Below are 177,112 nucleotides of genomic sequence, written 5' to 3' on the forward strand. Positions count from 1 at the left end.
CGGCGGCAGGCACGGCGTCCGCTTCGGCTGCAATGACAGCCTGGTTGGCTCCGGCCAGCCGGGAGGCACCGGGGACGCCCGGCTCAAGGCGGCAATCGGCGCCCTGCTGGGTGGCGGCCGCCCGCCCGTGAACGCCTACAACGCGCTGGGCTCTTCCCGGCTGACGTTCCTCTCCGGGAGCTTCGACGGAACCACTGTCAGGGTCTACCTTTCGGGAACGCTGAACCAGGGCGGAACATGCGACCTTCCCAGGATCGAGGCCCAGCTCACCCAGACCGCCCTCGAAGCCGTGGGTGCCGTCAGGGCCGACATCTACATCAATGGGGAAACGCTGGCGGACTATCTGAGCCTGGATTAGCGCTTCGCAAGCCGCGCATCCCCTTGAAACATATGTTGCCTTGGAAGCAACAACGGGCTGTATCCTGACTTTGTGACCCACGAAACACTTGACGCCTCCGCCGGAACGCTGCCCGCCGAAGCCATCGATGCGATCGAGCGCGCGGCCACGTCCGCCCACCGCCACGAGGGACTGTTTTCCGAGCGGGCGGCCAACATCCGCCAGTCGGCCGTCCGGGATGTTTTCGACATCTCGATGCGCCCCGGACTGGTTTCCCTGGCGGGGGGAAGCCCGTACCTGCAGTCACTTCCCCTGGACCGCCTCGCAGCGACGGCGGCGAAAATCATTGCCGACGACGGACTCACGGCCCTTCAATATGGCGCCGGGCAGGGAACCGCGGAGCTCCGGGCGCAGATCTGCGAGGTCATGGCCGCCGAGGGAATCCTGGATGCCCTGCCGCAGAACGTGGTGATCACCGCCGGCTCACAGTCGGCCCAGGACGTGGCCACCAAGCTCTTCTGCAATCCGGGAGACGTGGTCCTGGTGGAGGATCCCACCTACGTCGGCGCACTGAACACCTTTGAGGCCTACCAGGTGCGGGTGGAGACCGTGGAGATGGACCAGTACGGCCTGGTCCCGGAGCTTCTGGAGGCGCGGATCGCGGCGCTGCAGCTCGCGGGCAAGAGCATCAAGTTCCTCTACACCATCCCCAACTTCAACAATCCCTCAGGGATCACGCTGGCCCGGGAACGGCGCCAGCAGGTGGTCGATATATGCCGCAGGGCGAATATTCTGGTTCTTGAGGACAACCCCTACGGACTGCTGCGCTTTGAAGGTGAACCCTTGCCTCCCCTGCGCGCAGCCAACCCGGACGACGTCATCTACCTCGGTTCCTTTTCCAAGATCTTCGCCCCCGGCCTCCGCATCGGCTGGGCCCTGGTGCCTGAGCACCTGCAGCGCCGGTACTACCTCGCCGCGGAATCGGTGACGCTCTGCCCGCCGGCCCTGAACCAGATGCTGGTGTCCGCCTACCTGCGCGACTACGACTGGAAAGGCCAGATCGAAACCTACCGCGGGCTGTATGCCGAACGCTGCCGCGCCATGCTGGCAGCGCTCAAGGAGTACATGCCGGCGGGGACCACCTGGACCAGCCCGCAGGGGGGCTTCTTCGTCTGGGTGACCCTGCCCGAAGGTGTTGACACCTACCCGCTGCTGCACAAGGCGATCGATGCCGGCGTCGTGTTTATCCCCGGCGCCGCCTTCACGCCGTCGGACGAGCCGTCCAACAAGCTGCGGCTCGCGTTCAGCGCCGTTCCCTCCGACGCTATCGCCGAGGGGGTGCGCCGATTGGCGCCGGTGCTGCAGGAAGCCATGGCGGCGCTGTAGCGTAAGCCACACGAACGCCGAAAACCGAGCAAAGGAGCATGCATATGGGTGGAATCATCGTTGTAGGGGTTGACGGCAGCGAGACCGCGAAGAGGGCGGCGGAGTCGGCCCGGAACCTGGCTGCAGGACTGGGCGCTTCACTGCACGTCGTGTCAGCCTTCGACAGCGACCGGACCGAGGTCTTCGGCAGCGGCAGCGACCGGTGGATCGTGTCCGACGCCGACGCCGCAGAGCAGGTGGCACGGACCGTGGCTGAGTCGCTGGGCCGCGACGTCCCGGTTACGTATTCGGCAGCCCGCGGACGGCCCGCAGACGCCCTCATCAAGGAAGCCGTCCGCATGGATGCCCGCGTGATCGTCGTGGGAAACCGGCGCATGCACGGCATCGGCCGGGTCCTTGGCAGCGTGGCCAACAGCGTGGCCCACAACGCCCCGTGCGACGTGTACATCGCCAACACCTACGACGCCGACTAACGCGCGGAAGCCCTCCTGGGGTAACGCAGGACACCCCCCGTGGTGGCGGATATCGCTGCGGGGGGTGTCCGTTCTCACCGCCATATCACCGTTTCAGCTGCTGGCGCAACGATAAAATTGAATGGGCCCCCAAAGGCGTGGACACTGCCGAATCCACCTCCAGCGAAGGGCTCCCCTTGATCACCTTGCAGCGCCGCCAGCTTGTTGGCCACGACATCCTCCTGGCCCGCCACGGCAACCACATCAGCTCCATGCGGGTGGACCGCAGCAATGACCGGGTGGTTGCGCTCCTTGATGACGGCAGCCTGGACAGCGCACCGAACCTCATAACCCCCGGGCTCCAGCTTCCGCAGACCGTGCGCAGCGTCCTGCGCGAGGACTGGAAGCTCCTGAGCGCCTGGGCCGGCATGGCCGCGCTCATGGGCGGCCTGATGACCGCAGCCGCTGTTGTGCTGGGAACCACCGCGGATCCGGCCATGCTCGAGGCTTTCACGGCATACGCCGCCTACTAGGCCCGTTTCGGCGCGTGGACGTTCAGGCCACCAGCCAGCCCTGCAGCAGCCACCAGATCCCGGCCATCACCAGGCCGCCGAAGAGCGATCCGGCCACCACCTGGGCCAGGGAGTGGGCCCGCAGCACCACCCGTGACCAGCTGACTGCCGGGATCAGGAGCAGCAGCGGTGCCCACGCGGCGCCGAGCATCAGCACGGATACGACGGCGGCGCAGGACACGGCAGCGGCGTGGCCGCTCATCTTCCAGAACGGACTGACCACAGCCAGTACCGCCACGCCCCCCACCACCGCCAGGACCATCGCAAAGACGCTCTCCGGCGCATCCACGGCGCCCAGTACAAGCAGCCCCACAGCGATGCAGCCCAGCGCCATCAGCAGCACGGGTGCACGCTGCTTCCGGTCGCTTACATGGTGGTCCGTGACCTTGCCCAGCCTGACCAGGACCAGCAGCACCATCAGCGGAAGCACGCACACGAAGAGGGCCGCCAGCGCGCCGTAGCCGATGGTTTCCGGGAAACCCGGCTGGGCCAGCGGGCTGATCAGCAGCTGCAGGGAAACCACCACGGGAGGCTGGAAGACCTCCGTCAGCCACCTGGCTGTGCGGTTCCTGGCCCGGATTACGTCGTTGTTTACTGCCACGTCCTGACCCGGCGCCCTAGTCCAGGAGGAGCGCGGGCTCCTCCAGGATGGCTGCGACGTCGGCCATGAAACGGGCGGACAGGTCACCATCCACCACGCGGTGGTCGAAGGATCCCCCGAGCGTGGTGATCCAGCGGGGAATCACCTCTCCGTCCAGGACCCAGGGCTTCTGCTTGATGGTTCCGAAGGCAACGATGGCCACCTCGCCCGGATTGATGATCGGCGTACCGGTGTCGATGCCCAGGGCGCCGATGTTGGTGATGGTCAGTGTCCCGCCCTGCATCTGCGCCGGCTGCGTCTTCCCGGCCCTGGCCGTGGTGGCCAGGTCGTTCAGCGCCAGGGCCAGCTCCTTCAAGGACAGGTCCTGCGCGTTCTTGATGTTGGGCACCATGAGGCCGCGCGGAGTGGCCGCGGCAATGCCCAGGTTCATGAAGTGCTTGACCTGGATCTCGGCGCTGCCGTCCTCGTTGTCCACCCAGGCTGCGTTCACGCTGGGGTTCCTCGCGGCGGCCCAGATGACGGCCTTGGCCAGGATGAGCAGCGGCGAGACCTTGATGCCCTCGAAGTCCCGGGAGGCCTTGAGCCGCTTGACGAATTCCATGGTGCGGCTGGCGTCGACGTCCACGAAGATGCTCACATGCGGTGCTGCGAACGCCGATTCCACCATGGCCTTTGCCGTGGCCTTGCGGACGCCCTTGACCGGAATGCTTTCCACGCGCTGGTCCTGCGGCTTCCCGGCCTTGCCCCAGAAACCGTCCGCCTTGTCCAGTTCGGCGTCGCGCTGCGCCTGGTAGCTCACCAGGTCCTCGCGCGTCACCTCGCCGCGGGAACCGGTGGCCACGACGTCAGCGAGGTCGATGCCCAGGTCGCGGGCAATCTTGCGGACCGGGGGCTTGGCCAGCACCCGGTTGACCAGGCCCGTGATGGTGCCGCCAAGGGTTGGGCGGGCGTCGACGGCGGCAGGTTCGGCGGCGGAAACTTCGGCGGGCGTGCGGGGCTGGACAGGTTCAACTTCGGGGGCGTTGAAGGTCACGGCAGCAGCCGGTGCAGTCTTCCGGGGACGCCGCTTGACGGCGTCGGCCTTGGGTCCTGAACCCACCAGGGGAGCGGCGGACGGGGTTCCTTCACTCCCGGTCTCCCCCGCATCCGCTGACAGCTTGCCGTAGAGCGGCTGGGCAGGAAATTCAGCGGGAGTACCGGCGGCGGGGACGGCCTGGGGCGCGCGGACATCGGCGGGAGTGGGGTCGCCGGAAACTTCGTCGCTGACGCTGATGATGGCGGTCCCGACGTCGACAGTCACCCCTTCCTCCACCAGCAGTTCGGTGACTGTTCCGGCAAAGGGGGACGGCAGCTCCACGATCGACTTTGCGGTTTCGATCTCGCAGATGACGTCATTGACGGCGACGGTATCGCCGGGCTTGACCTTCCAGGAGACGACTTCCGCCTCGGTGAGGCCCTCGCCGACGTCGGGCAGGTTGAACTTGTTCAGGGTCATGGTGTCCTCAGTAGGAGAGGGCGCGGTCCAGCGCCTCCAGGATGCGGTCGATGTCCGGAAGGTAGTCTTCCTCCACCTTGGCAACGGGGTAGGGCATGTGGAACCCGCCGACGCGGATCACGGGCGCCTCAAGGGAGTGGAACGCCCGCTCGCTGATCCGGGCTGCGATCTCGCCGCCGATGCCGCCGAACGTGGGAGCCTCGTGCGTGACGATCAGCCGCCCGGTCTTTTGGACGGAGGCGGTGACGGTGTCGAAATCGATCGGGGAGATTGACCGGAGGTCGATGACCTCGACGCTCCTGCCGTCCTCCTCCGCTGCGTTCGCGGCTGCCAGCGCCACGGGCACCAAGGGGCCGTAGGCCACCACGGTGGCGTCGGTGCCCTCGCGAAGGACGTGGGCCTTGAACGGATCCTCCGACGGCCCGGGTGCCTCGACATCAACGTCGCCTTTGAGCCAGTAGCGGCGCTTGGGTTCGAAAACGATGACGGGGTCCTGGCATTCCACGGCCTGCTGGATCATCCAGTAGGCGTCATGCGGGTTGGACGGGGTGATGATGCGCAGGCCCGCCGTGTGGGCGAACAGTGCCTCCGGGGATTCGGAATGGTGTTCAATGGAGCCGATGCCCCCGCCATACGGAATCCGGATGACCACGGGCACGCTGAGGTTGCCGTTGCTGCGCGAATGGATTTTGGCGAGCTGGGTGGTGATCTGGTTGAAGCCGGGGAAGACGAAGCCGTCGAACTGGATCTCGCAGACCGGGCTGTATCCCCGGAGAGCCAGGCCGATGGCGGTGCCGATGATCCCGGACTCGGCCAGCGGCGTGTCCACCACGCGGTCCGGGCCAAACTCGCCGATCAGCCCGTCCGTGACCCGGTAGACGCCGCCCAGCGGCCCGATGTCCTCGCCCATCAGCAGCGATTTGGGGTGTGCGGCCAAAGTGGCGCGAAGGCCTTCGTTGATGGCCTTCGCGATGGTCATGGTGGTCATCAGTGGCCTGCCTTTGCTGCCTGCCCGGCGGACTCTTCCTCGCCGGCGAATCCTGCGCTGTATTCCTCGAACCACGCCAGTTCCTCGGCGACCAGCGGGTGCGCCTCCCTGTAGACGTTGGCGAAGGCCTGCCGGATATCCGGGTTTTCAAGGTCGTGGGCGGTACGCCGGACGTACGCGGCCAGTTCGTCGCCGTCGGCCTTGACCTTGGCGAAGTAGGCGTCGTCTGCAAGGCCCTCGGCACGCAGGTACTTCTCCAGGCGCGCCAGCGGGTCCTTGGCGCGCCATGCGTCTTCCTCCGCCGACTGCCGGTACTTGGTGGGATCGTCCGCCGTGGTATGCGCCCCGACCCTGTAGGTGAAGGCTTCGATGAGGACCGGCCCCTTGCCCTGGCGGGCGTGCTCCAGCGCCCACCCGGTGACGGCGTGCACGGCGATCACGTCATTTCCGTCGACCCGGATGCCGGGGAACCCGTAGCCCTTGGCCCGGTTGGACAGCGGAACCCGGGTCTGGACGTTGGTGGGCACGGAGATGGCCCAGTGGTTGTTCTGGCAGAAGAACACCACGGGGGCTTTGTAGGAGGAGGCGAACACCATTGACTCATGGACGTCGCCTTCCGAGCTGGCGCCATCGCCGAAGTACGCGATGACGGCCGCATCCGGCTCCCTGCCTGCCGGGTTCGATGCGGCGGCGAGCTTCTGGTCGCGCTGGATCCCCATCGCGTAGCCCACGGCGTGGAGGGTCTGTGCAGCCAGGACCAGCGTGTACAGGTGGAAGTTGGTGTCCTTGGGGTTCCAGCCGCCGTTGGAAACACCGCGGAACTGGCGCAGGAGTTCGGCCAGGTCCACGTTGCGCGTAAGGGCCACGCCGTGCTCGCGGTAGGTGGGGAAGATGTAGTCCTGCGGCTGGCTGGCCCTGCCCGATCCGATCTGTGCTGCCTCCTGGCCCGTCAGCGGGACCCAGAGCGCCAGTTGGCCCTGGCGCTGGAGGGCGGTCGCTTCGACGTCGAACCGGCGGATCGCGGCCATGTCCGCGTACAGGCCGCGGAGATCCTCAGGGGTGAGTTTGTCCGCGTAGTCGCTGAAGACCGGATCGGTGCCCAGTTTCCCGTCGGGACCGAGCAGCTGCACCATCTGGGCCGCGGGCTCGCCCATCACGGCTTCAGCATCGGCTTCCCGCTGGTCGTCTACCGCTGTTCCGTCGAACTCGGTGGAAGGCAGATGAGTGCCCATACCGTCTCCTTGCTTGCCGCATCCGGATGCAATGCAATGTCGCTGGGATATATGCCGCACGGGGAATACATTCCCGGCACGGCATATACATTGGCTTACTGATCCTAACTTTATCTTCGGTAAGTAGCGGGAGGGCTACTTGTTAAGTGCTAGGAAGTTGCGGGTGCCTTTGTATAGTCGGCACACAACTGGAGGAATCGGGTGTTCGCCTCGGGTTCTCCGATACTGACCCTCACGCCCTCTCCGGCGAATGCCCGGACGGACAGGGCGCGTGTCCCTGCCATCTCTGCGAAAGCGGTACTTTGGGCGCCAAGCGCGAGCCAGACGAAGTTTCCCTGGGCATCCGGGACCGCCCAGCCGAGGTCCCGGAGACCCTCGGTGACCCGGGTCCGCTCATCCACGAGTTTTTGTACCCTTTCCACAACCTGGGCATGGTTCTCGAGGGAAACGATTGCTGCCTTTTCAGCTATCTGGGAGACCGCAAAGGGTGTTGCGGCGACCCTTAAGTACTGGGTCAGTCCGGGGTTGGAGACGCTGTAGCCAACGCGTAGCCCGGCCAGGCCGTGCGCTTTGGAGAAAGTACGGAGCACCACCACGTTGGGATATTTCCGGTAAAGGTCGATCCCGTCCACGGCGTCCTCCGCCCTGACAAACTCCTGGTAGGCCTCATCGATGACCACCACAACGTCTGCCGGGATGGAGCGGATAAACGCTTCGGTTTCGGCTGCAGTAAGAGCCGGGCCGGTGGGGTTATTGGGCGTGCACAGCAGGATGACTTTGGTGCGGGCACTCACCGCGGCCGCCATGGCCTCCAGGTCATGCCGTCCCTCGGCGGTCACCGGGATGCGTACGCTCTCCGCCCCTGCCAGGCCCACGCTGATGGGGTACGCCTCAAAGGACCGCCACGCATAGATGACCTCGTCCGCTTTACCGTCCTCGTTCTGCCCGGCAAAAGCAGCCAGGATCTGGTTCAGGGCGCCCAGGCTTCCCGCTCCTGTGACGATGTCATCCGCCGGTACGCCCAGGAAATCCGCGAGCGCCGTGCGAAGCTTACTGCTCAGCGGGTCCGGGTACCGGTTGAAGTCCGTCTGGCCGGCGATGGCCTCGAGGACGGCCGGGATGGGCGGCAGCGGGTTTTCGTTGGAGGACAGCTTGTAGCTGGCAAGACCGCTGACGGCGGCCGGCGGTTTTCCTGCCGCGTAGCGCGGCAGCCGGTCCAGCACCGGGCGCGGTGCGATGCCGCCCGCCCTGGTATCAGATGAAGTCATGGCTCCTAGCCTACGTCCAACGTCCCGGGGGAATCCGGGGAGCCAGCCCCGAAAAATCGGGGCACGCCGCCGTCCTCCCCCGAGGAGCGGTATGGAAGCATGGTGCCATGGGTTCATTCATCCTTCGGGTCACCGTCAATGCCGCAGCCCTGTGGGTGGCCAGCTGGCTGCTGCCGGGAATGGACATCTCCAGCACAGCGGCATCTGATGCCGTAGCCAGGACCGGCATTTCACAGGACACCGGGACGATCGGCATTGTCCTGGCCTACCTGTTCATCGGCCTTATCTTCGGCGTGGTCAACGCCTTCGTGCGGCCGCTGGTGCGGCTCCTCGCGCTTCCGATCACCATCCTGACGCTTGGCTTGTTCGCCATCGTCATCAATGCCGCCATGCTGTACCTGACGGCCTGGATCAGCAGTTACACGCCGGTGCACCTCACGATCGATTCCTTCTTCTGGACTGCGCTGCTGGCCGCGGTCATCATCTCCCTGGTGTCCCTGGTGGCGGGTTTGCTGCCGGGCGGCAGGCGCTGACCCGGCAGATCGCCCCTCTTTCGAAGCCCCCGGGAAGCCTGCCCTACCAAGTAGGAGGACGGCGGCGAACAGGTACCCATTAGGTACGGCTCCCCGGAACAGCAGGAAAAACTCCAGTACCTGCCACCCATGACCCCCACGGGACCAGCCGCTTAGGCTTCAAACCGGGCCCAAAGAGGCCCGTTGCTGTCAGTTCCGGAAAACGGGGGCGCACAATGAAGCCCATAAGGTTGGTGCTCGCGGCCTGCCTGCTTATGACATGGCAGGCCGGCCCCGCCCATGCAGAATCAGACCCCGCCCTGCAGGGCGGGGTCCCTTTGGGCAATGACATCTCCTGGCCGCAGTGCGGCGCTGATCTTCCGGCGCCCCCGGCATTCGCGATAGTGGGCGTGAACGGCGGCCGCCCGGACACTGTCAACCCGTGCCTGGATGCCCAGTTGGCGTGGGCGGACCAGAGCGCGGAGTCGGCCGGAGGAACGCCGGCGGCGGTGTATGTGAACACCGCCGCTACCGGGCCCGCGGAGTGGTTGTGGTGGCCGGCGGACAACACCTACGGGGGCGGCGCGGTCAGCAACCCGTATGGATTGTGTGACGGCACCGCGTCCCCGGCCTGCGCTTACGTTCACGGCTACGCCATGGCTGCCACTGATGCCGCAATCCTGAAGGGAGTGGACGGCGGCGGGGCACGCCGGCTGTGGTGGCTGGACGTTGAAACCGGAAACAACTGGTTATGGGACAAGGCAGCAAATGCAGCTGAGCTGGAAGGCATGACCGCCTACCTGCAGGGGACCGGGGCGGAAGTGGGCATCTATTCCACTTCCTACCAGTTCGGCGAAATTGTGGGCGGGGTAAGTCCTGGCAGCAACCTGTACGCCCTCCGGAACTGGTTGGTAAGCCCCGACTCGGCCTGGTCCGCAAAAGAGTATTGCGCGTCCGACCCCCTGACACCAGGCGGGACCGTCACCACAACCCAGTTCACCGAGAACAACCTGGACTACAACTACCGGTGCCCGGCCGCCGCTCCGCCACCCACTCCGACGCCCGTTCCAGTGACTCCTCCGCAGCCTGCCCCGCAGCCCTCCCCACCTGCCCCGCAACCCGAACAGCCCAGGTCCACCCGGTACGTGGAACTGCACGCCGCACAGATTGCGTGAGGGCGGCGATAGCCAGGGACAAACAAGACTTACCGGGCACCCGGCTGCGGCCGCCCGGAAAAAGGATCCCTGCGGTCCATCGGTGGAGCGGGCGGCGGGGGCTTCGACAAGGAGAAACGGGTGGCAGTGGCAGCCCCGCCGGCGCCCAGGACCCCGCCCAGTACAGCGGTGGACTGGACCAACGACGGATCCTTGCTGGCGCCCACAAGCTCTGCCGCCTCCTCGTAGCCGGTCAGGCGGTGCCCGGGTCCCAGGCCGGCGTCTTCTCCGCCGCGCACGTACAGGTCATTGGTCACGGTCACGGTGACCTGGTTCCGGGCGTCCCGGTTCGGCAGCCCATCAGTGCCCGGCACCCAGTCCGTGCGGTGTTCCAGGTGAAGAGTGCTGACCTCCGGCGCGGGCGTGATGCGGGCAACGGGAGATCCGGCCGTTAGGACGTACTTCAGGCGGTACTCCCTGAGGACGCCCTCATCCGCCGCCAGGTTCATGGCATGGATGCCGCCCTGGCTGTATCCCACCGCCACCACCTCAGCCCCCGGTTCCGCACCGGCGGCCCGAAGTGCCTGGAGGACAGCGGCATTCACCTGCTCCGAATTGCTGCCCATCCCGTCGACGATGCCGGAAAGATCGAAAGGATTGGTGCCGTGGTCGGCGTCGTTCATCTGTGTCCCGGGAACCACCACGACGTAGGCCTTTCCGCCGCCGGTATCCACCTCGATAACTTCGATGTAGCCGCTGCCGCGCTCCTCGATCAGCCTGACCCGCTCAAGCAGCCCGGCGGGCGTGGCGTCGAGGTCGATGCGCAGGCGCTCCTCCTGCCTGACTGTTACAGGGCCCGGGCGCAGCGACGGGACGAGCCAGCCAACCGCCGGTTTGATCCCGGGAAGGACCGTAACGGCATTCGCCAGCACTGATTCAGTGGCATCACCGTTCAGGAAGCCTGTGCGCCAGAAATCAACGTGCTTCTGCAGTTCCACGTCCGGTTCCGACAGACCCAGCATCCACTGCATGTGGGCAGTGGATTCGGCCATTTCGTAATCCCACCTGCAGCTGCGCACCTGTCCACTGATCCGCTGCAGTTCCAGGCGGACTTTCTGGACCGCATCCCGCGCCTCCCCCACCGCGATGAGCGCCGCGGAGCCTGTGGCGCGGGGTTGGTCCTGGTAGGGACAAAGCTCCTGCCAGGCCCCAAAAAGCTCCGCCTCAACGGCGGTGAGCCCCCTGGCGAGCCCATCCAGCTTCACGGCTCCCGCCTCCAGTTCCTCCAGCTGCACCGTGATGCCACCCACGCCTCCGGATATTGTCAGGATTCCGTCCGGAGGAGGCGGCGAAACATGAAGGGGGCCGCCTGATCCGGAGGGAGTTGCGTCCGCCATCAGAACCCTCCGTCAGCTGGACAATTGGCTGTCAACGCTGCACGGGCATGGACGGCCACTGCGGCAGAAGCCTCCCGGATCCGGTCCAGGGCCCGCCGTACTGCCACCGCCTGCAGGCTCACGGAATCGCGGTATGCCTGTCCGGCCGGCGACTGCCAGTCCTCCAGCTGGATCTGGTGAAATCCCGCCAGCACCTCTTCAGTCCGGTCCGATGACCGGGCCACCTTCCTGCCCACCTCCTGGACTGCGAGGCTGATGCCCGGCCCGCGACCCCATATCCCGTCCATCAAACCGTCCCCCCGTCCCAGCTTCCTGCCCGGCGCCCGTCCCGGCCTCCCCGGCCGGACAACCGCCCCAACCGTGCCGCTCCCAACGCTAGGCACGCGCCGCTGCCCACGTAAGCGCCGCCGTCGGCTATGTGGACAAGTAACGTGGACGATCCGCTTAAGGCGGTGCCGGACTTCATGAAAGAATCAGCACATGCCTGAAACTGCCGCCACAGCTGATACCCGTACGCCCTCAGGACGCCTGGCCCTCGCCGCGTCATCGGAAAAAATCGCTCTTGGACCCCTGGACGGCCGTTACCAGTCCGCCGTCGCGCCCCTCGTGGACTACCTGTCCGAGGCCGCCCTGAACCGGGACCGCGTGGCCGTGGAAGTTGAGTGGCTTATCCACCTGACCAGCAACAACGTCCTTCCCGGCGCCGGACCCCTGAGCGCCGAACAGCAGGACCGGCTCCGCGCCATCGTCACCGAATTCGATGCAGCGTCGGTGCAGGAGCTCGCCGACATCGAAGCCGTGACCGTGCACGACGTGAAGGCTGTGGAGTACTACATCGGCCGCCGCCTCCCCGCAATCCGCATTGAAAACCTGACCGCCATGGTCCACTTCGGCTGCACCTCCGAGGACATCAACAACCTCTCCTACGCTTTGGGCGTCAAGGGCGCTGTGGAGGACGTGTGGCTCCCGGCAGCCCGGGCCCTGGTGGCCCAGATCAGCAGGATGGCGGAGGACAACCGGGCGGTTCCCATGCTGTCCCGCACCCATGGCCAGCCGGCCACCCCCACCACGCTGGGCAAGGAACTGGCCGTCATCGCGCACCGCCTGACCCGTCAGCTGGACCGGATCGCGAAGACCGAATACCTGGGCAAGATCAACGGTGCCACCGGCACCTACGCCGCCCATGTGGCCTCCGTCCCGGGCGCCGACTGGCAGCAGGTCTCCAGGTCGTTCGTCGAAGGCCTGGGCCTCACCTGGAACCCGCTCACCACGCAGATCGAAAGCCACGACTGGCAGGCCGAGCTCTACGCCGACGTGGCCCGCTTCAACCGCATCCTGCACAACGTCTGCACCGACGTCTGGAGCTACATCTCCATTGGCTACTTCGCGCAGATCCCGGTGGCCGGGGCAACCGGCTCGTCCACCATGCCGCACAAGGTCAACCCCATCCGCTTCGAGAACGCCGAGGCCAACCTGGAGATCTCCAACGGCCTGCTGGACACCCTGGCCGCCACGTTGGTGACCTCGCGCTGGCAGCGCGACCTCACCGACTCCTCCAGCCAGCGCAACATTGGCGTCGCATTCGGGCACTCCCTCCTGGCCATCTCCAACGTGGCCAAGGGCCTGGAGCGCCTGGATGTTGCCGAGGACGTCCTGGCAGCGGACCTGGACACCAACTGGGAGGTCCTGGGCGAGGCAATCCAGATGGTGATGCGGGCCGAGGCAATCGCCGGCGTCGAAGGCATGGAAAACCCCTACGAGCGCCTCAAGGACCTCACCCGCGGCCAGCGCGTGGATGCCGCCCGCATGCAGGAATTCGTGCAGGGCCTGGGCCTTTCCCCGGAGGCCGAGGCACGCCTCCTGGCCCTCACCCCCGGCCGTTACACCGGCATCGCGGACCAGCTGGTGGACCACCTGAAGTAGGCACTGCGCCGGCAGGCCTGTTGGCAGGGCAGGAAGCACGACGGCGGCGCCGGGCTCACGTGGGCCCGGCGCCTTCGTTTTGGAGCGGCACCGTGACGGACAGTTCCGCTGTGCGCCCGCAACCAGCGAGGGGTGGGAAACTGGGAACATGAAGTTGCTCCTGATCCGCCACGGCGAAACCCCCGGCAACGTACTGGGCCAGTTGGACACCGACCATCCCGGCCCCGGGTTGACCGAACTTGGCGAACGGCAGGCAGAAGCCATGGCGCGGGCGCTTGCCAACGAACGCATCGAGGCGCTGTACGCGTCCACGTTGATCAGGACCCAGATAACGGCCGCACCGTTGGCACGGCTGCACACCCTTGACGTTGAGGTGCTCGAGGGGCTGCATGAAATCGAGGCCGGATCACTGGAGAAGCTCACAGACCACGAATCCCATAAGCGCTACATGGGCACCGTGATCTCCTGGGCTGCCGGCGACCTGGACCGGCGCATGCCCGCGGGGCCCGACGGCCACGCCTTCTTTGACAGGTTCGATGCTGCCATCGCACTGGTGGCCGGGCGGGCGGAACGGCAGCAGCACGGCACCGTTGCAGTGGTCAGCCACGGCGCCGCCATCCGTACTTGGGCGGGGCTGCGGGCCGAGGGTGCAGACCACGAGTTCGCTGCACGCCATGTCCTGGCCAACACCGGAATCGTGGCGCTCGAGGGCAGCTTGACGACCGGCTGGACCCTGATCCACTGGGACGGAAGCCCGGTGGGCGGCCTTGCCCTGGCAGACCCGACCGCGGAGGACCCGACAGGTCGGGACGTAGCCGCCCCCTAGGCCTGCTGCCGGTGGCGCCGGGAGGGAAGTGCCCGCTGCGCGGGACACGGACGGGCGACGATCCCGCCGGGCCTGCTCCCGCGGGCCCCTTGAAAGCCTTCACTGCGGGACGGTACCCCGGGTATCAGCCGCGCTGCCATCGCTGCGGCAGCTGCCGCCGTCGGCCGTTCCCGGGGATCCATGGCCGTAACGGACCGCAGCAGGGGAACCCAGGCGCCAAGGTGGCCGGGGATGTCCGGGGACCGCAGGGTGCGGGCCACGAGGGATTCGATGGCGGTGCCGGGAAACGCTTTGGTGCCCGTGAGGAGCTCCAGCAGGACCAGCCCCATGGCGTACACATCCCAGGACGGCGCCGCTGTCCCGCCGGATGCCTGCTCGGGGCTCATATAGTGCACTGTGCCGGACGAGATTCCTGGCTCGGGCGCCGAGCCGGTTGCGGTGGCAATCCCAAAATCGATGATCCGGACCGGACTTCTCCGCAGGCCGCTCAGCATCAGGTTTGCGGGCTTGATGTCACGGTGCACCAGCCCGTTGGAGTGAAGGTACGCGAGCGCACCGAACAGGCCGCGGGCCCAGAGGGCCACATCAGCGGGGGTGGGACTTTCCAGCCGTATGGTTTCGGCCAGGGTCGCCCCCAGGGCCAGCTCCTCCACAAGATAGGGCCGTCCCGCATGGCTCCCGCCGCCGCCCACCACGCCCTGGCCCAGCAGCTTCACGATGGATGGGTGGGTGAGGCCGGCAAGGACGGAAGCTTCGTTCCGGATCCGCTGGTGCTGCTTCCGGCCGCTGGCTGCCGCGATCTTCACGGCCACCTCCGGACCGCCCTCCAGGTCCACCGCCCGAAAGACTTCGGCAGCTGCTCCCCTGCCGAGGCGCTCCCTCAGCTGGTAGCGGCCTGCCAGCGGCGCAGCGGCATTCAGCGACGAATGCGTGGGCGCCGGCACTGCCGTCCCCGCGGCACTCATGCGGGAAAGGCTGCGGTATGGTGTGCGCCGCTGGAATCAGTCGTCCATGCATCGAGCTGGAACCCGCAGGCGCAACGCCACACAGGCGGAAGTTCGGTGCTTCCGGCATCGGTCGGGGCAAAGGTGTAGCTGGCGCGCTCCCACCCGAGCGCCGGCGTCACCAGCTGCATCGGTGAACCGCAATGGACAGCGGCCTTTCCCTGCGGCGCTGTGGTGCCGTCCAGGGTGGATCGCGTCAGGTCCAGGTGCCCATCCGGGATGGTCGCACCCATGCGGGGCTCACGCGGTGAAACTTCGGTGAAAGAAACCAACACACTCACGACTCCGTTGTGAAGCAACTTCAGGAACAATCGTAAGCTTACATATAACTAGCCGAACTAGCTAGTCAGGCTAGTGAACTTTTAATTCCGCGCCTTCGCCCGCCTGGAGCGATTCGGTCATGCGCTGGAGGAAGTCGACCACAGTCCGGGCCTCCTCTGCGGTCAGGCCTTCAGCAACCACCATCATCCGGCGATGCATGGCACCGAGGGTCTCCCGGACCTCCTTGTCCGACTCCCCGGTGGGGACCACCACCACGGAGCGGCGGTCGGAGGGGTGCGCCTCCCGGCGGACATGCCCGCTGGCTACGAGGCGGTCAATCAGCGAGGTGGTGGAAGCGCTAGTAATATTGAGGAACCGGCTGAGATCCTTGGGGACAACCTGCTTGCCAGACGCCTGGACCCTCAGCAGGTACCGCAGGGCAAGGATGTCCGTCTCGCCCATGCCCATGGAATCCCTGGTGCTGCGGCGGATTTCGGTCTCGGCCGCCCGGTAGTCCCGGAGCGCCTTCAGTACCGCCGCACTGTAGTCCAGTTGCCCGTCGGGTCCGTACCAGTAGCCGGATCCCTCGTTGCCCATAGAAGCCATGGCATCATTTTAGACCAACTGGTAACTAGACCGCCAAGTAACTTCCTTTCCCGGCCGCCGGAGGCGTTATCCCGGTGCTAACCGCCAGGAAACACCTGCGTAACTCCCCGCGCCTAGCCTTATCAGGCATACCCCTCCGGCGAATCGAGGAAGATATGCAGACCAACCCCAGGCTCAACATCCGGCAGGTCTCCTGGTCCAATCCCGTTGGCGCGGACCTTCGCCGCGCGCAGCAGGCCGAACTCGACGCCCGCTTTGGCCGGCCCGACCACGAGCCCGGGCCGCCGCCGTCGGGCGCAGACTGCGCTGTCTTCCTGGTGGCCTACGACAAAGGATCGGGGCAACCGGTGGGCTGCGGTGGGCTCCGGCTCCTGGATGGAACAACCGCCGAAATCAAGCGGCTCTACGTGCTGCCCTACACCCGGGGCTCCGGCGTCGCCAGCTCCATCCTCGCGGCACTGGAAGCCGAAGCGTTCAGCCAGGGCATCACCAGGATCAAGGCCGAAGCCGGATCGGCGCAGCCTGACGGCCGGAACTTCTACGAGAATTCCGGATTCGAATCCATCCCGAACTTCGGGCCCTACATCGGCGTGGAGCACTCGCACTGCTACGCCAAGCGCATCAACGCCCACAGCGCCGCCCAGACCGCCATGGCCTAGCACCAGCTCCGTCACACTCGGATCGCGGGCAGCAGCTTGGGTAACCTCGGCCTATGGAAACAGCAGACATCACCTTCCGGACCCGCAAATGGGTCCGGCCTGAGGACCTCAACGCCAACGGGACCCTCTTTGGCGGCAGCCTGCTGAAATGGATTGACGAAGAAGCCGCCATCTACGCCATCCTCCAGCTGGGAAACGGCCGCGCAGTCACCAAGTACATTTCGGAGATCAACTTCGTCAGCTCCGCGGTCCAGGGCGACCTGATCGAAATGGGACTGACAGCCACGCGGTTTGGCCGGACCTCGCTGACGATGCGTGCCGAGGTCCGCAACATGATCACCCGGCAAAGCATCCTCACCATCGAGGAGATCGTTTTCGTGAACCTGAACCAGGACGGGAAGCCCGAGCCGCACGGCTACACGGAAATCACCTACGACAGGGACAGGATCCCCACCCACCACCTCAGCGGGACCGCCGTCAAGGACTGACGCCGCCCACGACAAAGGTTTTCCCCGGGTTTACGCCGAGGGCCCCAGCCGTTTCACCAACTGGTCCAAAGTGAGCAGCCGGGCTGTTTATCGAATCGATAGCTATAACAGCCCGTTTTTCGTCATGCCCGGCTATAGGCTGTGCGGACATGCTCCGATTCCAGTCCAGAAATGAGTCCTGATCGTGCGTACATTGAAGACTTTGGTTGCCGCCGCCGTTGCCGCCACCCTGCTCGCCGGCTGCGGCGGGGCTTCCACCCCGCCGGCTTCGACCGGTGAGGCCTCCGGCGCTCCGGCAGGAGCCTCCGGGGACACCCTGGTGATCTACACCAACTCCAACGGCGAAGGCCGGGGCGACTGGTTGGCCGCCAAGGCGGCCGAGGCCGGATTCAAGATCGAAATCGTGGGGGCCGGGGGCGCCGATGCCACCAACAAGCTCATTGCGGAGAAGAACAACCCCATCGCCGACGTCGCCTTCGGCCTGAACAACATGTACTTCTCGCAGGTCAAGAACGAAGGCGCGCTGGAGGCCTACCAGCCCGCATGGGCCGGCGATGTGGACAAGGGCCTGGGCGACGGCGAGACCTACTGGCCCCTGGTGAAGCAGGCGATCCTCCTGGGCTACAACTCGGACAAGATCAGCAAGGACGCCGCACCAAAGGACTGGACGGACTTGTGGACCAAGGATGAGTTCAAGAGCCGCTACGAGCGGGTCACCGGCCTGGGCACGGCCACGGCGCAGCTGGTTTTCGCCGGCATCCTCTCCCGGTACCGGGACGACTCCGGGGATCTGGGGATCTCCGACGACGGATGGAAGCAGGTTGAGCAGTACTTCAAGAACGGCAGCCCCGCAGTGGCCAAAACCGACCTGTTTGCCCGCATCGCCTCCGGCGAAGTGGACATGGGCCAGATGCCGTCCTCGATCATTGCCGACCGCGAAAAGTCCTTCAAAGTGAACGTGGACACGGTCATCCCTTCTGTGGGGGTCCCCCTTGCCGTGGAGCAGATCGCCCTGGTGAAGGGAACCAAGAAGAAGGAGCAGGCGCAGAAGTTCATCGACTGGTTCGGCAGCGGAGACGTCCAGGGTGAATTCGCGCAGAAGTTCAACTCCATGCCGGTCAACAAGGCCGCCCAGGCAAAGGCCAATCCCGAGGTGGTGGACTTCTTTGCCGGCCTTAAGCAGCAGGACATCGACTGGGACTTCGTCCAGAAGAACATGGGCGCCTGGGTGGAGAAGATCGAACTCGAGTACATGACGTAACCCCGCACTGCCAGCCGCCGTTCCCGCGTTCCATCAGACAGGGTTGCCATGATCCGCTTGGAAGACATTGAAGTTACCTTTGGCGGTTTCACCGCCATTCCGCATCTGGACCTGCATGTCCAACCGGGCGAATTCTTCACCCTGCTGGGGCCCTCCGGCTGTGGAAAGACGACGGCGCTGCGCACCCTGGCCGGCTTCATCCAGCTTACCAGGGGTACCGTCCGGGTGGACGGGAAGGACGTGACCCGCCTTCCAAGCGACAAGCGGCAGGTGGGCATGGTGTTCCAGAACTATGCGCTGTTCCCGAGCATGAGCGTATGGGAGAACATCGCCTTCGGGCTCCGGGTCCGGAAGGAAAAACCTGCCGACAGCGACCGCCTGGTGCGGGACATTGCACGGCGCGTGGAACTCAGCGACGAGCAGCTGGCGAAGAACGTGGCCGAGCTGTCCGGCGGCCAGCAGCAGCGCGTGGCTGTTGCCCGCGCCCTGGTGCTGCGGCCCAAGATCCTGCTGCTGGACGAGCCACTGTCCAACCTCGACGCCAAGCTCCGGCACCAGCTGCGCCAGCAGCTCAAGGACCTGCAGAGCGAATTCGGCATCACCACCGTGTACGTCACCCACGACCAGGACGAGGCCCTTGCCATGAGTGACCGGGTGGCGGTCTTCAACAAGGGGGTGGTGGAACAGGTTGGGACGCCCCAGGAAATCTACGACCATGCCGCTACGGAGTTCGTCTGCAACTTCATTGGTGACAGCTCAGCCCTGACGCCGGACTTCGTGGCGGAGGTCAACCGGCTCTCCGGTGCCGGCCTCAGCACGGATGCCAAGTCCTACCTGCGCGTGGAAAAGGCCTCCCTGGACCGGCCCGCGGACGGGGGCACCGCCGTCGGGCTTGCCGCCACCGTGGTCTCCCGGACCTACCACGGCCTGCACAGCCGGTATGTGGTCCGCAGCCATGGCGCGGACATCCGCCTCCTGGTCCGGGAAGACGGCGCCGCACACCCTGAGGCCGGCACGGCTACAACGGTCTACGTCCAGCCCGGGCACATCCTCCAGTACCATCCGGGAACAGGCGCCGCCCTTGCACAGGACCAGGCGGTCGCCCTGCCATGAGCAGCACCAACGCGGTGCGCAGCATGGCCCGCTCCCCTTTCGTCCTGGTGGTGGGGGTCATCCTCACCTGGTTCATAACCGCGTTCCTGGTGTGGCCCAACGTGAACATCCTGATGGCCACGTTCTTCCCCGACGGCAGCTTTTCGGGGCGCGCCGCGGAGAAGCTGTTCTCCTCCCAGCGGGCCATGAAGGCACTGGGCAACAGCTTCCTGCTGGCCGTGGCGCTGTCCGTCACCGTCAACCTGGTGGGCGTCTTCATCGTCCTGGTGACGCAATACTTCAGGATCCGCGGCTCGAGGATCCTGTTCCTGGGCTACGCCTCCACCTTCATTTACGGCGGCATCGTGCTGGCGGCGGGGTACAAATTCATCTACGGGGACAAAGGCATCGTCACGTCGCTGCTGGTCCGGGTTTTCCCCGGAATGGATCCCGGCTGGTTTTCCGGGTTCTTTGCCGTGCTGGCGGTCATGACCTTTGCCACCACCACCAACCACATGCTGTTCGTTGCCAATGCCCTCAAAGGCATCGACTACCAGACCATCGAGGCCGCGCGGAACCTTGGCGCCTCCACATGGACCATCCTGCGGCGCATCGTCCTGCCGATGCTCAAGCCCACGCTGTTCGCCGTCACCATCCTGTCCTTCCTCACCGGCCTGGGCGCCCTGAGCGCCCCGCAGGTGCTGGGCGGCCGTGATTTCCAGACCATCACACCGATGATCCTGACGTTCACCAACAGCCCCACCTCGCGTGACCTGGCGGCGCTGCTGGCCGTGATCCTTGGCCTGGCCACCATGGTGATGCTCGCCGTGATGTCCCGGCTGGAGAAGGGCGGCACCTACTTTTCGGTGTCAAAGGTGTCTTCCGAGCTGCAGAAGCAGGACATTGCCAACCCCGTGGCCAACGTGGCCGTGCACGCCGTGGCCTATCTCCTCTTTGCCGTCTACACGCTTCCCGTGGTGCTGATCGTGCTTTATTCGTTTGCCGACGGCGCGGCCATCCAGACCGGACAGCTCTCGTTTTCCAACCTGACGCTGGACAACTACGTCCGCGTCCTCACCCAACAGTCCGGGCTGCGGCCGTTCATCGTCAGTGTGGTGTACAGCGCACTGGCGGCGGTCATCGCCGTGGGCGGCCTGCTCTTCGTGGCGCGGCTGCTGCAGAAGTACAAAAACTGGGTGGCCTCAGCCTTCGAGTACCTGCTGCACATCCCGTGGATCCTGCCCTCCGCGCTGCTGGCCCTGGGACTGATCGTCAGCTACGACCACCCCAATCCTCTGGTGGGCGGCGCCGTCCTCACCGGAACAACGGTGATCCTGCTCATCGCCTTCGTCACGGTAAAGATCCCGTTCACGCTCCGGATGCTCAAGGCGTCCTTTGCCGCCGTCAACTCTTCCCTGGAAGAGGCCGCCGCCATCATGGGCGCCAAGACGCTGTATGTCTTCCGGCGCATCCTCCTGCCGCTGGTACTCCCGGCGGCAGCAGCCATCACGGCCCTGAACTTCAACAGCCTGCTGGACGACTACGACACGGCGATCTTCCTGGCCCATCCGCTGGTGCAACCGCTGGGCCTGGTGATCAAAGCCAACACCGACGGGGCCGAAGGCACCGAGGGGATCGCGAACACCTTCGTCTACACGGTGCTCCTCATGGTCATCACCGGGGTGACGATGTATCTCGTGTACGGCAGGTCCGGGCGGCGGAAGAACAGGAAGCAACTGCCCGCAGCTCCGGCCGGCCCGCAGGTCTCCGGCGCCGGACTTCCCGGCGCCCAGGCGCCGGGTGAGGACGACGCCACGCGCCCGGCAGCTGCCGTCCGCTGACTATCTCTCCGAACCGCTCCCGACGGCGGTCCGTGCGTTCCGCCGTCGGGCCAGGTTGAGCATGCGGTCACGCAGCGGCTGGGCACGGTCTGCCAGGGCGACTCGTCCGAGTGCCGAGGAGGCCACGCTCACGGCGCGGGTGCGGAGCCTCCGCTGCCGGTTGTAGGCACTCAGCGCCTGGTCCTGGTCCTGGCCGTCAGGCGCGTTGTTGAGGAGGTCGGCCAGTGTCACGGCGTCCACCAGCGATTCGCAGGCGCCGCGGCCAAGGGTGGGCATCATGGCGTGCGCGGCATCGCCGATGAGCACCATCCGGCCGCTGACGTAGGAGCGCAGATGCGGCACTGTCCACAGGCGCTGGACGAGGCATTCCTCCGGCGTGGCTGTGGCGAGGGCGCGACGGATGGCAGGTGCGTGGTCCGCAAAGCGCTCCCGGGCCTGTTCCAGGGCTGACGGAACATCAATTCCGTAGGGGCCCAGTCCTGACCGGTAACTGGCGTACCAGAAGGACCCGCCCCGGGCGGCGGCCATGCCGAACAGGTCGCCGCGGCCCCAGTACTCGCCCACCTCGTCCGGAGCGACCGGCGTCGGGAGGGTTCCCCGGAGGGCAAGGTAAGGCGTCAGGCGGGCCTCGGTGGCGCTGCCCCATCCCGCACGGCGAACCATGCTGTGGACGCCGTCGGCGCCCACGACGAGGCTGCCGTCCGCGGGGACTGACTGCACGGTGTCGGTGATCCGGCGAACGGCGGCGGGCACGGCGCCATCCAACAGCCGGACCAGGTCGATCCGGGAAATGCCGAACATCTCCCCGGCATCGACGGTGATCCACGGTTCACCCTGGGCGTTCCGGACCGATCCGCTCCCCAGCACCGGGCTCACGGCCCGCGCCTGGTCCAGTATTCCCAGCCGGGCCAGGGCGCGTTGGGCGTTGGGCCACATGCCGAGGGCGTTGCCGACGGTGGGCAGTTCCGGCCGTTTCTCGTGCACCGTCACGCGGAAGCGGTTGGGGTCCAACGCCGCAGCAAGGGCCAGCCCGGCAATGCCGCCGCCAACAATCGTGATCGTTTCCATGCGCCTCATTTTACTACTTTTGTAGTGAACCGGAAGGGGCCCGATTACACTGAACGCATGCCGGACCGACGTACCCAGTTGCTCGATGCCGCCCTGGCCGTGGTGGCGGACAAGGGCATGAAGGGGCTCACCCACCGGGCCGTGGACACCGCCGCAGGCCTCTCGGAAGGCACCACGTCCAACTACTACCGGAACCGCGCAGCCCTGGTTGACGCCGCCCTGGACCGGCTTCTGGAACTGGACGCCGCCCTCCTCCGGGAACGGGGGCCTGCCGGTCCGCCCAAGGACGTGGGTGAACTGGCAGGCCAGCTCGCCTCCATGGTGGTGATGCTTGCCGGCCGTCACGCCGGCCTGACCCGGGCCCGGCTGGCACTTTCCCTGGACAAGCCGGACTCCGTGACGGCCGGTCACTTCCAGCTGGTGGGAGGCCTGGAACAGGCCCTTGCCGGGCTGGGAGTGCCGGACGCGCGGGCGCGGGCACGGGATGTGGCGGACTACGGCGACGGGGTACTGCTGCACCTGCTCACCGTGCGCCGGGATGAAGACCCCGACCCCAAGGCCATCGCGGCGGCCGTCCGGCGGCTGGTGGGCAATTGAGCCTCACCCAGCCGGCCGGCGTCGTCCTTCTCCAAATGCCCTAGGAGGAGGCGGGCCAGCCCGTGTAAGCCTCAGCCAGGTAGGCCCTGCCATGGCGGGAGGAGACCACGGAGTTCAGTTCGCCGAGCTGGCGGGCGCGGGAGAAGTCGTCCGCGTCGGCCGGGGTGTGCAGCATGGTGGTCATCCAGTAGGAGAACTGCTGGGCCTTCCACACCCTGTCCAGGGCGCGGTCGCTGTACGTGTCCAGGAGCCGGTCCGAGCCGGAGTTGTAGTGGCTGTCCAGCCCCTCGAAGAGGAACTTGACGTCGTTGATGGCCAGGTTGAGGCCCTTGGCACCGGTGGGCGGCACGGTGTGGGCGGCGTCGCCGGTCAGGAACAGGTTGCCGTGGCGCATCGGGGTGTGGACGAAGCTGCGGAACGGCAGGACCATCTTTTCCAGGACCGGACCCTCTTTAAGCTCGAAGCCGTTGCCGTTGACGCGGCTGCGGAATTCGGCCCAGATCCGGTCGTCATCCCATTCCGCCACGTTCTCCTTGGGGTCGCACTGGAAGTACATCCGCTGCACAGTTTCCGTACGCTGGCTGATCAGGGCGAAGCCGTTGGCCGAGTTGGCGTAGATGAGTTCGTCGGAGCTGCGCGGTGCCTCGGCCAGGATGCCGAACCAGGCGAAGGGGTACTCATGGAAGTACCACTTGCGGTGGGCCTCGGGGATCTGGAACCGGCAGTGGCTGCGCGAGCCGTCGGCGCCGACCAGGAAGTCGGCCTGGATCTCGAACTCGACGCCGTCGGCATCGGTGAACCAGACCTTCGGCTTGCCCTCCAGGTCGTGGACGGTGGTGTCGGTGACGCTGTAGCGGACATCGCCGCCGTCGTCCTTCCTGCGCGCGGCGAGGTCCAGGAAGACGTCCGTTTGCGGGTACAGCCACACGGATTCGCCCACGAGATCCTTGAAGTCGATGCGGTGGCTCTCGTTGTTGAAGCGCAGCTCGATGCCGTCATGCCGGTCGCCGTCGCGCAGCACCCGGTCCGAGACGCCGCTGTCCACCAGCAGGTTGACGGTTCCGTGCTCCAGGATGCCGGCGCGCACGGTGTGGGAGATTTCCTCGTGGCTGCGGATCTCGACCACCGTGGATTCGATGCCTGCCTTGGCCAGCAGATGGGAGAGCATCAGCCCTGCCGGACCGCCTCCCATGATGGCTACCTGGGTGGTGATGATTTTTCGTGCCATGGCTTTGTCTCGCTTCGTTGCGGGGGCCCGGGAAAGGGCCGGAATGGTTGCCTGGGTTCAGTGTGCGCCAGGACGGGTGACCGGCGTTACAGGCATTCCGTTGAACGGATCCGGGCAGGGGTGTGGAGGTGACCGGGTCAGGCTTCCGCCAGGCCCCGGGCAATGCCGCGGGCGGCCGTCTGCAGCGCCGGAACCAGCGCCTGCAGCCGCATTTCGCGCAGCGGAACCACGACGCCGATGGACGCCACCGCGCGCTGGCGGCGGGTAAGGACAGGCACGGCTATGCCCCAGGTGTCCGGATCCACCACGCCCTTCAGCTGCGCGAAGCCCTGGTGCGACGTATCGGCGAGCAGCGCGCGCACGTCATCGGCAGTCAGCTTTCCGTACGGGTCGTGGAACTGGCCGAGGTACTCATGCTGCAGGGCCTTGTCCTGGTGGGCCATGAGCGCCAGCCCGGCGGACGAGATATGGATGGGCATCCGGCCTGCCACCTGGGCGCGGTTGGCCACCGAGCCGCGCCGGGAGAGCCGCTCCACGAAGAGCGCCTCCCAGCCGTCCAGTACCGCCAGGTTCACGTTTTGGTTCAGGACCTGCTGGATGTCCTCCATGAAGGGCATGGCCGCCTGGCGCAGCGCCAGCGCCGGGGCGGCACGGTTCACCAGCTCCCAGAGCCGGAGGCCGGGGCGGACCATGCCGCCGGGGGCAGTCTCCAGCAGGCCATGGCCGGCGAGCTGGCCCACCAGCCTGTGCGTGGTGGTCAGTGGAAGGCCTGCACGCTCGGCAAGCTCCGACAACCGGAGGTCCGTGACGTCCTGGGGGAAGGCGGAGATCAGCCGCACAATCCGGTCCACCACCGAATCGCCCGAGCTTGAGTTCGCCACGTCCGCACGCCCTTCCGTTGAATGGGAAGTCCAGCGTACCGCGCTGGGCGAACGAAAGGCGGGTCCAACGAAAGGCCGGGCGCACCCCGGGCGCTTTCCCGGACGGCGGTCAGGCCGCCGTCGGGCCGTGATCCGGCCTGCGCCGCAGGCGACGCCACGCGCCGGGGGCGAGCACGACGGCAATGCCGACGACGGCGCCAATGACGGTCTCGATGATGCGGTCCCGCAGCAGGATGGATGCCGAGGCGGGGACCACCAGGAGCGTGGACACCAGCGCCAGGGGCGTCACGAACACCTGGGCCACAAGGTACTGGCGGATGATGAACATCTCCGCGCCGAACTGGCAGAGCGCCATCACCAGCACCGTCTGCCAGGGCTGCAGGCCCACCAGCAGGACGGCCGCCAGGACCAGCAGGCCCAGCACGGTGCCGATGATCCTTTGGATGCCGCGGCGCACCCGGTGCCTGGTGGTGTGCCCCACCAGCGGAACCACGGCGGCCACCATGGCCCAGTAGTTGTGGCCGAAGCCGAGGCGGCCGCCTGCCCACGTGGCCAACGAGCCGGCCAGGCCTGCCGCCACCAGGTAGCCGAAACCCTCAAGCCACGCCGTCCGCTTCTCTGCCGGGGTCCGCCGGATGCGGGGAGGCCTGGTCCAGGGGGTGCGGTGGCTGGGAAGAATCCGGGAGGAGAAGCCAATGAGCAGGGCGAACACCGTGGTGAGGACCGCGACCAGCATGCCCTGCCACAGCGGCGGCTGGTTGGGAATGGACGCGATGGCGGCAAAGGCGAAGATGTGGAAAAGCGATCCCGCCGGGCGCAGCCGCAGCCAGGAGATCGCCACCGAGCAGCCGCCGGCCACCAGGGTGGTGGCCAGGACCAGCAGCCAGGTGTGCGCGGCGGCATCCAGGCCCCAGGCAGGACCTATCCGGGCGGCGAGCGCGGCGAGGAGGATCACCAGCAGCATCAGCAGCCCCGCCCGCAGCTGCAGGACAAAACGGACGGCGTGCGGCTCCCCGCGGCCGTAGATTCCGGTGAAGGCACCGAACGACGCGAAGATTGCCAGGTCCAGCCGGCCCAGCAGCACCAGGGTGATCAGGGGTACGAAGACGCCGACGGCGCACCTCAGTGCCGGGTGGTGGTCCTTGTTGCCGGGGGCGATGCTGAACATCTCAGCAAGCATCTTCACGGGGGCAGCGCCTTCCTTGGGGGTGGATTCCGGGGTGGCGGCCGCGCTGACGTTCCTGGTAAATCCTACGGCCCGGACCCCCGGCACCGCCCGGTACGTTCCCATGAACGGAATCGGGAGGCAATGCGGCGGAAACAACGCCCCGTGATGCTTGAGTCATGAAGCGCCCTCCGCACAACACACCTGCCGCTGACCTGAGCTGCGAAGTCTGCGGCCGGATGCCGGAACCGCCCAAGGCGCGGCTGACCCTGGCGAACGTGGCCGCGATGCTGCCCATCGAGCTCCTGGTCCATGCGCTGGTGGTGGAGACCCACCTCCCCTATGTGGCGAAGGTGCTGGTGCTGACCCTCACCGCCACGGTCCTGGTGATCTGGGTGGCTGAGCCGTCCGCCGCCCGGATCCTGCGGGGCTGGCTGCATGCCCCGGCGCTGCGGCACCGCAACCGGCTGGCCGCGGCCCCGGCGCTGTGGCGGGCGCGGACGATGCTCCAGGACCAGCCCGGGTCGCTGCAGCGGGTGACGCGGGCGCTGTCCCGGCTGGATACGAACATCCTTGGCATCCACGTCCACCCGGTGCCGGGAGGGGTTCTGGACGAGTTCGTGCTCTCGGCTCCGGGCACCGTGGGCGAGCGGGAGTTGCTGGCAGCGCTCTCCGACGGCGGCGGGAGCCGTTCGCACGTTTGGCCCACCACCGCGCTTGCCATGGCCGACGGGCAGACCAGGGCACTGAGCCTTGCCTCGAGGATCGCGGCTGCCCCGGAGGAACTGCCCCTGGCGGTGGCCGAGCTGCTGCACGCAACGATTGTGCCGCCGTCGGACGCCGGCACCAAAGCGGCCGACGACGGCACCCGGCTTAAGATCCCCACGGCATGGCATGGCCCCATCACCTTTTCCCGGCCGGGCGAGCCGTTCACTCCGGCCGAATCAGCCCGGGCGCACCGGTTGGCGGAGCTTGCCGAGATCCTGTCCCATCGGCGCGAGGACTCCCGCGCCTAGGTCCACGGGCAGTCACAATCCGTTTGCAGGCCATCCGGGCCCTTCGGACCACTCAAACCCTTGACAGTGGCGGGAGTCACTTCTACCTTTGATTTTGGGATCCCAAATTGGGATCCCAAAAAAGCTCCCGCTCCACGCTCCGGATCGTCCAGCGGCTGCTCCCTCCGCGGGCCGGCCCCCTCCTGCCCGCGACGCACCACGCATCTTTTCGAACCCTCCCCATCCGTAAACTTCCCTGTGAAGGAGAAGCTGTGTCCATCCCAAACACCGAAACAACGGCCACGTCCGACGAGGCCGCACCCCAAACCGCCGAACAATCCGGAAAGGGCGGAACGCAACGGCGCACCTCCGTCCGCTGGAAAATGTTCCTGCTCCTGCTCGTTCTGGTTTCCGTCAACTACATCGACCGCGGCTCCATTTCTGTCGCGCTGCCCATCATCCAAAAGGAATTCAACCTCGCTCCGGAGTTGGTGGGCCTGCTGTTGTCCGCTTTCTTCTGGACCTACGCCCTGATGCAGGTTCCCGTGGGCTGGCTGATCGACAAATTCGGTCCCCGCAAGGTCATGACCGCTTCCTGCATCGGCTGGGGTGCTGCGACAGCGGCGTCCGGCATGGCCGGCGGCTTCCTGAGCATGTTCATCGCCCGGCTTGGAATCGGCGTGACCGAAGCCGGCGTGATGCCTGCCGGCGGAAAGCTCAACGCAATCTGGATGCACAAGTCCGAACGAGGCCGCGGCGCGACCATCCTTGACGCCGGCGCACCCTTGGGAGCAGGGCTGGGCGGCATCATCATCGCCGGCCTCATCGCCTCCACCGGCAGCTGGCGCTGGTCCTTCGTCATCGCCGGCGCCGCCACCGTCCTCATGGGCCTGGCCGTCTGGTGGTACGTCCGGGACAACCCCCGCCAGCACCGCGGCGTCAATGATGCCGAGGCCTCCTACATCGAAGCCTCCCACGCTGCCGAGGACGCCGAAGCAGCCATGGACGGCAGCAAGGGCAAGCGAGGCCTGCTCCCCTACCTCAAGTTCCGCTCCTTCTGGGCCATGTGCCTGGGCTGGCTGGGATTCAACGGCGTGTTCTATGGCCTGCTGACCTGGGGCCCGCTGTACCTGGCGCAGGCCAAGGGCTTCGACCTGAAGACCATCGGCTGGTCCACCCTGGTGATCTTCGGCGCCGGGTTCGTCGGCGAGATCATCGGCGGCACCATCGCCGACAAGTGGCGCGCCTCGGGCGCCTCCGCGAACATGGTGATGCGGACCCTCCTGGGCATCTCCAGCGCCATCGTCGTGGCGGGGCTGGTGGGCGTGACCGTTGTCCCGGACGCCACCACCGCCGTGGTCCTGCTCTCCGTGGTCCTGTTCTTCCTGCGCTGGGTGGGCCTGTTCTGGAGCATCCCCTCCATCCTGGGCGGCCGCACCAACGCCGGCGTCCTGGGCGGGGCCATGAACCTCAGCGGCAACATCTCCGGCTTTGTCACCCCCATCGTCGTCGGCCTGATCGTGGGCGCCACCGGCTCCTACACCTGGGCGCTGCTGTACTTCGTGGGTTCCGCCGTGATCATGGGCGCATCAGTGCTCACCCTGAACTACAACAAGCGGCTTCCTGTCTAAGCTGACCCTCGCAGGGAAACTTGCAACCGACGCCCCCGCAGCCGGGAGCCGTGCCGTACAAAATCCGAATGGAGCACCATGCTGACCGCAGAAGAGACCCAGGACAAGGACCGCCCCCTCCGCGAGACTGTCCGGGACACCCTCCGCACCCGGATTTTCGAAGGACACTACGCTCCCGGCACGCGGTTGGTGGAACGCGACCTGGCAGCCGAATTCTCCGTATCCCGGCTGCCGGTGCGCGAGGCACTGCGCATGCTGCGCCAGGAAGGCCTCATCAGCGACCGCGGCGCACGCGGGGCAGAAGTCAGCAGCCTTAGCCCCAAGGACGTGGAGGACCTGTTCGACGTCCGCCAGTCCCTGGAGGTGTTGGCCTGCAGGCTCGCCGCCAAGCGGGCCACCAGGGACGACCTCTCCTACCTCAAGCGGCTGCTGGACAACGCGGAGGCGTTCCTGGCCAAGGGGGCGGTGATGGAGGCACACCGCGCCAACAGCGAATTCCATGACGCCATCACCGCCATCGCCGACAACAACTTCCTCAAGTCCGCCCTGGAACCCCTTCAGGGCCGCATGCACTGGCTGTTCCGGCACGTCAGCGACCTGCCCGAGCTCATCCGCGAACACCGCGAACTCTATGCCGCCATCGCCAGCGGCGATCCGGACAGGGCAGCCGCCCAGTCCGCCTCCCACATTGGAAAGTACCGGGACAAGTTCCCTGAGGACTTCCAGAAGACCGAACCAGAATTCCACCGGAAGAGAAAATGAAACTCCTGGTCATCAACCCCAACATCAGTGCAGATGTCACGGCGCTGATCGAATCCGAGGCGCTCCGATCCGCCTCCCACGGCACTGAACTGCTGGTCCGGACGGCCGCCCACGGCGTCGAATACATCGAGACCCGCTTCGAATCCCTCATCGCCGCCGGAGCGGTGGCCGAAATCATCGCCGAACACACCCGCCCCGGAGCAGACCCGGTGGATGCGGTGGTGGTGGCAGCCTTCGGGGATCCGGGCATGCCTGCCCTCAAGGAACTCGCGGACGTCCCCGTCATCGGCATCACCGAAGCGGCCCTGTGCGCAGCCGCCCTGCAGGGCCACCGTTTTTCCATCATCGCCATCTCAGACCGGATCAGGCCCTGGTACCGCGAGTGCGTGGAGCGGTTCGGCCTCTCCGGCCGGCTGGCTTCCATCCGCTCCATCAACGACTCCCTGACCAGCATCGCTTCCGTCCAGCAGGACTTCAGGGAAACCCTGCTGGCACTGGGCCGGCAGGCCGTGGCCGAGGACGGTGCCGACGTCGTGATCCTCGCCGGCGCCCCGCTGGCCGGGCTTGCCCGGGAACTCAACGGACAGATTCCCGTCCCCGTGGTTGACGGCATTTCCGCCGGCATCCGCATGGCCGAAGCCGTAGCTGCACTGCAGTCCGGAACCCACCGCGCCGGCGCCTTCGCCCCGCCCCCGGCCAAGGACCGCAAAGGCCTCTCCGGCAACCTGGACGCGGCCCTCGCCGCCCGCCAGGAGCACGCCGGCACCCCGCAGCCCGCCACCTAAACAGACTTCACCACTCCAAGGAGGACACCGATGTCCCACCAGCCAGACCTCGTCATAGCCAACGCCACCGTCGTCAACAGCACGGGCCGGCAGGAAGCCCACATTGTGGTGCACGAAGGAAAGATTGCCGCCCTCGTGGACGCCGCCCAACCCGCCCCGGCGGCCGGCCGCACCATCGACGCCACGGGCAAGCTCGCGATCCCCGGCGGCGTGGACGGACACTGCCACGTCGCGCAGGTGACCGGCCGCTTCCGCACCCTCGACGACTACCGCACCACCTCCACCGCAGCGCTGTGGGGCGGCACCACCACCATCATCGACTTCGGCATCCCCCGCGATGCCCAGGAAACCCCGCTCGCCGCCGTCCTGCACAAGAAGGAACTCGCCACCCAGTCACGCTGCGACGTGGCCCTGCACGGCGCCGTGGTCAGCTGGGACGAGACCGTGCCGTGGCAGCTGGAGCAGTTGGCCGCCGAGGGCGTGCGTTCGGTGAAGATGTACACCACCAACCGCGGCACCACCATGGCCGACGGCGACACCATCCTGAAGGTGATGCGCGAAATGGTGCGGCTGGACGGCCTGGCCTACATTCATGCCGAGCACGATCCCATCATCGCCGACTGCACCGAACAGCACGCCCAGGATGGCCGGATCGGCATCGAACACCTGCACCGGACCCGGCCCGAACTGGCCGAGGAGATCTCGGTCAAGGAAACCCTGGCGATGGCCGAATACACCGGCGCACCGGTCTATTTCGTCCACCAGTCCACGCCCGGCGCCGTCGACCTGGTATCGCAGGCACGGGAACGCGGGCTTGAGGCGTACTCCGAGACCTGCCCGCACTACGTCACACTGGACGACACCGTCTACGCCTCCACCTTCCCCGAGTGGTTCGCCTGCTGCCCGCCCATGCGCAGCGCGGAAACCGTGGCCGCCCTCAAGGAGCGGCTGGCGTCCGGCGCCATCCACACCATGTCCTCCGACCACTCCTGCTACGACCTGTCACAGAAGCGCGAGCGCACCGATGACGTGCGCGCCATGCCGCACGGACTGCCCGGCGTGGAAACCCGGATGCCCGTCACGTTCAGCGCGATGACCTCCGCAGGCGCCACCGTTGAGCAGTTCGTCAGCGCGTTCGCTGCGGAGCCCGCGCGGATCAACGCCGTCCCCGGCAAAGGCCGCATCGCCGAGGGGTTCGACGCCGACCTGGTGGTCTTCGATCCAGCCGAGGAACGCACGGTCAACGGCGCCGCCCTGCACATGGGAACCGACTTTTCACCCTTCGACGGGAAGGCACTCACGGGCTGGCCCGCCGTCGTGGTTTCCAACGGGCGCGTGGTCCTGGACGCCGGCGGCTTCCACGACCCGGGTGCGGTGGGCCGCTTCATCAACCGCAACGGCTTCCGGCAGCACCAGTCCCCTGCCGCCGAAGCCTCCCACCTGCCTGCCGCCGTCCTCTAGGAGCCCCCATGCCAGCAACCACACGCCCCCGCAGGATCGGCATGATCGTGCCGTCCTCCAACACCTGCCTGGAACCCCAGACCTACCGCATCCTGGGCAGCCGCACCGACGTCACGGTGCACTTCACCAGGATCCCGGTCACCCGCATCGCCCTGGACGATTCCTCCAACCGGCAGTTCGACCCCGCCGTCATGGCGGAGGCGGCCACGCTGCTGGCGACGGCGGATGTGGACGTGATCGCCTGGAACGGCACCTCGGGTTCCTGGCTGGGGTCAGCGCACGACCAGGAACTGGCCGGCGGGATCACGGCCGCCACCGGGATCCCGGCCACCACCTCAACGCTGGCCTACCTTGAGGCCTTCCGGGCCTTCGGCACCGGGCGGATCGGCCTCTTCACGCCCTATACCGAGGATGTGAACCACCAGGTCATCGCATCCTACGAGCGGGAAGGCATCAAGACCGTGGATCACCGGGCGCTGGGCCTGAGTGACAACGAGTCCTTTGCCCGGGTCACCGACGACGAGATGCGTCCCGGCTCCCTGGAACTCGCCGCCGCGGCTCCCGACGCGCTGGTGTACCTGTGCACCAACCTGTACGGGGCCAACATCACCGCGGAGATCGAGCACGCCACCGGGGTCCCGGTGCTGGATTCAGTGGCAGTGACGCTCTGGCACGCCCTGAAACTGGCAGGCGCGCCGCTGCTGGACGCGCGCTGGGGCAGGCTGCTGGTGTAGCGGACCTGCCCCGGAAAATCCCTGCACCCGCAGGCCGTTACATGCGCAGGGTGAGGGCGCCGGGCTCCATGGTCATGAGCACGTGCTTGCCCTCGCCCTCGTGGTCGCCGTCCAGTTGGTAGTCGTCCTTGTGCTCCAGCGTGATCTCCACGGTCTTGCCCTGGAAGTACTCCACTGCGGTGTCTTTGCCCCGGCCCTTGCCGATCATGCCGGCCACCACGGAGAGCCACCCCAGCTTTCCGTGGTGGGGGGCCAGGACGGCGATGTCCAGCAGGCCGTCGTCCATCTTGGCGTCAGGGAAGATTTCCAGGCCGCCCTGGACTTTGCCGCAGTTGCCCACCATCACGCTGCGGACACCGCGGTGGACCACTGATTTCCCGTCGATCACCACGGTGGCCTTGACGGGTTTGCCGGGCAGGTTCCTGATCCCGGCGTCCACGTAGGCCAGCCAGCCCACCTTGTCCTTCAGGTCCTCATTGGTGTCCGCCATGATGGTGGCGTCGTAGCCCATGCCGGCCATGACCAGGAACAGCTGTTCCTTGTCCGGGTCGCTGCGGCGGGCGCGGACCACGTCGATCTTCCGTTCGGTACCGATCAGGGCCCCGGCCATGGCGCCGTCGTAGTCGGTGACGTCCATGCCCAGGTTGCGGGCCAGCAGGTTGCCGGTTCCCAGGGGCAGCAGGCCCATGGGGGTGTCACCGCCTGCCAGGACCTCGGCGACGCAGCGGACAGTACCGTCGCCGCCGGCGGCGATGACGATGTCCGCGCCCTGCGCCAGCGCCTCCTTGGCCTGGCCCACCCCGGGGTCCTCCTTGGTGGTTTCCAGCCAGATGGCTTCGCCCCAGCCGTTTTCCACGCAGTGCTTGGCCACCAGGCCGCGCACGTCGATGTCCACCGGCTTGGCGGGATTGACGATGATGGCGGCACGTTTGGGCGAAGTGGAGCTGGTCTCAGTCATGGCGTCCTCTAATGGCGGATGGAAAGCAGGCTTCTGAAAGAAGGGTATCCCGCCGCGGGGGCGGTCCGGCGCAGCGCGGCGGCCTACAGCGCCTTGACTGCACCCAGCACCTGGGCCAGGGAGTCCTTGGCGTCACCAAACAGCAGGGAGGTCTGGGGTTCGTACAGCAGCTCGTTCTCAATGCCGGCGAAGCCCGGGCGCATGGAGCGCTTCAGGAAAACCACCTGCCGCGCCTGGGCCACTTCCAGAATGGGCATGCCGTAAATCGGGGACCCGGAGGACGTCTTGGCGGCCGGATTCACCACGTCGTTGGCGCCTACCACCAGGGCCACATCGGTGGTCTTGAACTCCGGGTTGATCTCGCCCATCTCCTTGAGCGACTCGTACGGCACGTTGGCTTCCGCCAGGAGCACGTTCATGTGGCCGGGCATCCGGCCGGCCACGGGGTGGATGGCGAAGTCCACCTCGATGCCCCGGGCTTCCAGTGCCTGGGCCAGTTCGGCGGCAGTGTGCTGGCCCTGTGCCACCGCCAGCCCGTAGCCGGGGACGATGATCACCCGCTGGGCGTACCCCAGCAGGACTGCCACGTCCTCCGGTGAGGACGAGCGGACCGGACGCCCGCTCACGGCCGTGGACCCCGCCGTCGAACCTCCCCGGAAAGCCCCGAACAGGATGCCCGCCACGCTGCGGCCCATGGCAGCCGCCATGGCACGGGTGAGGATGGTGCCGGAGGCTCCCACCAGGGTGCCGGCGACCACCAGCAGGACGTTGCCCAGCACCAGGCCGGATGCCGCGACGGCCAGGCCGGTGAAGGCGTTCAGCAGCGAGATGACGATGGGCACGTCGGCGCCGCCCACGGGCAGCACCAGCAGCACGCCGGCGGCCAGGCCCAGGACCAGCAACAGCGCCGCAAGGGGCAGCGAAGCGGTGAGGACCACGGCGACGCCGGCGGCGAGTGCGGCCAGGAGGACCACAGCCATCACCACGGGAAGGCCCGGAAAGACGACAGGCCGGGTGGTCATCAGTTCCTGCAGCTTGGCGAACGTGACGCCTGATCCTGCGAAGGACACAGCACCCACCAGGAGCGTGAAGACGATCGCCACCCGCACCCAGGGGTCTTCCGCATGGCCCAGCTCCAGGAGCGCCACGAGGGCTGCCGCGCCGCCGCCAACCCCGTTGAAGAGCGCCACCAGCTGTGGCATCTGCGTCATCTTCACCCGCCGGGCCACGGGCGCCGCCACCGCGGAACCCACGGCGATGGCGGCCAGGATCCAGGGAATGTTCTCCAGCCGGGCGGACAGGAAGACAGTGACGACGGCGATCAGCGCACCGAGTGCGCCCACCAGGTTTCCGCGGCGGGCCGTCCGCGGGGAACTGAGTCCGCGCAGGGCCAGGATGAAGCAGACCGCAGCGGCGAGGTAGAGCAGGGAGGTCCAGACGGGGTCGAGGAGGCTCATTTGCTGCCTGCCTTGGGTTGGGCGTCTGCCCTAAGGGCGTCCTTTTTGCCGTGGAACATGTGCAGCATCCGGTCTGTCACCACGAACCCGCCCACCAGGTTGGCCGTGGCAAGGACGACGGCGAGCAGCGCCACCGCGAGCACCCAGGGGTCCGTTGCCTGCCCTGCGACAATGATGGCCCCCACCAGGATGATCCCGTGGATGGCGTTGGCGCCGGACATCAGGGGCGTGTGCAGGGTGCTGGAGACTTTGGAGACCACCTCGAAACCGACGAATACCGCCAGCACGGTGATGGTCAGCAGCGCGATCCCGTCCATCAGCGCGTTCCTTCCTGCCCGGCCGCAGCCGTGGCTGTCCGTGCCGCCAGGAGGTCCGCGGTGGGCTGGTGCCGCACTTCCCCGGCATGGGTAAGGCACGCACCGGCCACCACTTCGTCATCGAAATCCAGCGTGAGGTTCCCGTCGTGGACCAGCAGGGCCAACAGGTTGGCCACGTTCTTGGCGTACAGGCGTGAAGCATCCGACGCCATGGCGGAAGCAGGGTCCTTTAGCCCCACCAAGGTGATGTGGCCCGTTCCGTCGGCGGTGGGGATGGGGATGTCCCGTCCGGGCACGGAGCCCTCCACGTTGCCGCCGGACTCGGCGGCGAGGTCGACGACGACCGATCCCGGGCGCATGCCCTGCACCATCTCCCGGGTCACCAGGAGGGGCGCCGGACGCCCGGGGACGGCCGCCGTGGTAATCAGGACGTCCGACTGCGCCACGTGGGGTGCCAGCAGCTGCCGCTGCCGCGTGCCGGCGTCGGAACTCAGCTGCCGGGCGTAGCCGCCGGCGGCTTCAGCGGTTTCGAGGTCCAGCCGGATGAAGGTGCCGCCCATCGAGGCGACCTCGTCGGCTGAGGCGGGGCGGATGTCGTTGGCGAAAACCCGTGCCCCGAGCCGCTTGGCGGTGCCGATGGCCTGCAGCCCTGCCACGCCGGCACCGAGCACCAGGACACGGGCCGGCGGGACGGTTCCCGCCGCGGTCATGTACAGCGGGAAGAACCGGGGAAGCCTGATGGCTGCCTCCAGGACGCACCGGTAGCCGGTCACCAGGGCCTGGGAGGTCAGGGCGTCCATGGACTGGGCGCGCGAGATGCGGGGCACCAGTTCCAGGGCGAAGGAAGTCACTCCGTTGTCCGCGAGCGCCTGCACCGCGGGCAGTTCGGACGACGGCGACGCGAGGCCCACCGTCACGGCTCCCCGCGGCAGGGACGCGGCAGTGTGCGGGTCAAGGGGCCGGACGTGGGCCAGGACGTCCAGGGCCGTGGTGTCCAGTACAGGGACGATGGTGGCTCCGGCCTGCTGGTAGGCGGGATCGGCATGCCCCGCGCCGTCCCCTGCCCCGGTTTCCACCAGGACGTCCAGCCCCATCCCCGCCAGCTGCCTGACAGTATCCGGAGTGGCGGCGACACGCCGCTCGCCCTCCCTGCGTTCCCGCGGAATCCCCAGTTTCACCCGCCGACTCCTCTTCCTGACGAGCTGTGCAGCGGCTCTGCTGCACGCAGTTGGGTTGAGTCTAGAGCGCAGCGGCCCGCGGCGGGAGTAGTCGGCGGGGAGGTTGTGGGTAACGATTCGCCTGTCAGCCCGCGTCCTCCCGGGGCCGGCCGTCCCTTTGTCCGGCGGGCGGCTTACTTGTTGCTGGCGCGGATGGCGTCAGCCACGCTTTCGAGATGGACGCGCATGGCCTCGGCGGCGGCATCGGCGTCATGGGCGCAGACGGCATCGATGACGGCGAGGTGCTGCGGGAGCGAGACGGCCGGGCGCCCTGGCTGGCGCGCCAGGCGGAACTGGAAGCGGACTGCCTGTCCGCGCAGTCGCTGGATGGTTGCCGCGGCGGTCTTTTGGGCACTCATGGCAATGATCTTTTCGTGCATCGCCTGGTTGCCTTCCGAGTAGGACTCGCGGTCTCCGCGGTCCACGGCGCCCTTCATCCGGGCTGCCAGCTCCTGCAGTTCGGCGATGTCGCTGTCCGTGGCCCGTTCGGCGGCCTTGCGGGCACAAAGGGCTTCCAGGGCCGCGCGCACCTCAGTGATTTCAACGGCCTCGTCCACCGAGACGGCGCGCACCCTGGCACCCCGGTTCTGGACGCGTTCCACGAGGCCTTCAACGCTCAGCTCCGAGAGCGCCACCCTGATGTTTCCACGGCTCGCTCCATACTCGGCGGCGAGGTCGCCTTCCACCAGGCGCTGGTTGGGGACCAGTTCGCCGCTGACAATGGCGGTGCGCAGCAGCTCCGCGAGTTCGGCGGCGGTGAGGGTCCGGCCCGTTCCGTCCACGGTCTCCACAGCCCACCATCTCCCTGTTCAGCCGGTTGCCAATTTTGCTGACAATTTTCCGGATTCAGCGTACTCCAGACTCGGCTGCCCGGACCCAGTGCGAACCATTGATTGTTAGCTATATTGCTGACAACATTTGCTTGTGCGGTTATCGAGTTAGAACGGCGTCGTTCTGCAGGCGCCCCTGCCAGGAGCATGCGCGATGATTATTGACATCCACGGCCACTACACCACGGCCCCCGCCGCCCTTGGGGAGTGGCGTGAGCGCCAGGTGGCAGCGCTGCAGGATCCCTCGCCGCCGCCATCCCGTGCGGATTTGAAGATCTCCGACGACGACCTGCGGGAGAGCATCGAGGCGAACCAGCTGCGGCTCATGGATGAGCGCGGCATCGACCTCACCCTCTTCTCACCCCGGGCATCCTTCATGGCCCACCACATCGGGTCCTTTGAAACCTCCGCCGAATGGGCGGCCGTCTGCAACGAACTCTGCCACCGGGTCAGCCTGCTCTATCCGGAGCGGTTCGTCCCGGCCGCGATGCTCCCGCAGTCACCCGGCGTGGACCCGGCTACCTGCCTCCCGGAACTCACCCGATGCGTAGAGGACTACGGGGCCGTGGCCCTGAACCTGAACCCGGACCCGTCCGGCGGCCATTGGACTGCCCCGCCGTTGACGGACCGGTACTGGTACCCGATCTACGAAAAAATGGTGGAGTACGGCATCCCTGCCATGGTCCACGTCAGCACCAGCATCAATCCCGCCTTCCACACCACCGGCGCGCACTACCTCAATGCCGACACCACAGCGTTCATGCAGCTCATCCAGGGCGACCTGTTCGCAGACTTCCCCACCCTGAAGCTCGTCATCCCCCACGGCGGCGGCGCAGTGCCGTACCACTGGGGACGCTTCCGGGGCCTCGCCATGGCACTGGGAAAGCCAACGCTGGAAGAACACCTGCTGCAGAACGTCTTTTTCGACACCTGCGTCTACCACCAGCCCGGAATCGACCTGCTGCTGGAAGTCATCCCGACGCAGAACATTCTCTTCGCCTCCGAAATGATCGGCGCGGTGCGGGACATCGACCCCTGGACCGGCCACCACTTCGACGACACGGCACGCTACATCGACGACGCCGGCCTTGACGAGGCCGAACTCGGTGCCATCCAGGAGCACAACGCACGCAACGTTTATCCACGCCTTGACGCCCTGCTCTCGCAACAGGGCCGGTGACATGCCTTCGGAAGGAACAATGATGCAGGAACTCGGCGTGGTCCACACCAATATCACCCGCGCCGGGGAAGACGCCGTCAAGGCCCTCTCCGCGTTCGGCGTCAGCACTGTGCATGAGGCCATGGGCCGCCTGGGGCTCATGCGTCCCTATATCCGCCCCGTCTACCCCGGTGCCGCCCTGTGCGGTACCGCTGTCACCGTCCTGCTCCAGCCCGGCGACAACTGGATGCTCCATGTCGCAGCCGAACAGCTCCGGCCCGGAGACGTGGTGGTGGCAGGGTGCACCACGGAATGCGAGGACGGCTTCTTCGGCGAATTGCTGGCCACGTCACTCCGGGCACAGGGCGCAGCCGGCCTGGTCATCGACGGTGGCTGCCGCGACGTCGCAGCACTCCAGGCCATGGACTTTCCCGTTTTCAGCCGCGCCATCAATTCCAAAGGCACCGTGAAAGCAACGCTCGGATCCGTGAACGTCCCGGTGGTCTGTGCCAACGCGCTGGTCACCCCGGGGGACGTGGTGATTGCCGACGTCGACGGCGTCGTGGTGGTGCCTGCCGCCCGTGCCGCCGAGGTAGCGGCAGCCGCCATGAAACGCGAAGAGAACGAAGAAGCCAAGCGCGGGCGCTTCGCAGCAGGAGAGCTGGGCCTGGACATCTACAACATGCGCGGACCGCTTGAAGCGGCGGGGCTGCGGTACGTGGACTAACTGCTGCGTGGACCAGGAGCTTCGAGGGCTAAACGGCGCGGACGGCAGGACCGCCGTAATCGAGTGCAATGCGCCGCGCAGCCTCGGTCAACTGCGGCAGGACCGTTGCCTCGATGTCCCGGGCCGCTGCCCGGTGTGTCTGCAGGGACACGTTGGCAGCAGCAACGACCTCGTTTCCGCGGCGGACCGGGACGGCCACACCGCGCAGGCCCTCCTCGAGTTCCTGGGAGACCATGGACCAGCCCCTGGCCCGCGCCGCTTCCACCTCTGCCCTGAGGTCCTCCACGCTGCCGATTGAGCGGTCGGTAAAACGGCGCAGCTGGACCGACCGGAGGTACTCCTCCAGCTGTGGACCAGGCAGCCCGGCAAGCAGGACCCGGCCCATCGAGGTTGCCCACGCCGGGAAGCGGGTGCCGACGGTGATGGAAACGCTGAGCAGCCCCGGAGACGGCACGCAGGCCACGTAGACCACGTCGCCGCCGTCGAGGACGCACAGGGCTGTTGTTTCATTGAGCTCCGCAGCCAGGTCCCTGAGATGGGGCTCGGCAACCCTGGGCAAGGTCAGGCCCGCAAGGTAGGAACGGCCGACGTCCAGGGACCGGGCCGTGAGTTCGAAGGCCGGCCCCTCGGCGCGGATGTACCCAAGGTCCGCCAGGGTCAGCAGGAAGCGGCGGGCGGAGGCACGGGTCATGTCCGTCCGGGCTGCAACCTGCGACACGGTCAGCCGGGGCTGGTCCGGAGTGAAAGCGAGCAGGACGTCGAATGCCTTCTCAACCGACTTCACGAAGTAGGCTGCCTGCTCCTCCATTGACGTTGCTGTTCCTCTCTGAACGGTTGGCACACCTGCGCCGGCCTCCCGGCCTGCGGTGCCTGTTCGATCTTATCGTTCGGCGCGTCCGCCTTTCAGTGCTTTTTCCGGAGGGCTCCCAGGGTTTGCCGCAGCAACTCGCAGGCCCGGCCGCCCAGGCCAAGAAGGGGCACCATGGCCACGGCTTGCTCACGAAGGTGGTCCCACCCATCGATGCACCGGACTCCCAACTCCATGGCCCGCTCCACGCTGGCAGTGGCGTGGCCGGCGTAGACATAGTCGTAGAGCACAGCATCGGGGGCCAGCCGGGCGCCGCCCCAGACCGGACCGTCGGTGGCCTTTTTCCCGACGGGTGTCGCATTGACAATCAGGGATGCCCCGGGCGCCAGGTCCTGCGCCTCCTGCCAGGTGACGGCCTGCGCCTCGATGCCGAAGCCGTTGGCCAGGTCCAGCAACTCCTCCGACGCATGGGGATCGCGGTCCGCAATGGACACTCTTCCCAGGTTGTCCTTGAGCGCGATCAAGGCTGCCCGGGCTGCTCCCCCGGCGCCCAGCAACACCGCGTGCCGCTGGTACCGGCCCTCCAGCAGGACGCCCACGGCGGTAACGTCCGTGTTGTGCCCTGCCAGGCGGCGGCCCTGCTGTACCAACAGGTTGCAGGCACCGCTGAGCAGGACGGGCCCGGTGGCTTCATCAGCAGTTTCCGCGGCCCAGTGCTTGTGCGGCATGGTCACGTTTGCCGCCACGATGTCCGGTTCCATGAGCCTGCGCCGGACGGCGCCAAGATCGGCGTCCGGCGCCACATCCCAAGCCTCATATGTCCACCCGCTGCCGAGTTCCTGCAGAACCGGATTCCAAAGGCCGGGAGACATGGCCTGTGAGGCGGCGGAACCGATCAGGACCAGCCGGGATGCCTGCCCGCGTGGTTCGGCCATGATGCACCTTTCCTTTTGCCGTTGTGATTGGCGTCACCGCCTAGTATCCTCTTTCTAGGCGCATTCCGCACACCTGTTCGCATTGCGTACAAATAATGACAGATCCCCACCTTCAGCGTGGAAGGGAACCCCACCATGACCCACATCGCAGCAGGAGCCCAGGCCCAGTCAACGCCTGAAGCACAACGCCAGCTCAAGCGCGCCCGGAAAGCCGCGCTGGCTGCCTTCCTTGGCGGCGCCCTGGAGTACTACGACTTCTTCATCTACGCCACCGCCGCGTCGCTGGTGTTCTCGAAGATCTTCTTCCCGGCCGGCGATCCCACGGTGGCCCTCATCGCCTCCTTCGCCACATTCGGCGTCGCCTACGTCGCACGGCCCTTCGGAGCCGTGGTGTTCGGACACCTCGGTGACAAGATCGGGCGCAAGAACACCCTGGTGCTCACCCTGGTGCTCATGGGCAGTGCCACGTTCCTGATCGGCGCCCTGCCCGACTTCAACGCAGCCGGCTACTGGGCCCCGGCACTGCTGGTGGTGCTGCGCCTGATGCAGGGCCTGTCCGCCGGAGCGGAAACCGCAGGCGCTTCCGCACTGTCCACGGAGGAAGCACCCGAAGGCCGCCGCGGTTACTTCGCCAGCTTCGCCATGAGCGGCATCTCCGCCGGCATCGTGCTGGCATCCCTGGCCTTCCTGCCCGTGGCCGCCATGAGCGAGGCGGACCGCCTCGCCTGGGGCTGGCGGATCCCGTTCTGGCTCTCCCTGGTGGTCCTGATCGTCGCCTACCTGGTCCGCCGCTCGCTGGAGGAGCCGGAGGTCTTTGAGGAAAAGCATGACCACGGGGAACTGGTGAAGCTCCCCTTCGCCAAGATGTTCCAGACGCACCCGGCCCAGTTCTTCCAGGTGGCGCTGATGTCCTTCGAGACCGTCACCAACACGTTCATGCAGTCCTTCGGCCTGGCCTATGCGGTCTCGGTGGGTGTGCCCGCGTCCACCATGCTCTGGGTCAGCATCCTGGGCAATGTCCTGGCGATCGCCAGCCAGCCACTGATGGCCCGATGGTCCGACAGCTTTGGCCGGCGTCCCATCTTCATCGGCGGTGTGCTCGGTTCCGGGGCCATGATCTTTGTCTACTTCTGGGTGATCTCCACCGGAAACATCCCCATGATCTTCCTGACCAGCACGCTGATCACCGCCGGCACCTATGCCATGTCCAACGCCATCTACCCGGCCTGGTTCTCCGAGCTCTTCAACGTCAAGGTCCGGTACTCCGGCATGGCGATCGGACTCCAGGTCGGCATCCTGTGCGCCGGGTTCACCCCGTTGCTCGGCACCGCCCTGGTGGGTGCGGACAAGGCAAACTGGGGACCGGCCGCCTGGATCGTGGCAGGTTCCTCCATCCTCGCGGTAGCAGGTGCCTGGTGGGCGCGCGAGACCGCCAAGACCCCGCTCCGGGAGCTGGGCAACCACGTGAAGTAGCGGCCTTCGCGGCCATCCGGAAAAACTGAAGAGGACGACGGCGGGAAGCACCCGCCGTCGTCCTCTTCAGTTAAGCTCCGGGTAAGGTCAGCCGCGGGCAGTGAGGTCCGCGGAGATGAGCTTGGCCGTGGCCACGATCTCCTGCGCCACGGACGCCAGGTACGCCTGCGGGTCCGGCTTCGCCTCCACGGACTGGGCCTGCAGCGACACGTTTACTGCCGCCACCACCTTGGCCCCGTCATAGACCGGGGCGGCCACGGACATGAGGCCAAGCTCCAGCTCCTGGTCCAGCAGGCACCAGCCCTGCGCCCGGACGGTTTCCAGGACCTTCAGCAGCTCCGGGACGGTGCCCAGGGCGCGGGGGGTGAGCGGTTTGACGTCGGTGGCCGCCAGGCAGGCCTTGAGGTCCGCCGGCGGCAGGTAGGCAAGCAGCACCCGGCCCATCGACGTCGCATAGGCCGGGAACCGGGTGCCCACCGTTATGCCGACGGTCATGATCCGGCGGCTGGTCACCCGCGCGATGTAGGCGATATCCGTGCCGTCCAGCACGGCCGCGGACGTGGATTCCCCCAGTTTGAGGGACAGCTCCTCCAGGTGCGGCTGCGCCAGCTGCGGCAGCGACAGCCCCGAAAGGTAGGCGTATCCCAGCTGGAGGACCTTGGCCGTGAGCGCGAATGTCTTGCCGTCGGTCCGCACGTAGCCGAGCTCCACCAGGGTGTGCAGGAAACGGCGGGCCGTAGCCCGTGTGAGGTTGGTGCGCGAGGCCACCTCGGTGAGCGTCATGACCGGACGCTCGGCGTCGAAGGCGCGGATCACCGCCAGGCCCCGGGCCAGCGACTGGACGTACTGGTCGCTGGCCTGCGGGGCGGCCTGGGTATCTGTGCCTGCGGCGTCAATCATGGTTACCAATCCTAGGTGCGGTGACGGGCGCAGGCTTATGCGGCGGCGGGCGTGGCCTTCAGCGGGACGGGCACCAGGTCCTGGAGTTCCTCGAGGGTACAGCCGAAGGTCTCACGGACGGTGACGCCGTCCGGGCCGATGAGGAAGACGGCCTTGTCCGTGTAGACGCGGGTGACGCAGCCGACGCCGGTGACCGGGTAGGTGCAGGCGTCCACGATCTTCGAGGCGCCCTCGCGGGTCAGGAGGGTCATCATCACGAAGACGTCCTTGGCGCCGGTGGCCAGGTCCATGGCGCCGCCGACGGCGGGAATCGCACCGGGTGCCCCGGTGTGCCAGTTGGCGAGGTCACCGGTGGCGGAGACCTGGAAGGCGCCCAGGACGCAGATGTCCAGGTGCCCGCCGCGCATGATGGCGAACGAGTCCGCGTGGTGGAAGTAGGACGCACCCGGGAGTTCGGTGACGGGGATCTTGCCGGCGTTGATGAGGTCCTCGTCGATCTCCTCGCCCTTGGCTTCCGGGCCCATGCCCAGCATCCCGTTCTCCGTGTGGAGGGTGATGTTCTGTTCCTCAGTGAGGTAGTTGGACACCAGGGTGGGCTGGCCGATGCCAAGGTTCACGAAGGACCCGGGTGCGATGTCCCTGGCCACCAGCCGGGCCAGGTCGTCGCGGCCCAGCGGCGTCGCCGAGGTCTGGAGGGACTTTTCGTTGGACTGCACGCTCATGTCAGGCCGCCTTTTCTGCTGTGCTGCCGCTGCCGGCAACTTTGACGATGCTGTTGACGTAGATGCCCGGGGTGACCACGTTCTCCGGGTCCAGCCCGCCGGTCGGCACGATGTCGGACACCTGGACGATGGTCTGCTTCGCGGCCGCTGCCATGATGGGGCCAAAGTTCCGGGCGGTCTTGCGGTAGACCAGGTTGCCCTTGCCGTCCGCCTTGAGGGCCTTGATCAGGGCGACGTCGGCGTGGATCGGGGTTTCGAAGACCTGCCATTTGCCGTCCAGGAAGCGGGTTTCCTTGCCCTCGGCGAGCATGGTGCCGTAGCCGGTGGGGGTGAAGAACCCGCCGATGCCGGCCCCTGCGGCGCGGATGCGTTCGGCGAGGTTGCCCTGCGGCACCAGCTCGAGCTCGATCTCGCCGGCCTTGTACTTGGCGTCGAAGTGCCAGGAATCGGACTGCCGCGGGAACGAGCAGATCATTTTCTTCACCCGGCCCTCCTTGATCAGCAGGGCCAGGCCCTGGTCGCCCTGGCCGGCGTTGTTGTTCACCACGGTCAGGCCGGTGGCGCCGCATTCCAGCAGCGCGTCGATCAGTTCGAAGGGCTGGCCGGCGTTGCCGAACCCGCCGATCATCACGGTGGAGCCGTCCTTGATGCCGGCAACGGCGTCCTGGACCGAATCTACGAAGTTCAGCATTACTGGTCCTTTCCAGCGGTGACGTTTTCGAGCACGACGGCCAGGCCCTGGCCCACGCCGATGCAGATGGCAGCGACGCCCCAGCGTTCGCCGGAGGCCTGCAGGGACCGGGCCAGGGTGCCCAGGATCCGGGTCCCGGAAGCACCCAGGGGGTGTCCCATGGCGATGGCGCCGCCGTGCCGGTTCACGATTGAGTGGTCAATACCCCAGGCGTTGATGCAGGCCAGGGACTGCGCGGCGAAGGCTTCGTTAAGTTCGACGGCGCCCACCTGGTCCCAGCCGATACCCGCCTTTTCGAGGGCTTTGTTCGCGGCCTCGACGGGGGCGTAGCCGAAGTACTGCGGATCGTTGGCGTGCGCGCCACGCCCGGCGATGCGGGCCAGCGGGTCCAGCCCCAGCAGCCCGGCGGCCGCCTCGGAGCCCACCCATGCCGCGGAGGCGCCGTCGGACAATGGTGACGCGTTGCCCGCGGTGACCGTGCCGTTCTCTGCCCGGAACACGGTCTTGAGCCCGCCGAGCTTCTCCGCCGAAGAACCCGCCCGGATGCCTTCATCGCGGACCAGGTCCGTTCCCGGCACGGGGGCGACGAGGTTGTCGTAGAAGCCCTCGTCCCAGGCGGCGGCGGACAGGTTGTGCGAGGCGGCGGCGAACTCGTCCTGCGCCTCCCGGGTCACGCCGTACTTTTCGCGGAGGCGCTCGGTGGCCTCGCCCAGGGAGATGGTCCACTCCTTGGGCATGGCCTTGTTCACCAGGCGCCAGCCCAGCGTGGTGGACGCCAGGGTCATGTCCCCGGCCGGATACGGCTTCTCCGTCTTGGGCAGCACCCAGGGCGCGCGGGACATCGACTCGGCGCCACCGACGAGCATCAGGTCCGCGTCGCCGGCGTTGATCTGTCGGGAGGCGATGATCGCGGCATCCAGCGAGGAACCGCAGAGCCGGTTGACCGTGGTGCCCGGGATGGAGACCGGGAGCCCGGCCAGCAGGGTGCCCATCCGGGCGATGTTGCGGTTCTCCTCACCGGCACCGTTGGCGTTGCCGAACACCACCTCATCGATCCGCTCGACATCGAGCCCCGGCGCCCGCTTCACGGACTCCTTGATCACGTGCGCGGCAAGGTCGTCCGGACGGACGGCGGCGAGGCCGGAGCCGAACTTGCCGAAGGGGGTGCGCACGGCGTCGTACACAAAAGCCTGGTTCATCGGGTGGTGTCCATTTCTCGAAAGACCTGCTGGGCGGTCTTGAAGGCGGTGTTGGCGGAGGGGACTCCGCAGTAGATGGCTGTCTGCAGCAGGATTTCCTTGATCTCGTCCCTGCTAAGGCCGTTCCGGAGGGCGGCGCGGATGTGCATGGCCAACTCCTCCCAGTGGCCGTGCGCCACCATGGCGGTGATGGTGACCGCGGAGCGCATCTGGCGGGTCAGGCCGGGCCGGGTCCAGATTCCGCCCCAGGCGATGCGGGTGATCATGTCCTGGAAGTCGTCGGTGAATTCATCTTTGTTGGCGTTGGCCCGGTCCACGTGCGCGTCGCCCAGCACCTCGCGCCGGACCGCCATGCCGCCGTCGTAGATTTCCTGGCTGGTGGCGCCGGGCTGGACCACGCCGTGGCGTTGCGCTCCGTGGCGTTCAGCGCCGCTCACTTGGCGGCCTGCCGTGATTCGGCCCAGGTGGCCAGGCTGCGCATCAGGTCCGCAACGTGTGCCGGAGCTTCGGCTGGTGCCAGGTGCGAGATCCCCTCCACGGTCACCGCCGTCGCGGTGCCGCCGCCGGCGGTGATGCCCGCTGCCACTTCCTCGGCCATGGCGGGCGTGGCCACGCCGTCCAGGGACCCAGCAATGACCTGGGTGGGGACGGTGATGCTACCCAGCTCTTCCCGGACGTCGAAGGCGGCCAGCGCTTCGCAACAGAAGGCGTAGCTGAAGCGGTCGGCGTCGCGCAGGGCGTGCAGCAGCCGGCTGCTGAAATCGGGTTCCCGGTCCATGAAGCCCGGTGCGAACCAGCGCTCCGCGGACCCCTGGATCATGACGGGTGTGCCCTGGGTGCGGACGGTTTCGGCGCGCTCCAGCCAGGCTTCGGGGGTGCCGATCTTGGCGCCGCTGTTCTGCACGGAGAGGCTTTTCAGCCGTTCCCCGTGCTTGATGCCCAGCTGCAGGCCGACGGCGCCGCCCAGGGAGACCCCTGCGCAGTGGAAGTTTTCACCGGGGGCGATGGAGTCCACCAGGTCCACGACGGCGTCAGCGAGCGCGGCGACGTCGAACGCTTCGATGGCGGCGGGTGAGACGCCGTGTCCGGGAAGGTCCCAGGCCACCACGTCGTAATCGTTGCCGAGCAGGGACGCCACCCTGTTCCACAGGATCGACGAGGTGCCCAGGGAGGGCCCCACCACCATCAGGGGGTGGTCGCCCAGGGGACGTTGCGGGGACAGCAGTGCTGCCTTCAAAGCCGGCTTAGCCACGGTAAGCTCCATTCGCGTCGGTGGTAGGGGAAGTGAATTCGGGAAAGGCGGCCAGGACGCGGCGGGTAATCTCCGCCGATTGGCCCAGGTAGCTGGCGGGGTCCAGGAGCTCCTCCAGCCGGGCGTCAGGGACGACGGCGGCGGGGAAGGCGTCGCGGAACAGCTTGCGGTAGGTAGCGGCCTGTTCCGGAGGGGGCGCCTGCAGCGTCTGGTCCACCACGTCCTGCAGCTGCTGCTTGCCGCTGCGGCCGTCCTTCTCCTCGAGGAGGGGGGCAACCGCGGCGCTGACGCCCTCAGCCAGCAGCAGCGGGCCGGACAGGTCAAGGTTGCGGCGCATGGCGTCCGGGAACACCTGCAGCCCCCCGGCGAGTTCGCGGATGTGGCCCGCGGCGCCGAGGGCCAGGGCCAGCAGCTGGCGCAGGGCCGGTCATTCGGTGTGCCAGGCGCCGTCCGGGCGTTCGTCGTTGAAGTTGGCGGCAGCCACATGCAGCTGGGCGGCCAGCTGTGGTGCCTGGAGCGCGGCGCTGCGGACCAGGACGGACAGCACCGGGTTCTGTTTCTGCGGCATGGCGGATGACACGCCCCGCCCGGCGGCCCGCGGTTCGGCGAGCTCCGCCACCTCGGGCCGGCTCAGGAACAGGACGTCCGCGGCGATCTTGCCGAAGGCGTCCAGCGCGGACGCCAGCGCATGCCCCAGGGATGTGATGGCCAGGCGGTTGGTGTGCCAGGGAGCTGCGGCCGGGGCCAGGCCCAGCTGGGCCGCCAGGGCGTCGGCCAGGGTGAACGGCGTGGCTTGGGAGCCATCCGTCAGCACCGTTCCGGCAGCGAGTGTTCCCGCCGCCCCGCCGAACTGGACCGGGAACTCGAGGGTTTCCAGTTGCCGCCCCGCGGCGGCCACGCCCTGGAACCACTGCGCGGCCCGCAGCCCGAAGGTGTAAGGCAGGGAATGCTGTGTCAGGCTCCTGCCCACGCACAGCGTGTCCGCATGCTCCCCGGCAAGGTGCGCGAGCGCCGTCGTAGTGCCTTTCAAGTCAGCCAGCACCGCGTGGACGGTGTTGCGGGCCAGCAGCATTAGGGCAGTGTCCAGCACGTCCTGGCTGGTCAGGGAGGTGTGCACGGCCTTCGCGGCACCAACTCCGGCGGTATCCAGCGCCGCCACGTTCTTCCGGAGGTCCGCCAGCAGCGGGATCACCGGGTTGCCGCCGCCCTGGGCGCGCAGCGCGATACCGGCCAGGTCGTAGCGCCCCGCCTCGGTGGCGGAGGCGACGACGGCGGCCGAACCGGCGGGTGCCAGCCCGGCCCGTTGCAGGACGGCGGCCCAGCCGGCTTCGACGGCAAGGATGGCCGCCAGCACTGCCCGGTCCCCCGTCAGCGCCGCCACCAACGGCGACGCTGAGACGGGGGTGAGCAGGCCGGCGTCGGCCTCTTCCGCGAAGGCGCGCAAGTCTCCCAAAGCGGCGGCGTGGGTCACTGGAAGTCCAGGAAGACCGTCTCGCCCTCACCCTGGAGACGGATGTCCCAGGTGAGGCCGCCGTCGGGGTCGCGGCGGGCGATGAGCGTCTCGCGGCGCTCCGGCTCCAGCGAGGCCAGCAGCGGGTCATTGGCCAGTGCCTCGGTGTCCTCCGGCAGGTAGATGCGGGTGAACAGCCGGTTGGTCAGGCCGCGGGCGAAAAGCGCCACCGAAATGAACGGTGCCGCGCCCGGCTTGGTGGGGCCGGGGTTGACGGTGGTGAAGGTGAAGACGCCGGAGTTGCCCACGGCGCCGCGGCCCCAGCCGGTGAAGGTGTAGCCGTCGCGGACCAGGGAACCGGTGCGCTGGACAACCTTGCCGTCCGCGTCCGGCTGCCAGATCTCCAGGATGGCGTCCGGGATGGTGTGGCCGTCGCCGTCATAGACGGTGCCCTGCAGGCGGATGGAGCCCGGGAAGCCTGGGGGCAGGAGTTCGTTGTCCTTCTCGAACGGGAGCGCGTAGCCGTAGAACGGGCCCACGGTCTGGCCGGGGGTGGGTACCAGTTTGGTGCTCATCTTTCCTACTCCTCGTCGCCTGCGGCGCCGAGCGCCTCGTTTTCGGTCCAGGTCCGCTTGGGACCGGTCAGGACGATGTCCCAGTTGTAGCCCAGGGCCCATTCGGGCTCGGTGATGCTGTGGTCATAGGTGGCCACCAGCCGGTCGCGCGCGTCCTGGTCCACGATGGTCTGGTAGATCGGGTCCAGGGGGAAGAGTTGGTCACCGGGGAAGTACATCTGGGTGATGATCCGCTGGGTGAACTCGGTGCCGAACAGCGAGAAGTGGATGTGCGCCGGCCGCCACGCGTTCAGGTGGTTCTTCCACGGGTAGGCGCCGGGCTTGATGGTGATGAACCGGTACGAGCCGTCCGGGCCGGTGATGCAGCGGCCAATGCCGGTGAAGTTGGGGTCGATGGGCGCGGGGTGCTGGTCACGCTTGTGGATGTAGCGGCCGGAGGAGTTGGCCTGCCAGATTTCCACCAGCTGTCCTGCCACCGGGCGGCCGTCACCGTCCAGGACCTTGCCGGAGACGATGATCCGCTCACCCAGCGGTTCCCCGTTGTGCTGGATCGTCAGGTCCGATTCCAGGGCGTGCACGTCCTGGTGCCCGAACGCCGGCGAGTACAGCTCGATGGTCTCGGGGTCCGCGTGCTGCAGGCTCTTGGTGGGGTGGCGCAGGATGCTGCTGCGGTACGGCGGGTAGTCCAGGCGCGGCTGGATCTCCGGCTTACCGCCGTCCTTGAGGGCGCGCCGGTAAGCCTCGCCGATGGCGTTGATCTCTGCACTGAGGTCCGCCTGCGACTCGATGGCCTTGTCCAGGGGCTGGTGGGCAGCCTTGGGTTCGGCCGGGGGCACGAGCTCCTCCGACTCCAGCTCGGCGTTGATGTCTTCCTTCACGGCTGGCTCCTTTCTGATCTGTTGGGTTTGTTGCGTCTGGGTTTTGGGTGGTGCGGGTTTAAGGGCTGCGGTGCAGCGAGTCGTACTGGACCGCGTGCCGCACCGGGGCGTTCGGGGCGCCGTATCCGTCGTAACGGCCGCGGCGTTCCACCATTTCGAAGAACACGCTGCCCACGGTCGCGGTGTAGAAGTGCAGGAACTCGCCGTCGGCATCCCGGTCGAACAGCAGGTTGAGTTCCTGCAGCGTGGCCAGGAATCCCGGTTCCAGGTCGAACCGCGCGTCCAGGTCCTCGTAGTAGTTGGCCGGGATCTGGAGGAATTCCAGGCCGCGCTCCCGCGCGGCCCGGGCGGTGGCCACCAGGTCCTCCACGGCGAAGGCGATGTGTTCCTGGTAGGTCTTCCGGGCCTCGTTCCGTGCCTGCTGGATGGGTGCCAGGTTGAGCACGAGCCGCACCGCGCCGTCGGAGGTCTGCATGACCTGGGACCGGACCAGCCCGCTGGGGCTGGGCACCTCGGCGAAGGGCTGGGGCTCCAGGGCCAGGGCGCTGGTGTAGAAGAGGACAGCCTCGTCGAAGTGCTGCCACGGCTGGGCCAGGTTGACGTGGTCGATGACCGCCCTCGCTCCTGCTGACGGGTGTTCCAGCCCTTCCCCGAATTCGTGCGTCCACGCTGCGGTTCCGTCCGGGCTGCCCTGGCAGAGGAAGATCTCGGTGGAGTCCGGGGCGCAGATGCCCTGGAACACTTCCTCGTCCGCCTGGACCTTGCGGGCCACAACGGGGGCCTTGAGCTGCTGGGCGCGGGCGGAGGCGATCACGGGGGAATCGACGTCGAACCCCAGTGCGGCAATTGCCGGTTCGGCGTGCCGTGCGGCCTGCTCGTTGATGATCACCCGGGCCTGGCCCATGGTCCACAGCTGGACGTCCTTGGTGCGGTGCCGGCCCTCGAACTGGAACCCGAGCTGGCCCAGGAGCTTCTCCAGCTGGGCGGTGTCGTCCGCCTTGACCTCGGCAAAGTTGAAGCCGGCGGGTTCGTTCACTTTGGGCAGCGTGGCAAGTTCCATGGGATAACGACGGCGGAGCCCGCCTGCGTTGCCGGGGGCGGCTTCGGTGCCGGCGAGCCATTTGGCGCTTTGCTCCTCCAGCCAGATCAGGGACCGCATGGCATCCACCGCGGTGCGCTCGACGTCCGACTGGCGGAAGACGTCGTTGAAGACCTCCAGCGAGACGGGTCCGGTGTAGCCGGCGCGGACCACGTGGCCCATGAATTTGGCCAGCTCGAACTGCCCCTCGCCCGGGAACACCCGGTAATGGCGGCTCCAGGACAGGACGTCCATCGAGAGCTTGGGGGCGTCCGCCACCTGGACGAAGAAGATCTTGTCCGGGTTGATGTCCTCGATCCGCGCGGTGTCCCAGTCGCGGGACAGGATGTGGAAGGAGTCCAGGCAGGTTCCCAGGTTGGGGTGGTCCACCATCTCCACCAGGCGGTAGGCGTGCTCGTAGTCGTTGACGTACTTGCCCCAGGCCAGGGCCTCATAGGCCACCTTGACGCCGTGGTCCCCCGCCAGGTTTGCGAGCTGTGCCAGGTGTTCCGCGCGGACAGCATCGTCGTCAATGGTGGCGGTGGCAACGTTGGAGCACACCAGGATGGTGTCCATGCCCAGGCGTGCCATGAGCTTGAACTTGGCCTCGGCGCGCCGGAGGTTGGCCTTCAGCAGGTCCGGGGTGACGCCGTCGAAGTCGCGGAAGGGCTGGTACAGGTCCAGGCCGAGCCCGAGGTCCGCTGCCATCTTCCGCACATCTTCAGGGCTGAGCGGTGAGGTAACCAGGTCCTGCTCAAAAATCTCGATTCCGTCGAAGCCGGCGATGGCGCAGGCCTGCATCTTTTCCTTCAGGGTGCCGGAGAGGCAGACGGTGGCGATTCCGGTGCGCATCAGGCGGCCACCTCCTCGGCGGCCACAAGTTCCAGGAAGTGCGAGCGCATGCGCTCCGGGTCCGCGTCCAGGCCGGTGAAGATCCGGAACGCGTCGGCGGCCTGGCCCACTGCCATCCGGCCACCGTCCAGGACCTCGCAGCCCTTGGCGCGGGCGCCGCGGACCAGTTCGGTGTCGATCGGGCGGTAAACGATGTCCGCCACCCAGTGCCGGGGCTCGAGCAGGTCCAGGTCCAGCGGGACGCCGGGGTGCGCTGCCATGCCAACGGGTGTGCAGTGCACCAGGCCGTCGGCCAGCGGCATCAGCTGCGGCAGCTCCGCCGTCGTGCGGGCCGTGACGGTGCTGTCCGGGAAAAAGCCCTGCAGCTCGGCAGCCCGTGCGGCCGCCCGTTGGGGGTCCATGTCCACCAGGTCCAGCGTTTTTACGCCTGCGCTGAGCAGGGCGTAGGCGACGGCGGACCCGGCCCCGCCCGCGCCGAGCTGCACTACACGGTCCAGCCGGGCGCCGGGGAGGCCGGAGGCGAGGGCGGCGGCGAAGCCGGAGAAGTCCGTGTTGTGGCCGATGAAGCGGCCGTCCCGGATGACCACGGTGTTTACGGCGCCGAGCCGGCGCGCGTCCGGGCTGACCTCATCCAGGTGCTGCAGGACCAGCTGCTTGCAGGGATGGGTGATGTTCAGGCCGTTGAAGCCCAGGGTGCGGGCGCTGTGCAGGATGGCGCCCACCGATTCCCCGGTCAGCCCCAGTTCCAGCAGGTCAATGGGCCGGTACAGGTAGCGCAGGCCCTGCACGTCACCTTCCCGTTCGTGCATAGGCGGCGTGAGCGATGGCGTAACGCCATCACCAACCAGCCCTACCAGGTAGGACTCAGTTCGATTGCTCATGCGTGCAGCTCCTTTGGTACGACACCGGGCAGCAGCGGAACTCGGCCGCGCTGCGGGGTGATAGGGATTACGGTACAACAAATGTTCACTTATCGCACTGTTGTTCTAGATGCGAACAGAATAGGTATCCGGGGAAGCAGCCAGGCCTCCTGGTGCTATCGCTGGGGGAGCCTGGCGGCCAGTTCGGCGGCGGCTTCCTGCAGCAGGGGGACGTGCGCCACGAGCCCCTCAAGGTCCAGCCGGAAGACCGGCACGGCGGTGGCCAGCGAGGCGAAGGCATGCCCCTGGTCATTGAGCAGCGGCACGGCCACGGCGCGCATCCCCGCCTCGTTCTCCTCATCCATGACGGCATATCCCTGCCGGCGGACCTTCTCGATCTCGGCCCGGAAGGCGCCGCGGTCCGTAATGGATGTGTCAGTGAGCGCCTCAAGCGGGACCTCGGCCAGCAGCTTTTCGCGTTCCACATCCTCGGCAAAAGCCACCAGGGCCTTGCCCACGGCGGTGGTGGAGAGCGAGCCGAGGTGGCCGGGGTCGCTGGTCACGCGGAAGGTCTGCGGCCCGTCCACCTTGCTGACGGTCAGGTGGTGCAGGCCGTCGCGGACGCTGAGGATGGTGGCCTCGCCGGTCTGTTCGGTGACCCGGCGGAGGATGGGCATGGCTGTTCCCGCGAAGCCATGGTGGTTGGAGACGCGCTGTCCCAGCTGGAAGATCCGCAGGCCCAGGTGGTAGCGGCGGCCGTCCGGCTCGTAGTCGACAAAGCCGTCGCGGGTCAGGGAGCCCAGCAGGCGGTAGGTGGTGCTGAAGGGAAGTTCGGCGCGGCGGGAAATCTCCGCGGCACTTGCACCGCGGGGTTCATCACCCAGGAGGACCAGCAGCCCCAGGGCCTTGCCCACCATGTCCGTGCGGTCGGCGGGACGGGCACCCACTTTGCCTTCCGGCGGCATGGCATTCACGGGCTCTCCGGCGCGGGCGGCGGCAGCGGGTGCTTCATTGGCCGCTGTGGTTTGGTTCACACTCATGGGTTCGATGTTGCCACAATGTGAGAGCTATTTCTAGATGGTGATTATTTTCTTGACAGGTGACTGCCCTCACAGTCATAGTTTCTGTATCGCAAAAGTAGCTCCCACCATGTGGCTACAACTGCCGGGTCTTTCCACCGGACTCCAGCCGCATCCCCCGCCCGCACCAAGGCCTCGGCGGCTGCGACCCCCAGATCCATCCGCGACAATGTCGTCACACCAAAGGAACACCATGAGCAAGACACTTCCGTCCGCAGGGGCGGGTGCCCTCACCTCCGCCGGAACACCCAGGAAGGCCGCCCTCGCCAGCTTCCTGGGCAGCGCCGTCGAATACTATGACTTCTTCATCTTTGGCTCGGCCGCAGCGCTGATCTTCCCCACGGTCTTCTTCCCCAGCGCCGATGCCAACGCCGCCATCATGTCCTTCGCCACCTTCGGGTTCGCGTACGTGGCACGGCCCATCGGCGCCGTCATCCTGGGCCACTTCGGCGACCGGGTGGGCCGCCAGAAAGTGCTGATGTTCACCCTGGTGCTCATGGGTGCTTCCACCTTCGTCATCGGCTGCCTGCCCGACTTCCGTACGGTCGGCTGGTGGGCTCCGGCGCTGCTGGTGCTGGCCCGCCTGTGCCAGGGCCTCTCCGCTGCAGGCGAGCAGGCCGGCGCCTCCTCCATGACCCTGGAGCACGCCCCGGACAACCGCCGTTCCTTCTTCACCTCCTGGACCCTCACCGGCACCCAGGGCGGCCAGATCCTCGCGGCCCTGGTGTTCATCCCTGTCCTGGCCCTGCCGGACGAGATCAAGTTCGGCATTGGCTGGCGCATCCCGTTCTGGCTGAGCGCCGCGGTGGTTGTGGTGGCGTTCCTTATCCGCCGCACCCTGCACGAGCCGCCCGCCTTCGAGGAAGCCCGGAAGAACGCGCAGATCGCCAAGCTGCCCGTGGCCGACCTCCTCAAGGGCCACTGGCGCGACGTCCTCCGCGTGATCTGCTGCGCCTTCATCGCCGCCGTCTCCACTGTGTTCGGCACCCTGGCCATCAGCTACGCCAAGACCGTGGCCGGCGTGGACGGCACCACCACCCTGTGGCTGGTGGTTGCCGCCAACATCGTGGCCCTGGGCACCCAGCCGCTCTTCGGAATGCTGGCGGACAAGATCGGCCGCAAGCCCGTCTTCATCTACGGCGCCCTGGCCAGCGCGGTCCTCACCCCCGTTTTCCTGCTGAGCCTGGAGTCCCACAGCGTCCCGCTGATGTTCCTGGCCGCGATCGGCTACTTCTCATGCGGCTACGCGGCGGCCAACGCCGTCTGGCCTTCCTTCTACGCCGAAATGTTCAGCACCAAGGTCCGCTTCTCCGGCTTGGCCATCGGAACCCAGCTGGGCTTCCTGATGGCAGGGTTCGCGCCGGCCATCGTCGCGGCCATGGGCGGCATCAAACCCGGCGGCTGGGTGCAGATCAGCATCTTCACTGCCATCATCTGCGCCGTGGCCGCTGTTTCAGCCCTGACCGCCAAGGAATCCTTCCGGACCCCCACCAAGCAGCTCGGCCTGAAGTAGGCCGTCCGCCGCGTACAGACTGGCCCGGTTTTCAGGCCGGAGAGCCCGCCATTCCCCCAAATGACGGGCTCTCCCCTGTTAAAACCGGGCCAGTTTGTGACGACCGAGAGCCCGCCGCTACCCCCGGCCGGTCTCCAGCACCGAGGCGAGATCGAAGTTCACCGGCTCCTCCAGCTGCGCGTAGGTGCAGGATTCCGGGTCCCGGTCCGGCCGCCAGCGGTTGAACTGGGCCGTGTGGCGGAACCGGTCGCCCTCCATGTGGTCGTAGCGGACCTCCACCACCAGTTCGGGCCGGAGCGGAACGAAGGACAGGTCTTTGCCGGCGCTCCAGCGGCTGCCCTCCGCGTTCCGCGGGGTCCGTTCGCCTTCTTCCTGCTTGGCCCAGGCCCAGGGGTGGTTGTCGAACTCGGTCACCAGTGGTTGGAGTTCCTGGAACAGCTCCTGCCGCCGCTTCATCGGGAAGGCGCCGATCACGCCCACGCTGGCCAGGCCGCCGTCGTCCTTGTACAGGCCCAGCAGCAGTGAGCCGATGGCATCCGGCCCGCTCTTGTGCAGGCGGTAGCCGGTCACCACGCAGTCCGCGGTGCGCTCGTGCTTGACCTTGAACATCACCCGCTTGTCGGGTTCGTACCGGCCGTCCAGCCGCTTGGCCACGATGCCGTCCAGCCCGGCCCCCTCGAACTGCTCGAACCAGTGCCCGGCCGTGTCCTTGTCCGTGGTGGCGGCGGTGAGGTGCACTGGTGCCTTGCTCGCGGCGAGCGCCTTCTCCAGCGCAGCGCGCCGCTCCGCAAAGGGCCTGCCGGTGTAGTCCTCATCGCCGAGGGCCAGGAGGTCAAAAGCCACAAAGCTTGCCGGGGTTTGCTCCGCCAGCAGCTTCACGCGGCTGGCAGCAGGATGGATGCGCTGCTGCAGGGTGTCGAAATCGAGCCTGTCCCCGGACGCCCCCACCAGGATGATCTCGCCGTCCACCACGCAGCGCGGCGGCAGGTTCTCCTTGAGCGCCGCCACGAGCTCCGGGAAGTACCGGGTCATGGGCTTTTCGTTGCGGCTGCCGATCTCCAGGTCATCACCGTCACGGAAAATGATGGACCGGAAGCCGTCCCACTTGGGTTCGTAGCTGAGGTCCCCGCTGCCGGGAATGCCGTCGAGGCCGCTGACGGCCTTGGCGAGCATGGGCGGGACGGGCGGCATCACGGGAAGTTCCATGTGCCCATTCTTGCCCGGCCCGTGGCCCGGGCGGTAGGGCGGCGCGCCCGCTTCAGGCCGCCAGCAGCCAAACGATCAGCACCAGCACCGGCGCAGCGGCGGCCGTGGAGAGCAGGATGGTTTCCCGCGCCACGGCCACGCCGCGCCCGTATTTGCTGGCGAACAGGAACACGTTCTGGGCCGAGGGCAGCGCCGCCATGAGCACCACGCCCAGGAGCATGTGGTGGTCCAGGTTGAAGAGGAAGCGCCCGACGACGAAGGCCACCGCCGGCATCACGGTGGACTTCAGGGCCGTGGCAGTAAGGATTTCGGCCGTGTGGCCGCCGCTTCGGAGCATTTTGGTGCCGTGCAGTGACATGCCGAACGCCAGCAGCACCACCGGGACGGCCGCACCGCCCAGGAGGGTGAGCGGTGCCATCACCGGGGCCGGCAGCTGCACGTGGAACGCGGCCAAGACCACGCCCAGGAGCGAGGCGATGATCATGGGGTTGCGGAAGGGCTGGGTGAGCATCAGCCGGGGCGAGAACCGGCCGGCTTCGCTGAGGTCAAGAAGCGTCAGGACCAGCGGGGCGAACAGGAGCAGCTGGACCAGCAGGACCGGGGCCACGGGAGTGGCGTCACCCAGGGCATAGAGGGTGATGGGGATGCCGATGTTGTTGGCATTAACGTAGGAGCCGGTCATCGCGCCCACTGCCGTTTCGGCCAGCGGCCTGCGGAACCAGATGCGGCTGGCGGCCACATAAAGCAGCGCGGTCACCGCGGCGGTGATCATGGCAAGCGGAACATAGGCGGAGAAGACCACGGACAAATCCGACTTAAGCACCACTGTGAAGAGCAGTACCGGGTTGGTGATGAAAAAGGCGGTCCGGGTCAGCGCCGAGATGGTGGCTTCATCGCCCAGGCCGCAGCGCGCGGCGATATACCCGGCAGCTATGACGACGCCGATCACCGCCAGCCCGATCAGCACGCCGCCCATCGAGGTACTTCCCTTCCATAGACTGCGTTCCCACCGTCAGCCGGAACGCAGTACCACAAGTCTCCAACTTATCCGACAAGTGGCCCCGGCCCGCTGAATTTCCGGCGAACCCTCGACACGGCACGGTGCGGGACGGTAGAGGTTATCGATGGTCACTGTCGGTTTTCACGCATCGCACGAACAGATAAGTCCCGGCCAGCTGCTCAAAGACGTCCAGCACGCGGAACGCGCCGGCTTCGATGCGGCCATGTGCTCGGACCACATCGAGCCCTGGTCAGCGCGCCAGGGTCACTCCGGTTTCGCCTGGTCCTGGCTGGGGGCAGCGCTGGCCACCACCGGCCTGCGCTTCGGAGTGGTGACCGCACCCGGCCAGCGGTACCACCCCACGATCATCGCGCACGCCTCCGCAACCTTGGCCAGCATGTTTCCCGGCAGGTTCTGGTTTGCCCCGGGGAGCGGTGAAAACATGAATGAGCATGTCACCGGGGACCCCTGGCCGCCGAAGGACATCAGGCAGCGCCGGCTGGAGGAATGCGTGGACGTGATCCGCCGGCTGCACCGCGGCGAGGAGGTCACGCACCGGGGCCTGGTGACGGTGGAGCAGGCGCGGATTTGGGATGTCCCCGGTGCCCCGCCGCCGTTAATCGCGCCGGCCATCAGTGTGGACACGGCGCGTCGGGCAGCGGCCTGGGCGGACGGGCTGGTCACCGTCAACCAGCCCGCGCCGAAGCTGCGTGAAATGCTGGCCGCCTACCGCGACAGCGGGGGCAGGGGGAAGGCCGTGCTGCAGGTGCACCTTTCCTGGGCGCGGAGCGGGGATGAGGCGGCAGCCATCGCCATGGACCAGTGGCGGACCAACACGTTCGCACCGCCCATCCCCTGGGACCTGCCCACCGCAGGACATTTCGACGGCGTGGGCGAGCACGTGCACGAAGAGCAGGTCCGCAGCACGGTCAACGTCGCCGCCAGCCTGGCCGAGCACGTGGACTGGCTGGGCGGGTACGCGGAGCTGGGCTTCGACGAGCTGTACCTGCACTTCGTGGGTCAGGAGCAGGCCCCCTTCATCGACGCGTTCGCCGCAGGCGTCCTGCCGCAGCTGCGCACCCGCGGAACCGCTGCTGCCGGAACCCCCTCTGAACCTCAGCTGGTCCGCGCGGCTGCCAATCCGGCGTCGGGGTCTCCGGCATGAGGATCGCGGAGACGTCCGACCTGTGGTGGAAGAACGCCGTCATCTACTGCCTGGACGTAGAGACGTTCTTTGACGACGACGGCGACGGCACCGGTGACTTTGCCGGCCTGACCCAGCGAGTGGACTATCTCGCCGCACTGGGCGTGACGTGCATCTGGCTGATGCCGTTCTACCCGTCCCCGGACCGGGACGACGGCTACGACGTGACTGACTTCTTCAGCGTGGACCCGCGGCTCGGCACGCTGGGCGACCTGGTGGAGTTCATCCGTGCCGCCAAGGACCGGGGCCTGCGGGTCATCGCCGACTTCGTGGTGAACCACACCTCCGACCAGCACCCCTGGTTCGTGGCGGCCCGGAAATCAACCGACAACCCGTACCGCGACTTCTACGTGTGGCGGCAGGACACACCCCCGGACACCTCCGCCGAGGTGGTGTTCCCTGGGGAGGAGAACTCGCTCTGGACCCTCGACGAGGCCACCGGCGAGTGGTACCTGCACATGTTTGCCAAGTACCAGCCGGACCTGAACGTCACAAACCCGCAGGTCCGCGACCAGATCGCAAAAGCCATGGGACTCTGGCTGGAACTGGGGCTGGACGGCTTCCGGCTGGACGCCGTGCCGTTCTTCCTGGAAATCAGGGGCCAACCCAAGGACCAGGCAGCAAACATCAACCCGCATGGCTACCTCAGCGCGCTGCGCAGCTTCCTGAACCGGCGCAACGGCAGCGCCGTGCTGCTGGGCGAAGTGAACTTGCCCTACAAGGAGCAGCTCGAGTACTTCGGCGGCCCGGAGGGCAACGAGCTGAACATGCAGTTCGACTTCCTGTCGATGCAGCACATCTACCTGTCACTGGCCCGGAAGGACGCCAGGCCGCTGGCGGAAACGCTCAAGAGCCGGTCGCCCATAAACCCGGACAACCAATGGGCCATGTTCGTGCGGAACCATGACGAGCTCACGCTGGACAAGCTCAGCAACGGGGAGCGGCAGGAGGTCTTTGCAGCCTTTGGGCCGGAGAAGAACATGCAGGTCTACGGCAGGGGGCTGCGGCGGAGGTTGCCCCCGATGCTGGGCGGGGACCAGGAACGGATCCGGATGGTGTACTCCCTGATGTTCTCCCTGCCAGGCACCCCCGTGATCTTCTATGGCGAGGAGATAGGCATGGGTGAGGACCTCCGGCAAAAGAGCCGGGCCGCCGTCCGCACGCCGATGCAGTGGAACAGCGAAAAGAACGGCGGCTTTTCCAACGCCAAGGCCTCGGACCTGGTGGCACCGCTGGTGCGCGGGGATTACGGGCCGGAGCAGGTCAACGCGGCGGCGGGCAAACGGGACCCGGAGTCCCTGTTCACCTTCATGGCCACGCTGATCGCCCGCTACCGGGAGGACCCTGAGCTGGGGTGGGGCGAGTTTGGGGTCATCGACCAGCCTGAGCCGGCGGTGTTCGCCCATACCTGCAGTTCCGGCGGCGGCACGCTGGTACTGCTGCACAACTTTGGCGAGGATCCGGTGAAGGTGAGCGGGAAGGTGGGGCCGGGGGACGGCCCGGCGCAGGCATTCCGCGGTGCCATGCTGCTGGACCTGTTCGACGGCGGCAACGTCGACCTGGATCCCGACGGCGGTTTCCGGGTGGAGCTGGGACGCTACGGCTACCGCTGGTTCCGCGTGCACCGGAAAGGCGACCGGCTGGCGCCGTAACGGACGGGATGAGGGGTTGGACCGGGTCCTCCCCTCCCGCACGTGTGGCGGAAAGGTGTGGAGCCGCCGCCCGCCGTCGTGCTTTGTGAAAAGATCAACCATGCGCGCCATGCAACACTCCAGCAAACTCCGGAACGTCCGCTACGAACTCCGCGGACCGATCCTCGAGGCCGCCAAGAACATGGAGGCCGAAGGGCACCGGATCCTCAAGATGAACCTCGGGGACACGGCACCCTTCGGGCTGGAAGCACCCGAGTCTGTGGTGGTGGACATGATCCACCACCTTCGCGGCGCCCAGGGCTACAGCGATTCAAAGGGCATCTTCACGGCCCGGACCGCCATCTCGCAGTACTACCAGACCCGAGGCCTGATGAACATCGGGGTCGAGGACATCGTCATCGGCAACGGCGTCAGCGAACTGATCTCCATGTGCCTGCAGGCCTTCATGGAGAACGGCGACGAAATCCTGGTCCCGGCACCTGACTACCCCCTGTGGACCGCCGCCGTGACCCTGACCGGCGGCAAGCCCGTCCACTACGTCTGCGACGAGGCGGAGAACTGGTGGCCGGACCTGGCCGACGTGGAAGCGAAGATCACCAACCGCACCAAGGGCATCGTGATCATCAACCCGAACAACCCCACCGGGGCCGTCTACCCCCGGCACATCCTGGAACAGTTCGCCGGCCTGGCCCGGAAGCACAACCTGGTTCTTTTCTCCGACGAGATCTACGAGAAAGTGCTCTATGAAGACGCCACGCACATCCACACCGCTGCGGTGGCGGAGGACGTGTGCTGCCTGACCTTCAGCGGCTTGTCCAAGGCCTACCGGATGCCGGGCTACCGGGCCGGATGGGTGGCCATTACCGGCCCGCTGGCCGCCACCGCCGCCTACCGTGAAGCATTGGAACTGCTGGCGTCGCTGCGCCTGTGCGCCAACGTTCCCGCCCAGCACGCCATCCAGACCTGCCTCGGCGGCTACCAAAGCATCGATGCGCTGGTGAAGCCGGGCGGCCGGCTGCGCGAACAGCGGGACCTTGCCCACAAACTGCTCACGGCCATTCCCGGCGTCACGTGCGTCCCGGCGTCGGGCGCCATGTACCTGTTCCCGCGCCTGGACCCGGAGCTGTACCCGATCGAGAGCGACGAGAAATTCGTCCTGGACCTGCTCCGGGACCAAAAGATCCTGGTCTCCCACGGTTCGGCCTTCAACTGGCCCGCGCCGGACCACTTCCGCTTTGTCATCCTTCCCTCGGTGCTGGACATCGAGGAAGCCGTCCGGAGGATTTCCACATTCCTGGCGGCCTACCGGAGCGGGGCCGCAGCCTGAAACCGCGGCGGCGCGAAGAACTAACCGGGCCCTAACCGCGGGGAAACCGGTACGCAACATTCCAGGCCCACACTTGGTAGTGCAGGCAAGAGCCGGCACCAGCTCCAGCCAGGAGGCCCCAGCGATGTTGAAGAAAGCGACCACGCATGTAACAAGAGTCCGCGCCCTGGATCAGCTCCACCGCGGCGATGAAATCGAAGCCCGCCTGTCGGTGGGGCCCTCCTACGACGACGTGGTGATCCGCCGCGGCAGCGTTCAGGAAACAGCGCCAGGCATCGGTGTGGTCTGGATCCTGGACCGCATCAGCGGCGTGCGCAAAGCAATCAATACGGACGAGTGCAGCGTCTGGCGGGTGGCATAGCAGGTCTGGGAAGACGGTGGCGGGCGTAGTCAGGAAGGACTGTCCGCAGCCTGTTCCTCCTCCAGCTCCTGCTGCCGGAGTGCGAGCGAATGCAGCCACTCGATGCTGGCGTCCGTTACCGGATGGGCTGTCCCGAGCGACTCCAGGAAGGCCCGCACCTCAACCATCTCCGCCTCCCTGCGGACGGCATGCAGCCGCGTGCCCTCAAGCATCCGCGACACCAGCGCATCGCCTGACGGGCCCAGTTCCGCTGCAATCTGGCTGATGACCCAGTCTTTTGCCCCCGCCGCCTCGGCGGCCGTGACTGACTCCAGGACAGTGGCGGCCAGCCCCTTCATGAAGACGCTGCGGAGCAGCTTCCGGCCGGCCGCCGCACCCGCTTCGCTCCCGGCGTTGCTGGCCGGGATGCCCCATCCGGTGAAGAGGGCCACCAACGCGTCCGCCCCCGTGCCGCTGACCAGCAGGGGCGAATTGATCCGGCCCCGCGGAACGGGCGCCAGGACGGCGACATCGGCGAAAAGGACGCCGCTCCCGGCTGCCCGTTCCGCGAGCTGCCGCTTTTGGTCCGGTCCGGCGGTGTTGAGGTCCGCGAAAATGGCCGCCGGGTCCATGGCGGCCAGCGCCTCGTCAAGGACGGATTGCGCCGCGCGGGCTCCCACCAGGCTGATCACCAGGCCGGCGCCCGCCACCGCTTCACTGATGCCAGGGGCCCGCAGCACCCCGGGCGGGACTGCGTCGACGGCAGGGTCCGTTCCCGTGACCCGCAATCCACGGCCGGCCAGGTCCTGAGCGTAGATGCTCCCGGCTTCCCCCAGGCCCAGGACGGCAACAGAGCGGCCGGTCGTTCCCGCCGGACTACCGTGCACCGGCGGCCGCGGTCCGCCAGCCGCCGTGGTATTCGGTCCGGGCGGTGACCGCGTAGGGCGCCGGGCTGACCACCGCCCGGACACTGATCTGCTCATGCGGTTCCACGGTGGTCTTGCGGGAGCCGCCATCGGGTTCACCCCAGACGACACGGACCTCGGTACCGATCTCCACGTTGGGGTCCACCGTGGCCAGCGAGAGGCCGCGGCGTTCGTTGGCCGTCACGCCGGTGAAGAGCGACAACCCCACTCCCGTTCCGTCGGCATCGATGACGGAGTCGTAGTTGGACGATCCGTAGTTGGCGTTGGGGACGTCGAAGAACTGGTAGCCGGGCTTGTCGCGGTCCAGGAACGAGGCCCAGATGGTGGCCAGGTCCTCATCGTTCCAGGCGAGGGTTACCTTTTTCCGCTGTGCGGCAGGATCGACCTTCTGGAGGGCGTCCCGCCCGATGAAGTCGTGGTCGAATTTTACGAAGGAGCCGTAGCCCAGTTCCCAGGGGGTCAGGTAGTAGTCCTCGATGTTGCCGGAGACGAAAGAGCCGGCGAGCGCATTGACCGCCTCATAGCTGGTTGCCGGCAGCCATTCACGGTAGGCGCGCTCGGCATCGCTGCTGTAGATTGCCGGCAGCGGCGAGGGGATCCAACCCGATTCGAGCGTGTTCGAGGAGTAGGCCCGCGACCCGCACGGTTCCAGCCCGAACTCAGCCCCGGCCTCGAGCACGGCATCCCGGATTTTTCCGTGCTGTTCGTAGGGTCCCCAGATTTCCAGCCCCGGGGCCCCCGCCATGCCGTGGCGCAGCGTGCGGACCTGTTCCCCGGCGATGGCCAGGTGGCCCATGTGGAAGAACTTCACCTGCTCAAGCGTTCCGCCGTTGAGCTTCTCGATGATCTGCCAGGCGCTGGGGCCCTGGATCTGGAAACGGTAATACTTCCGGGTGACTGCCTGGCCGTAGGGGCGCGACGGAGACCTGTCATCGTAGGTGCATTCGACGTCGTATCCGCCGGTTTCGGCGTGGAACTGGAGCCAGTTGGCGGCCGGTGCGCGGCCAACGTAGACAAACTCCTGCTCTTCCAGGTGGAACAGGATGCCGTCGCCGATGACTCCGCCGTTGGAGGCCGTGGGAACGAACTGCTTTGCGGTGTTCACCGGGAAGTTGGCAAAGCTGTTGATGCCCGTGTCCGAGAAGAGCTTCAGGGCATCGGGGCCCTTCACGAAGAAGTTGACCATGTGGTGGGACTGGTCATAGAGCACCGCCGTTTCACGCCATGCGCGCTGCTCGCGCCGCCAGTTGGTGAACTCGGCGGGAACCACGGGATAGATGTAGGTGCCGAGCTGGGAATTTCGGAGCAGTTCGACGGTGTTGCCCGCCGCATCAAGCACGTCCTGCAGGGATTTCGGGGCCATTGGCTTTCTCCTTCGGTTCAGTGGGTGGCGCGGTAGCTCTCGCGTGCGTATTGCACGAAAGGAGCGGGGGCGACGGTGGCTCGGATGGGGACCTGACGGTGGGGTTCCACCTGCAGTTTGGCGGAGTTGGGCTCTTCGCCCCAGAGCACAGTGACCTCGGCACCGTCCTCAAGGTTGTCCACGGCCGCCAGGGAAACAAAGGAGTGCTCGTTGGCGATGTAGCCGCAGTCAAAGGACTGGCCCACCGTCCTGCCGTCCTGGAGGACCCGGTCCACCTGGAAGAGTGCGTAGCGGGCCTTGGGCAGTTCGATGTACTTGGCGGGAATCCCGGGACGCAGGATGGAACCCATGACGTCCTGGACGTCGTCGGGGTTCCAGACGAGCGTCACCTTGCGGCGGGAGGAGGTCCGGGAGAGCGCTTCAAGCGCATCCCGCCCCACGAAGTCGTGGTCGAACGCGACCGAGCGCCCATACCCGAGCTCGTACGGGGTGACGAAGTAGTCCTCGATGTCCGCTGAATCGAAACTTCCCCCGAGTGAACCGGCAGCTGACGCCGGAAGCCATTCGCGGTAGCCACGCAACCGTTCGTCCGTGAAGACCGCCGGCACTGGTGAGGGCACCCAGCCGGACTCAAGGTTCGCCGTCGAATAGCCCTTTGCCCCCACCTGGGTCAGGCCGAATTCGCCGCCCGCCTGCAGCAGCGCGTCCCTGACGCGGGCGCCCTCGGCCCAGGGTCCGAAGAGCTCATACCCCGGTTGTCCCGCCATGCCGTGCCGGATCCCGCGGACCTGCAGCCCGCCGATCGGAAAGCGCCCCATGTGGAAGAACCCAAGCTGCGGCACCGGGGCACCGGTCAACTTTTCGACAATGGCCAGGGCGGTGGGCCCCTGGAGCTCGAAGCGGAACAGGCGGGGATCACCGGCGCGGACGATTGAGTTCCCGTCACGGGAGACGTCCACGTCGTGTTCGCCGGACTCGGCGTGGTACTGCACCCAGTCGATGGCCATTGGGTGCCCCACGAGGTTGTAGGACTGTTCGTCGAGGTGTGCCAGGATGGCGTCCCCGATGAGTTGTCCGGAATGATTCACCGCGATGAACTGCTTGGCGCGGTCCACGGGGAAATTCGCGAAGGAATTCACCGCGAGCCCGCGAAGCAGCCCCTCCGCTCCCGGCCCGGACAGGAAGAGATCGGTCATGTGGTGCGACTGGTCGAGGAGGGCACAGGTGCTGCGCCAGGAATTCTGCTCGCAGCGCCAGTTGCTGAACTCGGCCTGCACGGGAAAAACATGGGGGCTGGCGGGGGAATCGCGCAAAAGCTGGACCGGGGAAGCCGCGCGGTCCACCGCTTCCTGCAAAGTCTCCGTCACTGCGAAATCCCTGTCACTGCGAACTCCATCGTTCGGTCCACGGTGGAAAGCAGCCCGGGACGTCCAGTACCAACACGATTGCTAACAAAATTGTATCGGATGTCTTGACCAGAGTTCCAGAGCATGGTTTTCTGGCACTGTCCGCCGGAAAGGACTGACCATGGGCCGTCCAGGCACCATGCCCGCCGTGGAACGCGAGGGTGGAAATGCCCGAAACTAAGGGGATCCCCTGCCTCCTCATGCGGGGAGGGACCTCCAAGGGTGCCCTGTTCCTCGCCTCCGACCTGCCCGCGGATCCCGCGGAACGCGACGACCTGCTGCTGAGGATCATGGGCTCTCCCGATCCACGGCAGGTGGACGGGCTGGGCGGGGCACACCCCCTGACCAGCAAGGTTGCGGTCATCGCCCCGTCCCCGGACGCCGGCGCGGACGTCGACTACCTCTTCCTCCAGGTCGGCGTCGACACGGCACTGGTCACCGGCCGCCAGAACTGCGGAAACATCCTTGCCGCCGTGGGACCCTTCGCCGTGGAGCGGGGCCTGGTGCAGCCCACGGATGGCCACACCGAGGTGCGCATCCGGATGGTGAACACCGGCAGCATGGCCACCGCGCGGTTTGCCACGCCCGGCGGGGTGGTGGATTACGACGGCGGCCCGGCGGCAGGTGAGGCAGTGGCAATTGACGGCGTTCCGGGAACGGCAGCGGCCATCCGGCTCAACTTCGAGGGCACGGCGGGATCATCGACGGGCGCCCTGTTCCCCACGGGCAGGATTCTGGACCACGCGGGGGGCGTGGACTTTACCTGCGTTGACAACGGAATGCCCAGCGTTTTGATGCGAGCTGCCGACCTGGGCATCACCGGCCAGGAAGCCCCTGCAGACCTTGAGGCAGACGAAGGCCTGGCAGAACGGCTCGCCGGGCTCCGCCTCGCAGCGGCGGACCTGATGGGCATGGGCGATGTCAGTGGTGCCACCGTACCCAAGCTGGTGCTGCTGGCACCGCCGCGGGCCGGGGGCGCCATAGCCACCCGCAGCTTCCTTCCCGTCCGGGTCCACACCTCAATCGGCGTGCTCGGAGCACTCACCGTGGCGGCGGGTGTCCTGGCGGAGGGGTCGGTGGGCCATGGCCTTGCCGCGCTTCCTTCACCGGGGGAACCCTTCCGGGTGGAACACCCCACCGGCCATTTTGACGTGGAGGTGTCCATCGACACCACCCCGGACGGCTATACCGTGACCCGCTCAACTGCCCTCAGGACAGCACGGAAGATATTCGAAGGACGCGTCTTCCCGCGCCTACGCCTGTGACGACTGCACAACGACCCCTTTAGAGAGGACAGCTTCATGACCGGGTATACCTCGTTCGACGTCGCCCACCTGGGAAACGTGGAACTGCTGACCCCCGTCTTCGAGGAAAGCCTGTGGTTCTTCCGCGACCTGCTCGCCATGCGCGTCGTAGCGGAGACCAGCAGCGCCGGCACGAAGTCCGCCTACCTGCGGACCTGGGACGAATACCAGCTCTACACCCTCAAGCTCACCGCCTCAGCCGATGCCGGTGTCGGGCGTACCACTTTCCGTGCCACGAGCCAGGAGGCGCTGGAGCGCCGGGTCGCCGCCATCGAAGCCACCGGCCTGGGCATCGGCTGGGAAGACGGTGAGGTGGGAACGGGGCCGACCTACTCCTTCCGGGACCCCGACGGGCACCTCATGGGCATCTATTACGCAACCGAACGGTACGTGGCCACGGACGACAAACCCGCCCTGAAGAACCAGGCCTCGGCCTTCCCCGGCCGGGGCGTAAACGCCCGCCGGCTGGACCACATCAATTTCCTGGCCAAGGATGTGGTGGCCAACGGGGAGTTCGTGGCCCACGCGCTGTGCGGGCGGGAGAGTGAACGCATCCGGCTCGACGACGGCGGATACGCCGCATGGTGGTTCCATTTCAACAACAAGTCCTATGACATCGTGTACTCCGACGACTGGCTCAAGCACGGCAACCGGCTCCATCACGTTGCCTTCGCTCCGGATACCCGCGAGGACATCCTGAAGGCCGCGGACATCTTCCTTGAAAACGGGATCCACATCGAGTCCGGGCCGCACAAGCACGCCATCAACCAGACGTTTTTCCTCTACGTCTGGGAGCCCGGCGGCAACCGGATCGAACTGGCCAACGCCGGCGCCCGCCTGCTGCTGGACCCGGACTCGCCCGTGGTGGAGTGGAGCCAGGAGGAGCGCAGGAAGGGGCAGGCCTGGGGCATGAAAACCATCGAGACGTTCCATACGCACGGAACGCCAAACATCCGCCAGTGAGAAAATTAAAGGATCCCTGCAGTACCGCACAGAGAGGTGCATCATCATGACCAACACAGTGGACACGTCCGCCCCGGTGACCACCGGCCTCTACATCGGAGGCTCAGAACGGCAGGCCGCCGCCACCATGGACATTGCCGATCCGGGCAAGCCCGGCACCATCGTGGGCCACGCCGCGGCGGCCGGCGCGGCCGACGTCCAGGACGCCATTGCTGCGGCGAAGGCGGCCTACCCCGGATGGGCTGCACTGGGGGCGCAGGAGCGCGCAGACCGGATGCGGCAGGCACTGGAGGGCATCGCGGATTTCCGTGATGAGGATGCCGCCATCCTCTCGCAGGAAAACGGCAAGATCCGCATGGAAGCCTGGGTGGACTCCCTGGTGTTCGAGATCAGGTGGAACCTCGCCCTGGAACTGGCTCCCGACGTCGACACCGCCAAGGTGCTGCCGCCCGCGCCCGGCATTCCCGTCTCCACCTCGGTCACTTTCCAGCCCCTGGGCGTGGTGACGGTCATCGTGCCGTTCAACTGGCCCATTGCCATCCTCGCGGCCTCGCTGCCGCATGCACTGCTGGCAGGGAACACGGCAATCGTTAAGCCGCCACCCACCGCGCCGCTGGCAACGACGCGCGTGGTCCAGAGGATTGCCGAAAAACTCCCGCCAGGGGTGCTGAACGTGGTGACCGGCAAGGACGCGGACATGGCTGCGCTCATCACCAGCCCTGACATCGCCAAGGTCTGCTTCACGGGCAGCGTGGGTGGCGGCAAGCGCATCATGGAAATGGCCGCGAAGTCACTCACGCGGGTAACGCTTGAACTCGGCGGAAACGATGCCGCCGTCATCCTCGCGGACGCGGTCCTCGATGACACCCACCTGGACCGGCTCTACGCCGCGATCTTCGATACCACCGGCCAGATCTGCATGAATGCGAAGCGGGTTTACGTGCACCGTTCGCGCCTGGACGAGGTGGTGGCGGGGCTCTCGCAGCGGCTTGAAAAGGCGGTCATCGGCTACGGGCTCGACGACGGGACCACCATGGGTCCGCTGCACTCCCCCGTGCAGAAGGCCTTCGTGGCTGAGCTCATCGAGGAGGCCAAGGAAGCCGGTGCCGATGTCAGGGAGTTTGGCACCCTTCCCCCGGACCCTGAGCTGCAGGGCGGGAACTTCCTGCGTCCGGCACTGGTGATCGATCCGGACCCTTCGCTGCGGGTGGTCACCCTGGAACAGTTCGGGCCCGTCATCCCCCTGATCCCGTTCGACACGGAGGACGAGGCGGTGGAGGCGGCGAACGCGAGCTGGGCGGGGCTGTGCGGCTCGGTGTGGACCGCCGATCCGGCAGCGGCCGACCGCGTGGGTGGACGCCTGGTCTGCGGCTACGTGTGGGTTAACGACCACGGTGCAACCCGGCTGGACCTGCGCGCGCCATTCGGCGGAATGAAGCAGTCCGGCATGGGCAGGGAACAGGGCATTGAAGGGGTCCGGGCCTTCCAGGACACCCGCGCCATCGCCCATCTGGAACCGGCGGCAGCAGAAGGGTAGGCCCGGGACGGACGGTGGGCCGGAAGGTCCTGGATTCCGTTGATAGCTATCGACATTACCTATGTACATAGGTAATCTTGAAGGCGGGTGCACCGCTGCACCCGCCGAAAGGATGACCTGATGGCGACTCGAATCATGCCCGCCCAAAACCGGGCAGCATCCCTGGAACTCATCAAGAACTTCTCGCTGGAGATGACCGGCAAGGACATTCCCGCCCTCATCGAAGCAAAAGACAGCATTCCGCCGGGCACCCGCATCAACGTCACCTTCCTCGGCAACGAGGACCTGGAGATGCGGGTGGCCGCGGCCAAAGCCGCCCGGGACCTGGGATTCATCCCCGTGCCGCACGTCTCGGCGCGCAGGCTGGCATCGAAGGGCGACCTCGAAAAGTTCCTCCAGCGCCTGGCGGAAGCGGGCGCCGCCGAGCACCTTTTCGTGGTGGGCGGCGACCCCGCGGAACCGGAGGGCCCCTACGAAGACTCCCTGGCGCTGGTCAACACCGGCCTCCTGCAGCAGTTCGGGGTCCGGGAGGTCGGAATCGGCGGATATCCGGAGGGCCATCCCGATATCCGCAAGGAGGACCTCTGGCGGGCGCTGGAGGACAAGACCGCAGCCCTCGCCGCGCAGGACCTTGGCGCCTCCATCATCACGCAGTTCGCATTCGACACCGAACCGGTGGCTGCGTGGATCGCCGAGGTCCGGGCCAGGGGAATCCAGGCACCAATCCGCGTGGGAACCCCCGGCCCGGCGGGAGTAAAACGGCTCCTCGGCTTTGCGCGCCGTTTTGGGGTGGGCGCCAACGCGATGATCGTCAAGAAATACGGCTTCTCGCTGACCAACCTCATGGGCGACGCCGGACCGGACCGGTTCGTGAACGATCTGGCCGCCGTCCTTGCCGACCGCGCGCCCGGCCCCCACCAACACCTCCCGGGGCAGGTTGGCCTGCACTTCTACACGTTTGGCGGCCTGCTGGCCACGGCCAACTGGGTCCGGCACTTCACCGCGGAAGAGGGCTAGGACGGCACGCGATGGTCCTGCACACCGAATCCCGCAAGGACCAGTCCTGCCTGATCGTCCACGGGCCGGACCAGCCGGGCATCGTGGCTGCTGTGGCCGCCCTGGTGACCCGCAACAGGGGAAACATCGTCTCCCTGGACCAGTACTCCAGTGATCCTTCATCGGGTGACTTCTTCCAGCGGGTCGTCTTCAACCGGCCGGACCTGGCCGCCGCGATGCCTGAAATCGAGGCCGACCTCGCCAGGACCCTCACCCCGCTGGGGCTCTCCTGGACCCTGACCGACCGCTCCATCCCCAAGCGCATGGCCATCCTGGTATCCACCTCCGACCACTGCCTGCTGGAACTGCTCTGGCGGCACCGGAGGGGTGAACTGCCCGTGACCATTCCCATGGTGATCTCCAACCACACGAACACGGCCGAGGACGTGCGGGCCTTTGGCGTCCCGTTCTTCCACGTCCCCTCCGCAGGGCCGGACAAGGCAGCAGCGGAGGCCCAGGTCCTGAAGCTGCTGGAGGGCAACGTGGACTTCGTGGTGCTGGCCCGGTACATGCAGATCCTGTCCCCCGGATTCCTGGACGCGGTTTCCGTGCCGCTGATCAATATCCACCACTCCTTCCTGCCTGCGTTCGTGGGCGCCGCACCCTACCGCAAGGCCAAGGAGCGGGGCGTCAAACTGATCGGCGCCACCTCGCACTACGTGACCAAGGACCTGGACGAAGGGCCCATCATCGAACAGGACGTGGCCCGCGTAACGCATGCGCACTCCGCCCTGGACCTCCAGGCGCGCGGCGCCTACGTGGAACGCGCGGTGCTCTCCCGCGCCGTCCAGTGGCATGCCGAGGACCGGGTCATTCGGCACGGCAACCAGACCATCGTCTTCTGATACCCACCAACAATCCGATACAGAACAAGAGGTTCAACGTGGCACCGAAAAACCTGCAGGAAGTCCTCGACGCGTCGAAAGGGGCGGTTGACCTCCTCCGCAACTCCCAGATCGGCTCCTACATCTACCCGGTGGTCCCGGCCGACTTCCAGAACTGGATCAAGGAGCAGACCGCCTGGCGGCAGACGGCCGTCCTCTACGACCAGTCCCACCACATGGACAACCTGTTCCTGAAGGGCCCGGACGCGATCAAGCTGATCACCGCCACCGCCATCAACTCCACCGCCACCTTCCCGGTGAACAAAGCCAAGCAATACGTGCCCACCACCGAGTCCGGACATGTCATCGGAGACGGCATCCTCTTCCACGAGGCGGAGGACGAATACGTGTACGTCGGCCGGTCCCCGGCAGCCAACTGGCTGCTCTACCACGGCGAGACGGGCGGCTACCGGGACCTGGACATCACCGTGGACCGGCGCTCACCGTCACGGCCGTACGGCCACCCCGTGACCCGCCAGTACTACCGCTTCCAGATCCAGGGACCCAACGCCTGGCAGGTCATCGAGAAGCTCAACGGCGGCGCACTGGAGCAGCTCAAGTTCTTCAACATGTCCACCATGGCCATCGCCGGGACCACCGTCCGCACCCTGCGGCACGGGATGGCCGGCGCACCGGGCCTGGAAGTGTGGGGCCCGTACGCGGACCACGACCGCATCCGCGACGCCATCGTGGAGGCCGGCGCCGAGTTCGGGCTGGTGCCCGTGGGCTCCCGGGCGTACCCGTCCAACACCCTCGAGTCCGGCTGGATCCCGTCGCCGCTGCCGGCCATCTACACCGGCGAAGCGGAGCGCGGCTACCGCGAATGGCTGCCCGCTGACGGCTACGAAGCCACCGGAACCCTGGCGGGCTCGTTCGTGTCCGCGAACATCGAGGACTACTACCTGACCCCGTGGGAGCTGGGCTACGGCTCGTTCGTCAAGTTCGACCACGACTTCATCGGCCGCGACGCACTCCAGAAGATCGACCCCGCCGCGCAACGCAAGAAGGTCACCCTGGCCTGGGACGCGGAGGATGTCACCTCCATTTTCGCGTCGCTGTTCAACGTGGACGGACCAAGCTACAAGTTCTTTGACCTGCCCCTGGCAAACTACGGCTCGGCCAACTATGACTCGGTGGTGGACGCCGACGGAACCGTGGTGGGCTACTCGATGTTCACCGGCTACAGCGCCAATGAACGCCGGGCCCTGTCGCTGGCCACCATCGATCCCAACGTCCCGGAAGGCACGGAACTGAAGGTCGTGTGGGGTGAGCCCAACGGCGGAACCGCCAAGGCCGCCGTCGAACCCCATGTGCAGACTGAAGTGCGGGCCGTGGTCAGCCCCGTGCCCTACTCCACCGTGGCGCGCGCCACGTATCACGGCGGGTGGCGGACGAACTACCAGTCGGCCTAGGCTGGGGACGCCGGAGTGCGGGGGCGCGGGCGCCCCCGCACCTTCCTTGAGCCCTTGGAGGAGTACCGCATGAGCCTTCGGTACGCGCTGCTTGCGCTGCTGCGTGTGGGCCCGCTGTCTGGCTATGAACTGCAGAAGCAGTTCTCCATGTCGGTGGGGCACGTGTGGCATGCCCCCGATTCCCAGATCTACCCTGAGCTGCGCAAGATGGAAGCGGAGAACCTCATCGAGGGTGAGGAGCAGCCCAGGGGCCAGCGCGCCACCCGCCGGGTCTACCATGTCACGGACGCGGGGAACCAGGCCTTCCTCGAGTGGATGCAGACCCCGTTGGAGTACGCGCGGGTCCGCGATCCCGCCCACCTGCGTGCCGCCTACCTTGAGGCGGCATCCCCGGAGACGGCCAGGGAGTTTTTCCGCCGGCACCAGGAGCAATGGGAGGCCGAGCTCGCCCAATGGGAGGGTGAGCTCCAGCGCATCGCCCAGGTGGAGAACCCGATGCTGGTGCGCCGCCTGGCCGTGACCGATCCGGCTGACCGCGAACGGACCATTGCGTTCAAGCGGTTCACCTATGAGGGCCTGGTGGACCGGGCCCACGCGGAGATCGCGTGGGCCCGGCGCGGGCTGGAACTGGTGGACAGCCTGGAATCCCCGGGCGGCGCCAGGCCGGTGCCAAGCGCCGCCCGGAGCTGATCAGCCAAAGTTCTCGGCAGTTGCATAGCCCTTGCCGTTGTACTTCTGCACCACCACCGAGGACACCGCCGGCTGGCCATCCACCGTGGTGTTGACCGACGTACCCTCCAGCATCAGTGGCGCCTTCAGGTCCTTGATGTCCCGCAGCGCCGTCATGAAGCTGTCCCGCGTGGGCTCCTTCATGTTCTGGAACGCCTTCTCAAGGGTGGCCCCCACCATGTAGCTCCACATGCAGTGCGGGAAGGCCGGCATGTCCGGGTAGTTCCCGTACTTCTTCAGTTCGTCGAGGAATTTGACGACGTCGGGGTCCTTGGCGAACGCCGGGCTCTGCGGTGCCTTGGCAAAGGACACCGAGTAGATTCCGGGGTAGGCGGAGGCGCCGCCCGGTTCGAGGATCGCCGTGGGGCTGGACGTGTTGGAGGGCAGGAACCAGCTGGGCTTCCAGCCGATCTGCTGCGCCTTTTGCAGTGCCGCGATGGTGAGCGGCGTGATGGACATGGCGTTGAAGAAGACGTCAGCCCCCGAGGAGGCCAGTTGGGTGAGCTGGGCATCCACGGACGTGTCGGTGGCCTCATAGGTCTGCTCCCCCACCACCGAAATGTTGGACGCCCCCTGGATGGCCTCCTTGAAGCCCGAGACGTATCCCTTGCCGTAGTCATCGTTCTGCGACAGGATGGCCACCTTGTGCTGCGCACCCGACTTCGCCAGGAGCTTTCCGAACGCGGCACCCTCATTCTGGTAGACGGGGACGAAGCCCAGTTGCCAGGGGCTCTGCTTCCGGTCGCTGAACAGTGGGTCACCGGTCATCACCAGCACCTGCGGGACCTTCTGGCTGATGGCCGCGTCGCGGAATGCCCGGTTGGTGGGCGTCCCCAGGCCGGCGGTGGCGGCAAACACGTTGTCGGACACCATCTGCTGGAAGTTGGCCAGGGACTTTTGCGGGTCGTAGGCGTCGTCGTAGGACTTGATGTTCACGGTGCGCGTCTTGCCGTCACCAAACTTCACACCGCCGGCGGCGTTCGCGGCCCCGAAGTACGCCGAGACCCCGGCAACCGTGCACTTGCCCGGTCCGGCGGTGGCGCCGCTGAGCGGCGTGGTGATCCCAAGCGTGATCGCCGAATCCGTGATCCCCGGAGAGGATGCCGAACCGCCGCCCTGGCCGCCGCTGTCACCCCTGCATCCGGACAGGGAGAGCGCGACGGCGGCCGTCACGGCAACGATGCCAAGTACCCCGCCGGGCTTCTTTCTCATCTTCATGGTCCATCTTGCCTCTCTGTTTGTTCGTGTCCCTCCAGCGCACTGTCCGGTACCGGACGGTGGGCTGGAGCGGTCTGCTGGGAGGTATCCGCTGCAGGAGCCGCCGGGGAGCCGGCAGCGGTGGAGTGGGCGGCGGTGGAGCGGGCGGCGGAGCGGCCACCGGCGGCGCCGGTCCGGCGGGCCAGCCTGCGGACCACCCTGGGGATGCTGACCAGGCCGCCGGGCAACAGGAACAGCACCGCGAGGAGGATGGCACCCTGGCTGATGGTGGTGAGGTTGGGATCTATGGCGTTGGTGAGTTGCGGAACGAAGACGTAGTAGGCGCCGCCCAGGAGCGAACCCGCGATGCTCCCGGCGCCGCCGATGACCATGGCGGCCACGAGGCTGATGGAATGGCCGAAACTCAGGGTCTCCGGCGAGGTGTACTGCACGGCTGCGAGGTACAGGAAGCCGCTGGCACCGCCGAAGATGGAGGCGATGGTGAAGGCGAGGACCTTGGTCCGGTAGGGCGAAATGCCCATGGAGGCCGCAACAGCCTCGTTTTCCCGGACGGCCGCGAATGCCCGCCCGTACTTGCCCCGGACCAGGCTCCGCGCCAGCAGGAAAGCCGCGGCCGCCACCGCCAGGACGATGTAGAACTGCCATTGGTCGTTGTCCAGGCCGGACCAGTCCGGGGCGTCCGTGAACCGCGCGGAGATCCCCTGCGAGCCGCCGGTAAATTCGGAGAGGCGCTTGGCCAGTGGCACCCCGACGATCGGGAGGGCGATGGTGACCATCGCGATGGCGAGGCCGCCCAGGCGGGCGGCGGCAAGGGCCACCAGCAGTCCCACCACGCCGGCAACGGCGCAGGCGGCGGCGAACACCAGCAGGATGTTCCAGCCATGGTTGACGCCGTACGCGGTGACATAGGCGCCCAGCCCCACGAAGAAGATCTGCCCGAGGTTGACCTGGCCTGTGTAGCCCATGACGATATTCAGCCCGAGCACCGCCACGGCATAGACACCGATGCGGACCAGCGTTTGGTTCGCAAAGGCCGGCAGGGCCAGTGGGGCCACGAGCAGCACTATGGCCACGACGGCGGCGAGGACTATCCGGACCCATGGCCTGCGGGCAGTGGCGGCAACGGCACTCATCAGACCCTCACCACGACCTTTCTGCCGAACAGGCCCTGGGGACGAACGATGAGGATGACGAAGATCAGCGCGAAGGGCACGGCGATCTTGAGGTCGTGGCCGATGAGGGGAATGTACACGGCCACCAGGTTTTCCAGGACACCGATCGCGGACGCCGCTACCACGCAGCCGATGGGGCTGGTCAGGCCGCCGAGGATCACGGCGGCGAGCGCATAGACCAGGGCCGTGTCCAGCATGCCGGGCGTGAGGGTCAGCTGGGGAGCCACGAGGACGCCGGCGATCGCCCCCAGGGTGGCCGCAAGTCCCCATCCCACCATGAGCAGGCGGCCCACCGGCAGGCCGGAAAAAGCGGCCGACGCCGGGTTGTCGGCAACGGCGCGCAGGGCCAGTCCCAGCTTGGTGCGCAGGAAGAGCAGCTGCAGGACCACCATGATCACCACGATGGTCACGGCGGTGGCAAGGGACCTGACGCTGACCACCGCCCCGAGGATTTCAACGCTGGTCAGCGGGAAGAGCGACGGGAACCCCAGGTTGTTGTAGCCCCAAAGGACTGCGCAGATGCCGGTGACCAGGGTGAGCAGGCCGATGGTCACCACCACTGCGGTGTCCGGATCCCCCCGTTCAAACCGCCGGATCAGGAACCGTTCCACCAGTGCGCCGAAGAGGAAGGACAGGACAATGGCAAGGATGATGGCCAGGATGAGCGGCAGGCCGAGTTCCACGAACACGTAGGCGATGTAGGCGGACACCACCGCCATGCCGCCCTGCGCGAAGTTGATCAGGCCGGTGGCCTGGTTCACCAACACGATTGCCAGGGCCAGGGCGGCGTAGATGGAACCGGTGGCGAGGCCGTCAACGACGAGTTGGATGAAGGTTCCCATGCCGGTCAGCCCCCCAGGTAGGCGCGGCGGATTTCGTCCATGCCCTTGAGTTCGGCCGAGGTTCCGGTGAGGACGTTCCGGCCCGTTTCCAGGACCGTGGCGGTGTCCACCAGGGAGAATGCGAGGTTCGCATTCTGTTCCACCACCAGCATGGCGATCCCGGACTCGAGCCGCAGCCGGCGGATGGCCTGGTAGACCGCCTTGGCAGTGCTGGGCGCCAGCCCCAGCGAGGCTTCGTCCAAAAGCAGCAGTTTGGGTTTGGCCATGAAGGCGCGGCCCACCGCGAGCATCTGTTGTTCGCCGCCGGACAGTGCCGCCGCCCGCGAGCCCACCCGGTCCTGCAGCTGCGGGAACAGGTCAAGGCAGTAGTCGATGTCCCCGGCGATGGCTTTCCGGTCTTTGCGCAGGTAGGAGCCCACCATCAGGTTCTCGCGCACGCTGAGCTGGCCCAGTGTGCCCCGGCCCTCGGGCACGTGGGCTATGCCCAGCGCGGCCACCTGGTCCGGCCGGAGGCCCCGGATGTCCCGGCCATCGAACCTGATCCGTCCACCGGTCCTGACGCTGCCGCTGATGGCGCGGAGCGTGGTGGTCTTGCCCGCCCCGTTCGCGCCCAGGATGCCCACGGACCCGCCGTCCGGCACGCTGAGCGAGACCCCGTCCAGGACCTGCACGGGCCCGTAGGACGCTGTCACGTCCGTGAGTTCAAGCAGCGTCATCCGCGGCGTCCCTCCCAATGTAGGCCTCGATGACGCGGGGATCGGACTGGGCCTCCGCCGCGGTTCCCGACATCAGCTTCCGTCCGTGGTCCAGGACCACCACCTGGTCGGTGAGCGCGGAGATGAGTCCCATGTGGTGCTCCACGATGATGATGGTGACGTCCTGCTCGGCGCGGAGGCGCTTCACGGTGGCGATGAGTTGTTCGACTTCCCCGTGGGAGAGCCCGGCTGCCGGCTCGTCGAGAAGAAGCAGGGCGGGCCTGGAAAGAAGGGCCCGCCACAGCTCGATGCCTTTATGCAGCCCGTGGGAGAGTTCGTCGGCTGGCACATCCGCCGCCCAGCCCAGCCCGGCCTTGGCAAGGAGTTCGAGCGCCTCGTTACGGACGGCGCGCTCGGCCCGGACGGTGTAGGGCATCCTCAGCGCCCAGGAGACCGGGCCGCCGGGCAGCCGCGTGTGCCCTCCGAGGAGCACGTTCTGCAGCACTGTGGTGTTTAGCTGGAGCGCAGGATGCTGGAAGGTGCGCGCAAGTCCAAGGCGGGCCATCCGGGAAGGGGCACTGCCGGAAACCTCGGTTCCGTCGATGGAAATCGATCCGGAGCTTGGCCGGTAATGGCCGCTGATGCAGTTGAACAGGGAGGTCTTGCCGGCACCGTTAGGGCCTACCAGGCCAAAGATCACGCCGGGCTCGACGTCGAAGCTGACGTCCTGCAGCACCTTGACCCCGCCGAAGTGGAGGCTGACGTCCTTGAGGCTCAGGCTCGCGGCCACCCTGTACCTTCCTGTCGCATCATCGCTAGGAATGGGTGCAGTTGATCACCACTGCACGAAACCGACGGTACGGATCGCGGACGAAATTGTCAACGATTTTGGAATCGTTTGGCGGTCAGGACCCCAGGCGCGGCTCAGCCACCCGCAACGGACTGGATTACCAGCACTTCCTGGCCGGGTTGGACCTCGGTGTCCAGGCCCTGCAGCCGCCGCACTTCGTCGCCGCCCACATAGATGTTCACGAATCTGCGCAGGGCCCCGGTTTCATCGCGGAGCCGCCGGCCCAGCACGGCATAGTCCGAGGCCACCGCGTCAAGCAGGTGTGCCACCGTCACCGGCCCGTCGGCCCGGGTGGACAGGACGGACTGCCCGCCGGCCAGCGGCTGCAGGACACCGGGCAGCAGCAGCGAGATCTCAGGCACCGGCCACCACTGCCGCCCGGACGCAGAGGACGTCCGGCAGGTGCGACGCCACTTCCGTGAAAGTCTCCCCTTCGTCCGCACTCGCGTAGACGGTCCCGCCGCGGGTACCGAAGTAGACGCCGGCGGGTTCGGCGGTGTCCACCGAGGCGGCGTCCCTGAGCACGCTGTTGTACTCCTGCCCGGGGAGCCCGGTGCTGAGCCGCTTCCAGCTGTTCCCGGCGTCGTCCGTGCGGTGGACGGCGAGCTTTCCGTCGGGAGGAATGCGTTCGCCGTCGGCCTTCAGCGGAACAACCCAGGCGGTGCCGTCCCTGCGCGGATGCGTCAGCATCACGAAGCCGAAGTCCGCGGGCAGGCCCTCCGCGATGGAGTTCCAGCTGTCGGCATTGTCGTCTGTCCGGTAGACGCCGTGGTGGTTCTGGGCGTAGAGGCGTCCTTCCACCACAGCATCAGCGGCAATCTTGTGGACGCACTGGCCGAACTCGGGGTTGGGGTCCGGCATGAAGTAGGCCGAGATGCCCTTGTTGCGCGCCTCCCAGGACGTGCCGCCGTCGAGCGAGCGGTACACGCCGCCGGTGCTCATGGCGACGTGCACAGTTTCACCCGCAGGGTCCACCACGATGGAATGTGCCGCCGCACCGCCATAGCCAGCTCCCCATTCACTGCGGTGCGGGTGGTCCCACAGGCCCCGGTTCAACTCGAAGTGCTCGCCGCCGTCCGTGGACTTCCAGACGGAGATGGGCTCGGCGCCGGCCCACACCACTCCGGGACGGGACTCGGCGTCCGGGTAGATCTGCCACACACGGTCCAGGGCTGCGCCGGTGTCCTCGGGAAACGTGATGGCGCCATGCTCCGGCTCGGACCAGGTGGCGCCCAGGTCATCGGAGTGTGCAACCGTGGGCCCCCAGTGCGGGCTGCGGACGCCCACCAGGATGCGGGTGCGGCCCTCTCTGGTATCGATTCCGATGCTGGGGATTTCAGCCATGAGGAAATGCGGGCCGGTGAAGGACCACTCCCGCCTGTCCCGGCTTGTGGCGAGCCACAGCCCTTTCTTGGTGCCGATTGCCAGGAGGAATGATTCTGCCGCCGTTGCCATGCGGACCATGCAACCACCGCAGTGGCCAAGGCGCAACGGGTTCAGGCCCCCTTCGGCTCCCTGAACTGCCGGCGGGCGGGATCAGTCCACGAATTCCGACTGGGTCTCGATGAAGTCCCAGTCTGCGGCGGTCAGCACTGCAGCGGGATTGCCGGGGTGGGGGCCGCCCGCCTCCGCGATCCCCTGGAGCACCGGAAGCGGCAGTTCCGCTGAATGGAGGTTTTGCCGCAGCCACTCCTTGCTGGCGAGGTCCAGGTCCAGCCACCACATGAAGATTTCCACGATTCCCCCTCCTTGCTTCACTTAAAACGTTAGGCGCGGCCCACCCGGCGGACAAGGTCCCCGGCGCGGAAGCAGGTGGCGCGGCCCGGGTTTAGGGTACTGGCAGGTAACTTGGTCCCGGGGAAAGACGAGTACCCCCTACTGGCGACTGCCCCGGGCGGCGCCCCTAGCCTGAAATCTCAAGGCAAGCTGACCGTGCTGCTGGGGCATACGGCGCCACCGCTGGCACGTCCCCGCCATGGTCCGTTTCACACATATATGGGGAGAAATCATGAAACGCACCTTAGCCACACTGGGGGTGGTTGGGCTCGGCCTGATCAGCCTCACGGCGCCCGCCATGGCCGCGGGGGAGAAAGTCACCGTTTGCCACAGCGACGGCATCAGCTGGGCACCTTTGGAATTCAGCATCAACGGGCTGGGCGGCCACGACCAGCATCCGCTGGACATCATTCCGCCGACATCCAATACGCCGGGCAAGAACTGGACCAGCGCCGGAAAGGCACTCTACGTCGCCAAGTGCGCGCCGCTGCCGCCCGGCGAGGTGCTCGACCCCGTGGATCCGCCCGTCGTCGTCGACCCTCCCGTAAGCCCTCCCGCCACGCCGCCCGCCGAGGAACCCCCGGTGGTGGCGCCTCCTACGGAGCAGCCGCCCGTGGTGACCCCGCCGGCCCAGGAGACGCCCGTCGTCGTCGACCAGCCCGCGGAACAACCCCTGGTGCAGCCTCCAGCGGAGACCCCTGTTGCGGAAGCCCCTGCGGTGGTGCCGCCGGCCGCGGTGGCCCCGGCAGCTGTACCCGCCCAGGCAACGCCTGCCCAGCAGGCCGCGGCTCCGAAGGCAGCCCCCGCCGCAGCGGCCGCCAGTGTGGGGACCAACCAGGGCTACAACGCCCAGACGGCTGTGGGTTCCGTTGACGGCGCGCCCGGCTGGCTTGCAGGTGTGGGAGCGCTGGCCGCCGCGGGAGCAGCAGTGGCAGTACGCCGCCGGCCACGTCCGCTGCACACCGCCGGCTAGCCCGGCATCCGCCACTTCCCGTGGCTTCCCGACAAGGAAGGCGTCCTGCCAGTGCCCGGCAGGGCGCCTTCCTTCCCATCCAGCCCAACCCTTAAGGAATGCCATGCCACAGGGGAACGCCATGCGACAGGACCGACGCCGGCACGCGGGGCCCGGGCGAAGCATCACCAGGCGGCAGTCGTGGCGGCGGTGGAACCGGGGCGACCTGGCCATCCTTTGTTGCGGCATCCTCGCCTTCCTGTCCTTTACGGTTGGCGCTCCCCTGTTCCACCCGGCTCCGCTGCTGGCCGCCGGCAGCGTCTCCGCTTCGGCCCGCAGCGTTCCCGTTGCCGCCGGGTCCCCTGCCGCCGGACCCCTTGCCGCCGGACCCCTCGGTGCCGCGGCTCCCATTGCGGAAACCGGCGTGCCACAGCCGCCAGCCGCGGCCGCCCAGGCTCCGGCCCCACCGGCGGCGGACGCACCTGACCTTCCGCCGGCCGCCCCGCCCCTGCACATCCGCTATCCGGCAGCCGCCTTCGACGTAGCCGTCCAACCCCTGGACCTGGACGGCGAAGCCCAGTCCAGCCGCACCATAGAGCCCCCTGCCACCAAGGACGGGTACTGGCTCACGGCCTTCGGCATCCCCGGAAAGGGCTCCGGCAACACCACCTACGTCATCGGCCACAGCTGGGAGGGCGCGGACGCCCCCTTCAACCATTTGAGCTCGGCGGCCGCCGTTGGCGACCTGCTGGATGTCCAGACTCCGGCCGGAACCATCAGCTATCACGTGGACAGCGTCACGACCTACCTGAAGTCCGGCCTCAAGGACAGCCCGGTCTGGGACATGGTGCCCAACCGGCTGGTCCTCATCAGCTGCTACACAGAGGATCCGTGGGGCAAGAACGTCGTGGTCACCGCCTCCCCCGCCGTTCCCTAGCACCGCACCGCGGTGTTCCCGGGACGGGCCCGGGCCCAACGTACCTGTTCAGGCGGCCTTGGGCGGGCGGACAATGGGCAGCATGACGTGGGAACATTTCGACGGGGCCCCGCTGCTGGTGGGGATCATGCCCAAACAGCACCCGGAGGTCATCCAGACCGCGGCCGTCCTGGCTGCCCGGCTGGGCGCGCCCCTGGTCTGCGCGTACGTGGATGAAGCCAGCTACCTCGTGGAGTGGGACCCGGCCCGCTCCGCCCACCGCCTTTCCCGCCACCCGGACGCTGATGACGACATGCTGGAACTCGCAACGGAGCTGAAAGCAGAGGTCCAGGCCACCGTGGACAAGCTGCCCGGCGGCAGCCCCCCAGAGTGGTCCTTCCGCACCCTTACGGGAGACGCGGCCCGTGCACTGGGGCAGCTGGCCGCGGAAGTGGATGCCCCCATGATCATCGTGGGAACCTCGGAACGTGGATTGTCCCATCGCCTCTCCGAGGCTTTGGGCGGGTCCGTTGGGTCTTGGCTCAGCCACCATCAAAGCTTACCGGTGCTGTTGGTTCCCTACCGGATGCCGGCCCATGAGGACCGGCTATGACCGGCGCAGCCGGGGCAGAATGCCTCCGTTCCGGACGTGATTAAAGTAAAGCGAAAGTAGTTATTCGCGGTGCTGGCGCAGCCCCGTACCAGCCAGTAAGCTGATTCAAGCAAGGCCGATCCACCCAGGTGGAAGCCGGAATTGCCCAAAAGCTGCTCCGGAGTGCGTATCCCCCAATAACGCACTCCGGAGCTTTTTTGTGCCCTGACGGACCAGGAGACGCGCGTGCCCCGCCTCCCTGCAGATACCCCTAGGGGGTACTTGCGCTGATACCCCCAAGGGGTATATGTTGGCTCCATGAACGCTACCGAAGAAGCGGTTGCGGCCGCCGAACAGCCGGCCGGGGAGGATGGCGCTGCCCCGCAGCACGGGTACACGGGAAACAAGGACGCGTACCTGCGGCGCCTGAAGCGCATTGAGGGCCAGGTGCGGGGCATTGCCCGGATGGTGGATGAGGACAAGTACTGCATCGACATCCTCACCCAGGTTGCCGCCGTCACCAAGGCCCTGCACGCCGTGAGCCTTGGGCTGGTCGAGGAACACATCGGCCACTGCGTAGTGGGGGCGGCCTCCGAGCCGGACCCCGACGCACGCGCAGAAGCCATCGATGCCAAGGTAAAGGAAGCTGCCGACGCCATCGGCCGACTGCTTCGCTGACAAAACCTTTCGCTGACACAACCCTCACACCAACCCGGCCACCGCCGGCACCACATGAAGGAGCAAGCCATGAGCACCACCTCCCCCACCACCACAACCATCAGCGTCTCGGGCATGACCTGCGGACACTGCGTGTCGGCAGTCAGCGAAGAACTCGAAGCCCTTGAAGGCGTTGAAGCAGTGAGCGTGGACCTGAACGCCGGCGGCATTTCCACCGTTACCGTCACTTCAGCCAAGGAACTGTCCCCCGCGGAAATCGGCGAAGCCGTAGCCGAAGCCGGCTACCTGGTGGTTGCCAACGAAGCCTAGAAACCCTTCCACTACCGGAAAGCTGACAATGAGCCACCAGGAACTGCTCCACCCGCCGGGCACCCGCGTCGTCGAACTCGACATCGAAGGGATGACCTGCGCGTCCTGCGTCAACCGCGTGGAAAAGAAGCTTGGCAAGCTCGACGGCGTGGCTGCAACGGTCAACCTGCCACTCGAGTCGGCCTACGTCACGGTCCCGGACGGCGTCACCGACGAACAGCTGGTGGATACGGTTAACGCGGCCGGTTACAAGGCACATGTGCGCCAGCAGCGCCCTACGGGCCCGGAAGCCGGGGCCGCGGCTGAACCCGCCCCAATCCCCGCGTCCCTGCTGCGCCCGCGCCTCATCCTTGCGGCGGTCCTGACCGTCCCGGTGTTCCTGGTCAGCATGGTCCCGGCGTTCCAGTTCGCCAACTGGGGCTGGGTGGCGGCGGTGCTGGCGCTGCCGGTGGTCACGTGGGCTGCGTGGCCCTTCCACCGCGCGGCGGCCATCAACGCGCGGCACTTCGCTTCCACCATGGACACCCTGGTGTCCCTCGGGGTGGCGTCAGCGTACCTGTTCTCGGCCTGGGAGCTGCTGGCGGATCCGCGCATGACTGAGCACCCTGGCATGGAGGGCATGTCCGGCGGCCTGTACTTCGAGGTGGCGTCCGTTGTCACCACTTTCCTGCTCCTGGGCCGGTACCTGGAGGCCAACGCCAAGCAGAAGGCCGGCGACGCCCTCCAGGCCCTGTTGAACCTGGGCGCCAAGGATGCCACAGTCCTGCGCAACGGCAACGAAGAGAAGATCCCCGCCGACCTGCTGCAGGTGGGCGACGTCCTGGTGGTCCGCCCTGGAGAGAAGATCGCCACCGACGGCGTGGTGGTGGACGGCGCCTCGGCCGTTGACGCCTCACTGGTGACGGGTGAATCAGTCCCCGTGGAGGTGGGGCCGGACAGCCGCGTCACCGGCGCCACCATCAACACGTCCGGCCGCCTGCTGGTCCGCGCTACCCGGGTTGGTGCCGAAACCACCCTTGCCCAGATGGCGCGGCTGGTGTCGCAGGCCCAGACCGGCAAGGCACCGATTGCACGGCTCGCGGACCGGATCAGTGCGGTCTTCGTGCCGGTGGTCCTGGCCCTGGCGGTCGTGACGTTCGCGCTCTGGCTCCTCCTCGCCGGCCCGGCCGCTGACGGCGACCACCTTCGGCAGGCGTTTACGGCCGCCGTCGCCGTGCTCGTCATTGCCTGCCCCTGCGCACTCGGCCTGGCCACGCCCGTGGGCCTGCTGACGGGCACCGGCCGCGGCGCGCAACTGGGCATCCTGATCAAGGGCCCGCAGGTCCTTGAAGACACCCGCACCGTGGACACCATCCTGCTGGACAAGACAGGCACGGTCACCACCGGCGTCCTGGCCGTGGATGCCACGGCAGCGTTCCCTGGCTTCCTGGAAGGGGACGTCCTCCGGCTCGCCGGAGCCGTTGAGGCAGCCTCCGAGCACCCGGTGGCCCGCGCCATCGCTGCCGCAGCTGCCGCGGCCCCGTCCACGGGTGCCACGGACGACGCCGGCACGTTGCCTTCCGTGCAGGGGTTCAGTTCCGCGCCGGGCGGCGGAGTGTCGGGAACCGTTGAGGGCAGGGCCGTGATGGCCGGGCGGCGCGGCTGGCTGGAGCAGAACGGGATCGTCCTGGACGCCGGCCAGCGGGCCACGCTCGGATCGGCGGAAGCGGGCGGCGCAACGGCGATCTGCGTCGCCGTGGACGGGAAAGCCGCCGGAATCATCAGCCTCAGGGACACCGTCAAGGCGGGGTCCGCGGCCGCCGTCGACCGGTTGAAGGAACTGGGCCTGCGGCCCATCCTGCTGACCGGTGACAACGCCGCCGTGGCCGCCCAGGTGGCTGCCGCCGTCGGCATCGCTCCGGACGACGTCTACGCCGGCGTCCTGCCGGAAGGAAAGGTCGAGGCAGTCCGGAAGCTTCAGGCCGGCGGTGCCACGGTGGCCATGGCCGGGGACGGCGTCAATGACGCTGCGGCGCTGGCGCAGGCCGACTTGGGAATTGCGATGGGGTCGGGCACGGATGTGGCCATCGAAGCCGCGGACCTGACAGTGATGGGCAACGACCTCGCCCAGGTGGCGCAGGCCATTGAGCTGTCCCGGAAGACCCTGGGCACCATCAAGACCAACTTGTTCTGGGCGTTCTTCTACAACGCGGTGGGCATCCCGGTGGCCGCCCTGGGGCTGCTCAATCCGATGATTGCCGGCGCCGCCATGGCCGCCAGCTCGGTCCTGGTGGTGACCAACTCGCTGCGGCTGCGGAGCTTCGGCAAGTAGCCTCCCCGGCGGCTAACCCCCTGGGGTCAGGCCACGCCGTACCGCACCGCGGCACGCGCCTTGGCCTTGGCCGCTTCCGCGTCCCGGTCCTTGGGCGGCGCCTGCGTCACCAGCGCATCCAGCAGGTGCTGCGTGATGTGCGCGATCTCATGCACGGCGTCGTCAAAGGCCTCCTGGTTTGCCTTGGACGGCTTGGTGCTGCCGCTGATCTTGCGGACGTACTGCAGCGCGGCCGCGTGCACTTCCTCGGACGTGGCATGCGGCTCGAAGTTATGGAGGGTTCGGATATTCCGGCACATAACGCCATGCTAGGCTCTTCCAACGCCTGGGATCGACCCTTTTTTCATGGTCTTCACCCGGCGTCCCTGGGGAGCCCGGCATGGGCAGGGCTGCCCATCGACACTGTTTGGGGGCCGGGATAGGTTTTAGGCAATGGATCTTCCGGATGAGCCGGGGGGCCGCTGGGGATGCCGATCTGGTTCGGATCCACACACCTAACAAGGAGAAACTGATGGCTATTTGGGGTGCAGACGTTGAGCAGCTTCGCCAGCTCGGCAGCAAGCTTCAGGCAGGTGCGTCCGAGATCGAGACGCAGAAGTCCACTCTCACGAAGGTTCTGAGCAGCACCAACTGGGAAGGTCCGGACGCCACCAAGTTCCGCAACGAGTGGTCCGGTACCCACACCGCCATGCTGACCAAGGTTGCCGAGGCACTGAAAGAAGCCGGCTCACAGGCCAAGCGCAACGCCGAAGAGCAGAGCCAGGCCTCCCACTAGGCTTTACCGCCAACAGGCGGGGGCAGGGACACCACCAGGTGTCCCTGCCCTTTTGTGTTTGCCCACGACGACGGCGCGCGCGTGCTTAAGGGACGGGCTCGACGTCGTTCGCGTGCTCCAGCGGCGACGCCTGGACATTCATACCCGCTTCGCCTGCGGAGGCGCGAAGCTCGTCAAGCCGCACCAGGATCACACCGCCGACAATCAGGACTCCCCCGAGGAGCTGGATGGCGCCGGGAAGTTCCCCGAGCAGCAGCCACGCCCACAGGACGGCGAACAGGACCTCGGTGAGCGAGACGAAGGATGCCACTTTGGAACCGAGGGCGCGGGCTGCCATGATGCCCGACGTGTAGGCGAGTACCGTGGCCAGCACCACCAGCCCGGCAAGCGAGACCCACCACGGGGTGGTCCAGGGTCCAAGGGTGGTGTCCGCGGTGCTGAAGGCCATGGGCAGCAGGCCGGTCGCCGCGGCCAGCCACATCACGGCAGCGCCCGTCATCAGTCCCCCTGACGCCAGCACGAGGGGAGGCAGGTTGTCGTTTTCCTTGGCGGTGATGAAGAAGTAGATGGCCAGGCACACGGCGGCCGCCATCCCCCAAAGGACCCCCACCAGATCCACCTTGACGGCTCCCGTGAGGTCCAGGACCAGCACCAGCCCGGCCAGGGACAACAGTGTCCCCCCGGAGGTCAGCAGCCGGGGGCGCCGCCGGCTCGCGGCCCAGAGCCACAGGACGATGATCACCGGGGCCAGGTACTCCAGCAGGAGTGCCACGCCCACGGACAGCCGTGCCACTGCGTTGAAGTAGAACAACTGGCAGGCCGCCACGCCAATGAGCCCGAACAGCACGATGGTGAGCCAATTGTCCCTCAGCTGGTGCCACCTGCCCCTGAGCGCGAAAGCGGTAAGCAGCGCAAGGATCAGGGCAGCACCCGTCAGGCGGGCGGTGACGGCAGCTCCCGGCGACCAGCCGGTCTCCAGCAATGACTTGGCAAAAGATCCGGACAGGCCGAAGACCGCAGAAGAGAAGAGCGCAATCCCCAGCCCGGATGCCAGGAAGCCGGGGCGCCCGGCGGGCAGCTCCGTGGTGGGGATATGGTTTTTGGCGGCAGGCACCGTCGCCTCCTGTCAGGAGTAAAGTGGGGTAATGCTCATGACATTACGCCCGGGTGCTGTAAGGAGTCAACATGGTCTTCGCCCCTGACACTGAGGTGGCGCTGCGGACGGTGGTAAACCTCATCAATACCGCCGCGAATGGCAGGGAGGGGCTGTCCTCGGTTGCGGATCTGGATGCCTTCCTGGCCGCCGAGGGGTTTTCCGGGGGGCGGGCCGGGGATGCCGCGGAACTGGAGAGTGTGCGGCAGCTGCGCCGTGAACTGGCGGCGGTATGGACAGCGGATGAGGATGCCGCCGTTGACACCGTCAACCGGCTCCTGCGGGACGCAAACGCACTGCCGCAGCTGATGAAACACGACGGCTGGGACTGGCATCTGCATGCAACGGCACCGGAGGCTCCCCTGGCGGACCGGATGAGTACCGAGGCGGCCATGGCGCTGGCAGACGTGATTCGCGGCAAAGAGATGGAGCGGCTGCGCACCTGCGAATCCGAGGACTGCGATGCCGCCGTGCTGGATCTGAGCCGCAACCGGTCAAAGCGGTATTGCGACACGGGGAACTGCGCTAACCGCGCCCACGTTGCGGCCTACCGGGCCAGGCAGGCGGCCACCAACTAGCAGGCCGGCGCGCCCCGCGTTCCATTGTGCGCCGGTTTGCCCCTAGCGCTGGGGCGTGCCGTCGGCGCCGTCGCCGGATGCCGGCGGGTTCTGGCTGCCCGGAGCACCAAAGCCATGGCCGGACCCTCCGTGGGGAGATGCTTTGGGCGCCGAGCTCAGGTTCACGCCCGAACCCTTGCCCAAGTGTTCGGCGTTCTCCTTGTAGCTCATCGAGAGCATGGCCGCGATCACCAGGGTCACGATAAAGGCGATGCCGGCCGCCGTGAAGGCGAGGTCGAAGCGGGGCGCCCGGGCGCTTCCCCCGGAGGCGAAGATCAGCACTGCAACGAAGGCGACGACGGCCCAGAAGGCCGAAAACATCAGCGGCCCCTTCACCGAGGTCCGCAGCTTGCGCGGTTTTCCTTGATGCTGGTCAGCCACGGTGGTTCCTCCCTGCAGGCGGCGCACGGCCGGCCTGGTGTACGAATTGCGGTTTCGCACCCGATTTTCTACAGAAAGTAGAAGGGCGCTCCTCCTAGTTTACGGCTTTCCTGCGCCGCCCCGGGCATCGTGCCGCAGCGTCAGGCCGGACAACACCCACAGGACACCGGAAATGATCGCCCCTCCACCGGCCACGCCCAGCAGAGCGTGGGCGCCGAGGTTGATGAAGAACGGCAGCAGCACCGCTGTTCCAATCCCGATGATCCCGGACGCTATCCAGTCGCGCGCCAGGACGTGACGGCCCCTGTGCCGCAAGCCGCAGGCAAGCTCGAGGACACCGGCCACACCGAGGCCCAGGGCGGCAATCACCCCGAACACCAGGTCGCTGTGCAGCAGGAGCACCACCACGCCTGCGCCGGCGGAGGAGGCCCCGGCGAAGGACAACATCTTCCCCGGCGCCGACTTCTGCGCGATCCCTGCCGCGGGGATGGCGCGGAGGGAAACCACTCCGGTGGCCAGGAGATAGAGGCCGCCGGCCCAGCCCATGACCTCCACGGAAGGCGAAGTCCAAAACACCGTCACGGCACCGAATGCCAGGGCAGCAGCCGAGCGCAGCAGGACCGGCTTCCAGAGGTCGTTACGGGGGGCAGTTCCCGGGGCAGCGCCCGCAGGGGTGGATGGTTGCGTCACCGGTCCAGTTTAGTGGGGGCTGCCGGAAGGTCGAACCGGGCACTGCGCCCGGGCACAGCAAAGCTGTTCAGGCGGACCCCAGGACCATCCAGCGGTCGGATCGGGCGCGCACGCCCAGCGTGAGTGCCCGCGCGGCCATGTATCCCACGCCAAAAGCGGCCCACAGCCAGCCCAGCCCTGCGGCGCCGGTGGCACCAGAGATTGCCACCCAGGCCAGCAGCGGCACGTAGACGGCGATGTTCACCAGCCCGGCAAGGGCGAGGTACCGGGCGTCCCCCGCGCCGATCAGCACCCCGTCCAGGACGAAGACGTAGCCGGCGATGGGCTGCCCGGCAGCCAGGACCCAGAGGGCGACCGTGAGCGCCGACTGCACCTGGGGATCCGGGGTGAACAGGGCCCCCGCCCAAGGGGCAACCACGGCCAGCAGCAGGCCCGTCACCACGCCGAACCCCGCGCCCCATCTGATCATGGTGCCGGTCAGGAGCCTGGCCCTGCCGGCATTCGAAGCGCCCAACTCCTTCCCGATGAGCGCCTGCGCGGCGATGGCCAGGGCATCCAGGGCGAACGCCAGGAAGGAAAAAATGGTCATGGCCAGCTGGTGGGCGGCGAGGTTGACCTCACCCTGGGCCGTCACCACCAGCACCGTGGCCAGGATGGCTGCCCGCAGGCTGAGCGTGCGCAGCATGAGCCAGGATCCGACGCGGGTCATGCTGCGGATCCCCCGCCAGCTGGGCAGCAGGCTTACGCCGTGGCGTACGGCGTTCCGGCGCACCATCACCACATAGACCGCAGCCATGGCCCATTGGGCGACGCTGGTGCCGATCGCCGAGCTTACCACGGACAAGCCCAGGCCATAGACCAGCCACAAGTTCAGCACAATGTTCACACCGAATCCGGCCGTCGCCACCACCAGCGGGGTCCGGGTGTCCTGCAGCCCGCGCAGCACACCGGTGCCGGCGAAGATCAGCAGCATCGCCACCAGGCCCGGCATGGACCAGCGGAAATAGTCGATGGCAAACGTACGGGCACTGCCTTCCGCGCCCAACAGGTCGATGAGCGGTTCGGCCGCGGCGAACCCGGCCACCGCCAACAGTACGCCGAGGAGGGCTGCCAGCCACACGCCGTCGCGCCCTGCCGCCAGCGCCTTGCCCAGCTGCCCTTCGCCGATGGCGCGCGCCACGGCGGGCGTCGTGGAGTAGGCCAGGAAGACCATCAGTCCGACGGCGGTCTGCAGCACGGCTGACGCCAGCCCCACACCCGCGAGCTGGGCGACGCCGAGATGCCCCACGATGGCGGAGTCAGCCAGCAGGAAAAGGGGTTCAGCCACCAGCGCCCCGAACGCAGGGACTGCGAGGCGGAGAATCTCGCGGGCAGGGGCGCGGGTGCCGGCCGCGGCGGCAAGGGCAGGTTGTTGGGGCACGTTGCCAGCTTAACCGCGCGTGCCGGCCGGAACGCGTCCGGCATGACAAACCCCACAATCAGGGCAACTTAGTTGACACTTCAACTATATATCGGGAACAGTGGAAGGCATGAACAAGCAAGCACTGACCACGACCGCCCTTGCCGCCCTCCGCATCATCCTTGGCTTCCTCTTCGCAGCCCACGGCTGGCAGAAGTTCAATGAATGGACCATCGCCGGCACCCAGGCTTCCTTCGCCAAGATGGGCGTTCCGGCCGCCGACGTCATGGCCCCCGCCATTGCGGTCCTGGAACTTGCCGGCGGTATTGCCCTGATCCTGGGGATCCTCACCCGCGTGGTGGCCGCCCTCCTCGTCCTGGACATGCTGGGCGCCCTGTTCCTGGTGCACGCGCCTGCCGGCGTGTTCGCGGCAAACGGAGGCTACGAACTCGTGCTGCTGCTGGCCGCGGCATCCTTCGCCCTGGCCCTCACCGGAGTAGTCCGGCTCTCCCTGGACCGCGCCCTCTTCGGCCGCCGCCCGGAGTCCCGCCTGGCGGTCCTCGCCTAGCAGCTCCCGCATGACCCGAACGACGGCGGCAAGGCACCCACGGCGCCCTGCCGCCGTCGGACTTTTAAGCTGCGCCTTGGCTTTGTTGCAGCGCCAACCGGCCGGTAACCGGGGCCGCCAGTAGGATCGCAGCATGACTGAGACCGGCCGTCCCAACTCCGTAACCCTCCGCTTCCTCGCCGCTCCCACCGACGTTGGGCACAGCGGCTCGGTGGATGCCGGCACGGTGCTCGAGTGGGTGGACAAGGCCGCCTACGCCGCAGCGGTGGGGTGGGCCAAGTCCTACTGCGTAACCGCCTATGTGGGAAACATCCACTTCGCCGATCCCGTCAACAGCGGGGACATGGTGGAGGTGGAAGCGACCATCGTCTATACCGGCCGGTCCTCCATGCACATCCACACCGTGGTCTCTTCCGGGGATCCGAAAGGCGGCCCGGCCACGATGCGCAGCCAGTGCATGGTGATCTTCGTGGCGGTCGGGGCGGACGGCAAGCCCATCCCGGTGCAGCAGTTTGAACCAGCCACCCCTGCCGAGATCGAGCAACGGGACCACGCACTGGCCCGGATCAAGGTCCGCGAGCAGATTGTGGAAGCTATGAACCGGCAGGAATATACGGACGCGGGCACGGCCGAACGCGTGACGCTGCGGTTCATGGCCGCCCCGACTGACGTGAACTGGGGCGGCAAGGTCCACGGCGGCATCGTCATGAAGTGGATCGACGAAGCCGCGTACGTCTGCGCCTCCCGCTACTGTGGCCGGGACACCGTGGCGGTCTTCTCCGGCGGCGTGCGCTTCTACCGGCCCCTGCTGATTGGCCACGTTGTGGAGGTGGAGGCACGGCTGGTGTACACGGGGACCAAAGGCATGCACATCGCGGTCCACGTCCGTTCCGGCGATCCCAAGGGCCGGGAGTTGAACCTCACCACCTATTGCCTCACCGTGATGGTGGCGCGCGACGACGACGGGAACTCGGTGCCCGTCCCGGCATGGGTGCCGGTCAGCGAGGAAGACAAGCGGCTCCACGCCCATGCCCGCGAACTCCTCGAAATCCGGGGCACGGCACCGGGGAACCGCCTGCCGAACCACCTTCTCGCCCCAGGGGGACCTGCCGGCAGCGCCCCGTCCCGCTCCGGGAGCGAAGGCTCCTAGAAGCCGCCACCGCCGCCGGCGTCGCCCGCCATATTGGCAAAGCGGGAGTAGTGGCCCTGGAATGCCACCACAATGTCCTTGGTGGGGCCGTTACGGTGCTTGGCCACCAGGATGTCCGCCTCCCCGGCGCGGGGCGATTCCTTGTCATATACGTCTTCGCGGTGGAGCAGGATGACCATGTCGGCATCCTGCTCGATGGAACCGGACTCACGGAGGTCCGACACCATGGGGCGCTTGTCCTGGCGCTGTTCCGATCCACGGTTCAGCTGGGACAGGGCGATCACGGGAACCTGGAGTTCCTTGGCGAGGAGCTTCAGCGCACGCGAGAACTCGGAGACTTCCTGCTGGCGGGACTCCACCTTCTTGCCCGAGCTCATGAGCTGCAGGTAGTCGAGGATAACCAGCTTGAGGTCATGCTGCTGCTTGAGCCGTCGGCACTTGGCCCGGATTTCCATCAGGGACATGTTCGGGCTGTCATCGATGAACAGCGGGGCATCGTTCATCCTGCCCATGGTGGTGGCAATCTTGGACCACTGCTCGTCCTTGATGGTTCCCTTGCGGAGGTCCTGGAGCCCAATGGTGGCTTCGGCGGACAGGAGGCGCATGGCGATCTCGTTCCGGCCCATTTCCAGGGAGAACATGACCGTGGAGAGGTTGTTCTTGATGGCCGCGGACCGGGCGAAGTCCAGGGCGAACGTTGACTTACCAACGGCGGGGCGCGCAGCGATGACGATCATCTGTCCGGGGTGGAGCCCGTGGGTCAGCTCATCGAGTTCGTAGAACCCGGTAGGGACACCGGTCATGCCCTCCCCGCGGTGGCCGGACGCCTCTATTTCGTCCACCGTGGACTCCATGACGTCCTTCAACACCACGTAGTCCTCGGCGGTGCGGCGTTCAGCCACGGCGTAAACCTCCGCCTGGGCCTGGTTGACCAAGTCCTCCACCTCGCCGTCGGAGCCGTAGCCCAGCTGGACGATCTTGGTGCCGGCGTTCACCAGGCGGCGAAGCACCGCACGTTCGGCCACGATCTCGGCGTAGTAGCCGGCGTTGGCTGCAGTGGGCACGGTCTGGATGAGCTCGTGCAGGTAGGCCGGGCCGCCGATCCTGTTGATCTCGGCACGCTTGGTCAGTTCATCGGACACCGTAACGGCGTCCGCAGGCTCCCCGCGGCCGTAGAGGTCGATGATGGCCTCATAGATGGTCTCGTGCGCCGGGCGGTAGAAGTCCTGGCCGCGGAGGATTTCAACAACATCCGCGATGGCGTCCTTGGAGAGCATCATGCCGCCCAGGACCGATTGTTCGGCGGCGATGTCCTGTGGCGGCTTCCGGCTCGCGTCCGATCCACGGGTTGCCTCAACAGGGTCCAGATGCGCGATTGACAAAGCTGCCGTCCTCCATTTGTTCCGGGCGTTCGGCCCGGTGATCCATCCTGTTCACGGCCTCCGACAACCGGATCCGCCACCCATCCAGGTCTACCCGCAGGCCCTGACAATCAAGCTCCGGGGTCCGGAAACCAGCTCCGGGCCGGAGTTATCCCCAATATCCACAGCTTTTCCACAGAGAGACGTGGGAGGCGGCGCGAAGAGCCCCGAAAACCGAACTGGGGGCCCTGTTTCGACTGTGGAGAACAGGTACCCCGCTACGCTAGCCCCCACGGCGCCACCCGCAAAGCCGGCAAGGCGCACGCCCTGTGGATAACCTGTGCAGTATGCGGCATAGCTTGTGCACAGCCTGTGGGGAACTCTGTGGATACCAAATTTTTTTAGCCCGCTTTCCGCGTCTGACCTGCGGAAACAGGATTGCCAGCTTGTGGAGTAAATATTTCCTCCAAGGAATTTCATCCACAGGCGCTGACGGGGATATGCAGCGGCAGGAGGGTTGCAGGGTCCCCGGAGCGTGCCTCTCCGCGGGCTCGTGGTGCTCCTCATATTCCATGCCGGAAGTTTGACTGCCGAGCACCCGGCCCTGTATGCGCACAGTTGAATATTGCTGTGGATAAACCCAATCTGGATTAAGCTCTACATATGGGCGATCTCCTGCTGGTGCTGTTGCCGGCGATAGCTTTAGTGGCGCTCATCTGGGGCATTGCCACCGCGTTACGGCCGCGTGATGCGGGAACGTCGGAAGCCGACAAATACCAGCGCGAGCTTGCCGAGCGCTCGGCACGCCACTACGCAGCCCAGGTCCAGGCTGCCACCGCCGCCCGGGCCCGCCTGGCGGCGGCCACCCACCCCAGCCAGAACGCCCAGCAGCACAACCAGCAGCAGGAACATATCCGGCCGGGTGGCCAGCAAAGCAACGGCACCTGGCAACGGCCAGGAAGTACAAAGAACGGCTCATGAAATGGAATCCCTTATGGTCCCCGTCCTAATCCTGCTCGCGGTGGTTGCGGCGGTCCTGGTGGCATACAGCGCCGCCCGCAGGCGCAAAGCCGCGCACGGTACGGCCCCGTCCCAGCCCGCCGCCACACCCCAGGAACTGGCCCGGACAGCTGCCGGGCGCCTGACTGAGGAGCAGCACCGGCGGATCTATGCCCTGATCGCGCAAGGCCAGGCCATGGCCGCCATCAAGCTGTACTACGAGGTCACCGGTGAGGGGCTGCGGGCTTCACGCGACGCGGTGGGCGCGTTGGCGGCGCACCCCCAGCCCTACCTGAGCAAGGAGCCCGCACAGATCATCGAGGAGGACGACGACGAGCCGCAGCGGTTTCCGTACCGCTACCGGGCGATCGCCAGCAAAGGCGACGTGACCCGGGAAGTCAGCAGCAACATGCTCAATGACGAGATCTACGGGAGGATCCGCACGCTGGCCCGGAGCGGCGACACTGAGGCGGCGGCCACGGCGCTGACGCGGCACTCCGATATCTCGCTGAAGCAGGCCCGGGAATTCATCGCGCTGCTGGACGACTAGCGGGATCCGGAAATACCGGCCAGCAACTGCTCGAACGGGAGGGATTCCAGCGGGGCGGACTTCCGGCCCGGCTGAAGCCCCTCCAGCAGGCGGGTGAAATCGCCGGCGGCACGTTCGATCCGGTCCGCGAGGGATGCCCCGCCTTCCTCGGCGGTTCCCCAGTCCTGGGGCCCGGCGAAGACGCCGGTGGCCGCAATGCGCGTCCGAAGGTAGCTGAACAGAGGCCGCAGAGCGTAGTCCAGCACCATCTGGTGCCGGTCCGTTCCGCCGGTGGCGCCCAGCAGGACTGCCTTGCCGTCCAGCGACTTGGGATCCAGGACGTCGATGAAGGACTTGAAGAGACCACTGTAGGAGGCGCTGAAGACCGGGGTCACGGCTATGATTCCGTCCGATGCCTCCACGCCCGCGATGACGTCCGCCAGCCTCGGAGCGGCGTAGCCGGTGACGAAGTTGTTGGCGATGTCCACGGCCAGGTCGCGGAGCTCGACGACGTCCACCGCCACCTGGTAGCCGCCTGCCTCAAGCTGCCTCGTGGCGGCCGCCGAAAGCTGGTCGGCCAGCAGCCGGCTCGATGAGGGTACGCCAAGTCCTGCGGAGAGGACGGTGATGCGGCGGGTTTCCATGGCATTCTCCTGGTGCTCGTTCAAATCCATCATACATGCGTTTGCATCTATACCGTTGAACTGCCGCAGGCGGCGGAGTATTCCCGGAGGCCCTGCCGGGACCCTGATTAGAGCAGAACGGTTCCCTGGATGCACGTGGTCGATTCGCCACCCACCCAGATGTCCCCGTCCTCAGCGCTCACGTGGATGCGCCCGGCGCGGCCCAGCACGGTCCCCTGCGAGGCCACATACTGCTCCGGCGCCCTGCCGGTTCCCATCAGCCACTGGGCTGCACCGGCATTGAAGCTGCCGGTGACGGGGTCCTCCGCCATCGCATCACCGGGCAGGAACGTGCGCACCTCAAAGTCGGCGCCGGCGCCGGGAGCGTGTGGCCCTATGACGCCGATTTTAAGGTCGCCCATGGCTGCGTGGTCCGGCTCCAGGGCCAGCACCTGCCCGGCGGACTCCAGCAGGACACCGATCCATTCGGGCCCGTTCACCAGCCAGCACGCGTCAAGGATGTCGCCTGGGGCCACCCGCAGCGCCGCTGCCAGCTGCCGGCGGACGGGCTCCTCCACGGGGCCGGATCGCGTCAGGGGCGGCGCCGCGAAAGCCAGCCTCCCGCCGTCGCGCTTGATCCGGACCAGCCCCGCAGCGCATTCCTGCACCACGCAGCCGTCGGACTTTGGCACCCCTCCGCTTTCCAGCCACGTATGGGCAGAGCCCAGCGTCGGGTGGCCCGCAAACGGGAACTCCTCGGTCCCGGTAAAAATCCTGACCCGGTAGTCGGCGCGGGAATCCCGGGGAGGCAGCAGGAAGGTGGTTTCCGAGAGGTTGGTCCAGTTGGCGAAGTGCTGCATGGTTGCCGCGTCCAGGCCTTGGGCGTCCAGCACGACGGCGAGCGGGTTGCCACGGTAGGCCAGGCCGGCGAAGACATCCACCTGGTGGAAGGGGCGGCGACGGGGGTTCGGGTTCACCGGAGCAGGCTACCACCGCACAAACGAAAGACCCCCGCCGCCGGAGTCCGGCGACGGGGGTCGTAACGTGGAGTGGGGAAATTACTTTCCTGCCACCACGTCCAGTTCGATCACAGCGGCAACGTCAGCGTGGAGGCGGACGTTGGCCTGGTAGGAACCAACCGACTTGATGTGTGCGGGCAGTTCAACCTTGCGCTTGTCGATCTTGCCAAGGCCAGCGGCCTCAACAGCGTCGGCGACATCGCCCTGCTTGACGGTGCCGAACAGGCGGCCGGACTCGCCGGCCTTGACGACCAGCTTGACCGGCTTGGCGGACAGTGCAGCGGCCTGCTTCTGAGCATCTTCCAGGGAAGCGTGCTCGCGGGCGGCGCGGGCAGCCTTGATGGACTCAACCTGCTTCTCGCCACCCTTCGACCAGGTCAGGGCGAAGTTGCGGGGCAGCAGGTAGTTACGTGCGTAACCGTCCTTGACCTCGACAACATCGTAAGCAGCACCGAGACCGGTGACTTCGTGGGTCAGAATGAGCTTTGCCATGTTAGTTAATCCCTTCCTTAGCCGCGGCCAGCGCCGGAGTAAGGCAGCAGAGCAACTTCGCGGGCGTTCTTGATTGCCTGGGCGATCTTGCGCTGTTCCTGCACCGTGACGCCAGTGACGCGACGGGCGCGGATCTTGCCGCGGTCGGAGATGAACTTGCGCAGCAATGCTACGTCCTTGTAGTCGATGACAGTGATGTCAGCGGCCTTCAAGGGGTTGGACTTTGGTTTGGGCTTACGGAGTTCAGCCTTAGCCATCGTGGAGCTCCTATTCTAGGGAGCCCGTGGATGTTGATCCACGGGATGGTGGTGGTCCGACGGCGGCAGTGCCTTGGGTGCGTGGCGCACCCCTGCAGTCCCGGCGCCGGGCCGATATTTGGGTTTTAGAAGGGAGGTTCGGAATCGGGGCCGTTGCCCCAGCCGCCTGCGTTGGATACACCGGGCGTAGCCCAGGGATCGTCCTGTGCAGCCTGCTGGTTGCCGCCGCCCCAGCCTCCACCGGAGTTGCCACCCTGGTTTCCACCAGAGTTGCCGCCTCCGAAGCCACCGCCGCTGTTGCCGCCGCCGAAGCCGCCGCCACCCTGTCCGCCGGAGCGCTGGGTGCGGTTGACCTTGGCATTGGCGTAGCGCAGGCTGGGGCCGATCTCATCGACCTCAAGCTCGATAACGGTGCGCTTTTCGCCTTCTTTTGTTTCGTAGGAACGGCTCTTCAGGCGGCCGGTCACAATCACCCGCATGCCCTTGGTCAGGGATTCGGCGACGTTCTCGGCTGCTTCACGCCATACGGCAGCGCGGAGGAACAGGGTTTCCCCGTCCTTCCACTCGTTGGACTGACGATCAAAGGTGCGGGGGGTGGAAGCGATGGTGAAGTTCGCTACTGCCGAACCTGACGGTGTGAACCGCAATTCCGGGTCATTGGTGAGGTTACCGATGACCGTAATGGTGGTCTCGCCTGCCATCTACTGCCTCCTTGTTCGATCCTGGGTGAAGAGTGCGTTTCCCGCGGGGTAAAGAATGAAGACGGTGCTGAACTACTCAGCAACAACCTTCTGCTCTTCGGGGCGGGTGATCTTGGTGCGCATGATGGTCTCGTTAAGAGACAGCTGGCGGTCAAGTTCCTTGGCGGTCTCCGGCTTGGCGGTGAAGTTCACCACGGCGTAGATACCTTCGGACTTCTTCTTGATGTCGTAAGCCAGACGGCGACGGCCCCAGATGTCAACCTTTTCGATGGTTCCACCATCGTTGGTGATGACGTTCAGGAACTTCTGAAGCGACGGCTCAACGGTACGCTCTTCGACCTCGGGGTCGATGATTACCATCAATTCGTAAGGACGCATATGTGAACCCACCTCCTTTGGGCTAAGCGGTTACGGCATTTCCGTAACAGGAGGTTCATTTGCGATTCCGTGCAATGCCTTGCCGCCGGAACGGAGGCAGGACGCAGCACAGACTTCAATATCCTAGTGCATTTGGACCCGATAGGCGATTCACGCTTGACCCAAGGCTAGCCCCGCTGGAGGTGGGCAGCAGCCGGAGGTTCAGCCATGTGGAAAACCTGCAGCCAGCGGCGTCCGTTACCAATACACTTTCGCCGACCGGGCAGCGCCACGCCAACGCAGTGAGGTCCGTTACCTAATTGTGATTCTTGGAGCCCTTTCGTGTACGGTCGTCCGGGGGCCGCCCCCAGCCGGCTCCAGTCCCGGATGCCGCCCAACTCTGCCGCGTCCGTGATTAACACCAGATACCAGGCAGAGGCGGGGGACCCGAGCGTCCCGGGCGAGGCCACGTGCCCGCCCTTGGGGTGAAGCCGCAACCCGCGGCCGGATGCCCTCATCCGAACCCGACAGCTAACTCCGCAGGCGATGAGAGGTAGCTTTTCCATGCCCGCACCCCGCAAAGGCAGCGCCAACCCAGCGCACCGTTATCAAAATGAGATAGATCCTGCCGGGACATCCCCGGCCTCCCGGTCCGGTGCTCCAGCCCAGGCGCGCCGTCGCCGGCCTCTTGCCGCCGGTCTTGCCGCAGCACTCCTCGGCGTAGGTTCCCTGGGCCTGGGCCTGACCCACGGTGACGGAACCGCGGATGTGGCGCGGGTGGCAAGTGCAGAGGATGCCGGCAGCGCCGTACCCAGCCAAACTCCGGACGTTCCGGTTCACGCTCCAACGCCCGTCCCCGCAGTCGAAGCCGCTCCTGCTGCCGCTCCTTCCCCGGCAGAGGCACCGGCACCTGCCCCCGCGCCAGTGCCGGCACCCGCCGCGCCTGCCCCTCCCTCCGAATCCCCGATCGCAGTGGCGCCGGCAGCGGCACAGCTGGCCAGCAGCGGGACGCCTGCGCCCGCCGGGGTCCCCGGGAACTGGACCATGACCTTCGCCGACGAGTTCAACGGGGCCGGACTGGACGCCGCGAAGTGGTCCGGCTGCTGGTTCTCCCCCGGCTGCGGAACCATGAACAAGGTCTCCACCAGCCCGGCGAACGTCTCCGTGGCCAACGGGAACCTGGCCCTGGGCCTCAGCTCATCCACCTCCGGCGGACTGGTATCCACCAACCCGAGGGGCGGGGCGGGGACCGGTTTCCAGTTCACCACCGGCTACGTCGAGGCCAGGATCAAGTTCCCGGGCAACGCCAACGGCCTCTACAACTGGCCTGCCTTCTGGACCACCGGACAGTCGTGGCCGGTCACCGGCGAGAATGACATCGCCGAGGTGCTGCAGGCCAGGATGACCGTGAACTACCACTCCGGTTCCGGCTCCCACAACCAGGGCGGCGTGGGCGGCAACTGGGCCAACGAGTACCACACCTTTGGCCTGCACCGGATGCCAAACACCTCGGACGTGTACTTCGACGGCGTAAAGGTCAAGTCCTACCCCACCGACGACGGAAATGCCCCGCAGTACATCGTGCTGAATGTTGGCGCCTCCTCCACGAACCCGGCCTACGGCGCACCGTCCCAGATGATGGTGGACTACGTGCGCGCCTGGCAGTAGCAGGCCACGCACCCAGGTAAGAAGGGCGACGGCGGAACCTCCCGCCGTCGCCCTTTTTCGGCTTCCCTCAAGGTTGCCTAAAGCAACCCTCCGGGGACTATGTGATCCAGTACACTCTTGCAATGAAGCTCCTGTACGTGACGGAAAGCGTGCCCAACCGGGATCCGGAACTGGGGGATGGAAGCTCGATGATCCCGTACGAAGTGATCCTGCACCTCCCCCCTGACGTTGCCGTCACGCTGCTGACCTTCTCGGGTCCTGTTCCGGTTCCGGCAGAAATCAGGAACCGCTGCGATACCGTGTACGAACTGGCCCCGCGGGAAGAACTTTCGGCCTTTGCCCGCTCCATGGGCGGCCTTACGGGACTGGGAAAACACCGGCGGTCCACCCCGTCTGCCCGCGCAGCCGCCGCCCGGTTGTCCGCAAGCCGGGACGCAACCCTGATCCATGGCCCCCACGCCCTTTTCCTGTCCCACTGCATCACCGGTCCCTTGGTGCTGCAGACAGTGGACCCCTGGTCCATCCGGGCCGGCATGGATACCGCGATCGCACGCACCTTCCGGCCCGCCTACCGGCTGCGCGAACAATTGGCCGCCCGCGCTGAGCGGCAGCTGCCGCCCCGGGCCAGGCTCCTGACCGTCGGAGCCCAGGACGCAGCGGCCTGGTCCGCCACGCTCGGCAGGGCGGTCACGAGCATCCCCAACGGCACGGCGGTGGCCACCGGTCCCCGCCGGGAGCGGAAGGCCCCCGTGGTGTGCTTCGCGGGCAGCCTGAACTACGCGCCCAACGCGGACAGCGCGACGGTACTGGTCAACAGGATCGCGCCGCTGGTGTGGCGGGAGGTCCCGGACGCCCGCTTCGTCATCGCAGGGCGGCGCCCCACACCGGCGGTGCAGGCGCTGGCCGGACCCCGGGTGGACATCCTGGCCAACGTGCCTTCCATCCTGGACGTGTTCCAGGGGGCGGATGTGGCGGTTTTCCCGGACGAGCACGGCGTAGGAATCCGGAACTCCGTCCTGGAGGCCCTCGCCGCGGGTCTGCCCGTGGTGGCCACCCCGGTGGCCGCGAGGGAACTTCCCGCGCATCCGCTGCTGGCCGTTCGGGACAGCCAGGATGCACTTGTCCGCGAGGTGGTGGAACACCTCACCGCTCCCAAGCAACCGCCCGGGCCTTCCCACGGCGCTGCGGGAACGGCGGCCGCAGGCGCAGTCCGCACCTGGGACACCGTGGCAGGCGAATACCTGGCGGAAGTCCATGCGGCCATGGCTGGTTTATCCCCCGCGGGGGAGCTTACCCGGACGAACAGGCAACCATGACGTACGCGCCGGGGGAACTGGAGCGCAAGGGAGTCCGGGGAGCCCTGTGGCAGGGGCTCGCCTTCGCCTCGGGCAGGGTGATCGTGCTGGTGACCACGGTGGTCCTGGCACGGCTGCTCTCGCCTGAGGAATACGGCCTGGTCGCCCTGGCGCTGGTGCTGATGGCCTACGCCGAAACCATCGCCGATGCCGGGGTGGGACAGGCCTTGGTTTACCTGCCCAAGACACCGGTCATCGCCAGATCGGCGCTGCTGCTTTCCGTTGCCCTGGGCGCAGTGCTGGCCTTGGCCGCCCTGCTTGCTGCTGACGCGGTGGAGGACCTTCTTGGGCTGGACGGCGTGGCCCCGCTGGTGCAGGTCCTTGGCGTTTCGGTGTTTGCCACGGCCTGCGGCGCCGTCCCGGAAGCCATCATGCGCCGGGACCTGAAGTTCAGGCAGCTCACGGCGGCTCCGGTACTGCGCGCCGCAACCATGGGAACGGTGACCCTTTACCTGGCGTTCACCGGCCACGGCGCCTGGTCACTCGCCGTCGGAACGGCTGCCGGGTCCGTGGCCTATGCCGCCACCTGCTGGTTCCTGGTCCGCCGCGAGGCGCCCTGGCAAATCTGGCGTGTGAGCAAAAGCGCCATCGGGGAAAACGTCCGCTTCGGCGCTCCCGTGGTAAGCAGCACCATGCTTGCCAGGGCGATCTTCGACGTCGATTACCTGGTCATCGGCATTGTGCTGGGCGCACACGCCCTGGGTCTCTATACCCTCGCGTTCCGGCTGCCGGAGGCCCTGATCCTGAACGTGTTCTTTGTCCTGTCCACCGTCCTGTTCCCCCTGTACACGCAGGTCCGGGGCGACCGGCAGCGGCTGCGGGACGGCTACCTGAAGAGTGTCACCGTGCAGGCGCTGTACGGCATCACGGCAGGTGTGGGCCTGGCCGTGGTGGCACCCGTCCTGGTCCCGGTCCTTTTCGGGCAGCAATGGGAGGAATCGGTCACGCCCCTGGTATTCCTGGCCCTGTACGCGGCCGCCCGCTCCCTGGGCGCCGGGGCCAATGATGTCTACAAGGCGATGGGCCGCCCCGGTCTGTCCATCTGGATCTCCGTGGTCCGCCTGGTGGTCCTCCTCCCGGCCCTGATCTTCGCCACCCAGTGGGGCATCGTAGGTGTCGCCTGCGCCCAGATGGTGGTGGCCGTGGTCTTCGCCTTCGGCATGCAGGCAGTAGCCGCCAAGGTCATGGGCACAAGGATGCGCCGGATGATGCGGGCCGCCGCTCCGGGCCTGGTGTGCGGCGCCGCGGTGGGCCTGGTGGGCCTGGTCAACCTGGCACGGCATGCCCTGGGACCGGTCCCCACGCTGGTTGTCATGGTGGTGGCCGGAGTGGGCGCGGTATACGCAGTGCTGCGGTTCGGCTACCGGGACCTGCACGACGAGATCCTGGGTCTTTTCCGGCACAACCACGAAAACCCGGGAGCGGCGGACAGCCGGACCTCCTAGCGGGTGGCCGCCCTACGCGGCTTCCACAACATGGCGCCACAACCAGAAGTCCCTGTCCGCCTGGAGGGCGGCCCGGACTTTCCCGTTTCCCTGCGTCGGATCAGCCTCCGCCTCCTGCGCCAGCCGGTCGGCAAGCGTGGCGGTGGAACGCGCCCACGTGGCGATGACCAGCAGCGGGAGGAGTGAGTGGTCCACTCCCCGCATGCCAAGGTGGCTGGACAGCGGCTCCAGCGCCCAGCCGCCCTTCCCGAAGGCCTTGTCAAAGGCCGCCATCTGGGCCTCCCGGGCGAACGCCTGCTCGCTGGATTCGCTCAAGTACTGGAGGTAGAACACCAGGTCGTGCCCGGGGACTCCATCCGTGAGCGAGCGTTCCCAGTCCATGACCTGCAGGGCGCCGCCGGGTTTAACAAGCAGGTTGGGATGGCTCAGGTCGCCGTGTTCGATGACCGCGGGCAGTTGCGAGCTGCGCAGCGGGGCAAGGAGTTCGTGCGTGCGCCCAACGAGCTCATTCGTCCGGGCATCCGGGCTTACCAATCCTTCCAGGGCCGCCAATGGCGCGGCAACGGCGCGCTGGTACCAGTCCACGTTGCCGGCGGCGGGCTGCGTGCAGGGAAGTGCCCCCACGAATGCGGCTCCGGTGGCGACGGCGGCAGGCAGGTCCGCTGCCACCGTCCTGGGATCCAGCGGCAGGCCGGTCAACGCAGTTTCGACCAGGACCGTGTACGGCCCCACGTCCCGGATTCCCACCAGTCGTGGAACACCGGCGCCTGAGTCGCGGACGGCGGCGGAGAGCTGGGCCAGCATGGCCGCCTCACGGCGGACGCCGCTGTTGTCCCCGGGCTGCCGCGGCACCTTCACCACCAGGGCCGGTTCGCTGTGCCGGAACGGGAAGACCAGGGCCACCACGTGCCGGGAGGTTGCAAACCGCGGGGTCAGCAGCAGAGTCTCCCATCGCTTGCCCAGGCCGTACTGGTCGAGGGCGAACTCGTCGAAGTGGTCCCGCAGGAACTGGTCTATGAAGCTCATCGCTCCGCAATCCTCTCCGGAAGCCGGCCCGTGACGGTGCCCTCGGGGACCAGGAGGTCGAAGACATGCAGTGCCAGGGCCATGTGCACCGCAGCCGCTTTGAGGGCCCCGAAGCGCACATCCTTGCGCAGGGCCAGGGTGTCCCGGATGGACACGCCGGACCGGACCGGAACCAGCCTGGCTGTCCGCTCCCGGTTGGGGGCGTTCCAGTACAAGGCAACGTCCTGGTACCCCCGGCGCTCCAGCGTCCGCTTCCACCCTCTCAGCGTCCGGGGTCCGGAACGCTGGAGCAGGGAGCGGCTGGCCTCCACGCAAATCCAGCCTCCCGGTTCCAGTGCCAAGCCGGCGCTTTCGATCTGGCCGGGGCCCGGCGAGGCCAGCAGCACCACGTCACATGTCCTTCCGCCCGGCCCGGTGTCCGGCTCGTCCAGCCGCACAGCCTGCGGGTCCAGCAGGCGCAGTGCCGATTCTGTTTCCGCACTCACCCTTCCGGCGAAGCCCAGGGTGCGCGGCTGCAGGACCGGAAGCAGGAACCGCCAGTCCAGGAGCCGCCAAAGGTGCAGGGACAGGGCCTCGCCGGCGACGGTTTCCGCCGCGGCGGGGCTCGGGGAAGCGGGGCCGACGGCGGTGGTGCGGTGCAGGGCGCGCCTTGCGGTGGTTGCCCTCCCGGCAGCCGGGGAGCACATGTCCCAGATGATGCCGGTAGCCACGCGCTGCACGGCCTCCACCGGCTGGGCCGCATCAACCACCCGGCTGCCGGGAAGCCGGCCTGCCAGCCGGAGGTAGTCGTTCCGCCACGATTCCAGGAGCTCCGGGCTGTGTTCACCTTTCCGCTCGAACATCACCGCGCCGGGAACATCAAGCACCAGGAGCACGTCCGGGGCAGGGATGACGGCCAGGGCCAGGGCGTTGCTGATCCGTGCCAGGGGACCGCCGCCGGGGCCGGCAAGCAGCGCGTCGTACGCCACGCGGTCCATCAGCACCACCTTGCCCATGCGGCGGTAAAACCTGGCCAGGACTCCGCCACGGACCAGCCGGTACACCTTCTTGGCCGTCCTTCCGCCCGGAATCCGGTTGAGCACCGCATCAAAAGGCCCCGCGCCCCACAGGCCCATGTACACGTATTTGGTGGGCAGCGGCACGTCGGCGTGAAGCCCGTTCAACAGGGTGGTCTTGCCCGCTCCGTCCGGAGCCATGACGCCCAGCAAGGGAGTATGCCCCCGGAGCCGGGCGCCCGAGCGCCTCAGTGTCCGCCTGACCGCTTCCATGAACGCAGGGCTCGCCCCGCCACTCCAGGACGCCCTCATTTGGGAGGCCATGGCGGGAGCATCCCCGAACCGGCCGGCGAGGACCAGGTTCAACATGTCCGTTGCCAGCCCCGCACCCACCCTGCGCCGGACCGACTCCGCAATCCTGCCGCCGTCGGCCGCCACCCTGGCAGCCGCCCGCGCAGCATCCTGCCGCGCCGGCGTAATTCCACCCTTGTCCATGAACAGATGCAGCAGCAGCAGCCAGGCCTGGTCCGCGGGGTCGGGCATCCAGTAGGAGCCGTGCCGGATCCTTCGCCGCAGGCAGCGGGCCGCCCACGGGGTGCGCCACTGCTGGCAGGAGCCGAACTCCAGGTCGGAGACGACGTCAAGCTTGATCCAGGCTCCGTCGCCGGGTGAGTAGCTGAAGTAGAACCTGTGGCTGCCGTGGCCCCAGGCAAGGACCCTGCAGAACCCTGCTGCCGCCATCACGTCGTCAAGCCGGGAAAGGAGGTGCTTGTCCACGAGGATGTCCACGTCCCCCGCGGGCAGGGCCAGATCGTCCTCGCCGCGGAGCAGGAGCCATGGCAACCCGGTCCCGTCGAGGGTGTCGAAGACCGCTGCCACCCGGGGGTGGATCTGTTGCCTCGCGGCGACTTCGGGCTCCGTCAGGGCACCGGGGTGACCCAGCTCTTCGGGAACCGGAAGGTCACTGGTGATATCCATGGTGCAATCCCCCAAATCGTCCTAAACCGCGGTCGCGGCACTTGGTTCGTTCACGGTGTGTAGGCATACTGGGCCACCCAATCAACCTGCAGGTGCCCCGCTGTGCCGGCGGCCGGAAAGGTTGCTTTGGCGTCATCGGCGGTCTCCGCCTGGAGCGTCCAGCGCATGGGCGTGTTCGGCACACCCTTGGGTTTGGTTGTCTGGTCCACCAGCTCGCCGTCCAGGAACCACTGGACCAGGCCGGGGCTCCATTCGATGGTGGCAACATGCCATTGGCCTGCGCGGGAGTCCGAGTACTTCTTGTCGGCGGGATCGAAGTCCATCCCGTCGGTCGTGCGGGTCCCTTTGATGGCGGAGTTCCCGTAGAGGGATCCGTCCAGGGCTCCTTCCGGCCAATCGATCTCTCCCTCGTTCCAGTCGTCGCTGGCCGGTCAGAGGAGGAACGCGATCTTGTAGCCCGGGACGGAGTCGTACCGGAACCTCACCGAGTACCTTCCGTACGTCTGGCCCGTATAGCCGAAGGGAATGACGCTGGCCACCCGCGGCCTGCTGTTCGAGTAGTGCAGGTAGAAGTCGAGGTAGCCGTCATGGACCGAAAGGACATCGTCCGGCGTGTACGTGCCAAAGCCCGATGAGTCGGAAAAGCCGGAATATCCACGCATGTCCTGCCCGTACACCTGGCCCACGGCCCCCAGCGGGGCCGGGACATCGAAGTCCTGGACCATGGTCTGCCGCCAGGACGGCAGATCCCCTTTCGGGGCCCCGGTAACCTTCGAGGAATCCGCGTGGAGGGCCAGCAGCGCAGCCCCGACGATGGACAACGACGTTACCGTGACGAGCGACAACTGGTACACCCGGCCGCTACCTTCCCCAGTCAGCACGGGAAACCTCATAGATCCGCACGGACTTGTTCTCAAACACCAGCTCGGTGCCCCTGGCCACGTTCAGGTCATGCTCAAGCGGGACCAGGACATCCTTGGAGAACTGGCGTGGAACGCCGGTGGATGTGCGCTGCTGCAGGTCCGAGACCACCACGAAGACCCGGTCCGAGGGGCGCAGCCTGGCTGCTGCCCTGGTCTTGTCAACGTAGGCCAGCATGTCATCCCCCGTGAACGGCTGGGCAGAGTTGTGCAGCTTCGACGCAACCGAAACAAGCTGCCCGGTGCGGAGGTAGAAGGCGTAGTGCGAGCCAACCAGCAGCGGCAGGTGGTAGTTCGTTTCCACTACTGCGTCGCCCCGCCGTACGTTGGAGTCGAGCCAGCGGCTGGCCGATACGTCTGCAGCCGGTACCCGGACGTTCGCTTCGTTCTGGAAGTACACGGCCGTAAACAGCACGGCCATGACCGAGATGGCCGAGGTTGCGCCCACTACGGCCTTCCTGCCCGGGAGTTTCCCGGACCAGAAGAGCCAGGCTGCGCCGATGGCAAGCCACGGAAGGGCGAACATGAAGACGCGAAGCCTGCCCTCGCCGCCGTAGGACGTGCCGAAGAGTCCAATGATGGGGGTTGCCGCAAGCGTCCCCACGATCAGGGTGGTGCGGACGTTGCCCCGGAGGATGTTGCGGATGAACCCCAACCCTGCAAGCAAGGCGGTGAACAGGGACAACGCCAGTGCTTCGCGTGCCAGCCACCGTCCGGAGAGGAGGGACGGACCATCCGCGCCGCTGGAGGCTTTATAACCGGCGTTGGCCAGGAAATCGAAACCGCTGAGCAGGCCGTACTTGTCCTTGACGAACTCGGCGTTGGGAAGGAGGTAGAGCAGGGCCATCAGCAGCAGCGCGGGCGCTACCCAGGCCGGCTTGAAGTAGCGGGCCAGGAAGAGGGGGAAGAGCCCCAGGATGGCGAGGTATGGGGTCAGCTGGTGGCTCATCACAATCATTGCCTGCAGGACCAGGACTGCAGCGATGGCCATTGCCTGCTGGCGGCCGCTGTACGTCTTGACCTCCTCCGGCTCGGGCGCCTCTTTTGAGAAGCGGCCGGACAGCCGGCCCTCAAGCCTGAGAACCCAGGGGGCCGGGTTGCCGCGAAGATAGGTGAGGATCAGCAGGCACATGGTCAGGTGCAGCGTGTAGGCGAAGGCCTGCGGCGAGTAGTAGTTTTGGTTCAGCCAGTTGGAGAGGGCGAAAACCAGCGCACTCGTCCAGTAGATCCGCGGGTTCTTTGTCAGGGTCCTGGCGATGGCGAGCACCAGAACCACGTTTATCAGCGCGAATACCGGCTCGGCCCCTCCGGCATAGGCCATGGCGTCCTTGTAGCCGCTGGATTCACCCAGGAACGCGCTGAACAGGAAGAAGCCGGGCCAGCGGTTGTAGATGTCAATATCCGGGTCGAACTGGCCGGTGGTCTGGATCAGGTCCGTGACGGCTATGTGCTTATAGGTCCAGGGCAGCCGCGGGACGTTCGTCAGCAGCCCGGCGGAAGAATAAAGGATGACCACCAGCCCCGTAATGGAGGCGCCGGTGAGCCACCCGGAGTGCTCGCCCTGGCGGACGATGCTCCAGATGCAGAGTGCCACCACGAGGGCCAGCGCAATGTACCAGGTGGCAGGGAAGGCGGCGAGCAGGCCGAGGTCGCCGAGGTGGGGATTTGTGAGCCCCAGTGTGGCGGCCCATGTGACCATGGCGGCCAGGAGAACCAGCCAGGGTGCATAGGTTTTGAGCTCCGGACGGGGCAGCCGGGCTGCGTCGGCCCGGGTGCTGGGGGGCCCCGGCACCAGCAGGGCGGCCGCGGATACCAGCATGATGCCGGCGGCGGCGGGCCGGGGATTCCAGAGCTGGAGCCACCCCATGACGGCGGCGGCCAGGGCCAGTGCAGTGGCGCTTACGACGATGGTGAAGATCAGGCGCGCCACCGGGTCCACATTCCGGACCCACCGCACCAGTGCCCAGCCCGGAATGAGGAGGCACACCAGGAGTTTGGCGCCCGCAATGGACTCTCCCCCGACGTCGAACAGGATCAGGACCGCCGTCACGGCACCGAGCAGTGCCAGGACGTAATCGGAATACCCTGGCCTGCGCCGGCGTGAAGGGCGGGAGTTCATCGGGCCGGACACGTCACCCCTGATGAGAAGCGCCATACTGTTTCAACTCCTGGATTGCTTGCCGCCGGTGGAGCGACCCTCCGCCAACGGCCCCAACTGTGGACTGTTGTCTTAGCTGCCCGCGGCAGCCCTGCGCGATTGCAAATATTTGTAGGGACCCAGGGCCACAGCCAGCAGCTGCAGCCAGACGAGCCGGTCGACCTGGGACTCCAGCGAACTGTGGATCGGCGGCCCCTGGAGCGCCGGCTGGCCGGCCTGTTGCCGCCGGTTCAGGAACTCGAGTCCAACGCCCCAGCTCCTGGCAAGGGCCAGCCTCGCGGTACGGGGGTCCATCATCACCTTTGTCATCCAGGCCCCAAGGCCGTTGCCGTAGTCCCGCGCCTGTACCCGCAGGTCTTCAAGCCCGTCCCGGTGGCGGTGCCAGACAATAGCGGCCGTCTGGACCACCAAAGCGTGCCCCGCCAGGATGACCCGGGTGAACATGTCGATGTCTTCCCCGCCGCCCGTAGGAGTTCCCACCCCCAGGGCGGGATCGAACCCGCCAAGGCGAAGTGCCGGCTGGCGCCTGAGGGCAAAATTGGCCCCCGTTCCGAAAGCTCCGGGGCTGAACGGGAACTTGGGGAGCGCCGCGGGCGGGTTGGCGAGCGAGTAGACCTGCGGAACCAGGCTCCGTGACCAGCTGACCTTCGAATCGAAGTAGCCCTGGGTGGGCGTGCGGAGCTCTCCCGCGGGAACCAGCCCCGTCACGCAGGCAGCCCCGGGAACGGCTTCGAATGCCGCGGCGATCTCCCGCAGCCAGGACCTGTCCACCACCACGTCATCATCGGTGAAGGCCACGAGGTCTCCCCTGGCGTGCCGAAGGCCGGTGTTCCTGGCATGGGAGAGGCCTGGAACGGGTTCGGTCACCAGCCGCACCCGCTCGTCCCTGAACTCGCGCCGGACCAGTTCTTCAGTGGCCTGCGTGGCGGGGGCGTTGTCCACCACCACCACGTCAAAGTGCGGGTAGTCCAGGGCAAGGATGGTCAGCAGCGCACCCCGCAACTGCAGGGTGCGGTCCCTGGTGCACACCACCACCGTGATGTGCGGGGTGGTCACCGCCGGCGGGAACGATGCGACTGGCGGCAGGGCCGCCAGGGCGTCCTGGAAGACAGTCCGGTCCACGATTCCCGCCGGCGACGGCACGTCGACAAATCCCCGCACAGCCCCCGACGCACGCACCAGCAGCCGTGCCCGCTCGTATCCAGCATGGTTCTCCAGTTCAAAGCGCGAACAGTCCGCGAGGTCCTCCAGGTCCACCGACCCGATCCACCGCGCCCCCGGCCACGCCGGCGGCAACAGCGACTCCATGGCGGGCACCAGGATCAGCGCCTCGCCCTGGAGATCCTCAAGCACTTGGCCGTCACCTTCGCTCATTGCACTTCCCTCCACTGTGCGCCGGCCGGGACCAGGACCACGTCCTCTTCCTCCGGGCCCGTCCAATGCTGAAGCCGGCGCCCCTGGAAGTACCCGGCTGCGGTGCAGGCCAGGACCGCAATGACCGCGCCGGCACGGCCCAGCCCGTCAGGACTGCCATCGCGCCCCCACGACTTCAGGCCGGTGAACACTGCGCGTGGGAGCACGCTGCGGACATAGCGGCGTTCCGGGCCCAGCGCCCGTTTGTGGCCCACCAGCTGGCTGACCTGGGCTTTGGATAATCCCTCAGCCCAGGACCTGGACATCATGTAGCGCCACGTCCCGCGGGATGCGGGAACGTGGTGGCGTACCAGCGCCGCGGGTTCATAGACAATGCGCGAACCCGGCAAGCCCATCCGGGAGCGGATGCAGATTTCGGTCTCCTCACATCCCAGCGGCAGCGTGCCTTTGCGGCCCAGCGACTGGTTGAAGCCGCCCACCTGGCGCAGCACCTCAAGCCGGAAGGACATGTTGGCGCCGATCACATTGCGGACTTCCGAAGCGACGCGGGGCAGGCCGCGGTGGCTGCACCCCACGATCCAGTCCAGTTCCTCCGCGAAGTAGCCCGGCCGGCCGGATTCCCACAGCGGGACCACCTTGCCGCCCACCCCCAGGACATCCGGATCGTCGTACAGCGCAACCAGGCGTTCGAGCCAATCCGGCGCCGCCTCGGCGTCGTCATCAAGGAAGGCGACGATGTCCGATTCGACGAGCCCGACGCCCGTGTTGCGGGCCCCGGACAATCCGGGAAGGCCGGCGCTCTCAACCACCGTGACGTCGTCGACGATCTCGATGAGCCGCTCGTAGAGGTCCTCGTTGTGGTCGATGACCACCAGCACCTGGTCCGGGGCAAGCGTCTGGTTGCGGACTGATTCGATGACGTCGAGCAGCATGCCCCACCGCTCGGAGGTATACGCGCAGATCACCACTGACACGGACAGTGGCTTGATGCGGTCAAGCATGCTGGCTCACCGCCGCAACGAGGGTGTCCTGCTGTTTCACGGCCGGGGTGAGGACGCTGTGCGGATCCACCGGAAGCCGCGGGAAGTGGACGTTGGAGTAGGTGTACTTCACCCGGCGGAGCGCTTCCGGGCGGGCACCTGCCGTGGGTGCCTCCCACAGTGTGCATTCCCGTGCCAGCGTGTGCAGTACGCGCCACCCGTCACGGAACGTTTGCAGGTTTGATGCTCCCGAAATCCGGTCCAGCTCAAGGCTTGGAACTTCGGCAATCCTCAAGCCGCCCTTGGCAGCCCGGACAATAAGTTCCGTCTCGATCTCGAAGCCGTCCGACTGCAGCTCCAGCACCTGCAGGCATTCCCGGCGGAAGGCGATGTACCCGTAGCAAAGGTCCGAGTAGTTGCTGTGCAGTACAGCATTCGCGAGTCCGGTCAGCGCCCGGTTGCCGGCCTTCCGCAGCCGGGTCAAGTCTTCCGACCCGCCGCCGGTGACGTGCCGGGAGCCCTTCACGAAATCAAAATCGTGCTGGAGGGGTGCAACGAACCACCCAATCTCCTGGGGGTCCATGCTCCCGTCCGCGTCCAGCATCACGATGATGTCGCCCTTGGCGGCGTTGAAGCCGGCGCGGAGAGCCACACCCTTCCCCTTGCGTGTTTCATTGACCACCACCACGTCCGGGCGCAGGGCCTTGGCCACTTCAACAGTCTTGTCCTGCGAGCGGCCGTCGACGATGATCACCTCATCGACGTAGGAGGGCATCCGGCGGAGAACCCAGGGGAGGTTCTTTTCCTCGTTCAGGGTGGGAATGACCACGCTGATTGAGGCTTGTGGAAATAAATGTCCCGGCTCGGAAAAGAGAGCTGGAAGTTGGGGGGAAATCGACAATTGCCTCACCACTTCATGACAGTTCGGATTCTTGACAAGGCCGCCGGCCGTTCTGGCGGTGGCACTAACGCTTCATCCGGTCATGGTCTGGTCGCTGACCCCCCAGCAAACCGTCGCCAATCCTCTGGCCGTTCAGGAAGACTACCCCCTACCTAATGCGGGTATCACGAGTAGTAGGTACTCACTTTTTACCTGGGGTTCACCCCCTGTTAGGCAAGTAAAGGGCTCGGGGGAGGCCAAAAAGATTAGGTATAGGGGGAACCGGGTGCCGGGAAAACATTAGGTAGGGGGATGGGAGAAACCCCTATTTAGGTATGGCACTTGCATTGCCCCAGCTCCTGTCCGGGCATACGCTTCTCGGTACTTGGGGACTGAGAGCTCTTTGTGACTGGGCCAAACGGGCGGACGTTCCCCGAATTCTTCCTATGCCCCAGGAGTTCCCTTATGAAGCTCAGACGCAGACACTTTTTCAGCCGGACAGGCCAGGCCCTTGCCGTTGCAATGCTTCTGGCGGCCTCCATCCTCGGCTTGCCCGGTACGGCCGTAGCGGATCCCGTCTATGGCACCCAGAGCATTGCCTATTCAGGGGTGTCCAATCCGCCGACGTCGGACAAGCCGCAAAGCAAGCTGTGGTGGAATGACGGATCGTGGTGGGCCGACATGTGGAAGTCCGGCACCGGATGGAGCATCTACCGGCTGGACCGGGCCTCCAACAGCTGGGTGGACACCGGGGTGGTCAATGACACCAGGGGAAGCACCCTGGCGGACACAATGTGGGACGGGTCCCACCTCTACATTGCCTCCCACGTGGTGACCATCACCGGCGATGGAACACCCAAGCCGTCACTATCCAACTCCCCGGCCAAGCTCTACCGGTACAGCTACGCCGGCGGCAAGTACACGCTCGACAGCGGTTTCCCCACCACCATCACCAACAATTCCAGTGAATCCATGACGATCGACAAGGACACCACCGGCCGGGTCTGGGCGACCTGGACCCAGGTTGCCGGGAATTCGACGTCGGGATACACCAACACCGTGTACATGAACGCCGCCACCAACAGCGGCGCCTCCTGGGGGACGCCCTTCGTCCTTCCCGTCAGCAACCCGAACCCCGCTCCGGATGACATCTCCGCGGTGGTGGCCTTCGGCAACGGGCAGGTGGGTGTCATGTGGAGTGATCACAAGTCCGACACCGTCTGGTGGGCCACGCACAAGGATTCAGATGCTGCCAACTCCTCCTGGAAACTGCAGCCGGCCCTGCGCGGCAACGGCCAGTCCGATGACCACATGAACCTCAAGACGCTGCAGGCGGACACCAGCGGCCGGGTCTTCGCGGCGGTCAAGACGAGCCTGAATGACATTTCCAGTGATAAGACGCTGCCGCAGCTGATCCTCCTGGTCTTCAAGCCCGGTACCGGAGCATTCACGCAGTCCACGATTGCCAAGACCGGCGACTGCGTCTCGCGGCCGCAAATTATCCTGGATACCCAGAACAACCTGGTGCGGGCGTTCCACACGGCTCCGCCAACCTCAGTTTCCGGCTGTGCCTACTCCGGCGTCGCGGGGAGCATCTATGAGAAGACCGCGTCCATGGACAATCCCGTCTTCGGTTCCGGCCGCGGCACGCCCATCATGCAGGCAGCGTCGTCGTCGAACATCAATGACGTGACCACCAGCAAGCAGAGCGTGAACAACACCACCGGACTGGTGGTCATGGCCAGCGACAATGTGGCGAAGCGCTACTGGTTCTCGGACCGGTCGCTCGGCGGCACCCCGCCGCCCGCGGGCCAGGCTCCCGTGGCGTCGTTCACCGCCAACCCGACGTCGGGTGCCGCGCCGCTGAATGTGACCTTCACTGATACGTCCACCAACGCGCCCACCTCGTGGGCATGGACCTTCGGCGACGGCGGCACGTCCACAGCACAGAACCCCAGCCACTCATACACGACGGCCGGGACCTACACCGCCAAACTCACGGCGACCAATGCCACGGGTTCATCGTCGGCGACGGCAACCATCACCGTCGGCTCGGCACCACCGCCGGCAACAGGCGGCATTACCGTGGTGAATTCCAGCACCTCCAACTCCGGGACTGCCGTGACCACTGCGTCATTGACGGTTCCTGCCGGTACCGCGGCGGGTGACGTCCTGGTCGCCTCCATCACCACGGACCTCAACCCGAACCTGACCGCCCCTGCCGGCTGGACGGCAATGGTCGATGCGAAATCCATCAACAGCACCTCGACCTCCGGTGCACGGGCGTTCGCGTACTACAAGGTGGTGGGTGCCTCGGATCCGGGAACGTACAGCTGGGCGCTCAGTTCGGCGGCCAAGTGGGGTGGCGGCATCACCTCCTACCGCGGCGTCAACAACGCCACGCCCCTGGACAGCCCGGTGGTGACCGCCGCTGACACCAGCTACTCGGCCACCAGCATCACGGTGGGCAGCATCACCACGGCCAGCAACGGCGCGATGCTGATTGGCGGGGTGGCCTGCGACTGCAGTGCACCCGTGGTCACCGCCCCGTCGGGCTGGACCGAACGCTGGGAGGCAGCGGCTGGGCAGATCGCCGAGCAGGCGGACAAACCGCAGGCGACGGCGGGGGCCAGCGGAACGGCCACGTGGACCCTGAGTGCCGCACGGGCCGTGGCCGCCTGGCAGGCCGCCCTCAAGCCGGCGGCCTAGTGCAACCCATAACTGAATAGACAACTGAATGAATAACTGAACAGGAAGCGGCTCCGGCCCGCCATATACGGCGGACCGGAGCCGCTTCCCATTCAATGTCAATGTCATCAGGCAAAAGTCCTTTTCGTCGCTTGGCTTTTAGGAGAAGTCGCCCAAGGCCACAGCGAAGTCGAGTCGAGGCTTACCACGACGTCCAGCACCCAGCGCTGCCCCTGCCCCATCCTCGGGTAGCCGCTGCCGTGAAGTGCACAACGCGGAATCTGGGCCGGGCTGCCCCCTGGCAGGCGGTAAGGCCCGCGCGGGCCCAGCCGCGTCGAAACAGAGCATAGTCGGCGGAGTTTTGTAATGACGAGGGACCTTTGACCTCAATCACGGCGGTGAACCTCGGAATTGAAATCTTGAGCAAGTGCAGGGTCCAATCTTGATGAAATCCAGCGGTAACCCGGTGGTGCCGTTGTTTAGATGGGCGCTATATTCGCTGTGTATAAGCTGAGGCCCGCGCTGGGGAGCGGGGCGCCGGGATGTGCAATCGGTATGCGGGAAGCGGTCTCCTTCTTCAATGAATGGGGAACGTCATGACGCTTATGGGCCGCACTAAAGAACTTGATCGAATTCATTCCGTAATCCGTGGGCCCAAAGAAGCAGCCCTGACAGTAATTGGGCGCAAGGGGGCAGGGAAGACCGCCCTGCTGTCGGTGATACCCACACTCTCCGATTACCGCACTGTGTATTTGGCGGCCAGTGCTGCCGAATCGGACTGGCCATTATCGGGTTTGACCGCGCTTCTAAACGACATGGATGATCCCGTCCTGAACCGCATCGCGGACGAGCTAATGCGGGACGCCACCGGCGCCATGAGCGTGCCGGCAGTGGCCAGCACCCTGCTCAACGGCCTGCACCAGCGCTCCTCATCACGCACCGTTATCGTGCTCGACGACGCCGACCAGCTCGATCCCAGCAGCCAGGCTGTCATTGGCTTCATTGCCAGACGTTTATCGGGCACCGACATCGTCCTGTTTGTCGGCGTGCGGGAGGACCTCACGGAAAGCGCCTTTAGCGGCCTTTCTGCCTTGCGCCTTGAGCCCCTGAGCTACTGCGACACTGTACGGATGCTGGAGAGCACGCCGACAAAGAGGACCACGACGGCGGCTGCGCACGCGGTTGCCGCAGCCACCGGTGGAAACCCGCTTGCCGCCGTCGACGTTTACAACCGGTTGCTGGAGAGGCATGCAGAGGGCAAGTACGCACTGCCCGTCCCGCTGCCCTCCGGCGGCAGCTTTGATGCGGAGTACGCGTCGGCCGTGGGCGCACTGACCCCTGGCGCCCGCAACGTCCTGGGTCTACTGGCACTTTCCTACCGGAGTGACATCACTACGATCGAGAAGATCGACCGCGAAGTGTGGACGAGCGTCGACGAGCTGCTGGCTGCCGGCTTGGTGAACCGAACGGGCCCCCATCTGGGGATTGGAGACCAGCTGCTACGGGGACATGTTTTCACGGCAATGACGCCGGCCGTACGGACAGCCAACCACCGGGCCCTTGCGGAAGCAGCCAGCGACACGGACCCTTACGCCCGCAGGTGGCACCTAAGCTTTACCGCCCTGGAACGGCAAACCCCGTTCCAGCTGCTGCGGCACGCCGTTGACCTGGTCCGCGGTGGTGAAGTGAGTTTTGCGATCGAGTACATTGAGCGCGCACTGACCATCAACCCTTGGGAAGCGGAAACGGCGGCGCGCCTGACCACCGCGGCTGAACTGCTGTTCAACCGGGGTGAGTTCGTGTATGCACGCCGCTACCTGGAGTGGGCACAGCGGGTTACCCGCAATCCTGCCTTGATCCTGCGGTTGACTGGCCTGTCTTTCGAAATCCAATTCGCCCAGGGAGCTGCCGTGCGTGCCAGCATGGTGCTCCGGCTTGTGAAGGAATTCGGTCAGCATGACCCGGCATACGCCGCAAGCCTGCTGGCCATTGGCGCCCTCTACTACGCAGAGCGGTGGGAATTGCAGGACGCCTCCGAACTCCTGCGCCACAGCAACGCATTCCGCGGGTCAGCATCCGCGCAGTGCCTGGGTATCGCCGAACGCGCCAAGCTGCTGATTGAGTCCATCGGCGGTGACACGGCCAATCTTGGCCGCAAGCAGGAACACACGGGCACCGCCCGGATAGCCGTCCTTTTGATGCACGGCCGGGCCCTCACTTATGCCGAACACTATGAAGGCGCCCACGAAACCTTTGCCTTGCTCAACAGCGCGGACGAACCAGGCCATGTTAACTGGCAGAAAACCGCATCATTCATGGCTGTGGACAACGCGATCCGCGCCGGTAACGTGCGCGCTGCCGTTCGGCTGATCGACGAACTTGAGGTTTCCGAACCCGAACTCAAGTACCACCGTGGAATGCGGCACCTCTTCCGGGTGTGGCGGGCGCATTCTCTTGGCGACGATGCACAGGCCCGTTCCTATGCAATCGAGGCGCTCCGCTATGTAGGCGCGGACAGCCACCCTGCCATTACGGCACAGCTTGCGGCTTGCCAAGGCCACTTCGCACTGTTGCGCGGCGACCTGGCCGAGTCTGTTGCCCAGTTGTCCCGGGCCGCGGAAATCGGCACGCGGTTTAGCAACCCCACCCTCCTGCGCTGCGAAGCGGACCTGGTGGAGGTACTGATCCGCCTGGGCCGGCACCACGAGGCCACGCAGGCGCTGCTGCGCCTCGAGAGCCGTTCGGTCGGGCTGCGGTCCCCGTGGCTAATGATGGCTGTTGCCCGGAGCCGTGCCCTGCTTGCGGACGGCGAACAGTCGCTGCAGCTTTTCAACCAGGCACTCGAAGGCAGGAACGGGCATACGCTCGAAAGGGCAAGGACCCTTATGTGCTACGCGGAGCGACTGCACGCGTTTGGCAGGCTCCGCGACGCGAGGGATACATTCCTCCGCGCCAAGGTGATGTTCGACGAGGCGGGTGCGGATGCATGGACGCAGCATGTGGATGCCCTTCTGCTGGATGAACGCATGGAGCCTGTCCGCATGCAGGGCAACCCAGCCATGCTGTTACTCGCTGACCATGAGCGGGCACTGGCCAAGATGGTGGCGCGGGGCATGCGCAACAAGGAAATCGCCGCTACCTTGTACGTATCCGTGCGCACGGTCGAAGTGCGCCTCACTGCCATTTACCGCAAGCTTGGCGTTGAGTCCCGGGCGCAGCTGACCGCCCTCGCCGCGGGCAAGGGATCCACCACGGCCGCCGAGCCTTACGTCCTGCCCGTCCTATAGGCCAAAAGTCCTGCAATCTGCAGGTCCCCGCAGTATCCACATCCTTCCTCCGCGGGAGCCACAAACGCCTTGGCGATCCCGCTCAAAGGCGCCAGTCCGAGGCTAGTTTTGCTTCATCCCAAAGGATAGGCGGCCAAGCCGGAAAGGGGCACCCATGGCAGAAGCACCAGTGGCTAAATCCCGGCCTGCGTTTGACTGGCGCACCACCCCCGCGGTTGCGCCCCGGGCTTCAGCACAGCAAGTGGTGGCGGCGGAGACTGCAGGGACCCCGCTGCCGCTTCCGCAGGTGCCCGCTTTCCACGGCGCGAAAGCCCGGACCCGGAAGGCGACGGCAGCCTGGATCTCCAAGCATGTCAACCTTCTCCGGGGTGCAGACGCCCTTATGGTGACGGTAGCCGTTTACACCGGTTTCACCCTCTCGGAAGCCGGGTTCGCACCGGTTGGGCCCCGAGACGGCGGGGCAGCAGTTGCGGCGGCAGCACTGACCGTCATCTGGCTGGGCGCCCTGGAGGCCTACCACACCAGGGACCCCAAGGTGCTTGGCATCGGCGCCGACGAATACAAGCGGGTGGCATCGGCCACCCTGCGCATCTTTGGCCTGATGGCCCTCGCCGCGGTGGTTTTCTCCGTCCACGGAGCCACCGCGTTCGTCACGGTTTCACTGCCCCTCGGTTTGGCGGCCCTGACGGCCAACCGCTGGGCTTTCCGCAGGCGGCTGGCCGGGGAGAAATTGCGGGGCAGGCACCTCTCACGGACTGTTGTGGTCGGCGAACCGGAGGACGTCAGGTACGTCATACAGCAGGTATCGCGGAAGTCGGGAGCGGTGTATGAAATCCTGGGCGCCTGCCTCCCGGGGGCACGCCGGGGAGCCGGCCTTCGGGTGGACGGCCGCACCGTTCCTGTGCTGTCGTCAACGGATGACATCGCCCGGACCGTACGCCTGGTTGACGCGGACTCTGTCATTATTGCCGGGCCCATGCCGGGCGGAAACAAGTTCATCCGGGAGCTGGGGTGGAAACTCGAGGAGTCCTCCACCGAGCTGATCCTGGCGGCCACATTGACCAACGTTGCCGGCCCCCGGATCCACTGGCGGCCGGTGGAGGGCCTGCCCCTCATGCACGTGGACATTCCGCAGTACGGCGGCGCAAAGCATGCCTTGAAGCGCGTCATGGATGTCATTGCCGCGCTGGCCGCCCTCCTGGTCCTCTCCCCGGTGCTCCTGGCACTCGCGGCGATCGTCCGGCTGGACAGCCCGGGCCCCATCTTCTTCCGGCAGGACCGGATCGGCAAGGACGGCCAGGTCTTCGGAATGTTCAAGTTCCGTTCCATGGTGGTCGACGCCGAGGCGAGGCTGGCTGCGCTGAACCAGCAGAACCAGGGGGCCGGGGTGCTCTTCAAGGTGAAAGACGATCCCAGGGTCACCCGCTGCGGACGCTGGATGCGCAAGTATTCGCTGGACGAGCTTCCCCAGCTTTGGAACGTGGTGCTGGGCGATATGAGCATGGTGGGGCCGCGGCCCCCGCTGGACCGCGAAGTCAGTGGCTATGAACGCCACACCCACCGCCGGCTCTTGATCAAGCCTGGCATCACCGGACTCTGGCAGATCAACGGCCGCTCGGACCTCCCTTGGGAGGAAGCGGTCCGGCTGGATCTCTACTACGTCGAAAACTGGTCCCTTGCAGGTGACCTTCTGATTCTCTGGAGGACGCTCCGGGCCGTCATCAGGCCATCCGGCGCTTACTAGCTCATCCACAAAACGGGAAGAAAATCACATGAGATCATTCGCCAACCAAACTCACGCCCCTGCCCAGCCGCGGCCAGCGCGAAAACTCCGTATCGCCGTCGTCGGTGCCGGCTACTGGGGACCAAACCTGGCCCGCAACCTCCAGAGCAGCCCCGACTGGGACTTGGTGGCCATTTGCGACCTGGACCTCGAACGGGCGCGGAAACTCGCAGCCACGCTCGGGGATATCCCCTGTGTGGAGTCCATGGACGAGCTGCTGGACTTTTGCGATGTGGATGCGGTGGCCATTGCCACCCCCGCGCGCACCCACCACGGGGCGGTCATGACGGCGCTGCGGGCCGGGAAGCACGTCCTCGTGGAAAAGCCGCTGGCGGACAACAGGGAACACGGGCTCGAGATGGTGGCCGAGGCCCAGGCGAACGGTCTGGTGCTGATGGCGGACCACACCTATTGCTACACGCCAGCCGTCCTGAAGATGCAGGAACTGGTGCAATCTGGATCCCTCGGGGAGATCCTGTTCGTGGATTCCACCCGGATCAACCTGGGGCTCGTCCAACCTGACGTGGACGTCTTTTGGGACCTTGCTCCGCATGATCTTGCCATCCTGGACTTTGTCCTCCCGGGTGGACTGAATCCGGCCGAAGTGTCCGCCTTCGGAGCAGATCCACTGGGAACAGGGCGGGACTGCGTGGGACACCTGAACTTCCGGCTTCCCAACGATGCCACGGCCCACGTACATGTGAACTGGCTGAGCCCGACGAAAATCCGCCAAATGGTGATTGGTGGTTCCCTGCGGACCCTGGTGTGGGACGACCTGAACCCCCAGCAGCGGCTTAGCGTCTACGACCGCGGCGTAAGCCTGGACCGGCAGCCGAAATCCGTCGGCGAGAAGGCATCAACAGCAGTTTCCTACCGCCTGGGTGATACCTGGTCCCCCGCGCTTCCGGAACGGGAGGCCCTCAGCCTGGTGGTACAGGAACTGGCATCCTGCATCCGCAGCGGCCAGGAAGCGAGAACAGGCGGCACATCCGGGCTCCGGGTTCTGTCGGTCCTTGAGGCCGTCACCCGCAGCCTGGCGATGGACGGCCAGGCTGCCCCAGTGGCGGGATCCGCTATGGCCGGAACCGGCACCGAAATGGAGGGAGCACGGTGAGGGCCTTGGAGGGGGCCAGCGTCCTGGTCACCGGCGGGGCGGGCACCATCGGATCCACTCTGGTGGACGCCCTCCTGGATGCCGGTGTGGGCCGCATCGATGTGCTTGACAACCTGGTTCGCGGCAGGCTGGACAACCTGGTCGGCGCCCTGGCATCCGGGCAGGTTGAGCTGGTACAGGGCAACATCCAGGACCGGGACCTGGTGCATGACCTTACCCGCGGCAAGGACCTGGTGTTCCACCAGGCGGCCATCCGCATCACCCAGTGTGCCGAGGAGCCCCGGCTGGCCCTGGAGGTCCTGGTGGACGGAAGCTTCAATGTCCTGGAAGCGGCCGCGGAGCACAAGGTAGCCAAGATCGTGGCGGCGTCCAGCGCCTCCGTGTACGGGATGGCTGAAGAGTTCCCCACCACGGAACGGCACCATCATGCGAACAATGACACCTTCTACGGGGCAGCCAAGTCCTTCAACGAAGGCATGGCCAGGAGCTTCCGGGCCATGACCGGCCTCGACTATGTGATGCTCCGCTACTTCAACGTGTACGGGCCCCGGATGGACGTCCACGGCCTGTACACCGAGGTCCTGGTGCGCTGGATGGAGCGGATCATGGACGGGGAGCCGCCGCTGATCTTTGGTGACGGCCTCCAGACCATGGACTTCATCCACACCGCTGACGTCGCCCGCGCAAACGTGCTGGCTGCCGGCAGTGACGTCGTTGAAGGGACCTACAACGTGGCCAGCGGTACGGAAACCAGCCTGCTGGAGATGGCGCAGGCACTCCTGCGGGTTATGGGCTCCAGCCTCACCGTGGAGCATGGGCCCGCGCGCCAAGTGAACGGCGTGGTGCGTCGCCTGGCTGACACCTCCGCGGCCGCCCACGACCTTGGCTTCAAGGCCGAGGTGGAACTCGAAGAGGGACTGCGGCAACTCGTCAACTGGTGGCTGCCACTGCGCGATGAGATTGCCGCAGCACGGAAGGTTGGTGCGTGATGACTGCTGAACCCGTTCTTGCCCGGATCAACGTCATGAAGCCCTGGCTCGGTGAGGAGGAAGCCCGGGCTTTGGCTGAGGTAGTGGCGTCCGGCTGGGTGGCGCAGGGACCCAAGGTCAAGGAATTTGAGTCGCGCTTCGCCGAATTCCAGGGAGTCCGCCACGCGGTTGCCACGTCCAGCTGCACCACGGCCTTGCACCTGGCGTTGGTCGTTGCGGGAATCGGGCCCGGGGACGACGTGGTTGTGCCGTCTCTGTCGTTCATCGCTACCGCGAACGCCGTGACATACGTTGGGGCGCGCCCGGTGTTCTGCGATGTGGACGCGGCCACCGGAAACGTGACCGCGGAAACCATCCACGCTGCGCTCACTTTGGACACCCGTGCCGTGATCGTGGTTGACCAGGGCGGTGTGCCGCTGGACATCGACCCCATCCGCGAGCTGTGCGACCGGCACGAAATCACCGTGATTGAAGATGCAGCATGTGCCGTCGGATCCACCTACAAGGGACGGCCGGTGGGTGCGGGCGCGGATGTTGCCGTATGGTCCTTCCACCCGCGCAAGATCCTGACCACCGGTGAAGGCGGCATGCTCACCACCAACCGGGCTGACTGGGCGGCCAGGGCCAGGACATTGCGCGAGCATTCAATGAGCGTATCCGCGACGGACCGGCACGGTTCACTGCTCGCCCCGGCGGAGTCCTACCTCGAGGTCGGGTTCAATTACCGGATGACGGACCTGCAGGCCGCCGTCGGACTGGTCCAGCTGGGCCGGCTGCCGGAAGTGCTGGCACGGCGGCGGGACATCGCCGCGCAGTATGTTGCCGGCCTCTCGAGGGTGCCGGGCCTGCGGCTGGTGTCGGATCCTCCTTACGGCACCACCAACTTCCAGTCGTTCTGGGTGGAAGTCCTGCCCAGCTTTGGAACCAGCCGGGACGGGCTCCTGCAAAAGCTGGCGGAAGCAGGGATCTCGGCGCGCAGGGGCATCATGGCGGCGCACCGCCAGCCCGCCTACCGGTGGCGTGACTCCGGTGGAACCCTGCTCCAGCACACGGAACGGCTCAACGACAGGACTTTGATCCTGCCGGTGTACCACGAGCTGGACGACGACGGCCTGGTCAGGATCATCAGTACCATCCGGGCTTCGGCCGCAGGGACGCGCACATGAGTGAGCTGATCCTGATAGCTGCCAGCGGCCTGGCCCGCGAAGTCCTGGCGATGGTGCGCAGCAGCGGCCAGTACGACGTCGTCGGCCTGCTTGATGACGACAAGGAAATGGCGGGCGTGACCGTGGACGGGGCGCCCGTACTGGGGACCATCGATGACGCTGCCAAGTACACCCACGCGTTCGTGCTGGTGTGCATCGGGTCTGGCAGGGCGCGCGAGTCCGTGGTGGAGCGCTTGACGTCACTGGGCCTTACAGAGGCCCGCTACGCCACCGCCGTCGACCCTTCGGTCCAGTACCCGGAGGGATGCCGGGTGGGCAGGGGCAGTATTTTGCTCCGGAACGTTACGCTCACCGCCTCGGTGACGCTGGGTTCGCACGTGGTGGCGATGCCTTCAGTGACGTTTACGCACGACGACGACGTGGCGGACTTCGCGACGTTCGCTGCGGGTGTGTCGCTGGGCGGCGGTGTCCGGATTGGCCGGGCGGCCTACCTGGGCATGAACGCCAGCGTTCGCGAGCGAACATCGGTGGGGGCTTACGCCACGGTGGGAATGGGGGCGGCAGTTTTGAGCAACGTCCCAGACGGGCAGACGTGGGTTGGGGTGCCGGCCCACGAGATTGATGGGGAAAGCTTCCGGATTGGGGGGATGTCATGAGGATCGTCCGGGCGCGGGAAGCTGCAGATGCAGCAGCTGTCACTGTCGTCATTCCCTGCTACAACTACGGAGCTTATCTCCCACAGGTTGTGCAAAGCGTATTGGCGCAGAAGCGTGTTTCACCAAGGGTCATCATTGTCGACGATGCCTCACCCGATGGGTCCGTGGCGGTGGCCCACGCCCTCGCCAAGGGGGACTCAAGGATCGCAGTGGTGGCCCACGAGAAGAACATTGGCCACATCGCCACTTACAACGATGGTCTCGCGAGGGTGGAAACGGAATTTGTAACGCTCGTTTCAGCAGACGACATCGTTGCTCCTGGCGCTTTGTCCAGGGCCACCGACCTTATGAGGGCCTATCCCCGAGTAGGCCTGGTTTATGGCCTGCCATCCGAATTTCGGGGGGACCCCAAGCCCTCCTGGGAGCAAGACGGCGCGCAGCCCAACTACTGGACTGTCTGGCCGGGCAAAGAGTGGCTCCTGTGGTCCTGTCTGCGGGGGAGGAACTTCATCTTTTCGCCGGAAGTAGTGATGCGAACCTCGGCTATGCGGCAAGTGGGCTTCTACAACAAGGATCTTCCGCACTCGGCCGATCTTGAGTACTGGCTCAGAACTGCGGCCGGGTGGGATGTGGGAAGAATCAACGGTCCATCCCAGGCGTACTACCGAATCCACGAAAAGAACATGCACCTCACCAGCTACAGCACCCTTCAGATCGATCTGGAGCACAGGCTTGCTGCGTTCCGTGTGCTGGCCACAGCGGAGGTGGCCCCTCAATTGCCGAACGGAGGCAACTTGTTTGAGCTCGCCAGGCGGGGAATCTGCAGGGAAGCTCTCCTGCTGGCCGAGCGGAATCTGGACAGCGGCGGATCAACTGGTGCATCCCTCGAGCTCTTGGAGGTGGCCAAGGCTGCTTACCCTGGCGCAGCCGGCACCCTCCGCGGCCGTGCACTCAGCCACCGCCTCCGGCGGGCCGTTAGTGGAGCAGCGCCCACAAACTTCCAGACCTTCATGGAAAGCTACCGGCACCAACTGAACCGCGCACGTTGGGTCGCCTGGCGCAAAGTCGGAATCTCATGACTCGGGAAGAGGCTAAGGCGGCTCCGGTCCAAGCGGTCAAGGCAAAATTGAAGGGAGGGCTTGCCTGGGGCGCAGCCGGGGTGGTGGTAAGCAGGGCACTGCAATTCCTTACAATGCTTATCCTGGCCCGGATATTGGCCCCCGAGCACTTTGGCGCCCTGGCTGTGGCACAGGTTATCCAGACCATTGCAGTCAATGTGACCGAACTGGGGGCCACGGCAGCACTGGCACGCGCCGATCGTGATCCGCGTGAAATCGCACCCACAATCCTTACTTTGGGAGTGGCAACAAGCGCGGTGATCACGGGATCCGTGATGCTCTTTGCGCCGCCCCTGGCCGCGGTCCTTGGAGATCCTGACGCTTCAGGCGTCATTCAAATCCTCTCAGTCACCATTCTTCTGTCAGGGTGCTCAGGTGTGCCCGCGGCCTTGGTCTGGCGCGACTACCTTCAGCGACCGAGGGCGTTCGTGGAACTCGCGGGGGCTGTATTGACTCTTGCAGTGGCGGTCCCTTTGGCGAAGGACGGTCTAGGAGCCTACGCCCTTGTCTGGTCACGTGTAGCCGGGCAGTTACTGACCACGGCCGGATATTGGATAATTACGCCGGTCCGTTTCCGTCCGGGCTTTGACCGGCGTGCTGCAGGCTATGTCCTCCGGCTCGGGATGCCGTTGGCGCTGGCGAACCTCGTTGTCTTCGCCACCTTGAATTTGGACTACGTCATCGTGGGTAAGCAGTTGGGTCCTGCCCAGCTGGGTGTCTACCTTCTGGCATTCAGCCTGGCCAACCTGCCGAGCAGCTTAATTACTGCCATGATCCGCACGGTCGCATTACCTACTTTCGGCCGCTTGCATAAAGCCGGACTTCTCGATCGGGCGGCACCGGATGTCCTCGGGTTGGCCGCATACCTGGCCATGCCGATATCCGCGCTGCTGGTGGGACTGGCAAGTCCACTTGTACAGGTGCTTTACGGCAGTACCTGGCAAGGTGCTGCGGCCGCCATGGTCGGACTCGGCATCTTTGGAGCGGGCCGCATCGTATCGGAGATCCTGGCCGATCTGTGTGTCGGGGGTGGCCGCACAACAGGACTGTTCTGGGTACAGATGCTTTGGCTGGCCTGCCTCTTCCCAGCCCTTCTGCTGGGCGTGTCTCTTGCAGGGGTCAGCGGTGCAGGAGCAGCCCACGCCATCGTGATCTGGGCAGCAGTCCTCCCTGTCTATTTCTTCCTCGTAGCCCGAATTATCAAAACGTCGGTCAAGCGGATGCTTGTGCCATCCATCATCCCGATTTTCGCGGCTATCGGGGCCGGTACCCTGGGCTGGCTCGCTTCGCAGTGGACTACCCCGCCGGTCCTCGCGCTTGCCTCCGGCTGCCTCGCCGGCGCTGGGTTGTACCTGGCTCTGACCGCCAGGGCCGCCAAGCGGACGTACCTGCGACTAAGTCAGTTGAGTACGGCAGGCGCGGAACAGGAAGGCTGGCCTGAAGTCGATGCGATCACAGCACCGGAGACCACCAACACCTCCCAGACAACCCCGAGGAGCTCGAATTGATCCATTCTGCACAAATCCGTGTGCCTCTGGTTGATCTCCCGGCACAGCAGGAGGAGATCCGGGAGGAACTAGAACCCCAACTGATGGATATCATGGCGCGGGCTGCGTTCGTCGGCGGAAAAGAGGTGGAGCTGTTCGAGCAGCAGTACGCTGAGTTTCTCGGCGCGCGGCACTGCATCGGCTCTGCAAATGGCACTGACGCGTTGGAAATGGCGCTCAGCGCGGCTGGTGTTAGACCAGGCCAGGAAGTGATCCTTCCGGCCAATACTTTCATAGCGACCGCGGAGGCGGTTCTCAGAACCGGTGCGCAGCCCGTGCTGGCTGACGTAGACGAGGAGCACCTGCTGCTGGACCCGGAGTCGGTGCGGAAGTTGATAACTGACAAGACAGCTGCCATCATCCCGGTGCACCTCTTCGGGCAGGTAGCCCCGGTTGAGCGGCTGAAACCAATAGCGGAAGAATGCGGCGCTGTCATCATCGAAGATGCGGCGCAAGCGCAAGGTGCCACCAGGTTCGATAGGGCCGCGGGCACGCTCGGGCACTTGGCGGCCACCAGCTTTTATCCGGGCAAGAACCTGGGAGCCGCCGGAGACGCCGGGGCTGTCACCACCGACGACGACGCGGCGGCCCGGCATATACGGCTACTTGGTGCTCATGGAAGTGAACACAAGTACAAGCACGAGATCATGGGCCGCAATTCCCGCCTGGATACCCTTCAGGCCGCAGTACTCTCCTGCAAGTTGCGGCGTCTGGCGGCATGGAACGACTTGCGCCGCGAAGCAGCCAGGAACTACCGGCAACTCCTGGCGGACATCGAGGAGCTCCGACTGCCAAAATCAGCTCCAGGAAACTCGGACGTTTGGCATCTTTACGTCGTCCGGCTGGGGAATCGGGACGCCGTAGCAGATCACCTGCGCCAGGCAGGCGTGGCAACCGCGGTCCATTATCCGGTTCCGGTTCATCGAACGAACGCCTGGAAACGTGCCGGCCTTCCCTGCCCGGGTCTCCCTGTGGCCGAGGCTGCCGCCCAACAGATTCTCTCCATCCCGATCTACCCCCACATCACACGGCAGCAGCAACAGCATGTGGCGAAGGCATTGAAGGACGCGATGGCAAGGAGGCCAAAGTGACCAGGGTCAGTGTGAACGAGGTTATTGCCCGGGCCAAAGCCAGGGGAATTGCAGATACATCGCGCCGCGCAATACGCCGCCTTTACGGCGAATTGGATGCCCGTCTGGGACTCCAGCCCCTCAATTTCCCGCTGGATGCAGGGGATGTTTCCAGTTCAACCGGCATGGGCATGCGAGAGCCCCGGTCTTTTAGCGGTCCCATGCATATTGGTTGGCTCATAACACCGCCCATTCCCGGTGCCGGAGGCCATACGACCTTCTTCCGAATGGTGCGGGGGATGGAAGAGCGGGGCCACCGCTGCACGATTCTGGTATACAACCGGAACGACGGGGCAATGGAAAGGCACCGGTCCATCATTAGGAAGTACTGGCCCAGCGTGTTGGCGGATGTCCACCCTGTCCCCGGACGATTGGATGGCCTTGACGCATGCGTGGCCAGTTCATGGGAGACGGCCCATGTGCTCGCCGCCCGTATCCCCCGCCGCGGAGGCCCTTCACCCCATTACTTCATCCAGGATTACGAGCCCTACTTCCATCCTCGCGGTTCGCTTTACTCACTTGCCGAGGACAGCTATCGCTTCGGCTTCAACTTAATGGCCCTTGGACCGATGGTGGCGGAGGTACTGAAGCGGGAGGTCGGCGTCCAGTCAACCGTCCTGCCCTTTGGAAGTGATGTTGGCACCTATCGGATAACCAACACGGCTGGGCGTTCCGGCGTCGTATTTTTCGCCAAACCCGAGGCTGAACGCAGGGGCTACGATATGGGCCGTCTGGCGCTGCAGGAATTTCATCGCATGCAGCCAAGGCAGGAAATCAATGTCTACGGTGCGCGCGCGACTGGTTGGGGTATTCCCGTGCAGCAGCATGGAAGGGTTTCCCCTCAAGAGTTGAACGAACTCTATAACCGGACAATTTCCGGGCTGGCGCTGAGCTTTACGAACATTACCCTGGTGGCAGCGGAAATGCTTGCGGCCGGAAACGTCCCCGTACTCAACGATGATTCTTCTGCCCGCTCGGTTCTGACCAACCCGGAAGCAGTCTGGGCCGCACCCAACCCGACTGATCTGGCCAAGGCATTAAGTGACGTTGTGGCAGCCGCCGGAACAGCCGAACGCTCGGCCAGGGCCGCAAGGGCCGCCGCTCACCGCGAATACACCTGGGCTGAAACCCAGGCCAGCTTTGCCCAAGCCATAACCGGCCGCAAGTTCAGCCCGTCGCGCTCCCGCTAACGCCGGGTACCGCCATTACACGCAGTCAACATGCCAAAGGAGACTACGGATGCGAATGCCTACAGCCCTTTCGTGGTTTTCGGCTGCCCTTCTTGTTGATTCGCCAGCGAAGGGTGCCACCACACCATCCAAGCAACTGCCGGATCCGAAGGGACTGCAGTATGTCCCCGCCCTCGATGGCCTGCGTGCTGTTGCCATTCTGCTCGTCCTCATACATCACGGCCTTCAGCCCCAGACGTTCGCGGGATTCCTCGGTGTGGACATTTTTTTCGCTTTATCCGGTTTCCTCATCACGACGATATTGCTCACCGAATTGAAACGGAATCACCGGATCCGATTAGGCCTCTTCTATTGGCGCAGGGCGGTCCGACTTTATCCCGCACTGCTCATAGCCATCGTAGCAATCCTTCCTTTCGGGTTGCTCGTGAGGGGCAGCAAGCACCTCATCGAAGTCGCCTTGGCCGCCACGTACCTGACGCCCGTTGCTGGCCAATTCTTCGGTAAAGCCGGCCTCACCTGGCTCCAAACATGGAGCCTTGGAATTGAGGAAATCTTCTACCTCATGTGGCCCTTCGCATTGATACTCCTCTTTTCGCGACGCGTTGCAGGCAAATGGATCGTGGCCCTGACTTTGGGAATTCTCCTGGACGGTGCACAACTCATGATGGGCTGGACCGGACAGGACGCGAGTTATTTCCTTCGAGCAGGAGGCCTGTTCCTTGGATGCAGCTTTGCTTTGTGGCTGGCTGAGCACACAGATGTCCGTTTCACCCCGTCGTGGGGTTATTCCGGTGCGCTGGTAATCGCCATTGCCGTGGTTGCCGCCGGATTCCGGCCTTCCCTAAATTCGCTGGCCTACATAGCAGCTGCCGCCGGGACAGTGGCCATCATTGCTTCCATCGTGGCGGGTGACCGGAGCAGATTTTGCTTGAAGACCGTCCTCTCGGTTCGCCCCGTCGTGTACGTCGGAAAGATCAGTTACGAGCTGTACATCTGGCACTATCCGGTAGCGATCCTGATTATGCTCGCCACCGGAACGGACCAACTCATCAACGTCGGTTGGTACGCCATACCGGCAAGTGCGGTCCTGGCGGTCCTCACCCACCAAGCCCTTGTTAAGCCCGCTGCCAAATGGAAAACGAAATTCTCCTGACGGGGTCGCCTGAAAAACCCGTCGCGGGGGCCCGCAGTTTCCACACTGTTGTTCCAGCATCTCCACAAAGCGCCAACAGGTTCATCCCGGCAGCAAGCAATGCCGCGTTAGTTTTGCACCCAGGCCGATGGGTTCACCCGCCTTCAGGCGCTCCGAAAGAGGAAAGGAACGAACATCGTGACAGGCAAGCATGAGGTCAACAGCGATGACTCCGGTACCGGAATGGGAGTCCGTGGCTATGTCCGGGTGGCAAGGCTCTACTGGCGTTCCATTGCGGTGATCACAATTGTGGTCACCGCAGTGGTCACCCTATGGGGCGCCCTCCAGCCGCGCATATACGCAGCAGAGTCCAGTGCGCTGGTCCTCACCGTCGGTTCTGAGAATGTGAATACACTCCTGACGGGGGATGCGCTGGCAAAGTCCAAGATCAAGAACTACGAGTCCATAGCTGAATCACGCCTGATCGCAGATCAGGTCATCGCATCGGTGGGGCTGAACACCACCGCAGACGCCCTGCTCCCTACGATTGCAGTCAACGTCCCCGTTGAAACGGCGGAAATCCGCATTACCGCCACTTCTCCGGATCCGGTCGTGGCCCAGCGGACAGCCGACGCGTGGATCAGCGAATTGGCCAAGCAAGTCCAATTACTCGAGAGTTCCGTCACTGCCGGTCAGGCACCCTCCCCGGCCCTCCCGGTGGGCTTGGTTCCGCTGGATAAGGCGGCCCGTCCCGTTGCGCCAATTTCTCCAAACATCCAGCTGGCGCTCCTGTTGGGTGCTGCTGCAGGTCTGCTCCTCGCATACGCCACAGCGCTCCTCCGGCACCACCTTGACCGCAGGCTGCGGAGTTCCAGCGAAATCGAGCGCCTCTTCGAAGTTCCGGTGATCGGGACGCTCCCCTTTGATCCGGACATCAGCGATACCCTCAAGGTACTTGGCACGGAGCGCCACGAACTCCAGCGAACAGAAGTACAGAACCGCGCCTTTATCGAGGCTCTTCGGTCACTCAGGACGAACCTGAGGTTCCTCGACATCGACCACCGTCCCCGCATCATCCTGGTAACAAGCCCAATGACCTCCGAGGGCAAGTCCACCGTTGCTGGGAACCTGGCCGTGACAATGGCCGCTACCGGCGAACCGGTCGTCGTCGTGGATGGAGACCTCCGCCGTCCCCGCATTGCCGGAGCCTTCAACCTTGTCCCAGGAGTCGGGGTGACCAATGTCCTTAGCGGCCAGGCCAAACTGGTGGACGTCATCCAGGCGCCCACCGTCCTGTCGAATCTCTCGATCCTGGGCTCAGGACCATTCCCGCCCAATCCAAGCGAACTGCTCGGCACCAATGCCATGAAGCAACTGCTTACCACCCTTGCAGCCGGAGCCACCGTGCTCATCGATGCGCCCCCTCTGCTTCCAGTCACGGACGCGGCTGTCCTGTCACGTGCCGCCGACGGAGTAATCGTGGTGGTCCGGGCCGGACAAACCACGCGGGACGAACTGGAAAGGTCGCTGAAAATACTTCACACGGTCAAGGCCTCCGTCCTCGGCGTGATATTCAACTGCGTTCCCACTAAGGGCGTGGATGCCTACGCCTACTACGGTTCCTACATGGCAGCCCCGCACACGTCATCCTCCGGAAGCCCGGACAGCACTGACGTTCATGAAAGCGCCCCCAAGGAAATCCGAAAAGCGTCGTAGCTGCCGGCAACGGAAAAATGCCTGGAGTGGCTTGCATGGGATACAGGAGAATGAAAATGCCCAAAACTGTGGCAGTCATCGGTACTCGCGGTTATCCGAGCTACTACGGCGGATTCGAAACTGCAGTCAGGAAGATCGCACCCTTTCTCGCCGGCAAAGGCTGGGATGTCAATGTGTATTGCTTACCAGGTTCCACCAAGGATGATGATGCTGCCCGCGACCCCCGGGTCCGGACCACCACCACCCCGGGTCTGGAAAGCAAGTCACTGAGCACCCTGTCATTCGGCCTCACCGCCGTTCTGCACTGCCTTCGAGAGAAGCCGGATGTCGCGCTGGTGATGAACGTGGCGAACGGGTTCTGGCTGCCGCTGTTGAAACTGCGTGGCATACCTACCGTTGTGAACGTTGATGGAATCGAATGGGAACGTGCCAAATGGAACGGCTTCGCAAAACTCGTGTTCAAGCTCGGCGCCCGTCTTACCGCCCGCTTCGGGACGCTTTTGGTGAGCGACGCCGTCGAAATTCAACGGCGCTGGAAAGTGGACTTTGGCCGGGAATCCGTGTTCATTCCATATGGGGGCGACGTTCCGGTTCCGTTGGAGGTTGTCCCGGGCCTCACACGGGACTCCTACGTACTCATGGTGGCCCGCTTCGTCCCTGAGAACACGGTGTCGGAGTTCTTCCAGGCAGTGGAGAAGATAGCCGGGGAACATCCTGTAGTCATTGTGGGCTCCAGCGGGTACGGCGGTTCCTTCGACGAAGACGCGAAAACGTTGAGCGCCCGGCATCCGAATGTCACGTGGCTTGGCCACCTCAGCGACGACAATAAACTGCTGTCGCTGTGGCAACATGCCGGGGTCTACTTCCACGGCCACAGTGTAGGAGGGACAAATCCGGCCCTGGTGCAGGCGATGGCGTGTGGAGCACCGGTGGTAGCGCGCCGCACCGCGTACAACAGCGAGGTCCTCGGCGCCCCGGAGCATCTCGTCCCTGCCGATCCGGCGGCCATCGCCGACGCGCTGCGCCACATGTTGTCGGACGCCGGCCTCCGGGTGAAGGCAAGGCAGGCAAACAGGGAGCGCGCCATCCTCCACTACAACTGGGAGGATGTCTGCAGCAGTTATGAACGAGCGCTTGTGGCGGCGGTGGGGCCGTCGCGAAAACCAGCAAGCCGGCTCACGGTTGGGAATGCCGCATGATCATCCCGGACCTGGCGGCCGTGGTGGTGCACCACCGCAGCTACGGGACGCTGGGAGCCACCCTCGACGCCCTTGTTGCAGGTGGCGTCGCCCCGGACCGGATCCTCGTAGTGGACAATAGTGAGGAGACCCTGCGACAGGCCGAGGTGGAGAACCTCATGCCACCGGGTGCACATTCGATTTACATTGCGAACGCCGGTTACGGTGCAGCCGTCAACCGTGGAGCGGCCTGGCATGAGAAAAACAGCTACGGATGGCAATACCTTCTGGTCGCCACCCATGAGTCACGGCCCGAAGCAGACTGCCTGGCCCTCCTCCGTGCCGCCCTCGCGGAAGATCGGGGAACAGCCGTGGTTGGACCCGTACTGGTTACGGGAGACGACGGGAACACCAATTGGTCGGAAGGGGGACGCTTCACCAAAGTCCTGGGCCTACCCCGCCACCGCGGACATCTGACGGCACGGCCCGGGCCGTCCGCAGCTCCCCCACAACCGGTGTCGTGGCTTGACGGCGCCCTCCTGATGTTCCGGCGCGGCATACTGGTCCGTTACCCGATTGATGAAACCTATTTCCTGTACATGGAGGAAACGGACCATCATCAAACCCTCCGTCGCCACGGGTGGAAGGTGCAGGTGTGTCCGCAGGCTTTTGCCTGGCAGCATTCAAACGGTGTTCCGCCGTTCTACCTGACACGGAACATCCAACTCTTCCATGCCAAGCATGGGTCACGATTCCAGGCCCAGGCGTCCGCACCGTACCTTTTGGTGCGCTCCGTGGCCCGGGACCTCATCAAAAACCAGCACATGGGCACGATCCGTCCCCTGCTGTCCGGGCTTCGCGCCGGCCGGACGCTGGCTGCCGGAGCCCGTCCCATGCAACCGGGGGGCGTCATCATCGTGAACCCCCTGGGAGGCGCCCTGAGGCACTACACCAACGCGCTTCACCAGCACCTGGTGGATGCGGGTGTCCCGGCCCAGGTCCGGTCCCTTGATGAACCCTCCGTCTCTGGCAAGCACCGGCTCGCGTGGCTGCTGGAATACGTTGAACTGCTGGGACGTGCTGGTTGGCACACACGGCGCAGCAGCGCCCCACTCCGGGTTTTGGTCACCTGGCCTGTTTTGGGTTTTTGGGACCTACTCCTGGTCAAGGTGATGTGCGGGAGTTCCTCGTGGGTGGTCTATCACGACCCCGACCCGTTGGTCAGGTCAACCGGAAGCGGCCGCATGGTATCCGCCCTCATGCGGACGCTGAAAAGACGGCCTGGAGCGCTGGTTCACAGCGAAGAGGCTGCCAAGGCAATGCGTTCAAGGGGAGTTGACGCCTCAGCGTTAGTACGCCACCCGGTACTTCCACCCTCAAAGGAGACGCCCGCAACCAGTATGGTCGGTCACAGGGGCCCCGCCCAGGATACGCGTCCTGGGGCAGTACAAGCGGGACCGGGATCTGGACCTCCTGGAATCGCTGGCCGAGCATCTGGGATCCGGCTACGACTGCGAGATCATCGGGCGTGGATGGTAAGCAGTCAAGGGATGGACGGTGGACGCACGGTTTGTCCCGGAAGACGAACTGGACCAGCTGATTGCTGACAGCACCGTCATACTCATTCCCTACAAGCGCTTCTTTCAGAGCGGGATAGCCATCCGGGCGCTTGAGCACGCCGTGCCGGTGGTCGGGCGTTCCGAAACGAGCCTGGGCGATCTCTTTGGGCCGGAGTCACGGCTATTGGTGAGCGGACAGAACGGCTCGGCGGGCGACGTGGAGGGTTGGCTCAAGGCGATTGAATTCGCTGTCTCGGACGGACGGGCAGAAGCTTCCAGGGCTGCCGAATCCTTCCACCGTCAGGCAGCGCGCGATTGGGCCCGGCTGGCAGCTCCACGCAATCCACTGGATTAGCCCCTCCCCGCTGCGCCGGGCTCCTAGGCTATGCTTAAGCAAGGCGCGCCTTCCAGGCGGTGGCGGGGACGGGTCAACGCTTTCCTGGTACCTGGGGCCGCGATCATTGCCAACCCAACAAAAAGCCACGTCACGGGGAAGAACACGGCGTTGGAAAACAAACTGCACACGAGCGTGAAGAGCAGAAGCTGGCCTGGGAGACTGCGCACCCGCACCAGCGCAAGACCTATCAGGAAGATAATCAGGGGCACCGCGAACAACGCGCCGTCCACCCACATGCCCAGGACCCAGTTGCTGGCCACGTTGTTCTGGGACTCTCCCACGGTATTTATTTGGCCCCACACCCCTACCCGTCCCGCAGCGCTCAGGCCATGCCCGTATACCGGAATGGACCTGGCCAGTTCGAAGAGGGAATCATTCTGCCTGATCCGTGCCTGACCGGAGATATCGTCCTCCTGGACCGTTCCCAGCATCGTGGACGCCCGGGCGGCCACATCCTCCTGCAACTGTGGAATGGCTGCCACGGCCACGATGGCAGCGACGGCGGCAATGACCACAGCGGCCCACCGCCCGCGCCGAGGTCCCGTCCCGACGGTAATGGTCGATCCCCGGTACCTGTGGACTACCGATGCCACTGATGCTGCAACCACGCAAACCAGGAGTGCAATCCACGATGCCCGGGCCATGGCCAGGATAAAGACGGTGATATTTGGCAGGAAAAGTGCCACCTTTGCTTACCGGGACATAGAGAGGCGCCAGCTCAGCAGCACGCCCACGCCGGAAAACATTCCCAGCCAGTCAGGTTCAGGATAGATCCCGGTGGGGCGGCCGATTGAGCTGATATGCAGGTGCCAGAGATCCATGGGGATGACCTGGAACACCTGGAGGACACCCACTGCGCTGCCAACGGTGGAGACGGCCAGGAGGCCCCACAGCATGGCAGCTATATCCTGCCGGTTCGACGTCAGTGCCACCAGCGATGCTGAGGCCGCCAGCCCCAGAAGCTGAAGGCCAAGTGTCGGACTGTTGACCAGGTCGCCGAGAAGTGTGGTTGACGCCAGCAGCATTGAGGCCGCCAGAAGCACCGCAATGGGCTTGAGGGCTCCCCTGTTCCTCACCCGGCCCGGCAGGAAGACCCAGGCGACGGCCAGGACCGTAAAGATATGGACCCTGAAGATCTGCACCGCGACAAGCCCCGCGGAAACGCCGAGAAGGAATGCGAGGATATTCCGCCGGTCAGGGTGCGTGAGAGCTGCCACCAGCCCCAGCACGACGGCGGCGAATCCCACTCCAAGGTAGAGAGCCTCGGTGAACAGCCCCATGAGTTCCAGCCTTTCCCTTGCAGCCAAGGCGCAGCTGCGGCAAAGCGGGGTCCGCCCTACAGGCATCTGCACTTTCACCGTAGATGGGGCTCTGTGCAGGAACTAGGGGCCTCAAGCCGGGCATGTGGGTACCCGCACGGACCTTTGTGGAGCCACAAAGGAAAGGAACTACGCAGCGGTCCGGAAGAACAGCTCCGGTCGCTACGGGGTGGCAAAAACAACATCCACCCAGTAGTTGGTGTCGTTGTAGCTGTCTGCTGGAAAACCGAACGATGCGCCGTACCGGTAAATGCCGTTTAACCCATCAACACCGCTCGCAAGGCCGTGGAGGGGCGGATTGTCTGCCCCTCCACCGGTGAAGTAGCCCCCGCTGGCGGAGTAGAACCCCCGGGGCGCGTAGTAGGAGACGATGTAGGTCGTGTTGGCTGCGATCGCCACGGGGGTGGTGAAGCTCGCTTCCTGCCAGCCCGAGGCAGATTCCGCCGAGAAGGTCAGCGAGGCCAGGAGCGTGCCGGAGGAGGACCACAAATGGCCGGTGTGGGTGCCGGTGTTGGATGTCCCCTTATAGAACCGGATTCCCGTCACGTTACCCGATACGTCTGAGCGGAACTTCATACCCAGTTCCACTCCGGCGCTGTCATTCACCGTTATGGTCGCTGGAGTGGCTGCCGGGCTGAAGACAGTGCATGGACAGGTGGCGGGTGCCGCCGCCGTGCTGAAGGACCACGTGTAGGGCGAACCCATGCTTTGACCAGACACATTCGTGGTTCCGCTGACGGTGGCCTTAAAGGTGGCTCCGTAGGCCAGCGCGGAGGACGGAGCAAACGTGGCCGTATAAGTGGTGGCATCGTAGCTGACCGATCCGGGAACGATTGTCCCCGAAGTATCCTGCAACGCAAAATTAATCGAACTCGAAACGACATCCTGGTTGAACGTCGCGGTGGGCTTTGTCGCCACGGGCTGTCCGGCAGCGGCGTCTGCAGGCGTACTGGCCGTTACGGTAAGCGCGACAGGTGCAGTAGAGGTGGAAAACACGACGTCCACCCAGTAGTTGGTGTTGTTAAAACTGTCGGTGGGGAAACCCGGTGAGGTCCCATAGCGGTACACACCGTTGGGCCCATCCACCCCGCTGGCCAACCCATGGAGCGGAGACCGGTCCGCCGAAGCGCTGAAGAAGCCGGAATCTGCTGAATAGCCGCCTCTGGGTGCGTAGTACGAGACGATGTACGTGGTGTTTGCCGCGATGGACACCGGTGAAGAGAAGGTTGCCTGTTGCCATCCCGATGACGTCTCGGTGGAGAAAGTCAGGGAGGCGAGCAGCGCTCCGCTGGAGGACCAGAGGTGGCCGGTGTGCGAGCCTGTGTTGGCCGTCCCCTTGTAGAACCGGACCCCCGTTACGGTACCGGCTGCATCGGAGCGGAACTTCATTCCCAATTCGACGCCGCCGGTGTCTGAATCTGACGCGACCAGCGGCACTGCAGATGGATCAAAAACGGTGCATGGACAGGTGGCAGGTGGAGCTGCGGTAGCGAAGGACCATGTGTATGGAGCCGTCATGGTCTGGCCTGTTGAGTTGGTTGCTCCGCTAACGGTGGCCGTGTATGTCATGCCATAGGACAGGGCAGGGGAAGGGGTGAAGCTGACTGTATTCGAAACCGCGTCGTATGAAGTTGCTCCTCCGACGCCTGCACCCACAGCATTCTTCAGCGTGAACTGGATGGAGCCAGGAGTGACGGCTTGGTCAAATGTCGCACTGGGCTTCACATCCACTGTCACATTTGTCGCGTTGTTCGAGGGGTTGGCCGATGCCACAACAGGTGCAGCCGGAGCGGAAGCCGTCGTGAATTGCCACGTGTAAGGGGAGGCCATCGCCTGTCCTGCCGAGTTCGTAGCTCCACTGACGGTTGCGGTGTATGTCGTAGCGTAAGCCAATGGGCTGTTGGGATGGAATGACGACGTATTGCTGATGGCGTCGTAGGTTACGGTTCCGGGCACAGCACCCGCCGCACTCGTCAAAGTAAATACAACTGACGTGCCGGCAACGGCCTGGTTGAAGGTGGCCGCCGGAACAACGGCGGGGTCCACACCGTTGGCGCCGTTGATTGGGGAAACTGACGACACTGCGGGAGCAACCGTGCCCGTCTCCGTGAAGATCGGATCTACCCAGTAGTTTTCGGCATCGTAGACCTGGTCCGGGAAAGCGGAGGTGGTTCCGTACTTATAGAAGCCATTGGGTCTGTTGGGCACGCTCCTGGTGAAGTGCAGCGGAGCACTGTCAACCGGACTTGTTCCGCCGGAAGGCGAAGGATTGTTGTAGAAATATCCGGGGTCTTCCGCATAGTGTCCGGCCGGCGCAAAGTAGGACACCACATATTGGGTGCCCGCCGTGATTGCCAGGGGCGGCGAATAGAGGGCCGTTTGCCAGCCACTGGCAGATTCGCCGGAGAAAGTGACGGTGGCCAGTCGTTGGCCGCTAACGCTCCAGACGTTGCCGACATGGGTTCCGGTGTTCTTGGCCGACTTGTAAAACCTGATGCCGCTGATGGTTCCGGCTACGTCGGAGTAGAACTTGGCGCCGATTTCCAGCGAATTGGGGTCCCCCGCGTCAGGGGACGAGGGGGAAATATTCCGGCCCAGAACTGAACAAGGGCAAGTAACAGACGTCGACACCCCGGGCGATCCGGACTCGAGGTTGCCGCTGTCATCGACAGCACGGGAGCGCAGGACGGATGTCGGGCTGCCATGTGCATTCCAGCTGAAGGTCCAGTTGGTGGTTCCATTTGCGCGCTGCCAAGTCGCGCCACCGTCCGTTGACACTTCAACCCCTGCAACGACCCCGCCCACATCTGATGCGGTCCCGCTTACCGTGACAACTGTGCCGTCGGCTACTGAGGTACCTGCGGCTGGAGTGGACACGGCCGATGTCGGAGCCGTTGTGTCTGTGGAGGGCTGTGCCGTGCTGAGCCCTGATATCAACGTGGCTGGCTGCGCCGACATGTCCGCGAAGAGGTTGACGGTGGCCTGCTGCATGTTCCGGTCCACCGTCTTGCCTGTGGTGAAGGGGTCCAAACCCCACGACCATTGGACGGTACCAGCGCCGAAAACCATGGCCCCGCTGGCTGCTTTATACATAGTGAGATTGTGTACGGCCGTCGCGCCCTGTTTGGTGGTGGAGCCGTAATCCGTAAAGACTTCCGCAGCCGTGTTTGTTGTCTGGGATAACCGGAAGGATCCCGCTGGCCGGAAGCCATTGACCGCATCGCTGTCCCATTCATAGCCGAGCGTTCCCAAACCGCTTCCCAGTGTTACTGAAGCCCCGCTTGCCATGGCGGGGATCGATGTTCCACGCCACAGCCTTAGCTGCTTGTAGGCGGCAGGCACAACAATGTCAGTCGTCCCTGAGTTCACCATGAAGTACTGGCCGGTCAGGGAATTCTCGGGGTTTCCGCCACCGTTGGCTGTACCAAACCGGGGGTCCCGCCACGTGCCCGTCCAGGTCACGGGGTCCGTGGGAGCGTTGAAGTGTGTGTCCTTGTACGACACAAGGGTCCGCCCGGCCGTGTTGGTGCCGTCGGCGCTGGGTTCCCATCTGGTCTTCCAGAACATCTCATTACCGCTGAAGAAGGCAAGGTTGACGCCAGCATCGCGGGCAGCAGTGACGTTGGTCCGCTGGTCGGCCGACCAGTACTCGTCATGTCCAGCCGAGAGGAAGGACTTGTGGTTCAGGATCAGGGATCCCTTGGTGGCCACATCCAACCCACTCATGTAACTGATGTCATAACCGTTCGATTCCAAAAACCGGATCATGGGGTATTCCGCGTACATCAGCCAACTGCGGCCCGAGTCGTCGGCAGCCGAGTGAAACGGCCTGTTATAGGACACCTTGAACGCTGCTTTATATGCCTGTGGGTTTCCCGCCGGGCAGGATACGGAACAAGTGTAGAGACTGTTGCCACCGTACGAGTTGTAGGCCTGCCAGGTAGTGTCAGACGTCTGGAACAGCACCGCCGACTTAGCCGCGTCGTCGCGGACAACGAATGGGACGACGCTCGCTCCGCCTGTATCCGTCCGGACCAGGCGGGCGATGTAAACCCCGGACACCGCGGTTGCCGGGACGGCCCAGGACGCAGAGACGGCCCAGTTGCCACAATCAATCAAACCCGTGGCGGAAAACGTCAGGCAGCTGGGCTGGGTCTGGGGAAGTGCGGCTGAGGGGAGGATGTTTGCTGCAACTTTGCGGGCGCCTGATCCTTGGTAGTAACCAAACCGGTAGACGTCGATTCGGTACGCCTTGGCGTTCGTTTTCACCTTGAATGTGACGGTTTGGCCGACGTTCACACTCATGGACGTCGCATAGCCCTGGATGCTGCTGTCGCCCGCACCGCTGACCTGCCACTCGCTGGCCGGATTGCCCGCCAGCGTGTTCTCGCACGCTACTTTGCTCACCACGGGCGGGTCACAAGGTGTGGCAGCCCGTGCCGGAAGCACCCAGCCCGGTCCGGCAACCACGGGCAACGCGGAACAAATCAGCGCAAGAACCAGCGCCAGAATCCAGTGACGCGGGACCGGTCGGAAGGGGATTCCAGATGCAGACGTCATAATTGGCTCCGTGGTTCAGCGCAGGAGCCGTTCGGCTGAGCAGGGAGAATCCACACCTCCCCAGCACCGGTTACCCGGTACCTCCCCTGTCGCATCAGTCAGTTGTCGACGGAGGCCATTTGTTGGCAGGACGGCAAGGTCCTGGTATCCAGCCATAACTACGGGCTGGGTACCTAACGGCATCCGTGATCCATACCGTAGGCGTGAGCTGGCCCCTAATCAGGGTTTAGGGGGTACCTATGCGGGAATCCGCACCAAGCTTGCGGGATACCTACTGGAGTAACGGGATACCTACTGGATACCTAAAGACCTACGCCGCGGTCCGGAAGAACAGCTCCGTGACGGCGGCCAGGCGAAGGGGATCCTCCACGCCGCACAGCTCTCGGGCCGAGTGCATGGACAGCAGCGGCACACCCACGTCCACGGTGCGGATGCCCAGGCGGGTGGCGGTGAGCGGGCCGATCGTGGAGCCGCAGGGCATCACGTTGTTGGAGACGAACTCCTGGTACGGCACCCCGGTTTCGCCACAGAGCCGCGCCCAGAAGGCCGCACCGAAGGCATCCGTGGCGTAGCGCTGGTTGGCATTGATCTTCAGCAGCGGGCCGCCGTTCAGCACGGGGTGGTTGGCGGGATCATGCCGCTCGGGGTAGTTGGGATGCACTGCGTGGCCGGCGTCGGCAGAGAGGCAGAACGACGCCGCCAGGGCCTGCCGCCGCTGGCTCACCGTTGCACCCAGGCCGTCGGAGATGCGCACCAGGATGTCTTCCAGGATGGGCCCGCAGGCACCGGAGCGGGAGTTGGACCCGATTTCCTCGTGGTCGAAGGCAGCGAGCACCGCAATGGGGCCGCCGGTGCCGGCGGAGCCGGCATGGGCAATGAGTGCCGCCAGGCCGGCGTGCGTGGCCGAAAGGTTGTCCAGCCGCCCGGATGCGAAGAACTCCCCCTTGCCCCCGAAAACTGCCGGTGCCTGCGTGTCCGCAATGACGACGTCGTACCCGCCGATCTGCCCCGGATCGACGGATGTGCCGGCAACCGAAGCTGCCAGCACACCCAGCAGGTCCGAATCCGTGGGATTCCCCAGGCCCCAGACGGGGTTCATGTGCCGCTGCTTATCCAGGGTGAGACCCTCGTTCACCGCCCGGTCCAGGTGGATGGCCAGCTGCGGGAAGCGCAGCAGCGGTCCGGTGGCCGCGAGGTGCTCCGTGCCATCGAGCATCACCAGCCGGCCCGCGAGCCTGAGCTCGCGGTCCAGCCAGGAATTCAGCAGCGGTCCACCGTAAATCTCCACCCCGGCCTGCAGCCAGCCGTGGGCGCCGGTGGTGGGTTTGGGCTTGAGTTTGAACGACGGCGAATCGGTGTGCGCGCCGAGGATGTTGAACCCCGTGGCCGGTCCCGCACCGTCCGGGACCACCCACGCGATCAGGGCACCGTCGCGGATCACGAAGAATGATCCGGCGCCACCCTCCCACGGCTGCCGTTCATCCAGGCGGACGAATCCGGCTTCCTCCAGCCGCCGGCCCCCCTCATGCGCAGCGTGGAAGCTCGACGGCGATGCGCTCACATACGCGCCAAGGTCCTGGATGTGGTCTGCGGCAGAGGAAGACAAAGGCATGGTCCCGAGTCTAGCGCCGCGCCTACTCCGCGGGAGCCGGGGCTGCCTCGGCTGCTACTGCGGGCTGTCCGGCGGCTGCTGCGCCCTTCCGCCGGTAGCGGAGCACGCCCACTGCCACCACTACGGCGGCCAATGCCAGCGAAAGCAGCAGGGATTCACGGGTGGATTCCACGATCACCATGCCGATGAGCAGAGCCACAATGCTGATGATCGCCGCCCAGGTGAGGTAGGGGAACAGCCACATCTTCAGCTGCAGGTCCTTGGCTGCGGCACCCATCCGACGGCGGAGGACCAGCTGCGAGGCCGAGATGACCAGCCACACGAACAGGGCAATGGCGCCGGAGGTGTTGACCAGGAAGAGGAAAACGGTGTCCGGGGCAATGTAGTTCAGGCCCACCGTCACGAAGCCCACCACGGTGGAGGCCAGCACGGCGGCGGCGGGGACACCGCGGCGGGAGATGCGGGTCCAGGCGCGGGGCGCGTCACCGCGGGTGGAGAGTGAGAACAGCATGCGGCTGGCCGTGTAGAGGCCGGAGTTCAGGCATGACAGCACGGAGGTGAGGACCACGACGTCCATGATGGTTCCGGCGCCGGGGATACCGAACAGTTCGATGACGGCAACGTAGGGGCTCTTGGCCACGGAGGCGGAGTTCCACGGAAGCAGCGTGACCACGATGGCGATGGAGCCGATGTAGAAGACCAGGATGCGCCAGACGGTGGATTTCACGGCCTTCTTCACGGCGTCCACGGGGTTTTCGGACTCACCGGCCGCGATGGTGGCGATCTCTGCGCCGAAGAAGGAGAAGACCACCACGAGGATGCTTACCAGGACGGCTCCCGGGCCATTGGGCATGAACCCACCGTTGTTGACCAGGTTACTCAGGCCGGGTGCGGGGACGCCGGGGATGAGGCCGAGGATGGCGGCGACGCCAAAGATGAGGAAGAGGACGATGGCCGCGACCTTGATGGACGCGAACCAGAACTCGAACTCCCCGTAGGACTTCACGGAACCGAGGTTGGTGAGCGTCAGCAGCACCATGAGGACAAGGGCCCACACCCACTGGTCGATGCCCGGCACCCAACGGTGCATGATCGCAGCGCCTGCGGTGGCCTCGATGCCCAGGACGATGATCCAGAACCAGGCGTAGAGCCAGCCGATGCTGAACCCTGCCCAGCGGCCCAGCGCCTTGTCCGCATAGGTGGAGAAGGAGCCTGTCTCAGGGTTGGCTGCGGCCATCTCACCCAGCATGCGCATCACCAGGATGACCACCAGGCCGGCGGCCGCGTACGCCACGAGGATGCCCGGGCCGGCCTGCTGGATGGCCGCCCCCGAGCCGACGAAAAGGCCTGCACCAATGACGCCGGCGATGGCGATCATGGACAGGTGCCTGGGTTTCAGGGACTTTGAAAGTTGCTGGTCAGCATGCATGGAAGCGCCGTCCTGTTGGGAAATAGCATGGGTTGAGCGACGTACCTTGGTGGACCCCGGCGGACCGTGTGATGCACCACATCGTCGTTTCACCCTAGATCCGCCATTATGCGCCTTGCTTTGTGCAGTCCGACAGATCTGATTCCCGCCAACAGGACAGCACTCCAAGCGGAAACACCAAGGAGCAATAAAAGTTGCCTTCCAGGCATATTTGTAATGTGCCCGAAACCACGCGCCCGCCGCGGGCGCGTGGCGGAAAGAGGATGGGGGCTACACGTCCCGGCGTTTCAGCAGGACGGCTGCGAGCAGGACCGGGATGACCACCCAGGCGCCCAGGACCAGCCCTGCCTGCCAAGCCTCCAGGGTATCCGGAACGTGCTGGGCCGCTGTCAGCGGCTCCACGGTATTGCCGGGCAGGTACTTGCGGGCCTCCTTGAAGAAGTCCCCGGGAATCAGCTGGAACGCAATGGGTGCCACGAAGAAAATGCCCACCAGGCTCATGATGCCGCCGGTCGAATTCCTGATCAGCGTGCCCAGTGCCATACCGATGGCAGCCACGGCAGCCACATAGACGCTGTTGACCAGGAGGAGCTTCACCGACTGCGAACTGGCCACGTCCAGCTTGAGCCCATAGTTGTCCAGGATCGGCACCGCCGCCAGGCCCGCCACCCACGTGGAGACGGCAGTGACTGCGAACGACGTCACCATTACCACCACCAGCTTGGCGGCGAAGGCGGGAAGGCGTCGGGGCACCGCAGCAAAGGTGGACCGTGACATGCCGGTGGTGAACTCGGAGCTCATCAGGAGCACGCCAAGGGACCCCAGTATCAGCTGGGCAAAGGCGATGCCCGACGTGGGCACGCTGACGGCAAGGTCTCCACCCTGGGCCGCCATCCTGGCCGCGGCCTGCGGATCCCGGGTGGCCGCATCGGCGAACTGGCCCGTCCCCCATGCTGAGAGGGCGCCGAAGCCAACCATGACCACAGCGGTGGAAGCGAGCAGGATCAGCGTGGAGAGCAGGCTGCGGAACTTAATAACTTCAGAGTTAAGGACCCGGACAAAGGTTGGGCCAGGAAGGGACCGTCCGGCGTTGCGGGCGGCGTGCCCGGCAGGGGAGGGCGCCGGCTCGCGCGGGGGCATTGATTCAGTGGTCGTGGAGCTCATGGGTGGCTTACCTCCGCAGCGGGCAGGGAGTGGTATTCGACGTCGTCCTTGGTCAGTTCCATATACGCCTCCTCCAGGCTTGCAACAAGCGGCGTGAGTTCATACACCATCACCTGGTTTTCCAGGGCCGCGGCCGCAATGGTTTTCGGGTCAAGGCCTGTTACCTCGAGCAGTTCACGTTCCGGAACGGCAATGGAAGCACCCCGTCCGGTGAGCAGCTGGTGGAGGCGCTCTGGCTGGTCGGTGCGGACGCGGACGCGGGATTGGCCCTTGCCGGTGATGATGTCCTGGATCGGGGCGTCAGCAATGACCCGGCCGCGGCCAATGACGATCAGGTGGTCGGCGGTTTGAGCCATTTCGCTCATCAGGTGGCTGGAGAGGAACACTGTGCGCCCCTGCCCGGCTAGATACCGAACCAGGTTGCGGACCCACACCACTCCCTCAGGGTCCAGCCCGTTAACGGGTTCGTCGAGGATGAGTGTCTGCGGGTCACCCAGCAGGGCAGCCGCGATTCCAAGGCGCTGGCCCATGCCCAGCGAGAACCCGCCGGCCTTTTTGCGCGCCACCGCTTCCAGTCCGGTCATCTCGATTACCTCGTGCACCCGGGCTTTGGGGATGCTGTGGGTGGCTGCCATGGCCAGCAGGTGGTTATAGGCGCTGCGGCTGGTGTGTACTGCCTTGGCATCAAGCAGGGCGCCCACCTCCCGCAGGGGAGCCTTGTGCTGGACGTAGGGCAGCCCGTTCACGGTGGCGGACCCCGACGTCGGCCGGTCCAGCCCCATGATCATGCGCATCGTGGTGGACTTTCCTGCCCCGTTAGGGCCAAGGAAGCCGGTGACTTGCCCGGCCCGGACGGTGAAACTGACACCGGCCACGGCGGTTTTGGCGCCGTAGACCTTGGTCAGCCCGTTTACCTCGATCATGGATCATCCTTTGAACGGCAGCGGACGGCTGCAGACGTTGTGGGGTGCGGCTACCTTCCCCACGGTACCGAGGCCACCACCGCTTTTCGCCGCTTCTCAGGGATGATTCAGGGGCGAATCAGGGTAGTTCTCCACCCCGGCCCCGCTACGGACGGGGCGAGTAGTAGGTCAGCGCCCGGGGACGTACTCCATAGGCCACTTTGCGGACTCCTGCCAGCGCTTCTCCGTCCACAGCCAGTGCCATGGGGGCGCCGCCGGCGTCGATCCGCACTTCCGTTGCCTCCCGGAGGTGCGTGATCCCGGAGCTTGCCACCGTGCCCGTCAGCACGGACCAGAGCAGGCGGAGCCGGGCAAAGCGTTCATCAGCGGTGATCAGGCGGACGTCCAGAACCCCGTCATCCATTACGGGCCTGATCAACGGAGCGTGGTCACGCGGGTAGAAGCGGCCCCGGCCCAGGTAGGCGATCCACACTTTGTGCCGGACGCCGTCCACAGTCAGTGTGATGGGGGTGCTTACCGCGAACGTCCGGAACATGGCCACGACGCCTACCAGCGGCTTCCCCAGGGCCGGCTGCAGGTGCTCCCGCCGGCGCACAAAATTCGGGTAGAGGCCCACGCTGGAGGTGTTGAGCATGATCAGCTCCGACACCTCAGGGTTTCCGGCCAGCCCGCGTTCCACAGTGACCACGCCGACGTCCGCCAGGGCAGCCTCGCCCTTGCCCGCAGCCTCGACCGCATCCTTCAGGCTTCCTGTTCCCGCGTCGCGCGCAAAGTGGTTGAGCGTTCCGCCGGGCAGGACCAGCAGAGGAATGTTGCGTTCGACGGCGGCGGCAGCCGCCGCGCCCACAGTCCCGTCCCCGCCCCACACACCCAGGGCCCGGGTCCCGGGAAAGTCGGCAGTGGCAGCGATGCGCTCCACCAAGTCCTCGTCAGGCTGAACAGTATTTATATGCGCCTTTGGAAATACTTCCTGGAGGGCGGATGCAGTCTCCTCCTTAAAGGAGCCGCCGAGGGTGTTCACCACGATGCTGAGCCCCTCGCCGTTCGGGAGGGCGGGGGCAGTGGTCCACATACGCCTGGTCTGCGGAATGGGCGGCCGGACCGGCCACCAGTGGCGCGTTACCAGGGCAGCACCAGCACCCAGAGCCGAACCGAAAAGGACATCCGAAGGCCAGTGCGCCCCGGTGTGGACCCTCGAGTACGCCACCCCTAGGGCTGCCGGCGCGAGTGCGGCCCCCAGCGCCGGACGCACCAGTCCGGCTCCCACCGCGAACGCCACAGCTGACGCCGAATGTCCGGACGGCATAGAGGAACTCGTGGGTTGCGGGTGCACAAAGCGGAAGACGGGCAGGTGCTCGGGCAGTGGACGCGTCCGGGGGAGCAGTGTCTTGAAGACCACGTTGGTGACGGCGGAGGCCACGCCCTGGGCGATCAGGCCATGCACCGCCGCCCTCCGCGTCTTGCCGGGGAAGAGCACCAGGACCGCTGCCGTTCCTATCCAAAGCTTGCCCTGGTTTGCTGAAGCGGAAAGGCGGCGGAAGAAGACGTCGTGGTTTCCTCCGGGCAAGCGGGAAACATGCCCTAGAAGGTATCTATCGAGGCGGCTGATCCACGTCCGGCCCCTGCGCCTGGTGCTCTGCATGTGATCACCCTAACCCCAACGGCTACTCCCCTTCAGCCGACTCCCGTTCAACTGGCAGGGGCCTTGCAGCTCCCGCAAGGAGCAGCGCTAAAAGGATGGGCGCCATGATTGCCAGCAGCGCAGTATGGATGCCGATCAGGTCGCCGAGGTAGCCGAGCAGGGGCGGTCCCGCGAGGAACGATATATACCCCAAAGTGGATACTACGGAGACACGCGCTGCTGAGTGCTTCGGGTCGTCGGACGCGGCGGACATGCCCATGGGGAAGGCCAGGGCGGCACCTACTCCCCACAGTGCGGCACCGACACCGGCCAGCCAGATGTTGGTTGCCAGCACGAAGAGACCCAACCCTGCGGCCGCCGCGGCCATGCTGGCGCGCAGTACCGCTACCCGTCCATATTTGTCGATGACCCGGCCGCCGAGGAACCGCATGGCCGTCATGGCCAGGACGAACAAAGCGAACATGAGGGCGCCGGTGGATTCGGAGGTTGCGAGCCCGTCCACCGAGGCCTTGGCGATCCAGTCGTTGCCGGCCCCTTCGGTAAGCGTGGCGCCGAGGACCACCACACCAATAAGCAGGGTCCTGCTGTCCCGCCAGGCGGACGGTCCCTTGGCTTGTTTTGGCTCCCCGTCCACAGGGGCCGTTGATATGTGGGGGAGGAAGTAGCGCGGCACGGTCAGCGCCACCAGCACCACCACGGCTGCGATCACCATGAGGTGCAATGGCAGGTCCACGCCGAGGGTTGACAGCCCCGCTCCCACCAGGGCGCCTACGAAGGCGCCGCCACTGAAGGCTGCGTGGAACTGGGGCATGACGGTGCGCCTGAGCTTGTGCTCCACGTCAGCACCTTCGATGTTTTGCGCCACATCCCAGAGGCCAATTCCAATGCCGAAGAAGAACAGTGACACGGCCGTTCCGGGAATGGATGTTGCCAGGAGTGACATGGCGATGCCCACGCCCGCGGCCGCCGCCAGGAGTCCGGCAAAGCGGACCGTGTTGGCCGTTCCTATCCTGCCCACCACCAGGCCGGCGGTGGGCAGCGCGAGCAGGGAGCCCACGGCTGTGCACAGCAGCAGTGTGCCCATTTGGCCGGAGGTGATCTGCAGCGTCTGGGTGACGGCAGGGATCCTGGCGGCCCAGCTGGCAAAAACAAGCCCGTTGATGCCGAAGACCACGAACGTTGCCACAGCGGCAGCCTTCAGGCCTGCCTGCTGTTCCGTACCGGTGCTGGTGCTCATACGCTCACTACTTCCACTGAGTATTTTTCGAGTTCGGCTTTGTCCTGCGCGCTGAGTGTCCGGTCTGTCACGATGACGTCCACGCGGTCCAGGGCGGCCACGAGCACCCTGGCATGCGCCTGCCACTTTGCAGCCGTGGCGGCCACCACCACCCGTGCTGCTGATTCCAGGCCGGTTGTCTTGACCGCAGCATCGTCAAGGTCGTGGGCCAGGAGTCCCTTGAAGTCCACGGAACAGGGCGTGAGCACGGCGGTGTCAAAGCGAAGCGACCTGATATTGGACTCGGCCAGGGGTCCGCGGAAGCAGAGTTCACCGGGCACCACGCTGCCCCCGGGCAACAGCAGTGCCGGGCGTAAACCATCGGCGCCACCGCTCCCGGCCGCCGCGTTAAGGGCCTGCAGGGACATGGGCATCAGCGTCAGTTCCCTGCCGGCCACGGCCCGGGCCACCGCGGTGGCTGTGCTTCCGCTGTCCAGCCAGACGTGTTCGCCGTCAGCCAGGAGGCCGGCGACGGCAGCCGCGACACGGCTCTTGCCGTCCTGCTCCTCCAGCTCGCGCTGGCCGTAGCCAGGGTTTTGCCCCTGCCCGATGAGGCTCTTGGCGCCGCCGTGGACCCTTCTCAGCACGCCGTGGCCGGCGAGTACTTCGAGGTCGCGGCGGATGGTCGCGCCGGAAGCGCCGCACGTTTGCATCAGCTCTTCCACGCTTGCCTCTGACTGCCGCCGGAGGACCTCGGCTATGGCACGGTGCCGCTCATCCGTCTTCATGATCAAATGCTATCAATTTGTGATCAATTGATCATGGAGATGGAGGGTCTAGCGGGCGCGCTCTACGCGCTGCTCGTCCCACACCGGTTCCGGAGACTCGTAAACTTTCCCGTCCGAGCCAAACACCAGGAACCGGTCGAATGTCCGCGCAAACCAGCGGTCGTGAGTGACCGCCAGGACGGTGCCTTCGAAATGGTCGATGGCCCGTTCCAGCGCCTCGGCCGAATGCAGGTCCAGGTTGTCCGTGGGCTCGTCCAGCAGGAGCAGCGTGGCCCCGCTGAGCTGGAGGAGCAGAATTTGGAACCGCGCCTGCTGGCCGCCGGAGAGGGACTCATACTTCTGTTCCGACTGCCCCGCCAGGCCGTAGCCGTCCAGCGCGCCGGCGGCCGCCTCACGGCCCAGCCCGGACCGGTGTTCATCCCCGCGGTGCAGGATTTCCAGCAGCGTCTTGCCCAACAGGTCCGGACGGACATGGGTCTGGGCGAAGAATCCGGGCCGGATCCGGGCACCAAGCTTCACGGTTCCCTCATGCGGCACCTCGGCGATCTCCACGTCGGAGACTGGCAGGTGCTCGCGTTCGGGGTCGGTGCCGCCGGTGGCCAGCAGCCGCAGGAAGTGCGACTTGCCGGAGCCGTTGGAGCCCAGCACGCCCACGCGGTCACCAAACCACACTTCGGTGGAGAACGGCTTCATCAGGCCCGTCAGCTCCAGCCGCTCGGCCACGATGGCCCGCTTGGCCGTCCGGCCGCCCTTGAGCCGCATCTGGACGTTCTGCTCGATGGGGAGCGCCTCGGGCGGCCCCACCTCCAGGAACTTGGCCAGCCGGGTCTGCGCCGCGTGGTACCGGTTGGCCATGTCAGAGCGGAAGGCAGCCTTGTTCTTGTACATGTTGACGAGTTCCTTGAGCTTGATGTGCTCCTCGTCCCAGCGCTTGCGGAGCTCCTCGAAACGTGCGTTCCGGTCCGCGCGGGCCTCCACGTAGGACCCAAAGCCACCGCCGTGGATCCAGGCCGCAGCGCCGTTGATTCCGGGCTCCAGGGTGACAATGCGGCCAGCAGCGTTGTTCAGCAGTTCCCGGTCGTGGCTGATGAAGAAGACCGTCTTCTTCGACTCATTCAGCTTTTCCTCGAGCCAGCGCTTGCCTGGGACATCCAGGTAGTTGTCCGGCTCGTCCAGGAGCAGGAGGTCATCCGGGCCGGCGAAAAGTGCCTCCAGCACCAGGCGCTTCTGCTCACCGCCGGAAAGGGTCGACGCCGGGCGGTGCTGCGCGCGGTCAAACGGTAGCCCCAGCGCGGCCATGCACACCTCGTCCCAGACGGTTTCGACGTCGTAGCCGCCGGCATCGCCCCAGTCCACGATCGCCTGGGCGTACCGCATCTGGGTGGGTTCGTCGTCGTGCTCCAGCATGGCCAGTTCGGCCTCGTCCACCTCGCGGGCAGCGGCCGCCAGGGCCGGGGGAGCGGCAGAGACCAGGAGGTCCCGGACGCTGGAGCCGTCCCGCACCTGGCCCACGAACTGGCGCATGATGCCCATGTTGCCGGAGCGGCCGATGACCCCTTCGTCCGGAACCAGGTCCCCCGCGATGATCCGGAACAAGGTTGTCTTGCCTGTCCCGTTGGGACCGATCAGGGCAGTCTTGGTCCCGTCCGGAACCTTGAAGGTCACCCCGTTCAGGAGCTGGGTACCGTCGGAGAGGAAGTAGTCAATGCCGGAAACGTCAATATGGGCCACGCCGTCAATCTTCCCATGCCGTACCTAGCTTACCGCGGTGAGGAACTGCTTCAGGAGCGGGCCGGAGGTGGTGGCGCCCAGGCCGCCGTCCTCGACGAAGACGGCCACGGAGAGGTCGCCGTGGACGGCCACGATCCAGGCGTGGGTCTTGGGCGGGTTCTCCGTGCCGAACTCGGCCGTTCCGGTCTTGGCTCCCACCGGAGCACCGGGGACGCTGGAAAGGAAGCCTGCGTGCCCGGACGTGACCACGGCGCGCATCATGTCGGCCAGCAAGGCCGCCTCCGCTGCGGTGATGGGCTTGTCCGACGCCGTGGAGGGCGCCTCGGCCGTGGCCGTCGCCGTCGCTTCGGCTGCTGGAGCAGTGGATCCCGCCGTTGTCCCGGCGGCGGGAGCTCCGGCGTCGGGATTCAGGACAAGCTGGGCAGAGACCGGAGCACCCTTGGCGACAGATCCGGCCATGATCGCTGCTGCCAAAGGAGAGAGCAGCACCTTGCCCTGGCCGATCATGGAGGCTGCGTGCTCCGTGCCTTGGGCCTCGCCGGGAACGGACCCCAGGAACGCCTCCGCACCAAGTTTGGGCGCCTCAACGGCCACACCCATGGACGTGGCGGCCGCTTCAAGCTGGCCCTGTGAAACCGCGTCGCGCTGCGAGATGAAGGCGGTGTTGCAGGAGTGCGCAAAGGCGTCCCGCAGCGTGACGGCGCCCAGGGAGGTCTCGGGATAGCCTTCGGAGTTCTTGAAGGTCCGTCCGTCGACAGCGAGCGTTGGGGTGCACTGTACGGTGGAATCCGGCGTCATTCCGTTGCGGAACATGGCGAGGGAATCCACCATCTTGAAAATGGAGCCCGGGGCGTACTGCCCCAGCATCGCGGTGTTGTAACCGTTGCTGCCAGGCCCCGAGGCCGCTGCCAAAACTGCGCCCGTGGAGGGGCGGAGGGCCACTATCGCGGAGGCCGGCCCCACCTTTTCCAGGGTGGTTTCAGCCAGCGACTGCAGACGGGGATCGAGCGTGGTCTTCAACGGCGTCCCGGGCTTGGGCGCCACCTGGAAAAGGACCCGCCGGGGATCCGTTCCCGCAGACTGGATTTGTTCCCGGGTCAGGTCTGCCCGCTGCGCGCGGATCACGACGGCGTCTGATCCGCGAAGCTGTTCATCATACTGCCGCTGGAGCCCGCCGATGCCCGTCACGTCGCCGGCGGTCAGGGCACCTTTCGACGCGTCGATCTGTTCTGCGGTGGCTTCGCCGACCGAGCCAAGGACTGCGCGGGCAAACGTCCTGCTCGGGGCCAGGGGGATCGATGCCGGAATGCCGCGGGCGCCGGGAATGGCCTGGATCTGCTCATCGGAAATGGTCCGGCCTTCTTCACGCAGCGTGATCGCGGGAACGAAGGCCTGCGCCCCGGCCGCCTTTACCTGCTGCACGTACGCGGCCGGGTCCACCCCTACCAGTGCTGCCAGCTTTCCGGCGGAATCGGCAGGATCTGCGGCGCCCAGCTGGGGCTTGTCGATGCCCACATTCACCACGGGACGGTAGGTCACCAGCGGGACGTCTCCGGCGCCAAGGATGTCGGCGCGCTGGGGGGACTGGGATCCCTTGGTCACAATCTCGCTGTCCGCGAGGCCTGGTGCCAGGATGGCCGGGTCCCAGACGGTGAGCCATTTGTCACCGGACTTCTTGAAGTTGGCCGCGATGGTGTACTTCCACTCGGCATCGCCGAATTTCCAGGTGTAGTTCAAGGGCGCGGACGCCTTGTCTCCGTCCAGCGTCAGGGCACCGGCCTGGACCTCGGGCTTTTGCGGGTCCAGGCCGGCAAAGACCTGGTGCAGCTGGTCGTTGGCCGCGGCGGCATCCTTGCCTTCGAAAGCCACAGACCCTACGTCCAGCGCCGAAACCGCGCCGGCAAGCTGTTGTGCCGCGGCTTCCGCCCCGGATTTTCCGTCGTCGCAGGCCACCAGCGAGGTACCAAGGATGAGTCCAGCTATGGCAAGCGAAAGTTTTGTTGATTTCCCCATCGCGCCATTATCCCCCGGCCCGGGCGCTGGAAATGCCATTCCCGGCGCCTGCACCGGCCGTCACCGGTACCTCTAGGAAAGCCCCAGATCCGGGACCGGCAGTTTGAAGATGTCCTTGAGGGCGTACTTTGCCGCGTGCATCCCGGGCATTCCCGTGACCCCGGGGCCGGGAGGTGTGGACGACGAGCAGAGGTAGACACCCAGCAGCGGGGTCCGCCACGGGACGGGGGACACCACCGGCTTCTGGACAAGCCCGCGGACGTCCATCACACCGGCGCTGAAATCGCCCCCGATGTAGTTGCGGTTGTACTCAGCCAACTCCGCCGCGGTGATGACGTGCGATTCCACCACCAGGTCACGGAAGCCGGGCGCGAACCGTTCGAGTTGGGCCACCACCTGGCTGGTCATGTCCTGTGTTGAGCCGGAGGGCACGTGGCAGTAGGTCCACAGCGTGTGTCGGCCCGCCGGGGCGCGGCTGGAGTCGAAGCGGGAAGGCTGGGCCACCAGCACGTAGGGCCGTTCGGGATGGCGTCCGGAGCTGACCTCGTTCTCCGAGCGGGCCAGTTCTGCACGCGTGCCGCCCACGTGCACCGTGCCGGCGTCCGAAAGCCCGGCGGCCTGCCACGGCACCGGCCCGGACAGGATGAAGTCCACCTTGCAGGAGCCGTTGCCGTAGCGGAAGCGCTCCAGGGCCCGCCGGTAGTGGGCGGGAAGGGCGCTGCCTGCCATGCCGAGCAGCCCCGCGGGGGCCACGTCCAGGAGGGTGGCGCGGGTGGCGGGAAGCTGTTCCAGCCGGTCGATCGGGGTTTCGGTGTGGATGACACCGCCGTGGGCCCGGATGTCATCGGCAAGTGCTGCCGCGATTGACGCCGAGCCGCCGCGGGGGATGGGCCATCCGCCGGCGTGCCCCAGGGCGCCGAGCATGAGTCCGGCTCCGGAGGCTGCGAGGGAGGGCAAATGGGAGATGGCGTGCGCGGCCACACCGCTGAGGAGGGCCGGGGCAAGGTCGTCCCGGAATCTGGCGTTCCACAATCCGGTCCCCTGTTCCAGGGTCCGCAGTCCATAGATCCCCGCGACCAGGGGGTTCCGGGGGATCCGGAGGAGCTGGTTCTGGGTGAAGTCCATGACATCGTCGATATGCCGGACCAGGGGTTCCATGAGCCGCCGGTAGGCGGGGCCGTCCTGCCCCAGTTCCATCGCTGTCCTGTCCAGCGACTTGTAGGCCAGCGCTGCGCGGCCGCCGTCCAGCGGCGAACCGAAGGAAATGTCCGGAGTGACAAGGTCCACCCGCCGGGGCAGCTCGAAGGCACGGAAGAAAGGGGATGCAACGGCCATGGGATGCACCGCGGAGCAGACGTCATGGAAGTGCTCCGGCTGCATCAGCTCCGTGGTCCGGGTTCCACCACCGATTTTGGCTGCAGCCTCGAAGACCTCCACTGAGAGCCCGGCCCGCGCCATGACCGCTGCTGCCGAAAGTCCGTTGGGACCGGAGCCTACTACCGCGACATCAGGCATGCGACCTTGCTTTCGGAGGAAGGAGCGGGGCGCCCGGCCGGAATGGCTTCAACCGGAACCGGTCCGGCGCATTCGCGAAAGGGCCGCCGTGCGGATCATCAAGGTGGTGCCGGCGGATGGGGTCGTACGCGGGGTCGTAGATATCCCAGACGACCCGTGCCATGAGGTAGCCCACCGCGGCCATGTGCGCAGCTACGGCGAGGACGTAGTACGGCATGTCCAGGTTGTGCTGGGAGGAACCTGCGCTGGTCACCTGACCAAGGTACATCCAGATCGCCGCCCAGTGCAGGGCTTCGATGCCCTGCCACACCAGGAAGTCGCGCCAGCGTGGCCGGGCCAGGGCCAGCAGCGGAATGAGCCACACGACGTACTGCGGCGAATAGACCTTGCTGGTCAGGATGAAGGCAGCCACAACCAGGAACGCGAGTTGCGCAAGCCGTGGGCGGCGGCGTGCCGTCAGGGCAACAGCGGCAATCCCGGCGCAGGCCAGCACAAAGAGTCCCGTGGACAGAACGCTGACGCCTTCGGCACCAAGCCCGGACCAGCCCAGCCGGTCAGCCACAAGGTTGTAGGCGAACCAGGCTGAGCTGTAACCGGCACCCCGGTCGGCGCTGTACTGGAAGAAATAGGCCCAGCCGGAGGGGTTGGCGACAGCGAAGGGCAGATTGACCACCAGCCACGTGGCAGCAGCACTGCCGGCGGTTACCAGCAGCGGGCGCCACCTTCCGGTACGCACCGCAAGCAGCAGGATGGCCCCCAGCACCAGGAGCGGATACACCTTGGTGGCTGTTGCCAGGCCGATCATCACTCCGGCGGAAACGAGGCGCTGCCGGGCAAAGAAGTACATCCCCAACGCAAGCAGGCACGCAGCCCAAAGGTCCCAGTTGATGGTTCCGGCCAGTACGATTCCCGGCGCCACCGCCACCATGGCGGCGTCCCAGGGACGCCGGCCGGGCATGCGGGCCGTCACCAGCACGGTGAGGATGGCAACCGCCGCCAGCAGGACTGCGTTGATGTCGAAGTAGGCCAGAGCCTGGGCGTTGATATCCCCACCTGGCACCAGCCATGCCGTCAGCCCCGCGATCAAACCGATGAGCACCGGGTATTCAAACTGGCTCCCGCTGCCCAGGATGGGAAAGAGCCCCGCCGCCATGCCGCGGTTCCTGAACAGCTCCGGGAAGTCCGAATAGCAGGTGGCATAGAACTGTGTGGGCGTCGACCACCCGTTGACCCTGCAGTAACCCTTCAACAGGATCCCCAGCAGGGCCGCCAGCGCCGTGAGGCCAATGAGCACCCGCTCCACAGTGAAAATACCCGGTGTGACCACGCCGGGATCAGCCCTGGTCCCCAGCGGGCCGCCGATCACCTCGGTGAAATTCCTCAGAAGGGAATCACTGCGGCTGGGCACCACGATGCGGGGCCGTCGTGCATCCTCCGGCGGCTGGGTCTCGTGCATGGAATCGAGCTTACAGCCGGCCCCTTCCCCCAGGTTCGGGGCCGGCTGTCAGCGCAGTCCGCCCAACTGCTGGTGCATCAGCACGAACACGTCGTTCCGGTGCTGCTCCAGCAGGGCACTGTTCAGGGAACTGCGGCGCTGCAGGGGCCGGGACAGGATTCCCAGGATTCGTCGTATCAAGGGAGCCACCTCCTTTCTTTGATAATCAGGAATGAAAAAGGGCACCACAAATAAGCACCGTTTTAGGGCATAGAAGAGCATGCAAAAACGGTGCGGGAATTCCACAAAAGGAATCAGGGAAAATTGCACACATCAGCGCAATCAGACAGGCCGCGGCGAAAGAGTCTTATGCGGAACTGCAAAAGCCTGCTGCCAGGTTCTCCGGGCAAGGACCGTTCGAAGGCAGGGCACGTGGCTACGCCAGGAACTGCTTCAGGGAATCAGCGGAGAGCCGCAGCAGTCCGTTGCCGGCAGGAACTGGCCGGATACCGCAGCGGCAGTCCCGACGGAGAAGGCTGGTGCCGGTTAGCGGCGCCGCAGCAGGCCCGGGAGGGCAACAGGCCCACCCATGCCGGCATTGACCGGGGCAACGCGCGCGGAATCAGCAAAGGCCGGGAACGCATTGATGGGGGCATTCCATTCGCCAGTCAAAGTCATCATTATCCCAACCTCCTTTTCTGCTGTCCGCTGCGTGGATTGCGATGCGGTCTGGAGCCCAGGTGGGTCACCGTGGGGTCAGGAATAAAGGTACCGCAGGCTTCCGTGAATTGCCAGCAATTTACCGGGAAAGAGTAAAACTTCCCGAAAAATAAGTTTTAGAGGCCCCAGCGGACAATAGCGGGTGTCTTCTTATCCCATCCCAGGGTGCAGACCTTGGCAGTCCCCAGGACAAAGTGCCGTCCCTCCGTGGGAGGCAATTCCAGCCAGCGGGCAGTCAGGATCCGGGAGAAATGCCCATGCGCCACGATCAGCACGTTATCCATCCCGGATTCCAGGATCCGGCCGATGATCTTGTCCGCCCTCGCGGCCACCTCGTCCAGGGTCTCGCCGTTGGGCACGCCGTGGGTCCAGATCAAGTAATCGGGGTTGTCCTTGCGGATCAGGTCGGAGCTGATGCCTTCGTAGTCGCCGTAGTTCCATTCCACGGCCAGCGGCTCGTGCCGGGCATCGGGGAATCCAGCCAGCTCGGCGGTTCGCCGTGCGCGCCGCAGCGGGGAAGTGAGCACCAGGTCGAAATCGACGCCGTCCAGCACCTTGCGGGCCTCCACGGCCTGCTGCTCACCTTCCACGGTCAGCGGGAGGTCGGTGAGGCCGGTGTACTGTCCGCTCTTGGACCATTCAGTCTCACCGTGGCGGAGGATCCAGAGTTGGGGGCGCGGGGCTAGGGCGGGACTGGTCACTTGGACTCCTCAACGGGTGAAGGTTCGACGACGGCGGGAGAGGCTTCGGCCCCGGGTCCTGCAGGTGCTGATTCAGGCTGTTCGGCCCACCAGCGGAGCAGGCGCGCCTCCGCTTCCTCGGTGGGCAGCGGACCGTGCTCCATCCGTTCATTCAGAAGGAACTTGTAGGCCCGCCCCACCACGGGGCCCGGCTTGAGGCCCAGCAGCTCCATGATCCGGGCACCGTCCAGGTCCGGACGCACCGCGTCCAGGGACTCCTGTTCACGCAGGGCTGCGATCCGTGACTCGAGGTCGTCGTAGGCGAAGGCCAGGCGTTCGGCCTTCCGCTGGTTCCTGGTGGTGACGTCGGAACGGGTAAGCCGGTGCAGCCGCTCCAGCAGCGGCCCGGCGTCCGTGACGTAGCGGCGGACGGCGGAGTCGCTCCAGCCGGCGTCGCCGTACCCATAGAAGCGCATATGGAGCTCCACCAGCCGAGCTACGGCCTTGGTAGTGTCATTATCGAACCGCAACGCCTTCATGCGCTTGCTGGTGAGCTTGGCACCCACCATGTCGTGGTGGCGGAAGCTCACCGCGCCGCCCGGCTCGAAGCGGCGCGTAGCCGGCTTTCCGACGTCGTGCATCAACGCAGCGAAGCGGAGCACGAAGTCCGGCCCGGGTACGGGGCCCTGCGCGTCCGTTTCAAGCTCGGCCGCCTGTTCCAGGACCTGCAGGGAGTGCTGGTAGACGTCCTTGTGCCGGTGGTGTTCGTCGGATTCGAGGCGGAGGGCGGACACCTCGGGCAGCACATGCTCGGCCAGCCCCGTGTCCACCAGGAGGTCGATACCTGTCCGCGGCCGGGCCCCGCACACCAGTTTGACCAGTTCGTCCCGCACGCGCTCCGCGGAAATGATCTTGATCCGGTCCGCCATTCCCGTCATGGCATCGCGGACGTCGTCGGAGACCGAGACCCCCAGTTGGGCGGCGAACCGTGCGGCGCGCATCATCCGCAAGGGGTCGTCGGAGAAGGACGCTTCCGGCGCTCCCGGCGTGGCCAGCACGGAGGCGTGCAGGTCGCGGACACCGCCGAAGGGGTCCACCAGCTCCATGGAGGGCAGCTTCAGCGCCATGGCGTTGATGGTGAAGTCCCGGCGCAGCAGGTCATCCGTCAGGGAGGAACCGAACGCCACCACAGGCTTGCGGGAATCAGGATCGTAGGCCTCTGCCCGGTAGGTGGTGATCTCGATCTGGAAACCGGCCTTGCGCATGCCGATGGTGCCGAAAGCCCGGCCTATCTCCCAAAAGTTGTCCGCCCATTTCTTGACCAGGGCCACGGTCTGGTCCGGGGTGGCGTCCGTGGTGAAGTCGAGGTCGGGGGATGTCCGGCCCAGGAACAGGTCGCGCACGGGACCGCCCACCAGGGACAATTCGTGGCCGGCGTCCACGAAGCGCTGCCCGAGCTCCCGGACCACCGGGGGCACCTTGAAGTCGACAGTGTGGGAATCAATCTTGTGATGTGCGTGCGCCATAGTTCCTTAAGCTTGGCAGAAACCAGCGCCTTGGCAGTCCAAAAAAGCGTCACGATCCGCGCTGATTCGTCTTCCCCTCCGGAAAGTGCGTCATATCCCGTCCATGTTGGTGTCATGTTCCGGTCATCACGGGAGGGCAACAGTCGTTAGAGTGGACTCCATGGCCCATCCAGTACCGAGCGCTCCAGGCAGGAGGACAAACGCACCATTGCCGTCGGCAATCGGTGCGCACGTTGCCCCTGCCCAGCAGTCGGCACCGGCATCGCTGCCAACGGTGGAGGAAGTGTCGGCGGGCGGCGTTGTGGTGGACACGTCCGACGCCGAATTGAGGGTGGCGATTATCGCCCGCCTTAACAGGGGTGGACGCCTCGAGTGGTGCCTGCCCAAGGGCCATCCGGAGGGCAAGGAAAACAACGAAGAGGCTGCGGTCCGGGAAATCGCCGAGGAAACCGGCATCGAGGGCATCATCCTGGCACCGCTGGGCAGCATCGACTACTGGTTCACCGTCAGCGGCCACCGGGTCCATAAGACCGTGCACCATTACCTGCTGCGTGCCACGGGCGGCGAGCTGACCATCGAGAACGATCCCGACCAGGAAGCCGTGGATGTGGCCTGGGTGCCGATCCAGGAGTTGGCCCGGAAGCTGTCCTTCCCCAACGAACGCCGCATCGCCGACCTCGCCCGTGAGGTCCTGCCCGGACACCTTTAAGCCCGGACGCCGCCGTCGCCGTTGCGGTGTTAAGTGCGCGCGGGTGAGACGATGAAGTCGATGTCAGCTACCAACTTCCCTTCCGACCGGTCCGGCCGACCCGATGACGCCGCGCCCGATGGCGTACCCCCTGAGCCGGCGGCACCGGACCTTGCGGAGCCTGCAGCAGCAGGCGTCAGCGAGACCCGTTCCAGCGCCATCATGGCTGCCGGGACGCTCGTGTCACGTTTCCTGGGCTTCGCCAAGACCTGGATGCTCGGCACCGCCCTTGGCCTCGGTTCAACGGTCAATGACACGTTCATCAATGCCAACAACCTGCCCAACCTGATCTTCCTCCTGGTGGCCGGCGGAGTGTTCAATGCCGTGCTGGTCCCGCAGATCATTAAGGCCAGCAAGGCTCCGGACAGGGGAGCGGACTACATCAGCCGGTTGCTGACGCTGGCTGTCCTGCTCCTCTTCGGCCTGACAGCACTGGTTACCTTGGCGGCGCCTGGGGTCATCGAACTGACCACGCAGGGGTACTCGCCACAGCAGAAGGCCCTCGCTGTCACCTTTGCGTTCTGGTGCCTGCCGCAGATCTTCTTCTACGGCCTCTACGCGCTGCTCACCCAGGTCCTGAACGCCAACGGCGCATTCGGCCCTGCCATGTGGGCGCCCATCCTGAACAACGTGGTGGCCATCGCCGGCCTGGGGATGTTCATTTGGATCTTTGGCACCAATGACGTCAATACCCACACCCTGGACAACTGGGGTTCCACGCAGACACTGTTGGTGGCGGGGTTCTCCACCATTGGCGTGCTGTCCCAGACGGCCATCCTGCTGGTGCCGGTCTTCCGGTTGAAACTCGGACTCCGACCCCGGTTCGGCTGGCGGGGCGTGGGACTTGGCCACGCTGCCAAGCTGAGCGTGTGGACGCTCCTGACGGCCGCCGTCGGGCAGCTGGCCTTCCTGTATGTCATGCGCATCGCCACCATCCCCGGCGCTGAACGCATCCGGCTGCAGGAGGCAGGGGACCCGGCCGCGTCCACCCTGCCCGGCAACGCCGTCCTCGAGGTGGCCAGCCAGCTGTACCTGCTGCCGCACTCGATCATCGCGCTGTCCCTGGCCACCGTGCTGTTCAACCGCATGACCCGCGCCTCCCAGGAGGGCAACCGGGCCGAACTGCGGGATGCGCTCTCGCACGGTCTGCGGACCATGGCCGTGGCCACCGTCTTTGGTGCCCTGGCGCTGTTTGCCCTGGCAGGTCCGCTGGGCATGTTCTTCTCAGGCGGCAAGGTGCAGGACGGCGTCATGCTGGCCCAGACGCTGACCATCCTGGCCCTCAGCACCCCGTTCATGAGTGCCAACTTCATGATGTCCCGCGTGTTCTACGCCAACGAGGACGCCCGCACCCCGTTCTACGTGCAGCTGCTCCTGGCAGTGGTCTACGTGGCCGGTGCGTTTGCAATCCAGTTCCTGCCGGTGGGCCAGATCATCTATGCCATCGCCGTCCTCTACATGGTGGGCAACATCCTCTCTGTAGTCATCAGCGCATTCTTCCTGCGCCGCATGCTGGGGCACCTCGATGGTCCGCGGATCGCCAACTCGTACATCCGCATGGGGTATGCGGCCCTGGGCTCGGCCATTGCCGGCGCAGGCGCCCTGTGGCTCATGGGCAGCTACAACCCGGACGGCTTCGCGTGGAGCGGCCGCCTCCAGGCACTCGTGACGCTCGCCGTCGTCGGGCCCGTCATGCTGGCCGTCTACTTCCTGCTCCTCCGGGTGTTCCGCGTCTCTGAGCTCAGCGACATGCTGCGGCCCCTGCTGGGACGGTTTGGCCGGGGCGGCCAGGCCCCTGCTCCGGAAGCCGGGGACGCGTCGTCGCCCTCTCCTTCTGTAGGGTCCTCCACTGGCCGCGGAAACCATCCCGAGCGGGCCACCACCTCCGTGGACACTGGCCTCATTCCCAGGATTTCCGGCGAGTTCGACGCCGTCTCGTTCCGTGCGGGCCCGGACCCCCAGCGTGGGGCCCGCCGCCCGGAACCGTACGACGCCGGCCCGCCGCAGGGTGCCGAAGGCGCCTACCTGCCGGGTGAGGACCAGCCCAGCACGGCCCGTGGAGGACTGCTCAGCGAACAGATTCCCCTTCCCGGTAAGCGGACCTACCAGGGGAAGTGGCGAGAACCCGTTTTTCAGCAGTAGCGCAAGCGTAAAAGTAAATCCCGTGCGCTGCGGCGCCCGTCTTCTCCGCAGCCGCCGGGAGCGGATCGGCTAGGATCGAACAGGTACAGGGGTAGTTGCATTCAGGGCAGGCCGTGCGACGCGGGCACCTGAAGGGCGGTTGCGTCATCGAGGCCGGCAATCCCGGACAGTCTAGGAGGAACACGTGTCCAACCCGATCGATGTCGGATCAGTACTGGGCGGCCGCTACAAGGTCACCGCCACAGTGTTGGCCTCGCACGACCACGATCTGGTGCTGGATGGTGTGGACCAGGTCCTCAACCGCCCGGTCAGCATCCTGGTTGCCGGACCGGAGAACACGGAGCAGGTTGCACAGAGCGCCCGCGAAGTGGCCACCGGCGAACGTCCCGGAACGGTGCAGGTCCTGGACCTTGGCGTAACCGAGGACGCCACCTACCTCATCACCAACCACACTTCGGCCGCCGACCTCCTGGACCTGGTTGTGGCCCCCAATCCGCCCTACGTGGAGCCGTTCTTCACGGACACGCTGGGCAGTGAAATCTTCGGACAGGCGCGGTCGCACGAACCCGAACCGTACGACGAGGAAGACCACGTCGAGGCAGGCTACATCAGCTACGCCGATTCGCACCCCAACCAGGTTGATCCCTACCGTTCTGCTCCCGACCGGCCGGCTCCTGCCCGGTCGGCTCCTGCCGTCCCGCCCAGGCCTCCGGTCCGGCCCGCAGCCCAGCAGCCGGCTTCAACGGGCCGCACTGGCGCGGCTGCCGCCGGTGCGGGCGCTGCCGCGGCAGCTGCTGGTGCCGCGGCTGCTGGTGCCGCGGCCCCCGCGACGAAGACGGGGACGGGCTCCTCACGGACCGATCCCGATGCCACCGCCGCGCAGCCTGTGGCCCACAATGCTGCAACCACGTCCGAGCGTTCAGCCTCCGCAGACGCGGACACCGGCCCGAACGATACCGCTGCTGTGGCCCACACTGCGGCAGGAGCCCAGCCTTCAGCCGGGGAACGCAAGCCCAAGGTGTCCCTCTGGTCCAATGACGACTACGCCCAGGCGGGCGACCAGGACCACTACGAAGACACAGACGAGGCACCGGAGGAACCCCGCCCGGTCAAGAGCAAGTCAGCGCTCTTCGCCCGCGCCGCAGCACCCGCTGCCGCCGGTGTGTCGTTTGCTGACCGCGACGACTACGACGATGACCGTGATGAGTCCGAAAACCAGCCCCGGTCGATGCGCTGGCTGGTTGGGGGACTGCTGGCTGTAGTACTGATCGCCGGCCTGATCTTCGCCGTGACCAACCTGGGAAGCCTCTTCACGTCGGAACCGCAGGCCAAGCCGACGGCTGCCCCTATTACCAGTAGCGCCCAGCAGAACTCTGCACCGGCAACGCAGGCAGCCCCGTCCGCGCCCCCGGTCGTCCCGCCGGCCATCGAAAGTGTCACCCGCCAGGGGAACTTTGATTTCGCCGCGACCTTTGACGGTGACCTGGTCAAGGCATATGACGGCAATGCCGCCAGCTACTGGTCGGACATGGAGTTCGCAACGGAGAACTGGGGGGGCCTGGCTCCCCAGGGTGTCCCGCTGGTTGTGAAGTTGAAGGGCACTGCCACCATCTCTTCCATCACGCTCTCCCAGCTCGGAGGATCGGGCGGCAACATCACCGTTTACACCAACGACCGGCCTTCCATGGACGGAGCCAAGGCAGTGGGGACAAACAGCTTCACGTCCACAGACTTGAACATGCCCCTTTCGGAACCCGTCCAGGCGCAGTACGTCATCGTCTCGATCAATGCGCTGCCCAAGCTTGCGGCCCCCAAGACCCGGTACGGCTACGGTCTCCGGCTCGCCGAAATCAAGGTCCAGTAGCGCTCAGTCGCAATAGTGCAGACCTGCTGCTGGAATCCAGTCCATAGCAGCAGGGAATGTAGTCTACAAAGAGCGCCCTGCGACGTCTGGACTTCTGCCTCCTGCGATGGCCCACGGTGTCCGGGCGCTGGAATATTCAGCACCCGGACACAGTTGTGCCATGTGGCCGGCCTCCACGGGGAGGCGAGTCGAACAAGGAAGAGGTTCACGGTCCAGTGACCATCGAAGAGAAGACGGCGTCGGACGTTCGCGACGTCATTATTGTGGGCTCAGGTCCGGCGGGCTACACGGCCGCCGTCTACACAGCCAGGGCAAACCTCAAGCCTTTGCTGCTGGCTGGTTCGGTAACCGCCGGCGGCGAACTGATGAACACCACGGACGTGGAAAACTATCCCGGGTTCCCGGAAGGCATCATGGGCCCGGACCTGATGGAAAACTTCGAGAAGCAGGCGGCACGGTTCGGGACGGAGATCCAGTTCGAGGATGTAACTGCCCTTGAGCTCGACGGCCCCGTCAAGACGGTCACCATCGCTACGGGGGAGACCTTCAAGGCAAAGGCTGTCATTCTCTCCACGGGCTCTGCGTACCGGGAATTGGGTCTGCCCAATGAGAAGCGGCTCTCGGGCCACGGTGTGAGCTGGTGCGCAACCTGCGATGGTTTCTTCTTCAAGGACCAGGACATCGCTGTTATCGGCGGCGGCGACTCCGCCATGGAAGAGGCGCTGTTCCTTACCAAGTTCGCGAAATCGGTAACGGTTGTCCACCGACGTGACTCGTTGAAGGCATCAAAGATCATGGCCGACCGCGCACTCGCCCACGAAAAGATCAACTTCGTCTGGAACAGCACCGTCGATGACGTCCTGGGAACGGACAAGGTGACCGGTCTGCGGCTGAAGAACCTCTTGGACGGTTCCCTGTCCGACCTTCCCGTGACGGGCGTATTTGTCGCCATCGGCAATGACCCCCGCACCGACCTCGTCAAGGACGTCCTGGATCTGACACCGGAGGGAACCATTGCCGTAGAGGGGAGGAGCTCCCGGACCAGTCTCCCGGGTGTCTTCGCGGCCGGTGACGTTGTGGATCCCACCTACCGCCAGGCGATTACCGCCTCGGGTTCGGGATGTGTTGCAGCCATCGATGTTGAACACTACCTGGCAGACCTGCCCGCATAATCTGCCACTGTTATTCGAAGAGAAAGAAAAGGTTATGAGCAACGCAAAAGATGTAACTGATGCAAGTTTCAGCACCGATGTCCTGTCCGCCGATAAGCCGGTAATCGTTGACTTCTGGGCCGAATGGTGCGGCCCCTGCCGCAAGCTCGGTCCCATCCTGGATGAAATTGCGGTTGAGTACGGCGAGAAGGTTGACGTGGTCAAAGTCAACGTCGACGACAACCCTGCCATTGCTGCCCAGTACGGAATTACTTCCATTCCTGCTGTCTACCTCTTCCAGGGTGGTGAAGTGAAGAACACCGTTATCGGTGCCAAGCCGAAGCAGTTCTTCGAAAAGGAATTCTCTGACGTTCTGTCCTGATCTTGGACGGGCCCTGCAGGGTTCGATGTAGGAGTTTTCGGAAAGTGGCCATTGCCTTGGGGCGGTGGCCACTTTTTGCATGTTTACTCCATTCTGGTAGTCATCTCGCTAAACGGGTGACGTAGACTTTACCGGGTGTGCTGTTCCGACGCCCGCGCTGTCGTGGCCTTTGCCGGTGCGTTTCACGTGAAACACGACCAGCGCGGAACTTTTCTCTGCGAACCGCGCCGCTTCACAACCCGGAGCCGGCTGCCCTGAGGCGCATGAGTGTCCGGGGCCTCACCTGAGGCCAGCCACCCTTGCGCGTGCGCGTATGCCCGCAGCGCCAGCAGAGTGCTCCGGCGATTGATGAACGGGAAAAATCATCAAGTACGCTTGCGACGCACTATGCCCCCAACGCCGGGGGTGCCCCTGCTTGGAGCACTCAGCACCATTGAAGGCGGCGGGTTCCTCTCCTACCGGTGAACCCGTGACGGTCAGCCGGCAACCGTTTCACGTGAAACATGCTGCGCCTCATGCCTCACCATCTGTCCGCCAGGCATCGGGCATGCTCAGCTTCGCACCACGGAGCAAGTCACCTTCAAGCAGGAATAACACGAGAAAAGTCCACACATATCGCGGGCGTATCGAGCGGAACTGAGTTGGCTCCGACTTCAACGGGAAAATAGCTCTTCGTCCAGGCACATAAATCCAATGCCCAGCCTGTTTCCTGCGCCATTACAGAAGGGGGCTATCCGCATCAGTGACGTATGTGCCAGAGTCGAAGTTAAGGGACCTGGATAAGAACCTTGCGCATCGGCAGGGCTGGACGAGCGCCGAACACCAGATTTTTAGATGCGCGGATCCGGATCGGACGCGGCTGGACAGGACGCGTGCCGATGTAGATCAGGTAGCCTAGGGGAGCGTGCTCAAGGGTCAGGTACAGAGGACGCCGAGTCACGGCTCCAGTCGACGATAGGTCCCCCTAGCTTGGCCATCATCTTGCGTACAAAGGGGCCCCGGAGGTCGTCTGCCGGATACACAGGCCCTTACCCGCACAGATCCGTAGCGGGCGATCCTCCAACCGCCACAAATGGTTGCGGCTCGGCATAGCAAGTGACAATCAAGGCCGCGGTTGTGAGGACCGGGCCCGAAGGAAGTTTACCCAATAGATTTGATCGTCTGTCTGCCTTTTGGCGGATGCCCGATGTCCATTCGCAGGTTCAGAAGCAGTTCCATCACGCCGTTGGGGACTCGGACCGGATCGCGCCTGCGCTCCAGTTAATCCTGTACTGTTTCACGTGAAACACGCCACTGGCGACCACCGGTATGTTTCACGTGAAACGGCGACCCTGAACACTGGGGCGCAGCTCTCTGCGAGGTCGAATAAGGTCTCCGCCACGGCTTTATCGCATTGAAGAGAGAGCGGGACCACGCCGACTCGTGGCAGTGGGAAGCGATTGGCATCACCGCCGACTAGCAAAGCGACCGCCGCCCCCGATAACAGGGGGACCGGCCGCGATCCAACCGGCTACCCGCCCTGGATCCGGCTGCCCAAATACGGCGCGTGCGGGGCAATGGTGGACCGCCGGCAGCCCCTGTAGGCCCCCGCCCCAGGAACCAACTATCGTGTGGGCTCCTCAGCGACGCCTCATCCCGCTCGAGTGTTCACTGGTAGAGCATGCTCGTCCTATGCACGGTGGCGGAGCGCAGCGATGAATACCTGCCGCCGCCCTGAGCATGCATCCCTGGCAGGCAAATAGGAGTCCGCTCGAAGCACTCACAGCACATACCGATACGCCCCTCTATCCTACGCCGAGGCCCAGCCAACGGCTTGGGACATCGCCCGGAGGAACAGGGCTGAATACGACGACCCCTCCGCTGGGCCTGTCGCTGGACCATACCCCTAGGCGGCTGAGGGCTGTGATCTTATCCACACTGTTATCCACAACATAGCATCGTGCCATTCCACAGACTTATCCACAACCCTGCGGCTTCGCTGAGTCTGAGCCAGCTGGATTCGATGCGGGGCCCGTGGCTGGCCTGACTCATACTGGACACTTGTGCTGTGATCTGTCTGACGCGGCATGGTTTCATCTGGTCCACTAGGCTCGCTGCGATGGTTCTTAGGTAACCAATTTGAGTCGACCTTGCGCGATCCGCGCCCTGGTGCGGTGAGCGCGAGCTGTTTCACGTGAAACATCCCCGCACACAGGCGGCGTTACCTGCTCCACCTCCCTAGGCGTCCAGCCGCGCCCAACGGCTTGCAGCAGTCACTGGGGCTAGTCCCCGTCAACTGTGGGCAGACGATATCCCCATGGTTATCCACAGGGATATCCACTGGGCATCTGCCCTTCTCATCACGGTAAGAACGGGTCCTGCAGCACCTGGGCCCGGGCGACCAGAAATGCGGGGGGCCGCCGGGAAGACTGCTCGCCGGCAGGTGATCCGACTAGAAGACAGCTTTTCCAGAGAACAGGGGGAAACTCCTGCCCCGACAAGAAGACTGCACGTCCGCCGGGTCAGCCGCCTACCCGCGCGCTTGCGGGACACCTGCAGGCTCACTACCGATAACCAGCTACGCTGCATCCCTGAGACAGCAAGAGGCCTAGGGGGAGGGCTAGCCCGAGACATGAGCTGGAGCCGTCCGTATGGGCCGGTAATAGGAGCGGGGCTCTCCTCGAATGTCATATACGGAGGCCTCTTGCAGCACGCGGCGGGTCGCTCAAGGAGCTCGCCAGGCCCACAGGTAGGGGCTACGTCCCTGAGCATAGCCCTCCAGGGCCAACGATATTGGACGCGCGCACCAGTTGGTGGGGCTGATGTCGCCCCCTACATAAGAACACCATGGAGAGCATGGTCAGAGGGCCCGAGTCCGAAGCATAGGCTTTCTATTTACCTGCGGGCGGGGTACCGGCTCTGAATCTGCCACCTGACCGGGTCAGAGCGATCTCCAAGGGGAGACGAGCCCTAGCGCGTAAACACTTCAAGGCAGGCCACCCTACATCCCCGCGGCTTGTATCCCGGGCTGTCACCCGGACCACCGCGTATAGAGGCATAGCTACTGTCGCTCCCGGTCGATACCAGGTGGCGAGTAACTGAGACCAACTGAGTAGCACGTCAGTTTTACCGAGGACTCGGGCGTGCTGATGCCTATTGAGAATTCATGGGCCCTTGTGGACGGGGGTATCCGCCTGCAATGCCCTCTCTCTGCCGTGACTACAGCTAGCTAGTTAGTTCTCCTACATGACGCAGCGTATCGCTTGTTTCACGCGAAACGCGTTGGCATGGCAAAGAAAGTAGCTTTACCTATGAAGACGAGCCTCCGTACGATAGCGATCCACTTGGATTCGTGCTTCAAATGGAGACCTCTGAGTGCGGTCCTCGGCGGTGGACGCCAGAGGAGGGGTGCAGAACCTTATGGGACGATCCCGTGCTCGGCCGACAAGTGCCGGCCCGCATCCACGGAGGGTAGTCGAGGTGCAGTGGAATGTTTCACGTGAAACGCTGCAGTCGCCACCATGGGCCACTGTATGTTTCACGTGAAACCGGTACTCGTCCCCACCAGCCTAGGCTCTTCCCTCAGACAACCACTCGTCGACGAGCCGAAGTCTCACAAAGTCAGAGTCATCTTCTCGCCGGTTAACCAGCACCAACGGATGCTCCTAGTAGTCCGTCCCGTAACTATGAAAGCGGCTTTCGGCGCAGCACACGTTGCCTCACCGGGGGATGAGCCGCGTCAGGGGCAGGCGGCTGGCAGTGGCAGTGAGGCATCGGATTCTTGCGTCACTGAATGCGGGGGACCCCATCAGTCTGGTGGCCGTATCAGCGCACGGCTCATGGGCAGCCAGGGCGGTCATCCACGCATCTAGTACAGATCGCCGAGAGATGACAAGTGAAGCATACCAGGAGATACCTTGAACCGGCGGTAGGCGCTAGCTGCCGGATGAGTGACTCATAGACCGTGTCCTGCCCTGGGAGTGGCGTGCGCTTGGGAGCTCACGGCCTGCGCCTCCACCCGCTCAAGTCAGTGCCAGCTTCACCGTTCCTTCTGAGCAGCGAGAAATGCCCGTTGTCCAACGCCATTTGCCCGTACTAACGGGCGGAAAAGGGCGGACGCTGCTGGCTTCTACGATGCAGACGCCTCATATCAGGGGAGCTCCAGCACCCGAACGAATGCATCAGACGACCTCGGAAGATCTGGACGGTCAGGGTTTCACGTGAAACGTAGCCGCGGGACGTCAACGCAGTGAAACGCGATCCGGGCAAGGATCATGAACGCTTGGTGGAATCCCAGAAGTGCGGATCGGAAACTTCTTCAACCGCTCACTAGACGCGCGAATCGTGGCGAAATACTCCTGGACCAGGAAAAACCCTTCAGACGTCCATTTCGATACGCTCGAGACGGGGAGGGCGCGGGCTGCTCCTCGCCTGCCAAGCGACCAAAACCTGCACGCTGACGACAGTGCCTGGCGTCTCCCTTTCCGACGCGGACAAGGGGCAGCGAAATGACAAGATGCCGGTAGGGGCGGTTACAGGGATGAGAACCTCCCCCTAACAGCATGCCGTCGGGCGGTCTGGATACGCCTCTAGGCCCCCAAGACATGAGAAAGGCCCGATCCACAAGGAATCGGGCCTTTCTCAGAGACTAGTTGCTGGAACCCGGAGCCAGAACGTCCATGATCCGGTTCAAGTCCTCAACGCTGGCAAACTCGATACTGACCTTGCCTTTCCTGACACCCAGCGAGATCTTGACGTTGGTGTCAAGACGGTCAGAGAGCGAGGATGCAAGATAGTCAAGCCGTTCGTGCCTGGCACCGGGGCGCGGAATGTTGTTCTTGGCAGACTTGGCAGGATCCTGGTAGAGGGTCACTGCTTCCTCTGTTGCCCTAACGGACATTCCTTCCGCCACGATCTTCTGGGCCAGCCGCTCCATGGCTGCTGCATCCGGAAGCGACAGAAGGGCCCTGGCATGGCCTGCGGACAGCACACCGGCGGCCACGCGGCGCTGCACCAGCGGGGGCAGCTTGAGGAGACGAAGTGTGTTGGACACCTGGGGTCGGGAACGGCCGATACGGTCCGCCAGCTGCTCGTGGGTGGTGCCGAAGTCCTCCAGGAGCTGCTGGTAAGCCGCCGCCTCTTCCAGGGGGTTCAGCTGGCTGCGGTGAAGGTTCTCGAGCAGGGCATCCCGCAAGAGGTCGTCATCCGTTGTGTCACGGATGATGGCGGGGATGGTTTCCAGCCCTGCTGCCTGCACAGCACGCCAGCGGCGCTCACCCATGACGAGCTCATAGGGCTCGCTACCGTGTTCGGTTGAAGTACGGACAACAATTGGCTGAAGGACGCCGATTTCCCGCACGGAATGAACAAGCTCGGCCATGTCGTCTTCATCAAAGACGCTTCGGGGCTGTTTCCGGTTGGGATGGATATCGGCAACGGGGATTTCCGCGAAACGGGCGCCCGGAACCTCCACGAGCTCGACACCGGAGTCCACAGGACTCGTTACCTCGGCGGCAGCAGGTTCGGCAACAGGATCGGCGTTGCGCTCTGCCACAGCAGCAGATGCTTCCACTGAAGGGTCAGTTTCAGCTGCTGCCTTGGCCTCAGGAGTGGGCGCCTTTTTGGCGGGAGCCTTTTTCGTTGGAGCGGCAGCTGCAGCAGAAGCTGCATCCTTCTTCCCGTCCTCACTGACCTTGTCCCCAGAGGAACTGGCGGCTGCCGGCTTGGCTGAGGACCGGCTGTTCGAACCCGCAGAATCCTTTGCCTGGGTCTTGGCAGCGGCAGGCGCCGCAGGGGTCGCAGGTTGCTCCAACGGTTCGGTCTTCTTCCGGCCCTCGGGGAAGAAGAGATCCACGGGCCGGGACACCGCCCCACCGTTACCGGAGGACCCATTGGCTGCGGCGGAACTAGGAATCAGCGCGCCAAGACCGCGGCCTAGGCCCCGTCGCTTCTCGCTCATGGGTAAATCCCTCCAGTGGTAGACCCAGGACCAGCCTGGCTCCGTGCGTTGCGGTATTGAAGATTCTAGCGTTCCGCTATTTCAGCAGCGGCTTCCAAGTAGGACAGTGCACCACTTGAGGAAGGGTCGTACGTCATGACGGTCTGCTGGTAGCTGGGGGCCTCGGAGATCCGCACAGACCGCGGCACGACGGCCGAGAGCACCTGGTCGGGGAAGTGCTGGCGCACCTCAGCGGCCACCTGTGCAGCGAGGTTTGTGCGGCCGTCGTACATGGTCAGCAGGATGGTGGAGACAACAAGATCTGCATTGAGGTGCTTTTGGATCATCTCAATGTTCTTGAGGAGCTGGCTGAGGCCTTCCAACGCGTAGTATTCGCACTGGATGGGGATCAGGACCTCGTTGGCCGCACAAAAAGCGTTGACGGTCAGGAGGCCCAGGCTCGGCGGGCAGTCGATGAAGACGTAGTCCAGGCGCTCTTCACCGTTCTTCTCGCGCACCTTGGCATAGACGTCGATGGCTCGCCGCAAACGCTGTTCGCGGGCCACGAGCGATACCAGTTCAATTTCCGCACCGGCGAGGTGGATCGTGGTAAGCGCACAGATGAGCTTTCCGATGTCCGGGCACGGGGCAACAACATCAGCCAGCGGGACGTCATTGATCAGCACGTCGTAGATGCTGTCTACGTCTGCGTGGTGTTCAATTCCCAATGCAGTGGAAGCATTGCCCTGCGGATCGATATCGATGACCAGGACGTTGAGTCCGGCAGCAGCCAGCGCAGCGGCGATGTTCACGGTGGTGGTGGTTTTACCCACTCCGCCCTTTTGGTTGGACACCGTGAAGATCCGGGTCTTTTCCGGGCGCGGAAGCTTTCGCCCCATCAAGCGCTCACGGCGCTTCGTCTCGTGGGCAAGCTCACGGGCGATGGGGCTCGAGTCGTCGATGGCGTCAATGACGTTGGAGCGACCGCTGGAGGTTGTTTCACGTGAAACCACGCTTCCGGAAGAGGGAGAGGAAACCGTTTTAGGGTGATTACCGCCCCGACCCGGAGCCGTGGCGGTACCCGACAGTCCTGACCCAGCGACAGAACGTGCCGACCCCAAGGACACAAACGGCGGGATCCGTTGTGCGGAGGCTTCACTACTGGTCACTGGGGCACACTCACTCTCGTTCAGCCAATTTTGCTGCCGTTGTCTAGCCTAACTGCTCGCACCTGCTGACAGCCGTCAGCGGGCCCGCGTTAGGACTTCTTTTGGGACTTGTTCACCACGATGCGGACCACCGTGGTGGGTTCTTCCAGCAGGTTGTCACCCACCGTCAGCACCGAGGTCTCCACACCACCCAGCTTGCGGATGGTCTTTGCCGCCTTCTCGATCTCTTCGCCGGCGCTGCGGCCCTTGATCGCCACCACTTCACCGTGCCCTCCCAACAGCGGGATGGTAAGGCCGGCAAGGTTGGTCAACGCCGAAACGGCGCGGGCCGTCACCACGTCGGCCTCCACGTGTCCCACGGCCAGCTCGGCCCGCGTACGCATCACCGTGACATTGTCCAGGCCGAGGTCATCAACCACTTCCTGGAGCCAGATCACCCTGCGCTCCAGCGGTTCGATGAGGGTCAGCTCAAGGTCGGGACGCGCGATGGCAAGGCAAAGACCAGGCAGTCCTGCGCCGCTTCCGACGTCGGCCACATGGCTCCCCTGGGCGATCTCGCTTTCAATGACCGCGCAATTGAGCACGTGGCGGCTCCACAGCCTGGGAACCTCGCGCGGGCCAATCAGGCCCCGTTCCGTCCCGGACGTGGCGAGGTGCTCAACATACCGCTTGGCCAGCTCGAGGCGGTCGCCGAAGATCTTCTCAGCAGCGCGGAGCTCTGCTGCCGTGATGTCAACCATAACTATTGGGTCAGCATTCTCTAGTCTGCGGAAACAACAATGTGGCGTCCGGCGCCTTCGCCCTCGGACTCGCTGACCAGGCCGAGATCGGCCACGGCGTCGTGCACGATCTTGCGTTCGTAGGCACTCATCGGCTCAAGGGCCACCGGCTTGCCGGTTTCCTTCACGGAAGCCGCGGCGTCCTCGGCGACCTTCTGCAAATGCCCGGTACGTTCCTGCCGGTAGCCGTTGATGTCCAGGACAAGCCGCGAACGGTTCTCCGTTGCGGACAGCACTGCCAGGCGGGTGAGCTCCTGCAAAGCTTCCAGGACTTCACCGTCTTCGCCAACCAGGCCCTCCAGCCCCTCGGCCTCATCCTCGGCGACGATGGAGATGTAGGTCCGTCCGTTGCGGACCTCGATGTCGATGTCACCGTCGATGTCCGCGATGTCCAGCAGCTCTTCCAGGTAATCGGCAGCCACGTCCCCCTCTTCTTCGAGGCGACTGGCGGCGGAACCCTTGGGGGACGAATCGTCCTGGCCCACGGACGCGTCCTGATCTTCGATTTCTTCAGAAAAGGCGTGTTCGGTGCTCTCAGCTGACATTACTTCTTCTTCCTGTTCTTGCGCTGGGGCTGGACGCGCTGTGCCTTGATCTCAACTGCGGCCGCCGCTGCGGCGTCCGCTGCTTCATCCCGTTTCCCGCTGAGGACGGACAGGGCCGGCAGGCCCTTGGCGGCACGGCGTTCGGCGAGGGCCTTGGCTGCGGGGGATCCCGGCGTCGGCATGCGGCGGATGACGAAGAACTGCTGGCCCATCGTCCAAAGGTTGGTGGTGGTCCAGTAGATCAGCACGCCGATGGGGAAGTTAATGCCACCGACGCCGAAGACGATGGGCAGGATGTACAGCATCATCTTCTGCTGGCGCATGAACGGGCTGGCCATGGCTTCTTCAGACATGTTCTTCGCCATGATCTGCTTCTGGGTGATGAACTGCGAGGCAGTCATGGCCAGGATCATCACGATGGAAAGGATCCACACGGCGACCTGGTTGCCGCCACCCCCGCCATGCAGCAGGGAGGCGGACAGCGGAGCCCCGAAAATGCTTGAGGCGTCGAATTCCACTACCTGCTCGTGGCTCATGGCTCCGATGCCGGCGCCCTGGTCCTTTGCGGCGGAAATACCGGAGAGTACCTGGAACAGGGCAAAGAAGAACGGCATCTGGATCAGCATGGGCAGGCACGCCGAGAACGGGTTGGTCCCGTGCTTCTTGTACATGGCCATCTGTTCCTGGGCCATCGCCTGGCGGGACAGCTGGTCAGTCTTGCCCTTGTACTTGTCCTGGAGCTTCTTCAGGTCCGGCTGCAGCAGCTGCATGCCGCGCTGGGCCTTGATCTGCTTGACGAATACCGGGATCAGTGCGGCACGGATCACCAGCACCAGTCCGATGATGGACAGTGTCCACGTCCAGCCGTTCGCAGCGGGCATCCCGATGGCGCTCAGGCCATCGTGGAATCCAATCATGATGATTGAAACCAGCCACTTGAACGGGGCCATGATTGTTCCAAAGAAGTCCATACTTATCCCTATTCGTCAGGCCGCACTGCGGCCTTCTTCATCAGTCCGAGCAACCAGGTACCTGTCCGGATTGTTCAGCACAACAATTGTGGGGGTCTGGCCTGCAGGCCATTCCCGGCCGCCGGCGGGGACGTGGTCCACTCCACCGGCGTTCCATGGGTGGCAGTGGCCAAGCCGCCGGGCGGCAAGCCAGCTTCCCTTGACGGCGCCGTGGACGGTGACCGCTTCCAGGGCATAGGCCGAGCATGAAGGGAAGAATCGGCAGACTGGACCGTACAAGGGAGAAACCACCTTGCGGTAGGCCATCAGCAGAAGGATGAGGATGTTCCGGGGCAGGTTCCAGAGGAACTTCCCGACGGCGGCAATCACGTTGCGGAGATGGGCGACGACGGCGGTGGCGTTAGGCACGCGGTGTCCCCTCCTGTGTTGTACCGGCTGAACCCTTGGCGGCAGCCCGTGGAGGGCGGCCGGCCAGCCGGTTCAGCGTCGATTCCAGTGCAGCGTTGTAGTCCGACAGCAGCTGGTCCCAGCTGGCCGAGGCGGACGCAGGAAGCGCCCGCACCACGATAGCGAGTCCTGTACCGTGCTCGCGCAACGATGCAGCACCCGCTTCTCTCAGTCTCCTCTTAACGAGGTTCCTGACCACAGCGTTCCCTACACTCTTGGAAACAATGAACCCGATCCGGCTGGGTTCGTCGGCAGCAATGGCTGCCGCATATAACACTACGTTCCGGCGCCCATTGCGGACACCGGAACGTACAGTTGTTGAAAAATCAGTTGAGGTCCTCAGGCGGTTGCGGGTGGCCAGCACCTTAAACTCGCAAAGGAATGTCTACCGATAAGCCAGTTATTTAGGCCGACAGTTCGGTGCGGCCCTTGCCACGACGGGCTGCCAGGATGGCACGGTAAGCACGGGTACGCATACGAAGGCGGAAGCCGTGCTTCTTGGCTCGACGGCGGTTATTCGGCTGAAAAGTCCGCTTGCTCACGTTAGTTACTCCAGTGGATCAAAGGTGCGCCCACCCGATCAGTAATGGGGAAGAACTGGCCGACGCTAAGTTTTGTATATGCACGCTTCCCCCGGCTGCTCCAGGCGCATTGCGCTTGGATGTTCAGATGGGGCCAAAAAGCGGACACAAAGGACTTCACAACGTTAGGGCAATCTGCAAGCCCGAGTCAAACCGGGGCGCCCCGTAACGGCTGTCCCCAGCTGTTCCTAAGTATCCCCAACAGCCTGTGGATGAAGTGGCTCACAGGGGTGCTTCGGGAACCACAACCGTGTAATTATCCACAGCCGGATAGCCAGCTATCTTCTAGGCTTTTCATCCCCTAGAGTGTCCCAGTAGCCGATTATCCACGGACTGTGCATAACCCTGTGGATTAAGCTGGGCCAGCACCCTGGTTCCGGACTTGGGGCTGCAGGCAATGCAGGCATAGCAAGTTTTGAGGGAACCGATTG

General features: G+C 65.7%; 161 protein-coding genes, 1 pseudogene and 1 riboswitch (1 of these 163 only partly in view). Of the genes and pseudogenes, 70 read left to right on the forward strand and 92 right to left on the reverse strand.

The features are described from left to right. The 4 genes from NMQ03_RS20235 to NMQ03_RS20250 all read left to right on the forward strand — a co-directional run. Positions 1-358, forward strand: partial view of a GerMN domain-containing protein gene (locus NMQ03_RS20235; RefSeq protein WP_255173692.1) — the 3' portion only. Its footprint begins 284 nt before the window's first position; the window shows 358 of its 642 coding nt (coding positions 285-642); its start codon lies off the left edge, out of view; the stop codon is at positions 356-358. Positions 359-430: 72 nt separating this feature from the next. Continuing rightward, positions 431-1,723, forward strand: a complete 1,293-nt coding sequence (locus NMQ03_RS20240; protein ID WP_255173693.1) for a PLP-dependent aminotransferase family protein — start codon at positions 431-433, stop codon at positions 1,721-1,723. A gap of 44 nt (positions 1,724-1,767) precedes the next feature. Beyond that, positions 1,768-2,196: a universal stress protein gene (locus NMQ03_RS20245; RefSeq protein WP_159629650.1), complete on the forward strand. Its 429-nt coding sequence runs from the start codon at positions 1,768-1,770 to the stop codon at positions 2,194-2,196. Positions 2,197-2,372: 176 nt separating this feature from the next. Beyond that, positions 2,373-2,708, forward strand: coding sequence for a hypothetical protein (locus NMQ03_RS20250; RefSeq protein ID WP_159629648.1), 336 nt, complete (start codon positions 2,373-2,375; stop codon positions 2,706-2,708). Positions 2,709-2,730: 22 nt separating this feature from the next. Here NMQ03_RS20250 and NMQ03_RS20255 read toward each other — a convergent pair whose 3' ends face one another. The 5 genes from NMQ03_RS20255 to NMQ03_RS20275 form a co-directional block, all read right to left on the reverse strand. Beyond that, positions 2,731-3,348 (reverse strand): phosphatase PAP2 family protein, encoded by a 618-nt coding sequence (locus NMQ03_RS20255; protein ID WP_255173694.1) that lies wholly within the window; start codon positions 3,346-3,348, stop codon positions 2,731-2,733. Between the two features lie 16 nt (positions 3,349-3,364). Further along, positions 3,365-4,843 (reverse strand): dihydrolipoamide acetyltransferase family protein, encoded by a 1,479-nt coding sequence (locus NMQ03_RS20260; protein WP_255173695.1) that lies wholly within the window; start codon positions 4,841-4,843, stop codon positions 3,365-3,367. Positions 4,844-4,850: 7 nt separating this feature from the next. Continuing rightward, a complete protein-coding gene (locus NMQ03_RS20265) occupies positions 4,851-5,831 on the reverse strand; it encodes an alpha-ketoacid dehydrogenase subunit beta (RefSeq protein ID WP_255173696.1) in 981 nt (326 codons plus the stop codon). Further along, positions 5,831-7,063: a pyruvate dehydrogenase (acetyl-transferring) E1 component subunit alpha gene (gene pdhA, locus NMQ03_RS20270; RefSeq protein WP_255173697.1), complete on the reverse strand. Its 1,233-nt coding sequence runs from the start codon at positions 7,061-7,063 to the stop codon at positions 5,831-5,833. The genes NMQ03_RS20265 and pdhA overlap by 1 nt, the downstream gene beginning before the upstream one ends. A 149-nt stretch (positions 7,064-7,212) precedes the next feature. Beyond that, positions 7,213-8,331 (reverse strand): histidinol-phosphate transaminase, encoded by a 1,119-nt coding sequence (locus NMQ03_RS20275; RefSeq protein WP_255173698.1) that lies wholly within the window; start codon positions 8,329-8,331, stop codon positions 7,213-7,215. A gap of 107 nt (positions 8,332-8,438) precedes the next feature. Here NMQ03_RS20275 and NMQ03_RS20280 point away from each other — a divergent pair, with 107 nt between their 5' ends. Both NMQ03_RS20280 and NMQ03_RS20285 read left to right on the forward strand, forming a co-directional pair. Continuing rightward, a complete protein-coding gene (locus NMQ03_RS20280; protein ID WP_255173699.1) occupies positions 8,439-8,864 on the forward strand; it encodes a phage holin family protein in 426 nt (141 codons plus the stop codon). A 254-nt stretch (positions 8,865-9,118) separates the two neighbouring features. Beyond that, positions 9,119-10,018 (forward strand): hypothetical protein, encoded by a 900-nt coding sequence (locus NMQ03_RS20285; RefSeq protein ID WP_255173700.1) that lies wholly within the window; start codon positions 9,119-9,121, stop codon positions 10,016-10,018. 29 nt (positions 10,019-10,047) lie between these two features. Here the strand turns inward: NMQ03_RS20285 and NMQ03_RS20290 are convergent, their stop codons facing one another. Beyond that, positions 10,048-11,307 (reverse strand): hypothetical protein, encoded by a 1,260-nt coding sequence (locus tag NMQ03_RS20290; protein WP_255173701.1) that lies wholly within the window; start codon positions 11,305-11,307, stop codon positions 10,048-10,050. A gap of 86 nt (positions 11,308-11,393) precedes the next feature. Then, complete coding sequence (locus NMQ03_RS20295) at positions 11,394-11,681, reverse strand: hypothetical protein (RefSeq protein WP_255173702.1); 288 nt, start codon at positions 11,679-11,681, stop codon at positions 11,394-11,396. 193 nt (positions 11,682-11,874) lie between these two features. Between NMQ03_RS20295 and purB the strand changes: the two genes are divergently transcribed. Continuing rightward, on the forward strand, positions 11,875-13,317 hold the full coding sequence (gene purB / locus NMQ03_RS20300) for an adenylosuccinate lyase (RefSeq protein ID WP_255173703.1): 1,443 nt from the start codon (positions 11,875-11,877) through the stop codon (positions 13,315-13,317). Between the two features lie 148 nt (positions 13,318-13,465). Beyond that, positions 13,466-14,143, forward strand: coding sequence for a histidine phosphatase family protein (locus tag NMQ03_RS20305; RefSeq protein WP_255173704.1), 678 nt, complete (start codon positions 13,466-13,468; stop codon positions 14,141-14,143). Here the strand turns inward: NMQ03_RS20305 and NMQ03_RS20310 are convergent. The 3 genes from NMQ03_RS20310 to NMQ03_RS20320 form a co-directional block, all read right to left on the reverse strand. Then, positions 14,140-15,108, reverse strand: a complete 969-nt coding sequence (locus NMQ03_RS20310; RefSeq protein WP_255173705.1) for a serine/threonine-protein kinase — start codon at positions 15,106-15,108, stop codon at positions 14,140-14,142. The two genes, NMQ03_RS20305 and NMQ03_RS20310, sit on opposite strands and share 4 nt — an antisense overlap. Then, on the reverse strand, positions 15,105-15,422 hold the full coding sequence (locus NMQ03_RS20315; RefSeq protein WP_255173706.1) for a hypothetical protein: 318 nt from the start codon (positions 15,420-15,422) through the stop codon (positions 15,105-15,107). Before NMQ03_RS20315 ends, NMQ03_RS20310 begins: the two co-directional genes overlap by 4 nt. 76 nt (positions 15,423-15,498) lie before the next feature. After that, positions 15,499-16,014, reverse strand: coding sequence for a MarR family winged helix-turn-helix transcriptional regulator (locus NMQ03_RS20320; protein ID WP_255173707.1), 516 nt, complete (start codon positions 16,012-16,014; stop codon positions 15,499-15,501). Between the two features lie 155 nt (positions 16,015-16,169). Here NMQ03_RS20320 and NMQ03_RS20325 point away from each other — a divergent pair, with 155 nt between their 5' ends. The 5 genes from NMQ03_RS20325 (at position 16,170) to NMQ03_RS20345 (ending at position 21,355) form a co-directional block, all read left to right on the forward strand. Beyond that, the gene (locus tag NMQ03_RS20325; RefSeq protein ID WP_255173708.1) at positions 16,170-16,673 is read left to right on the forward strand and encodes a GNAT family N-acetyltransferase; all 504 of its coding nucleotides are present in this window, start codon (positions 16,170-16,172) and stop codon (positions 16,671-16,673) included. Between the two features lie 53 nt (positions 16,674-16,726). Beyond that, the gene (locus NMQ03_RS20330) at positions 16,727-17,161 is read left to right on the forward strand and encodes an acyl-CoA thioesterase (RefSeq protein ID WP_255173709.1); all 435 of its coding nucleotides are present in this window, start codon (positions 16,727-16,729) and stop codon (positions 17,159-17,161) included. 184 nt (positions 17,162-17,345) lie between these two features. Beyond that, entirely contained in the window at positions 17,346-18,422 is a 1,077-nt protein-coding gene (locus tag NMQ03_RS20335) for an extracellular solute-binding protein (RefSeq protein WP_255173710.1), read from the forward strand. 48 nt (positions 18,423-18,470) lie between these two features. Then, positions 18,471-19,535 (forward strand): ABC transporter ATP-binding protein, encoded by a 1,065-nt coding sequence (locus tag NMQ03_RS20340; RefSeq protein ID WP_255173711.1) that lies wholly within the window; start codon positions 18,471-18,473, stop codon positions 19,533-19,535. Further along, entirely contained in the window at positions 19,532-21,355 is a 1,824-nt protein-coding gene (locus tag NMQ03_RS20345) for an iron ABC transporter permease (RefSeq protein ID WP_255173712.1), read from the forward strand. Before NMQ03_RS20340 ends, NMQ03_RS20345 begins: the two co-directional genes overlap by 4 nt. On the opposite strand, the gene NMQ03_RS20350 is transcribed toward NMQ03_RS20345, so the two are convergent. Beyond that, positions 21,356-22,423 carry an FAD-dependent monooxygenase gene (locus tag NMQ03_RS20350; protein ID WP_255173713.1) on the reverse strand — a complete coding sequence of 356 codons (1,068 nt, stop codon included), beginning with the start codon at positions 22,421-22,423 and terminating at the stop codon, positions 21,356-21,358. It abuts the gene before it with no gap. A 57-nt stretch (positions 22,424-22,480) separates the two neighbouring features. Here NMQ03_RS20350 and NMQ03_RS20355 point away from each other — a divergent pair, with 57 nt between their 5' ends. Further along, positions 22,481-23,020, forward strand: coding sequence for a TetR/AcrR family transcriptional regulator (locus tag NMQ03_RS20355; RefSeq protein WP_255173714.1), 540 nt, complete (start codon positions 22,481-22,483; stop codon positions 23,018-23,020). Between the two features lie 40 nt (positions 23,021-23,060). Here NMQ03_RS20355 and NMQ03_RS20360 read toward each other — a convergent pair whose 3' ends face one another. The 3 genes from NMQ03_RS20360 to NMQ03_RS20370 all read right to left on the reverse strand — a co-directional run bounded on the left by NMQ03_RS20360 (position 23,061) and on the right by NMQ03_RS20370 (position 26,315). Next, positions 23,061-24,248 (reverse strand): 4-hydroxybenzoate 3-monooxygenase, encoded by a 1,188-nt coding sequence (locus NMQ03_RS20360; RefSeq protein WP_255173715.1) that lies wholly within the window; start codon positions 24,246-24,248, stop codon positions 23,061-23,063. Between the two features lie 137 nt (positions 24,249-24,385). After that, positions 24,386-25,129, reverse strand: coding sequence for an IclR family transcriptional regulator (locus tag NMQ03_RS20365; protein ID WP_255173716.1), 744 nt, complete (start codon positions 25,127-25,129; stop codon positions 24,386-24,388). A 109-nt stretch (positions 25,130-25,238) separates the two neighbouring features. After that, positions 25,239-26,315, reverse strand: coding sequence for an FUSC family protein (locus NMQ03_RS20370; protein ID WP_255175687.1), 1,077 nt, complete (start codon positions 26,313-26,315; stop codon positions 25,239-25,241). Between the two features lie 158 nt (positions 26,316-26,473). Here NMQ03_RS20370 and NMQ03_RS20375 point away from each other — a divergent pair, with 158 nt between their 5' ends. From NMQ03_RS20375 to NMQ03_RS20400, 6 genes are all read left to right on the forward strand, one after another. Continuing rightward, positions 26,474-27,310 (forward strand): amino acid-binding protein, encoded by an 837-nt coding sequence (locus tag NMQ03_RS20375; RefSeq protein ID WP_255173717.1) that lies wholly within the window; start codon positions 26,474-26,476, stop codon positions 27,308-27,310. A 251-nt stretch (positions 27,311-27,561) separates the two neighbouring features. Continuing rightward, positions 27,562-28,920 carry an MFS transporter gene (locus tag NMQ03_RS20380; RefSeq protein WP_255173718.1) on the forward strand — a complete coding sequence of 453 codons (1,359 nt, stop codon included), beginning with the start codon at positions 27,562-27,564 and terminating at the stop codon, positions 28,918-28,920. 78 nt (positions 28,921-28,998) lie between these two features. Next, complete coding sequence (locus NMQ03_RS20385) at positions 28,999-29,682, forward strand: GntR family transcriptional regulator (protein ID WP_255173719.1); 684 nt, start codon at positions 28,999-29,001, stop codon at positions 29,680-29,682. After that, a complete protein-coding gene (locus NMQ03_RS20390) occupies positions 29,679-30,467 on the forward strand; it encodes an aspartate/glutamate racemase family protein (protein WP_255173720.1) in 789 nt (262 codons plus the stop codon). Before NMQ03_RS20385 ends, NMQ03_RS20390 begins: the two co-directional genes overlap by 4 nt. 30 nt (positions 30,468-30,497) lie before the next feature. Beyond that, positions 30,498-31,928 (forward strand): amidohydrolase family protein, encoded by a 1,431-nt coding sequence (locus NMQ03_RS20395; protein ID WP_255173721.1) that lies wholly within the window; start codon positions 30,498-30,500, stop codon positions 31,926-31,928. A gap of 8 nt (positions 31,929-31,936) precedes the next feature. Next, a complete protein-coding gene (locus NMQ03_RS20400) occupies positions 31,937-32,662 on the forward strand; it encodes an aspartate/glutamate racemase family protein (protein WP_255173722.1) in 726 nt (241 codons plus the stop codon). A 37-nt stretch (positions 32,663-32,699) separates the two neighbouring features. Here the strand turns inward: NMQ03_RS20400 and NMQ03_RS20405 are convergent, their stop codons facing one another. From NMQ03_RS20405 to NMQ03_RS20425, 5 genes are all read right to left on the reverse strand, one after another. Continuing rightward, complete coding sequence (locus tag NMQ03_RS20405) at positions 32,700-33,620, reverse strand: diacylglycerol kinase family protein (RefSeq protein WP_255173723.1); 921 nt, start codon at positions 33,618-33,620, stop codon at positions 32,700-32,702. 83 nt (positions 33,621-33,703) lie between these two features. Beyond that, entirely contained in the window at positions 33,704-35,077 is a 1,374-nt protein-coding gene (locus NMQ03_RS20410; RefSeq protein ID WP_255173724.1) for an NAD(P)(+) transhydrogenase (Re/Si-specific) subunit beta, read from the reverse strand. Further along, positions 35,074-35,394 (reverse strand): NAD(P) transhydrogenase subunit alpha, encoded by a 321-nt coding sequence (locus NMQ03_RS20415; protein WP_255173725.1) that lies wholly within the window; start codon positions 35,392-35,394, stop codon positions 35,074-35,076. Before NMQ03_RS20415 ends, NMQ03_RS20410 begins: the two co-directional genes overlap by 4 nt. Beyond that, positions 35,394-36,572, reverse strand: a complete 1,179-nt coding sequence (locus tag NMQ03_RS20420) for a Re/Si-specific NAD(P)(+) transhydrogenase subunit alpha (protein ID WP_255173726.1) — start codon at positions 36,570-36,572, stop codon at positions 35,394-35,396. Before NMQ03_RS20420 ends, NMQ03_RS20415 begins: the two co-directional genes overlap by 1 nt. A 173-nt stretch (positions 36,573-36,745) precedes the next feature. Then, positions 36,746-37,402, reverse strand: a complete 657-nt coding sequence (locus NMQ03_RS20425; RefSeq protein ID WP_255173727.1) for a GntR family transcriptional regulator — start codon at positions 37,400-37,402, stop codon at positions 36,746-36,748. 193 nt (positions 37,403-37,595) lie between these two features. On the opposite strand from NMQ03_RS20425, the gene NMQ03_RS20430 reads away from it, so the two are divergent. Next, complete coding sequence (locus tag NMQ03_RS20430; RefSeq protein WP_255173728.1) at positions 37,596-38,621, forward strand: amidohydrolase family protein; 1,026 nt, start codon at positions 37,596-37,598, stop codon at positions 38,619-38,621. Between the two features lie 22 nt (positions 38,622-38,643). Further along, a complete protein-coding gene (gene ligK / locus NMQ03_RS20435) occupies positions 38,644-39,327 on the forward strand; it encodes a 4-carboxy-4-hydroxy-2-oxoadipate aldolase/oxaloacetate decarboxylase (protein ID WP_255175688.1) in 684 nt (227 codons plus the stop codon). Positions 39,328-39,355: 28 nt separating this feature from the next. Here the strand turns inward: ligK and NMQ03_RS20440 are convergent, their stop codons facing one another. Beyond that, on the reverse strand, positions 39,356-40,135 hold the full coding sequence (locus NMQ03_RS20440) for an IclR family transcriptional regulator C-terminal domain-containing protein (RefSeq protein ID WP_255173729.1): 780 nt from the start codon (positions 40,133-40,135) through the stop codon (positions 39,356-39,358). Positions 40,136-40,230: 95 nt separating this feature from the next. After that, a complete protein-coding gene (locus tag NMQ03_RS20445; protein WP_255173730.1) occupies positions 40,231-41,070 on the reverse strand; it encodes a shikimate dehydrogenase in 840 nt (279 codons plus the stop codon). A gap of 135 nt (positions 41,071-41,205) precedes the next feature. Here NMQ03_RS20445 and NMQ03_RS20450 point away from each other — a divergent pair, with 135 nt between their 5' ends. Then, entirely contained in the window at positions 41,206-42,543 is a 1,338-nt protein-coding gene (locus NMQ03_RS20450; protein ID WP_255173731.1) for an MFS transporter, read from the forward strand. An 87-nt stretch (positions 42,544-42,630) separates the two neighbouring features. Here the strand turns inward: NMQ03_RS20450 and NMQ03_RS20455 are convergent, their stop codons facing one another. The 12 genes and pseudogenes from NMQ03_RS20455 to NMQ03_RS20510 form a co-directional block, all read right to left on the reverse strand. Then, entirely contained in the window at positions 42,631-43,443 is an 813-nt protein-coding gene (locus tag NMQ03_RS20455) for an IclR family transcriptional regulator C-terminal domain-containing protein (protein WP_255173732.1), read from the reverse strand. A 35-nt stretch (positions 43,444-43,478) separates the two neighbouring features. Continuing rightward, the gene (locus tag NMQ03_RS20460) at positions 43,479-44,165 is read right to left on the reverse strand and encodes a 3-oxoacid CoA-transferase subunit B (RefSeq protein ID WP_255173733.1); all 687 of its coding nucleotides are present in this window, start codon (positions 44,163-44,165) and stop codon (positions 43,479-43,481) included. Between the two features lies 1 nt (position 44,166). After that, positions 44,167-44,856 carry a 3-oxoacid CoA-transferase subunit A gene (locus NMQ03_RS20465; RefSeq protein WP_255173734.1) on the reverse strand — a complete coding sequence of 230 codons (690 nt, stop codon included), beginning with the start codon at positions 44,854-44,856 and terminating at the stop codon, positions 44,167-44,169. Continuing rightward, positions 44,856-46,055: a thiolase family protein gene (locus tag NMQ03_RS20470; protein ID WP_255173735.1), complete on the reverse strand. Its 1,200-nt coding sequence runs from the start codon at positions 46,053-46,055 to the stop codon at positions 44,856-44,858. Before NMQ03_RS20470 ends, NMQ03_RS20465 begins: the two co-directional genes overlap by 1 nt. Beyond that, positions 46,052-46,492, reverse strand: coding sequence for a 4-carboxymuconolactone decarboxylase (gene pcaC / locus NMQ03_RS20475; RefSeq protein WP_255173736.1), 441 nt, complete (start codon positions 46,490-46,492; stop codon positions 46,052-46,054). The genes NMQ03_RS20470 and pcaC overlap by 4 nt, the downstream gene beginning before the upstream one ends. Next, the gene (locus tag NMQ03_RS20480; protein WP_255173737.1) at positions 46,489-47,307 is read right to left on the reverse strand and encodes an alpha/beta fold hydrolase; all 819 of its coding nucleotides are present in this window, start codon (positions 47,305-47,307) and stop codon (positions 46,489-46,491) included. The genes pcaC and NMQ03_RS20480 overlap by 4 nt, the downstream gene beginning before the upstream one ends. Continuing rightward, a pseudogene (locus NMQ03_RS20485) lies at positions 47,300-48,778 on the reverse strand (lyase family protein). The gene NMQ03_RS20480 and the pseudogene NMQ03_RS20485 overlap by 8 nt, the downstream one beginning before the upstream one ends. Beyond that, on the reverse strand, positions 48,775-49,332 hold the full coding sequence (gene pcaG / locus NMQ03_RS20490; RefSeq protein ID WP_255173738.1) for a protocatechuate 3,4-dioxygenase subunit alpha: 558 nt from the start codon (positions 49,330-49,332) through the stop codon (positions 48,775-48,777). The pseudogene NMQ03_RS20485 and the gene pcaG overlap by 4 nt, the downstream one beginning before the upstream one ends. 5 nt (positions 49,333-49,337) lie before the next feature. Continuing rightward, positions 49,338-50,210 (reverse strand): protocatechuate 3,4-dioxygenase subunit beta, encoded by an 873-nt coding sequence (gene pcaH / locus NMQ03_RS20495; protein WP_255173739.1) that lies wholly within the window; start codon positions 50,208-50,210, stop codon positions 49,338-49,340. 58 nt (positions 50,211-50,268) lie between these two features. Continuing rightward, the gene (locus NMQ03_RS20500) at positions 50,269-52,140 is read right to left on the reverse strand and encodes a bifunctional sugar phosphate isomerase/epimerase/4-hydroxyphenylpyruvate dioxygenase family protein (RefSeq protein ID WP_255173740.1); all 1,872 of its coding nucleotides are present in this window, start codon (positions 52,138-52,140) and stop codon (positions 50,269-50,271) included. Further along, positions 52,140-53,021: a shikimate dehydrogenase gene (locus NMQ03_RS20505; RefSeq protein WP_255173741.1), complete on the reverse strand. Its 882-nt coding sequence runs from the start codon at positions 53,019-53,021 to the stop codon at positions 52,140-52,142. The genes NMQ03_RS20500 and NMQ03_RS20505 overlap by 1 nt, the downstream gene beginning before the upstream one ends. 155 nt (positions 53,022-53,176) lie before the next feature. Continuing rightward, positions 53,177-54,040 carry an IclR family transcriptional regulator gene (locus NMQ03_RS20510; protein ID WP_255173742.1) on the reverse strand — a complete coding sequence of 288 codons (864 nt, stop codon included), beginning with the start codon at positions 54,038-54,040 and terminating at the stop codon, positions 53,177-53,179. A gap of 232 nt (positions 54,041-54,272) precedes the next feature. Between NMQ03_RS20510 and NMQ03_RS20515 the strand changes: the two genes are divergently transcribed. Then, a complete protein-coding gene (locus tag NMQ03_RS20515) occupies positions 54,273-55,592 on the forward strand; it encodes an MFS transporter (RefSeq protein WP_255173743.1) in 1,320 nt (439 codons plus the stop codon). A gap of 117 nt (positions 55,593-55,709) precedes the next feature. Here NMQ03_RS20515 and NMQ03_RS20520 read toward each other — a convergent pair whose 3' ends face one another. Together NMQ03_RS20520 and NMQ03_RS20525 are read right to left on the reverse strand one after the other, a co-directional pair. Further along, positions 55,710-56,798 carry an ATP-dependent DNA ligase gene (locus tag NMQ03_RS20520; RefSeq protein WP_255173744.1) on the reverse strand — a complete coding sequence of 363 codons (1,089 nt, stop codon included), beginning with the start codon at positions 56,796-56,798 and terminating at the stop codon, positions 55,710-55,712. Between the two features lie 52 nt (positions 56,799-56,850). Continuing rightward, a complete protein-coding gene (locus NMQ03_RS20525; RefSeq protein ID WP_255173745.1) occupies positions 56,851-57,774 on the reverse strand; it encodes an AEC family transporter in 924 nt (307 codons plus the stop codon). A gap of 148 nt (positions 57,775-57,922) precedes the next feature. Here NMQ03_RS20525 and NMQ03_RS20530 point away from each other — a divergent pair, with 148 nt between their 5' ends. The 4 genes from NMQ03_RS20530 (at position 57,923) to NMQ03_RS20545 (ending at position 62,342) form a co-directional block, all read left to right on the forward strand. Continuing rightward, positions 57,923-58,963, forward strand: a complete 1,041-nt coding sequence (locus tag NMQ03_RS20530) for a TIGR03885 family FMN-dependent LLM class oxidoreductase (protein WP_255173746.1) — start codon at positions 57,923-57,925, stop codon at positions 58,961-58,963. Then, positions 58,960-60,654 (forward strand): alpha-amylase family protein, encoded by a 1,695-nt coding sequence (locus NMQ03_RS20535; RefSeq protein WP_255173747.1) that lies wholly within the window; start codon positions 58,960-58,962, stop codon positions 60,652-60,654. The genes NMQ03_RS20530 and NMQ03_RS20535 overlap by 4 nt, the downstream gene beginning before the upstream one ends. A 100-nt stretch (positions 60,655-60,754) precedes the next feature. Then, the gene (locus tag NMQ03_RS20540; protein WP_255173748.1) at positions 60,755-61,981 is read left to right on the forward strand and encodes a pyridoxal phosphate-dependent aminotransferase; all 1,227 of its coding nucleotides are present in this window, start codon (positions 60,755-60,757) and stop codon (positions 61,979-61,981) included. Between the two features lie 124 nt (positions 61,982-62,105). Next, positions 62,106-62,342 (forward strand): hypothetical protein, encoded by a 237-nt coding sequence (locus NMQ03_RS20545; protein WP_141158887.1) that lies wholly within the window; start codon positions 62,106-62,108, stop codon positions 62,340-62,342. A 29-nt stretch (positions 62,343-62,371) separates the two neighbouring features. Here the strand turns inward: NMQ03_RS20545 and NMQ03_RS20550 are convergent, their stop codons facing one another. From NMQ03_RS20550 to NMQ03_RS20560, 3 genes are read right to left on the reverse strand one after another with little or no spacing between them, the layout of a single operon-like run. Further along, positions 62,372-63,208 carry an NAD(P)-dependent oxidoreductase gene (locus NMQ03_RS20550; protein ID WP_255173749.1) on the reverse strand — a complete coding sequence of 279 codons (837 nt, stop codon included), beginning with the start codon at positions 63,206-63,208 and terminating at the stop codon, positions 62,372-62,374. Further along, a complete protein-coding gene (locus NMQ03_RS20555) occupies positions 63,198-64,610 on the reverse strand; it encodes an aminomethyl transferase family protein (RefSeq protein WP_255173750.1) in 1,413 nt (470 codons plus the stop codon). Before NMQ03_RS20555 ends, NMQ03_RS20550 begins: the two co-directional genes overlap by 11 nt. 17 nt (positions 64,611-64,627) lie before the next feature. Next, a complete protein-coding gene (locus NMQ03_RS20560; RefSeq protein WP_255173751.1) occupies positions 64,628-65,977 on the reverse strand; it encodes an aminomethyl transferase family protein in 1,350 nt (449 codons plus the stop codon). A gap of 206 nt (positions 65,978-66,183) precedes the next feature. On the opposite strand from NMQ03_RS20560, the gene NMQ03_RS20565 reads away from it, so the two are divergent. The 7 genes from NMQ03_RS20565 to NMQ03_RS20595 all read left to right on the forward strand — a co-directional run bounded on the left by NMQ03_RS20565 (position 66,184) and on the right by NMQ03_RS20595 (position 73,862). Next, positions 66,184-67,281: a 4-oxalomesaconate tautomerase gene (locus NMQ03_RS20565; RefSeq protein ID WP_255173752.1), complete on the forward strand. Its 1,098-nt coding sequence runs from the start codon at positions 66,184-66,186 to the stop codon at positions 67,279-67,281. A 36-nt stretch (positions 67,282-67,317) separates the two neighbouring features. After that, complete coding sequence (locus NMQ03_RS20570; RefSeq protein WP_255173753.1) at positions 67,318-68,283, forward strand: VOC family protein; 966 nt, start codon at positions 67,318-67,320, stop codon at positions 68,281-68,283. A 46-nt stretch (positions 68,284-68,329) separates the two neighbouring features. Then, a complete protein-coding gene (locus NMQ03_RS20575; RefSeq protein ID WP_255173754.1) occupies positions 68,330-69,820 on the forward strand; it encodes an aldehyde dehydrogenase family protein in 1,491 nt (496 codons plus the stop codon). Between the two features lie 120 nt (positions 69,821-69,940). Then, a complete protein-coding gene (locus NMQ03_RS20580) occupies positions 69,941-70,837 on the forward strand; it encodes a methylenetetrahydrofolate reductase (RefSeq protein WP_255173755.1) in 897 nt (298 codons plus the stop codon). Between the two features lie 11 nt (positions 70,838-70,848). After that, the gene (gene purU, locus NMQ03_RS20585; protein ID WP_255173756.1) at positions 70,849-71,721 is read left to right on the forward strand and encodes a formyltetrahydrofolate deformylase; all 873 of its coding nucleotides are present in this window, start codon (positions 70,849-70,851) and stop codon (positions 71,719-71,721) included. 38 nt (positions 71,722-71,759) lie between these two features. Beyond that, positions 71,760-73,172 (forward strand): aminomethyl transferase family protein, encoded by a 1,413-nt coding sequence (locus NMQ03_RS20590; protein ID WP_255173757.1) that lies wholly within the window; start codon positions 71,760-71,762, stop codon positions 73,170-73,172. Positions 73,173-73,241: 69 nt separating this feature from the next. Continuing rightward, complete coding sequence (locus tag NMQ03_RS20595; RefSeq protein WP_255173758.1) at positions 73,242-73,862, forward strand: helix-turn-helix transcriptional regulator; 621 nt, start codon at positions 73,242-73,244, stop codon at positions 73,860-73,862. Here NMQ03_RS20595 and NMQ03_RS20600 read toward each other — a convergent pair whose 3' ends face one another. The 8 genes from NMQ03_RS20600 to NMQ03_RS20635 form a co-directional block, all read right to left on the reverse strand. Continuing rightward, the gene (locus NMQ03_RS20600) at positions 73,863-75,113 is read right to left on the reverse strand and encodes an ABC transporter substrate-binding protein (protein ID WP_255173759.1); all 1,251 of its coding nucleotides are present in this window, start codon (positions 75,111-75,113) and stop codon (positions 73,863-73,865) included. A 2-nt stretch (positions 75,114-75,115) separates the two neighbouring features. Continuing rightward, on the reverse strand, positions 75,116-76,252 hold the full coding sequence (locus tag NMQ03_RS20605) for a branched-chain amino acid ABC transporter permease (RefSeq protein ID WP_255173760.1): 1,137 nt from the start codon (positions 76,250-76,252) through the stop codon (positions 75,116-75,118). Continuing rightward, on the reverse strand, positions 76,252-77,133 hold the full coding sequence (locus NMQ03_RS20610) for a branched-chain amino acid ABC transporter permease (protein WP_255173761.1): 882 nt from the start codon (positions 77,131-77,133) through the stop codon (positions 76,252-76,254). Before NMQ03_RS20610 ends, NMQ03_RS20605 begins: the two co-directional genes overlap by 1 nt. Before the next feature lie 5 nt (positions 77,134-77,138). Beyond that, the gene (locus NMQ03_RS20615) at positions 77,139-77,849 is read right to left on the reverse strand and encodes an ABC transporter ATP-binding protein (RefSeq protein ID WP_255173762.1); all 711 of its coding nucleotides are present in this window, start codon (positions 77,847-77,849) and stop codon (positions 77,139-77,141) included. Further along, positions 77,836-78,618: an ABC transporter ATP-binding protein gene (locus NMQ03_RS20620; protein ID WP_255173763.1), complete on the reverse strand. Its 783-nt coding sequence runs from the start codon at positions 78,616-78,618 to the stop codon at positions 77,836-77,838. The genes NMQ03_RS20615 and NMQ03_RS20620 overlap by 14 nt, the downstream gene beginning before the upstream one ends. A gap of 134 nt (positions 78,619-78,752) precedes the next feature. Next, positions 78,753-79,040: a MoaD/ThiS family protein gene (locus NMQ03_RS20625; RefSeq protein WP_255173764.1), complete on the reverse strand. Its 288-nt coding sequence runs from the start codon at positions 79,038-79,040 to the stop codon at positions 78,753-78,755. After that, on the reverse strand, positions 79,033-80,142 hold the full coding sequence (locus NMQ03_RS20630; protein ID WP_255173765.1) for an exo-alpha-sialidase: 1,110 nt from the start codon (positions 80,140-80,142) through the stop codon (positions 79,033-79,035). Before NMQ03_RS20630 ends, NMQ03_RS20625 begins: the two co-directional genes overlap by 8 nt. Positions 80,143-80,214: 72 nt before the next feature. Continuing rightward, positions 80,215-80,415, reverse strand: a complete 201-nt coding sequence (locus NMQ03_RS20635; protein WP_255173766.1) for a hypothetical protein — start codon at positions 80,413-80,415, stop codon at positions 80,215-80,217. 271 nt (positions 80,416-80,686) lie between these two features. On the opposite strand from NMQ03_RS20635, the gene NMQ03_RS20640 reads away from it, so the two are divergent. The 6 genes from NMQ03_RS20640 (at position 80,687) to NMQ03_RS20665 (ending at position 86,212) form a co-directional block, all read left to right on the forward strand. Continuing rightward, positions 80,687-81,427, forward strand: coding sequence for a hypothetical protein (locus NMQ03_RS20640; RefSeq protein ID WP_255173767.1), 741 nt, complete (start codon positions 80,687-80,689; stop codon positions 81,425-81,427). A gap of 103 nt (positions 81,428-81,530) precedes the next feature. Beyond that, positions 81,531-82,343, forward strand: coding sequence for a class F sortase (locus NMQ03_RS20645; protein WP_255173768.1), 813 nt, complete (start codon positions 81,531-81,533; stop codon positions 82,341-82,343). Positions 82,344-82,425: 82 nt separating this feature from the next. Next, complete coding sequence (locus NMQ03_RS20650) at positions 82,426-82,935, forward strand: universal stress protein (RefSeq protein WP_255173769.1); 510 nt, start codon at positions 82,426-82,428, stop codon at positions 82,933-82,935. A 297-nt stretch (positions 82,936-83,232) separates the two neighbouring features. Continuing rightward, a complete protein-coding gene (locus NMQ03_RS20655) occupies positions 83,233-83,592 on the forward strand; it encodes a metal-sensitive transcriptional regulator (protein ID WP_255173770.1) in 360 nt (119 codons plus the stop codon). A gap of 69 nt (positions 83,593-83,661) precedes the next feature. Further along, the gene (locus NMQ03_RS20660; protein ID WP_255173771.1) at positions 83,662-83,901 is read left to right on the forward strand and encodes a heavy-metal-associated domain-containing protein; all 240 of its coding nucleotides are present in this window, start codon (positions 83,662-83,664) and stop codon (positions 83,899-83,901) included. Positions 83,902-83,929: 28 nt separating this feature from the next. Next, positions 83,930-86,212, forward strand: coding sequence for a cation-translocating P-type ATPase (locus NMQ03_RS20665; RefSeq protein WP_255173772.1), 2,283 nt, complete (start codon positions 83,930-83,932; stop codon positions 86,210-86,212). A gap of 26 nt (positions 86,213-86,238) precedes the next feature. Here the strand turns inward: NMQ03_RS20665 and NMQ03_RS20670 are convergent, their stop codons facing one another. After that, on the reverse strand, positions 86,239-86,511 hold the full coding sequence (locus NMQ03_RS20670) for a DUF2277 domain-containing protein (RefSeq protein ID WP_255173773.1): 273 nt from the start codon (positions 86,509-86,511) through the stop codon (positions 86,239-86,241). Positions 86,512-86,723: 212 nt separating this feature from the next. Between NMQ03_RS20670 and NMQ03_RS20675 the strand changes: the two genes are divergently transcribed. Beyond that, positions 86,724-86,987 (forward strand): WXG100 family type VII secretion target, encoded by a 264-nt coding sequence (locus tag NMQ03_RS20675; protein ID WP_110545130.1) that lies wholly within the window; start codon positions 86,724-86,726, stop codon positions 86,985-86,987. Positions 86,988-87,072: 85 nt separating this feature from the next. On the opposite strand, the gene NMQ03_RS20680 is transcribed toward NMQ03_RS20675, so the two are convergent. After that, positions 87,073-88,101 carry a DMT family transporter gene (locus NMQ03_RS20680; protein WP_255173774.1) on the reverse strand — a complete coding sequence of 343 codons (1,029 nt, stop codon included), beginning with the start codon at positions 88,099-88,101 and terminating at the stop codon, positions 87,073-87,075. A gap of 71 nt (positions 88,102-88,172) precedes the next feature. Between NMQ03_RS20680 and NMQ03_RS20685 the strand changes: the two genes are divergently transcribed. Beyond that, positions 88,173-88,718 carry a CGNR zinc finger domain-containing protein gene (locus NMQ03_RS20685; RefSeq protein ID WP_255173775.1) on the forward strand — a complete coding sequence of 182 codons (546 nt, stop codon included), beginning with the start codon at positions 88,173-88,175 and terminating at the stop codon, positions 88,716-88,718. 42 nt (positions 88,719-88,760) lie between these two features. Here NMQ03_RS20685 and NMQ03_RS20690 read toward each other — a convergent pair whose 3' ends face one another. The 3 genes from NMQ03_RS20690 to NMQ03_RS20700 form a co-directional block, all read right to left on the reverse strand. After that, on the reverse strand, positions 88,761-89,138 hold the full coding sequence (locus tag NMQ03_RS20690; protein ID WP_224023856.1) for a hypothetical protein: 378 nt from the start codon (positions 89,136-89,138) through the stop codon (positions 88,761-88,763). A 99-nt stretch (positions 89,139-89,237) separates the two neighbouring features. Then, positions 89,238-89,828 carry a hypothetical protein gene (locus tag NMQ03_RS20695; protein WP_255173776.1) on the reverse strand — a complete coding sequence of 197 codons (591 nt, stop codon included), beginning with the start codon at positions 89,826-89,828 and terminating at the stop codon, positions 89,238-89,240. 67 nt (positions 89,829-89,895) lie between these two features. Continuing rightward, positions 89,896-91,248, reverse strand: coding sequence for an MATE family efflux transporter (locus NMQ03_RS20700; protein ID WP_255173777.1), 1,353 nt, complete (start codon positions 91,246-91,248; stop codon positions 89,896-89,898). A 109-nt stretch (positions 91,249-91,357) separates the two neighbouring features. Between NMQ03_RS20700 and NMQ03_RS20705 the strand changes: the two genes are divergently transcribed. Both NMQ03_RS20705 and NMQ03_RS20710 read left to right on the forward strand, forming a co-directional pair. Then, on the forward strand, positions 91,358-91,795 hold the full coding sequence (locus NMQ03_RS20705) for a DoxX family protein (RefSeq protein ID WP_255173778.1): 438 nt from the start codon (positions 91,358-91,360) through the stop codon (positions 91,793-91,795). A gap of 133 nt (positions 91,796-91,928) precedes the next feature. Further along, on the forward strand, positions 91,929-92,945 hold the full coding sequence (locus tag NMQ03_RS20710; RefSeq protein WP_255173779.1) for an acyl-CoA thioesterase: 1,017 nt from the start codon (positions 91,929-91,931) through the stop codon (positions 92,943-92,945). Here the strand turns inward: NMQ03_RS20710 and dnaB are convergent. After that, positions 92,942-94,327, reverse strand: a complete 1,386-nt coding sequence (gene dnaB, locus NMQ03_RS20715) for a replicative DNA helicase (protein WP_159629496.1) — start codon at positions 94,325-94,327, stop codon at positions 92,942-92,944. The two genes, NMQ03_RS20710 and dnaB, sit on opposite strands and share 4 nt — an antisense overlap. 642 nt (positions 94,328-94,969) lie before the next feature. Here dnaB and NMQ03_RS20720 point away from each other — a divergent pair. Both NMQ03_RS20720 and NMQ03_RS20725 read left to right on the forward strand, forming a co-directional pair. Further along, positions 94,970-95,287, forward strand: a complete 318-nt coding sequence (locus tag NMQ03_RS20720; protein ID WP_255173780.1) for a hypothetical protein — start codon at positions 94,970-94,972, stop codon at positions 95,285-95,287. Position 95,288: 1 nt separating this feature from the next. Further along, a complete protein-coding gene (locus NMQ03_RS20725; protein WP_255173781.1) occupies positions 95,289-95,855 on the forward strand; it encodes a hypothetical protein in 567 nt (188 codons plus the stop codon). Here the strand turns inward: NMQ03_RS20725 and NMQ03_RS20730 are convergent. The 6 genes from NMQ03_RS20730 to rpsF form a co-directional block, all read right to left on the reverse strand. Further along, complete coding sequence (locus tag NMQ03_RS20730; protein ID WP_255175689.1) at positions 95,852-96,478, reverse strand: FMN reductase; 627 nt, start codon at positions 96,476-96,478, stop codon at positions 95,852-95,854. The genes NMQ03_RS20725 and NMQ03_RS20730 overlap by 4 nt on opposite strands. Positions 96,479-96,585: 107 nt before the next feature. Beyond that, positions 96,586-97,434 carry a PhzF family phenazine biosynthesis protein gene (locus tag NMQ03_RS20735; RefSeq protein WP_255173782.1) on the reverse strand — a complete coding sequence of 283 codons (849 nt, stop codon included), beginning with the start codon at positions 97,432-97,434 and terminating at the stop codon, positions 96,586-96,588. A gap of 81 nt (positions 97,435-97,515) precedes the next feature. Further along, positions 97,516-97,968, reverse strand: coding sequence for a 50S ribosomal protein L9 (gene rplI, locus NMQ03_RS20740; protein WP_255173783.1), 453 nt, complete (start codon positions 97,966-97,968; stop codon positions 97,516-97,518). Between the two features lie 17 nt (positions 97,969-97,985). Next, complete coding sequence (rpsR, locus tag NMQ03_RS20745) at positions 97,986-98,225, reverse strand: 30S ribosomal protein S18 (RefSeq protein ID WP_003800144.1); 240 nt, start codon at positions 98,223-98,225, stop codon at positions 97,986-97,988. A gap of 125 nt (positions 98,226-98,350) precedes the next feature. Further along, positions 98,351-98,926 carry a single-stranded DNA-binding protein gene (locus NMQ03_RS20750; RefSeq protein WP_141158852.1) on the reverse strand — a complete coding sequence of 192 codons (576 nt, stop codon included), beginning with the start codon at positions 98,924-98,926 and terminating at the stop codon, positions 98,351-98,353. 72 nt (positions 98,927-98,998) lie between these two features. Further along, on the reverse strand, positions 98,999-99,304 hold the full coding sequence (gene rpsF / locus NMQ03_RS20755; protein ID WP_015939036.1) for a 30S ribosomal protein S6: 306 nt from the start codon (positions 99,302-99,304) through the stop codon (positions 98,999-99,001). 388 nt (positions 99,305-99,692) lie between these two features. Beyond that, positions 99,693-99,844: riboswitch (cyclic di-AMP (ydaO/yuaA leader) on the forward strand. Positions 99,845-99,847: 3 nt separating this feature from the next. Here rpsF and NMQ03_RS20760 point away from each other — a divergent pair. From NMQ03_RS20760 to NMQ03_RS20770, 3 genes are all read left to right on the forward strand, one after another. Continuing rightward, complete coding sequence (locus tag NMQ03_RS20760) at positions 99,848-100,951, forward strand: family 16 glycosylhydrolase (RefSeq protein WP_255173784.1); 1,104 nt, start codon at positions 99,848-99,850, stop codon at positions 100,949-100,951. Positions 100,952-101,073: 122 nt separating this feature from the next. Continuing rightward, positions 101,074-102,267, forward strand: coding sequence for a glycosyltransferase family 4 protein (locus NMQ03_RS20765; protein ID WP_255173785.1), 1,194 nt, complete (start codon positions 101,074-101,076; stop codon positions 102,265-102,267). Further along, positions 102,264-103,751 carry an oligosaccharide flippase family protein gene (locus tag NMQ03_RS20770; RefSeq protein WP_255173786.1) on the forward strand — a complete coding sequence of 496 codons (1,488 nt, stop codon included), beginning with the start codon at positions 102,264-102,266 and terminating at the stop codon, positions 103,749-103,751. Before NMQ03_RS20765 ends, NMQ03_RS20770 begins: the two co-directional genes overlap by 4 nt. 12 nt (positions 103,752-103,763) lie before the next feature. Here NMQ03_RS20770 and NMQ03_RS20775 read toward each other — a convergent pair whose 3' ends face one another. From NMQ03_RS20775 to NMQ03_RS20810, 8 genes are all read right to left on the reverse strand, one after another. After that, complete coding sequence (locus NMQ03_RS20775; RefSeq protein ID WP_255173787.1) at positions 103,764-104,777, reverse strand: aminoglycoside phosphotransferase family protein; 1,014 nt, start codon at positions 104,775-104,777, stop codon at positions 103,764-103,766. Continuing rightward, a complete protein-coding gene (locus NMQ03_RS20780; RefSeq protein WP_255173788.1) occupies positions 104,774-106,750 on the reverse strand; it encodes a hypothetical protein in 1,977 nt (658 codons plus the stop codon). Before NMQ03_RS20780 ends, NMQ03_RS20775 begins: the two co-directional genes overlap by 4 nt. Before the next feature lie 50 nt (positions 106,751-106,800). Then, positions 106,801-107,151, reverse strand: a complete 351-nt coding sequence (locus NMQ03_RS20785) for a glycoside hydrolase family 16 protein (protein WP_369693223.1) — start codon at positions 107,149-107,151, stop codon at positions 106,801-106,803. Between the two features lie 30 nt (positions 107,152-107,181). Further along, on the reverse strand, positions 107,182-107,604 hold the full coding sequence (locus NMQ03_RS20790; RefSeq protein ID WP_255173789.1) for a hypothetical protein: 423 nt from the start codon (positions 107,602-107,604) through the stop codon (positions 107,182-107,184). A gap of 7 nt (positions 107,605-107,611) precedes the next feature. Then, entirely contained in the window at positions 107,612-109,825 is a 2,214-nt protein-coding gene (locus tag NMQ03_RS20795; RefSeq protein ID WP_255173790.1) for a hypothetical protein, read from the reverse strand. A gap of 75 nt (positions 109,826-109,900) precedes the next feature. Continuing rightward, a complete protein-coding gene (locus NMQ03_RS20800; protein WP_255173791.1) occupies positions 109,901-111,202 on the reverse strand; it encodes a glycosyltransferase family 2 protein in 1,302 nt (433 codons plus the stop codon). Beyond that, positions 111,199-112,203 (reverse strand): glycosyltransferase family 2 protein, encoded by a 1,005-nt coding sequence (locus tag NMQ03_RS20805; protein WP_255173792.1) that lies wholly within the window; start codon positions 112,201-112,203, stop codon positions 111,199-111,201. Before NMQ03_RS20805 ends, NMQ03_RS20800 begins: the two co-directional genes overlap by 4 nt. Continuing rightward, positions 112,196-113,011 carry a glycosyltransferase family 2 protein gene (locus NMQ03_RS20810; protein ID WP_255173793.1) on the reverse strand — a complete coding sequence of 272 codons (816 nt, stop codon included), beginning with the start codon at positions 113,009-113,011 and terminating at the stop codon, positions 112,196-112,198. Before NMQ03_RS20810 ends, NMQ03_RS20805 begins: the two co-directional genes overlap by 8 nt. A gap of 516 nt (positions 113,012-113,527) precedes the next feature. Here NMQ03_RS20810 and NMQ03_RS21070 point away from each other — a divergent pair. From NMQ03_RS21070 to NMQ03_RS20885, 15 genes are all read left to right on the forward strand, one after another. After that, positions 113,528-115,771 (forward strand): PKD domain-containing protein, encoded by a 2,244-nt coding sequence (locus tag NMQ03_RS21070; RefSeq protein WP_303694100.1) that lies wholly within the window; start codon positions 113,528-113,530, stop codon positions 115,769-115,771. Positions 115,772-116,355: 584 nt separating this feature from the next. Next, positions 116,356-119,037 (forward strand): LuxR family transcriptional regulator, encoded by a 2,682-nt coding sequence (locus NMQ03_RS20820; protein WP_255175692.1) that lies wholly within the window; start codon positions 116,356-116,358, stop codon positions 119,035-119,037. Between the two features lie 154 nt (positions 119,038-119,191). Further along, on the forward strand, positions 119,192-120,781 hold the full coding sequence (locus tag NMQ03_RS20825) for a sugar transferase (RefSeq protein ID WP_255173794.1): 1,590 nt from the start codon (positions 119,192-119,194) through the stop codon (positions 120,779-120,781). A 28-nt stretch (positions 120,782-120,809) separates the two neighbouring features. Next, positions 120,810-121,934: a Gfo/Idh/MocA family protein gene (locus NMQ03_RS20830; protein WP_255173795.1), complete on the forward strand. Its 1,125-nt coding sequence runs from the start codon at positions 120,810-120,812 to the stop codon at positions 121,932-121,934. Continuing rightward, positions 121,931-122,923: an NAD-dependent epimerase/dehydratase family protein gene (locus NMQ03_RS20835; protein WP_255173796.1), complete on the forward strand. Its 993-nt coding sequence runs from the start codon at positions 121,931-121,933 to the stop codon at positions 122,921-122,923. Before NMQ03_RS20830 ends, NMQ03_RS20835 begins: the two co-directional genes overlap by 4 nt. Continuing rightward, positions 122,923-124,089: a DegT/DnrJ/EryC1/StrS aminotransferase family protein gene (locus NMQ03_RS20840; RefSeq protein ID WP_255173797.1), complete on the forward strand. Its 1,167-nt coding sequence runs from the start codon at positions 122,923-122,925 to the stop codon at positions 124,087-124,089. Before NMQ03_RS20835 ends, NMQ03_RS20840 begins: the two co-directional genes overlap by 1 nt. Next, positions 124,086-124,745, forward strand: a complete 660-nt coding sequence (locus NMQ03_RS20845) for an acetyltransferase (protein ID WP_255173798.1) — start codon at positions 124,086-124,088, stop codon at positions 124,743-124,745. Before NMQ03_RS20840 ends, NMQ03_RS20845 begins: the two co-directional genes overlap by 4 nt. Next, positions 124,742-125,824, forward strand: a complete 1,083-nt coding sequence (locus NMQ03_RS20850) for a glycosyltransferase family A protein (protein WP_255173799.1) — start codon at positions 124,742-124,744, stop codon at positions 125,822-125,824. Before NMQ03_RS20845 ends, NMQ03_RS20850 begins: the two co-directional genes overlap by 4 nt. Continuing rightward, the gene (locus NMQ03_RS20855; RefSeq protein WP_255173800.1) at positions 125,821-127,371 is read left to right on the forward strand and encodes a lipopolysaccharide biosynthesis protein; all 1,551 of its coding nucleotides are present in this window, start codon (positions 125,821-125,823) and stop codon (positions 127,369-127,371) included. Before NMQ03_RS20850 ends, NMQ03_RS20855 begins: the two co-directional genes overlap by 4 nt. Beyond that, on the forward strand, positions 127,368-128,501 hold the full coding sequence (locus NMQ03_RS20860; protein ID WP_255173801.1) for a DegT/DnrJ/EryC1/StrS aminotransferase family protein: 1,134 nt from the start codon (positions 127,368-127,370) through the stop codon (positions 128,499-128,501). The genes NMQ03_RS20855 and NMQ03_RS20860 overlap by 4 nt, the downstream gene beginning before the upstream one ends. Next, positions 128,498-129,730, forward strand: coding sequence for a glycosyltransferase (locus tag NMQ03_RS20865; RefSeq protein WP_255173802.1), 1,233 nt, complete (start codon positions 128,498-128,500; stop codon positions 129,728-129,730). Before NMQ03_RS20860 ends, NMQ03_RS20865 begins: the two co-directional genes overlap by 4 nt. Positions 129,731-129,785: 55 nt before the next feature. Next, positions 129,786-130,883: an acyltransferase gene (locus NMQ03_RS20870; protein WP_255173803.1), complete on the forward strand. Its 1,098-nt coding sequence runs from the start codon at positions 129,786-129,788 to the stop codon at positions 130,881-130,883. A gap of 177 nt (positions 130,884-131,060) precedes the next feature. Further along, a complete protein-coding gene (locus tag NMQ03_RS20875) occupies positions 131,061-132,578 on the forward strand; it encodes a polysaccharide biosynthesis tyrosine autokinase (protein ID WP_255173804.1) in 1,518 nt (505 codons plus the stop codon). Between the two features lie 68 nt (positions 132,579-132,646). After that, a complete protein-coding gene (locus NMQ03_RS20880; RefSeq protein ID WP_255173805.1) occupies positions 132,647-133,777 on the forward strand; it encodes a glycosyltransferase in 1,131 nt (376 codons plus the stop codon). 1,536 nt (positions 133,778-135,313) lie between these two features. Beyond that, on the forward strand, positions 135,314-135,670 hold the full coding sequence (locus NMQ03_RS20885) for a hypothetical protein (protein WP_255173806.1): 357 nt from the start codon (positions 135,314-135,316) through the stop codon (positions 135,668-135,670). Positions 135,671-135,693: 23 nt separating this feature from the next. On the opposite strand, the gene NMQ03_RS20890 is transcribed toward NMQ03_RS20885, so the two are convergent. From NMQ03_RS20890 to NMQ03_RS20975, 18 genes are all read right to left on the reverse strand, one after another. Further along, entirely contained in the window at positions 135,694-136,398 is a 705-nt protein-coding gene (locus NMQ03_RS20890; RefSeq protein ID WP_255173807.1) for an O-antigen ligase family protein, read from the reverse strand. A gap of 6 nt (positions 136,399-136,404) precedes the next feature. Then, positions 136,405-136,992, reverse strand: a complete 588-nt coding sequence (locus NMQ03_RS20895; protein ID WP_255173808.1) for a hypothetical protein — start codon at positions 136,990-136,992, stop codon at positions 136,405-136,407. A gap of 201 nt (positions 136,993-137,193) precedes the next feature. After that, a complete protein-coding gene (locus NMQ03_RS20900) occupies positions 137,194-141,438 on the reverse strand; it encodes a DUF4082 domain-containing protein (protein ID WP_255173809.1) in 4,245 nt (1,414 codons plus the stop codon). Positions 141,439-141,901: 463 nt separating this feature from the next. Then, entirely contained in the window at positions 141,902-143,203 is a 1,302-nt protein-coding gene (locus tag NMQ03_RS20905) for a M18 family aminopeptidase (protein ID WP_255173810.1), read from the reverse strand. A gap of 22 nt (positions 143,204-143,225) precedes the next feature. Further along, positions 143,226-144,632, reverse strand: coding sequence for an amino acid permease (locus NMQ03_RS20910; RefSeq protein WP_255173811.1), 1,407 nt, complete (start codon positions 144,630-144,632; stop codon positions 143,226-143,228). A gap of 270 nt (positions 144,633-144,902) precedes the next feature. Continuing rightward, positions 144,903-145,796: an ABC transporter permease gene (locus tag NMQ03_RS20915; RefSeq protein WP_255173812.1), complete on the reverse strand. Its 894-nt coding sequence runs from the start codon at positions 145,794-145,796 to the stop codon at positions 144,903-144,905. Then, complete coding sequence (locus NMQ03_RS20920) at positions 145,793-146,719, reverse strand: ABC transporter ATP-binding protein (RefSeq protein WP_255173813.1); 927 nt, start codon at positions 146,717-146,719, stop codon at positions 145,793-145,795. The genes NMQ03_RS20915 and NMQ03_RS20920 overlap by 4 nt, the downstream gene beginning before the upstream one ends. Positions 146,720-146,864: 145 nt before the next feature. Further along, positions 146,865-148,361 (reverse strand): bifunctional phosphatase PAP2/diacylglycerol kinase family protein, encoded by a 1,497-nt coding sequence (locus NMQ03_RS20925; RefSeq protein ID WP_255173814.1) that lies wholly within the window; start codon positions 148,359-148,361, stop codon positions 146,865-146,867. A gap of 22 nt (positions 148,362-148,383) precedes the next feature. Continuing rightward, positions 148,384-149,598: an MFS transporter gene (locus tag NMQ03_RS20930; protein ID WP_255173815.1), complete on the reverse strand. Its 1,215-nt coding sequence runs from the start codon at positions 149,596-149,598 to the stop codon at positions 148,384-148,386. Beyond that, complete coding sequence (locus NMQ03_RS20935) at positions 149,595-150,365, reverse strand: DeoR/GlpR family DNA-binding transcription regulator (RefSeq protein WP_255173816.1); 771 nt, start codon at positions 150,363-150,365, stop codon at positions 149,595-149,597. The genes NMQ03_RS20930 and NMQ03_RS20935 overlap by 4 nt, the downstream gene beginning before the upstream one ends. 48 nt (positions 150,366-150,413) lie before the next feature. After that, positions 150,414-152,096 carry an ATP-binding cassette domain-containing protein gene (locus tag NMQ03_RS20940; protein WP_255173817.1) on the reverse strand — a complete coding sequence of 561 codons (1,683 nt, stop codon included), beginning with the start codon at positions 152,094-152,096 and terminating at the stop codon, positions 150,414-150,416. Between the two features lie 24 nt (positions 152,097-152,120). Beyond that, entirely contained in the window at positions 152,121-154,109 is a 1,989-nt protein-coding gene (locus NMQ03_RS20945) for a penicillin-binding transpeptidase domain-containing protein (RefSeq protein WP_255173818.1), read from the reverse strand. Positions 154,110-154,181: 72 nt separating this feature from the next. After that, positions 154,182-155,624, reverse strand: coding sequence for an NAD(P)/FAD-dependent oxidoreductase (locus tag NMQ03_RS20950; protein WP_255173819.1), 1,443 nt, complete (start codon positions 155,622-155,624; stop codon positions 154,182-154,184). Next, positions 155,617-157,080, reverse strand: a complete 1,464-nt coding sequence (locus tag NMQ03_RS20955; protein WP_255173820.1) for a glycosyltransferase family 87 protein — start codon at positions 157,078-157,080, stop codon at positions 155,617-155,619. Before NMQ03_RS20955 ends, NMQ03_RS20950 begins: the two co-directional genes overlap by 8 nt. A 48-nt stretch (positions 157,081-157,128) precedes the next feature. Continuing rightward, positions 157,129-157,260 carry a hypothetical protein gene (locus tag NMQ03_RS20960; protein WP_255173821.1) on the reverse strand — a complete coding sequence of 44 codons (132 nt, stop codon included), beginning with the start codon at positions 157,258-157,260 and terminating at the stop codon, positions 157,129-157,131. A gap of 345 nt (positions 157,261-157,605) precedes the next feature. After that, positions 157,606-157,740, reverse strand: coding sequence for a hypothetical protein (locus NMQ03_RS20965; protein ID WP_255173822.1), 135 nt, complete (start codon positions 157,738-157,740; stop codon positions 157,606-157,608). Positions 157,741-157,895: 155 nt separating this feature from the next. Continuing rightward, on the reverse strand, positions 157,896-158,480 hold the full coding sequence (locus NMQ03_RS20970) for a histidine phosphatase family protein (RefSeq protein ID WP_159629414.1): 585 nt from the start codon (positions 158,478-158,480) through the stop codon (positions 157,896-157,898). Continuing rightward, positions 158,477-159,985 carry a CCA tRNA nucleotidyltransferase gene (locus tag NMQ03_RS20975; protein ID WP_255173823.1) on the reverse strand — a complete coding sequence of 503 codons (1,509 nt, stop codon included), beginning with the start codon at positions 159,983-159,985 and terminating at the stop codon, positions 158,477-158,479. The genes NMQ03_RS20970 and NMQ03_RS20975 overlap by 4 nt, the downstream gene beginning before the upstream one ends. A gap of 208 nt (positions 159,986-160,193) precedes the next feature. Here NMQ03_RS20975 and NMQ03_RS20980 point away from each other — a divergent pair, with 208 nt between their 5' ends. The 5 genes from NMQ03_RS20980 to trxA all read left to right on the forward strand — a co-directional run bounded on the left by NMQ03_RS20980 (position 160,194) and on the right by trxA (position 166,272). Further along, complete coding sequence (locus NMQ03_RS20980; protein WP_159629410.1) at positions 160,194-160,694, forward strand: NUDIX hydrolase; 501 nt, start codon at positions 160,194-160,196, stop codon at positions 160,692-160,694. A gap of 60 nt (positions 160,695-160,754) precedes the next feature. Then, on the forward strand, positions 160,755-162,875 hold the full coding sequence (gene murJ, locus NMQ03_RS20985; protein ID WP_255173824.1) for a murein biosynthesis integral membrane protein MurJ: 2,121 nt from the start codon (positions 160,755-160,757) through the stop codon (positions 162,873-162,875). A gap of 184 nt (positions 162,876-163,059) precedes the next feature. Next, entirely contained in the window at positions 163,060-164,739 is a 1,680-nt protein-coding gene (locus NMQ03_RS20990; RefSeq protein WP_255173825.1) for a discoidin domain-containing protein, read from the forward strand. A gap of 215 nt (positions 164,740-164,954) precedes the next feature. Beyond that, entirely contained in the window at positions 164,955-165,911 is a 957-nt protein-coding gene (gene trxB / locus NMQ03_RS20995; RefSeq protein WP_255173826.1) for a thioredoxin-disulfide reductase, read from the forward strand. A 34-nt stretch (positions 165,912-165,945) separates the two neighbouring features. Beyond that, complete coding sequence (gene trxA / locus NMQ03_RS21000) at positions 165,946-166,272, forward strand: thioredoxin (protein WP_255173827.1); 327 nt, start codon at positions 165,946-165,948, stop codon at positions 166,270-166,272. A gap of 4,627 nt (positions 166,273-170,899) precedes the next feature. Here the strand turns inward: trxA and NMQ03_RS21005 are convergent. The 8 genes from NMQ03_RS21005 to rpmH all read right to left on the reverse strand — a co-directional run bounded on the left by NMQ03_RS21005 (position 170,900) and on the right by rpmH (position 176,642). After that, complete coding sequence (locus NMQ03_RS21005) at positions 170,900-172,210, reverse strand: ParB/RepB/Spo0J family partition protein (protein WP_255173828.1); 1,311 nt, start codon at positions 172,208-172,210, stop codon at positions 170,900-170,902. A gap of 65 nt (positions 172,211-172,275) precedes the next feature. Beyond that, positions 172,276-173,358 carry a ParA family protein gene (locus tag NMQ03_RS21010; RefSeq protein ID WP_303694122.1) on the reverse strand — a complete coding sequence of 361 codons (1,083 nt, stop codon included), beginning with the start codon at positions 173,356-173,358 and terminating at the stop codon, positions 172,276-172,278. Between the two features lie 89 nt (positions 173,359-173,447). Beyond that, positions 173,448-174,098 (reverse strand): 16S rRNA (guanine(527)-N(7))-methyltransferase RsmG, encoded by a 651-nt coding sequence (gene rsmG, locus NMQ03_RS21015; protein ID WP_255173830.1) that lies wholly within the window; start codon positions 174,096-174,098, stop codon positions 173,448-173,450. 20 nt (positions 174,099-174,118) lie between these two features. Next, complete coding sequence (locus tag NMQ03_RS21020) at positions 174,119-174,682, reverse strand: R3H domain-containing nucleic acid-binding protein (protein ID WP_255173831.1); 564 nt, start codon at positions 174,680-174,682, stop codon at positions 174,119-174,121. Beyond that, on the reverse strand, positions 174,682-175,653 hold the full coding sequence (gene yidC / locus NMQ03_RS21025) for a membrane protein insertase YidC (protein ID WP_255173832.1): 972 nt from the start codon (positions 175,651-175,653) through the stop codon (positions 174,682-174,684). The genes NMQ03_RS21020 and yidC overlap by 1 nt, the downstream gene beginning before the upstream one ends. Positions 175,654-175,668: 15 nt before the next feature. Further along, the gene (yidD, locus tag NMQ03_RS21030) at positions 175,669-176,061 is read right to left on the reverse strand and encodes a membrane protein insertion efficiency factor YidD (protein WP_255173833.1); all 393 of its coding nucleotides are present in this window, start codon (positions 176,059-176,061) and stop codon (positions 175,669-175,671) included. Then, entirely contained in the window at positions 176,054-176,464 is a 411-nt protein-coding gene (rnpA, locus tag NMQ03_RS21035; RefSeq protein ID WP_255173834.1) for a ribonuclease P protein component, read from the reverse strand. Before rnpA ends, yidD begins: the two co-directional genes overlap by 8 nt. A gap of 40 nt (positions 176,465-176,504) precedes the next feature. Continuing rightward, complete coding sequence (gene rpmH, locus NMQ03_RS21040) at positions 176,505-176,642, reverse strand: 50S ribosomal protein L34 (protein ID WP_255173835.1); 138 nt, start codon at positions 176,640-176,642, stop codon at positions 176,505-176,507. Between the last annotated feature and the right edge of the window lie 470 nt (positions 176,643-177,112).

The organism is Arthrobacter sp. DNA4, assembly GCF_024362385.1.
Lineage (GTDB): Bacteria > Actinomycetota > Actinomycetes > Actinomycetales > Micrococcaceae > Arthrobacter.

Bases quoted from the DNA above. Each gene is read 5' to 3' on its own strand.
- NMQ03_RS20245 (WP_159629650.1), top strand. From the start codon at position 1,768: ATGGGTGGAATCATCGTTGTAGGGGTTGACGGCAGCGAGACCGCGAAG.
- NMQ03_RS20260 (WP_255173695.1), bottom strand. From the start codon at position 4,843: ATGACCCTGAACAAGTTCAACCTGCCCGACGTCGGCGAGGGCCTCACC.
- NMQ03_RS20265 (WP_255173696.1), bottom strand. From the start codon at position 5,831: ATGACCACCATGACCATCGCGAAGGCCATCAACGAAGGCCTTCGCGCC.
- pdhA (WP_255173697.1), bottom strand. From the start codon at position 7,063: ATGGGCACTCATCTGCCTTCCACCGAGTTCGACGGAACAGCGGTAGAC.
- NMQ03_RS20275 (WP_255173698.1), bottom strand. From the start codon at position 8,331: ATGACTTCATCTGATACCAGGGCGGGCGGCATCGCACCGCGCCCGGTG.
- NMQ03_RS20280 (WP_255173699.1), top strand. From the start codon at position 8,439: ATGGGTTCATTCATCCTTCGGGTCACCGTCAATGCCGCAGCCCTGTGG.
- NMQ03_RS20285 (WP_255173700.1), top strand. From the start codon at position 9,119: ATGACATGGCAGGCCGGCCCCGCCCATGCAGAATCAGACCCCGCCCTG.
- NMQ03_RS20295 (WP_255173702.1), bottom strand. From the start codon at position 11,681: ATGGACGGGATATGGGGTCGCGGGCCGGGCATCAGCCTCGCAGTCCAG.
- purB (WP_255173703.1), top strand. From the start codon at position 11,875: ATGCCTGAAACTGCCGCCACAGCTGATACCCGTACGCCCTCAGGACGC.
- NMQ03_RS20305 (WP_255173704.1), top strand. From the start codon at position 13,466: ATGAAGTTGCTCCTGATCCGCCACGGCGAAACCCCCGGCAACGTACTG.
- NMQ03_RS20310 (WP_255173705.1), bottom strand. From the start codon at position 15,108: ATGAGTGCCGCGGGGACGGCAGTGCCGGCGCCCACGCATTCGTCGCTG.
- NMQ03_RS20320 (WP_255173707.1), bottom strand. From the start codon at position 16,014: ATGGCTTCTATGGGCAACGAGGGATCCGGCTACTGGTACGGACCCGAC.
- NMQ03_RS20325 (WP_255173708.1), top strand. From the start codon at position 16,170: ATGCAGACCAACCCCAGGCTCAACATCCGGCAGGTCTCCTGGTCCAAT.
- NMQ03_RS20330 (WP_255173709.1), top strand. From the start codon at position 16,727: ATGGAAACAGCAGACATCACCTTCCGGACCCGCAAATGGGTCCGGCCT.
- NMQ03_RS20340 (WP_255173711.1), top strand. From the start codon at position 18,471: ATGATCCGCTTGGAAGACATTGAAGTTACCTTTGGCGGTTTCACCGCC.
- NMQ03_RS20345 (WP_255173712.1), top strand. From the start codon at position 19,532: ATGAGCAGCACCAACGCGGTGCGCAGCATGGCCCGCTCCCCTTTCGTC.
- NMQ03_RS20350 (WP_255173713.1), bottom strand. From the start codon at position 22,423: ATGGAAACGATCACGATTGTTGGCGGCGGCATTGCCGGGCTGGCCCTT.
- NMQ03_RS20355 (WP_255173714.1), top strand. From the start codon at position 22,481: ATGCCGGACCGACGTACCCAGTTGCTCGATGCCGCCCTGGCCGTGGTG.
- NMQ03_RS20360 (WP_255173715.1), bottom strand. From the start codon at position 24,248: ATGGCACGAAAAATCATCACCACCCAGGTAGCCATCATGGGAGGCGGT.
- NMQ03_RS20375 (WP_255173717.1), top strand. From the start codon at position 26,474: ATGAAGCGCCCTCCGCACAACACACCTGCCGCTGACCTGAGCTGCGAA.
- NMQ03_RS20385 (WP_255173719.1), top strand. From the start codon at position 28,999: ATGCTGACCGCAGAAGAGACCCAGGACAAGGACCGCCCCCTCCGCGAG.
- NMQ03_RS20390 (WP_255173720.1), top strand. From the start codon at position 29,679: ATGAAACTCCTGGTCATCAACCCCAACATCAGTGCAGATGTCACGGCG.
- NMQ03_RS20395 (WP_255173721.1), top strand. From the start codon at position 30,498: ATGTCCCACCAGCCAGACCTCGTCATAGCCAACGCCACCGTCGTCAAC.
- NMQ03_RS20400 (WP_255173722.1), top strand. From the start codon at position 31,937: ATGCCAGCAACCACACGCCCCCGCAGGATCGGCATGATCGTGCCGTCC.
- NMQ03_RS20405 (WP_255173723.1), bottom strand. From the start codon at position 33,620: ATGACTGAGACCAGCTCCACTTCGCCCAAACGTGCCGCCATCATCGTC.
- NMQ03_RS20410 (WP_255173724.1), bottom strand. From the start codon at position 35,077: ATGAGCCTCCTCGACCCCGTCTGGACCTCCCTGCTCTACCTCGCCGCT.
- NMQ03_RS20415 (WP_255173725.1), bottom strand. From the start codon at position 35,394: ATGGACGGGATCGCGCTGCTGACCATCACCGTGCTGGCGGTATTCGTC.
- NMQ03_RS20430 (WP_255173728.1), top strand. From the start codon at position 37,596: ATGATTATTGACATCCACGGCCACTACACCACGGCCCCCGCCGCCCTT.
- ligK (WP_255175688.1), top strand. From the start codon at position 38,644: ATGCAGGAACTCGGCGTGGTCCACACCAATATCACCCGCGCCGGGGAA.
- NMQ03_RS20440 (WP_255173729.1), bottom strand. From the start codon at position 40,135: ATGGAGGAGCAGGCAGCCTACTTCGTGAAGTCGGTTGAGAAGGCATTC.
- NMQ03_RS20445 (WP_255173730.1), bottom strand. From the start codon at position 41,070: ATGGCCGAACCACGCGGGCAGGCATCCCGGCTGGTCCTGATCGGTTCC.
- NMQ03_RS20450 (WP_255173731.1), top strand. From the start codon at position 41,206: ATGACCCACATCGCAGCAGGAGCCCAGGCCCAGTCAACGCCTGAAGCA.
- NMQ03_RS20455 (WP_255173732.1), bottom strand. From the start codon at position 43,443: ATGATTGACGCCGCAGGCACAGATACCCAGGCCGCCCCGCAGGCCAGC.
- NMQ03_RS20460 (WP_255173733.1), bottom strand. From the start codon at position 44,165: ATGAGCGTGCAGTCCAACGAAAAGTCCCTCCAGACCTCGGCGACGCCG.
- NMQ03_RS20465 (WP_255173734.1), bottom strand. From the start codon at position 44,856: ATGCTGAACTTCGTAGATTCGGTCCAGGACGCCGTTGCCGGCATCAAG.
- NMQ03_RS20470 (WP_255173735.1), bottom strand. From the start codon at position 46,055: ATGAACCAGGCTTTTGTGTACGACGCCGTGCGCACCCCCTTCGGCAAG.
- pcaG (WP_255173738.1), bottom strand. From the start codon at position 49,332: ATGAGCACCAAACTGGTACCCACCCCCGGCCAGACCGTGGGCCCGTTC.
- NMQ03_RS20500 (WP_255173740.1), bottom strand. From the start codon at position 52,140: ATGCGCACCGGAATCGCCACCGTCTGCCTCTCCGGCACCCTGAAGGAA.
- NMQ03_RS20505 (WP_255173741.1), bottom strand. From the start codon at position 53,021: ATGAGCAATCGAACTGAGTCCTACCTGGTAGGGCTGGTTGGTGATGGC.
- NMQ03_RS20510 (WP_255173742.1), bottom strand. From the start codon at position 54,040: ATGAGTGTGAACCAAACCACAGCGGCCAATGAAGCACCCGCTGCCGCC.
- NMQ03_RS20515 (WP_255173743.1), top strand. From the start codon at position 54,273: ATGAGCAAGACACTTCCGTCCGCAGGGGCGGGTGCCCTCACCTCCGCC.
- NMQ03_RS20520 (WP_255173744.1), bottom strand. From the start codon at position 56,798: ATGGAACTTCCCGTGATGCCGCCCGTCCCGCCCATGCTCGCCAAGGCC.
- NMQ03_RS20525 (WP_255173745.1), bottom strand. From the start codon at position 57,774: ATGGGCGGCGTGCTGATCGGGCTGGCGGTGATCGGCGTCGTCATAGCT.
- NMQ03_RS20530 (WP_255173746.1), top strand. From the start codon at position 57,923: ATGGTCACTGTCGGTTTTCACGCATCGCACGAACAGATAAGTCCCGGC.
- NMQ03_RS20535 (WP_255173747.1), top strand. From the start codon at position 58,960: ATGAGGATCGCGGAGACGTCCGACCTGTGGTGGAAGAACGCCGTCATC.
- NMQ03_RS20540 (WP_255173748.1), top strand. From the start codon at position 60,755: ATGCGCGCCATGCAACACTCCAGCAAACTCCGGAACGTCCGCTACGAA.
- NMQ03_RS20545 (WP_141158887.1), top strand. From the start codon at position 62,106: ATGTTGAAGAAAGCGACCACGCATGTAACAAGAGTCCGCGCCCTGGAT.
- NMQ03_RS20555 (WP_255173750.1), bottom strand. From the start codon at position 64,610: ATGGCCCCGAAATCCCTGCAGGACGTGCTTGATGCGGCGGGCAACACC.
- NMQ03_RS20565 (WP_255173752.1), top strand. From the start codon at position 66,184: ATGCCCGAAACTAAGGGGATCCCCTGCCTCCTCATGCGGGGAGGGACC.
- NMQ03_RS20570 (WP_255173753.1), top strand. From the start codon at position 67,318: ATGACCGGGTATACCTCGTTCGACGTCGCCCACCTGGGAAACGTGGAA.
- NMQ03_RS20575 (WP_255173754.1), top strand. From the start codon at position 68,330: ATGACCAACACAGTGGACACGTCCGCCCCGGTGACCACCGGCCTCTAC.
- NMQ03_RS20580 (WP_255173755.1), top strand. From the start codon at position 69,941: ATGGCGACTCGAATCATGCCCGCCCAAAACCGGGCAGCATCCCTGGAA.
- purU (WP_255173756.1), top strand. From the start codon at position 70,849: ATGGTCCTGCACACCGAATCCCGCAAGGACCAGTCCTGCCTGATCGTC.
- NMQ03_RS20595 (WP_255173758.1), top strand. From the start codon at position 73,242: ATGAGCCTTCGGTACGCGCTGCTTGCGCTGCTGCGTGTGGGCCCGCTG.
- NMQ03_RS20600 (WP_255173759.1), bottom strand. From the start codon at position 75,113: ATGAGAAAGAAGCCCGGCGGGGTACTTGGCATCGTTGCCGTGACGGCC.
- NMQ03_RS20605 (WP_255173760.1), bottom strand. From the start codon at position 76,252: ATGAGTGCCGTTGCCGCCACTGCCCGCAGGCCATGGGTCCGGATAGTC.
- NMQ03_RS20610 (WP_255173761.1), bottom strand. From the start codon at position 77,133: ATGGGAACCTTCATCCAACTCGTCGTTGACGGCCTCGCCACCGGTTCC.
- NMQ03_RS20615 (WP_255173762.1), bottom strand. From the start codon at position 77,849: ATGACGCTGCTTGAACTCACGGACGTGACAGCGTCCTACGGGCCCGTG.
- NMQ03_RS20630 (WP_255173765.1), bottom strand. From the start codon at position 80,142: ATGGTCCGCATGGCAACGGCGGCAGAATCATTCCTCCTGGCAATCGGC.
- NMQ03_RS20640 (WP_255173767.1), top strand. From the start codon at position 80,687: ATGAAACGCACCTTAGCCACACTGGGGGTGGTTGGGCTCGGCCTGATC.
- NMQ03_RS20645 (WP_255173768.1), top strand. From the start codon at position 81,531: ATGCCACAGGGGAACGCCATGCGACAGGACCGACGCCGGCACGCGGGG.
- NMQ03_RS20650 (WP_255173769.1), top strand. From the start codon at position 82,426: ATGACGTGGGAACATTTCGACGGGGCCCCGCTGCTGGTGGGGATCATG.
- NMQ03_RS20655 (WP_255173770.1), top strand. From the start codon at position 83,233: ATGAACGCTACCGAAGAAGCGGTTGCGGCCGCCGAACAGCCGGCCGGG.
- NMQ03_RS20660 (WP_255173771.1), top strand. From the start codon at position 83,662: ATGAGCACCACCTCCCCCACCACCACAACCATCAGCGTCTCGGGCATG.
- NMQ03_RS20665 (WP_255173772.1), top strand. From the start codon at position 83,930: ATGAGCCACCAGGAACTGCTCCACCCGCCGGGCACCCGCGTCGTCGAA.
- NMQ03_RS20670 (WP_255173773.1), bottom strand. From the start codon at position 86,511: ATGTGCCGGAATATCCGAACCCTCCATAACTTCGAGCCGCATGCCACG.
- NMQ03_RS20675 (WP_110545130.1), top strand. From the start codon at position 86,724: ATGGCTATTTGGGGTGCAGACGTTGAGCAGCTTCGCCAGCTCGGCAGC.
- NMQ03_RS20685 (WP_255173775.1), top strand. From the start codon at position 88,173: ATGGTCTTCGCCCCTGACACTGAGGTGGCGCTGCGGACGGTGGTAAAC.
- NMQ03_RS20705 (WP_255173778.1), top strand. From the start codon at position 91,358: ATGAACAAGCAAGCACTGACCACGACCGCCCTTGCCGCCCTCCGCATC.
- NMQ03_RS20710 (WP_255173779.1), top strand. From the start codon at position 91,929: ATGACTGAGACCGGCCGTCCCAACTCCGTAACCCTCCGCTTCCTCGCC.
- NMQ03_RS20720 (WP_255173780.1), top strand. From the start codon at position 94,970: ATGGGCGATCTCCTGCTGGTGCTGTTGCCGGCGATAGCTTTAGTGGCG.
- NMQ03_RS20725 (WP_255173781.1), top strand. From the start codon at position 95,289: ATGGAATCCCTTATGGTCCCCGTCCTAATCCTGCTCGCGGTGGTTGCG.
- NMQ03_RS20730 (WP_255175689.1), bottom strand. From the start codon at position 96,478: ATGGAAACCCGCCGCATCACCGTCCTCTCCGCAGGACTTGGCGTACCC.
- rplI (WP_255173783.1), bottom strand. From the start codon at position 97,968: ATGGCAAAGCTCATTCTGACCCACGAAGTCACCGGTCTCGGTGCTGCT.
- rpsR (WP_003800144.1), bottom strand. From the start codon at position 98,225: ATGGCTAAGGCTGAACTCCGTAAGCCCAAACCAAAGTCCAACCCCTTG.
- NMQ03_RS20750 (WP_141158852.1), bottom strand. From the start codon at position 98,926: ATGGCAGGCGAGACCACCATTACGGTCATCGGTAACCTCACCAATGAC.
- rpsF (WP_015939036.1), bottom strand. From the start codon at position 99,304: ATGCGTCCTTACGAATTGATGGTAATCATCGACCCCGAGGTCGAAGAG.
- NMQ03_RS20760 (WP_255173784.1), top strand. From the start codon at position 99,848: ATGCCCGCACCCCGCAAAGGCAGCGCCAACCCAGCGCACCGTTATCAA.
- NMQ03_RS20765 (WP_255173785.1), top strand. From the start codon at position 101,074: ATGAAGCTCCTGTACGTGACGGAAAGCGTGCCCAACCGGGATCCGGAA.
- NMQ03_RS20770 (WP_255173786.1), top strand. From the start codon at position 102,264: ATGACGTACGCGCCGGGGGAACTGGAGCGCAAGGGAGTCCGGGGAGCC.
- NMQ03_RS20775 (WP_255173787.1), bottom strand. From the start codon at position 104,777: ATGAGCTTCATAGACCAGTTCCTGCGGGACCACTTCGACGAGTTCGCC.
- NMQ03_RS20780 (WP_255173788.1), bottom strand. From the start codon at position 106,750: ATGGATATCACCAGTGACCTTCCGGTTCCCGAAGAGCTGGGTCACCCC.
- NMQ03_RS20795 (WP_255173790.1), bottom strand. From the start codon at position 109,825: ATGGCGCTTCTCATCAGGGGTGACGTGTCCGGCCCGATGAACTCCCGC.
- NMQ03_RS20800 (WP_255173791.1), bottom strand. From the start codon at position 111,202: ATGAGCGAAGGTGACGGCCAAGTGCTTGAGGATCTCCAGGGCGAGGCG.
- NMQ03_RS20805 (WP_255173792.1), bottom strand. From the start codon at position 112,203: ATGCTTGACCGCATCAAGCCACTGTCCGTGTCAGTGGTGATCTGCGCG.
- NMQ03_RS21070 (WP_303694100.1), top strand. From the start codon at position 113,528: ATGAAGCTCAGACGCAGACACTTTTTCAGCCGGACAGGCCAGGCCCTT.
- NMQ03_RS20820 (WP_255175692.1), top strand. From the start codon at position 116,356: ATGGGCCGCACTAAAGAACTTGATCGAATTCATTCCGTAATCCGTGGG.
- NMQ03_RS20825 (WP_255173794.1), top strand. From the start codon at position 119,192: ATGGCAGAAGCACCAGTGGCTAAATCCCGGCCTGCGTTTGACTGGCGC.
- NMQ03_RS20830 (WP_255173795.1), top strand. From the start codon at position 120,810: ATGAGATCATTCGCCAACCAAACTCACGCCCCTGCCCAGCCGCGGCCA.
- NMQ03_RS20840 (WP_255173797.1), top strand. From the start codon at position 122,923: ATGACTGCTGAACCCGTTCTTGCCCGGATCAACGTCATGAAGCCCTGG.
- NMQ03_RS20845 (WP_255173798.1), top strand. From the start codon at position 124,086: ATGAGTGAGCTGATCCTGATAGCTGCCAGCGGCCTGGCCCGCGAAGTC.
- NMQ03_RS20850 (WP_255173799.1), top strand. From the start codon at position 124,742: ATGAGGATCGTCCGGGCGCGGGAAGCTGCAGATGCAGCAGCTGTCACT.
- NMQ03_RS20855 (WP_255173800.1), top strand. From the start codon at position 125,821: ATGACTCGGGAAGAGGCTAAGGCGGCTCCGGTCCAAGCGGTCAAGGCA.
- NMQ03_RS20870 (WP_255173803.1), top strand. From the start codon at position 129,786: ATGCCTACAGCCCTTTCGTGGTTTTCGGCTGCCCTTCTTGTTGATTCG.
- NMQ03_RS20895 (WP_255173808.1), bottom strand. From the start codon at position 136,992: ATGGGGCTGTTCACCGAGGCTCTCTACCTTGGAGTGGGATTCGCCGCC.
- NMQ03_RS20905 (WP_255173810.1), bottom strand. From the start codon at position 143,203: ATGCCTTTGTCTTCCTCTGCCGCAGACCACATCCAGGACCTTGGCGCG.
- NMQ03_RS20910 (WP_255173811.1), bottom strand. From the start codon at position 144,632: ATGCATGCTGACCAGCAACTTTCAAAGTCCCTGAAACCCAGGCACCTG.
- NMQ03_RS20915 (WP_255173812.1), bottom strand. From the start codon at position 145,796: ATGAGCTCCACGACCACTGAATCAATGCCCCCGCGCGAGCCGGCGCCC.
- NMQ03_RS20920 (WP_255173813.1), bottom strand. From the start codon at position 146,719: ATGATCGAGGTAAACGGGCTGACCAAGGTCTACGGCGCCAAAACCGCC.
- NMQ03_RS20925 (WP_255173814.1), bottom strand. From the start codon at position 148,361: ATGCAGAGCACCAGGCGCAGGGGCCGGACGTGGATCAGCCGCCTCGAT.
- NMQ03_RS20930 (WP_255173815.1), bottom strand. From the start codon at position 149,598: ATGAGCACCAGCACCGGTACGGAACAGCAGGCAGGCCTGAAGGCTGCC.
- NMQ03_RS20935 (WP_255173816.1), bottom strand. From the start codon at position 150,365: ATGAAGACGGATGAGCGGCACCGTGCCATAGCCGAGGTCCTCCGGCGG.
- NMQ03_RS20945 (WP_255173818.1), bottom strand. From the start codon at position 154,109: ATGGGGAAATCAACAAAACTTTCGCTTGCCATAGCTGGACTCATCCTT.
- NMQ03_RS20950 (WP_255173819.1), bottom strand. From the start codon at position 155,624: ATGCCTGATGTCGCGGTAGTAGGCTCCGGTCCCAACGGACTTTCGGCA.
- NMQ03_RS20955 (WP_255173820.1), bottom strand. From the start codon at position 157,080: ATGCACGAGACCCAGCCGCCGGAGGATGCACGACGGCCCCGCATCGTG.
- NMQ03_RS20965 (WP_255173822.1), bottom strand. From the start codon at position 157,740: ATGATGACTTTGACTGGCGAATGGAATGCCCCCATCAATGCGTTCCCG.
- NMQ03_RS20975 (WP_255173823.1), bottom strand. From the start codon at position 159,985: ATGGCGCACGCACATCACAAGATTGATTCCCACACTGTCGACTTCAAG.
- murJ (WP_255173824.1), top strand. From the start codon at position 160,755: ATGTCAGCTACCAACTTCCCTTCCGACCGGTCCGGCCGACCCGATGAC.
- trxA (WP_255173827.1), top strand. From the start codon at position 165,946: ATGAGCAACGCAAAAGATGTAACTGATGCAAGTTTCAGCACCGATGTC.
- NMQ03_RS21005 (WP_255173828.1), bottom strand. From the start codon at position 172,210: ATGAGCGAGAAGCGACGGGGCCTAGGCCGCGGTCTTGGCGCGCTGATT.
- rsmG (WP_255173830.1), bottom strand. From the start codon at position 174,098: ATGGTTGACATCACGGCAGCAGAGCTCCGCGCTGCTGAGAAGATCTTC.
- NMQ03_RS21020 (WP_255173831.1), bottom strand. From the start codon at position 174,682: ATGTCAGCTGAGAGCACCGAACACGCCTTTTCTGAAGAAATCGAAGAT.
- yidC (WP_255173832.1), bottom strand. From the start codon at position 175,653: ATGGACTTCTTTGGAACAATCATGGCCCCGTTCAAGTGGCTGGTTTCA.